207 protein-coding genes, 2 tRNA genes and 1 pseudogene (2 of these 210 only partly in view) are annotated in these 230,686 nt (G+C 52.7%); 126 read left to right on the top strand and 84 right to left on the bottom strand.

What is annotated here, in order from left to right; all coding sequences use genetic code 11:
* On the bottom strand, nt 1–1,235 hold the 5' portion of the coding sequence (locus WC7_RS09550; RefSeq protein ID WP_029139619.1) for a sensor histidine kinase. The gene continues 463 nt to the left of window position 1, outside the view; only the first 1,235 of its 1,698 coding nucleotides appear in the window; it begins with the start codon at nt 1,233–1,235; its stop codon lies beyond the left edge, outside the window.
* Between the two features lie 387 nt (nt 1,236–1,622).
* Here WC7_RS09550 and alaC point away from each other — a divergent pair, with 387 nt between their 5' ends.
* Nucleotides 1,623–2,861: an alanine transaminase gene (alaC, locus tag WC7_RS09555; protein ID WP_016153894.1), complete on the top strand. Its 1,239-nt coding sequence runs from the start codon at nt 1,623–1,625 to the stop codon at nt 2,859–2,861.
* A gap of 65 nt (nt 2,862–2,926) precedes the next feature.
* On the opposite strand, the gene ypdK is transcribed toward alaC, so the two are convergent.
* On the bottom strand, nt 2,927–2,998 hold the full coding sequence (ypdK, locus tag WC7_RS26750) for a membrane protein YpdK (RefSeq protein ID WP_010723117.1): 72 nt from the start codon (nt 2,996–2,998) through the stop codon (nt 2,927–2,929).
* A 343-nt stretch (nt 2,999–3,341) separates the two neighbouring features.
* On the opposite strand from ypdK, the gene WC7_RS09560 reads away from it, so the two are divergent.
* Nucleotides 3,342–3,956 (top strand): lysozyme inhibitor LprI family protein, encoded by a 615-nt coding sequence (locus WC7_RS09560; RefSeq protein ID WP_016153893.1) that lies wholly within the window; start codon nt 3,342–3,344, stop codon nt 3,954–3,956.
* 41 nt (nt 3,957–3,997) lie between these two features.
* Here the strand turns inward: WC7_RS09560 and lpxP are convergent, their stop codons facing one another.
* Nucleotides 3,998–4,918 (bottom strand): kdo(2)-lipid IV(A) palmitoleoyltransferase, encoded by a 921-nt coding sequence (gene lpxP, locus WC7_RS09565; protein ID WP_016153892.1) that lies wholly within the window; start codon nt 4,916–4,918, stop codon nt 3,998–4,000.
* A gap of 442 nt (nt 4,919–5,360) precedes the next feature.
* On the opposite strand from lpxP, the gene WC7_RS09570 reads away from it, so the two are divergent.
* Entirely contained in the window at nt 5,361–5,603 is a 243-nt protein-coding gene (locus WC7_RS09570; protein WP_016153891.1) for a DUF2545 family protein, read from the top strand.
* An 83-nt stretch (nt 5,604–5,686) separates the two neighbouring features.
* On the opposite strand, the gene pgtP is transcribed toward WC7_RS09570, so the two are convergent.
* Nucleotides 5,687–7,078, bottom strand: a complete 1,392-nt coding sequence (gene pgtP / locus WC7_RS09575; protein WP_016153890.1) for a phosphoglycerate transporter PgtP — start codon at nt 7,076–7,078, stop codon at nt 5,687–5,689.
* A gap of 421 nt (nt 7,079–7,499) precedes the next feature.
* On the opposite strand from pgtP, the gene pgtC reads away from it, so the two are divergent.
* Genes pgtC through pgtA form a run of 3 tightly spaced genes read left to right on the top strand, consistent with a single transcriptional unit; the run spans nt 7,500 to nt 11,936 of the window.
* Nucleotides 7,500–8,693, top strand: a complete 1,194-nt coding sequence (gene pgtC / locus WC7_RS09580; protein ID WP_369707977.1) for a phosphoglycerate transport regulator PgtC — start codon at nt 7,500–7,502, stop codon at nt 8,691–8,693.
* An 11-nt stretch (nt 8,694–8,704) separates the two neighbouring features.
* Nucleotides 8,705–10,699, top strand: coding sequence for a two-component system sensor histidine kinase PgtB (gene pgtB, locus WC7_RS09585; protein WP_170973721.1), 1,995 nt, complete (start codon nt 8,705–8,707; stop codon nt 10,697–10,699).
* The gene (gene pgtA, locus WC7_RS09590; RefSeq protein ID WP_016153887.1) at nt 10,689–11,936 is read left to right on the top strand and encodes a two-component system response regulator PgtA; all 1,248 of its coding nucleotides are present in this window, start codon (nt 10,689–10,691) and stop codon (nt 11,934–11,936) included. The genes pgtB and pgtA overlap by 11 nt, the downstream gene beginning before the upstream one ends.
* 104 nt (nt 11,937–12,040) lie before the next feature.
* Here the strand turns inward: pgtA and WC7_RS09595 are convergent, their stop codons facing one another.
* The gene (locus WC7_RS09595; protein ID WP_016153886.1) at nt 12,041–12,580 is read right to left on the bottom strand and encodes a DUF2058 domain-containing protein; all 540 of its coding nucleotides are present in this window, start codon (nt 12,578–12,580) and stop codon (nt 12,041–12,043) included.
* A 374-nt stretch (nt 12,581–12,954) separates the two neighbouring features.
* Here WC7_RS09595 and WC7_RS09600 point away from each other — a divergent pair, with 374 nt between their 5' ends.
* Nucleotides 12,955–14,853, top strand: a complete 1,899-nt coding sequence (locus WC7_RS09600) for a methyl-accepting chemotaxis protein (RefSeq protein WP_016153885.1) — start codon at nt 12,955–12,957, stop codon at nt 14,851–14,853.
* Between the two features lie 76 nt (nt 14,854–14,929).
* Here the strand turns inward: WC7_RS09600 and WC7_RS09605 are convergent, their stop codons facing one another.
* On the bottom strand, nt 14,930–15,538 hold the full coding sequence (locus WC7_RS09605) for a DUF1062 domain-containing protein (protein ID WP_016153884.1): 609 nt from the start codon (nt 15,536–15,538) through the stop codon (nt 14,930–14,932).
* A gap of 561 nt (nt 15,539–16,099) precedes the next feature.
* On the opposite strand from WC7_RS09605, the gene WC7_RS09610 reads away from it, so the two are divergent.
* Nucleotides 16,100–16,732, top strand: coding sequence for an ECs1377 family protein (locus tag WC7_RS09610; RefSeq protein WP_016153883.1), 633 nt, complete (start codon nt 16,100–16,102; stop codon nt 16,730–16,732).
* 47 nt (nt 16,733–16,779) lie between these two features.
* Here the strand turns inward: WC7_RS09610 and WC7_RS09615 are convergent.
* Both WC7_RS09615 and WC7_RS09620 read right to left on the bottom strand, forming a co-directional pair.
* Nucleotides 16,780–16,851, bottom strand: a tRNA-Arg gene (locus WC7_RS09615).
* Nucleotides 16,852–16,926: 75 nt separating this feature from the next.
* Nucleotides 16,927–17,868, bottom strand: coding sequence for a formate/nitrite transporter family protein (locus WC7_RS09620; RefSeq protein ID WP_016153882.1), 942 nt, complete (start codon nt 17,866–17,868; stop codon nt 16,927–16,929).
* A gap of 288 nt (nt 17,869–18,156) precedes the next feature.
* Between WC7_RS09620 and mlaA the strand changes: the two genes are divergently transcribed.
* Nucleotides 18,157–18,912: a phospholipid-binding lipoprotein MlaA gene (gene mlaA / locus WC7_RS09625; protein WP_003028190.1), complete on the top strand. Its 756-nt coding sequence runs from the start codon at nt 18,157–18,159 to the stop codon at nt 18,910–18,912.
* A gap of 59 nt (nt 18,913–18,971) precedes the next feature.
* On the opposite strand, the gene fadL is transcribed toward mlaA, so the two are convergent.
* Complete coding sequence (gene fadL / locus WC7_RS09630; RefSeq protein ID WP_016153881.1) at nt 18,972–20,303, bottom strand: long-chain fatty acid transporter FadL; 1,332 nt, start codon at nt 20,301–20,303, stop codon at nt 18,972–18,974.
* Nucleotides 20,304–20,674: 371 nt separating this feature from the next.
* Between fadL and WC7_RS09635 the strand changes: the two genes are divergently transcribed.
* The 4 genes from WC7_RS09635 (at nt 20,675) to sixA (ending at nt 25,284) form a co-directional block, all read left to right on the top strand.
* Entirely contained in the window at nt 20,675–20,959 is a 285-nt protein-coding gene (locus WC7_RS09635) for a YfcZ/YiiS family protein (protein WP_016153880.1), read from the top strand.
* Between the two features lie 173 nt (nt 20,960–21,132).
* Nucleotides 21,133–22,443 carry an acetyl-CoA C-acyltransferase FadI gene (fadI, locus tag WC7_RS09640; protein WP_016153879.1) on the top strand — a complete coding sequence of 437 codons (1,311 nt, stop codon included), beginning with the start codon at nt 21,133–21,135 and terminating at the stop codon, nt 22,441–22,443.
* Nucleotides 22,443–24,590 (top strand): fatty acid oxidation complex subunit alpha FadJ, encoded by a 2,148-nt coding sequence (gene fadJ / locus WC7_RS09645; protein ID WP_016153878.1) that lies wholly within the window; start codon nt 22,443–22,445, stop codon nt 24,588–24,590. Before fadI ends, fadJ begins: the two co-directional genes overlap by 1 nt.
* 208 nt (nt 24,591–24,798) lie before the next feature.
* Nucleotides 24,799–25,284 carry a phosphohistidine phosphatase SixA gene (sixA, locus tag WC7_RS09650; protein ID WP_003028179.1) on the top strand — a complete coding sequence of 162 codons (486 nt, stop codon included), beginning with the start codon at nt 24,799–24,801 and terminating at the stop codon, nt 25,282–25,284.
* An 80-nt stretch (nt 25,285–25,364) separates the two neighbouring features.
* On the opposite strand, the gene smrB is transcribed toward sixA, so the two are convergent.
* Entirely contained in the window at nt 25,365–25,916 is a 552-nt protein-coding gene (smrB, locus tag WC7_RS09655) for an endonuclease SmrB (RefSeq protein WP_016153877.1), read from the bottom strand.
* Between the two features lie 166 nt (nt 25,917–26,082).
* On the opposite strand from smrB, the gene prmB reads away from it, so the two are divergent.
* From prmB to WC7_RS09685, 6 genes are read left to right on the top strand one after another with little or no spacing between them, the layout of a single operon-like run.
* The gene (prmB, locus tag WC7_RS09660) at nt 26,083–27,015 is read left to right on the top strand and encodes a 50S ribosomal protein L3 N(5)-glutamine methyltransferase (protein WP_003028173.1); all 933 of its coding nucleotides are present in this window, start codon (nt 26,083–26,085) and stop codon (nt 27,013–27,015) included.
* 39 nt (nt 27,016–27,054) lie between these two features.
* Nucleotides 27,055–28,140 carry a chorismate synthase gene (gene aroC / locus WC7_RS09665; RefSeq protein ID WP_016153876.1) on the top strand — a complete coding sequence of 362 codons (1,086 nt, stop codon included), beginning with the start codon at nt 27,055–27,057 and terminating at the stop codon, nt 28,138–28,140.
* A 3-nt stretch (nt 28,141–28,143) separates the two neighbouring features.
* Entirely contained in the window at nt 28,144–28,968 is an 825-nt protein-coding gene (gene mepA / locus WC7_RS09670) for a penicillin-insensitive murein endopeptidase (RefSeq protein WP_016153875.1), read from the top strand.
* The gene (locus tag WC7_RS09675) at nt 28,968–29,777 is read left to right on the top strand and encodes a sulfite exporter TauE/SafE family protein (RefSeq protein ID WP_016153874.1); all 810 of its coding nucleotides are present in this window, start codon (nt 28,968–28,970) and stop codon (nt 29,775–29,777) included. Before mepA ends, WC7_RS09675 begins: the two co-directional genes overlap by 1 nt.
* Nucleotides 29,777–30,325, top strand: coding sequence for an elongation factor P hydroxylase (locus tag WC7_RS09680; protein WP_016153873.1), 549 nt, complete (start codon nt 29,777–29,779; stop codon nt 30,323–30,325). The genes WC7_RS09675 and WC7_RS09680 overlap by 1 nt, the downstream gene beginning before the upstream one ends.
* 32 nt (nt 30,326–30,357) lie before the next feature.
* On the top strand, nt 30,358–30,636 hold the full coding sequence (locus WC7_RS09685; protein ID WP_016153872.1) for a YfcL family protein: 279 nt from the start codon (nt 30,358–30,360) through the stop codon (nt 30,634–30,636).
* Between the two features lie 103 nt (nt 30,637–30,739).
* On the opposite strand, the gene mnmC is transcribed toward WC7_RS09685, so the two are convergent.
* A complete protein-coding gene (gene mnmC, locus WC7_RS09690; protein WP_016153871.1) occupies nt 30,740–32,740 on the bottom strand; it encodes a bifunctional tRNA (5-methylaminomethyl-2-thiouridine)(34)-methyltransferase MnmC2/FAD-dependent 5-carboxymethylaminomethyl-2-thiouridine(34) oxidoreductase MnmC1 in 2,001 nt (666 codons plus the stop codon).
* 159 nt (nt 32,741–32,899) lie between these two features.
* Here mnmC and fabB point away from each other — a divergent pair, with 159 nt between their 5' ends.
* Nucleotides 32,900–34,120, top strand: coding sequence for a beta-ketoacyl-ACP synthase I (fabB, locus tag WC7_RS09695; protein ID WP_016153870.1), 1,221 nt, complete (start codon nt 32,900–32,902; stop codon nt 34,118–34,120).
* Between the two features lie 53 nt (nt 34,121–34,173).
* Here fabB and WC7_RS09700 read toward each other — a convergent pair whose 3' ends face one another.
* From WC7_RS09700 to WC7_RS09710, 3 genes are all read right to left on the bottom strand, one after another.
* Nucleotides 34,174–34,698 carry a YqhG/Tai3 family protein gene (locus WC7_RS09700; protein WP_016153869.1) on the bottom strand — a complete coding sequence of 175 codons (525 nt, stop codon included), beginning with the start codon at nt 34,696–34,698 and terminating at the stop codon, nt 34,174–34,176.
* Complete coding sequence (locus tag WC7_RS09705) at nt 34,698–35,066, bottom strand: NlpC/P60 family protein (protein WP_016153868.1); 369 nt, start codon at nt 35,064–35,066, stop codon at nt 34,698–34,700. Before WC7_RS09705 ends, WC7_RS09700 begins: the two co-directional genes overlap by 1 nt.
* Before the next feature lie 155 nt (nt 35,067–35,221).
* Nucleotides 35,222–35,473: a helix-turn-helix domain-containing protein gene (locus WC7_RS09710; protein WP_016153867.1), complete on the bottom strand. Its 252-nt coding sequence runs from the start codon at nt 35,471–35,473 to the stop codon at nt 35,222–35,224.
* A gap of 173 nt (nt 35,474–35,646) precedes the next feature.
* On the opposite strand from WC7_RS09710, the gene WC7_RS09715 reads away from it, so the two are divergent.
* Nucleotides 35,647–36,024: a hypothetical protein gene (locus WC7_RS09715; RefSeq protein WP_016153866.1), complete on the top strand. Its 378-nt coding sequence runs from the start codon at nt 35,647–35,649 to the stop codon at nt 36,022–36,024.
* 179 nt (nt 36,025–36,203) lie between these two features.
* Nucleotides 36,204–37,382 carry an MFS transporter gene (locus tag WC7_RS09720; RefSeq protein ID WP_016153865.1) on the top strand — a complete coding sequence of 393 codons (1,179 nt, stop codon included), beginning with the start codon at nt 36,204–36,206 and terminating at the stop codon, nt 37,380–37,382.
* On the opposite strand, the gene flk is transcribed toward WC7_RS09720, so the two are convergent.
* Nucleotides 37,379–38,380 (bottom strand): flagella biosynthesis regulator Flk, encoded by a 1,002-nt coding sequence (gene flk, locus WC7_RS09725; RefSeq protein ID WP_016153864.1) that lies wholly within the window; start codon nt 38,378–38,380, stop codon nt 37,379–37,381. The genes WC7_RS09720 and flk overlap by 4 nt on opposite strands.
* 108 nt (nt 38,381–38,488) lie before the next feature.
* Here flk and pdxB point away from each other — a divergent pair, with 108 nt between their 5' ends.
* The 15 genes from pdxB to hisP all read left to right on the top strand — a co-directional run bounded on the left by pdxB (nt 38,489) and on the right by hisP (nt 52,770).
* Nucleotides 38,489–39,625 carry a 4-phosphoerythronate dehydrogenase PdxB gene (gene pdxB, locus WC7_RS09730; protein WP_016153863.1) on the top strand — a complete coding sequence of 379 codons (1,137 nt, stop codon included), beginning with the start codon at nt 38,489–38,491 and terminating at the stop codon, nt 39,623–39,625.
* Between the two features lie 67 nt (nt 39,626–39,692).
* Entirely contained in the window at nt 39,693–40,706 is a 1,014-nt protein-coding gene (locus WC7_RS09735; protein ID WP_016153862.1) for an aspartate-semialdehyde dehydrogenase, read from the top strand.
* Nucleotides 40,706–41,518: a tRNA pseudouridine(38-40) synthase TruA gene (gene truA / locus WC7_RS09740; protein WP_016153861.1), complete on the top strand. Its 813-nt coding sequence runs from the start codon at nt 40,706–40,708 to the stop codon at nt 41,516–41,518. The genes WC7_RS09735 and truA overlap by 1 nt, the downstream gene beginning before the upstream one ends.
* Nucleotides 41,519–41,542: 24 nt before the next feature.
* Nucleotides 41,543–42,202 (top strand): DedA family protein, encoded by a 660-nt coding sequence (locus WC7_RS09745; protein ID WP_016153860.1) that lies wholly within the window; start codon nt 41,543–41,545, stop codon nt 42,200–42,202.
* Nucleotides 42,203–42,351: 149 nt separating this feature from the next.
* Nucleotides 42,352–43,266 carry an acetyl-CoA carboxylase, carboxyltransferase subunit beta gene (accD, locus tag WC7_RS09750; protein WP_016153859.1) on the top strand — a complete coding sequence of 305 codons (915 nt, stop codon included), beginning with the start codon at nt 42,352–42,354 and terminating at the stop codon, nt 43,264–43,266.
* 192 nt (nt 43,267–43,458) lie between these two features.
* Nucleotides 43,459–44,727 carry a bifunctional tetrahydrofolate synthase/dihydrofolate synthase gene (folC, locus tag WC7_RS09755; protein ID WP_032947118.1) on the top strand — a complete coding sequence of 423 codons (1,269 nt, stop codon included), beginning with the start codon at nt 43,459–43,461 and terminating at the stop codon, nt 44,725–44,727.
* On the top strand, nt 44,717–45,379 hold the full coding sequence (dedD, locus tag WC7_RS09760) for a cell division protein DedD (protein ID WP_016153857.1): 663 nt from the start codon (nt 44,717–44,719) through the stop codon (nt 45,377–45,379). The genes folC and dedD overlap by 11 nt, the downstream gene beginning before the upstream one ends.
* A gap of 221 nt (nt 45,380–45,600) precedes the next feature.
* Nucleotides 45,601–46,089, top strand: coding sequence for a colicin V production protein (gene cvpA, locus WC7_RS0124585; protein ID WP_005129678.1), 489 nt, complete (start codon nt 45,601–45,603; stop codon nt 46,087–46,089).
* A 33-nt stretch (nt 46,090–46,122) separates the two neighbouring features.
* Complete coding sequence (gene purF, locus WC7_RS09765; RefSeq protein ID WP_016153855.1) at nt 46,123–47,640, top strand: amidophosphoribosyltransferase; 1,518 nt, start codon at nt 46,123–46,125, stop codon at nt 47,638–47,640.
* A gap of 95 nt (nt 47,641–47,735) precedes the next feature.
* A complete protein-coding gene (locus tag WC7_RS09770; protein WP_032947117.1) occupies nt 47,736–48,305 on the top strand; it encodes a UbiX family flavin prenyltransferase in 570 nt (189 codons plus the stop codon).
* A 288-nt stretch (nt 48,306–48,593) separates the two neighbouring features.
* The gene (gene argT / locus WC7_RS09775; protein ID WP_006683634.1) at nt 48,594–49,376 is read left to right on the top strand and encodes a lysine/arginine/ornithine ABC transporter substrate-binding protein ArgT; all 783 of its coding nucleotides are present in this window, start codon (nt 48,594–48,596) and stop codon (nt 49,374–49,376) included.
* A gap of 247 nt (nt 49,377–49,623) precedes the next feature.
* Nucleotides 49,624–50,406, top strand: a complete 783-nt coding sequence (gene hisJ, locus WC7_RS09780) for a histidine ABC transporter substrate-binding protein HisJ (RefSeq protein WP_003028120.1) — start codon at nt 49,624–49,626, stop codon at nt 50,404–50,406.
* Nucleotides 50,407–50,592: 186 nt separating this feature from the next.
* The gene (locus tag WC7_RS09785; RefSeq protein WP_016153853.1) at nt 50,593–51,279 is read left to right on the top strand and encodes a histidine ABC transporter permease HisQ; all 687 of its coding nucleotides are present in this window, start codon (nt 50,593–50,595) and stop codon (nt 51,277–51,279) included.
* Entirely contained in the window at nt 51,276–51,983 is a 708-nt protein-coding gene (hisM, locus tag WC7_RS09790) for a histidine ABC transporter permease HisM (protein WP_003028116.1), read from the top strand. Before WC7_RS09785 ends, hisM begins: the two co-directional genes overlap by 4 nt.
* 13 nt (nt 51,984–51,996) lie before the next feature.
* The gene (gene hisP / locus WC7_RS09795; RefSeq protein WP_016153852.1) at nt 51,997–52,770 is read left to right on the top strand and encodes a histidine ABC transporter ATP-binding protein HisP; all 774 of its coding nucleotides are present in this window, start codon (nt 51,997–51,999) and stop codon (nt 52,768–52,770) included.
* 18 nt (nt 52,771–52,788) lie between these two features.
* Here hisP and WC7_RS09800 read toward each other — a convergent pair whose 3' ends face one another.
* The 4 genes from WC7_RS09800 to yfcG all read right to left on the bottom strand — a co-directional run bounded on the left by WC7_RS09800 (nt 52,789) and on the right by yfcG (nt 55,357).
* A complete protein-coding gene (locus WC7_RS09800; RefSeq protein WP_016153851.1) occupies nt 52,789–53,319 on the bottom strand; it encodes a GNAT family N-acetyltransferase in 531 nt (176 codons plus the stop codon).
* Between the two features lie 71 nt (nt 53,320–53,390).
* Nucleotides 53,391–54,284 (bottom strand): TIGR01777 family oxidoreductase, encoded by an 894-nt coding sequence (locus tag WC7_RS09805; RefSeq protein ID WP_016153850.1) that lies wholly within the window; start codon nt 54,282–54,284, stop codon nt 53,391–53,393.
* A 20-nt stretch (nt 54,285–54,304) separates the two neighbouring features.
* On the bottom strand, nt 54,305–54,667 hold the full coding sequence (folX, locus tag WC7_RS09810; RefSeq protein WP_016153849.1) for a dihydroneopterin triphosphate 2'-epimerase: 363 nt from the start codon (nt 54,665–54,667) through the stop codon (nt 54,305–54,307).
* Nucleotides 54,668–54,721: 54 nt separating this feature from the next.
* Nucleotides 54,722–55,357 (bottom strand): GSH-dependent disulfide bond oxidoreductase, encoded by a 636-nt coding sequence (gene yfcG, locus WC7_RS09815; protein ID WP_016153848.1) that lies wholly within the window; start codon nt 55,355–55,357, stop codon nt 54,722–54,724.
* 134 nt (nt 55,358–55,491) lie between these two features.
* On the opposite strand from yfcG, the gene yfcF reads away from it, so the two are divergent.
* From yfcF to yfcD, 3 genes are read left to right on the top strand one after another with little or no spacing between them, the layout of a single operon-like run.
* The gene (gene yfcF, locus WC7_RS09820; protein ID WP_016153847.1) at nt 55,492–56,136 is read left to right on the top strand and encodes a glutathione transferase; all 645 of its coding nucleotides are present in this window, start codon (nt 55,492–55,494) and stop codon (nt 56,134–56,136) included.
* A gap of 55 nt (nt 56,137–56,191) precedes the next feature.
* Nucleotides 56,192–56,743, top strand: coding sequence for a phosphodiesterase (gene yfcE / locus WC7_RS09825; protein WP_016153846.1), 552 nt, complete (start codon nt 56,192–56,194; stop codon nt 56,741–56,743).
* A 56-nt stretch (nt 56,744–56,799) separates the two neighbouring features.
* Nucleotides 56,800–57,354 (top strand): NUDIX hydrolase YfcD, encoded by a 555-nt coding sequence (gene yfcD / locus WC7_RS09830; RefSeq protein WP_006683645.1) that lies wholly within the window; start codon nt 56,800–56,802, stop codon nt 57,352–57,354.
* A gap of 56 nt (nt 57,355–57,410) precedes the next feature.
* Here yfcD and yfcC read toward each other — a convergent pair whose 3' ends face one another.
* The 3 genes from yfcC to ackA form a co-directional block, all read right to left on the bottom strand.
* Nucleotides 57,411–58,931 (bottom strand): putative basic amino acid antiporter YfcC, encoded by a 1,521-nt coding sequence (gene yfcC, locus WC7_RS09835; protein WP_016153845.1) that lies wholly within the window; start codon nt 58,929–58,931, stop codon nt 57,411–57,413.
* Between the two features lie 200 nt (nt 58,932–59,131).
* Entirely contained in the window at nt 59,132–61,276 is a 2,145-nt protein-coding gene (gene pta / locus WC7_RS09840; RefSeq protein ID WP_016153844.1) for a phosphate acetyltransferase, read from the bottom strand.
* 75 nt (nt 61,277–61,351) lie between these two features.
* Nucleotides 61,352–62,554 carry an acetate kinase gene (ackA, locus tag WC7_RS09845; protein WP_016153843.1) on the bottom strand — a complete coding sequence of 401 codons (1,203 nt, stop codon included), beginning with the start codon at nt 62,552–62,554 and terminating at the stop codon, nt 61,352–61,354.
* A gap of 339 nt (nt 62,555–62,893) precedes the next feature.
* On the opposite strand from ackA, the gene yfbV reads away from it, so the two are divergent.
* From yfbV to WC7_RS09865, 4 genes are all read left to right on the top strand, one after another.
* Nucleotides 62,894–63,349: a terminus macrodomain insulation protein YfbV gene (yfbV, locus tag WC7_RS09850; protein ID WP_016153842.1), complete on the top strand. Its 456-nt coding sequence runs from the start codon at nt 62,894–62,896 to the stop codon at nt 63,347–63,349.
* Nucleotides 63,350–63,432: 83 nt separating this feature from the next.
* Nucleotides 63,433–63,927 carry a YfbU family protein gene (locus WC7_RS09855; protein WP_016153841.1) on the top strand — a complete coding sequence of 165 codons (495 nt, stop codon included), beginning with the start codon at nt 63,433–63,435 and terminating at the stop codon, nt 63,925–63,927.
* A complete protein-coding gene (locus WC7_RS09860; protein ID WP_085951065.1) occupies nt 63,920–64,597 on the top strand; it encodes a sugar phosphatase in 678 nt (225 codons plus the stop codon). Before WC7_RS09855 ends, WC7_RS09860 begins: the two co-directional genes overlap by 8 nt.
* Before the next feature lie 77 nt (nt 64,598–64,674).
* Nucleotides 64,675–66,507, top strand: coding sequence for an SLC13 family permease (locus WC7_RS09865; protein WP_016153839.1), 1,833 nt, complete (start codon nt 64,675–64,677; stop codon nt 66,505–66,507).
* A 52-nt stretch (nt 66,508–66,559) separates the two neighbouring features.
* Here the strand turns inward: WC7_RS09865 and yfbR are convergent, their stop codons facing one another.
* Both yfbR and alaA read right to left on the bottom strand, forming a co-directional pair.
* Nucleotides 66,560–67,159: a 5'-deoxynucleotidase gene (gene yfbR, locus WC7_RS09870; protein ID WP_003028083.1), complete on the bottom strand. Its 600-nt coding sequence runs from the start codon at nt 67,157–67,159 to the stop codon at nt 66,560–66,562.
* A 95-nt stretch (nt 67,160–67,254) separates the two neighbouring features.
* The gene (gene alaA / locus WC7_RS09875) at nt 67,255–68,472 is read right to left on the bottom strand and encodes an alanine transaminase AlaA (RefSeq protein ID WP_005129483.1); all 1,218 of its coding nucleotides are present in this window, start codon (nt 68,470–68,472) and stop codon (nt 67,255–67,257) included.
* Nucleotides 68,473–69,400: 928 nt separating this feature from the next.
* On the opposite strand from alaA, the gene lrhA reads away from it, so the two are divergent.
* From lrhA to nuoN, 14 genes are all read left to right on the top strand, one after another.
* On the top strand, nt 69,401–70,339 hold the full coding sequence (gene lrhA / locus WC7_RS09880) for a transcriptional regulator LrhA (protein ID WP_016153838.1): 939 nt from the start codon (nt 69,401–69,403) through the stop codon (nt 70,337–70,339).
* Between the two features lie 627 nt (nt 70,340–70,966).
* Nucleotides 70,967–71,410 (top strand): NADH-quinone oxidoreductase subunit NuoA, encoded by a 444-nt coding sequence (gene nuoA, locus WC7_RS09885; protein ID WP_003028077.1) that lies wholly within the window; start codon nt 70,967–70,969, stop codon nt 71,408–71,410.
* 15 nt (nt 71,411–71,425) lie between these two features.
* Entirely contained in the window at nt 71,426–72,088 is a 663-nt protein-coding gene (gene nuoB, locus WC7_RS09890; protein ID WP_003028075.1) for an NADH-quinone oxidoreductase subunit NuoB, read from the top strand.
* 85 nt (nt 72,089–72,173) lie between these two features.
* Entirely contained in the window at nt 72,174–73,976 is a 1,803-nt protein-coding gene (gene nuoC, locus WC7_RS09895; protein WP_016153837.1) for an NADH-quinone oxidoreductase subunit C/D, read from the top strand.
* Between the two features lie 2 nt (nt 73,977–73,978).
* Nucleotides 73,979–74,479, top strand: coding sequence for an NADH-quinone oxidoreductase subunit NuoE (nuoE, locus tag WC7_RS09900; RefSeq protein ID WP_003028069.1), 501 nt, complete (start codon nt 73,979–73,981; stop codon nt 74,477–74,479).
* Nucleotides 74,476–75,813 (top strand): NADH-quinone oxidoreductase subunit NuoF, encoded by a 1,338-nt coding sequence (gene nuoF / locus WC7_RS09905; protein ID WP_016153836.1) that lies wholly within the window; start codon nt 74,476–74,478, stop codon nt 75,811–75,813. Before nuoE ends, nuoF begins: the two co-directional genes overlap by 4 nt.
* An 80-nt stretch (nt 75,814–75,893) precedes the next feature.
* A complete protein-coding gene (gene nuoG, locus WC7_RS09910) occupies nt 75,894–78,620 on the top strand; it encodes an NADH-quinone oxidoreductase subunit NuoG (protein ID WP_029139613.1) in 2,727 nt (908 codons plus the stop codon).
* A complete protein-coding gene (nuoH, locus tag WC7_RS09915; RefSeq protein WP_016153834.1) occupies nt 78,617–79,594 on the top strand; it encodes an NADH-quinone oxidoreductase subunit NuoH in 978 nt (325 codons plus the stop codon). Before nuoG ends, nuoH begins: the two co-directional genes overlap by 4 nt.
* Before the next feature lie 14 nt (nt 79,595–79,608).
* The gene (gene nuoI / locus WC7_RS09920; RefSeq protein ID WP_003028062.1) at nt 79,609–80,151 is read left to right on the top strand and encodes an NADH-quinone oxidoreductase subunit NuoI; all 543 of its coding nucleotides are present in this window, start codon (nt 79,609–79,611) and stop codon (nt 80,149–80,151) included.
* Nucleotides 80,152–80,162: 11 nt separating this feature from the next.
* The gene (gene nuoJ / locus WC7_RS09925) at nt 80,163–80,717 is read left to right on the top strand and encodes an NADH-quinone oxidoreductase subunit J (protein ID WP_016153833.1); all 555 of its coding nucleotides are present in this window, start codon (nt 80,163–80,165) and stop codon (nt 80,715–80,717) included.
* Nucleotides 80,714–81,016, top strand: coding sequence for an NADH-quinone oxidoreductase subunit NuoK (gene nuoK / locus WC7_RS09930; RefSeq protein ID WP_006683663.1), 303 nt, complete (start codon nt 80,714–80,716; stop codon nt 81,014–81,016). The genes nuoJ and nuoK overlap by 4 nt, the downstream gene beginning before the upstream one ends.
* The gene (gene nuoL, locus WC7_RS09935; RefSeq protein ID WP_016153832.1) at nt 81,013–82,854 is read left to right on the top strand and encodes an NADH-quinone oxidoreductase subunit L; all 1,842 of its coding nucleotides are present in this window, start codon (nt 81,013–81,015) and stop codon (nt 82,852–82,854) included. Before nuoK ends, nuoL begins: the two co-directional genes overlap by 4 nt.
* 76 nt (nt 82,855–82,930) lie before the next feature.
* On the top strand, nt 82,931–84,460 hold the full coding sequence (gene nuoM, locus WC7_RS09940) for an NADH-quinone oxidoreductase subunit M (protein WP_016153831.1): 1,530 nt from the start codon (nt 82,931–82,933) through the stop codon (nt 84,458–84,460).
* 6 nt (nt 84,461–84,466) lie between these two features.
* The gene (nuoN, locus tag WC7_RS09945) at nt 84,467–85,924 is read left to right on the top strand and encodes an NADH-quinone oxidoreductase subunit NuoN (protein WP_016153830.1); all 1,458 of its coding nucleotides are present in this window, start codon (nt 84,467–84,469) and stop codon (nt 85,922–85,924) included.
* Nucleotides 85,925–86,016: 92 nt separating this feature from the next.
* On the opposite strand, the gene WC7_RS09950 is transcribed toward nuoN, so the two are convergent.
* Nucleotides 86,017–87,021 (bottom strand): chemotaxis protein, encoded by a 1,005-nt coding sequence (locus WC7_RS09950; protein WP_016153829.1) that lies wholly within the window; start codon nt 87,019–87,021, stop codon nt 86,017–86,019.
* 64 nt (nt 87,022–87,085) lie between these two features.
* Entirely contained in the window at nt 87,086–88,003 is a 918-nt protein-coding gene (gene rbn / locus WC7_RS09955) for a ribonuclease BN (RefSeq protein WP_016153828.1), read from the bottom strand.
* A 67-nt stretch (nt 88,004–88,070) separates the two neighbouring features.
* Here rbn and WC7_RS09960 point away from each other — a divergent pair, with 67 nt between their 5' ends.
* The 9 genes from WC7_RS09960 to pmrD all read left to right on the top strand — a co-directional run bounded on the left by WC7_RS09960 (nt 88,071) and on the right by pmrD (nt 96,428).
* Nucleotides 88,071–88,532: a GNAT family N-acetyltransferase gene (locus WC7_RS09960; RefSeq protein ID WP_016153827.1), complete on the top strand. Its 462-nt coding sequence runs from the start codon at nt 88,071–88,073 to the stop codon at nt 88,530–88,532.
* Between the two features lie 63 nt (nt 88,533–88,595).
* Nucleotides 88,596–88,901: a stress response protein ElaB gene (elaB, locus tag WC7_RS09965; protein ID WP_003027683.1), complete on the top strand. Its 306-nt coding sequence runs from the start codon at nt 88,596–88,598 to the stop codon at nt 88,899–88,901.
* Between the two features lie 104 nt (nt 88,902–89,005).
* On the top strand, nt 89,006–90,304 hold the full coding sequence (gene menF / locus WC7_RS09970; RefSeq protein WP_016153826.1) for an isochorismate synthase MenF: 1,299 nt from the start codon (nt 89,006–89,008) through the stop codon (nt 90,302–90,304).
* An 84-nt stretch (nt 90,305–90,388) separates the two neighbouring features.
* Nucleotides 90,389–92,059: a 2-succinyl-5-enolpyruvyl-6-hydroxy-3-cyclohexene-1-carboxylic-acid synthase gene (gene menD / locus WC7_RS09975; RefSeq protein WP_016153825.1), complete on the top strand. Its 1,671-nt coding sequence runs from the start codon at nt 90,389–90,391 to the stop codon at nt 92,057–92,059.
* Nucleotides 92,056–92,814 carry a 2-succinyl-6-hydroxy-2,4-cyclohexadiene-1-carboxylate synthase gene (gene menH, locus WC7_RS09980; RefSeq protein WP_016153824.1) on the top strand — a complete coding sequence of 253 codons (759 nt, stop codon included), beginning with the start codon at nt 92,056–92,058 and terminating at the stop codon, nt 92,812–92,814. The genes menD and menH overlap by 4 nt, the downstream gene beginning before the upstream one ends.
* 14 nt (nt 92,815–92,828) lie before the next feature.
* Nucleotides 92,829–93,686, top strand: coding sequence for a 1,4-dihydroxy-2-naphthoyl-CoA synthase (menB, locus tag WC7_RS09985; protein ID WP_003027671.1), 858 nt, complete (start codon nt 92,829–92,831; stop codon nt 93,684–93,686).
* Nucleotides 93,686–94,648, top strand: coding sequence for an o-succinylbenzoate synthase (gene menC, locus WC7_RS09990; protein ID WP_016153823.1), 963 nt, complete (start codon nt 93,686–93,688; stop codon nt 94,646–94,648). Before menB ends, menC begins: the two co-directional genes overlap by 1 nt.
* A complete protein-coding gene (gene menE / locus WC7_RS09995; RefSeq protein ID WP_016153822.1) occupies nt 94,645–96,069 on the top strand; it encodes an o-succinylbenzoate--CoA ligase in 1,425 nt (474 codons plus the stop codon). The genes menC and menE overlap by 4 nt, the downstream gene beginning before the upstream one ends.
* Before the next feature lie 95 nt (nt 96,070–96,164).
* Nucleotides 96,165–96,428, top strand: a complete 264-nt coding sequence (gene pmrD, locus WC7_RS10000; protein WP_016153821.1) for a signal transduction protein PmrD — start codon at nt 96,165–96,167, stop codon at nt 96,426–96,428.
* Nucleotides 96,429–96,430: 2 nt separating this feature from the next.
* Here the strand turns inward: pmrD and arnF are convergent, their stop codons facing one another.
* The 8 genes from arnF to nudI form a co-directional block, all read right to left on the bottom strand.
* Nucleotides 96,431–96,817 carry a 4-amino-4-deoxy-L-arabinose-phosphoundecaprenol flippase subunit ArnF gene (gene arnF, locus WC7_RS10005; protein WP_016153820.1) on the bottom strand — a complete coding sequence of 129 codons (387 nt, stop codon included), beginning with the start codon at nt 96,815–96,817 and terminating at the stop codon, nt 96,431–96,433.
* Nucleotides 96,817–97,152 carry a 4-amino-4-deoxy-L-arabinose-phosphoundecaprenol flippase subunit ArnE gene (arnE, locus tag WC7_RS10010; protein ID WP_016153819.1) on the bottom strand — a complete coding sequence of 112 codons (336 nt, stop codon included), beginning with the start codon at nt 97,150–97,152 and terminating at the stop codon, nt 96,817–96,819. The genes arnF and arnE overlap by 1 nt, the downstream gene beginning before the upstream one ends.
* Entirely contained in the window at nt 97,149–98,807 is a 1,659-nt protein-coding gene (gene arnT / locus WC7_RS10015) for a lipid IV(A) 4-amino-4-deoxy-L-arabinosyltransferase (RefSeq protein ID WP_016153818.1), read from the bottom strand. The genes arnE and arnT overlap by 4 nt, the downstream gene beginning before the upstream one ends.
* A complete protein-coding gene (gene arnD, locus WC7_RS10020) occupies nt 98,804–99,706 on the bottom strand; it encodes a 4-deoxy-4-formamido-L-arabinose-phosphoundecaprenol deformylase (RefSeq protein ID WP_016153817.1) in 903 nt (300 codons plus the stop codon). The genes arnT and arnD overlap by 4 nt, the downstream gene beginning before the upstream one ends.
* Nucleotides 99,703–101,685, bottom strand: coding sequence for a bifunctional UDP-4-amino-4-deoxy-L-arabinose formyltransferase/UDP-glucuronic acid oxidase ArnA (gene arnA, locus WC7_RS10025; protein ID WP_016153816.1), 1,983 nt, complete (start codon nt 101,683–101,685; stop codon nt 99,703–99,705). The genes arnD and arnA overlap by 4 nt, the downstream gene beginning before the upstream one ends.
* Nucleotides 101,682–102,665, bottom strand: coding sequence for an undecaprenyl-phosphate 4-deoxy-4-formamido-L-arabinose transferase (gene arnC / locus WC7_RS10030; protein ID WP_016153815.1), 984 nt, complete (start codon nt 102,663–102,665; stop codon nt 101,682–101,684). The genes arnA and arnC overlap by 4 nt, the downstream gene beginning before the upstream one ends.
* Before the next feature lie 2 nt (nt 102,666–102,667).
* Nucleotides 102,668–103,807: a UDP-4-amino-4-deoxy-L-arabinose aminotransferase gene (arnB, locus tag WC7_RS10035; protein WP_016153814.1), complete on the bottom strand. Its 1,140-nt coding sequence runs from the start codon at nt 103,805–103,807 to the stop codon at nt 102,668–102,670.
* Nucleotides 103,808–104,072: 265 nt separating this feature from the next.
* Nucleotides 104,073–104,498 carry a nucleoside triphosphatase NudI gene (gene nudI, locus WC7_RS10040; RefSeq protein ID WP_016153813.1) on the bottom strand — a complete coding sequence of 142 codons (426 nt, stop codon included), beginning with the start codon at nt 104,496–104,498 and terminating at the stop codon, nt 104,073–104,075.
* A 318-nt stretch (nt 104,499–104,816) separates the two neighbouring features.
* On the opposite strand from nudI, the gene WC7_RS10045 reads away from it, so the two are divergent.
* The 6 genes from WC7_RS10045 (at nt 104,817) to yfaU (ending at nt 111,036) form a co-directional block, all read left to right on the top strand.
* Entirely contained in the window at nt 104,817–105,359 is a 543-nt protein-coding gene (locus WC7_RS10045) for a YfaZ family outer membrane protein (protein ID WP_016153812.1), read from the top strand.
* 79 nt (nt 105,360–105,438) lie between these two features.
* Nucleotides 105,439–106,641, top strand: coding sequence for a nicotinamide mononucleotide deamidase-related protein YfaY (locus WC7_RS10050; RefSeq protein ID WP_016153811.1), 1,203 nt, complete (start codon nt 105,439–105,441; stop codon nt 106,639–106,641).
* A 218-nt stretch (nt 106,642–106,859) separates the two neighbouring features.
* Complete coding sequence (locus WC7_RS10055) at nt 106,860–107,642, top strand: IclR family transcriptional regulator (protein ID WP_016153810.1); 783 nt, start codon at nt 106,860–106,862, stop codon at nt 107,640–107,642.
* A 13-nt stretch (nt 107,643–107,655) separates the two neighbouring features.
* Entirely contained in the window at nt 107,656–108,861 is a 1,206-nt protein-coding gene (gene rhmD / locus WC7_RS10060; RefSeq protein ID WP_016153809.1) for an L-rhamnonate dehydratase, read from the top strand.
* A gap of 56 nt (nt 108,862–108,917) precedes the next feature.
* Entirely contained in the window at nt 108,918–110,207 is a 1,290-nt protein-coding gene (locus WC7_RS10065; protein WP_016153808.1) for an MFS transporter, read from the top strand.
* 25 nt (nt 110,208–110,232) lie between these two features.
* On the top strand, nt 110,233–111,036 hold the full coding sequence (gene yfaU / locus WC7_RS10070; protein ID WP_016153807.1) for a 2-keto-3-deoxy-L-rhamnonate aldolase: 804 nt from the start codon (nt 110,233–110,235) through the stop codon (nt 111,034–111,036).
* Nucleotides 111,037–111,079: 43 nt separating this feature from the next.
* Here the strand turns inward: yfaU and WC7_RS10075 are convergent, their stop codons facing one another.
* Entirely contained in the window at nt 111,080–111,994 is a 915-nt protein-coding gene (locus WC7_RS10075; RefSeq protein WP_016153806.1) for an Rpn family recombination-promoting nuclease/putative transposase, read from the bottom strand.
* 30 nt (nt 111,995–112,024) lie between these two features.
* On the opposite strand from WC7_RS10075, the gene WC7_RS26740 reads away from it, so the two are divergent.
* Nucleotides 112,025–112,180: a hypothetical protein gene (locus tag WC7_RS26740; protein WP_155849793.1), complete on the top strand. Its 156-nt coding sequence runs from the start codon at nt 112,025–112,027 to the stop codon at nt 112,178–112,180.
* Here WC7_RS26740 and glpC read toward each other — a convergent pair.
* From glpC to glpA, 3 genes are read right to left on the bottom strand one after another with little or no spacing between them, the layout of a single operon-like run.
* Nucleotides 112,177–113,367, bottom strand: coding sequence for an anaerobic glycerol-3-phosphate dehydrogenase subunit GlpC (gene glpC, locus WC7_RS10080; RefSeq protein WP_016153805.1), 1,191 nt, complete (start codon nt 113,365–113,367; stop codon nt 112,177–112,179). The two genes, WC7_RS26740 and glpC, sit on opposite strands and share 4 nt — an antisense overlap.
* The gene (gene glpB, locus WC7_RS10085; protein ID WP_016153804.1) at nt 113,364–114,623 is read right to left on the bottom strand and encodes a glycerol-3-phosphate dehydrogenase subunit GlpB; all 1,260 of its coding nucleotides are present in this window, start codon (nt 114,621–114,623) and stop codon (nt 113,364–113,366) included. The genes glpC and glpB overlap by 4 nt, the downstream gene beginning before the upstream one ends.
* Nucleotides 114,613–116,241, bottom strand: a complete 1,629-nt coding sequence (gene glpA, locus WC7_RS10090) for an anaerobic glycerol-3-phosphate dehydrogenase subunit A (protein ID WP_016153803.1) — start codon at nt 116,239–116,241, stop codon at nt 114,613–114,615. Before glpA ends, glpB begins: the two co-directional genes overlap by 11 nt.
* 270 nt (nt 116,242–116,511) lie before the next feature.
* Between glpA and glpT the strand changes: the two genes are divergently transcribed.
* Nucleotides 116,512–117,870 (top strand): glycerol-3-phosphate transporter, encoded by a 1,359-nt coding sequence (glpT, locus tag WC7_RS10095; RefSeq protein ID WP_016153802.1) that lies wholly within the window; start codon nt 116,512–116,514, stop codon nt 117,868–117,870.
* 3 nt (nt 117,871–117,873) lie between these two features.
* Nucleotides 117,874–118,941, top strand: coding sequence for a glycerophosphodiester phosphodiesterase (gene glpQ, locus WC7_RS10100; protein ID WP_016153801.1), 1,068 nt, complete (start codon nt 117,874–117,876; stop codon nt 118,939–118,941).
* A gap of 173 nt (nt 118,942–119,114) precedes the next feature.
* Here the strand turns inward: glpQ and yfaE are convergent, their stop codons facing one another.
* The 4 genes from yfaE to ubiG all read right to left on the bottom strand — a co-directional run bounded on the left by yfaE (nt 119,115) and on the right by ubiG (nt 124,069).
* Nucleotides 119,115–119,369: a ferredoxin-like diferric-tyrosyl radical cofactor maintenance protein YfaE gene (yfaE, locus tag WC7_RS10105; protein WP_016153800.1), complete on the bottom strand. Its 255-nt coding sequence runs from the start codon at nt 119,367–119,369 to the stop codon at nt 119,115–119,117.
* A complete protein-coding gene (gene nrdB, locus WC7_RS10110) occupies nt 119,369–120,499 on the bottom strand; it encodes a class Ia ribonucleoside-diphosphate reductase subunit beta (RefSeq protein WP_016153799.1) in 1,131 nt (376 codons plus the stop codon). The genes yfaE and nrdB overlap by 1 nt, the downstream gene beginning before the upstream one ends.
* Nucleotides 120,500–120,611: 112 nt before the next feature.
* Entirely contained in the window at nt 120,612–122,897 is a 2,286-nt protein-coding gene (gene nrdA, locus WC7_RS10115) for a class 1a ribonucleoside-diphosphate reductase subunit alpha (RefSeq protein ID WP_016153798.1), read from the bottom strand.
* Between the two features lie 443 nt (nt 122,898–123,340).
* Complete coding sequence (gene ubiG, locus WC7_RS10120) at nt 123,341–124,069, bottom strand: bifunctional 2-polyprenyl-6-hydroxyphenol methylase/3-demethylubiquinol 3-O-methyltransferase UbiG (protein ID WP_016153797.1); 729 nt, start codon at nt 124,067–124,069, stop codon at nt 123,341–123,343.
* Nucleotides 124,070–124,227: 158 nt separating this feature from the next.
* Here ubiG and gyrA point away from each other — a divergent pair, with 158 nt between their 5' ends.
* Nucleotides 124,228–126,864, top strand: coding sequence for a DNA topoisomerase (ATP-hydrolyzing) subunit A (gyrA, locus tag WC7_RS10125; protein WP_016153796.1), 2,637 nt, complete (start codon nt 124,228–124,230; stop codon nt 126,862–126,864).
* Between the two features lie 43 nt (nt 126,865–126,907).
* Here the strand turns inward: gyrA and WC7_RS10130 are convergent, their stop codons facing one another.
* The 6 genes from WC7_RS10130 to atoS all read right to left on the bottom strand — a co-directional run bounded on the left by WC7_RS10130 (nt 126,908) and on the right by atoS (nt 134,174).
* Nucleotides 126,908–128,092, bottom strand: a complete 1,185-nt coding sequence (locus WC7_RS10130) for an acetyl-CoA C-acetyltransferase (protein ID WP_016153795.1) — start codon at nt 128,090–128,092, stop codon at nt 126,908–126,910.
* A 30-nt stretch (nt 128,093–128,122) separates the two neighbouring features.
* Nucleotides 128,123–129,445, bottom strand: a complete 1,323-nt coding sequence (locus WC7_RS10135; protein WP_016153794.1) for a TIGR00366 family protein — start codon at nt 129,443–129,445, stop codon at nt 128,123–128,125.
* Nucleotides 129,442–130,092: a 3-oxoacid CoA-transferase subunit B gene (locus tag WC7_RS10140; RefSeq protein ID WP_016153793.1), complete on the bottom strand. Its 651-nt coding sequence runs from the start codon at nt 130,090–130,092 to the stop codon at nt 129,442–129,444. Before WC7_RS10140 ends, WC7_RS10135 begins: the two co-directional genes overlap by 4 nt.
* Nucleotides 130,093–130,094: 2 nt before the next feature.
* Nucleotides 130,095–130,754 (bottom strand): acetate CoA-transferase subunit alpha, encoded by a 660-nt coding sequence (atoD, locus tag WC7_RS10145; protein ID WP_016153792.1) that lies wholly within the window; start codon nt 130,752–130,754, stop codon nt 130,095–130,097.
* A 199-nt stretch (nt 130,755–130,953) separates the two neighbouring features.
* The gene (gene atoC / locus WC7_RS10150) at nt 130,954–132,339 is read right to left on the bottom strand and encodes an acetoacetate metabolism transcriptional regulator AtoC (protein ID WP_016153791.1); all 1,386 of its coding nucleotides are present in this window, start codon (nt 132,337–132,339) and stop codon (nt 130,954–130,956) included.
* The gene (gene atoS, locus WC7_RS10155; protein ID WP_032947136.1) at nt 132,336–134,174 is read right to left on the bottom strand and encodes a two-component system sensor histidine kinase AtoS; all 1,839 of its coding nucleotides are present in this window, start codon (nt 134,172–134,174) and stop codon (nt 132,336–132,338) included. The genes atoC and atoS overlap by 4 nt, the downstream gene beginning before the upstream one ends.
* A gap of 168 nt (nt 134,175–134,342) precedes the next feature.
* Between atoS and rcsC the strand changes: the two genes are divergently transcribed.
* Nucleotides 134,343–137,189, top strand: a complete 2,847-nt coding sequence (gene rcsC, locus WC7_RS10160; protein ID WP_016153789.1) for a two-component system sensor histidine kinase RcsC — start codon at nt 134,343–134,345, stop codon at nt 137,187–137,189.
* 111 nt (nt 137,190–137,300) lie between these two features.
* Here the strand turns inward: rcsC and rcsB are convergent, their stop codons facing one another.
* A complete protein-coding gene (rcsB, locus tag WC7_RS10165; RefSeq protein WP_003027592.1) occupies nt 137,301–137,951 on the bottom strand; it encodes a response regulator transcription factor RcsB in 651 nt (216 codons plus the stop codon).
* Nucleotides 137,952–137,967: 16 nt separating this feature from the next.
* The gene (rcsD, locus tag WC7_RS10170; RefSeq protein WP_016153788.1) at nt 137,968–140,637 is read right to left on the bottom strand and encodes a phosphotransferase RcsD; all 2,670 of its coding nucleotides are present in this window, start codon (nt 140,635–140,637) and stop codon (nt 137,968–137,970) included.
* A 737-nt stretch (nt 140,638–141,374) separates the two neighbouring features.
* Between rcsD and WC7_RS10175 the strand changes: the two genes are divergently transcribed.
* The 6 genes from WC7_RS10175 to mgtE all read left to right on the top strand — a co-directional run bounded on the left by WC7_RS10175 (nt 141,375) and on the right by mgtE (nt 148,698).
* Complete coding sequence (locus WC7_RS10175; RefSeq protein WP_016153787.1) at nt 141,375–142,475, top strand: porin OmpC; 1,101 nt, start codon at nt 141,375–141,377, stop codon at nt 142,473–142,475.
* Nucleotides 142,476–142,590: 115 nt separating this feature from the next.
* Nucleotides 142,591–143,643 carry an FAD:protein FMN transferase ApbE gene (apbE, locus tag WC7_RS10180; RefSeq protein WP_016153786.1) on the top strand — a complete coding sequence of 351 codons (1,053 nt, stop codon included), beginning with the start codon at nt 142,591–142,593 and terminating at the stop codon, nt 143,641–143,643.
* Nucleotides 143,644–143,722: 79 nt separating this feature from the next.
* Complete coding sequence (gene ada, locus WC7_RS10185) at nt 143,723–144,787, top strand: bifunctional DNA-binding transcriptional regulator/O6-methylguanine-DNA methyltransferase Ada (RefSeq protein WP_016153785.1); 1,065 nt, start codon at nt 143,723–143,725, stop codon at nt 144,785–144,787.
* Nucleotides 144,787–145,437 (top strand): DNA oxidative demethylase AlkB, encoded by a 651-nt coding sequence (alkB, locus tag WC7_RS10190; RefSeq protein ID WP_016153784.1) that lies wholly within the window; start codon nt 144,787–144,789, stop codon nt 145,435–145,437. The genes ada and alkB overlap by 1 nt, the downstream gene beginning before the upstream one ends.
* A 75-nt stretch (nt 145,438–145,512) precedes the next feature.
* On the top strand, nt 145,513–147,156 hold the full coding sequence (locus tag WC7_RS10195; protein WP_016153783.1) for a multidrug ABC transporter permease/ATP-binding protein: 1,644 nt from the start codon (nt 145,513–145,515) through the stop codon (nt 147,154–147,156).
* A 105-nt stretch (nt 147,157–147,261) separates the two neighbouring features.
* Complete coding sequence (gene mgtE, locus WC7_RS10200) at nt 147,262–148,698, top strand: magnesium transporter (RefSeq protein ID WP_016153782.1); 1,437 nt, start codon at nt 147,262–147,264, stop codon at nt 148,696–148,698.
* On the opposite strand, the gene WC7_RS10205 is transcribed toward mgtE, so the two are convergent.
* Nucleotides 148,661–149,908, bottom strand: a complete 1,248-nt coding sequence (locus tag WC7_RS10205; RefSeq protein ID WP_016153781.1) for a SulP family inorganic anion transporter — start codon at nt 149,906–149,908, stop codon at nt 148,661–148,663. The two genes, mgtE and WC7_RS10205, sit on opposite strands and share 38 nt — an antisense overlap.
* Before the next feature lie 278 nt (nt 149,909–150,186).
* On the opposite strand from WC7_RS10205, the gene mqo reads away from it, so the two are divergent.
* A complete protein-coding gene (gene mqo / locus WC7_RS10210) occupies nt 150,187–151,848 on the top strand; it encodes a malate dehydrogenase (quinone) (RefSeq protein WP_016153779.1) in 1,662 nt (553 codons plus the stop codon).
* A 47-nt stretch (nt 151,849–151,895) separates the two neighbouring features.
* Here mqo and eco read toward each other — a convergent pair whose 3' ends face one another.
* Entirely contained in the window at nt 151,896–152,393 is a 498-nt protein-coding gene (gene eco, locus WC7_RS10215) for a serine protease inhibitor ecotin (protein ID WP_032947135.1), read from the bottom strand.
* Between the two features lie 413 nt (nt 152,394–152,806).
* Between eco and napF the strand changes: the two genes are divergently transcribed.
* The 15 genes from napF to WC7_RS10285 all read left to right on the top strand — a co-directional run bounded on the left by napF (nt 152,807) and on the right by WC7_RS10285 (nt 164,992).
* A complete protein-coding gene (gene napF / locus WC7_RS25710; RefSeq protein ID WP_016153777.1) occupies nt 152,807–153,298 on the top strand; it encodes a ferredoxin-type protein NapF in 492 nt (163 codons plus the stop codon).
* On the top strand, nt 153,288–153,551 hold the full coding sequence (napD, locus tag WC7_RS10220) for a chaperone NapD (protein ID WP_016153776.1): 264 nt from the start codon (nt 153,288–153,290) through the stop codon (nt 153,549–153,551). The genes napF and napD overlap by 11 nt, the downstream gene beginning before the upstream one ends.
* Nucleotides 153,548–156,034: a nitrate reductase catalytic subunit NapA gene (napA, locus tag WC7_RS10225; RefSeq protein ID WP_016153775.1), complete on the top strand. Its 2,487-nt coding sequence runs from the start codon at nt 153,548–153,550 to the stop codon at nt 156,032–156,034. Before napD ends, napA begins: the two co-directional genes overlap by 4 nt.
* 6 nt (nt 156,035–156,040) lie before the next feature.
* On the top strand, nt 156,041–156,736 hold the full coding sequence (napG, locus tag WC7_RS10230; RefSeq protein ID WP_016153774.1) for a ferredoxin-type protein NapG: 696 nt from the start codon (nt 156,041–156,043) through the stop codon (nt 156,734–156,736).
* Complete coding sequence (napH, locus tag WC7_RS10235) at nt 156,723–157,586, top strand: quinol dehydrogenase ferredoxin subunit NapH (RefSeq protein ID WP_016153773.1); 864 nt, start codon at nt 156,723–156,725, stop codon at nt 157,584–157,586. The genes napG and napH overlap by 14 nt, the downstream gene beginning before the upstream one ends.
* Nucleotides 157,583–158,032, top strand: a complete 450-nt coding sequence (napB, locus tag WC7_RS10240; protein ID WP_016153772.1) for a nitrate reductase cytochrome c-type subunit — start codon at nt 157,583–157,585, stop codon at nt 158,030–158,032. The genes napH and napB overlap by 4 nt, the downstream gene beginning before the upstream one ends.
* A 9-nt stretch (nt 158,033–158,041) precedes the next feature.
* Nucleotides 158,042–158,644 (top strand): cytochrome c-type protein NapC, encoded by a 603-nt coding sequence (gene napC, locus WC7_RS10245; protein WP_003027548.1) that lies wholly within the window; start codon nt 158,042–158,044, stop codon nt 158,642–158,644.
* A gap of 20 nt (nt 158,645–158,664) precedes the next feature.
* The gene (gene ccmA / locus WC7_RS10250) at nt 158,665–159,285 is read left to right on the top strand and encodes a cytochrome c biogenesis heme-transporting ATPase CcmA (RefSeq protein WP_016153771.1); all 621 of its coding nucleotides are present in this window, start codon (nt 158,665–158,667) and stop codon (nt 159,283–159,285) included.
* Nucleotides 159,282–159,941 carry a heme exporter protein CcmB gene (gene ccmB / locus WC7_RS10255; protein WP_016153770.1) on the top strand — a complete coding sequence of 220 codons (660 nt, stop codon included), beginning with the start codon at nt 159,282–159,284 and terminating at the stop codon, nt 159,939–159,941. Before ccmA ends, ccmB begins: the two co-directional genes overlap by 4 nt.
* 76 nt (nt 159,942–160,017) lie before the next feature.
* A complete protein-coding gene (locus WC7_RS10260) occupies nt 160,018–160,755 on the top strand; it encodes a heme ABC transporter permease (protein ID WP_016153769.1) in 738 nt (245 codons plus the stop codon).
* Nucleotides 160,752–160,964, top strand: a complete 213-nt coding sequence (gene ccmD / locus WC7_RS10265) for a heme exporter protein CcmD (protein WP_016153768.1) — start codon at nt 160,752–160,754, stop codon at nt 160,962–160,964. The genes WC7_RS10260 and ccmD overlap by 4 nt, the downstream gene beginning before the upstream one ends.
* Entirely contained in the window at nt 160,961–161,440 is a 480-nt protein-coding gene (gene ccmE, locus WC7_RS10270; protein WP_016153767.1) for a cytochrome c maturation protein CcmE, read from the top strand. Before ccmD ends, ccmE begins: the two co-directional genes overlap by 4 nt.
* The gene (locus WC7_RS10275) at nt 161,437–163,392 is read left to right on the top strand and encodes a heme lyase CcmF/NrfE family subunit (RefSeq protein ID WP_016153766.1); all 1,956 of its coding nucleotides are present in this window, start codon (nt 161,437–161,439) and stop codon (nt 163,390–163,392) included. Before ccmE ends, WC7_RS10275 begins: the two co-directional genes overlap by 4 nt.
* Nucleotides 163,389–163,946, top strand: a complete 558-nt coding sequence (gene dsbE, locus WC7_RS10280) for a thiol:disulfide interchange protein DsbE (RefSeq protein ID WP_003834613.1) — start codon at nt 163,389–163,391, stop codon at nt 163,944–163,946. The genes WC7_RS10275 and dsbE overlap by 4 nt, the downstream gene beginning before the upstream one ends.
* Nucleotides 163,943–164,992 (top strand): cytochrome c-type biogenesis protein CcmH, encoded by a 1,050-nt coding sequence (locus WC7_RS10285; protein WP_016153765.1) that lies wholly within the window; start codon nt 163,943–163,945, stop codon nt 164,990–164,992. The genes dsbE and WC7_RS10285 overlap by 4 nt, the downstream gene beginning before the upstream one ends.
* 59 nt (nt 164,993–165,051) lie before the next feature.
* Here WC7_RS10285 and narP read toward each other — a convergent pair whose 3' ends face one another.
* Nucleotides 165,052–165,699, bottom strand: coding sequence for a nitrate/nitrite response regulator protein NarP (gene narP / locus WC7_RS10290; RefSeq protein ID WP_016153764.1), 648 nt, complete (start codon nt 165,697–165,699; stop codon nt 165,052–165,054).
* A gap of 407 nt (nt 165,700–166,106) precedes the next feature.
* On the opposite strand from narP, the pseudogene WC7_RS26390 reads away from it, so the two are divergent.
* A pseudogene (locus tag WC7_RS26390) lies at nt 166,107–166,774 on the top strand (transposase); the annotation flags it as partial.
* Nucleotides 166,775–166,940: 166 nt separating this feature from the next.
* Complete coding sequence (locus WC7_RS10300; protein WP_016153761.1) at nt 166,941–167,258, top strand: hypothetical protein; 318 nt, start codon at nt 166,941–166,943, stop codon at nt 167,256–167,258.
* A 374-nt stretch (nt 167,259–167,632) separates the two neighbouring features.
* Here the strand turns inward: WC7_RS10300 and WC7_RS10305 are convergent.
* From WC7_RS10305 to WC7_RS10315, 3 genes are all read right to left on the bottom strand, one after another.
* Nucleotides 167,633–167,709, bottom strand: a tRNA-Pro gene (locus tag WC7_RS10305).
* Between the two features lie 74 nt (nt 167,710–167,783).
* Entirely contained in the window at nt 167,784–169,544 is a 1,761-nt protein-coding gene (gene yejM, locus WC7_RS10310; RefSeq protein ID WP_016153760.1) for an LPS biosynthesis-modulating metalloenzyme YejM, read from the bottom strand.
* A gap of 31 nt (nt 169,545–169,575) precedes the next feature.
* The gene (locus WC7_RS10315) at nt 169,576–169,803 is read right to left on the bottom strand and encodes a YejL family protein (RefSeq protein WP_003027506.1); all 228 of its coding nucleotides are present in this window, start codon (nt 169,801–169,803) and stop codon (nt 169,576–169,578) included.
* A 134-nt stretch (nt 169,804–169,937) separates the two neighbouring features.
* Between WC7_RS10315 and yejK the strand changes: the two genes are divergently transcribed.
* Entirely contained in the window at nt 169,938–170,945 is a 1,008-nt protein-coding gene (gene yejK / locus WC7_RS10320; RefSeq protein ID WP_016153759.1) for a nucleoid-associated protein YejK, read from the top strand.
* Nucleotides 170,946–171,065: 120 nt separating this feature from the next.
* Here the strand turns inward: yejK and rplY are convergent, their stop codons facing one another.
* The gene (rplY, locus tag WC7_RS10325) at nt 171,066–171,350 is read right to left on the bottom strand and encodes a 50S ribosomal protein L25 (protein ID WP_016153758.1); all 285 of its coding nucleotides are present in this window, start codon (nt 171,348–171,350) and stop codon (nt 171,066–171,068) included.
* Between the two features lie 124 nt (nt 171,351–171,474).
* Complete coding sequence (locus tag WC7_RS10330) at nt 171,475–173,235, bottom strand: DNA repair helicase RadD (protein WP_032947133.1); 1,761 nt, start codon at nt 173,233–173,235, stop codon at nt 171,475–171,477.
* Between the two features lie 150 nt (nt 173,236–173,385).
* Here WC7_RS10330 and rsuA point away from each other — a divergent pair, with 150 nt between their 5' ends.
* The 3 genes from rsuA to WC7_RS10345 all read left to right on the top strand — a co-directional run bounded on the left by rsuA (nt 173,386) and on the right by WC7_RS10345 (nt 175,977).
* On the top strand, nt 173,386–174,093 hold the full coding sequence (rsuA, locus tag WC7_RS10335; RefSeq protein WP_016153756.1) for a 16S rRNA pseudouridine(516) synthase RsuA: 708 nt from the start codon (nt 173,386–173,388) through the stop codon (nt 174,091–174,093).
* 15 nt (nt 174,094–174,108) lie between these two features.
* Nucleotides 174,109–175,299 (top strand): Bcr/CflA family multidrug efflux MFS transporter, encoded by a 1,191-nt coding sequence (locus WC7_RS10340; protein WP_016153755.1) that lies wholly within the window; start codon nt 174,109–174,111, stop codon nt 175,297–175,299.
* 333 nt (nt 175,300–175,632) lie between these two features.
* Entirely contained in the window at nt 175,633–175,977 is a 345-nt protein-coding gene (locus tag WC7_RS10345; protein ID WP_029139605.1) for a YejG family protein, read from the top strand.
* Between the two features lie 3 nt (nt 175,978–175,980).
* Here WC7_RS10345 and yejF read toward each other — a convergent pair whose 3' ends face one another.
* The 9 genes from yejF to WC7_RS10390 all read right to left on the bottom strand — a co-directional run bounded on the left by yejF (nt 175,981) and on the right by WC7_RS10390 (nt 187,642).
* Nucleotides 175,981–177,570 carry a microcin C ABC transporter ATP-binding protein YejF gene (gene yejF, locus WC7_RS10350; RefSeq protein WP_016153753.1) on the bottom strand — a complete coding sequence of 530 codons (1,590 nt, stop codon included), beginning with the start codon at nt 177,568–177,570 and terminating at the stop codon, nt 175,981–175,983.
* A gap of 1 nt (nt 177,571) precedes the next feature.
* Nucleotides 177,572–178,597, bottom strand: coding sequence for an ABC transporter permease (locus WC7_RS10355; RefSeq protein ID WP_016153752.1), 1,026 nt, complete (start codon nt 178,595–178,597; stop codon nt 177,572–177,574).
* Entirely contained in the window at nt 178,597–179,691 is a 1,095-nt protein-coding gene (locus WC7_RS10360; protein ID WP_016153751.1) for a microcin C ABC transporter permease YejB, read from the bottom strand. Before WC7_RS10360 ends, WC7_RS10355 begins: the two co-directional genes overlap by 1 nt.
* Nucleotides 179,692–181,506 carry an extracellular solute-binding protein gene (locus tag WC7_RS10365; RefSeq protein WP_016153750.1) on the bottom strand — a complete coding sequence of 605 codons (1,815 nt, stop codon included), beginning with the start codon at nt 181,504–181,506 and terminating at the stop codon, nt 179,692–179,694.
* Nucleotides 181,507–181,605: 99 nt separating this feature from the next.
* The gene (locus tag WC7_RS10370; RefSeq protein WP_016153749.1) at nt 181,606–183,165 is read right to left on the bottom strand and encodes a cyclic di-GMP phosphodiesterase; all 1,560 of its coding nucleotides are present in this window, start codon (nt 183,163–183,165) and stop codon (nt 181,606–181,608) included.
* A gap of 172 nt (nt 183,166–183,337) precedes the next feature.
* Nucleotides 183,338–183,907 (bottom strand): bifunctional murein DD-endopeptidase/murein LD-carboxypeptidase, encoded by a 570-nt coding sequence (gene mepS, locus WC7_RS10375; protein ID WP_003027474.1) that lies wholly within the window; start codon nt 183,905–183,907, stop codon nt 183,338–183,340.
* 413 nt (nt 183,908–184,320) lie between these two features.
* Complete coding sequence (locus WC7_RS10380) at nt 184,321–185,034, bottom strand: phosphatase PAP2 family protein (protein ID WP_019077242.1); 714 nt, start codon at nt 185,032–185,034, stop codon at nt 184,321–184,323.
* Between the two features lie 35 nt (nt 185,035–185,069).
* The gene (locus WC7_RS10385) at nt 185,070–186,056 is read right to left on the bottom strand and encodes a CobW family GTP-binding protein (RefSeq protein ID WP_016153747.1); all 987 of its coding nucleotides are present in this window, start codon (nt 186,054–186,056) and stop codon (nt 185,070–185,072) included.
* Nucleotides 186,057–186,175: 119 nt separating this feature from the next.
* A complete protein-coding gene (locus WC7_RS10390; protein ID WP_016153746.1) occupies nt 186,176–187,642 on the bottom strand; it encodes a mannitol dehydrogenase family protein in 1,467 nt (488 codons plus the stop codon).
* A gap of 202 nt (nt 187,643–187,844) precedes the next feature.
* Here WC7_RS10390 and uxuA point away from each other — a divergent pair, with 202 nt between their 5' ends.
* A complete protein-coding gene (uxuA, locus tag WC7_RS10395; RefSeq protein ID WP_016153745.1) occupies nt 187,845–189,035 on the top strand; it encodes a mannonate dehydratase in 1,191 nt (396 codons plus the stop codon).
* A gap of 45 nt (nt 189,036–189,080) precedes the next feature.
* On the opposite strand, the gene WC7_RS10400 is transcribed toward uxuA, so the two are convergent.
* Nucleotides 189,081–190,553: a MocR-like pyridoxine biosynthesis transcription factor PdxR gene (locus WC7_RS10400; protein WP_016153744.1), complete on the bottom strand. Its 1,473-nt coding sequence runs from the start codon at nt 190,551–190,553 to the stop codon at nt 189,081–189,083.
* A 165-nt stretch (nt 190,554–190,718) separates the two neighbouring features.
* On the opposite strand from WC7_RS10400, the gene torC reads away from it, so the two are divergent.
* Genes torC through torD form a run of 3 tightly spaced genes read left to right on the top strand, consistent with a single transcriptional unit; the run spans nt 190,719 to nt 194,982 of the window.
* The gene (gene torC, locus WC7_RS10405; protein ID WP_016153743.1) at nt 190,719–191,858 is read left to right on the top strand and encodes a pentaheme c-type cytochrome TorC; all 1,140 of its coding nucleotides are present in this window, start codon (nt 190,719–190,721) and stop codon (nt 191,856–191,858) included.
* 3 nt (nt 191,859–191,861) lie between these two features.
* Nucleotides 191,862–194,360, top strand: coding sequence for a trimethylamine-N-oxide reductase TorA (torA, locus tag WC7_RS10410; protein ID WP_016153742.1), 2,499 nt, complete (start codon nt 191,862–191,864; stop codon nt 194,358–194,360).
* Nucleotides 194,350–194,982, top strand: a complete 633-nt coding sequence (torD, locus tag WC7_RS10415; RefSeq protein ID WP_016153741.1) for a molecular chaperone TorD — start codon at nt 194,350–194,352, stop codon at nt 194,980–194,982. Before torA ends, torD begins: the two co-directional genes overlap by 11 nt.
* Before the next feature lie 56 nt (nt 194,983–195,038).
* Here torD and yeiP read toward each other — a convergent pair whose 3' ends face one another.
* Entirely contained in the window at nt 195,039–195,611 is a 573-nt protein-coding gene (gene yeiP, locus WC7_RS10420) for an elongation factor P-like protein YeiP (protein WP_016153740.1), read from the bottom strand.
* 157 nt (nt 195,612–195,768) lie between these two features.
* Here yeiP and WC7_RS10425 point away from each other — a divergent pair, with 157 nt between their 5' ends.
* On the top strand, nt 195,769–196,023 hold the full coding sequence (locus tag WC7_RS10425) for a YkgJ family cysteine cluster protein (RefSeq protein WP_016153739.1): 255 nt from the start codon (nt 195,769–195,771) through the stop codon (nt 196,021–196,023).
* Here WC7_RS10425 and setB read toward each other — a convergent pair.
* On the bottom strand, nt 196,020–197,201 hold the full coding sequence (gene setB, locus WC7_RS10430) for a sugar efflux transporter SetB (protein ID WP_016153738.1): 1,182 nt from the start codon (nt 197,199–197,201) through the stop codon (nt 196,020–196,022). The two genes, WC7_RS10425 and setB, sit on opposite strands and share 4 nt — an antisense overlap.
* A 368-nt stretch (nt 197,202–197,569) precedes the next feature.
* On the opposite strand from setB, the gene fruB reads away from it, so the two are divergent.
* From fruB to fruA, 3 genes are read left to right on the top strand one after another with little or no spacing between them, the layout of a single operon-like run.
* A complete protein-coding gene (gene fruB, locus WC7_RS10435; protein WP_016153737.1) occupies nt 197,570–198,700 on the top strand; it encodes a fused PTS fructose transporter subunit IIA/HPr protein in 1,131 nt (376 codons plus the stop codon).
* Entirely contained in the window at nt 198,700–199,638 is a 939-nt protein-coding gene (gene fruK / locus WC7_RS10440; protein WP_003834544.1) for a 1-phosphofructokinase, read from the top strand. The genes fruB and fruK overlap by 1 nt, the downstream gene beginning before the upstream one ends.
* Before the next feature lie 16 nt (nt 199,639–199,654).
* Nucleotides 199,655–201,343 carry a PTS fructose transporter subunit IIBC gene (gene fruA, locus WC7_RS10445; RefSeq protein ID WP_016153736.1) on the top strand — a complete coding sequence of 563 codons (1,689 nt, stop codon included), beginning with the start codon at nt 199,655–199,657 and terminating at the stop codon, nt 201,341–201,343.
* A gap of 78 nt (nt 201,344–201,421) precedes the next feature.
* Here fruA and WC7_RS10450 read toward each other — a convergent pair whose 3' ends face one another.
* Both WC7_RS10450 and WC7_RS10455 read right to left on the bottom strand, forming a co-directional pair.
* Nucleotides 201,422–202,720 carry an anaerobic C4-dicarboxylate transporter gene (locus tag WC7_RS10450; protein WP_016153735.1) on the bottom strand — a complete coding sequence of 433 codons (1,299 nt, stop codon included), beginning with the start codon at nt 202,718–202,720 and terminating at the stop codon, nt 201,422–201,424.
* 76 nt (nt 202,721–202,796) lie between these two features.
* Nucleotides 202,797–203,516, bottom strand: coding sequence for a cysteate racemase (locus WC7_RS10455; RefSeq protein WP_016153734.1), 720 nt, complete (start codon nt 203,514–203,516; stop codon nt 202,797–202,799).
* 353 nt (nt 203,517–203,869) lie between these two features.
* On the opposite strand from WC7_RS10455, the gene hypT reads away from it, so the two are divergent.
* From hypT to WC7_RS10475, 4 genes are all read left to right on the top strand, one after another.
* Nucleotides 203,870–204,781 carry a hypochlorite stress DNA-binding transcriptional regulator HypT gene (hypT, locus tag WC7_RS10460; protein ID WP_016153733.1) on the top strand — a complete coding sequence of 304 codons (912 nt, stop codon included), beginning with the start codon at nt 203,870–203,872 and terminating at the stop codon, nt 204,779–204,781.
* A 303-nt stretch (nt 204,782–205,084) separates the two neighbouring features.
* Nucleotides 205,085–206,026, top strand: a complete 942-nt coding sequence (locus WC7_RS10465; protein ID WP_016153731.1) for a pseudouridine kinase — start codon at nt 205,085–205,087, stop codon at nt 206,024–206,026.
* The gene (locus WC7_RS10470) at nt 206,014–206,949 is read left to right on the top strand and encodes a pseudouridine-5'-phosphate glycosidase (RefSeq protein ID WP_016153730.1); all 936 of its coding nucleotides are present in this window, start codon (nt 206,014–206,016) and stop codon (nt 206,947–206,949) included. Before WC7_RS10465 ends, WC7_RS10470 begins: the two co-directional genes overlap by 13 nt.
* A 96-nt stretch (nt 206,950–207,045) precedes the next feature.
* Nucleotides 207,046–208,296: a NupC/NupG family nucleoside CNT transporter gene (locus WC7_RS10475; RefSeq protein ID WP_016153729.1), complete on the top strand. Its 1,251-nt coding sequence runs from the start codon at nt 207,046–207,048 to the stop codon at nt 208,294–208,296.
* 43 nt (nt 208,297–208,339) lie between these two features.
* Here the strand turns inward: WC7_RS10475 and WC7_RS10480 are convergent, their stop codons facing one another.
* The 3 genes from WC7_RS10480 to WC7_RS10490 all read right to left on the bottom strand — a co-directional run bounded on the left by WC7_RS10480 (nt 208,340) and on the right by WC7_RS10490 (nt 211,409).
* Nucleotides 208,340–209,428 carry a sugar kinase gene (locus WC7_RS10480; protein WP_016153728.1) on the bottom strand — a complete coding sequence of 363 codons (1,089 nt, stop codon included), beginning with the start codon at nt 209,426–209,428 and terminating at the stop codon, nt 208,340–208,342.
* A 2-nt stretch (nt 209,429–209,430) separates the two neighbouring features.
* Entirely contained in the window at nt 209,431–210,288 is an 858-nt protein-coding gene (nfo, locus tag WC7_RS10485) for a deoxyribonuclease IV (protein WP_016153727.1), read from the bottom strand.
* A gap of 71 nt (nt 210,289–210,359) precedes the next feature.
* Nucleotides 210,360–211,409 carry a YeiH family protein gene (locus WC7_RS10490; RefSeq protein ID WP_016153726.1) on the bottom strand — a complete coding sequence of 350 codons (1,050 nt, stop codon included), beginning with the start codon at nt 211,407–211,409 and terminating at the stop codon, nt 210,360–210,362.
* A gap of 245 nt (nt 211,410–211,654) precedes the next feature.
* Between WC7_RS10490 and yieE the strand changes: the two genes are divergently transcribed.
* Complete coding sequence (gene yieE, locus WC7_RS10495) at nt 211,655–212,527, top strand: DNA-binding transcriptional regulator YeiE (RefSeq protein ID WP_016153725.1); 873 nt, start codon at nt 211,655–211,657, stop codon at nt 212,525–212,527.
* Between the two features lie 203 nt (nt 212,528–212,730).
* Nucleotides 212,731–214,200, top strand: a complete 1,470-nt coding sequence (gene lysP / locus WC7_RS10500) for a lysine-specific permease (RefSeq protein WP_016153724.1) — start codon at nt 212,731–212,733, stop codon at nt 214,198–214,200.
* A gap of 65 nt (nt 214,201–214,265) precedes the next feature.
* On the opposite strand, the gene WC7_RS10505 is transcribed toward lysP, so the two are convergent.
* Nucleotides 214,266–216,251 carry a ligand-gated channel protein gene (locus WC7_RS10505; RefSeq protein ID WP_016153723.1) on the bottom strand — a complete coding sequence of 662 codons (1,986 nt, stop codon included), beginning with the start codon at nt 216,249–216,251 and terminating at the stop codon, nt 214,266–214,268.
* A gap of 348 nt (nt 216,252–216,599) precedes the next feature.
* Complete coding sequence (gene fghA / locus WC7_RS10510; RefSeq protein WP_016153722.1) at nt 216,600–217,436, bottom strand: S-formylglutathione hydrolase; 837 nt, start codon at nt 217,434–217,436, stop codon at nt 216,600–216,602.
* 321 nt (nt 217,437–217,757) lie between these two features.
* Here fghA and folE point away from each other — a divergent pair, with 321 nt between their 5' ends.
* The 6 genes from folE (at nt 217,758) to mglC (ending at nt 224,678) form a co-directional block, all read left to right on the top strand.
* Nucleotides 217,758–218,426 carry a GTP cyclohydrolase I FolE gene (gene folE / locus WC7_RS10515; protein WP_003027410.1) on the top strand — a complete coding sequence of 223 codons (669 nt, stop codon included), beginning with the start codon at nt 217,758–217,760 and terminating at the stop codon, nt 218,424–218,426.
* A 14-nt stretch (nt 218,427–218,440) separates the two neighbouring features.
* Nucleotides 218,441–219,598 (top strand): DUF418 domain-containing protein YeiB, encoded by a 1,158-nt coding sequence (gene yeiB, locus WC7_RS10520; RefSeq protein ID WP_016153721.1) that lies wholly within the window; start codon nt 218,441–218,443, stop codon nt 219,596–219,598.
* 144 nt (nt 219,599–219,742) lie between these two features.
* The gene (gene galS, locus WC7_RS10525) at nt 219,743–220,768 is read left to right on the top strand and encodes an HTH-type transcriptional regulator GalS (protein WP_016153720.1); all 1,026 of its coding nucleotides are present in this window, start codon (nt 219,743–219,745) and stop codon (nt 220,766–220,768) included.
* A 293-nt stretch (nt 220,769–221,061) separates the two neighbouring features.
* Nucleotides 221,062–222,060 (top strand): galactose/glucose ABC transporter substrate-binding protein MglB, encoded by a 999-nt coding sequence (gene mglB / locus WC7_RS10530; RefSeq protein WP_016153719.1) that lies wholly within the window; start codon nt 221,062–221,064, stop codon nt 222,058–222,060.
* 71 nt (nt 222,061–222,131) lie between these two features.
* Nucleotides 222,132–223,652, top strand: a complete 1,521-nt coding sequence (mglA, locus tag WC7_RS10535) for a galactose/methyl galactoside ABC transporter ATP-binding protein MglA (RefSeq protein ID WP_016153718.1) — start codon at nt 222,132–222,134, stop codon at nt 223,650–223,652.
* A gap of 15 nt (nt 223,653–223,667) precedes the next feature.
* Entirely contained in the window at nt 223,668–224,678 is a 1,011-nt protein-coding gene (gene mglC, locus WC7_RS10540; protein ID WP_003027393.1) for a galactose/methyl galactoside ABC transporter permease MglC, read from the top strand.
* Nucleotides 224,679–224,735: 57 nt separating this feature from the next.
* Here mglC and preA read toward each other — a convergent pair whose 3' ends face one another.
* The 7 genes from preA to WC7_RS10575 all read right to left on the bottom strand — a co-directional run.
* Nucleotides 224,736–225,971, bottom strand: a complete 1,236-nt coding sequence (gene preA / locus WC7_RS10545; protein ID WP_016153717.1) for an NAD-dependent dihydropyrimidine dehydrogenase subunit PreA — start codon at nt 225,969–225,971, stop codon at nt 224,736–224,738.
* Nucleotides 225,965–227,206, bottom strand: coding sequence for an NAD(P)-dependent oxidoreductase (locus WC7_RS10550; RefSeq protein WP_016153716.1), 1,242 nt, complete (start codon nt 227,204–227,206; stop codon nt 225,965–225,967). The genes preA and WC7_RS10550 overlap by 7 nt, the downstream gene beginning before the upstream one ends.
* Nucleotides 227,207–227,438: 232 nt before the next feature.
* Nucleotides 227,439–227,678 carry a DUF2542 family protein gene (locus WC7_RS10555; RefSeq protein ID WP_016153715.1) on the bottom strand — a complete coding sequence of 80 codons (240 nt, stop codon included), beginning with the start codon at nt 227,676–227,678 and terminating at the stop codon, nt 227,439–227,441.
* Nucleotides 227,679–227,680: 2 nt separating this feature from the next.
* On the bottom strand, nt 227,681–228,400 hold the full coding sequence (gene sanA / locus WC7_RS10560) for an outer membrane permeability protein SanA (protein WP_016153714.1): 720 nt from the start codon (nt 228,398–228,400) through the stop codon (nt 227,681–227,683).
* A gap of 181 nt (nt 228,401–228,581) precedes the next feature.
* Nucleotides 228,582–229,466, bottom strand: coding sequence for a cytidine deaminase (cdd, locus tag WC7_RS10565; protein ID WP_016153713.1), 885 nt, complete (start codon nt 229,464–229,466; stop codon nt 228,582–228,584).
* A 148-nt stretch (nt 229,467–229,614) separates the two neighbouring features.
* Complete coding sequence (locus WC7_RS10570; protein ID WP_016153712.1) at nt 229,615–230,310, bottom strand: CidB/LrgB family autolysis modulator; 696 nt, start codon at nt 230,308–230,310, stop codon at nt 229,615–229,617.
* On the bottom strand, nt 230,307–230,686 hold the 3' portion of the coding sequence (locus WC7_RS10575; protein WP_016153711.1) for a CidA/LrgA family protein. The gene runs 19 nt beyond the window's last position; 380 of the gene's 399 nt are visible here — the last part of the coding sequence; its start codon lies beyond the right edge, outside the window; its stop codon occupies nt 230,307–230,309. Before WC7_RS10575 ends, WC7_RS10570 begins: the two co-directional genes overlap by 4 nt.

Raw genomic sequence — 230,686 nt, 5'->3', positions numbered from 1 at the left:
TCATCGTCTTTTAATTCAATATTATAGCGAAGATAGCGCGATAAATTAAAAATCAGCTGGCGCGCTGTGTCTGGATTCAGTCGCACCGACGATGAAATTGCGTTCAGGGCGTTAAACAGGAAATGGGGATTTATTTTACTTTGTAGCGCACGCAGCTCTGCCTTATTTGCCATTTCGCGTAGCTGCTCCGCCCGGGAGACTTCCAGCTGAGTCGAGATAATTTGCGACAGGCCGATGGCCATTTCTTGTAGTGAGGAGGTTATCTGGTGGGCGTGACAGTAGTAGATTTTTAGCGTACCGGTGACAACACCTTTCTCCCAAAGTGGAATCACCAGCATGGAGTGTATTTCAGGCGTACGGTGCGCTTCATCATTGTTTTTAATGATGATTTTTCCGTAATTGATCGCCTGTTGCGTAGTCGGACTGACGAAATCATCGTTATCGCGGTAGTTAAGTTCACCCACGCCAACGTAGGCCAGCACGTGCTGGGTGTTGGTAATAGCGACGGCATCAGCATGGATATCATGGCGGATAATTTCGCACACCTGGCGAAGCGATTCGCTATTGACCTGGCGAAAAAGTGGCAGAGTTTTGTTGGCGATATCCAGAGCAAGCTTAGCCTGCTTCGCGGCGCTGGCTTCTTTCTCGCCTTCCACGCTTTGCACCAGCATGACGATAAAACCAATGCAGACACTACCCAGAATCATTGGGATGCCGATCTTCGAGACGATATCCAGCCCCAGTTCGGTGGTGGGGGCCCAGGCGACGACGAGGATCATGGTCAGAGATTCGCACAGCATTCCGCCTAAAATACCCGCACGCCAGTGTTGCGCTTTGGGGATCCTACGGTTGATCCAGCCGGCAATGCAGCCTGCCAGAATGCTGGTGATAAAGCAGGGCAGGGCGGTTACGCCGCCGATGTCGATCAGGTAGCGGTGGGTGCCCGCGATCAGGCCTGTAATGATACCGACCCAGGGACCGAACAGAATTCCCCCTGACATGACGGCGATAATACGTACGTTAACCAGTGAGCCTTCAACCGGTACGCCGGACCAGGTACTGAACAGGGCAAACATTGAGAAAATCGCGGTAACGGCGAGCAGCTCTTTCGGGGAGTGGGCTGACTTGTGCAACAGTTCGCGAAACAGGCGGATACGAATCAGGAAAAACAGACAGAACAGCATCAGCGCTGCCCGGTCGAATACCGCCAGCAGCATATTGAATATTTCGTGCACGGGTGACTCTTGCGCAAGGGTTAAACCTCTATGATAGGTAACCTGAGGCTGGATGACCAGCACACCCGCAGCCTGTAGCTAATGGGGAAAAACCTTAATATTAAAAGGGGATTGTTGCATGATTGTTGTATTTACAATGCCTGTCCTGTCAACGGAGCGCACAAAGTAATATGTTTAACAATAAAATGTTAAATAGTGGTAATTTTAAGCGGAGTGTGAAAAATTTTATTTCCTCATTTTTTCTGGCTATTCCTCTTTTATCTCAATAAAAAATATTTTGTTTTGCCTCTCGACAGAAGGAAATTATTCAGGCTATTTTCTAAACGTGCCACCATCGTGGCAGCGTCGCTCGGACGGTCCGGGCGCTAACGTTAATCTGAGGATATTATGGCTGACTCCCGCCCTGAACGTCGCTTTACGCGTATTGATCGTCTTCCCCCTTACGTTTTTAACATTACTGCTGAACTGAAGATGGCTGCGCGTCGGCGCGGCGAAGATATTATCGATTTCAGCATGGGGAACCCGGATGGGGCCACGCCTCCTCACATTGTCGAAAAACTCTGTACCGTGGCGCAGCGCCCGGATACGCACGGTTACTCCACCTCGCGCGGCATTCCGCGTCTGCGTCGGGCGATTTCCCGTTGGTACCAGGAACGCTATGACGTTGAGATCGATCCGGAATCCGAAGCGATTGTGACGATTGGCTCGAAAGAAGGATTGGCGCACCTGATGCTGGCCACGCTGGATCACGGCGATACGGTCCTCGTACCGAACCCGAGTTATCCGATCCATATTTATGGCGCGGTGATTGCCGGCGCGCAGGTACGCTCAGTGCCGCTGGTCGAAGGCGTCGATTTCTTTAATGAGCTGGAGCGCGCGATTCGCGAAAGCTACCCGAAACCGAAAATGATGATCTTAGGTTTTCCTTCCAACCCGACTGCGCAGTGCGTCGAGCTGGAGTTCTTCGAAAAAGTTGTGGCCCTGGCTAAACGCTATGACGTGCTGGTGGTTCATGACCTGGCCTATGCCGATATCGTCTACGATGGCTGGAAAGCGCCGTCGATTATGGAGGTACCGGGCGCTCGTGATGTCGCGGTGGAGTTTTTCACCCTATCGAAAAGCTACAACATGGCGGGCTGGCGTATCGGTTTTATGGTAGGTAACAAAACGCTGGTGAACGCGCTGGCTCGAATTAAGAGCTATCACGATTACGGAACCTTTACTCCGTTGCAGGTTGCAGCAATCGCCGCGCTGGAAGGCGATCAGCAGTGCGTGCGGGATATTGCTGAGCAATATAAACGTCGTCGAGATGTGCTGGTTAAGGGGCTGCATGAAGCCGGGTGGATGGTCGAGATGCCCAAGGCCTCGATGTACGTTTGGGCGAAAATCCCAGAGCAATACGCCGCGATGGGATCACTTGAATTTGCCAAGAAACTGCTGAACGAGGCGAAGGTATGCGTTTCGCCGGGGATTGGTTTTGGTGATTATGGTGATACGCACGTGCGCTTTGCGTTAATTGAAAACCGCGACCGTACCCGCCAGGCGATCCGTGGCATCAAAGCAATGTTCCGCGCCGATGGCTTACTGCCTGCCAGTGCAAAATCGGCCACTGAAAGTACCGACTAACAACACGTTTTCCCAAAAGCAAACAGGAGCCATCAGGCTCCTGTTTTTTTGCTGCGTCTTTTAATTTAGATCATCAGGGCGAAAGTACCGGCCCAAACGATGACCATAAAAGAAATGCCCATAAAGAAATATTTCACTTTTCATCTCTCCGCGTACCTGAGGTACGTCTAAATGAACATATGCTAACCTGACAGAGAGCTGATGCACGCGTAAACGAAATGGAGAATTCCCTTCGTTTGCTTGTCTGCATCACCTCAGAATTCTGAGCTTTTATGCTCCAGACGGCGCTAATGTACGCCTAAAAATGAGGTGAGACAAGAGGCATTTTTTTATTTAATTTTAATAACTTACAGGTGTCGTGATTCGGCGACAGTTTAATTTCTATCGGTAATAAATTGCTATTGAGCGACGGAATGTTTACTCGGAGAATTCTCATATCTCCATGATGTTAATGCGGTTAATTTTTCGCGGAATGAGATTATGAAAAGGTTAAAAATGACCAGATTAATGATGTTAGCACTCGTTCTTACGCCAGTGACGTCGATGGCGGCCTCGCCGATGGCATTCAATTTCAGCTGCGCAAGTATTGGTGGTGTGAATAGTGATGGTAAAGGCAATATCTGGATTGATGGCACTAAGGCGACGGTAAAGGCCTTCAATGAAAATTACTGGGAAGCAAAAAGCGGTAACAATACCGTGTCTATCTCCCGTAAAGATGACGGGAATCCGGACGTTTCCTGGACCGGGCCTAATCGTAAGCACGGGATTTGCCTGCCTGAAGACAATATCGACTTTTCAGGGGCAAAGAAATCGACCAGCAACGGGCCTTCTTTTTCCTGTTCTGCGGTAGCAAAGGGCAGTATCGAAGAGGTTATCTGTCAAAGTCCTTCGCTCTCAGCCATGGATTTGGCATTGAACGGGGCCTACAAGCAAGCGCTGGTGAAATCGAGTAATAACCCGACTCTTAAAGCAGAGCAACGCGGCTGGGTGAAAGGGCGTAACGAATGCTGGAAAGAGCAGGATAAGCCAGCGTGTATAGCCCGTAACTACAATGAGCGAATGGCTGAATTACAGAACAAGTGGGGCGTGAAGTAATTCAGCCGCAGAAAAAAAGAAAGGCCTTTCGGCCTTTCTTTTTAGATGTACAACGAGGCTTCACCCATCGGGCGAGTTTTGAAGCGACGGTGGATCCAGAGATACTGCTCGGGTGCGCGCATGATCTCTTTTTCGATAATTTTGTTCATATACGCCGCTGCCTGGCTTTCATCTGTTGGATAACCTTCCATTTCTGGCGTGATGTACAGGCGGTAACCGGAGTTATCTGCTTTTCTCACCATGGTTACGGTCAGCATCGCTGCGCCCGATAAGCGTGACAGCACGTAAGTACCGTTGGTGGTCGCGACGTTTTTGACTGCGAAGAAGGGGGCGAATGAACTCCCTTTACGACCGTAGTCCTGATCGGGGGCAAACCATACTGCTTCCCCTTTTTTCAGGGCGCCGACAATACCGCGCAGATTATTTCTGCCGATCATGGCCTTGTTGGAGCGCATACGACCGCGGGTTTGGATCCACTCCATCAACTTATTGTTGTGCGGGCGATAGGTTGCCATCATCGGTTGGCAAAGTCCCATTACGCGACCACCCAACTCGAGTGACATAAAGTGTACGCCTACCACCATCACGCCACGGTTTTGCATCTGTGCGCGTTTCAGGTTGTCCAGCCCTTCTACATCAAACCATTTGCGTACCCGGCGATCCGGCCAGAACCAGGCCATACCCGTTTCAAGCAGGGCCATGCCGAGTGAACGGAAGTTCTCATCGACCAGTTTGTCTCTTTCTTCTTGCGACAGATTTGGGAAACAGAGTTCGAGATTTTTATGAGCAATAGATTCACGGCGCTTTAAAAATGGACGAGCCAGCGTTCCTGTACGGGTACCAAGAAAACACAACACGGGATAGGGAAGTTGTACCAGTAACCAGAGCACACCGACGCCAAACCATGTGAGCCAGTAGCGCGGATGCAAAAACGCGCGTGAAAATTTACATTGGGGGAACATAAGCACCTGTTGTTGATACGAAATAGGTGTATCGCGAAGATTCTTTAGTCTGCCGCTTTACAGTCTGTACTGATCGTTAGGCCGCCATGAACGACATTGGTTCCTGTAAAGAGTGTAAAACTGAGTCAGGACAAAACCAGGAAGGGGCATGAATGATCGGACGCTCAATGTACACCCGAATATTAATGTCAGCCAGAAATAATTACTCAAGATGCGTAAATGTTTTTACGGCGATTAAGGTCAAAAATGAGTCGATATATAATGCGTTGTTTTTATGACGATTAAATAAACGGCAGTCGAATAAATTATTAGTCAGCGATTGAGTGATTTTTGTAACGAAAATGTTGCTTAAATTGCGAACCATTGGGAATTGTCTTAGAATATAAACTCAAGGGAGTGTAAGGACTTACGTAAATTTTTACGGCAAACAGGAGGTATCGCTATGTTCTATTTTTGGATCTTTCTCGCGTTGAGCATTCTGAGCGTCAGTTGCTATATCTGGCAGGTTATGGGGGCTGCGGCGTCAATAAGTGCTTTTATCGGCATGGCCATACTCACGGCATTAATTTACGTTTTTACTATGCAGTTGACCAATGGTAACGAGATGGTTACCGGATTATTCCTTTTTCTTGCCCCAGCATGCGGTTTGATCATCCGCTTTATGGTGGGTTACGGTAAGCAATAAATTATCACGTTGAGCTATTTATTCTTTATCTGAATGTATTGAAGTGCCAGCATCGCTGGCACTTTTTGCGAGACTCAAATCGGTTACCGGGCATCAGCCAACTGGAGTGACGCTTCCTCTTGCTGAGCGTTTTTCCGTTGTTGTTCGAGTTCCAGCGCGCCGCGATGGGAGAGGTAGCAGAACAGGATGCAGCAGACAATCCCGCCCATCAACAGATAGAAGCCGCCATGCCATCCCATTTTATCGACCATCACGCCAAACAGGCTGGTTCCCAGCGATGCGCCAAAAATGTAGCTCATGAATCCGCGTAACCCTACCGCAGAACCTACTGCGAAGCTGGGGACGATTTCCATGGTCTGAACGGAGGCCAGGAACTGCGGAACATAAATCAGGCAACCCACGATGGCGGCAAAAATAGTGACCATCAGCAGCGATTCACTTTTCCAGTAACCGATCAGGCAGACGAAAATCAGCGCCATACAGATCATGGCCAGCGGCATGCGACGGCCTTTAAACAGTTTATCGGTGAGCCAACCCGCCAGTAATGTGGAAGGAATTGCCGCCCATTCGAAAAACAGAAAAGCTATGCTCATTTGCTCTTTCGAGAAATGTTTTTCGGTTAATAAATAAATTGGCAGCCAGCTAATCATACCAAAACGCACCATATAGACAAAGACGTCTACCAGTGAAACATACCAGGCATTCTTATTACGCAATACATAGGTGCAGAAGATCTGGAAGGCACTCATATTTTCTGGCGCCTGGACAGCGTGTCGGGAATTTAATACGACTTTTTCTTCCGGCATCATTTGTTCCAGAGCCGGCAAACCCTCCTGGCGTGGTGAACCTTTCCCCAGCATCAGCACAATAAAAGCAAACAGTACGGCAACACAGGCCGGAACAATATAGCTGGCGCTTTGCCAGTGTTCGCTCCCCAAAATGGCAAAAGCGGCGCCAACAATCGGGGCGACAATACCACCGCCAACGTTGTGTGAGATATTCCAGAATGCGCCAACGCGTCCACGTTCTTTACGTGGAAACCAGTTAGCGATGGTAATAAATGAAGGGCCAACGCCCATCCCCTGAAACAAACCGTTGAAAACGACCAACGCGGCGAATATCCAGAATCCGGTACTGAACCCCAGGCCTACGTTGACGATAGCGCACAGGATCAGGCCGCATGCCATGAAGACTTTCGGGCTGGCCTTGTCTGCCAGACTGCTCATAATGCCTTTACTGATCCCATAGGCAATAAGCATGCAGCTGCTGAGTAAACCAATCTGCGTAGCGCTGAGATCCAGATGCTCCTTCAGGTATGGAGTCGAGAGCGTGAAGTTATTGCGCACAATATAGTACGCAAGATAGCCAAGAAATACGCTGAGTAATGCCTGAATGCGGTATCGGCCATAAGTTGCCTGGACTTTCTCCGCCGGGACTTTATTCGCCGCTGGTCCTGCCTTAAATATTGATAACATATCATCACCTAATTTTTTATTGATGTGAATATCAGGATTTTTCGCAGTGAAGAGTGAAATAGACGGCGAAGAAACTCAAGTTGATGAAATGTGTCACTATTGACTCAATTTGCGGGCGGCGTGGCAGATTTTGACTCTTTTTTAATAATGGATTTTCAATTCTATTCTTTCACGGGCATTTTTATCATCGGCGTGTGCGGGTATTAACAAATTCAGGCTGCATTTTCGGGTATTCTTTACTGATGTCGTCACTTTCCGTTTGGTTATTCTACGAATAACCTTATTCTCCCCCCCAGCGGTGATAAACGGGTAAGTTTTGTCTCAATATTATTTTTTGTACATGTTGGTATTTATGAACGGGATCACAAACAGACTGTTGGGCCGGGGGCGTTTTTGGGCATTCTTGCTCTGTTTTATGTCGCTGTCGGCGAGCTGCCAGGTCCTGGGTAAAGAGCTGGTGATGGCGACCACCTTTTCCCCAGGGGCCACGGCCTGGATTATCCAGCGCTGGCAGACGGAGCCAGGGTCAGTGATGATTCGCACGTTAAACCGGACCAGCGGTTCGCTGGAACAGTTGCTGGATACTGCGAATGCAGAAAACGTCGATCTGATTTTGACCTCATCACCCATGCTGTTGCAGCATCTTCAGGAGCATCAGAAGCTGGCGCCTTTCGATAATGCGCTGCCTGAAAGCCAGCGGCTGGTGCCAGACTCGATTCGCTCGACCTCCGTGGCTGTGGCGATATCAGGGTTTGGCCTGTTGATTAATCGTTCTGCGCTGGCGGCGCGGCATCTTCCGCCGCCTGCCGACTGGGGGGATTTAACGCAGCCTAAATATCAGAACGCGCTGTTGATGAGTAGCCCGTCGCGTTCCGATACCAACCACCTGATGGTTGAGTCGCTGCTGCAACAGAAAGGGTGGGAAGAGGGCTGGGCGACGCTGTTGGCCAGCGCCGGTAATCTGGTAACGATTTCATCACGCAGTTTTGGCGTGGCCGACAAAATTAAGAGCGGTCTGGGCGTGGCGGGGCCGGTCATTGATAACTATGCCAACCTGTTGCTTAACGATTCGCACCTTACTTTTACCTATTTCCCTCGCTCGGCGGTGTCACCCACCTATGTTGCCGTACTCAAGAATAGCCAGCACCCCAACGAAGCGCGTCGCTTTATCCGCTATCTGTTAAGCCCGGAAGGACAGCGGATCCTTGCGGATGCGAACACGGGGAAATATCCGGTCACGCAGCTCGCGCCTGATAACCCACGCGCCGCTCAGCAGGCTATTTTGATGAGCCAGCCCGCGCTTAATTATCGGCTGATCCTTAAGCGGCAACAGTTGGTGCAGCGGATGTTTGATACCGCCATCAGTTTTCGACTCGCGCAGCTGAAAGATGCCTGGCGGGCGCTATACAGTGCGGAAGCGCGCCTGAAACGCCCGCTACCCGAAATCAGAGCATTACTGACCAGCGTCCCGATAGACGCCAGAAGTAGTGAAGATGAGGCCTGGCTTGCGCAATTTGAGAATAAAAGCGTAGCCGAACAGCAGATGATGGAGTGGCAGCTCTGGTTTCTTAAAAATCAGCGTCAGGCGATATCCAAACTGGAAGAGTTAAAATGAAAGGTGGTTCGATACTGCAACGCCTGCGCCAACTCAGCATCAGCAGCAGCCTGCGGGGAGCGTTTCTGACGGGCGCATTACTGACGTTGAGCGTAAGCTGCGTCAGTTTGTACTCCTGGCATGAGCAGAGCTCGCAGATACGCTATTCACTTGATGATTACTTCCCGCGCGTACATTCCGCTTTTTTGATAGAAGGAAATCTCAACCTGGTTGTGGATCAGCTTAATGAATTCCTGTTGGCCCCCAACACCACGGTAAGGCTGCAACTGCGCAATCAAATTATTTCTCATCTGGACAAAATTGAGGTGCTGAGCCGGGGATTACAATCGGCAGAACAACAGCAGTTGGCGGTGATTTTGCAAGACAGTCGGGCGCTGATGGCGGAGCTGGACCGGGTGCTCTACAACATGTTCCTCGTGCGCGAAAAGGTGAGTGAACTCTCCGCGCGTATCGACTGGCTACATGATGATTTTACTACCGAGCTGAATTCGCTGGTGCAGGATTTTACCTGGCAGCAGGGGACGTTGCTGGATCAAATTGAGGCCAAAAACGGCGATGCGGCGCAGTATCTCAAACGTGCCAGAGAGGTACAAAACGAGCAGCAGCAGGTCTACACCCTGGCAAGAATTGAAAATCAGATCGTGGATGATTTACGCGACAGGCTCAATGAACTGAAGTCGGGTAGCGACGACGGGATGCTGGTGGAGAATCATATCCGCTATCTGGAGAATCTGAAGAAAACGGCCGATGAAAATATTCGTACCCTCGATGACTGGCCCAGTACTATCACCCTGCGGCAAACCATTGATGAGTTACTGGAAATCGGGATGATGAAAAATAAAATGCCCGATACCATGCGCGATTATGTCGCCGCGCAAAAAGCGCTCGTTGATGCTAACCATGCCAGAGAGGCAACGCTCGGGCGCTTTCGAACACTGCTTGAGGCGCAGTTGGGGAGTAGCCATCAGCAAATGCAGATGTTTAACCAGCGGCTGGAACAAATTGTTCGCGTCAGCGGTGGACTTATTCTGCTGGCGACGCTGCTGGCGCTACTTCTCGCCTGGGGGCTCAACCATTACTTTATTCGTTCGCGTCTGGTAAAGCGTTTTACCGCACTCAACCAGGCCGTGGTGCAAATTGGTCTTGGCAGAACGGATGCCACCATCCCGGTTTATGGGCGCGATGAGCTCGGGCGCATCGCAGGATTGCTGCGCCATACTCTGGGCCAGTTGAGTGCGCAAAAAAATCAGCTGGAGCAGGAAGTGACAGAGCGCAAGGAGATAGAATCCGATCTCCGGGCAACGCAGGATGAACTGATCCAGACGGCAAAACTGGCAGTGGTTGGACAGACCATGACCACGCTGGCGCACGAGATTAACCAACCGCTGAATGCGCTGTCGATGTACCTGTTTACGGCGGGAAGGGCAATTGAACAAGGACAATCCGCTCAGGCCAGAAGTACGTTAACCAAAGCGGAGGGGCTGATTACCCGTATTGATGCCATTATCCGTTCGCTGCGTCAGTTTGCACGTCGGGCCGAGCCGGGCGCGCCTTTGCATCCGGTCGATCTGCGACAAACATTCAGCGCCGCCTGGGAACTGTTGGCCATGCGGCATAAGCCACAGCAGGGTACGCTGACGCTTCCAGCTCAGAGTGTATGGGTGACAGGTGATGAAGTGCGTATTCAGCAGGTGCTGGTAAACGTACTGGCAAATGCGCTGGATGCCAGTCCGACTGGCGCGCAAATAGAGGTTCACTGGCAGGCTGAGGGCAGCCGATTGTGCGTCTTTGTCTGCGATAACGGCCCCGGCTGGCCGGAGGCGTTATTGCCATCACTGTTAAAGCCGTTTACCACCAGTAAGGATGTGGGGCTCGGTATTGGCTTATCGATTTGTGTATCGTTAATGGGGCAAATGAACGGCGAACTGCGCCTGGCGTCGACACCGGGGCGTAATGCCTGCGTCGTTCTGCAATTTAATCTGACGGATGTAAACGATGTTGTGTGATGACTATTCTGTTCTGCTGATTGATGATGATGCCGATGTTCTCGACGCTTACACTCTGTTGCTTGAACAAGAGGGGTACCGTGTCTATGCATGCAATAACCCTTTTGATGCCCGAAACTGGCTGCAAGCCGACTGGCCGGGGATTGTTCTGAGCGATGTGTGTATGCCTGGCTGCAATGGAATAGACCTGATGACGTTGTTTCATCAGGATGATAATCAGCTCCCTATTCTGCTTATCACCGGGCATGGCGATGTCCCGATGGCGGTGGAGGCAGTAAAGAAAGGCGCATGGGACTTTCTGCAAAAACCGGTCGACCCCGGCAAACTGCTGTCGCTGGTAGAGGATGCGCTGCGTCAGAGACAATCCGTGATTGCCCGTCGCCATTATTGCCAGCAAAAGCTTCAGGTTGAACTGCTCGGCTACAGTGACTGGGTCAATCAGTATCGTCAACGTCTGCAACACCTGGCGGAAACGGATATTGCCGTCTGGTTTTATGGCGAGCCGGGGACAGGACGTATGACCGGAGCCCGGTATTTGCATCAGCTTGGGCGCAGCGCTGATGGGCCGTTTATCCGCGGTGAACTAACGCCCGGGAACGCGGGACTACTCAATGACCTTATTGCACAGGCGCAAGGAGGAACGCTGGTCCTGAGCCATATTGAGTGCCTGACACGTGAACAGCAGCACCATCTGGTGCATCTGCAAAGCCAGGAGCGGCGTCCGTTTCGTCTGATAGGCATTGGTGACACATCGTTAGTGGAACTGGCGGCAACCAACCAGATTGTGGCCGAACTCTACTACTGTTTTGCGATGACGCAAATCGGTTGTCAGCCGCTGTCACAGCGTCCGGATGATATTGAGCCGCTGTTTCGTCATTACCTGCAGAAAGCCTGTCTGCGCCTGAACCATCCCGTGCCCGAGGTTGAAGGGGAGTTACTGAAAGGCATGCGGCGTCGCGTGTGGTTAAGTAATGTTCGGGAACTGGCGAATGCCGCCGAGCTTTTTGCCGTTGGGCTACTCCCGCTGGCTGAAACCGCGAATCCGCAACTGCATCTGCCTGAACCAACACCGCTCGATCGGCGGGTTGAAGAGTACGAGCGACAGATCATTACTGAAGCGCTAAATATTCATCAGGGGCGCATTAATGAAGTGGCGGAGTATTTACAAATCCCGCGTAAAAAATTGTATTTACGCATGAGAAAATACGGGCTGAGCAAAGAACACTATAAGTTTTAGTCGACAGAATTGGGGGAGAAGGGACGTCGAGAGTATTTCGGTGGCGGCGTTGGCGTTCACCGAAATAGGCAACGGAAGTCCGGGTGATTATCTGGTTGTTTTTCTTACCACATCAAATCATCAGGGATGACAAAATCAGCATACGGATCGTCTTCGTCCTTCGCTTCCTGGCTCAGCTCGCAATTTAAAACAATATAACTTGCATCGCGCTGCGCAATCTTGTCGGCGACGACCGCCGGGATAATGGCGTATTCGCTATCGTTGCCGCTTTCAGCCGTCAGTCGGGCAATGGCCAGACGGCCCTTGATCAGCTGAGACTGAGTCACCTTATCAACATAGACTTTTTTGATCAGGTTATTATCAGTAAAGTTGTAACCAATATCGCCACGGGTAATGGTGATCTTATTCATTTCAATCAGTTGCTTGATCTGGGCTTTATATTCTTTAGACAGCGCGGCCTGTTTCTGCTGTTCGCTGAGCTGCTTGTCGCGCTCAATTTGCGCTTTTTTATTCTCTTCAACCGCTTCTCTGGCTTCGCGAGCCTGAACGCGCGATTTCTTCGCCGTTCTTTGCACTTTGGCCATTTTTTTGCTGCTGACCAGACCTGCCTTAAGCATCTGTTCTTGTAGGGTAAGTTTTGTCATCGTCGCTTCTAATCCAATAAAATCGTTGTCAGGATTATAACCTTAACGTTCGGCGGGATGCCAGAAAATGGCCGTGCCACGACGGTTATCTCCAGTAGGCGTCACCGTTCTGTGTCTTACTCCCTTTACGAATCGTGTTGATAGTTAACCCGTTTTTTAATAAGAAATAATATGCTGAATGATTTAACTAACTTGAGAATAGATATCATAAATATAAATATTCCAGTGATTTATCCTGATTGTCATAATCAAATAGAGTTATTTTGGCAGGTATTTAATCTAAAAAACAATCAGTTGTCTCTTGAACAAATTTAAAGTGCAGCCTCATTGCGCCGATAACCATAATGAAAATATGGACAATGGAGGGAAGTGGCATGTGGTGGGTTTATCGAATGCCGATGAAAATGAAGTTAATAATCGCGCTACAACCACTATTATTGGCGTTATGTTGGTTTGCTGGTTCAGGAATATTGACGCGCATTGAGACAGAACGGCAGATGGAAAATATTGCTCAACTGACAGCGCTCGCGCGTAGTGCCGGAAATGTGGTGCATGAGCTGCAAAAAGAACGGGGAATGAGCGTCGGATTTCTGGGGGCTGAAGGGAAGACGTTCAAAGATGAGTTAACCGCACAGCGGGCTTTAACCGATCGCGAGATCGAGGTCTTTGTGCGTTCACTGTCCGATACTGCATTACCAGAAGGGGATGCCGCCAATTCTGTCACCACGTTCAAGAAAAACATTCTGTCGCTTGCCACCATCCGGGAAAACGTCACGCGATTGGGGCTTCCGGCCTCTGATGTCGTTAAGTTTTATACTAATGTCATTGCTGATGTGCTGAGTTTTGTGGGCAGGTTGGGACAGTTGACGGATTCAGGCGAGATGGCGAACGCATTCGCCGCCTACTACAACTTGCTGAATTTGAAAGAACAAGCAGGTATTGAACGCGCGCTGCTGTCAAATATCTTTTCCTCCGGTCATTTCGCCGAGGGGCAGTTACATCAACTCAGTGATGTCGTCAGTAAACAGAACGTCTGGCTGGCACAATCGTTGCGTCTGAGCCCACCGGAACAGGCGGCCATGCTGGAAAGCCGCTTACAGTCCACAGAAGCGTCAAAAGCCCTCTCATTACGCGAAACCGCGTTTAGTCATGCCGCGAACGGTGGATTTGATGTCGATCCTACTGTCTGGTTCAAGGTTCAAACCCAGCGTATTGAAGTGATGCGGCAGATAGAAGATGTGACGGCGAATCTTCTGTTAGCGAATGCGGAAAAACTCGCGCAGGATGCACGAAAAAACTGGCAAATATATATGATTGTCAGCTTGTTAGCGCTCCTGGCATCATTGGCGTTCGCAGGGGCAATCGCTATCAATATGCATCGTCAATTTAGCGACACGCTCCGCAAGATTGCGGGTATGAACGGCGATCTGACTCAACGACTGGCGACCCCGGGGAAAGATGAGCTTTCCTCACTTAATCGCGCCTATAACACGATGCTGGAAAGTATTCAGCATATCGTCCAGGAGATTAAACAAGGCTCCGTGGTTTTATCCGATGCCAGCAGCAGTATTACGGCGGGTAATCAGGACCTGGCCCAACGCACGGATGAACAGGCTGCATCAATAGTACAAGCGGTGGCCAGTATGGAACAGCTCTCCACGACGATTACGCAAACGGCGGACAATGCCCGCGAAGCGGAGCATCTGACAATCAGGCTGGAAAAAGAGGTCCGGCAGGCCAGTAACGTCGCCAGTGCGGCAAATCAGAGCATGGGGGATATTCGCTCTTCCAGTGAGAAAATCTCGAATATTGTGACCTCGATTGACGATATTTCGTTTCAGACTAACTTGCTGGCGCTGAATGCGGCAGTGGAAGCTGCACGGGCAGGAGAGATGGGCAGGGGGTTTGCGGTTGTCGCCAGTGAAGTGCGGAATCTTTCGCAGCGTTGTGCCAAAGAAGCTAATCAGATCCGCGAGCTGGTCGCGCAGAATATGGTAAAAATTAGTGAGGGTGTTGAGCGGGTTACGGCGTCCGCTACCGCGCTAGAAGCCGCGGCGGACAATACCACCAGCATGAAGCAATATATTGCGGATATCGCTCGTGTAGCGACGGAACAATCGCAAGGGGTAACTCAGATTAACCTGGCACTGCGACCTATGGAGCAGGTCACGCAGCAAAACGCGGCGTTGGTTTCTCAGGCCGCAAGCGACAGCCAGCGCCTGGACAATCTGTCTGTCACCATGAAGGATCTGGTCAATCGTTTTGTTGTCTGACCTGACGCCGTTTAACCGACCCGGACAACATACCGGGTCGGTTAAGCCTCGCCATCTTATCGTGAGCTTCATACTGTTAACGTTGGGTCATAACAACTTTTCGCCGAGCATATAATGTGACTGCTGACAGCTGAAAATCCAAATATCCTGTCATTAGTTTTCGGGATTTGAGTTCTTTCATCGTAATACCACTAATATGGCCTTCATCTATCAGTTTCTTTATCTCCGCGGTGCTGAGGAAAAGCTGGCGCTTCAAGATCGATAGCACACTAATCTGAAAAGAATGGGAAAGTCTGATGCTTACGGTGACGTTCTGGCCGGTTTTGATGCTGACCTGCCACTGCTCCTGAATACGAAAATCAGGTTTACCTGCAAGTTCAGCCTTGTTACGGCTCAGGGTGGCTTTATCATTGGCAAAATAGTGAACCGTACTGGCATCGTTGGTGATAAATCGATGATACAGCTCGTGATTAATTTTGCTGATGTGAAGCCGTGAAAACAGCGAGATATTCCATGTATATTCACAGTGGGTGCATTTATAAATGCTCCAGATATCAAGCACTTTCTTTTGCGAATTGACTCTGAATGCGCCGGAAGGTGCGAATTCGCGTTTTACATTACATGATGGGCAGCGCTTAGCAATGCGCTGGTAGCCGACAGGGGTGACTGTCCATGTGACTTTCATTCTGTACCTTTTTTTAACCCAAATAAATTCGGATCCGTTTTGAACGAACCATCGCTTTTATGTGAGAAAAATATTTGTTAGATATTTTTCAGCGGGTTAAGAAAAGATTTCTAACACAGTGATCCTGTCTGCCAACAAATGAATCTTGCGAGATTATCAGTGTGGAAGCCTTCAAGTATATGAGTTCAATCAATATTCATTATGTTGCCAAGGTTGAAGTAACTGCGGATGCCGGGCCCCTTGGTGACTTCTACCAGCAGGTATTTTTAGAGGGATGCTTGTTGATAAGATAATGTTGTATGCGGTCAGCGTGCGGGTAAAAATTTCTCCGGAGCCGGTTGCGAATACCGCCACGGTTTTATTGTTGGCATAATTTCTGCGTTACCCTGAATCACCAGCCCTATCGGCGACCGCGCCTCTCACCATGCAAGAGCAGTCAGTAAGTTACAAAGGGGCAAAGTAGCGATAATTCCACTGCCTATACCTGCGGGCTTCCGGTTGCAGTCTGTCGCTGGTAAAGTGAGCAACCAATACCGAGATGTGGCCAGAAGGGAATTCCGAGTGACCGAACGTATTGATTATCAGACTGAAAAATACAGCTTTACTGAGGCGACTGAAAGTTCCCGTCTGGCTGGCCAGTGGGCTGATGTTATTGCTGAATGTCGGGAAATGAAGGCGGGTCCGCAAGAGCGTCTGCGTATTGCTTTATTGAATGTGGACTATGTGACCAGCTTTGAGCTGCCTTTCCGCTTGTTATTACTCCGTACCCCGCAACTGATTGCCAGCGTTCGTGAAGAGCTGCAGCTTAGTCAGAAAAACGTAATCTTTAACGGCAAACGCTTTGGTTGTGTTTACAGCCTGAAAGCGAGCCTCGGCGGGATACCGGATGAATTTCAGTACCGCCTGTCGCATCGTATTCGACGCATTAATCGTGCAGGTTCAAGCGAAGCGCCATATCAGCAAATTGCTAAAACGGTAAAAGCACCGCGTGAGCGTCTGAAGCTGGCACTGGAATCAGGTCTTGATGTCACTGCTTTGGACGGGCTTTTCTGGTTTGGCAGCCAACGTATTGCTGCTGACGTACTGAGGCTGAGAAAATCAGGGATGCGGATAACTACTGAGCAGACAATGGTGTCCGACAATCTTACTGCAACGGTGAGGAATGTGCCGTTTTATCGCCTGGCTCAGGGATGAACTGACAGGTAAATGAAAGGATTTAGCCGGATGCATTTAATTAAAAGTGTCCCCTGCAGGAATCGAACCTGCAACTAGCCCTTAGGAGGGGCTCGTTATATCCATTTAACTAAGGGGACGAAGCGGCACGAGTATAGCGTTTTTTACTCACAACGGTAAGCCTCAGGCCGCCCGACTGCTCAAACAGTCACCATTTAGTCCTGTTTTTTCTGGTTTTTCTGTTTTTGCTCATCACGCTTTGCTTGCAACCTGGCTTCTTCCTTGCTTTTGTTGCTCATATCATTGCGGATCTGCGCATGGCTCATCAGCGCGAAGATAAACGTTCCGCCACAGATATTTCCGGCGAGCGTTGGTAGCGCAAAGGGCCAGAAAAAATCACTCCAGTGCAGCGTGCCATTAAAGACCAAGTAGAGAATTTCCACCGAGCCGACGACGATGTGCGTGGTATCGCCCAGCGCAATCAGCCAGGTCATCAGAATAATAACCACAATCTTTGCCGCACCGGCGGCGGGAAACATCCATACCATTGTGGCAATTAACCAGCCAGAAATGATGGCGTTGGAAAACATCTCCGTTGGCGTGTTTTTCATCACATCCATGCCGATTTTGACAAAAGCATCGCGGGTTTCTTCATCAAAAATCGGCATATGCTCAAACGCCCATGCGGCAACCCCGGTGCCAATAATATTACCTAGCAGAACCACACTCCACAGGCGCATCAGCAGGCCAAAATTGCCGAGCGTAGGGTTTTGCATTACCGGCAGGACGGCGGTGACGGTATTTTCGGTAAACAGTTGCTGGCGGGCCATAATGACAATTATAAAGCCGAATGTATAACCGAGGTTCTCCAGCAAAAATCCCCCAGGCACACCTTCCAGCTGCACATGAAAAATTCCTTTAGCCAGTAGCGAGGCGCCCATCGAGAGTCCCGCAGCGATGGCTGACCACAGTAGCGCCATCGCGTCGCGCTCCATTTCTTTCTCCCCATCCTGGCGGATATGTTCATGGATCGCCATGGCGCGGGAGGGGAGTCTGTCCTCATCGACCTCAATCTTTTTACCCTCTAGCTTTTCGTCACTGTCGACCTGAAGTTCGTCGCTGTGCCGATCAATCTTTTCGTTCTCAATGTCATTCATAGCCGAATCCTGAATTAGCACGTATTGCTAAAGCGTAGCGGCTTTTGTCCGAAAATCAGCGGGAGAAAGTCTGAGATAGCAAAAATGGTAACGTTAGTTTTTATTGGGATAGCTAGAATAGAGCCGCCGCGGAGTGCGCATTACCAGGCTATGATCAAATCAGTAACACAGGGTATATAGACATCATTTGACGTGCTGTTACAATCGCTCACATCTAAACAGGCGGATACGTCATCGTTCCGTCATGGATGGCAATCAGCGATAGCCATAATACACAGGGAGACACTTATGAAGCTTCGCCTGTCGGCGCTTGCGCTGGGAACCACACTTTTGGTGGGGTGTGCGAGCTCTGGTACTGAACAGCAGGGGCGTTCGGACCCATTTGAAGGGTTCAACCGCACCATGTACAACTTCAACTTTAATGTTTTAGATCCATACGTTGTTCGACCGGTGGCAGTTGCCTGGCGTGATTATGTCCCGCAGCCGGCGCGTAACGGTTTGAGCAATTTTACCGGCAACCTTGAAGAGCCGGCCGTTATGGTCAACTACTTCCTGCAAGGCGACCCCTATCAGGGGATGGTGCACTTCACCCGTTTCTTCCTGAACACCCTGTTAGGTATGGGCGGATTTATCGACGTGGCGGGTATGGCTAATCCGAAGTTACAGCGCGTTGAACCACACCGTTTTGGTAGTACGTTAGGCCACTATGACGTTGGTTATGGACCGTATATGCAGCTTCCATTCTACGGCAGCTTCACGCTGCGTGATGATGGCGGCGACATGGTGGATACGCTGTATCCGGTACTGTCCTGGCTGACCTGGCCATTGTCGATAGGTAAATGGACGGTTGAAGGGATTGAAACCCGCGCGCAACTGCTTGATTCCGACGGTCTGCTGCGTCAATCTTCCGACCCTTACATCATGGTGCGAGAAGCTTACTTCCAGCGTCATGACTTTATTGCGAATGGTGGGAAACTCAAACCAGAAGAAAACCCGAACGCGAAAGATATTCAGGACGATTTAAAAGAGATCGATTCTGAGTAAGGAAGGATGAAAATAAAAAGGTGAGCTAAAAAGCTCACCTTTTTTATATCTGAAGAAAATCAGAATGCGTAGTTCAGGTTCATACCATACAACCACGCTTTCCCTTCAGATTCGAAGGAGTACGGGCCTTCTTCGAATTTCACTTTCTGGCCGTGCATATAAGAAATGCCAACATCCAGTGAAGCGTCCTTATTAAACGCGTAGGTTGTACCAGCACTCAGCCAGAAGCGGTCCTGATCTGGAATAGAGATGGAACGGCGGTTGGCCGGAACCGGGCTATCATCAAAGGCGATACCGGTACGGAACGTCCAGGTATCGTCATAGTAATAGGTAGTGCCTAGTGCGATGCGATAAGAATCTTTGAAGCCTTCTTCTTTGTAGAATAGCGTTTGGCCGTTATTGCCTTTCGCTTTCAGTTCCTGGAATTGACTCCAACTGGTATAAGCCATGCTGTAGTGAACCGCCCACTGTGGCGCAACGCGGTTATAACCTGATATTTCCCACATTTCTGGCAGATTCAGATCAAGTGAACCGTCGATCGTGTTACCGTTGGTGCCAGCCGGCAGACTAGCGAATACAGGACGCAACTGTGCCGGAATTCGGTCTGTTGATGGCAAGCTGCTGCGGTAATCACCGTCGAAGTCAACTTTTACCTCCGAACGGTAAGTGAAGCCGTAGCGGTTGTCTTTGTCCACTTCATAAAGAATGCCGGCGTTCCAGCCGAAGCCCCATTCGTCACCCTTGAGACGTGCAATCTGTGTATCTGCTGGGTATTGTGCGGCTAGTGCGGGAGGAACCCTGCCACCAGAGCCTGCAACTATCTGCTGCGGCAAATCGCCTGCATAACGTTCAAGCTTCGCTTTAGCGTAAACTGCGTTAAAGCCGAGGCCAAAGCTGAAGTGATTATTCAGACGATAGGCACCGCTCAGGTTAAGGTTAAGCGTTTCCAGGTCGGTCTTTCCACCCATGGAACCAGCGCTGTAGCTGTTATTAAATTCTGTCGCCAGACCGTAGTTAGAGGTAACTGACGCCCCCCAACCAAATTGATCGTTTATAGGAGCCACAAAGTGCAAGTTCGGTATCCAGGCAGTTGGGGCAATATTATCCTGACTGGCGTCATTACCAATACGTGAGCGTCCGGAAATATCGACATCCGGGTCAACGAAAATTGCACCCGCTGAAAAAGTAGGGCGATCAAACATCATAATCAGCGCCGGGTTACGACTGGCGTTACCTGCATCATCTGCAATAGCGCCTTCACCCGAATATGCCCGGCCAAGGCCAGAGGAAGAAAATTCGTTTAACTGAAAGCCTGCAGACCAGGCCTGTGTGGAGATAATTGCCACTGCGACTGCGAGAGCAGACTTTGTAAACAGGGTTTTCTGGCTCATGACCATAACCTCATTGATTTATTTTTATACAAACAATGTTACATACCGTAACAGGAGCGCGAAGTGTAGGGTCTGAGGTACAACTTAGAAATCAGACCAGTGCCGAGAGTATAGGTCTGACCAGCTGAAATGTTGCAAGTATGTTTATAAATATTTTCAATTCTGATCTCGGAAACGCGATCCAGCTGGCAAAATTGCGAGTATGCACACTCACCTGTTTGGGTGATTTTTGTTTTAGATCATTTTTAAGTGTGATTTCGGTCACTTATCCCATTTCCTACAATTAACGACTGGAGAGGCGAATAATGGGAGCGTAAAATATCCCCATCGTTTATCTGGCACCACAGGTGCGAATACAGAGGAAATCTACAATGAGTAAATGCAGTGCTGATGAAACCCCGGTTTGCTGCTGTATGGATGTTGGCACCATCATGGACAACTCCGATTGCACCGCGTCATACAGCCGTGTGTTCGCGAATCGTGCAGAGGCAGAAGAAACGCTGGTCGCTCTGACTGAGAAGGCGCGTGGCGTGGAATCTGAGCCTTGCCAAATCACCTCGACCTTTACTGAAGAGTCTGAAGGTGTGCGTCTGGATATCGACTTTGTTTTTGCCTGTGAAGCTGAAACGCTGATCTTCCAGCTGGGTCTGCGTTAATCCCTTCTTTAAAGGCCCTTGTTACCCGGTACCAAGGGCTTTTTCGTCACTGTCAGTGATTATTCACTGTGTCTTAGCTCCCACTTTCTTTTCTCCCTGCTTGGCTAAATGTAAAAAATTGGTTAAGACTGTGATCAGGTCAGACCACTTATTTTTTTTTACAGGGGAGTGTTATGAGTCAGGCTTTACCGCTGGTTACCCGCCAGGGCGATCGCATCGCCATCGTAAGCGGATTGCGTACGCCATTTGCCCGCCAGGCAACCGCGTTTCATGGCATTCCCGCCGTAGATTTGGGGAAAATGGTCGTTGGCGAGCTGCTGGCGCGCAGCGAAATTTCTGCTGATGTGATTGAGCAACTGGTCTTTGGCCAGGTGGTGCAAATGCCCGAGGCCCCAAATATTGCTCGTGAAATCGTGCTGGGAACCGGGATGAATGTGCACACCGATGCCTACAGCGTAAGCCGAGCCTGCGCCACCAGCTTCCAGGCGGTGGCGAATGTCGCGGAAAGCCTGATGGCGGGGACTATTCGCGCAGGAATTGCCGGCGGTGCGGACTCCTCGTCAGTTCTGCCTATTGGCGTTAGCAAAAAGTTGGCGCGGGTGCTGGTGGATGTCAATAAGGCCCGGACTACCGGTCAGCGTCTTAAACTTTTCTCCCGACTGCGCTTACGTGACCTGATGCCCGTACCGCCAGCCGTCGCCGAGTATTCCACCGGTTTACGCATGGGGGATACGGCCGAGCAAATGGCCAAAACTTATGGGATTACGCGAGAGCAACAGGATGCCCTGGCGCACCGTTCTCATCAGCGCGCCGCTCAGGCGTGGTCTGAAGGAAAACTGGCAGATGAGGTGATGACCACCTACGCGCCACCTTTCAAAGATCCTTTTTCAGAAGACAACAATATTCGCGGCAACTCTACGCTGGCCGATTACGCCAAACTGCGTCCGGCCTTTGACCGAAAGCACGGCACCGTTACCGCGGCGAACAGTACCCCGCTAACGGACGGCGCAGCCGCCGTGATTATGATGACGGAATCACGTGCGAAAGAGTTGGGGCTGGTGCCGCTGGGATACCTGCGTAGTTTTGCCTTTACCGCCATCGATGTCTGGCAGGACATGCTGTTGGGGCCGGCGTGGTCAACGCCGCTTGCCCTGGAGAGAGCGGGTCTGACCATGGCTGATCTAACCCTGATCGATATGCATGAAGCATTTGCCGCACAAACGCTGGCGAATCTTCAACTGCTGGGTAGCGAACGTTTTGCCCGCGAAGTGCTCGGCAGGGCGCATGCCACGGGCGAGGTCGATGACAGTAAATTTAATGTGCTGGGCGGATCGATTGCCTATGGACACCCCTTCGCCGCCACCGGTGCTCGCATGATCACCCAAACCCTCCATGAGTTACGACGCCGTGGTGGTGGTTTTGGTTTAGTGACAGCCTGTGCAGCAGGTGGTTTGGGTGCGGCAATGGTTCTGGAGGCGGAATAATGGACATGACATCGGCTTTTACGCTAAACGTACGTCTGGATAACGTCGCTGTTGTCACCATTGATGTGCCCGGAGAGAAAATGAATACCCTGAAGGCGGAATTTGCCTCCCAGGTTCGGGTCATTCTGAAACAAATTCGCGATAACAAAGCATTACGCGGCGTGGTGTTCATTTCGGCGAAACCCGATAACTTCATTGCCGGGGCGGATATCAACATGATTGGTCGCTGTCGCAGCGCGCAGGAAGCTGAAACGCTGGCACGCCAGGGGCAGCAGATTATGGCGGAAATTAATGCCTTGCCGATCCCCGTAATCGCCGCAATTCATGGCGCCTGTCTCGGCGGTGGCCTGGAGATGGCGCTGGCGTGCCACAATCGTATTTGTACCGATGACGCTAAAACCGTACTGGGTTTACCGGAAGTGCAGCTTGGTCTGCTGCCCGGCTCTGGCGGTACCCAGCGGTTGCCCCGTCTGATTGGCGTCAGTACCGCGCTGGATATGATCCTCACCGGAAAACAACTACGCGCAAAACAGGCGCTGAAAGTGGGTTTAGTGGATGAAGTTGTACCGCATACCATTTTGCTGGAAGCGGCCGTAGAACTGGCCAAAAAGGACAGTCCCGCACACCGAACTCTGCCGGTGCGAGAGCGTGTGCTAGCGGGGCCGCTGGGGCGGGCGCTGTTATTCCGCATGGCCAGTAAAAAGACGGCGCAAAAAACGCACGGCAACTATCCCGCAACAGAACATATCCTTGAGGTCATCGAAACCGGCCTGGCGCAAGGCAGCAGCAGCGGTTACGACGCCGAAGCCCGCGCGTTTGGCGAACTGGCGATGACATCTCAGTCTCAGGCGCTGCGGCACATCTTTTTTGCCAACACCGACGTGAAAAAGGATCCCGGAAGTGATGTGAAGCCCGGCCCGCTAAACAGTGTAGGCATTTTGGGCGGCGGTCTGATGGGGGGCGGTATTGCCTATGTGACGGCCTGTAAAGGCGGCTTGCCAGTGCGTATCAAAGATATAAATGCCAAGGGAATCAACCACGCGCTGAAGTACAGCTGGGATCAGCTTGAAACGAAGGTTCGCCGCCGTCATATCAAAGCCAGCGAGCGTGATAAACAGCTGGCGCTGATTTCGGGATCAACCGATTACCGTGGCTTCGCTCATCGCGATCTGGTTATTGAAGCCGTATTTGAAGATCTGGCGTTAAAACAACAGATGGTGGCAGAAGTTGAGCAAAATTGCGCATCTCATACCATTTTTGCCTCTAACACCTCATCTTTGCCGATTGGCGATATTGCGGCGAACGCTGCCAGGCCTCAACAAGTAATTGGTTTGCACTTCTTTAGCCCGGTGGAAAAAATGCCGCTGGTCGAGGTTATCCCGCATGCCACGACCTCTGAGCAGACAATTGCCACAACCGTTAAACTGGCGAAAAAGCAGGGCAAAACGCCGATAGTGGTCAGAGATAAGGCCGGATTTTATGTTAACCGCATTTTAGCGCCATACATTAACGAAGCTATTCGTATGCTGACCGAAGGTGAGCGGGTTGAAGCCATTGACGCCGCGCTGGTTAAGTTTGGTTTTCCGGTCGGGCCAATCCAACTTTTGGATGAGGTCGGAATTGATACGGGCACTAAAATTATACCAGTGCTTGAGGCTGCATATGGAGAACGTTTTAGCGCGCCTGCAAATGTTGTTGCTTCAATTTTGAATGACGATCGCAAAGGTAGAAAAAATGGTCGGGGTTTCTATCTTTATGGAGCGAAAGGGCGTAAAAGCAAAAAACAGGTCGACCCTGCAATTTATACGCTTATTGGCGTCCAGGGGCAGGGCCGACTCACCGCCGCGCAGATCGCTGAGCGGTGCGTCATGTTAATGCTCAATGAAGCAGCACGCTGTTTCGATGAGAAGATTATCCGCAGCGCGCGTGATGGCGATATCGGCGCTGTATTTGGTATTGGTTTTCCGCCCTTCCTCGGCGGCCCGTTCCGGTATATGGATTCGCTCGGCGCGGGTGAAGTGGTTGCTGCTCTGCAACGACTGACCACGCAATACGGCTCGCGGTTTACGCCGTGTGAGCAGTTATTGCAGATGGCGGAACGCGGTGAAAGATTCTGGAGTAGTGGGGAAACTGACCTGAATTCATGAGGTCAAAGGTAGGATGAATCCGCACTGAATGTATGGGTCGCGCTCAAAATGTAAACAGAGATTGACTATACTTACGCCGTTGAGGTAAAAAACAGCGTTTCATTCGGTGAATGGATAAGGCACAATGCCGGCCACCACATCGTTACCACGGTCAATAGGGGCTGTGGATAAAGGTGTCGGTGATTCTGGTTAACAAAAGCGGTGCAATATGCAAGTTTTTATCATGCGTCACGGCGACGCAGCCCTCGATGCCGCCAGTGATTCGGTTCGTCCTTTAACCTCCTGTGGTTGTGACGAATCTCGCCTGATGGCGAACTGGCTGAAAGGTCAAAAAGTGGATATCGAACGTGTTCTGGTGAGCCCGTTCCTACGAGCCGAACAAACGCTGGATGTGGTGGGGGAGTGTATGAACCTGCCAACCGGTGTGGATGTTTTGCCGGAGCTGACTCCCTGCGGCGATGTCGGTCTGGTCAGCGCCTATTTACAGGCTCTGGCCAATGAAGGTATCGCCACGGCGCTGGTCATCTCTCACTTACCTTTAGTGGGGTATCTGGTGTCTGAACTTTGCCCAGGCGAAACACCGCCGATGTTTACCACATCAGCGATTGCCAGCGTAACGCTTGATGAGAGCGGGAAGGGTACTTTTAACTGGCAGATGAGCCCGTGTAACCTGAAAATGGCAAAAGCAATTTAAAAAGCCTGGAATCGGATAAGGCACAGCCGTCATCCGGAAAATCAAAGAGCCGCAAATGCGGCTCTTTCTGTTTTTCTGCATCAGGGAAGTTCGGGTGGTTGCCACTCTTCCACTTCAATCAGCAGCAGCAGCGCGGCGTCGCCACCGTACTCTTTTGGCGCTTGATGAAAGGCCATCACGTGCGGATGCTGCGCCAACCAGAGCGGTGTTTGCTGCTTAAGAATATGTTTTCCGTGGCCATGCATCACGCAGGCGCAAAACACATGCTCACGACGACAGGCGGCAATCAGCGCGCCTAACTCCTGTTTGGCCTGCTGCTGGGTCAGCCCGTGCAGATCGAGAAACAGCTCCGGGGAGTAATCGCCACGGCGCATTTTCTTCAGTTCGAAATGGCTGACGTCGGCACGCAGATATCTTACCGGGCCGTCCGTATTCAGCAGCGGCTGAAACTCGTCCGAGAAATAGTGACTGGCATCAGCTTGTTCCTGCAGCAGCCTTTTAACCGGAACCTCGGTAATTTTTTTACGTAGCGGTCGGTGAACAATGGTGTCCTGTTTCATTTTACGCGTGCCGGTCATCAGCTGGCGAAACAGCGTCTGATCCTCCTCGCTGAGCGATGTTTTCTTTTTCATTCGAGAGTCTCATCTTTTATTTTTCGTTAGTTTAACCCGACTCGGCGGGCATCCGATCGCTTAAAACGCAATTTTCGCGCTCAGGCCCTGTGTGAATGCTGATTTATCGCCGTCTTCGTGGCAAACTAGCCGCCGAAATTAATACGAGCATGCCCTGGAGGAATACGTGGATAAAATTTTCGTCGATGAAGCAGTGAGTGAACTGCATACCATTCAGGACATGTTGCGTTGGGCGGTCAGCCGTTTTAGCGCGGCGAACATCTGGTATGGCCATGGCACGGATAACCCATGGGACGAGGCAGTACAACTGGTGCTGCCGTCACTTTATCTGCCGCTGGATATTCCAGAAGATATGCGTACCGCGCGTCTGACTTCCAGCGAGCGCCATCGCATTGTTGAACGCGTGATTCGCCGCGTCAATGAGCGCATTCCGGTCGCTTATTTGACCAACAAAGCCTGGTTCTGCGGGCATGAGTTTTATGTTGATGAACGCGTGCTGGTACCACGTTCGCCGATTGGCGAGCTTATTAATAACCGCTTTGCGGGCCTTATTAATGAGCAGCCGCAGCATATCCTTGATATGTGTACCGGCAGCGGCTGTATTGCCATTGCCTGCGCCTATGCTTTCCCGGAGGCCGAAGTGGATGCGGTGGATATTTCCACCGATGCGCTGGCGGTGACCGAACACAATATTGAAGAGCACGGCCTGATCCATCATGTTACGCCGATCCGTTCCGATCTGTTCCGCGATCTGCTGAAAGTCCAGTATGACCTGATTGTGACCAATCCGCCGTATGTCGATGCGGAAGATATGTCCGATCTGCCAAACGAATATCGTCATGAACCTGAGTTGGGTCTGGCGTCCGGCAGCGATGGACTGAAACTTACCCGCCGCATTCTGGGTAACGCTCCGGACTACCTGTCAGATAACGGTATTCTGATTTGTGAAGTCGGAAACAGCATGGTACATCTGATAGAGCAATACCCGGATGTACCGTTCACCTGGCTGGAGTTCGACAACGGCGGTGACGGTGTATTCATGCTGACCAAAGAGCAGTTAGTTGCTGCTCGCGAGCACTTCAGCATTTATAAAGACTAAATACACGCGCACATACACAACACTCATAACGGAGCCGTGATGGCAGGAAACACAATTGGGCAACTCTTTCGCGTAACCACTTTCGGTGAATCACACGGGCTGGCGCTCGGTTGTATTGTCGATGGTGTTCCGCCGGGCATTTCTCTGACAGAAGCTGACCTGCAGCACGATCTCGACAGACGCCGTCCGGGCACATCGCGCTACACTACGCAGCGTCGTGAGCCGGATCAGGTGAAAATCCTCTCCGGTGTGTTCGAGGGCGTTACCACCGGCACCAGCATTGGCCTGTTGATCGAAAATACCGATCAGCGTTCACAGGATTACGGCGCGATTAAGGACGTTTTTCGTCCCGGACACGCCGACTATACCTATGAGCAGAAATATGGCCTGCGTGACTACCGTGGCGGCGGACGCTCATCCGCACGTGAAACGGCGATGCGCGTTGCGGCCGGAGCGATTGCCAAAAAATATCTGGCGGAAAAATTCAGTGTTGAAATTCGCGGCTGTCTGACGCAGATGGGTGATATTCCGCTGGAGATCAAAGACTGGTCCCAGGTGGAGCTTAACCCGTTCTTTTGTCCAGATCCGGATAAACTCGAGGCGCTGGACGAACTGATGCGTGGGCTGAAGAAAGAGGGCGACTCCATCGGGGCGAAGGTGACCGTGGTTGCAAGCGGCGTACCAGCGGGTCTCGGCGAACCTGTATTTGACCGCCTGGATGCTGATATCGCTCACGCGCTGATGAGCATTAACGCCGTTAAAGGTGTTGAGATTGGCGACGGTTTTGACGTTGTTGCACTGCGCGGCAGCCAGAACCGTGATGAAATCACCAAAGAAGGTTTCCAGAGTAATCATGCGGGCGGCATTCTTGGAGGGATCAGCAGTGGGCAACAAATCATTGCTCATATGGCGCTGAAACCGACCTCGAGCATTACCGTTCCAGGGCGCACTATTAATCGCTTTGGTGAAGAAGTCGAAATGATCACCAAAGGTCGTCACGATCCGTGTGTTGGGATCCGCGCCGTGCCAATCGCCGAAGCGATGCTGGCGATCGTGTTGATGGATCACCTGCTGCGTCAGCGGGCGCAAAATGCGGACGTGAAGACCGATATTCCACGCTGGTAAGAGATGAAAAAAACGGCACTTGCGGCGCTGGCTCTGTTTGCCAGCACCGCCTGTCTGGCGGCGACGCCCTGGCAGAAAATTACCCATCCGGTTGCAGGCAGCGCGCAGTCTATCGGCGCGTTCTCCAATGGCTGTATTGTTGGCGCAGATACGCTGCCTGTACAGTCAGAACACTATCAGGTGATGCGCACCGATCAGCGCCGTTACTTTGGCCATCCGGATCTGGTGATGTTTATCCAGCGTCTGAGTAATCAGGCCAACAATCTGGGGCTGGGTACGGTGTTAATCGGCGATATGGGCATGCCGGCCGGTGGGCGATTCAATGGCGGTCACGCCAGTCACCAGACGGGACTGGATGTAGATATTTTCCTGCAATTGCCGAAAACCCGCTGGACCCAGTCGCAACTGCTGCGGCCGCAGGCGTTAGATCTGGTCTCACAGGATGGCAAACGTGTCGTGCCGTCACTCTGGAAGCCGGAGATTTTCAGCCTGATCAGGCTGGCGGCAAAAGATAATGAAGTCACGCGTATTTTCGTGAATCCGGCGATTAAGCAGCAACTTTGTCTGGATGCAGGGACCGACAGGGACTGGTTGCGTAAAGTGCGACCATGGTTCCAGCATCGTGCGCATATGCACGTACGGTTGCGTTGTCCTGCCGACAGTCTTGAGTGCGAAGATCAACCGTTACCACCACCGGGTGACGGCTGCGGCGCGGAGCTGCAAAGCTGGTTCGAACCTCCGAAACCTGGAACCACCAAGCCTGAGAAGAAGACACCGCCGCCGTTGCCGCCTTCCTGCCAGGCGCTACTGGACGAGCATGTACTCTAATGGATCATTTTGCCTCTCTGTTTATGGTGTCGCCACTGCTGTTAGGTGTGCTTTTTTTCGTGGCGATGCTGGCAGGTTTTATTGATTCTCTGGCCGGAGGCGGTGGTTTACTCACTATCCCGGCATTGATGGCGGCTGGGATGCCACCCGCGCAAGCGCTGGCCACCAATAAGCTGCAGGCCTGTGGAGGATCTATCTCTTCCTCCCTCTATTTTATTCGCCGGGGCGTGGTTAATCTGGCGGATCAGAAGCTCAATATCTTCATGACTTTTATCGGCTCAATGAGCGGCGCGCTGTTGGTTCAGCACGTGCAGTCAGATATTCTGCGCCAGATCCTGCCGGTTCTGGTTATCTGTATTGGCCTTTACTTTCTGTTGATGCCGAAAGTGGGGGAGGAGGATCGACAGCGTCGGTTGCATGGGTTGCCTTTCGCGCTGGTGGCCGGGGGCTGCGTCGGCTTTTACGATGGCTTTTTTGGTCCGGCTGCGGGGTCGTTCTACGCGCTGGCCTTTGTCATGCTGTGCGGCTACAACCTGGCGAAATCGACGGCCCACGCCAAAGTATTAAATGCCACATCGAATATCGGCGGGCTGTTGCTGTTTGCCCTCGGCGGCAAAGTGATTTGGGCGACCGGATTTGTGATGCTCATTGGCCAGTTTATTGGCGCACGGATGGGCTCACGGCTGGTGCTCAGTAAAGGACAAAAACTCATTCGGCCAATGATTGTCATTGTCTCCGCCGTGATGAGCGCCAAGCTACTTTATGATAATCATGGACAGGAGATTCTCCACTGGCTGGGGATGAACTAATGAATAATACCCATCACTACGAACAGTTAATTGAGATTTTTAACGGCTGCTTTGCCGATGAATTTAATACCCGTCTGATTAAAGGCGATGACGAACCGATCTATCTTCCTGCGGATGCGGAATTACCGTATCACCGTATTGTTTTTGCGCATGGCTATTACGCCAGCGCGTTACACGAAATTTCACACTGGTGCATCGCCGGTAAGGCGCGGCGTGAACTGGTCGACTTCGGTTACTGGTACTGTCCGGACGGACGCGACGCGAAGACGCAATGCCAGTTTGAAGATGTGGAAGTGAAGCCGCAGGCGTTTGACTGGCTGTTTTGCATGGCGGCGGGCTACCCGTTTAACGTCAGTTGCGACAACCTTGAAGGGGACTTTGAACCGGATCGCGTGGTATTCCAGCGCCGTGTTCATGCTCAGGTGATGGAGTACCTGGAAAAGGGGATCCCTGAACGTCCGGCGCGCTTCATTAACGCGTTACAGAATTATTATCACACGCCTGAACTTAAGGCGGAACAATTCCCGTGGCCCGAAGCGCTCAACTGAAGTCGCTGCCACGTTTACAATGAGGAAAGAAGATGATCGCGGAGTTTGAATCACGCATTCTGGCATTAATCGACGATATGGTAGAGCACGCCAGCGATGATGAGTTGTTTGCCAGTGGCTATTTGCGTGGACACCTGACGCTGTCCGTGGCCGAACTGGACGCTGGCGAGGACCATTCCGCTGAGGCATTGTACGCCAATGTGACCAGCAGCCTGGAAAAAGCCATCAGCGCAGGCGAACTATCGCCGCGTGACCAGGCGTTAGTGAAAGAAATGTGGGACACTCTGTTCCAGAAGGCTACTGCACAATAATTGCGGTAAATTGTGCCGGATGGCGACGCTCTGGTGTCTTATCCGGCCTACCTTGTTGGGGTGTTTGTAGGCCTGATAAGCGTAGCGTCATCAGGCCATCCTTTTATTTCACCGCTTTACCCTTCAATAACTTCCTGACCCACAGACGATTTGGATTTAGCGCCGCCAGCGTGCTGGCATCCATGGGAATCGGTTCATTGCTCATTTGCGAAGCCAGAATTTCTGCACACAGCGGGGCAGTACACAGCCCGCGCGATCCCAGCGCACCCAGCATAAATAAATCGGAATAAACCGGCGCGCTTACGGCGTGCTCTTTGTCTGCAGCAAGTGTGGTGTACTGGCTGAGCGTGGCGTCATAGTCCGCGACGTTGCCGACCATTGGCATGTGATCGCGCGTGGCGCAGCGCACCCCACAGCGGGCGGCATTGTCACTAACGTCTACCTCTTTTGCCCACACAGCGTTCGGGAAGCAGTCGATTAAGCGTTGACGGTTTTGTTGCTGATCGTCCTCGCGATACGCTGTCTCTTCACTCCCACGATGATAGCTGGCGCCAATGCAGTGCTGCTGATTTTGCGGGTTGTGCGGCGTGAGGTAGCCGTCATAGCACAGCACCTGACGTAACGCTGAAAGTGCAGGTGTGGTGGGAATATGACTCACCTGACCGCCCACGGAGTACACCGGTAGCGGCTGCGTTTGCTCAAAGCGGCTAATGAGATGGCCGTTAGCCAGAACGACTGCTGCGTGAGAGGCGGTTTCTCCACTGGAAAACTGCAATTGCCAGCTTGCTGTCTGGCGAGTCAGTGAGGCCAGCGTATGTTGGTAGCGGGTGCGTAATCCCAGGGTTGTTGCATATTCCAGTACCGCGGCGGTTAACTGCGCCGGGTACAACCATCCTCCGGCCGGATACTGAATCCCGCCGCATCCGGTTTCCACCCCTGTCGTTTGTAATACCTGTTGTGCGTCAACCCCGACGGCGAGCGCAGCGGGCAGTTCAAGGGACAGCATCTGGGTGATTTTTTGCTGGCTTTTCTCATCCCACGCGAGTTGCGTCACGCCGCACCAGTCATGCGCGAACTCAACGGGGAGGGCGTCATACAGTCGACGGGCGAAGGTAAACGCAGTGGGGAAAAAGAGATTAATGGCTGCGTCATGTTTGCTAAGTAGGGGGTAGAGCGCCCCCTGGCGATTACCGGATGCGCCCCCGGCAGGTTTATCGTCGGCGCAATACAGCGTGACCTGCCAGCCGCGGCGCAATAACGCCAGTGACAGCAATGCGCTGGCAATTCCTCCACCAATAATGGCGGCTTCGCGCTTATCTGTTCCCGTACGCGCAAACCATGGCGCCGAGGACGTGAGCGCCTGAGTCTGTTCCATCACGCCACAGAGCATTTCGCGTTTGCGCCCAAAGCCTTTGCATTTTTGCATTGTAAATCCGGCTTCCTGCAACCCCCGACGTACAAAGCCTGCCGATGTAAAGGTTGCCAGCGTCCCGCCGGGACGAGCCAGTCGAGCCATCGCGTTAAACAGCGTTGGCGTCCACATATCCGGGTTTTTTGCCGGTGCGAAACCGTCCAGGAACCAAGCGTCCACCTTTTGATTCAGAGAGTCATCCAGCGTACTGGTCAGTTCGTTTATATCGCCAAACCACAGATCCAGCGTGACGCGCCCATCATCAAGCAGCAGGCGATGACATCCCGCCAGCGGCAGCGGCCATTGTTCTTGCAGTGCCGTGGCCCACGGGGCAAGTTCTGGCCAGTGCTGGTGGGCTAAGGTGAGATCTTCACGCGTCAGCGGATATTTTTCAAAGCTGATGAAATGTAATCTTTCCAGGGTAGCTTCTGGGTGGGTATCGCGAAAATCGGCAAATGCCTGCCAGAGCGTGAGGAAGTTAAGTCCGGTGCCAAACCCGCTTTCTGCCACCACGAAGAGAGGACGTGAATGCGCAGGGAATCGTTGTGCGAGATGGTTACCGCCGAGAAAGACGTAACGTGTCTCTTCCAGCCCGTTATCATTAGAAAAATAGACATCGTCAAAATCTCGGGAAACAGGTGTACCCTCAGCGTTGAATTCAAGGTTGGCAGGTTGTATAGCGTATTGTTTCACGTAAGTTACTCGTCTGACAGGCTGTGCCCCGATCTTAGCGATGAGTGCCTGGCTGCGCAAATTTCCACATAAAATGGCTGATCGGACTTGTTCGGCGTACAAGTGTACGCTATTGTGCCACTCGAAACTTTAAAATAGTGCGACTTACAGAGGTATTGAATGAAACGTGCAGTGATTACTGGCTTGGGCATCGTTTCCAGCATCGGTAATAACCAGCAGGAAGTCCTGGCATCTCTGCGTGAAGGACGTTCAGGGATCACTTTCTCTCAGGAGCTGAAGGACTCCGGCATGCGTAGCCACGTTTGGGGCAACGTAAAACTGGATACCACTGGCCTCATTGACCGCAAAGTAGTGCGCTTCATGAGCGACGCATCCATCTATGCATTCCTATCAATGGAGCAGGCAGTGGCTGATGCCGGCCTTGCTGCAGAAGATTACCAGAACAACCCGCGCGTTGGCCTGATTGCAGGTTCCGGCGGCGGCTCCCCACGTTTTCAGGTGTTCGGCGCTGACGCAATGCGTAGCCCACGTGGTCTGAAAGCGGTTGGCCCGTATGTGGTCACCAAAGCGATGGCGTCCGGCGTTTCTGCTTGCCTCGCAACGCCGTTCAAAATCCACGGCGTAAACTACTCCATCAGCTCTGCCTGTGCGACATCTGCGCACTGCATCGGTAACGCGGTAGAACAAATTCAGTTGGGCAAACAGGACATCGTTTTTGCTGGCGGCGGCGAAGAGCTGTGCTGGGAAATGGCGTGTGAATTCGATGCAATGGGCGCGCTGTCTACCAAATACAACGACGATCCGTCAAAAGCTTCCCGTACCTATGACGCAAACCGCGACGGTTTCGTTATTGCTGGCGGCGGCGGTATGGTCGTGGTTGAAGAACTGGAGCACGCTCTGGCACGTGGCGCGCACATCTATGCGGAAATCGTCGGTTACGGCGCAACGTCCGATGGCGCAGACATGGTTGCTCCGTCTGGCGAAGGCGCAGTACGTTGCATGCAGATGGCGATGCACGGTGTAGATACGCCGATCGACTACCTGAACTCTCACGGTACCTCGACTCCGGTTGGCGACGTGAAAGAACTCGGCGCAATCCGCGAAGTGTTTGGCAACAACAGCCCGGCAATCTCCGCAACCAAAGCGATGACCGGTCACTCACTGGGCGCGGCTGGCGTGCAGGAAGCTATCTACTCTCTGCTGATGCTGGAACATGGCTTTATCGCGCCAAGCATCAACATTGAAGAGCTGGATGAGCAGGCGGCAGGTCTGAACATCGTGACCAAACCGACCGAGCAGACGCTGACCACCGTGATGTCCAACAGCTTCGGCTTTGGCGGCACCAACGCTACGCTGGTTATGCGTAAGTTGAAGGCGTAAGTCTCAGATTGAATACGAAAAAAGGGAGCCAACAGGCTCCCTTTTTACTGTGTTTACTTCGGCATTTTTTCGTATTCCGGCGCGATCTCAGCGGACCATGCTCTGGCTCGCGTAATCTCTCCGGCATTGTAAATGGGCTGCTCGTAATGACGACCCGCGTCCCGGACACGATAAATTTTCCACCGTCCTTCCTCCCAACGGGTATAGACCTCCAGTTGAATAGGGGCTGACTCAGTGCCCAACTGCAGGTTCAGTTTTTCACCGCCGAGGAATGGCTGCGCCTGTCCAACCCGCAACAGCGGGATCCATGCCGGTGCGTAATCCTGCACATACATAAAGTAGTCCGCTTGCACGATCTCCTGCTCATAAAGCGTATCAATCAGCGCCAGACGACCGATAACCTCTTTGGCGACATAGCGTTGCAGTAATGCTGATGTTTCGTCGGGCGCATCCGGATCCTGTGTGTAGTTCTTCATCCACGAAAGATAGAACTGTTTCACATCCTGCGTGCTGTCACGGTGAGAAGGGGTACAGCCACAAATCAGCAGGATGAGAACAATCAGTGGAAGGGTTTTCATTACTTCTTCCTGTAAATGGTGTATGACGGCTTTGCGGTCCGATAACCCGGACCGGCCCACATGTCTCGCTGTTTGAAGTCGGAATACCAGTCATGACCGTCATATATCGCCATGTGACCGCTCGGGTTTCCATTAGCATAAGGTTGAATGATGATGACATCCCCTTCGCGCGGCTCTTCAAGCGCGCCAATGGCGCTGAAACCGGCATTTTTCAGCATCGGACCATAATCTTTGGCATGGTAAGTGCGCCCAAGAGTAACGCCGCCTGCCTGAACAGCTTTGCGGGTATATTCCGCGCAGCGCCCTTGTGAATGTGAACTCGCGTGCGATTTGGCGTAATTGACCGCCACCTTTTTATCCCAACTCATAACGACTCCTGTTAATAACATACGTAATAGCAATTACGTGATGCTTTAACAGTATTTACGCAATTGGAAATGGCAAATAGTGCTATTAATATTCTCAATATATTAAGCTGGGATATTTATTAATTTATATGCTCGATAAATTACGAGTGATCTATTTAATATTCAGTATTACTTGTTTTATCCTCTGGCTGCTGGCGTGGATAGCGTGACGGCCAAATCACGTCTGGCGAGGTTTCGAGCGCCTGCGCAATGATCTGCTCCGCTCTGGGCCAGCTTCGGGTAAATACATTGCGCAGTGAATCGGGCGATAATCCAGCCGCACGAGAAAGATCTCTGAGCGTGATTCCTTTTTTTTCCAGTGCACTTTTAATATCTGCACGATGCCAGTCTTGGCTTTTGTGTTCCATTCTGTAATCCTAAGGAAATGTGTTATCGGCGCCGATATTTTTCAGGGTATAAACCAGAGAAACAAAAGAATGTAACTTTCTTTTGGGTCACTGGAATATTGCCAGAATAAAACTGAAATTTCGCGCAAAAGAAAAAATATTTTTTATTCCACAGGCAGAAAGGAAAGAAACTAATGGCAAAAGAGTGGTTCACGGTAAAGGAATGTCTTGAATTGCCGGGGTTTCCAGGAAGCGCGCCTGCGGTTCGTTCCCGTTTAAACATGTACAGTGAAGGCAAAGAGGGCGTGAAGCGCAAACGTGTTAAATCAAAAGCTGATGAGTTTCATATCTCCATTTTCCCTTTGTATGTCCGTCCTTACCTGAAAGAAACTGAAAAGGTGTTGGCCTTAGAGAGCCGTTCCGTACAGGAAGCGGAACCGAAAGAGATCTGGGATATGATGTTCAGACTGCTGACGCCAGGGCAGCGCAAGCAGGTGACCGGACTGTTTGGCACAAAAGGAATTGATGCGGTATTTCCTTTTTTATTCGACGAAAAGTCGTCTTTACCGTGAACCAACCTGGCGAGATTTCAGGGTTGACAAATTTAGTGGCTCACAGGCAGACTTCGCACTCAACATTATCTATCTGATAATGCGTAAGCGTTTAACGTTATCCAACGCACCTTAATCCTGAAAGTCAGGTAGAGGGGGCGTGGACATTCCTCGCCTTACTCTGCATTTTGGAGTAACGCATGACAGCTGTAACCCAACAAGAAAAAACACCTTCGGCGAACTTTTCGCTGTTTCGTATCGCTTTTGCAGTTTTCCTGACCTATATGACGGTCGGCCTACCTTTGCCCGTTATTCCTCTGTTTGTGCATCAGGAGCTGGGCTATGGCAACACCATGGTTGGTATCGCCGTAGGCGTACAGTTTCTGGCAACGGTATTAACGCGCGGCTACGCCGGGCGCTTAGCCGATCAATATGGCGCCAAACGTTCGGCGCTACAGGGGATGTTTGCCTGTGGGTTGGCGGGCGCGGCGTGGCTGTTAGCCGCGCTATTGCCTGTCTCTGTCCCTGTAAAATTTGCATTGTTAATCGTCGGGCGTTTGATCCTCGGTTTTGGCGAAAGCCAACTGCTCACCGGAACGCTGACCTGGGGGCTTGGGCTGGTCGGTCCAACACGCTCGGGTAAGGTGATGTCGTGGAACGGGATGGCGATTTACGGTGCGCTGGCCGCCGGTGCACCGCTGGGCTTGCTGATCCATAGCCACTTTGGCTTTGCGGCGCTGGCGGGAACGACAATGGTATTACCGCTGCTGGCATGGGCATTCAACGGCACCGTTCGCAAAGTGCCTGCTCATGCAGGAGAACGCCCTTCGTTATGGAGCGTGGTAGGGCTTATCTGGAAACCGGGCCTGGGCCTGGCGCTGCAGGGCGTTGGCTTTGCGGTGATCGGTACGTTTATTTCACTCTATTTTGTCAGCAACGGCTGGACGATGGCGGGGTTCACCCTGACCGCGTTTGGCGGGGCGTTTGTGCTGATGCGCATTCTGTTTGGCTGGATGCCGGATCGGTTCGGAGGCGTGAAGGTAGCCGTTGTCTCCTTACTGGTTGAAACCGCGGGGCTGATTCTGCTGTGGCAGGCCCCATCAGCATGGATTGCGCTGCTCGGTGCGGCACTAACCGGGGCAGGGTGTTCGCTTATCTTCCCGGCATTGGGCGTAGAGGTTGTGAAGCGAGTGCCCGCGCAGGTTCGCGGTACGGCGCTGGGCGGTTACGCCGCGTTTCAGGATATCTCCTACGGCATAAGCGGCCCGGTCGCCGGGGTGCTGGCCACCGCGTACGGTTATCCCTCGGTATTCCTTGCCGGAGCGATATCCGCCGTGGTGGGGATTGTCGTGACGCTGCTTACGCTGCGCAAAGGTTAAGCGACCAGCCAGAAAATGGCTAATGCGATCATTAACGCGACAAACAGCAGTCCCGGTCGTGCCGACAGAGATTTTACCGTTTCAATCATCGGCGCGAACGGGCTGTAAATAGGCTGAAGATGGCGCGGATCGTTTAGCTCGCGTTCCCGTTCTACGCGGCGCAGGAAGATTTGATTCAGCAAGTCCTGCACCTGCACCGTGGTCAGAATCGTTTGTGGTTGGATCTGATACGTCTGCTGCGCGTACTCTTTTATTGCCGTCAGCTCATTCGGCTCTAATGGCAGCTTCAGGGCTGCCTGGAGCGTTTGTAGCGTCGGGGCGCTTTGCAGGCTGAGCGTCTGGCGCGCCTGCAGCCAGGTGACCAGATGAGTAAACTGTTTGGCGGGGATCAGCTCACCGCTTTTTACGCCAGACAGCTCTAACATTGACTGCCAGATCATCTTACCTGACTCTCCCGTAGCCGCCGCCAGTTTGGTAACCAACTGGTTCAGCGTATTGTGCTCTGCGGGTAATAACGGACGATCGGTGGCCGGGCGCTGTTGCGGTTGCGGTATAGAAAGCTGCCCTTGTTGCAGCAGCGTGAGCACGTTCTTCAACTGCTCAGGCGTGAGCTGGCTGAGCGCCGTTTGCCCATACTGCTGACGGATAAAATCACTTACCGCCTGGCGGTTATTTCCCTGACTCAGTAATTCAGTGAGTTGTGAGAGAACCTGACGATTAGCATGATTTTGCTGAGCAACACCCAGCCGCTGATTCAGGTTTTGCTCCGCGGCAGGAAAGTGACGTGATTGCAGCGGCGTATCACTTTTGACGCCCAGATCGTGCTTCATTCCGGCCCACACCTCGGCGCTTTGCTGTTGGGTGAGTGAAATCAGACGGGTAATCAGTCGTTCCAGCACAGTACGTTGTTGTGTGGATAACGGTTGTTCACCCGCAGCAGAAGGGGCATTTTGGCCTTCGCCGGGAGGGCGTGCGGGTGTACCTGAAATGGGCTGCATCATCTCTGTTCCTTAAATCTGTGCTGACCAGGTCTCGCAGTATGCCTGGCGGCGAGATTATGGCACACTTGCCCGGTTAACTCTCGTTCTCAAACAGGTGCGAAAGACGTGAAAATCCTCGTTGATGAAAATATGCCCTATGCCCGCGAACTGTTCAGTCGTTTGGGGGAGGTCAAAGCGGTTCCCGGTCGCCCGATTCCCGTTGCCGAACTGGATGATGCGGATGCCTTAATGGTGCGCTCGGTGACGAAAGTAAATGAATCACTGCTTAGCGGAAAACCGGTTCAATTTGTCGGCACGGCAACCGCAGGCACGGACCATGTGGATGAAGCATGGCTTGCGCAGTCGAAGATCGGCTTTTCCGCAGCGCCCGGCTGTAACGCGATTGCGGTCGTAGAATATGTTTTTTCAGCGTTGCTGATGCTGGCGGAGCGCGACGGGTTTGCGTTACGCGATCGTACCGTAGGCATCGTAGGCGTGGGCAATGTGGGCGGACGTTTGCAGGCACGTCTGGAAGCACTGGGGATCCGCACGCTGCTGTGCGATCCGCCGCGAGCCGATCGCGGTGACGAGGGAGATTTCCGCTCGCTCGACGAACTGGTAGAGCAAGCCGATGTGTTGACTTTCCATACGCCGCTGTTTAAAGACGGACCGTACAAAACGCTGCACCTGGCAGATGATGCGCTGATTAGCCGGCTGAAGCCGGGCACCATTGTGATCAACGCCTGCCGCGGGCCGGTCATCGACAATACGGCATTGCTGAACCGATTGAATGCCGGGCAGTCGCTGAGCGTCGTGCTGGATGTCTGGGAAGGGGAGCCGGATCTCAATGTGGCATTGCTGGAGAAAGCCGATATCGGCACGGCGCACATTGCCGGGTATACCCTGGAAGGAAAAGCGCGCGGCACCACGCAGGTCTTTGAGGCCTTTAGCAAGTTTATTGGTCGCGAACAACACGTTGCGCTCAATACCCTGTTACCTGCGCCGGAATTTGGTCGTATCACACTGCATGGCCCGTTAGATCAGCCAACGCTGAAAAGGCTGGTGCATTTAGTGTATGATGTGCGCCGCGATGATGCGCCGCTGCGTAAAGTCGCTGGAATTCCGGGTGAGTTTGATAAGCTGCGTAAAAATTATCTTGAGCGCCGTGAATGGTCGTCTTTATACGTGATGTGTGACGACGCAACGGCTGCTGCCTTGCTGTGTAAGCTGGGTTTTAACGCTGTTTATCACCCGGCACATTAATGTCTTCTTAATGCTCCCTGTCGAATAATGCGACAGGGACGCTTACGTATTTCTGGAGTAAATCACCATGTCTGAAGGCTGGAATATTGCCATTCTGGGCGCAACGGGCGCCGTAGGCGAAGCCCTGCTCGATACGCTGGCTGAACGCCAGTTCCCGGTCGGTGAAATTTATGCGCTGGCGCGTAATGAAAGCGCGGGTGAGCATCTGCGTTTTAACGGTAAATCGGTCCTTGTTCAGGACGTTGTAGACTTTGACTGGACGCAGGCGCAACTGGCATTTTTTGTTGCGGGCGCTGAAGCCACCGCCGCATGGGTGGAAGAAGCGACCAATGCCGGTTGCCTGGTTATCGACAGCAGTGGCCTGTTCGCGCTTGAGCCGGACGTTCCGCTGGTGGTTCCGGACGTTAACCCGCTCGTACTGGCGGATTACCGCAACCGTAATGTGATTGCGGTCCCTTCCAGCCTGACCAGCCAACTGCTGTCTGCGCTGAAGCCGCTAATTGATGACGGCGGGCTGTCACGTATTACGGTGACCAATATTATTTCCGCTTCCGCTCACGGTAAAAAAGCCGTAGATGCGCTTGCCGGACAGAGCGCGAAACTACTGAACGGCATCCCGATTGACGATGACGATTTCTTTGGCCGTCAGCTGGCGTTCAACATGCTGCCGCTGCTGCCGGATCGCGAAGGTAGCGTGCGCGAAGAGCGCCGTATCGTCGATGAAGTGCGCAAAATTATGCAGGACGACGGGCTGCTTATCTCCGCCAGCATCGTGCAGTCGCCGGTATTTTATGGCCACGCACAGATGGTGAATTTTGAAGCTCTGCGTCCGTTGGCGGCGGAAGAAGCACGCGATGCGTTTTCACGCGGTGAGGACGTAGTGTTGTCAGAAGAGACCTATATCCCGACGCAGGTTGGCGATGCGTCAGGTACTCCGCACCTTTCAGTTGGCTGTGTGCATAACGATTACGGGATGCCGGAACAGGTTCAGTTCTGGTCTGTGGCAGACAACGTACGCTTTGGCGGCGCGTTGATGGCGGTAAAAATTGCGGAAAAACTGGTGCAGGAGTACCTGTACTAATGTCTGACCTGCAACAGCCGTCAACCCATAAAATTGCGCTGGGCATTGAGTATGACGGCAGCAAATATTATGGCTGGCAGCGCCAGAACGAAGTGCGTAGCGTTCAGGAAAAACTGGAAAAAGCGCTCTCTCAGGTGGCGAATGAACGCATCACTGTCTTTTGTGCGGGACGCACGGATGCGGGCGTTCATGGCACAGGGCAGGTCGTGCACTTTGAAACGACTGCCCAGCGTAAAGATGCAGCCTGGACACTGGGGGTAAATGCGAATTTACCTGGTGACATCGCTGTGCGCTGGGTGAAAGCTGTACCCGATGATTTCCATGCCCGATTTAGCGCTACGGCTCGCCGTTATCGCTACATCATCTACAATCATCGGTTGCGCCCTGCGGTTTTAGGTAAAGGGGTAACCCATTACTATGAACCGCTGGACGCTGAGCGTATGCATCGTGCGGCCCAGTGTTTGATTGGCGAAAATGATTTTACCTCGTTTCGGGCGGTGCAGTGTCAGTCGTGCACACCGTGGCGTAACGTGATGCACATTAACGTTGAACGTTTTGGTGCATATGTGGTGGTGGATATTAAAGCGAATGCCTTTGTACATCATATGGTCAGGAATATTGTCGGCAGCCTGATGGAAGTAGGCGCCAACAACCAGCCGGAGAGCTGGATAGCAGAACTGCTAGCGGCGAAGGACAGAACGCTGGCAGCGGCAACGGCGAAAGCGGAAGGACTGTATCTGGTTGCAGTAGATTACCCGGAACGGTTCGACCTGCCAAAACCGCCTATGGGCCCGCTATTTCTGGCGGACTAATTTGAGTCGTATAAAGGCAAAACTATGGACCTGATTTACTTTCTTATCGATTTTATCCTGCACATTGATGTGCATCTGGCGGAGCTGGTTGCGGAATACGGTATCTGGGTATACGCGATTCTGTTTCTGATCCTGTTCTGCGAAACCGGGCTGGTGGTGACGCCGTTCCTGCCGGGAGACTCGCTGCTGTTTGTCGCTGGCGCGCTTTCTGCGCTGCCAACTAACGATCTCAATGTTCATCTGATGGTGATGTTGATGATTGTGGCGGCAATTATCGGCGATGCGGTGAACTACACGATTGGCCGTTTGTTCGGTGAAAAACTCTTCAGTAACCCGAACTCTAAAATTTTCCGTCGCAGTTACCTGGATAAAACCCATGCGTTCTACGAGCGTCATGGCGGCAAAACGATTATCCTCGCGCGTTTCGTACCTATTGTGCGTACATTTGCACCGTTTGTTGCCGGTATGGGGCACATGTCCTACCGTCATTTTGCGATGTATAACGTCGCAGGCGCGCTGCTGTGGGTATTGCTGTTCACCTATGCAGGCTATCTGTTCGGCGATCTGCCGATCGTTCAGGAAAACCTGAAATTACTGATTGTGGCGATCATCGTCCTTTCCGTATTGCCGGGCATAATTGAAGTGATTCGCCATAAACGCGCTGCGTCACGGGCTGCAAAATAGAAAGTAACTCAGCGGTTCGACCACTTTTTTATCCAAAGTTTCGGGCTGTTATGTTTTAATGTGCAACATTCATGGTCTGTTAGGGGCAAAAATGGCATTATGCGCCCCTTATAACAAAGCTGACTAGGGTTCAGGCAGAAAGGTCACCAATGAGCTGGATTGAACGAATTAAAAGCAACATTACTCCCACCCGCAAGGCAAGCATTCCTGAAGGGGTGTGGACCAAGTGTGATAGCTGCGGTCAGGTTTTATACCGTGCTGAGCTGGAACGTAATCTTGAGGTCTGTCCGAAGTGTGACCATCATATGCGCATGTCGGCGCGCAATCGCCTGCATAGCCTGTTAGATGAAGGTTCTCTTGTGGAACTGGGTAGCGAGCTTGAGCCGAAAGATGTGCTGAAGTTTCGTGACTCCAAAAAGTACAAAGACAGACTGGCTTCTGCGCAGAAAGAAACTGGCGAGAAAGATGCGCTGGTGGTAATGAAAGGCACGCTGCACGGTATGCCGGTCGTTGCTGCTGCATTCGAGTTCGCGTTTATGGGCGGCTCCATGGGCTCTGTGGTCGGCGCGCGTTTTGTCCGTGCCGTTGAGCAGGCGCTGGAAGATAACTGTCCGCTGATCTGCTTCTCCGCTTCTGGCGGGGCGCGTATGCAGGAAGCGCTGATGTCTCTGATGCAGATGGCGAAAACCTCTGCTGCGCTGGCGAAAATGCAGGAACGCGGTTTACCGTATATTTCTGTACTGACCGATCCAACAATGGGCGGTGTTTCTGCTAGCTTCGCGATGCTGGGCGATCTCAACATTGCAGAACCGAAAGCACTGATCGGCTTTGCTGGTCCGCGTGTTATCGAGCAAACCGTACGTGAGAAACTGCCGCCGGGATTCCAGCGTAGCGAGTTCCTGATTGAAAAAGGCGCTATCGATATGATCGTCCGCCGTCCTGAAATGCGCCTGAAACTGGCAAGCATTCTGGCGAAGCTGATGAATCTTCCTACGCCGAATCCGGATGAGCCGCGTGAAGGCGAGGTGGTACCTCCGGTTCCCGATCAGGAATCAGAGGCCTGATAGTTTACTCTATGGGTTTCGGGTTGCAGGCAGGCGATAAGAGGGTAGATCCCGATGAGCTTACACAGGTAAGTGATTCGGGTGAGCGAGCACAGCCAACGCATCTGCAACGTGAAAAACAACGTGTAAAAAAGGGCAGGCCGGTTGGTGCTGCCCTTTTGCTTTTCTCAACGTAAAGAATCTACAGCCATCATGGACAATAAACGTATTCCTCAAGCCGCGTCGCCCCTGGCATCGTGGCTTTCTTATCTGGAAAACCTGCACAGTAAAACCATCGATCTCGGCCTGGAACGCGTAAGTCAGGTGGCGCGCAAACTGGGTGTGTTGAAACCCGCGCCATTTGTTTTTACGGTGGCGGGAACCAACGGGAAAGGCACAACCTGCCGTACGCTGGAATCTGTGCTGACCGCAGCAGGTTATAAAGTTGGCGTTTACAGTTCGCCGCATCTGGTACGCTACACGGAACGCGTACGCGTGCAGGGGCGTGAACTGCCGGAATCAGCGCATACCGCCTCGTTTGCTGAGATTGAAGACGCGCGTGGCGACATTTCCCTGACTTACTTTGAATACGGCACGTTATCGGCGCTCTGGCTGTTTAAACAGGCCCAACTGGATGTCGTCATTCTGGAAGTTGGGTTAGGCGGTCGCCTTGACGCGACCAATATCGTGGATGCCGATGTTGCGGTGGTCACCAGCATTGCGCTTGACCATACTGACTGGCTGGGCCCGGATCGCGAAAGCATTGGTCGTGAGAAGGCAGGAATTTTCCGTGCAGAGAAACCGGCTATCGTTGGCGAGCCGGAAATGCCTTACACCATTGCCGATGTTGCGCAAGAGAGCGGGGCGATTTTGCAACGCTGCGGCGTGGACTGGCGCTATGCGGTCACGGAGAACGACTGGTCCTTTACGGATAGTCACGGCACGTTGGCGCACCTGCCGTTGCCGCAGGTCCCACAACCTAACGCCGCGACCGCACTGGCAGCACTGCGCGCAAGCGGGCTTAACGTCAGCGAGCAGGCCATTCGTGACGGTATTGAACAGGCGATTTTACCGGGGCGCTTCCAGATTGTGAGCGAGTCGCCGCGGGTGATTTTTGATGTTGCCCATAACCCGCATGCGGCGGAGTATCTGACCGGCCGTCTGAAAAAATTAGTGAAAAGCGGGCGTGTACTTGCGGTTATCGGTATGCTACATGATAAAGATATTGCCGGTACGTTAGCCTGGTTAAAAAGCGTGGTTGACGCCTGGTACTGTGCGCCCCTGGAAGGGCCGCGTGGTGCTACTGCAGAACAACTGCTGGAGCATCTGGGCAAAGGCTACGCCTATGACAGCGTGGCGCAGGCATGGTCTGCGGCGCTAGCTGAGGCGAAGCCAGAAGATACCGTGTTGGTGTGTGGATCGTTTCACACTGTCGCACATGTCATGGAAGTGATAGACGTGGGGAGAAGCGGTGGCGAGTAAGTTTCAGAATCGATTAGTCGGCACAATTGTGCTGGTCGCGCTGGGGGTGATTGTGCTCCCCGGGCTGCTTGACGGGCAGAAAAAGCATTATCAGGATGAGTTTGCGGCGATCCCGCTGGTGCCGAAACCCGGCGATCGCGATGAACCAGACATGATGCCTGCAGCAACGCAGGCGCTGCCGACGCAGCCGCCGGAAGGGGCGGCAGAAGAGGTGCGCGCGGGTGATGCTGCCGCGCCATCGTTGGATCCGTCACGTTTGACGACGGCAAACAGCGCGGAGTTAGATCCTGTCCCCGCGCCTGTAGAACAGCCGAAACCCAAACCGAAGCCGCAGCCGGTTGCCGTCGCTCCGACGCCAGCACCGGCTCCAGCGCCGAAACCGGCCGCTGTGGAACCGCCAGCTCCGACCGGCAAAGCCTACGTTGTACAGCTCGGTGCGCTGAAAAATGCGGATAAGGTCAATGAGATCGTGGGTAAACTTCGTGGCGCGGGCTTCCGGGTATATACTTCCCCGTCAACGCCGGTGCAGGGTAAAATAACCCGTATTCTCGTAGGACCTGACGCCTCCAAAGATAAGCTGAAGAACTCGCTGGGCGAGCTGCAGAAGATCTCCGGTCTGAGTGGCGTAGTGATGGGGTACACCCCTAATTAAGGGATTGCGCTGTTCACGGCGCTGCTCTTAATTCAGGCCGGATAGGGTGTTTTTACCGCTATCCGGCAGTGCCCGAAGAGGCATAAAACGGTATGGCGTTGAAGATTTTTTCAGCGCCATTTTTATTTACGCGTGGAAAGGAAATCCCTACGCAAACGTTTTCTTTTTCTGTTAGAATGCGCCCCGAACAGGACGACAGGGCGTTAAATCGTGGGACACTTATGGTCTGGATTGATTACGCCATTATCGCGGTGATTGGTTTTTCCTGTCTGGTTAGCCTGATCCGTGGCTTTGTTCGTGAAGCATTATCGTTGGTGACTTGGGGTTGTGCTTTCTTTGTCGCCAGCCATTACTACACTTACCTGTCTGTCTGGTTTACGGGCTTTGAAGACGAACTCGTTCGAAATGGGATTGCTATCGCGATACTGTTTATCGCGACACTTATCGTCGGCGCTATCGTTAACTTTGTGATAGGCCAACTGGTAGAGAAAACAGGCCTGTCGGGTACCGACAGGGTGTTGGGGATCTGCTTTGGTGCTCTGCGAGGAGCGCTGATCGTCGCCGCCATACTGTTCTTTCTCGATACCTTTACAGGTCTGTCGAAAAGTGAAGACTGGAGCAAGTCGCAGCTGATCCCGCAGTTCAGTTTCATCATCAGATGGTTCTTTGACTATCTGCAAAGCTCGTCAAGTTTCTTGCCCAAAGTATAAACTTTGGGTTGTTGCTGAACGAGGAAAAGACGTATGTGCGGTATTGTCGGTATCGCCGGTGTTATGCCGGTAAACCAGTCGATTTATGACGCGTTAACGGTGCTCCAGCATCGTGGTCAGGATGCCGCAGGCATCATCACCATTGATGCCAACAACTGCTTCCGCTTGCGTAAAGCAAACGGAATGGTGAGCGATATTTTTGAAGCGCGCCATATGCAGCGTTTGCAGGGCAATATGGGCATCGGTCATGTGCGTTACCCAACGGCTGGCAGTTCCAGCGCCTCCGAAGCTCAACCTTTTTACGTCAACTCACCGTATGGCATCACGCTTGCCCATAATGGCAACCTGACCAATGCGCATGAGCTGCGTAAAAAGCTGTTTGAAGAAAAGCGCCGCCACATCAATACCACTTCAGACTCTGAAATTCTGCTGAATATTTTCGCCAGCGAGCTGGATAACTTCCGCCATTATCCGCTGGAAGCCGATAATATTTTTGCTGCTATTGCGGCAACCAACCGCCAGATCCGCGGCGCCTATGCCTGCGTGGCGATGATTATCGGCCACGGTATGGTTGCTTTCCGCGATCCTAACGGTATCCGTCCGCTGGTACTGGGTAAACGCGATATCGGGGATGGGCGTACCGAGTATATGGTAGCCTCCGAGAGCGTGGCGCTGGATACGCTGGGCTTTGAATTCCTGCGCGATGTTGCACCTGGCGAAGCGGTGTATATCACCGAAAAAGGTCAGCTGTTTACTCGCCAGTGTGCCGATAACCCGGTTAGCAATCCGTGCCTGTTTGAATACGTTTACTTCGCTCGTCCTGACTCCTTTATCGACAAGATTTCCGTTTACAGCGCCCGTGTAAATATGGGGACCAAGCTTGGCGAAAAAATTGCTCGCGAGTGGGAAGATCTGGACATTGACGTGGTGATCCCGATTCCGGAAACCTCCTGCGATATCGCGCTGGAAATTGCCCGTATTCTCGGTAAGCCGTACCGTCAGGGTTTTGTGAAAAACCGCTACGTGGGTCGTACCTTTATCATGCCCGGCCAGCAGCTGCGCCGTAAATCCGTGCGCCGTAAGCTGAACGCCAACCGTGCGGAATTCCGTGATAAAAACGTGCTGCTGGTGGATGACTCCATCGTGCGCGGTACCACCTCCGAACAGATTATCGAGATGGCGCGTGAAGCCGGAGCGAAGAAAGTGTATCTTGCCTCTGCAGCCCCGGAAATTCGCTTCCCGAACGTTTATGGTATCGATATGCCTACGGCGACGGAGCTGATTGCTCATGGTCGCGAAGTGGACGAGATTCGCCAGATAATCGGTGCAGACGGTCTTATCTTCCAGGATCTGAACGATCTGATTGAAGCGGTCCGCGCTGAGAACCCGGATATTCAGCAGTTTGAATGTTCAGTGTTTAACGGCGTGTACGTCACCAAAGACGTCGACCAGCAATATCTCGATTTCCTTGACTCCCTGCGTAATGACGATGCCAAAGCAGTTTTGCGTCAGAACGAAGCGGAAAACCTCGAGATGCATAACGAAGGGTAATGTTCTGTTGCAGGTCAGGACACATAGAGTGGACTGACTTGCAACTGCGCATAAAAACCTGCAAAGTCAGCCCTGAAGCAAGTAAGGGCGAAAAAATGAAACGACTCATTGTAGGGATTAGCGGTGCCAGTGGCGCGATTTATGGCGTGCGCCTGCTGCAGGTTTTGCGTGACGTTACTGATGTGGAAACCCATCTGGTGATGAGTGCTGCTGCCCGACAGACGCTGGCGCTGGAAACAGACCTCTCTGTACGCGACGTGCAGGCACTGGCGAATGTAAATCACGATACGCGCGATATCGCCGCCAGTATCTCTTCCGGCTCTTTTCAGACCGCCGGAATGGTAATATTACCTTGTTCAATCAAAACGCTTTCAGGCATCGTCCACAGTTACACCGATGGGCTGCTTACCCGTGCGGCAGACGTGGTGTTGAAAGAACGCCGCCCGCTGGTGCTGTGCGTGCGTGAAACGCCGCTGCATCTGGGGCATCTGCGGCTGATGACGCAGGCGGCAGAAATTGGCGCGGTGATTATGCCGCCAGTCCCGGCATTCTATCATCGCCCGCAAACGCTAGATGATGTGATTAATCAAACAGTTAACCGCGTAATCGACCAGTTTGATATCTCCCTTCCACAGGATCTGTTCACCCGCTGGCAAGGGGCGTAAAACCGTTCCATCAGCGTGCAAAGAAACATCCATTGCCCTGTTTCAGGGCAATTTTGTAACCGCGATCATATCCTCAACATTTAATTCGTTAAAACTCAACGAAACGCTGCGGTTCAACCGTCAGACCTGCTATCTTCAAAATCAGGACATTATTGCAACGTTTTATTAACATATTTAACGTCGAATATCCTCATCGACGCGAAAATGGCATAAGACCTGCATGAAAAAGTCTGCAAACACACAACACAACGTAAAACATAATAAAATTACGCCACTTGAGGGTTATGTATGAAGAAGACGGTTCTTGCTTTGTCTTTGCTGGTAGGACTCTCCGCCACCGCGGCCAGCTACGCAGCACTTCCGCAGACGGTTCGTATTGGTACAGATACAACGTACGCACCTTTTTCCTCTAAAGATGCCAAAGGCGACTTTGTCGGCTTTGATATCGATCTGGGAAATGAGATGTGTAAGCGCATGCAGATTAAATGTACCTGGGTAGCCAGCGACTTTGATGCGCTGATCCCGTCGCTGAAAGCGAAAAAAATTGATGCCATCATCTCCTCGCTTTCAATCACTGAGAAGCGTCAGCAAGAGATTGCGTTCTCAGACAAGCTTTACGCAGCAGACTCACGTCTGATCGCCGCGAAAGGTTCCCCAATTCAACCGACTCTTGATTCCCTCAAAGGTAAACATGTTGGCGTACTGCAAGGCTCGACTCAGGAAGCCTATGCTAATGACAACTGGCGCAGCAAAGGCGTAGATGTGGTGGCCTATGCGAACCAGGACCTTATCTATTCTGACCTGACAGCGGGTCGTCTGGACGCGGCGTTGCAGGATGAAGTCGCGGCCAGCGAAGGCTTCCTGAAGCAGCCAGCCGGTAAGGACTACGCTTTTGCTGGTCCGTCGGTGAAAGATAAAAAATACTTTGGTGACGGCACCGGGATTGGCTTGCGCAAAGATGATGCAGAGCTGAAAGCTGCTTTCGATAAAGCGCTGGGCGAACTGCGCAAAGACGGCACCTACGACAAAATGGCGAGCAAGTATTTTAACTTCAATGTCTACGGCGATTAATACGCCGCAGCGGGGAATGGACTGCACCATTGCGGGTAACCATTACGGTGCATAATAAATTCAGTGCACTGTTTTGGTGCTTTTGTCGCTGTCTTAATAAGCATGAGTGCATACTTAAGCGCTTTTCATGCAAATAAATACCGCCGACAGGGTAGAATGCTTTGCCTTGTCGGCCCGATTAATGGCACGATAACTGCACCTGGTCCTGTAAAGATCCCCTATAAAAGACAGTCTGTTGAGGATAGTTATGAAAAAACTGGTGTTGTCTCTTTCTCTGGTCCTGGCTTTCTCCAGTGCTACCGCAGCATTTGCAGCCATTCCGCAAAAAATTCGTATCGGTACCGATCCTACTTATGCGCCGTTCGAATCGAAAAATGCACAGGGTGAATTAGTCGGTTTTGATATCGATCTGGCTAAAGAGCTGTGCAAACGTATCAATACACAATGTACCTTCGTGGAAAACCCGCTGGACGCGCTTATCCCTTCGTTAAAAGCGAAGAAAATCGATGCGATTATGTCCTCGCTTTCCATCACTGAAAAACGTCAGCAGGAAATCGCCTTTACCGACAAGCTTTATGCAGCCGACTCGCGTCTGGTTGTCGCTAAAGATTCTGCTATTCAGCCAACCATTGAGTCGCTGAAAGGTAAACGTGTTGGCGTGCTGCAGGGCACGACTCAGGAAACCTTCGGCAACGAGCACTGGGCGCCAAAAGGCATTGAAATTGTCTCTTATCAGGGGCAAGACAATATCTATTCTGACCTGACTGCCGGGCGTATTGATGCTGCTTTCCAGGATGAAGTCGCGGCCAGCGAAGGCTTCCTGAAACAGCCGGTCGGTAAAGATTACAAATTCGGCGGCCCATCTGTAAAAGATGAGAAGTTATTCGGCGTGGGTACCGGTATGGGGCTGCGCAAAGATGATAACGAACTGCGCGAAGCACTGAACAAAGCCTTTGCCGAGATGCGAGCTGACGGTACTTACGAGAAGCTGGCGAAAAAGTACTTCGATTTTGATGTTTATGGCGGTTAATCACCGCAGGTGCTGATAAAGCCCGTAGATTTTTGACGTGTTGAATTTATGCCTGATGGCGCTGCGCGTATCCGGTCTACAGTGATTTTGTAGGCCGGATAAGGCAAAGCCGCCATCCCGCATTTAACAGTTTGTCTGAAATCAAAAGAGGCTTATTACTCCACCACACACGACAGGACAGGCAGCATGTTGTATGGCTTTTCAGGTGTTATTTTACAGGGCGCAATTGTTACGCTGGAGCTGGCACTTAGCTCGGTGGTACTGGCGGTTCTGATAGGCCTTGTCGGCGCGGCAGCAAAGCTGTCGCAAAGCCGGGCGCTGGCGCTTATTTTCGAAGGGTACACAACGCTTATCCGCGGCGTGCCCGATCTGGTCTTAATGCTGCTCATCTTTTACGGATTACAAATCGCGCTGAATACCCTTACCGATGCAATCGGTATCAGCCAGATTGATATCGATCCGATGGTCGCGGGTATTATTACGCTCGGGTTTATCTACGGAGCCTATTTTACCGAAACATTTCGTGGCGCATTTATGGCCGTGCCAAAAGGACATATTGAAGCCGCGACGGCATTCGGTTTTACCAGTTCACAAATATTTCGCCGCATTATGTTCCCGGCGATGATGCGCTATGCCTTACCGGGAATTGGCAACAACTGGCAGGTCATTCTTAAGGCCACGGCGCTGGTATCGTTGCTCGGCCTGGAAGACGTGGTGAAAGCCACTCAGCTTGCCGGAAAAAGTACCTGGGAGCCGTTCTATTTTGCCGTAGTGTGCGGGGTCATCTATCTGGTGTTTACCACTGTTTCTAATGGTGTGCTGCTGTACCTTGAGCGCCGCTATTCCGTGGGTGTGAAGAGGGCTGACCTGTGATTGAGATTATTCAGGAATACTGGAAGTCCCTGCTGTGGACCGACGGATATCGCTACACCGGCGTGGCTATCACCCTGTGGCTTCTGATTTCATCGGTGGTGATGGGCGGGATACTGGCGCTGTTTTTGGCAATTGGTCGTGTTTCCAGTAATAAATTTATCCAGTTTCCCATCTGGTTGTTCACCTATATTTTTCGTGGGACGCCGCTGTACGTCCAGTTGCTGGTGTTTTATTCCGGGATGTATACGCTGGAGATAGTCAAAGGCACGGACTTCCTCAACGCGTTTTTCCGCAGTGGGCTAAATTGCACCGTGCTGGCGCTGACGCTGAATACCTGCGCCTATACCACGGAGATTTTCGCCGGGGCTATTCGTTCCGTACCCCATGGTGAGATTGAAGCCGCGCGCGCTTACGGTTTCTCGTCGTTTAAACTGTATCGCTGCATTATTTTGCCTTCCGCGCTGCGTATTGCGCTGCCGGCTTACAGCAATGAAGTTATTTTAATGCTGCACTCCACGGCGCTGGCGTTTACCGCAACGGTACCTGATTTGTTGAAAATCGCCCGCGATATCAACTCGGCAACGTATCAGCCGTTTACCGCCTTCGGTATTGCCGCTGTTCTGTATTTGATTATTTCGTATGTCCTGATCAGTCTGTTCCGTAAAGCGGAAAAACGCTGGTTGCAGCATGTATCCTCTAAATGATTCGAGTAACACGATGTCTGAAAATAAATTAAACGTTATCGATTTACATAAGCACTACGGCGAACATGAAGTGCTGAAAGGGGTATCGCTGCAGGCCAATGCGGGTGATGTTATCAGTATTATTGGCTCGTCAGGTTCCGGTAAAAGTACCTTCCTGCGCTGCATTAACTTTCTCGAGAAACCGAGCGCCGGGTCGATTGTCGTCAGTGGTCAGAACATTGGTCTGGTTCGCGACAAAGACGGCCAGCTTAAGGTTGCAGACAAAAATCAGCTGCGCTTGCTGCGCACGCGACTGACGATGGTCTTTCAGCACTTTAATCTGTGGAGCCACATGACGGTGCTGGAAAACGTGATGGAAGCGCCGATCCAGGTGTTGGGGCTGAGCAAGCAGGACGCTCGCGAACGTGCGGTGAAGTATCTGGCGAAAGTGGGTATTGATGAGCGCGCTCAGGGCAAATATCCGGTGCATCTGTCCGGTGGTCAGCAGCAGCGTGTCTCCATTGCTCGTGCGCTGGCGATGGAACCGGAAGTGTTGCTGTTTGATGAACCCACGTCGGCGCTTGACCCGGAGCTGGTAGGCGAAGTGCTGCGCATTATGCAACAACTGGCCGAAGAGGGAAAAACCATGGTGGTCGTGACCCACGAAATGGGGTTTGCCCGTCATGTCTCCACGCACGTGATTTTCCTGCATCAGGGGAAGATTGAAGAAGAGGGCGATCCGGAACAGGTATTTGGTAATCCGCAAAGTCCGCGTTTGCAGCAGTTCCTCAAAGGTTCGTTGAAGTAAGTCACCTGCCCGGAGGCGCTACGCTTTCCGGGCCTGGGATTTTAGCGCGTCGCACTCCAGACGATAAACCCAGTCGTCGTAGGCGATACCATCAATCTCATACGCCTTTTCCAGCACCTGCGTACGCACGAACCCCGTTTTTTCCAGAATCCGTATTGAGCCCTTATTATCCGCCAGTGCGTAAGCATTTATCGCTGTGACCGCCGCGTGCTCGAAGGCGTACTGGCACACCGCGCGTACGGCTTCGCTGGCAATACCTTTCCCCTGCGCCTGTGGCAAGATGGCGTAGCCGAGGTCGGCTTCGTGCGGGTAGAGATGGCTGATTTGCAGACCAATATCGCCGAGCGGCGTCGGGTTGTTGTGCTCGCGGATGACAAAAGTGTGCTGTGCGGCAAGGCGTCTGGCGAATAACAGACGCGTATCTTTCGCCGGGGCGATGTTGCCCATATAGCGCATGACTTCAGGACATTCACGTAGTTTCTGGAAAAATGACCAGTCAGAAAACTGAAACAAAGAGAGGGTAAGTCGGGGAGTCGAAATTATCGCCATAACGTCGCCATTGCAGAAATCTGACCTATAACCTTACCACCACAACGGCGACCGTGAATAGCGCTTAGGGGTTATCGGATGACATCCGCCAGCGCTTCTTCTAAATCGTACCAGCGAAACGCGAAACCGGACGCTTCCAGGCGTTTTGGCAACGCTCGCTGTCCGCCGAGAACCAGCACCGAAGATTCGCCCATCAGCAACCGCATTGCGGTGGCGGGAACGCGCAGAATGGCAGGGCGGTTCAGAGCGTGGCCCAGCGCGTGGGCAAACTGCTCATTGTGCACCGGGTACGGTGAAACCATATTGAAGGGACCGCGCAGATCGTTATCCAGCAGCCAGAGAATTCCGTTGACCATATCATCAATATGGATCCAGGCCATATACTGGCGTCCGTTGCCAATTGGTCCGCCTAAGCCAAGACGAAACGGCGGAACCATTTTCGCCAGAATGCCGCCAGCAGAGGCCAGTACCACGCCGGTGCGCAGCATACACACGCGGGTTTTGTCGCTTTGCGCGGTGCTGGCAATCTGCTCCCAGCGGGCGCACAGCTTATGGGTAAATTCGTTATGCGGCGGCTCTTCTTCTGTGACCACTACTTCGCCTAAATCGCCGTAGTAACCGGTAGCGGAACCGGAAATTAGCACTGCGGGCGGTGTCTCGCTGGCATTGATTAAATCGACTAGCTTCTGCGTGATGACCCAGCGGCTCTGACACAGGCGTTCCTTTTGCTGGGCACTCCAGCGCTTGTCCGCAATCGGCTCTCCGGCAAGGTTAATGACGGCATCAATGTCATTGAGATTTTGCCGCTCTTCCAGCCCTTTGGACAGCGTAACCCGGGAGTCGAGAATCTGACGCGCCTTATCAGGAGAACGGGTCACTACGGTTATCTGATGCCCCAGCTCCAGCAAGCGGGGGATCAGATGACGTCCAATCAGGCCAGTACCGCCGGTAATCAGAATCTGCATGTCGCCTCCCGGGTTATGTTTTAACGCTGCCAGCTCAGCGTCATAGAGACTGAGTCGGCGTAACGTAATGCGTGAAGTTTATCTATCTCTACTTGAGCATAAGTGACCCAGTGATGTTCGCGTGCGATATCGAGCACATCTTGAGTTAATTTTTCTAACAATGAGAAGCGGTTACCCTCCACGTGGGCAATGATGCTCTTGGTGATAGTGCGATAATTCAGCGCGTCGTTGATATCTTCGCTGGTACGGGCTTTGTCTGCCGGATAGTGAATGGCAATGTTGATGACGATATCCTGGCGGTTAAGGATCTCCTCTTCTTTGATGCCGATAAAAGTGCGCAGACGAAGGTTTTTTATACGAATAATTGCGTCAGGTTGTGACATTGCAGGTTTCCTCCATGTATGAACCTTTGCATGATACACGAGAACCGAATCGCGTCACCGCTTCTCACTTTGTGCTTGTTGCATGGCGCGTTCCGTTGCGGGACGCGTACGGATGCGTTCATGCCAGTTATTGACCGCCGGGTAGTTGTCGAGGTCGATGCGCTGACGCTGATGGGCGTGGATCCACGGCCAGCAGGCAATGTCGGCAATGCTGTAGTGATCGCCTCCCAGCCAGGGGGACGTTTCCAGACGTTTATTCATCACGTTGTACAGGCGCTGGGTTTCAACCTGGTATCTTTCAATGGCGTAGGGAATCGTTTGTGGGGCGTAGTGGCTAAAATGATGATTCTGACCCAGCATGGGTCCGAGGCCGCTGACCTGCCAGAACAACCACTGCAGTGTAGTGTGGCGTTCACGTAACTCACCGCTCAGCAGCTTACCGCTCTTTTCTGCCAGATAGAGTAAAATTTCTCCGGACTCAAACAGGCTGATGGGCTTTCCGCCGTCTACCGGGGCACTGTCGATAATGGCCGGGATTTTATTGTTTGGTGAGATTTGCAGAAAATCAGGGTGAAACTGGCTACCTTTGCTGATATCGACATGAATCAGACGGTATTGCAGCTGCGCCTCTTCAAGAAACAGCGTTATTTTGTGACCGTTTGGCGATGGAGTGTAATAGAGATCGATCATTTTCAGCGTCCGTTTTGTCATGAACCGGGTCATAACAAGTATAGAGCCTGTTGGCGTGCGTGAGTTTTCATCAAGTGACAGTGAGAGAAAGACTCTATATTTTGAAGGCAAGCCAATACATTTCAGAGGACATTATGAGCAAATCTGCAATTACGCTGTGGTCAGATGCCAATTTTTTCTCCCCTTACGTGCTGTCTGTTTATGTCGCTCTGCAAGAGAAAGGACTGCCTTTTACGCTGAAAACCGTTGATCTCAACAGCGGCGAACACTTGCAACCTTCATGGCAAGGGTATGCGTTAACGCGGCGCGTGCCGGTGCTTGAAATCGACGGTTTCGAGCTGAGCGAATCATCAGCGATTACTGAGTTCCTGGAAGAGAGTTTTGCGCCGCCGCAGTGGGAGCGAATCTACCCACACGATGTGCAAAAGCGCGCGCGGGCGCGCCAGGTTCAGGCGTGGATCCGCAGCGATCTGATGCCTATCCGTGAAGAACGCTCAACGGACGTAGTTTTTGCTGGCGTGAAGAAAGGTCCGTTAAGCGAAGCGGGAAAAGTCAGTGCGGAGAAATTGTTCGCCACTGCGAGCCATTTATTGAGCCACGGGAAGCAGAATTTATTTGGCGAATGGTGTATTGCCGACTGCGATTTAGCGCTAATGCTGAATCGTCTGGTCCTTAACGGCGATGAGGTTCCCGAAGCGCTTGCAGAATATGCCGCCTTCCAGTGGCAGCGCGCTTCAGTCCAGCGTTTTATCGCGCTTTCAGCGAAGCGTTCCTGCTGAAAAACGGGGCGTAATCCAGTATCATTACAAGGTACTTTTCAACGAGGAGTGAGTGATGAAACTGATGTTCGCATCGGACATTCATGGTTCGTTGCCAGCCACGGAACGCGTACTTGAACGGTTTGCCGCAAGCGGTGCGCAATGGCTGGTGATATTGGGTGATGTTTTAAACCACGGACCGCGTAATGCGCTCCCGGAAGGCTATGCGCCTGCGCAGGTTGCTGAGCGGTTGAATGCGCTGGCAGCGCGGATTATCGCTGTGCGTGGCAATTGTGACAGCGAAGTGGATCAGATGCTTCTGCATTTTCCGATGACCGCGCCGTGGCAGCAAATTCTGACAGAAAACCAGCGACTCTTTTTGACGCACGGGCATCTTTTTGGCCCGCAAAATATGCCGGCGCTCAACGTGGGAGATGTGCTGGTTTATGGGCATACACATTTGCCCGTGGCTGAGCGTCAAGGGGATGTTTACCACTTCAATCCCGGCTCGGTAAGCATCCCGAAAGGGGGCTTTGCGGCAAGTTACGGGATTCTGGATGATAATGTTCTCAGCGTAATGGCACTCAATGATCAAAGTGTTATTGCACAGGTCGAGATTAATCCGTAATTTACCCCACAAACATAAACGCGCCGTAAGAGCGCAAGAAAAAAGAAGGTTTCCTGATGGTGGAACAGCGTCGTTTGGCAAGTACGGAATGGGTGGATATTGTGAATGAAGACAACGAAGTCATTGCACAATCCAGCCGGGAACAAATGCGGGCGCAACGCTTACGCCATCGTGCAACGTATATCGTCGTGCATGATGGTATGGGCAAAATTCTGGTTCAGCGTCGTACTGAGACAAAAGATTTTTTGCCCGGCATGCTGGATGCCACCGCTGGCGGTGTTGTGCAGGCTGACGAGCAACTACTGGACTCAGCGCGCCGTGAAGCGGAAGAGGAACTGGGGATTGCGGGCGTGCCGTTTGCCGAGCATGGGCAGTTTTATTTTGAAGACCAGAACTGTCGCGTATGGGGTGGGCTGTTTAGCTGTGTTTCCCACGGACCGTTTGCGCTTCAGGAAGAAGAGGTTAGTGAAGTTTGCTGGCTGACGCCGGAAGAAATTACCGCGCGCTGCGACGAATTTACGCCGGACTCACTGAAAGCCCTGGCGCTGTGGATGACCCGCAACGCTAAGAATGAAGGGGCGAAAGCCGAAAAGCAGGAAGAAGCTGAGTAAAATCTGCTCATCCGGCCTACAGCGTCGAGAAATCGTGTAGGCCGGGCAATCGTTTTTTAATGGTAACCCATTATCTGCGCGCCAATTACCACCACGCTGGACATAATAAACAGCAGTCCCAACAGCGTGGCGCCTACCTTCAGCCAGTTACGAAAATCCACCCGACACACGCCTAACGTTGCCATCAGCGATGCAGACGTAGGATAGATAATATGACTGAATCCGTCGCCAAACTGGAAGGCCAGTACGGTGACCTGACGGTTTACGCCAACCAGATCGCCTAAGGGTGCTAATAACGGCATGGTCAATGCAGCCTGACCAGAGCCGGAAGTAACGAAGAAATTAAACACCGCCTGGAACAGCAGCATAAACCACGCCGCGATGGCGTTATCCAGCCCGCTGATGCCGTTGGCAATGCTGTGCAGCAGCGTGTTTAACACGCTGGCTTCACCCGCTTCTCCATTACCGACCAGCAGTAATATGCCCTTGGCAAAACCGACCAGCAGGGCAGGGGCAATCATCATTCGGGCGCCTTCAGTGAATGAGGAGGCCATGATGTTGACCGTCATGCCGTTGAGACGAAAGACCACGCCGATGATGCCAATTACCAGACCCATAGTGAAGAACTGACTGGCGATCTCAGGAATAAACCACGCGTTGACGATCACGCCCCAGACAACCCAAATCATTACCGCAGTCAGCACCAGCAGCACCAGCCAGTCGCCCAGCGTGAAGCGTCGTTCCACAACGTCGTCCTGCTGTTCGCGAAAGAAACGGTCGGATTCATGTACCCGGGACAAAAGCGGATTCTTTTTGATGCGTGCCGCATAAGCCAGCGTGAAGGTTAGCCCTATCAGGGTCGCAACCACCCACACAATGATACGCAGACCGGAACCAGAGAGCACCGGCACACCCGCAATCCCCTGCGCGACGACCACGCAAAACGGGTTCATCCAGGAGCTGGCGAATCCAATCTGAGTCGCAATATAGGTGACCAGAACGGTGGTGATACTGTCGTAACCTAACCGTACCATTAACGGTGCGATGATAATGGCAAAGGCGACCGCCTCTTCCCCCATGCCAAACACCGCGCCGCCTAATGAGAAGAGAACAAACAGCACCGGGATAAACAGGACTTCGTTTCCTCGCGTATGGCGGATGAGCGCCAGGATGCCGTTATCGATGGTTCCGGTACGCATAACGATGCCGAATGCGCCGCCAATCACCAGCATAAACATAATAATGCCGACGGCAGTGCCGAATTTAGAGCCGGAGGTTAACCCTTCAAACGGAAAATTCATCAGGCCCGGGCGCTCATCACCAGTGGTGAAAAACTGCACCCGGTGATACTGCTCTTCGCCCGCGTCGTTGGTCAGAATTCGAAAAGAGTGGGGGGCGACCACCTTACGGGTTTTAGTTTGTCCATCAACCTGATACTGCACTTCCTGACTGTCGAACATCCCGACGGGAACAACCCATGTCGCCAGACTGGTTAAAATGGCAACGAAAAAAATAATCACCAACGTATCGGGCATCGCCCATTTTTTAGCTGGCTGTGTTTCTGTTACTGCTGACATGAAAGACTATCCCTGTTGCAATGCAAAAGAGGATAAGTATGCAAACAGGAGAATAGTTATTCATTGATGCAGCGCATCCTGGCAAATGTTTCAGAATATGCCAACGGGAAAAACAGGTATAAAAAAACCGGAAATATAAGCTATTTCCGGTTTAATAAGCAGAAGTGTTGCCGGATAAGACATCCGGCAGACTCGACAGATTACTGCTGCTGTTGGGAAGACTGGATCGCGGTCAGAGCGATAGTGTAGACGATGTCGTCAACCAGCGCGCCACGAGACAGGTCGTTCACAGGCTTGCGCATACCCTGCAGCATTGGCCCGATGGAGATCAGGTCGGCAGAACGCTGTACCGCTTTGTAGGTGGTGTTACCGGTGTTCAGATCCGGGAAGATGAACACGGTAGCACGACCTGCAACCGGAGAGTTCGGCGCTTTGGATTTTGCTACGTCAGCCATAACGGCGGCGTCATACTGCAGCGGACCGTCGATCATCAGGTCAGGACGTTTTTCCTGCGCCAGACGCGTGGCTTCACGAACTTTTTCTACGTCGCTACCTGCACCAGAAGTACCGGTGGAGTAGGAGAGCATTGCTACGCGCGGTTCGATACCGAAAGCAATGGCGGATTCAGCGGACTGAATCGCGATTTCTGCCAGTTGCTCTGCAGTCGGATCCGGGTTGATCGCGCAGTCGCCGTATACGTAAACCTGATCCGGCAGCAGCATGAAGAACACGGAAGACACCAGGGAACTACCCGGTGCAGTTTTGATCAGCTGCAGCGGCGGACGGATGGTGTTCGCGGTGGTATGAACTGCACCAGAAACCAGACCGTCAACGTCGTCCTGTTCCAGCATCAGGGTACCGAGAACCACGTTGTCTTCCAGCTGTTCGCGGGCAACGGTTTCGGTCATACCTTTGTTTTTACGCAGTTCGACCAGGCGAGCAACGTAGCTTTCGCGAACCACATCTGGATCAACGATTTCTACGCCAGCGCCCAGCTCAACGCCCTGAGAGGCCGCAACGCGGGTGATCTCATCCGGGTTGCCCAGCAGTACGCAGGTTGCGATACCGCGTTCAGCACAGATAGCCGCCGCTTTAACGGTACGCGGCTCGTCACCTTCCGGCAGAACAACGCGCTTGCCGGCTTTACGTGCCAGCTCGGTCAGCTGATAACGGAACGCTGGCGGAGACAGACGACGGCTGCGCTCAGAGGTCGCGGTCAGGGATTCAATCCAGTCAGCGTTGATGTAGTTAGCAACGTATTCCTGAACTTTCTCAATACGTTCGTGATCGTCAACCGGAACTTCCAGGTTGAAGCTCTGCAGGCTCAGAGAGGTCTGCCAGGTGTTGGTGTTCACCATGAATACCGGCAGGCCGGTTTCAAATGCACGTTCGCACAGTTTAGTGATACGCGCGTCCATTTCGTAGCCGCCAGTCAGCAGCAGGGCACCGATTTCCACGCCGTTCATGGCTGCCAGGCATGCTGCAACCAGCACGTCAGGACGATCGGCGGAAGTCACCAGCAGAGAACCGGCACGGAAGTGCTCCAGCATGTGCGGAATGCTGCGTGCGCAGAAAGTCACAGACTTCACGCGACGGGTATTGATATCACCTTCGTTAACGATAGTGGCGTTCAGATGACGCGCCATATCGATTGCACGCGTTGCGATCAGATCGAAGCTCCATGGCACCGCGCCCAGAACCGGCAGCGGGCTGGATTCTTGCAGTTTAGCCGGATCAACTTTGATCACTTTCGCTTTGGAAGAGTCGTCGAAAATCTCGGACAGATCCGGGCGAGTACGGCCCTGCTCATCAACCGGTGCGTTCAGTTTGTTAACGATTACGCCGGTGATGTTGGTGTTTTTCGCGCCGCCGAAGCTGCTGCGAGTCAGTTCAATACGCTCGTTCAGCTGTTCCGGGGTATCGGTACCCTGAGACATTACGAAGACGATTTCTGCGTTCAGCGTTTTCGCGATTTCGTAGTTCAGAGACTGCGCGAACTGATGTTTACGGGTTGGGACCAGGCCTTCAACCAGTACAACTTCAGCGTCTTTAGTGTTCGCGTGGTAGTTCGCGATGATCTCTTCCATCAGCACATCTTTCTGATTGCTGGACAACAGAGATTCAACGTGGCTCATCTTCAGCGGCTCAGCGGCTGGCAGAGAAGAGTTAGCACGGACGATGCTGGTAGTCTGGTCTGGCGCATCGCCACCGGCACGCGGTTGAGAGATCGGCTTGAAGACGCTCAGACGAACGCCTTTGCGTTCCATTGCGCGGATCACGCCAAGGCTGACGCTGGTCAGACCGACGCTGGTTCCGGTAGGGATCAGCATAATAATACGGGACACGGTTTATCCTCTTTCGTTACCGTCGATGTAGACGGGTTACAAAACAGCACCGCCAGCTAGGCTGGCGGTGTGAAATCAGGCAGTCAGACGGCTCGCGTCTTGCGCGATAACCAGTTCTTCGTTGGTTGGGATAACCACCGCAGGACGGGTACCTTCTTTGTTGATGAAACCAGATTTGCCGAAACGTGCGGCCAGGTTACGTTCGTGGTCAACTTCAAAGCCCAGAACGCCCAGTTTGCCCAGAGACAGTTCACGAACCATCGCTGCGTTTTCACCGATACCACCGGTGAAGACAACTGCATCCAGACGACCATCCATCAGCGCAGTGTAAGAACCGATGTATTTCGCCAGACGGTGACAGTAAACGTCCATTGCACGTTTAGCGTCTTCTTTAGTCGCGTAGTTATCTTCAACATAACGGCAGTCGCTGGTGACTTCGGTCAGACCCAGCAGGCCGGACTCTTTGGTCAGCATTTTGTTGATCTGGTCAACGCTCATGCCCAGGGTGTCGTGCAGGTGGAAGATGATCGCTGGGTCGATGTCACCGGAACGCGTACCCATCACCAGACCTTCCAGCGGGGTCAGACCCATGGAGGTATCAACACATTTACCGTTACGGATAGCAGAAACAGAACCGCCGTTGCCCAGGTGGCAAGTGATGATGTTCAGCTCATCAACCGGTTTGTTCAGAATTTTTGCCGCTTCCTGAGTCACGAAGAAGTGGCTGGTACCGTGTGCGCCGTAACGACGAACACCGTGTTCTTTGTACAGGCTGTATGGCAGAGCATAGAGGTAAGACTCTTCCGGCATGGTCTGATGGAACGCGGTGTCGAACACAGCCACGTTTTTGTCTTTCAGATTCGGGAAGGATTTCAGCGCTTCTGCGATACCGATCAGGTGTGCAGGGTTATGCAGCGGTGCAAAAGAGGCTGCGTCTTTGATACCCTGAATAACAGAATCGTCGATAACCACAGAGCCGGTGTATTTCTCGCCGCCGTGAACAACACGGTGACCAATCGCAGTCAGCTGAGCAGACAGTTCTGGTTTTTGTGCCAGAATAGTATTAACGATAAAATTCAGCGCTTCACTGTGAGCGGCGCCTGCACCTAAAGCCGCTTCTTGTTTACCGCCGTCCATTTTCCACTTGATACGTGCTTCTGGGAGATGGAAACATTCGGCTAAACCAGAGAGGTATTCTTCACCGTTTACTGCATCGATGATGGCAAATTTCAGTGAGGAGCTACCGCAGTTCAGAACCAGTACTAACTTACTCGACATGGAAGTACCTATTTATGATACGTGGCTAAAAAAACGTCAGGAAGTCATAGAGCGTAGCGCATGATGACACCGACGTTTATGATTAACATCATGCGCCATAGTCTTTTTGGGCACGATGGAATAAATACCTTTGAGTCTATGTCATTTTGCGTATTTTTCAGCCAATGGCATACTATGTGTCAATTTGACGACTCAATGATTTTGGACTAAAGGCCTTACAGGCCGGCACAGGATACCTGAATGTGGGTATCAAAGACAAAATGTTTTGAACGATGTCCCTTGTAGTTGTTGTTTTGCACAAATTTTTTAATTTTTATATGTGAAGTTGAGGTAACCGCCATGTCGACACCGGATAATCGTTCCGTCAATTTTTTTAGCTTGTTTCGCCGGGGGCAGCACTATGCGAAGACGTGGCCAATGGAAAAGCGCCTCGCACCTGTGTTTGTAGAGAACCGCGTGATCCGCATGACGCGTTACGCGATCCGTTTTATGCCGCCTATCGCCGTCTTCACCTTATGCTGGCAAATTGCGTTAGGGGGGCAGTTGGGACCGGCCGTGGCGACTGCGCTGTTTGCGCTCAGCCTGCCGATGCAGGGCATGTGGTGGCTGGGTAAACGTTCTGTAACGCCGCTGCCGCCTTCAATACTCAACTGGTTCTACGAAGTTCGGGGTAAATTGCAAGAAGCCGGGCAGGCGCTCACTCCAGTAGAAGGAAAGCCTGATTATCAGGCGCTGGCTGACACGCTTAAGCGCGCCTTCAAACAACTGGATAAAACTTTCCTTGATGATTTGTAATTGACCCCTGATTACGCATATAAAAGAAGGCACAAGATGCCTTCTTTTTTTTCATCGCAGTAGTAGTGATACAGGAGTCCCAAATGGAAATGACCAACGCTCAACGTCTGATTTTGTCTAATCAGTACAAAATGATGACTATGCTCGATCCCACTAACGCCGAGCGTTATCGTCGTTTGCAGACGATTATTGAACGCGGTTACGGCTTGCAGATGCGCGAGCTGGATCGTGAGTTTGGTGAGCTGACGGAAGAAACCTGTCGTACGATTATCGATATTATGGAGATGTATCACGCATTACATGTGTCCTGGACTAATCTTAAGGACGCGCAGGCTATTGATGAGCGTCGCGTGACCTTCCTTGGCTTTGACGCCGCAACGGAAGCCCGTTACCTCGGGTACGTACGTTTTATGGTTAATGTGGAAGGTCGTTATACCCACTTTGATGCGGGTACGCATGGCTTCAACGCCCAGACCCCGATGTGGGAAAAATATCAGCGTATGCTGAATGTCTGGCACTCTTGCCCGCGCCAGTATCACCTGAGTGCGAATGAAATTAACCAAATCATTAATGCCTGAGGGGGCGAGCGTGCAGTGCAAAGGTTTTCTGTTTGATCTGGATGGAACGCTGGTCGATTCCTTACCCGCAGTAGAACGCGCGTGGTGCAACTGGGCCGATCGTTTTGGCCTCGATCACGCCGAGGTGCTCGGCTTTATTCATGGCAAGCAGGCCATTACCTCCCTGCGACACTTTATGGTGGGCAAATCTGAGGCTGAGATCGCCGCGGAATTCACCCGCCTGGAGCAGATCGAAGCGACGGAAACCGCGGGGATCACTGCGCTGCCGGGAGCGGTTGATTTGCTCAACCACCTCAATAAAGCGGGTATTCCATGGGCGATTGTGACCTCCGGATCCATGCCGGTCGCACGAGCGCGTCATCGTGTCGCGGGGCTGCCTGCTCCTGAAGTGTTTGTCACCGCCGAGCGGGTAAAAAGAGGCAAACCCGAGCCAGACGCCTATCTGTTAGGCGCCCAGCTTCTGGGTCTTGCGCCACAGGAATGCGCGGTGGTGGAAGATGCGCCCGCTGGGGTGCTTTCAGGACTGGCTGCAGGGTGTCATGTGATAGCGGTCAACGCGCCTGTGGACACGCCGCGTCTAGATGAGGTCGATTTTTCGCTGACCAGTCTGGAACATATTTCTGTGACCAAACAGCCTAACGGAAATGTGGTCGTGGTAAGAAATACCTGAACATGATTTAGCCCCAGATTGTTGGGGCTTTTTTATGGCAGAATCGATCCATCCCTCTCATTTAACAAGGATATGTTGTGAACGGTGAATTGATATGGGTTCTCTCATTGCTGGCGATTGCCGTCGTCTTGTTTGTCACTGGCAGAGTGCGTATGGACGCGGTCGCTTTGCTGGTCATCATTGCCTTTGTTCTGAGCGGAACATTGAGCATCACAGAAGCCTTTTCCGGATTCAGCGATCCTAACGTTATTTTGATAGCGGCATTATTCATTATCGGCGACGGCCTGGTGCGTACCGGGGTGGCGACAGTAATGGGTGCCTGGCTGGTGAAGGTGGCTGGCAGCAGTGAAGTCAAAATGCTGGTGTTGCTGATGATTACCGTTGCCGGACTCGGGGCGTTTATGAGTTCGACCGGTGTGGTCGCCATCTTTATCCCGGTGGTCTTAAGCGTTTCCATGCGCATGGAAATTTCCCCTTCACGCTTGATGATGCCGCTGAGCTTTGCCGGCCTGATAAGCGGCATGATGACGCTGGTGGCGACGCCGCCGAACCTGGTCGTCAACAGTGAACTGTTACGTGAAGGACTTAACGGGTTCAGCTTTTTTAGCGTTACCCCGCTGGGGCTGGTGGTTCTGGTTCTCGGCATAATTTATATGCTGCTGATGCGCTTTATGCTCAAGGGAGAAGATTCCAGACAGCCGGGAGACGGCTGGAAACGCCGGACCTTTCGCGATCTGATTAAAGAATATCGCCTGACCGGGCGCGCGCGTCGGCTGGCGATTCGTCCCGGTTCTCCTATGATTGGCCAGCGTCTGGATGATCTGAAGCTGCGTGAGCGCTACGGAGCAAACGTGATTGGCGTGGAACGCTGGCGTCGCTTTCGTCGCGTAATAGTCGACGTTAACGGGGTTTCTGAGTTTCGCGCCCGTGACGTATTGCTGATTGATATGTCCGCGGCCGATGTCGACCTGCGTGAATTTTGCAGTGAACAGTTTCTGGAACCAATGGTACTGCGCGGCGAATACTTCTCCGAGCAGGCGCTTGATGTGGGGATGGCCGAGATCTCTCTGATCCCTGAATCGGAATTGATCGGCAAAACGGTACGGGAAATCGCTTTTCGTACCCGCTACGGGCTGAATGTCGTTGGGCTGAAGCGCGATGGCGCGGCTCTGGCTGGAGCGGTGGTGGATGAGCCATTGCTGATGGGCGATATCATATTAGTGGTGGGCAACTGGAAGCTCATCACACTGTTGGGACAAAAAGGGCGTGATTTTGTCGTGCTGAATATGCCCGAGGAAGTCAGTGAAGCTTCTCCGGCGCACAGCCAGGCACCGCATGCGATTTTCTGTCTGGTGCTGATGGTCGCTCTGATGCTCACTGATGAAATTCCCAATACGGTGGCTGCGATCATCGCCTGTCTGCTGATGGGGAAATTTCGCTGTATTGATGCCGAAAGTGCCTATAAAGCGATTCACTGGCCAAGCATTATTTTGATTGTCGGGATGATGCCCTTCGCGCTGGCTTTACAAAAAACCGGCGGTGTCGATTTGGTGGTGAAAGGGCTGATGGATGTCGGCGGCGGGTATGGCCCGTATATGATGTTGGGCTGCCTGTTCGTGCTGTGTGCGACTATCGGGTTATTTATCTCCAACACCGCGACGGCGGTGCTGATGGCACCAATCGCGCTGGCGGCTGCAAAGTCGATGGGCGTTTCACCGTATCCTTTTGCGATGGGGATTGCGATGGCGGCATCCGCAGCCTTTATGACACCGGTCTCTTCGCCGGTAAACACTCTGGTGCTCGGACCTGGCAACTACAGCTTTAGCGATTTCGTGAAGATTGGCGTACCGTTTACCATCATTGTGATGGCGGTGTGCGTGGTGATGATCCCGATGCTGTTTCCGTTTTGATGTTGTTGGCGGATGGCGACGGGGATGTCTTCGCCGCCACCGGGTCATGCGTTTATAGCGGAGAATCCTGGCTGATTTCATCTAATGAGAGGTGAAAACTCGGGACAAACACGTCCATAAAGTAGTCCATCTCTTCGCTGCGTCGCGACTCGAGCGTTTTTTCCAGACGCGTCTTGGCAAGCAGAAATTCGTTGTTACCGGCAGAGAGTTCCTCCAGACACTTCAGATACGCGCACAGGGCATCGGCCTGTTTAACAATCGATCTCTCTTCTTCACTTAAGGCATGTTCATCAATGAGCGGCGCAAAAATATCGCGCAGTTCATCAGGTACCATATCGACCAGCTTTTGCTGGGCAATTTTCTCTATCGCTTTATATTCCTGCGCAATCTGCGAGTTGAAATATTTCACCGGGGTAGGGAGATCACCGGTCAGCACTTCTGACGCATCGTGATACATCGCCAACAGAGCAATACGCTCAGCATTAACCTGACCACCAAATTTACGGTTTTTGATCGCGGCCAGCGCATGGGCAACCATGGCAACCTGCAGACTGTGTTCAGACACGTTTTCGGTGCGCACGTTTCGCATCAGCGGCCAGCGATTAATGAGCTTCAGACGGGAGAGGTGGGCAAAAAAATGGCTCTGCTTCATAACGACCCTTATATGATGGCAACCTAAGAGTCATTTTGCGCAGAGAAGGCTGTCAGATGCAAATACTCGTCATCCATCCGACAGCCTTTGTTTAATTACAGCTGGTGATACCCTGACAGGAAACGCTCAAATTTACTCAACGACATTTCAATATCGTCAATACGCGGCAGCGTGACGATGCGGAAATGATCCGGCCACGGCCAGTTGAACGCTGTTCCCTGAACCAGCAGTACTTTTTCCTGCAGCAGGAAGTCGAGTACCATCTTCTGGTCGTCATGAATGTTGAAGCGTTTAGCATCAATTTTCGGGAACATATACAGCGCGCCGCGCGGTTTTACGCAGGAGACACCAGGAATGTCATTGAGCAGTTCCCAGGCGCGGTTGCGTTGTTCATACAGACGCCCACCAGGCATGATAAATTCGCTGATGCTCTGGTATCCGCCCAGTGCGGTCTGAATGGCATGTTGCGCCGGAACGTTGGCACACAGACGCATAGAGGCCAGCATCTCAAGACCTTCAATATACCCTTTAGCATGTTTCTTCGGCCCGTTCAGCACCATCCAGCCCTGTCGGAAACCGGCAACGCGATAGGTTTTTGACAGGCCATTGAAGGTGATGGTCAGCAGATCCGGCGCCATTGCAGCGATGGAGTGGTGTTCAGCGTCGTCGTAGAGAATTTTGTCGTAAATCTCATCCGCAAAGATGATGAGGTTGTTCTGGCGAGCAATCTCAACAATCTCCATCAGCAGCTCTTTAGAGTATACAGCGCCGGTTGGGTTGTTTGGGTTGATGATGACGATCCCACGCGTACGCGGCGTGATTTTGGCGCGGATATCATCCAGGTCCGGGAACCAGTCTGATGATTCGTCACACAGGTAGTGCACGGCATTACCGCCGGAGAGCGATACCGCCGCCGTCCACAGCGGATAATCAGGAGCAGGAACCAGCATTTCGTCCCCACTGTTCAGCAACGCCTGCATAGCCTGCACAATTAATTCAGAAACGCCGTTGCCGATATAAATATCTTCCACGGTTACGTCGCGCATACCACGGGCCTGGTAATGCTGCATAATCGCTTTCCGGGCGGAATAAAGGCCTTTGGAGTCGCAATATCCTTGCGCTGTTGGCAAATTGCGGATCACATCCACCAGTATTTCATCTGGCGCTTCAAACCCGAATGGCGCCGGGTTGCCGATGTTCAGTTTCAGAACCTTATTGCCTTCTTCTTCCAGGCGCTTTGCTTCCTTCAGAACCGGGCCGCGAATGTCATAACAGACGTTTTCTAATTTGCTGGATTTTTCAATGGGGGACATGAACGTTGACCTTTTTAGCTGTGAATGCCACTCCCTGCCATGGAAGTCAGCCCAGCACAATGTACTCCCACGGCGGTGAGTTTTGAAGGGTCTTTAGTAGAAGATTTTGAAAAGCCATGAAGTGATAATTAACTGTTAATAACTAAATAATGCAAATATTATGAAATAATAATCTATTAAAGTGTTCTTTGGTGGTAGTATGTTTTGTTTTATTGGTTTGGTTGTGGTGATTTGTTTGGTCAAAAAAAGTTAAGCCTGTAAAGCGAAATGTCACGGGCGTCTAAGCTGGATGAGGTAATTCGAAAATACTGAGGTTTTAACTGCGGGACCTGTTATCGGCCTGATCCGTACGTGATACGGTGTGAATTCATTGTTAAGCATAATTAATGAATTGAAGAATTCTTAATTAATTATTATTTAATATTTAAACGACATTAAATTGAATGGGCCAATAATAGCAAAACCGCTGCTCTGACATAACACCTGGTAGCCTGGAATTATTCACGATAACACTTATAAATATAGTGGTTTTAGGTTAAGATAAGTCTCATGAAATGGTAAGTTGTCTGAATTTTAAGATAATTCAAATGTTTGTTGGTTGTTCCTAACACACTGAAAAGTTAGTTTTTAATGTGTAAATTATTGTTCGTTAACTTTTTTTTAAATTTACAAAATTTACATGTTTTCCCTAAGTCAGAATCATCCAGCAGCTAAAAATTCGGCTCTTTCTCGTTGCTATATTCCGATGAATGTCACGGGAATTAAAATAGCCAGGAAAGAGAATTGTTTCGTTTGTTAAACCAAATACATCCTTATTTTCACTTGGTTACACTAAGCGAAACTGCGAGGGAGGCACATTACAAATGGAGTTGTTTGATTCCAAATGCACAGCATTAACCCGGTATGACCCGCGAGTAAGTGAAAAACTATGATAAATGCAAATCGTCCGATAATTAACCTCGACCTCGATCTGCTGAGAACCTTCGTTGCTGTTGCCGACCTGAATACCTTTGCGGCTGCGGCAGCTGCGGTATGTCGAACTCAGTCTGCGGTGAGTCAGCAAATGCAGCGTCTTGAGCAACTCGTGGGGAAAGAGTTGTTCGCGCGCCATGGACGCAACAAACTACTGACCGAACATGGTATACAACTGTTGGGTTACGCCAGAAAAATACTGCGCTTTAATGATGAGGCATGCTCATCATTAATGTTTAATAATCTTCAGGGAGTGTTAACTATCGGTGCTTCTGATGAATCAGCCGATACCATACTGCCTTTCCTGCTCAACCGAATAAGTTCGGTTTATCCGAAGCTTGCGCTGGATGTGAGGGTCAAGCGTAACGCCTACATGGTGGATATGCTGAAGTCGCAAGAAGTGGACTTGGTTGTGACTACCAACCGTCCTGGCGATTTTGAATGTCTGAATCTGCGTACCTCGCCAACGCATTGGTACTGTGCTGCCGAATATATTCTGCAAAAAGGTGAGCCAGTACCGTTGGTTCTGCTGGACGATCCGAGCCCGTTTCGCGATATCGTGCTGGCGACATTAAATGCTGCTCAGATCCCGTGGCGCCTGGCTTATGTTGCTTCAACCTTACCTGCGGTTCGCGCGGCGGTAAAAGCAGGGCTCGGCGTCACTGCGCGGCCTGTTGAAATGATGAGTCCAGATTTACGCGTACTGGGCGCCGCCGACGGATTACCGCCATTGCCTGATACTGAGTATCTGTTGTGCTGCGATCCGTCCACGCAAAATGAGTTGGCAGAAGTTATCTTTAAGTCGATGCAAACGTATCAAAATCCTTGGCAATACAATCAGTTTACCCCTGAAGGGGGAGATGACTCGCTGATTGTTGAAGGCGACTTTGAGTAATCCGTCACATAAAATCGTTTTAAAATGTTAGTGTAAAAAAGAGCCTCTGGTGATGAAAAAACATCCAGCGGCTCTTTTTTTATGTAAATATTGCCGCTTTATGTCATTTGCTATACTAAAACTTAACAAAATCAGAAGGTAAAAAAACGGCCTGACACCTGGCTGAAAAATAAGCAGCAGCGTTACTAATTGTTTCCATGTTAAAAAACTAGAGAAATTGTTGCTGTTTTTTATGGTGAATTAACAAAAGCGTGTCACAGATCAAGAAAATACTCCCATTTAGGGGGAGGCATCTGGGTGAATTCCTGTCAAAATAGGTGAGTATTATCTTTTTTACTTCACTACGGACACGATTCAACAACATTAAAAATGACCGATGATGCGATCGAAATTGGTCTAAATAGCACTTTATGTTAATGAAGTTGGAGCGGTGTAAAATAATGTGAGGAAACTTTTGTTAAAGTTGACAAAAGGTTATAGAAAGGAGTAAAAAACCCCATCAATTAGCTGTATAAAATGGTTTTTCACAGTGATTGTAAGGTTTTTTTTATTCCTCCCCATGAATCGATGTGGCGTTCATCTGCCGAAAAGAGCAGAGAATTTGGCGCTACTTTTGATGAGTAAGCAATGAGTATGTCAACATCCACTGAAATCATCGCTCATCACTGGGCATTCGCTATCTTTCTTATTGTTGCCATTGGCCTGTGCTGCCTGATGCTCGTCGGCGGCTGGTTTTTAGGTGGTCGCGCGCGCGCGAGATCTAAAAACGTGCCGTTTGAATCAGGTATCGACTCGGTCGGCACCGCCCGCTTGCGCCTGTCTGCCAAGTTTTATCTGGTAGCCATGTTCTTCGTTATCTTCGACGTTGAAGCGCTGTATCTGTTCGCATGGTCAACTTCTATCCGTGAAAGCGGCTGGATTGGCTTTGTGGAAGCTGCAATTTTTATTTTTGTGTTACTGGCAGGTCTGGTTTATCTGGTGCGTATTGGCGCGCTGGACTGGACGCCCGCGCGTTCACGCCGCGAGCGTATGAACCCGGAAACGAACAGTATCGCTAATCGTCAACGCTAACCGCGAGGCATTAAGATGGATTATACGCTCACCCGCATAGATCCTAACGGTGAGAACGACCGTTACCCCCTGCAAAAACAGGAGATCGTAACCGACCCCCTGGAGCAAGAAGTTAACAAAAACGTGTTCATGGGCAAGCTGCATGACATGGTTAACTGGGGCCGTAAAAACTCAATTTGGCCATATAACTTTGGCCTTTCCTGCTGCTACGTTGAGATGGTGACCTCGTTTACCGCCGTGCACGATGTGGCCCGTTTTGGTGCGGAAGTACTGCGTGCATCGCCGCGTCAGGCTGACCTGATGGTCGTAGCCGGAACCTGCTTTACCAAAATGGCGCCGGTTATTCAGCGCCTCTACGATCAGATGCTGGAACCGAAATGGGTTATTTCCATGGGCGCATGCGCCAACTCCGGCGGTATGTACGACATCTATTCTGTGGTGCAGGGCGTTGATAAATTTATTCCGGTCGATGTGTACATCCCGGGATGCCCGCCGCGTCCGGAAGCGTATATGCAGGCTCTGATGCTGCTGCAAGATTCCATTGGCAAAGAACGCCGTCCGCTCTCCTGGGTGGTTGGCGATCAGGGCGTTTATCGCGCCAATATGCAGTCAGAACGCGAGCGTAAACGCGGCGAACGTATTGCTGTAACGAATCTTCGTACACCAGACGAGATTTAATTTGCGCCTGTCGGCAGCAGCACTTCCTTCGCTTATCACTACATAAATAGCGCGAAGCACTGCCGACCACCACGGACCATTTGCAATGGTGAACAATATGACCGACTTAACCGCGCAAGACGCTGTATGGCAAACACGGGATCACCTTGATGACCCGGTCATTGGCGAACTGCGCAACCGTTTTGGGCCGGATGCCTTTACCGTTCAGGCGACTCGCACCGGGGTACCTGTTGTTTGGGTCAAGCGTGAACAATTACTGGAAGTTGGCGATTTCTTAAAGAGACTGCCGAAACCTTACGTCATGCTGTTTGACTTACACGGCATGGACGAACGTCTGCGTACGCACCGCGAAGGGTTACCTGCCGCGGATTTTTCCGTTTTCTATCACCTGATCTCCATTGAACGCAATCGCGATATCATGCTCAAGGTGGCATTGTCTGAAAACGACCTGCGCGTACCGACGTTCACCAAACTGTTCCCGAACGCCAACTGGTATGAGCGTGAAACCTGGGAAATGTTTGGCATCGACATCGAAGGTCACCCGCACCTGACGCGTCTGCTGATGCCGCATACCTGGGAAGGTCATCCGCTGCGTAAAGACTACCCGGCGCGTGCGACCGAATTCGATCCGTTTGAGCTGACCAAAGCCAAACAGGATCTGGAAATGGAATCACTGACCTTCAAACCAGAAGAATGGGGCATGAAGCGTAGTTCCGAAAACGAGGACTTCATGTTCCTCAACCTCGGTCCTAACCACCCGTCTTCTCACGGTGCGTTCCGTATTGTGCTGCAGCTTGATGGCGAAGAAATCGTCGACTGCGTGCCTGACATCGGCTACCACCACCGTGGCGCTGAAAAGATGGGTGAACGTCAGTCCTGGCACAGCTACATTCCGTACACCGACCGTATCGAGTACCTCGGCGGCTGCGTTAACGAAATGCCTTACGTACTGGCCGTTGAGAAACTGGCTGGCATCACCACGCCGGATCGCGTCAACGTGATTCGCGTTATGTTGTCTGAACTGTTCCGTATCAACAGCCACCTGCTGTACATCTCCACGTTCATCCAGGACGTCGGCGCGATGACGCCGGTCTTCTTCGCCTTTACCGACCGTCAGAAAATCTATGACGTAGTGGAAGCGATCACCGGTTTCCGTATGCACCCGGCCTGGTTCCGTATCGGCGGTGTGGCACACGATCTGCCGCGCGGTTGGGACAAACTGCTGCGTGACTTCCTCGACTGGATGCCAAAACGTCTGGATTCCTACGAGAAAGCCGCACTGCGTAACACCATCCTGAAAGGCCGTTCGCAAGGCGTTGCCGCTTACGGTAAGAAAGAAGCGCTGGACTGGGGTTGTACCGGTGCTGCGCTGCGTGCGACCGGTATTGATTTTGACGTGCGTAAAGCGCGTCCATACTCTGGCTACGAAAACTTTGACTTTGAAGTCCCGGTTGGCGGCGGCGTGTCCGACTGCTATACCCGCGTGATGCTGAAAGTTGAAGAGCTGCGCCAGAGTCTGCGCATCCTTGAGCAGTGCCTCAACAACATGCCGGAAGGCCCGTTCAAAGCGGATCACCCGCTGACTACGCCGCCGCCGAAAGAGCGCACGTTGCAACATATCGAAACCCTGATCACCCACTTCCTGCAAGTTTCGTGGGGACCGGTTATGCCGGCAAACGAGTCCTTCCAGATGGTGGAAGCGACCAAGGGTATTAACAGTTACTACCTGACCAGCGATGGCAGCACCATGAGTTACCGTACCCGTATCCGTACCCCGAGCTATGCGCACCTGCAGCAGATCCCGGTAGCGGTACGTGGCAGCCTGGTGTCCGACCTTATCGTCCACCTGGGTAGTATCGATTTTGTTATGTCAGATGTGGACCGCTAATTATGCACGAGAATCAACAACCACAAACCGAGGCTTTTGAGCTGAGTGCGGCTGAGCGTGAAGCGATTGAGCACGAGAAGCACCACTACGAAGACCCGCGTGCGGCGTCCATTGAAGCGCTGAAAATCGTTCAGAAACAGCGTGGCTGGGTGCCGGATGGGGCGATCTATGCGATCGCTGATGTGCTGGGGATCCCGGCAAGCGACGTAGAAGGTGTTGCCACGTTCTATAGCCAGATCTTCCGCCAGCCGGTAGGTCGCCACGTGATCCGCTATTGTGACAGCGTGGTGTGCCATATCAACGGCTATCAGGGGATCCAGGCTGCGCTTGAGAAAAAACTCAACATCAAGCCGGGGCAGACGACCTTTGACGGTCGTTTTACGCTGCTCCCGACCTGTTGCCTGGGGAACTGCGATAAAGGGCCGAACATGATGATCGATGAGGATACTCATGCTCACCTGACCCCGGAAGGCATTCCTGAACTGCTGGAGCGGTATAAATGAAAGACATTATCCGTACTCCCGAAACGCATCCGCTGACCTGGCGTCTGCGTGATGACAAACAGCCGGTCTGGCTGGACGAATACCGTAGCAAGAACGGCTACGAAGGTGCACGTAAGGCCCTGACCGGGCTATCACCGGACGAAATCGTTAATCAGGTAAAAGACGCTGGCCTGAAAGGGCGCGGCGGTGCGGGCTTTTCCACTGGTCTGAAGTGGAGCCTGATGCCGAAAGACGAATCCATGAACATCCGTTACCTGCTGTGTAACGCCGATGAAATGGAGCCGGGTACCTATAAAGACCGTCTGCTGATGGAACAACTGCCGCACCTGCTGGTGGAAGGCATGCTGATCTCCGCGTTTGCGCTGAAAGCGTACCGTGGTTACATCTTCCTGCGTGGTGAATATATCGAAGCGGCTGTGCATCTGCGTCGCGCGATTGCCGAAGCAACCGAAGCCGGCTTGCTTGGCAAAAACATCATGGGCACCGGTTTCGACTTCGAACTGTTTGTCCACACCGGGGCAGGGCGCTATATCTGCGGTGAAGAGACGGCGCTGATTAACTCCCTTGAAGGTCGTCGTGCTAACCCACGTTCCAAGCCGCCGTTCCCGGCAAGCTCTGGCGCTTGGGGTAAGCCGACCTGCGTTAACAACGTCGAAACCCTGTGTAACGTACCGGCTATCCTCGCGAACGGCGTGGAGTGGTACCAGAACATTTCGCAGAGCAAAGACGCGGGCACCAAGCTGATGGGCTTCTCCGGTCGCGTGAAGAACCCTGGCCTGTGGGAACTGCCTTTCGGTACTACCGCGCGCGAGATCCTCGAAGATTACGCGGGCGGCATGCGCGATGGCCTGAAATTCAAAGCCTGGCAGCCGGGCGGCGCGGGTACTGATTTCCTGACTGAAGCGCACCTCGATCTGCCGATGGAATTCGAAAGCATTGGTAAAGCCGGTAGCCGTTTGGGCACCGCGCTGGCAATGGCTGTCGATCACGAGATTGGCATGGTTCCTCTGGTGCGTAACCTCGAAGAGTTCTTTGCCCGCGAGTCCTGCGGCTGGTGTACGCCGTGCCGTGACGGTCTGCCGTGGAGTGTGAAAATTCTGCGCGCGCTGGAGCGTGGCGAAGGCCAGCCAGGGGATATCGAGACGCTTGAGCAACTGTGTCGTTTCCTCGGCCCGGGTAAAACCTTCTGTGCACACGCACCGGGTGCGGTGGAGCCGCTGCAGAGCGCCATTAAATATTTCCGCGAAGAATTCGAAGCTGGCATCAAGCAGTCCTTCAGCAATACCCATCAGATTGGTGGTATTCAGCCGAACCTGCTGAAAGAGCGCTGGTAATAGCAGGGTAACCCTGAATCGCGATCAGAAATTCGATTAACGCTCGGTTTTAGACCGAGCCAACTGGAAGCATGCTGACTATGGCTACGATTCATGTAGACGGCAAAGAATATGAGGTCAACGGAGCGGACAACCTGCTGGAAGCTTGTCTGTCTCTCGGCCTTGATATTCCGTACTTTTGCTGGCACCCGGCGCTGGGAAGCGTCGGTGCTTGCCGCCAGTGTGCGGTGAAGCAATATCAAAACGCGGAAGACACGCGTGGTCGCCTGGTGATGTCTTGTATGACACCGGCCACCGAAGGCACCTTTATTTCAATTGATGACGAAGAAGCGAAGCAGTTTCGCGAAAGCGTAGTGGAGTGGTTGATGACTAACCACCCGCACGACTGTCCGGTCTGTGAAGAGGGCGGTAACTGCCACCTTCAGGATATGACCGTCATGACCGGTCATAGCTTCCGTCGCTACCGCTTCACGAAGCGTACTCACCGCAACCAGGACCTGGGGCCGTTCATCTCTCACGAAATGAACCGCTGCATCGCCTGCTATCGCTGCGTACGTTACTACAAAGATTACGCCGATGGTGCGGATCTGGGCGTCTATGGCGCACATGACAACGTCTACTTTGGTCGTCCGGAAGACGGTACGCTCGAAAGCGAATTCTCCGGTAACCTGGTGGAAATTTGCCCGACCGGCGTCTTCACCGATAAAACGCACTCCGAGCGTTATAACCGTAAATGGGACATGCAGTTTGCGCCGAGCATCTGCCAGCAGTGTTCTATCGGCTGTAACATCAGCCCGGGCGAGCGCTACGGTGAACTGCGTCGTATCGAAAACCGCTACAACGGTACCGTTAACCACTACTTCCTCTGCGACCGTGGTCGTTTTGGCTATGGTTACGTGAACCTGAAAGACCGTCCACGCCAGCCGGTACAGCGTCGTGGCGATGACCTGATCACGCTGAACGCCGAACAGGCGATGCAGGGCGCGGCAGATATTCTGCGTCAGTCGAAGAAAGTGATTGGTATCGGCTCCCCGCGTGCCAGCGTTGAAAGTAACTTCGCGCTGCGTGAACTGGTCGGTGCGGATAACTTCTATACCGGTATTGCCCAGGGCGAGCAGGAACGTCTGCAACTGGCTCTGAGCGTGCTGCGTGACGGCGGTATTCATACCCCGGCACTGCGCGAAATCGAGTCATACGATGCGGTTCTGGTCCTGGGCGAAGATGTCACCCAAACCGGCGCGCGCGTTGCGCTGGCAGTGCGTCAGGCGGTGAAAGGTAAAGCGCGTGAAATGGCGGCGGCGCAGAAAGTGGCCGACTGGCAGATTGCGGCAATCCTCAACATCGGCCAGCGCGCCAAGCACCCGCTGTTCGTTACCAACGTCGATAACACCCGTCTGGATGATATCGCGGCATGGACCTACCGTGCGCCGGTTGAAGATCAGGCGCGTTTAGGTTTCGCTATCGCCCATGCGCTGGATAACAACGCACCGGCGGTTGACGGTATCGACCGTGACCTGCAGAACAAAATTGACGTCATCGTTCAGGCTCTGGCCGGGGCGAAGAAACCACTGATTATTTCCGGTACCAACGCCGGTAGCGCCGACGTGATTCAGGCTGCTGCCAACGTGGCGAAGGCGCTGAAAGGCCGTGGCGCAGACGTCGGAATCACCATGATTGCTCGCTCTGTCAACAGTATGGGGCTGGGTATGATTGGCGGTGGTTCCCTCGACGACGCGCTGACCGAACTGGAAACAGGTCGTGCTGACGCCGTTGTGGTGTTGGAAAATGACCTGCATCGCCATGCTTCAGCAACGCGTGTGAACGCCGCGCTGGCGAAAGCGCCGCTGGTACTGGTTGTTGACCATCAGCGCACGGCTATTATGGAAAACGCCCATCTGGTGCTTTCCGCCGCTAGCTTCGCCGAAAGCGATGGTACGGTAATTAACAACGAAGGTCGCGCCCAGCGTTTCTTCCAGGTCTATGACCCATCCTACTACGACAGCAACACCGTAATGCTGGAAAGCTGGCGCTGGCTGCACTCGCTGCACAGTACCGTGCAGAGTCGTGAAGTGGATTGGACGCAGCTCGACCATGTTATCGACGCGGTCGTTGAGAAGTTACCGCAGTTGGCGGGTATTAAAGATGCCGCGCCGGATGCAAGCTTCCGTATCCGTGGACAGAAACTGGCACGTGAACCGCACCGCTACAGTGGCCGTACCGCAATGCGCGCCAACATCAGCGTTCACGAACCGCGCCAGCCGCAGGATAAAGACACCATGTTCGCTTTCTCTATGGAAGGGAACAACCAGCCGTCTGCGCCGCGTTCACAAATTCCGTTTGCCTGGGCTCCGGGCTGGAACTCCCCACAGGCGTGGAACAAGTTCCAGGATGAAGTGGGCGGTAAACTGCGTCATGGCGATCCGGGCGTGCGTCTGATCGAAGCTTCGGCGGGTGGTCTGGATTACTTCACAACCGTTCCGGCGAGCTTCCAGGCTCAGGATGGTCAGTGGCGTGTCGCGCCTTACTATCATCTGTTTGGTAGTGACGAAATGTCCCAGCGTGCGCCTGTCTTCCAGACCCGTATGCCGCAACCGTACATCAAACTCAACCCGGCTGATGCCGCGAAGTTGGGTGTGAATGCCGGTACGCGCGTTTCTTTCAGCTACGATGGCAACACGGTTACGCTGCCGGTTGAAATCGCTGAAGGATTAACGGCAGGGCAGGTTGGTTTGCCAATGGGTATGCCTGGCATCGCGCCGGTTCTGGCTGGTGCACGTCTTGAGGATCTGCAGGAGGCACAACAATGAGTTGGATTACACCCGATCTGATTGAGATCCTGCTGAGCGTTCTCAAAGCGGTCGTGATTCTGCTGGTGGTGGTCACCTGCGGGGCATTCATGAGCTTTGGCGAACGTCGTCTGCTCGGCCTGTTCCAGAACCGTTACGGACCGAACCGTGTTGGCTGGGGCGGTTCGCTCCAGCTGGTTGCGGACATGATCAAGATGTTCTTTAAAGAAGACTGGATCCCGAAATTCTCGGATCGCGTCATCTTTACCCTGGCACCGATGATCGCCTTTACCTCGCTGCTGCTGGCTTTCGCCATCGTGCCTGTGAGCCCGAACTGGGTGGTTGCAGATCTGAACATCGGGATCCTGTTCTTCCTGATGATGGCAGGCCTCGCGGTATACGCGGTGCTGTTCGCAGGCTGGTCCAGTAACAACAAATACTCGCTGCTCGGTGCGATGCGTGCGTCTGCGCAGACGCTGAGCTACGAAGTGTTCCTCGGACTTTCCCTGATGGGCGTGGTGGCGCAGGCCGGTTCATTTAACATGACCGACATCGTCAACAACCAGGCTGATATCTGGAACGTTATTCCGCAGTTCTTTGGTTTTGTCACCTTTGCCATCGCGGGCGTGGCGGTGTGTCACCGTCACCCGTTTGACCAGCCAGAAGCCGAGCAGGAACTGGCCGACGGTTACCACATTGAATACTCCGGTATGAAATTCGGTCTGTTCTTCGTGGGTGAGTACATCGGCATCGTCACCATTTCTGCACTGATGGTTACCCTGTTCTTCGGTGGCTGGCATGGTCCGTTCTTACCGCCATTCGTCTGGTTCGCGCTGAAAACCGCGTTCTTCATGATGATGTTCATTTTGATTCGTGCGTCGTTACCGCGTCCTCGTTATGACCAGGTAATGTCCTTCGGCTGGAAAGTCTGTCTGCCGCTGACGCTCGTCAACTTGCTGGTAACGGCGGCTGTCATTCTCTGGCAGGCGCAATAAGGGACACAAAGACCATGACCTTAAAAGAATTGTTCGTAGGTTTCGGCACCCAGGTACGCAGTATCTGGATGATCGGCCTGCATGCGTTCGCGAAACGCGAAACGCAGATGTACCCGGAAGAGCCGGTCTATCTACCGCCCCGTTTTCGTGGTCGTATCGTTCTGACCCGTGACCCAGACGGCGAAGAGCGCTGCGTTGCCTGTAACCTGTGTGCGGTAGCGTGTCCGGTAGGCTGTATCTCTTTGCAAAAAGCAGAGACCAAAGACGGCCGCTGGTATCCGGAGTTTTTCCGCATTAACTTCTCACGCTGCATTTTCTGCGGCCTGTGCGAAGAAGCCTGTCCGACAACGGCTATTCAGCTGACTCCAGATTTCGAGCTGGGTGAGTACAAGCGCCAGGACCTGGTTTACGAGAAAGAGGATCTGCTGATCTCCGGTCCGGGTAAATACCCGGAATATAACTTCTACCGGATGGCAGGTATGGCAATCGACGGCAAAGATAAGGGCGAAGCAGAGAACGAAGCCAAGCCTATCGACGTCAAGAGCCTGTTACCGTAAGGAGAGGGGCAATGGAGTTCGCTTTTTATATCTGTGGCCTGATAGCCATTCTCGCAACCTTGCGGGTGATCACCCACACCAATCCGGTACACGCACTGCTGTACCTGATTATTTCGCTGCTGGCGATTTCCGGGGTGTTCTTCTCGTTAGGTGCTTACTTCGCGGGGGCGCTGGAAATAATCGTCTACGCGGGCGCCATCATGGTGTTGTTCGTGTTCGTGGTCATGATGCTCAACCTCGGTGGTTCTGAAATTGAACAGGAACGCCAGTGGCTGAAACCGCAGGTGTGGATTGGACCGGCGATTCTGTCGGCCATCATGCTGGCGGTTATTGTTTATGCCATTCTGGGTGTTAACGATCAGGGCATCGACGGGACGCCAATTAGCGCGAAAGCTGTCGGTATTTCCCTGTTCGGACCGTATGTACTGGCGGTCGAGCTGGCTTCGATGCTGCTGCTGGCAGGTCTGGTTGTAGCCTTCCACGTAGGGCGCGAAGAGCGTTCTGGTGAAGTGCTGAGCAATCGCACCGATGACCGCGCGAAAAGAAAAACGGAGGAGCACGCATGATCCCCTTACAACATGGACTGATCCTCGCGGCTGTCTTATTCGTACTGGGCTTAACCGGTCTGGTTATCCGCCGCAATCTGCTGTTTATGCTGATCGGGCTGGAAATCATGATTAACGCCTCCGCGCTGGCCTTCGTGGTCGCCGGAAGCTACTGGGGCCAGACCGATGGTCAGGTGATGTATATTCTCGCCATCAGCCTTGCGGCTGCGGAAGCGAGCATTGGACTTGCGCTGTTGCTGCAACTTCATCGCCGTCGCCAGAACCTGAACATCGATTCAGTAAGTGAGATGCGTGGATGAACATGCTTGCCTTAACCATTATTCTGCCATTTATTGGCTTTGTATTACTGGCGTTCTCTCGCGGTCGTTGGTCAGAAAATCTGTCCGCGACCGTGGGTGTCGGGTCGATTGGCCTGGCGGCGCTGGTGACCGCGTTTGTTGGCGTTGACTTCTTTGCTAATGGTCAACAGGCCTACAGCCAGCCGCTGTGGACGTGGATGTCTGTCGGTGACTTCAATATCGGTTTTAACCTGGTGCTGGACGGCCTGTCGCTGACCATGCTCAGTGTGGTGACCGGTGTGGGTTTCCTGATTCACATGTTCGCCTCCTGGTATATGCGCGGTGAAGAGGGATACTCCCGTTTCTTCGCCTACACCAACCTGTTTATCGCCAGCATGGTGGTTCTGGTACTGGCGGATAACCTGCTGCTGATGTACCTCGGCTGGGAAGGCGTGGGCCTGTGCTCCTATCTGCTGATCGGTTTCTATTACACCGATCCGAAGAATGGCGCTGCGGCAATGAAAGCCTTCGTCGTGACCCGTGTGGGTGACGTGTTCCTCGCCTTCGCATTGTTTATCCTCTACAACGAGCTGGGCACGCTGAACTTCCGCGAAATGGTGGAACTGGCACCTGCTCACTTTGCAGATGGTAACAACATGCTGATGTGGGCAACCCTGATGCTGCTGGGCGGTGCGGTGGGTAAATCCGCGCAGCTGCCGTTGCAGACATGGCTTGCTGACGCGATGGCAGGTCCGACGCCTGTCTCCGCGCTGATCCACGCCGCGACGATGGTTACCGCCGGTGTCTACCTGATTGCACGTACTCACGGCTTGTTCCTGATGACGCCGGAAATCCTGCATCTGGTGGGGATTATCGGGGCTATCACTCTGGTACTGGCTGGTTTCGCCGCGCTGGTACAGACCGACATTAAACGCGTTCTCGCGTACTCCACCATGAGCCAGATTGGTTATATGTTCCTGGCTCTCGGGGTTCAGGCGTGGGACGCGGCGATTTTCCACCTGATGACGCACGCCTTCTTTAAAGCTCTGCTGTTCCTGGCATCTGGCTCGGTTATCCTGGCCTGTCACCACGAACAGAACATCTTCAAGATGGGCGGTCTGCGTAAGTCTATTCCGCTGGTGTATCTCTGCTTCCTGATCGGTGGCGCGGCGCTGTCAGCTCTGCCGCTGATTACCGCAGGCTTCTTCAGTAAGGATGAGATTCTGGCCGGTGCGATGGCGAACGGTCATATCAACCTGATGGTTGCAGGTCTGGTCGGTGCGTTCATGACCTCTCTGTACACCTTCCGTATGATTTTCATCGTGTTCCACGGTAAAGAGCAAATTCACGCTCACGCAGGGAAGGGGATTACACATCATCTGCCGCTGATTGTGCTGATGATCCTGTCCACCTTCGTTGGCGCACTGATTGTGCCACCGCTGCAGGGTGTACTGCCTGCGACGACCGAGCTTGAGCATGGTCGCGTGATGACCCTGGAAATTACCTCCGGTATCGTCGCGATTGCAGGCATTCTGATCGCTGCATGGCTGTGGCTGGGTAAACGTACTCTGGTGACGTCGATTGCCAACAGTGCGCCAGGCCGTCTGCTGGGTACCTGGTGGTATAACGCCTGGGGCTTCGACTGGCTGTACGACAAAGTGTTCGTCAAGCCGTTCCTGGGCGTTGCATGGCTGCTGAAACGCGATCCGCTGAACGCAATGATGAACATTCCGGCGATCCTTTCCCGCTTTGCAGGTAAAGGCCTGTTGTTAAGCGAGAACGGCTATCTGCGTTGGTATGTAGCATCAATGAGCATCGGTGCCGTCGTTGTGCTGGCTCTGTTGATGGTACTGCGTTGATCGTAAAGTGAATTTTATCCAAATTCGTTGAAAATCAGGCCTCTATTAGGGGCCTTAAAAAGGAATAAAAATCGCCATGTTACTACCCTGGCTAATATTGATTCCCTTTATCGGTGGCTTCCTGTGCTGGCAGACCGAACGCTTTGGCGTGAAGGTGCCGCGTTGGATCGCGCTGATTACCATGGGACTGACGCTGGCGCTTGGCCTGCAACTTTGGTTGCAGGGCGGCTATTCACTGACGCAATCCACTGGCATTCCGCAGTGGCAGTCTGAGTTTGTCCTGCCGTGGATCCCACGCTTTGGCATCTCGATTCATCTTGCTATCGACGGTCTGTCGCTGCTGATGGTGGTGCTGACCGGCCTGCTCGGTGTTCTGGCGGTACTTTGCTCCTGGAATGAAATCGAAAAATACCAGGGCTTTTTCCACCTGAACCTGATGTGGATCTTAGGCGGCGTAATCGGCGTGTTCCTTGCCATCGACATGTTCCTGTTCTTCTTCTTCTGGGAAATGATGCTGGTGCCGATGTACTTCCTGATCGCGCTATGGGGGCATAAAGCCTCTGACGGTAAAACGCGTATCACGGCAGCAACCAAGTTCTTCATTTATACCCAGGCGAGTGGTCTGGTGATGTTGATTGCCATCCTGGCGCTGGTGTTTGTGCACTACAAAGCGACCGGTGTGTGGACTTTCAACTATGAAGAATTGCTGAATACTCCGATGTCCCACGGCGTGGAATACCTGCTGATGCTGGGCTTCTTCATCGCTTTCGCGGTGAAAATGCCGGTGGTTCCGCTGCACGGCTGGTTGCCGGATGCTCACTCCCAGGCACCGACCGCAGGTTCCGTTGACCTGGCAGGTATCTTGCTGAAAACCGCAGCCTACGGTCTGCTGCGCTTCTCCCTGCCGCTGTTCCCGAATGCGTCAGCGGAGTTTGCACCTATCGCAATGTGGCTTGGCGTCATCGGCATCTTCTACGGCGCGTGGATGGCCTTTAATCAGTACGACATCAAACGTCTGATTGCTTACACCTCCGTATCCCACATGGGCTTCGTACTGATTGCTATCTACACCGGCAGCCAGCTGGCATACCAGGGTGCGGTGATTCAGATGATCGCGCACGGCCTGTCCGCAGCCGGTCTGTTCATCCTGTGTGGTCAGCTGTACGAACGTCTGCACACGCGTGATATGCGTATGATGGGCGGCCTGTGGGGCAAAATGAAATGGTTGCCTGCGCTGTCAATGTTCTTCGCAGTGTGTACGCTGGGTATGCCGGGTACAGGTAACTTCGTTGGCGAATTTATGATTCTGTTCGGCAGCTACCAGGTGGTTCCGGTTATTACCGTGATCTCGACATTTGGTCTGGTGTTTGCTTCTGTTTACTCGCTGGCGATGCTGCATCGCGCTTACTTCGGTAAGGCGAAGAGCCAGATTGCCAGTGTTGAACTGCCAGGGATGTCGCTGCGTGAGCTGTTTATCATCCTGTTGCTGGTCGTGCTTCTGGTACTGCTTGGCTTCTATCCGCAGCCGATTCTGGATACCTCGCATTCTGCGATGAGCAACATCCAGCAGTGGTTTGTTAATTCCGTTACTACTACAAGGCCGTAAATCGCCATGACAATAACTCCACAACACCTGATTGCGCTGCTACCGCTGCTGATCGTCGGCTTGACGGTGGTGGTTGTGATGCTCTCCATTGCGTGGCGACGCAATCACTTCCTCAATGCCACGCTGTCGGTCATTGGGCTTAACGCCGCACTGGTTTCGCTCTGGTTTGTTGGCCAGGCGGGCGCTATGGACGTCACCCCGCTGATGCGGGTTGACGGTTTCGCCATGCTCTACACCGGGCTGGTGCTGCTGGCGAGTCTTGCCACCTGTACCTTCGCTTACCCGTGGCTGGAAGGCTACGACGACAACCGGGAAGAGTTCTATCTGCTGGTGCTGATTGCCGCGCTCGGCGGTATTCTGCTGGCTAACGCTAACCATCTGGCGGCGCTGTTCCTTGGTATTGAGCTTATCTCTCTGCCGCTGTTTGGGCTGGTTGGCTATGCGTTCCGTCAGAAACGTTCGCTGGAAGCCAGTATCAAATACACCATTCTGTCTGCCGCAGCGTCTTCCTTCCTGCTGTTTGGTATGGCGCTGGTATACGCGCAGTCTGGCAACCTGTCGTTTGTCGCGCTCGGTAAGAGCCTCGGCGACGGTATGCTGCAAGAACCGCTGCTGCTGGCGGGCTTCGGTCTGATGATTGTTGGGCTCGGCTTTAAACTCTCGCTGGTTCCATTCCACCTGTGGACGCCAGACGTATACCAGGGCGCTCCGGCTCCGGTTTCCACCTTCCTGGCGACGGCGAGCAAAATCGCTATCTTCGGCGTGGTGATGCGTCTGTTCCTGTACGCACCGGTAGGTGATAGCGAAGCGGTACGGATCGTGCTGGGTGTGATTGCCTTTGCTTCTATTATCTTCGGTAACCTGATGGCGCTGAGCCAGACCAACATCAAACGTCTGCTTGGTTACTCTTCTATCTCTCACCTTGGTTACCTGCTGGTGGCGCTGATTGCCCTGCAGAGCGGCGAGATGTCGATGGAAGCGGTTGGCGTTTACCTGGCCGGTTATCTGTTCAGCAGCCTCGGTGCGTTCGGTGTGGTCAGCCTGATGTCCAGCCCGTACCGCGGTCCGGATGCAGACTCTCTGTTCTCCTACCGTGGTCTGTTCTGGCATCGCCCAATCCTCGCGGCGGTGATGACGGTGATGATGCTGTCTCTGGCGGGTATTCCGATGACGCTGGGCTTTATCGGTAAGTTCTACGTACTGGCGGTGGGTGTGCAGGCTAATCTGTGGTGGCTGGTTGCCGCCGTGGTGGTGGGTTCCGCGATTGGTTTGTACTACTACCTGCGCGTTGCTGTGAGCCTGTATCTGAGCGCACCGCAGCAGCTGAATCGCGATGCGCCGTCCAACTGGCAGTACAGCGCGGGCGGTATTGTGGTGCTGATTTCTGCCCTGCTGGTACTGGTGCTGGGTATCTACCCGCAACCGTTGATCAGCATCGTGCAGTTAGCGGCTCCGCTGATGTAATTCATCATGCTGTGATCGAAAAAGAGTCTGGACAATGTCCAGACTCTTTTTTTTACCTGTCTATACTCGTCATACTTCAAGTTGCTGGGGCGTCAGGTCGAAAGTTGACGGCTCACCAGCGGGCCGCTGATGCCTTTCGCTGTGCGATCCATCACTTCCTGAATTACTGAAGACAGCTCATTGACTTCGAATTTGGCCACGTAACCATCTGCTTTCACTCGGCGTACGTGATCTTCATTGGCGCTACCGGAAAGTGAGGAGTGGATAACGACCGGGATCTTCTTCAGGCGTTCGTCGGTTTTTATCTTACGGGTAAGCGTAAAACCGTCCATCTCCGGCATTTCCAGATCGGTGAGCACCAGCGCAATCTTCTCGCTGATTGGTTTACCTTCCGCTTCTGCTTCTTCAGATAGCTGTTGTATCTTTTCCCACGCATCCTGGCCCGTCACATGCATTAAGTGTGGGATCTCCATGGCGTTAAGCCCTTTTTCCAGCATCGCGCGAGCCACTTTGGAATCATCAGCCACAATCGCCACCGCACCCGGCGTAATGTTGAACTTATTGGTTTTCAGCTCTGTTGCGCGCAGGTCGTGGTTCGACGGTACAATATCGTACAAGATCTGTTCGACATCGAGCACCAGCGCCAGATTGTTAGTCTCTTTGTTGTCGTCCAGACAGGCGATACTGGTAATGTAGCGACCATTGACGGCTTTCTCGGCGGTATGCACCTGTTGCCAGTCCAGACGCATAATGTTTTCTACCGACTCCACCGCAAACGCCTGAACGCTGCGGGCATATTCCGTGATCAACAGGATGTTGAGTCCGGTCTCTGGCTTACAGCCCGCGACGGCAGGCAGATCAATCACCGGGATCACCTGATCGCGAATGTTAACCATACCCAGCAACGGGGCTTTCATACCTGCGGGACGCGTAAAGGTCGGCATCGGTACGATTTCACGCAGTTTGAATACGTTGATGCCAAACAGTTCTGATTTCTGCTCCTCGACGGATTTGCCAAGGCGAAACAGCAGCAGTTCAAAACGGTTAGACAGGGTTAGGTTTGTCCTGTCATCAATATCTTTCTGGAAATTGTTCATCCTGTCCTCAGTGTGAAAGCCAGCCTTTCCACTGTTATCGGCACTGAGGCGGAAAAATGGAGCATTAAACGGTGAAAATGGCGAAATCGTGAGCCAGTTCAGTGTCTGGAAATATCGCTTTGCACTCTTCGAGTAACCGCTGACAGCCTTTTTCATCGTAGCGTGAGCTAACGTGGGTCATGATCAGGCGTCCCACTCCGGCCTCAAGCGCCAGCTGGGCGGCTTGTCGGGTCGAGCTGTGACCGCGGCTGTTGGCTTTTTCCTCCATTGATGAGTCCAGTGTGGTTTCATGTACCATCACATCCACACCGCGTGCCAGTTCTATGGCGGACGCGCAAGGTCCTGTGTCGCCGAAAATAGCCACAGATTTTCCTCTGGTGGCAGGGCCGAGAAAATCGGCGCCGTTAATCGCTCGACCATCCTCCAGCACGATGGTTTTTCCGGCTTTCAAATCCTGGAACCACGGGCCCGCTTTAACACCAGCCACCTTCAAGGCGCTGGCGTCAAGTGCCCCCGGTTTGTCGTGCTCTTCAACACGAAAACCGTAGCACTCCAGCGGATGCTCCAGCGGGTACGCCGTTACTTTACGCAGGCCGTCATCAACAATTTCACCCGCGGTGATTTCGACAATATCCAGCGGATAATCGGTCCAGGAGCCGCTCAAACGCAAAGCCGTTTCGGTAAACTCTCGCAATCCCTTTGGTCCGTAAAGCGTCAGTGGCTGGACGTTCCCGGCCATTGAGCGACTGCACAGCAGCCCCGGTAAACCAAACAGGTGATCGCCGTGTAGATGGCTGATAAAAATACGTTCGAGTTTTCCTGGGGTAAATGGCGTGGTCAGCATCTGATGCTGCGTTCCTTCACCACAATCGAAAAGCCACAGCCCCGCCTGAGTCGGGTGTTGCAGATTCAGTAAAATTGCCGTTACATTGCGTGAGCGCGTGGGGACTCCCGCAGACGTGCCTAAAAATAGTAATTCCATCTTCGCGTTACACTTTTCGCCATCAATAAGGCAGGGTGTTCAGGTTATCACAACAAAGGGGCAGACTATGATTCACTGGCAAGATCTCCACCATGCAAAGCTCAATACACAGCAGCTGTACGCCATTCTTGAGCTTCGCTGTGCGGTATTTGTTGTTGAGCAACGGTGTCCGTATCAGGATGTGGATGGTGATGACCTGAGTGGTGAAAACCGGCACATTCTGGGTTGGCATAACGATGAACTGGTGGCGTATGCGAGGATTCTGAAAAGCGATGATGAACTTGAGCCGGTCGTCATAGGGCGGGTGATCGTAAGCGAAGCGCTGCGGGGTGAAAAATTGGGGCAACAGCTAATGACTCAGACGCTGGCCTCCTGTACGCAGCATTGGCCGCACAAGGCTCTGTATCTGGGGGCGCAGGCACATTTGCAATCATTCTATGCGCGCTTTGGCTTTGTGCCGGTCACGGATATTTATGACGAAGACGGTATTCCACACGTCGGAATGGCGCGGGAAGCACATCAGGCGTAAACAGGCGCAAACACGCCTGATTGTCTATAGTTAGCGGGTACGTCAATAGAAAGGGAGAATAAAATGTCTTTTCATTCTTATGAATCACGTATCGATGACGATCTGGAATTATTGAGTGAAACGCTGGAGGAGGTGCTGCGTTCTTCCGGCGATCCAGCCGATCAAAAATACCTTGAGTTAAAAGCGCGGGCAGAGCGGGCGTTAGAAGAGGTGAGAAATCGCGTCAGCCACGCCTCTGACAGCTACTATTACCGCGCGAAGAAAGCCGTTTGCCGGGCGGATGATTATGTGCATGAAAAACCCTGGCGCGGAATCGGCGTTGGCGCCACGGTCGGTTTAGTGATGGGATTATTGTTAGCACGGCGATAAATTCCATTCCGTCAGCGCATTTGTACGTACTCCCTAACTGGGGGTACTGCTTTTTCTGCTCAGTACCCCGTATAATGTGAGGTTTTTAACAGGGAGAGGTCCGCGTGCATTCAATCACTACTGCGCTGGAAAGTCTGATGCGTCATTTGTCGCAAGAGATACCAGCAGCACCTGGAATTCGTATTTACGATATCCCTTTCCCACTGAATGATGCGTTTGACGCTTTAGGATGGCTGGCCAGTCAACCCGTCTGGCCCCAGTTTTACTGGCAACAGCGTAATGGCGATGAAGAAGCCGCCGTACTGGGCGCTGTTGCTACATTTTCCTCGCTGGAATTAGCTCAGCATTTTTTACATCAGCAGAATGATAATCCTGACCTGCGTATCTGGGGCCTGAATGCCTTTGAGCCTCAGCGCGGCCATTTGTTATTGCCACGGTTGGAGTGGCGACGTTGCGCCGGAGTGGCAAGCTTACGCTTACATCTCTTTAGCGACGTGTCGCTGCGTGAAGACGCCGCGCAGGCGGTGGCGTTTATCTCATCGCTCGCCAACGTAAAGCCGCTGCCCGCATTGCGTCTGCGTTTGACGGGAGAACAGAACTGGCCGGATAAAACTGGCTGGACAGACCTGATAAAACTCGCCACGCAAACGATCAATGGGGAACAACTCGATAAGGTCGTGCTGGCGCGGGCGACCGATTTACAGTTTTCTCAGTCGGTTAACGCCGCGGCCGTGATGGCTTCCAGTCGTCGTCTAAACCTGAACTGCTACCATTTCTTTATGGCGTTCTCCGCAAAGTCTGCGTTTCTTGGTTCTTCCCCTGAACGGCTGTATCGGCGGCGTGACACGGCGCTGCGCACCGAGGCGCTGGCGGGAACCGTTGCCAACCACCCTGGGGATCATCGGGCCTGGCAGTTGGGGGAATGGCTAATGAAAGATGATAAAAACCAGCGCGAGAATATGCTGGTGGTCGAAGATATTTGCCAGCGTCTGCAAGGCTGTACGCAAACTCTTGATGTGCTGCCGCCACAGGTGCTCAGACTGCGCAAAGTGCAGCACCTGCGCCGCTGTATCTGGACGGAACTGAATCAGGCTGATGATACGCTTTGTCTGATGCAGCTCCAGCCCACGGCGGCAGTCGCAGGTATTCCGCGTGAGCTGGCGCGTGAATTTATCCAACAAAATGAACCGTTTGAACGCGAGTGGTATGCCGGTTCTGCGGGTTACCTTTCTCTGCGCCAAAGCGAGTTTTGCGTGTCATTACGGTCGGCGAAAATTAGTGAAAATGTGATACGCCTGTATGCCGGGGCAGGGATCGTGCGTGGTTCAGATCCTGAACAGGAATGGCAAGAAATAGACAATAAAGCGGCAGGACTGCGCACTTTATTACAGATGGAAGGGTAATGAGTTGTATATTACCGACTCATATCAAAAATCCATTTATTCGATTCTTTATACTGTGTCGCAATATTGATACCGGACAATCTCATGTCAGTAAGCGCATTTAACCGACGCTGGGCGGCGGTCATTCTGGAAGCACTCACTCGCCACGGCGTCAGGCATGTCTGCATTGCCCCTGGCTCTCGTTCTACACCGTTGACTCTGGCGGCTGCGGAAAACCCCGCTTTTATTCACCATACTCATTTTGATGAGCGTGGCCTTGGGCATCTGGCCTTAGGTCTGGCAAAAGTCAGCCGGCAGCCTGTCGCTGTGATTGTGACGTCCGGTACGGCGGTGGCAAATTTGTATCCCGCGTTGATTGAAGCGGGCCTGACCGGTGAAAAGCTGATTCTACTCACGGCTGACAGACCTCCTGAGCTTATCGACTGCGGCGCTAACCAGGCGATTCGTCAGGCCGGAATGTTTGCCTCGCATCCATCGCAAACGCTCTCTTTACCGCGCCCGACCCAGAACATTCCGGCTAGTTGGCTGGTATCCACCATTGATAACGCCTTAGCTGCGCTGCATAGCGGGGCGGTTCATATCAATTGCCCATTTGCGGAACCGCTGTATGGCGACATGGACGAAACGGGGATTGACTGGCAGCAGCGCCTTGGCGACTGGTGGCAGGATGATAAACCCTGGCTGCGTGAGTCGCGTCGACTGGAAAGCGACAAACAGCGTGACTGGTTTTTCTGGCGACAAAAACGCGGCGTTGTTGTTGCAGGCCGCATGAGCGCGGAAGAGGGCAAAAAGGTTGCGCAGTGGGCGCAGATGCTAGGCTGGCCGCTGATTGGCGATGTTCTGTCACAAACCGGACAACCTTTGCCGTGCGCCGACCTATGGCTGGGGAATGCGAAAGCGGTCACTGAATTACAGCAGGCGCAGATTGTGGTGCAGCTTGGCAGTAGCCTGACCGGAAAACGGCTCCTGCAATGGCAGGCCAGCTGTGATCCGCAGGAATACTGGATTGTCGATAATATCGAAGGCCGCCTCGATCCGGCTCACCATCGTGGGCGTAGACTGGTAGCGGCGGTTGGCGACTGGCTGGAGCTGCATCCGGCGGAGAAACGTCAGCCCTGGTGCGTGGAGATCCCACGCCTGGCGCAACTGGCCTGGCAGGCGGTAGAAGCCCGTCGCGACGCGTTTGGTGAAGCGCAATTAGCCCACCGTATCCGCGAATACTTACCGGAGCAGGGGCAACTGTTCGTGGGCAACAGTCTGGTGGTGCGCCTGATTGATGCGCTGTCGCAGCTTCCGGCGGGTTACCCGGTCTATAGCAACCGTGGCGCGAGCGGCATTGACGGCCTGCTGTCAACGGCAGCAGGTGTACAGCGCGCCAGCGCGAAATCGACGCTGGCTATCGTCGGCGATTTATCTGCGCTGTATGACCTCAATGCGCTGGCGTTATTGCGCCAGGTTTCCGCGCCGTTTGTCCTGATAGTGGTCAATAATAACGGCGGGCAAATTTTTTCCCTGTTGCCGACGCCAGCAAGCGAACGCGAACGGTTCTACCTGATGCCGCAGAACGTGCATTTTGAGCATGCTGCCGCCATGTTTAACCTTAAATACCAGCGCCCGGAAAACTGGGAGCAACTGGAGAGCGCGCTGACTAACGCCTGGCGTACTCCGGCGGCAACGGTGATTGAGCTGGTGGTAAACGAAACTGATGGGGCGCAAACCCTGCAGCAACTGCTGGCGCAGGTAAGCCATCTATGATCCTGCACGCGCAGGCGAAAGTGGGCCAGACGGGATTTCCCTGGCTGGTTTTCCTGCACGGTTTTTCCGGTGATTGTCGGGAATGGCAGAGGGTTGGCGAAGCGTTTAAGAATTATTCGCGGCTGTATATCGACCTGCCGGGACACGGTGGCTCCGCTGACATCAGCGTGAGCGGATTCGACGACGTAAGCGCTTTGCTGCGTAACACGTTGCTTAGTTACAACATACTTAAATACTGGCTAGTAGGCTACTCTCTTGGCGGCAGAGTCGCGATGATGGCGGCTTGTCAGGAGATGCCAGGACTGTGCGGTCTGGTGGTTGAAGGTGGACATCCAGGCTTGCAAAGTGAGGAGGCGCGCGTTCAGCGTCGCCTCTCTGATGGTCGCTGGGCTGCGCGTTTTCGCGCTGAGCCGTTGTGCGAGGTGTTTATTGACTGGTATCAACAGCCGGTTTTTTCCTCGCTGAATGCGGCGCAAAGAGAAGCGCTGGTCGCACTGCGTAGCCAGAATAACGGGCATACGCTGGCAGCGATGCTGGAGGCCACCTCGCTAGCCGTACAACCTGATTTACGTGCGCAACTCACTGCGCGCACATTTCCGTTTTATTATTTATGTGGTGAACGTGACGATAAATTCCGCGCTCTGGCGGCGGAAATATCCGTACCAAGCCATGTGATTCGTAATGCCGGACACAACGCGCATCGGGACAATCCCGCTGGCGTGGTGGACTGTCTGGCTCAGATTCTGCATCGCTGACTATAGGACATTTTATGATCTATCCTGATGAAACAATGCTTTACGCACCGGTAGAATGGCACGATTGCTCTGAAGGCTACACCGACATTCTCTACGAGAAATCCACCGACGGTATCGCAAAAATCACCATTAATCGTCCGCAGGTACGCAATGCCTTCCGTCCGGTCACCGTGAAAGAGATGATCCAGGCGCTGGCGGATGCTCGCTACGATGACAACATTGGCGTGATTATTCTGACCGGTGCTGGCGACAAAGCGTTCTGCGCAGGTGGCGATCAGAAAGTGCGCGGTGATTACGGCGGATACCAGGATGATTCCGGTGTGCATCACCTGAACGTACTGGACTTCCAGCGCCAGATTCGTACCTGTCCGAAGCCAGTAGTGGCGATGGTTGCAGGCTTTTCCATCGGCGGCGGCCATGTGCTGCACATGATGTGTGACCTGACCATTGCGGCTGAAAACGCCATCTTCGGCCAGACCGGTCCGAAAGTCGGTTCCTTCGATGGCGGCTGGGGTGCCTCTTACATGGCGCGTATTGTCGGTCAGAAAAAAGCGCGTGAAATCTGGTTCCTGTGCCGTCAGTACGATGCGAAGCAAGCGCTGGATATGGGCCTGGTAAACACCGTGGTTCCGCTGGCCGATCTGGAAAAAGAGACCGTACGCTGGTGTCGTGAAATGCTGCAAAACAGCCCGATGGCGTTGCGCTGCCTGAAAGCTGCACTGAACGCCGACTGCGATGGTCAGGCTGGTCTGCAAGAGCTGGCGGGTAACGCCACCATGCTGTTCTACATGACGGAAGAAGGTCAGGAAGGCCGTAACGCCTTTAACCAGAAACGTCAGCCGGATTTCAGCAAATTTAAACGGAATCCGTAATGCGTAGCGCGCAGGTATACCGCTGGCAGATCCCCATGGACGCGGGGGTGATTCTGCGCGACAGGCGGTTAAAAACGCGTGACGGGCTGTACGTTCGCCTTTGTGACGGCGAGCGCGAAGGGTGGGGAGAGATCTCCCCGCTGCCGGGCTTCAGTCAGGAGAGCTGGGAAGAGGCGCAAACCGAGCTGCTGGCCTGGGTCAACGGCTGGCTACAGGGGGATTCTTCCTTACCGCAGCTGCCTTCGGTCGCCTTTGGTGCAAGCTGTGCGCTGGCCGAACTGGCTGGCGTATTGCCAGAGGACGCAGACTACCGTGCAGCGCCGCTGTGTACGGGCGATCCAGATGATCTGGTACTGCAACTGGCAGACATGCCGGGTGAAAAAGTAGCGAAGATCAAGGTCGGACTGTATGAAGCGGTTCGTGACGGTATGGTCGCCAACCTGCTGCTTGAGGCTATCCCGGAGCTGCATTTGCGACTTGACGCCAACCGAGCCTGGACGCCGTTGAAAGCCCAGCAGTTCGCGAAGTACGTTAATCCAGAGTACCGCGGGCGCATCGCTTTTCTCGAAGAGCCATGCAAAACCCGCGATGACTCTCGTGCTTTTGCGCGTGAAACCGGCATTGCCATTGCCTGGGATGAAAGCCTGCGTGAAGCGGATTTCATCTTCGAAGCTGAAGAGGGCGTCAAGGCAGTGGTTATCAAACCTACGCTGACGGGCAGTCTCGATAAAGTGCGCGAACAGGTGGCAGCGGCGCATGCACTTGGTCTCACCGCTGTTATTAGTTCGTCGATCGAGTCGAGCCTGGGCTTAACCCAACTGGCGCGAATTGCCGCCTGGCTGACGCCGCAGACCATTCCGGGGCTGGATACCCTGAGCCTGATGCAGTGCCAGCAGGTACGCACCTGGCCGGGTAGCGCATTGCCGTGTATCGATGTTGATGCGCTGGAACGCCTGCTATGACCCAGCGGGAAATGCCCGATAGCGTAAGCATATCGGGCCTGGTACAACCCGATGACTGGCCGTGGCGTCACTGGCGACAGGTTCGTGCAGAGGTGCCTGCTCTACGACTCAACGATGAAGTATTAAGCTGGAGCGAGCTCTGCACGCGCGTTGACCATCTGGCCAGCGGTTTTGCCGCTCAGGGCGTGGAAGAGGGCGATGGCGTCCTGCTTCGCGCCTGGAATCATCCACGTGCTTTGCTGGCCTGGCTGGCATTGCTGCAATGTGGGGCGCGGGTTTTACCTGTGAACCCACAGCTGCCTCAATCGCTGCTTGACGCGCTGGTCCCGGACTTAACGCTGCGTTTTGCGATGGATCTGGAGACCGCTAATGTTCTCGCGGGACTCCATCCGTTGCAGATGCAGGCAGTGCCAGGCAAGCATGCCGTCGCGTGGTTACCCCAGCGTTTGAGTACGATGACGTTAACCTCAGGTTCTACCGGATTGCCAAAGGCAGCGGTGCATACCTGTCAGGCTCATCTGGCAAGTGCGCAGGGCGTGCTGTCATTAATGCCGTTTGACGCTGAAGATGATTGGCTGCTCTCGCTGCCGCTGTTTCATGTTTCCGGCCAGGGTATTTTGTGGCGTTGGTTGTTTGCCGGGGCACGAATGACCGTGCGCGACAAGCAACCATTGGAGCAAATGCTGGCTGGATGCACTCATGCTTCGCTGGTGCCCACGCAGCTGTGGCGCCTGCTGGTCAACAAAACGGCGGTAACGCTCAAAGCCGTGCTCCTGGGTGGTGCGGCAATTCCTGTTGAATTGACGGAACAGGCGCGCGAGCAAAGGATTCGCTGCTGGTGCGGTTACGGTTTAACGGAGTTTGCTTCTACGGTCTGTGCGAAAGAGGCGGATGGCCTGGCGGATGTGGGGTCGCCCCTGGCAGGCAGAGAAGTCAGAATCGTTGATGGTGAAGTCTGGCTGCGTGCCGCCAGCATGGCGCAAGGTTACTGGCGTAACGGGCAGCTGATTCCTTTAGTAAACGCGGAAGGCTGGTTTGCCACCCGCGATCGCGGGGTGTTGAAGGACGGCAAGTTAACCATTGTCGGTCGGATGGACAATCTGTTCTTTAGCGGCGGGGAAGGCATACAGCCGGAAGAGGTGGAACGCGTGATTGCTGCACATCCGCATGTTCTGCAAGCCTTCATTGTGCCGATAGAAGACAAAGAGTTTGGTCATCGCCCGGTGGCGGTCGTTGAGTATGACACCAATGCGGGTGACACAAATCTGGCAGAGTGGGTGAAAGATAAGCTGGCCCGCTTTCAGCAACCGGTATGCTGGCTGACATTGCCACCCGAACTAAAATCCGGAGGGATTAAAATTTCTCGTCGTGCGCTGTCAGATTGGGTAAGTGCTTCATTGTTAAAATTAAGCAAACAGTAATTACATTTCTCACTTTCGCCATTGAGTCGCTATTGTCATTTTGTTTATCTGCTAAAGTGTAACCTGTTGTGAAATTTTTTAACAAAAGGTGCGCTATGGAATGGCATGTGAAGAAGTCTTGCTGTCACAAAAAAGCAGGCAGGCTCTATATCGTACTTTGTGATAGCGGCGGTTCGCTAAAGATGTTGGCTGAGGCGCAATCTTCCGAGTGGGTTAAGCCCGGAGACCTCCTTTCACCGCTGAAAGATGCACTGTATTGCATTAATCGCGATACCTCACGGTTAATCAAAATAGTTGATGCCAGACAGTACATGTGCGACGAATGGGAACGCCTGTTACGACTGTCTGAAGATAAATAATCTCAGGGTTGGCGCTGGTGTGAAGGTAAAAAAATCGTCAGTAGCCCTGCCATGATGCACAGCACACCGGCGAGCGCTTTCGCTGAAAATATTCCCTGCCAGCCGGGCAGGATCATTGATGCAACCCACACCAGTACATAGCTCAGGCTGAGCAGGGCATACGCTTTGCTCAGTGCGAGCTGGTGCAGCGCTTTATGCCAGCAAATCACCGACAGTAAATACCCTGCCAGTCCGGCATACAGAGCAAACGCGCCAACGCTAAGAGAGAATACGGCAGAAATGAATTGCTGCGGCTGCAGCATTGGCGGCAGATTATCCATCGCAAAGCCGAGACTCAACTGGGCGGCTGAAGTGATAATAACGCTGCATAATCCCCAAAAGATGCCCATTACACCGCGCTCCCAAGAATAAAGATGCCGGTGATGATTAACCCCACACCCAGCCAGTGGCGCGGGGTGACGGGTTCGCGCCAGATTTTCCAGGCAGCCAGAGTCACCCATACAAAATTAAGACTCAGCATGGGGTAGGCGATGCCGACCGGAATGTTCTGCAGCACCGCCAGCCATAGCAGCATGGCCAGACCGAGACTTGCCAGAGCAAGCCCAATCCATAGCGTAATGTGGCGTTTTCGCGCTCGAACGGGAACGGGTCGCGACGCCTGCTTCTGACATAACTGACCGCAGACGCTGAGCAGGCTGGCGAGAACTAAGGCTATCCAGATCATTTCGGCCGATACTGAATCAGGACCAGACGCCCCTGATTATCGATATAGTCAGCGGGAGGGATAGCAAGTCGATTAATATCTTCATCCTTATCAATTGTGAGCACGAGCGTAATGTTTCCTTGCTGACGATGTTGCGCTAACCACTCGGCAAAGTTCCCCCGACCGACAAAACGCCCCTGGGCATCCGGGTAGTTAAGGCCATATTTTAACTCGCCCGTTTGTCCGTACATTATGATGTCGTCACGCTTCAGGCTCCAGGCCAGCCCCGCGGCGACGCCAACGCTGTCGGTCAGAATATAACGGCTCGACTCCAGCGACTCTTTGGTCATCTCGACAAAAAATTGTGGCTGTTTAGATTCCATCACCCGGTCAGGAATGGAGAAACCAAACAACAGTGCCAGGCCTAATGGACACAGCGCTGCGAACGTCCAGTTCTTCTCGCGGTTATTTAGCGTATACCAGCCAAAGAGCGTCCAGATGATAAAAATGCCCCACGCACAAAACACCTTATAGGTTTCGATATGCGACCAGACCGGCGTCTTTAATGGACCCAGTGTAGAAACAATAAACGTGGCGACAATGCCGGTTACACCGAACAGAACGTTGATCCAGCCATTCACGCGCAGCGCGGTTGCGCCTTTTTGCGCGGCCTGCAGGCCGAAACGCGCCGTCAATATTGCCAGCGGCGCGAAGCAGGAAAGAATATAGGTCGGCAGTTTTCCTTTCGCGATGCTGAAAAACAGGATTGGCATGATAATCCAGCTTAGCAGGTACAGTGCGCTGCGCGGAACATCCCGTTCACGCCAGCCCGTACGCAGCGCGCCGGGGAGCAGCCCGAGCCACGGTAATGCGCCAGCCACCAATACCGGAATGTAGTACCAGACGGGGGCCTTATGTTGGGCATCCTCCTGCGCGAAGCGTTGAATATGCTCGACCCAGAAGAAGTAATGCCAGAAATCCGGTTCACGCCGGGCAATCGCTATTCCCCAAGGCAGCACAGTCACGATGCAACCGACTACTGCCAGCAGACCGTAGATAATGAGATCTTTCCAGCGCTTTTGTACGAAAACCCACGGCAGTACGCTGAGTACAGGAATGGCGAGTGCCAGGAAACCCTTGGTCATCACGCCCATGCTGCAGGTTAACCCTAACAGCAGAAAGGCGGTAATTTTGCGCATTCTGCTGGTGGCTTGCATCCCCTCCCAAAAGCAGCACATGCCCGCCATTAGCCAGAGCGCAATGATGGGATCAAGTACCGCGTAGGTGCCGATGCTGTAAACCGAAAAAAACGTTAAAAAGATAACCGAAGAGAGTACGGCGGTGCGCTTATCCCGCCACAACCGCATGGCAAGCCAGGCAACCATTAGCGCCGTCAGCAAAGTGGCAAAAATGGCTCCTGCTCTGACGCCGAAATTATTGGCGCCAAACAGCCATTGCCCGATGCTGTTTAACCAGTATCCGGCAATCGGTTTTTCAAAATACCGTAGCCCTAAAAAGTGCGGAACGATCCCGTCGCCAGAGGTCAGCATTTCCCGACTGATTTCGGCATAGCGCGTTTCATCAGGTTGCCACAGCAGGCGACTGTTGATGGGGAGAATAAAATACAGCGCAATAAAAGCGATAAATGCCAGGGTGTAGCGGACAGTAAGTTTCATCTTGTCACACTCACTGGTTGTTGGCGGCCGACCCATCCCTCTCTGCCGGGTATTTTGCCACGCACGATCTGTCCTGTTGGCAGCGAACTGACATCGTCCGGTAACAGGTCGCCGAGCGGGCAAAATGTTATCCCCATGTCTGCGGCGCGAGTAAGCAGCTCGTCAAAATTCTGCTGAAAGGCGATGCCTTCAACTTCCGCATGAATGGTATACACCGGTGTTCCTCTGCTCATCTGGATGTGGGAGAGAATGTAAGCGTTGAAGTCCACCGCCTGGACTTCCTGACCAACCACTTCATCCCAGGTGGGTAGCGTGACGGGAATTTGCGGCGTACCTGTTTTTCCGGACGTCAGCACCGGACGGAATAACGACGTTCCCCGGCAGTCGCTGTTATAACGCAGATGGAACGTTTCTTTGGCGTGGACGACGCGATCGTCGGCACGCCATCCGGCAACGGCAGAACAAGTGACGGGTTGTCCGATAAGAGTTTCAAGGGCCGTGATGCCTCGTGAAATATCATCAATCAGCTGTTTGTCATTCCAGTTTCCGCTTCGCGCCTGCCAGGCATGGTGATCCCAGGCATGCAAACCAGTTTCATGAATCAGGGCGGTTTGCGCAATGATCGCCGCGTTGGCCTTGCCGATCTCTTTTCCCGGCCAGGCGGTTCCCGCCAGCAATATATCCCATCCGTAAAGTGATGCGGCGTTTGAGCGCAGCATCTTCCACAGAAATTGTGGTTTCACAAGACGCCAGAGATGGCGTCCCATGTTGTCCGGTCCAACGCTAAAGAAAAAACTTGCCCGCACGTTATGTCGGTTCAATGTCTCCAGCAGGCGGGGTACGCCTTCGCGCGTCCCCCTGAAAGTATCGACATCTATGCGCAAGCCGACTTGGGTCATGATGTGTGTTCCGTGATATTCACACTGCGTAAGAAGAAGTCCAGCGTCTCTTCTACCGTTTCCTGCATCTCAATGGTGGGCTCCCAGTTCAGGCAGCGTTTCGCATTGCGGATGTTGGGCTTACGATGTTCAACGTCTTGATAACCTTTACCATAGTAGCTGCTGCTTTCGACGTCACGGAAACCGGCAAACGGCGGGAAGTGGTTACGCAATGGATGTTTTTCAAAGCAGGTAAGCAGCATTTCTGCCAGTTCCTGAATACTCGCTTCGTTCTGCGGATTACCGATGTTGATAATCTCACCTTCGCAGCGTCCGCCTTCGTTTTCAATAATGCGGTACAGGGCTTCGATACCATCCCGAATGTCGGTAAAGCAGCGTTTTTGCTTGCCGCCTTCAATCAGCTTAATCGGTGAACCTTCCACCAGATTGAGGATCAGTTGGGTAATGGCGCGTGAGCTGCCGATACGCGCGGCGTTAAGGCTGTCCAGACGCGGTCCCATCCAGTTAAATGGCCGGAACAGGGTGAAGCGCAATCCCTCTTTTTCGCCGTACGCCCAGATTACGCGGTCCAACAACTGCTTGGAAACGGAGTAGATCCAGCGTGGTTTATTCACCGGACCGACGATCAGATTCGAGCTGTCCTCATCGAAGACTTTGTCGGTACACATGCCGTAGACTTCGGACGTTGACGGGAAAATGATGCGCTTACGGTATTTCACGCAGTAGCGAATGATTTTCAGGTTCTCTTCAAAATCGAGCTCAAATACGCGCAACGGGTTGCGGGTATATTCGATTGGTGTTGCGATCGCCACCAGCGGCAGCACGACGTCGCATTTTTTTACATGGTATTCAATCCATTCGGAGTGAATGCTGATGTCGCCTTCGACGAAGTGGAATCGCGGATGCTGCAGAAAACGTCCAATGGCGTCACTGCCAATATCGAGCCCATACACTTCGTAATGATCTTCTTGCAGCAGGCGTTCGGTCAGATGGTTACCAATGAAGCCATTGACGCCAAGGATCAGCACGCGTGTACGATGTTTAGTGGTGGTAACTGACTGACTGTTCAGGCGGGAGCCTGGAACCAGGCCCAGAACCTGCGCCAGTTGCGACCCTTGCATTGCAATACCATCGCCAGCTTGTCCGGTAATAATTTCCAGGGCGCCATCGCCACAGGCGATCAGCAAAGGAGAAACGGAGATGACGGTACCCGGTTGGGCCGCTGAGTTATTTACGCAAACGCGCGATGACCAGACGGTGAACTTTTGTGTACCGACATAGCTGTGTGCGCCCGGCCACGGATCGCTGACGGCGCGGACCTGGTTATGCAACTCCGCGGCAGGTGTGTTCCAGTCGAGGAAGCTATCTTCCGGTGTACGGCGACCAAAACAGGTAGCATCAGCTTCCTGTTGGGGGCGTTCTGCATAATCCCCGGTTTTAATCGCGGGCAGTGCTTGTTCCAGCAGGTGACGCGCAGCCTGGCACAATTTATGGTGCAGCGTTAACGCCACGTCATCCGGCGAAATAGCGACGCGCTGCTGGGCAATAATGGCGCCAGCATCCGCGCGTTTGACCATGCGATGAAGCGTGACGCCGGTTTCGATTTCGCCATTGACCAATACCCAGTTCAGCGGCGCGCGACCACGGTATTTCGGCAGCAACGAACCGTGCAGATTAAAAGCCCCGGCAGGCGCAAGACTGAGGATCTCATCACTCAGTAAATGGCGATAGTAGAACGAGAAGATAACATCCGGCGCCAGTTGGCTAATGCGTTCAATCCACAAGGGATGATTGACCTCGTCCGGGGCGTAAACCGGAATTCCGGCGCTGGCGGCAAGGCGGGAAACCGATCCAAAAAATGCTTTTTCGCCCGGATTATCGGTGTGCGTGAAAATGGCAGCGATTTCATAACCGGCATCCAACAAAGCCTGGACACCCTGACATCCCATATCGTGATAGGCAAATACGATGGCTTTCATGCGCGGTTTTCCTCGGTTGGCTGCGTGGTTTGTGGGCGGATAACGTGTTGAACAAAATAGCGGGGGCGGGCGCGGACATCGTTATAGATGCGACCGATATATTCGCCGAGTAAACCCATGCCAATAAACTGTGCGCCGATAAAGGTAAACAGGACGGCAAACAGCATGAATACCCCTTCCGCGGCCCACTGTGGACCGAGCGTCAGACGCAGAACCACAAGCAGGATAGACAAGATAAAGCCAGTGGCGGCGATTACGCTGCCCAACAGGCTCAACATACGAAGTGGCGTTGTGGTCAGACAGGTCACCAGGTCATACATCAGGTTGATCAGACGCATAAAGCTGTATTTGGAGTCACCAAATTCTCGCTCTGCATGGTGTACCGGGATTTCCGTAGCGCGCCGGGCAAAAATGTTGGCCAGAATCGGGATAAAGGTACTGCGCTCCTGGCAATGCAGCATGGCATCGACGATGTGGCGGCGATAAGCGCGTAACATGCAACCGTAGTCGCCCATCGCTTTACCGGTGGTGCGCTGAATCAGATGGTTAATCATTCGCGATGCGGTCTTACGAAATACGCTGTCCTGACGGTTCTGACGTACCGTGCCGACCACATCGAAGCCTTCATCTGCGGTGGCGACCAGCCGTGGGATCTCCTCCGGCGGGTTTTGCAAATCGGCATCCAGTGTGATGATCACGTCGCCGGTGACATGACTGAAACCGGCCATAATCGCCGAGTGTTGCCCGTAATTGCGATTCAATAAAATAGAAACAATATGGCTGTTCGGTGCCTGGGAAGCATCCATCATCAGCTGTGCGGAATGGTCGTTGCTGCCGTCATCAATTAGCAGAATTTCATAGTCTTTGCCCAATTTTTCGCAGGCAGCGCTGGTACGTCTGATTAACTCTGGCAAGCTTTCCTGTTCATTAAAAACGGGAATGACCACCGAGACTTTTTTGATCGGTGCTGCTTCAAACATGGTTATTGTCCTGCAATCTCGCGAAGTGCCGTAATTACCCGCTGGGTGTCATCGGCGGTCATATCGGGGAATAACGGCAGTGAGCAAATGCGCGCGCTATTCCATTCTGTATTGGGGAGCGAAAGGGTAGTGAAGCGTTCGCGGTAATATTTTTGCGTATGGGCCGCACGAAAATGCAGACCGGTGCCGATATTTTTGGCCTTTAACGCTTCCATTAAGGCATCTCTGCTCAGACCGCAGCGGGCTTCGTCAACGCGAATGATGAACAGGTGCCAGGCGTGAACGTGCGCCCACTGGGGCAGACTCAGTGGTTGAAATGGCGTATCGGCCAGCGCCTGTTGATAATCGCGGGCAATTTGCGCCCGGCGTGAGTTCAGGTGTTCCAGTTTATTTAGCTGTACCAACGCAATGGCGGCGTTGATATCCGTGAGGTTGTACTTGTACCCTGGCGCAAGCACTTCGGCCTGCGGCGCCCGGCCATAGGTTTGTCGATCAAAGGCATCAACGCCCAGACCATGAAACTTCAGGCTGCGAAGCCGTTGGGCAAGCTGGCTGTCGTCGGTAACGATCAACCCGCCTTCGGCGCAGGTAATATTTTTGATGGCGTGAAACGAGAATATTGCCGTGCCGCGCGCGCCGACATGACGACCTTTATACAACGTCCCTACGGCGTGGGCCGCATCTTCTATAATCGGAATGCCATAGCGTTCGCCAATGGCATAAATCGCGTCCAGGTCGGCGGGGGCGCCTGCGTAATGTACCGGAATAATGGCTTTGGTTCGCGGGGTGATGGCGGCCTCAATTTGCTCCGGTGTGACCATGAGCGTATCGCGGTCAACGTCGATCATGACTGGCGTCGCACCCAGCAGGACAATCATGTTGAGGGTAGAAACCCACGTCATTGACGGTGTAATAATCTCATCGCCTGCACCGATGTCCAGCGCCATCAGCGTGATGTGCATTCCTGCCGTAGCGGAGCAGACGGCGACGGCGTGTTGATTTCCCGTGAGCTGGCAGAAGGCTTCTTCCAGCTGTTGATTTTTCGGGCCGGTGGTTATCCATCCAGAGTCCAGAACCGTCTTCACAGCAGCAAGTTCTTCAGCCCCCATTGCCGGGCGAGAGAAAGGCAAAAAGTCAGGCATCATTATTCCTTCAAGCCATTTAACGCCACCGACGTTTTATTTTTAGTGATAAACAGGGGCGTCGTTAATTATTTCATCAGGCTTCAAAGAGTAATGACGGAAGGTTAATTTATCCTTAAGAGTTTAAGGTTTGGGAAAGAGAGAGGAATAGCGTGTTTTTTATTTATCTTAATGAAAAAAAGATCATGTAGGTTCTTGAGTAGTTTGGGCGACATTGCTGTTATCTGCAGACTGATGAGCGCAATGTCGCTATTAAAATGATAACTTACAGTAACCCTTTCAAGGTTAACGTTTTACGCGTGGCGATATTTAAATCGTAAGAGCCGAGATCTTCCGCTTTAACCCAGGCGAATGCCTGGAATTCTTCATTAATCTTCACTTCACGATTAGCCGCCACACAATCGAAGATGAGATAAATCATATAAATCTCTTCCTGACTGCCATCGGCGTACGTTTTGGTGCGAACATCGTCACTGAAGGTCCATGGCGTAATATCTGATAACACCAGTTGTTCGCCCAGCTCTTCTCTTACTTCACGGCGCAAAGCTTCTTCAATACGTTCACCCGGTTCAACGCCGCCGCCAGAAAGCGCCCACTGACCGGGGAACACACCGCGGTCGTCAGCCATTTTGCACAGTAAATAACAGCCATCGTTTTGAATTAATGGGCAAACAATTGTTCTTTGGCGCATAAGTCGAATCCTTGTAGGGGGAGGTATAGAAAATTCCATCATGCACGCATCTTACCTTTTGCTGGCGGTAGAAAAAACGCTTCATCGACGAATAACGCCGCTTTGGCAGGGAAAACAGGATGTTTGTTGAAAATGGCGTTCTGCTGCCCTCAGTGGCGTAATTGCTACAAGAATTTAACCTTATCTAAATCTTGTGAGTAGTATTTGCTTACAATATGTTTTTGCATCGCTTTTTTAGTGCATTGATTCCTCGTGATCTGACAGTACAATTCACCGGTTTTGGGGCTATGTTTTGATTCTTGCTGGAAAGGATAGAAAATGAAAAAAAGTTTAATGTTGGGTTTTGCCGGAATGCTGTTTGTTTCCGCGTCGGCGAGCGCGATTAGCATCAGCGGCCAGGCTGGCGAAGACTACACCAACCTGGGTTTCGGTATGGGGACTGAGACCACCGGTCTGGCCGTCAGCGGTAACTGGATGCATAACGATGACGACGGCGATGCGGCCGGTCTGGGACTGGGTCTGAATATTCCTCTCGGTCCGCTGCTGGCAACGGTCGGTGGGAAAGGCATTTATACTAACCCGAATGATGGTGACGAGGGTTACGCGGCGGCGGTCGGTGGCGGTTTGCAGTGGCCGATTGGCGACAGCCTCCGCCTGTTTGGAGAGTATTATTACTCTCCCGATTCTCTTTCCAGCGGTATCGACAGCTATGAAGAAGCGAATGCAGGTGCGCGTCTGACCATTATGCGTCCGCTGAGCATTGAAGCCGGTTATCGCTACCTGAACCTGGCAGGCAAAGACGGTAACCGCGATAACGCGATTGCTGACGGCCCGTACGTTGGGGTTAACGCGAGTTTCTGATTTTTCCGGCGCGGCGTTCAGTCGCGCCTTCCCCCCTCCATGCGTTATAGTGTTTTCATCATAAAAGCAGGAGAACACGATGTTAAACGTGGAGATGCTATCCACCGGGGATGAAGTGTTGCACGGACAAATCGTCGACACGAATGCCGCCTGGCTGGCCGATTTTTTCTTTAATCAGGGGTTACCGCTAACCCGTCGCAACACGGTAGGCGACAATCTTGACGATTTGGTCGCCGTTTTGCGTGAGCGTAGCGAACATGCCGATGTACTGATCGTTAACGGCGGTCTGGGACCAACCAGCGATGATTTGAGCGCGCTGGCGGCGGCCACGGCAAAAGGTGAAGGGCTGGTGCTGCATGAAGCATGGCTCGCCGAGATGGCGCGTTATTTTCGCGATCGTGGACGCGTGATGGCACCGAGTAACCGCAAACAGGCTGAGCTACCTGCCAGTGCGGAATTCATCAATAATCCGGTAGGAACCGCGTGTGGGTTTGCCCTGAAGCTTAACCGCTGCCTGATGTTCTTTACCCCAGGAGTGCCATCAGAATTTAAAGTCATGGTTGAGCATGAGATCCTGCCGCGTTTGCGTGAGCGTTTTTCGCTGTCTCAACCCCCGCTATGCCTGCGATTAACCACCTTTGGTCGTTCTGAAAGCGAGCTGGCGCAGAGCCTGGATCCGCTGCAATTGCCTCCGGGAGTGACAATGGGCTACCGCTCGTCAATGCCGATTATCGAACTAAAGCTGACCGGGCCGGATTCCCAACGGGAAGCGATGCTGGCGCTGTGGCCAGAAGTTAAGCGGGTTGCCGGGCAGAATATGATTTTCGAAGGTACGGAAGGTTTACCCGCGCAAATCGCCCGCACGTTGCAGGAACGGCAATACAGCCTGACGCTAAGCGAACAATTCACCGGTGGTCTGGTGGCGCTGCAGCTTTCGCGCGCGAATGCTCCGCTGTTGGCGAGCGAAGTGGTTCCGCCCCAGGAAGAAACGCTGGCGCAAACGGCACACTGGATAACCGAACGACGCGGCAACCATTATGCCGGGCTGGCGCTGGCGGTATCGGCTTTCGAAAACGAACATATTAACTTTGCGCTGGCAACGCCTGATGGAACGCATGCCTTACGCGTACGGCTGAACGCTAATCGTTATAGTTTGTCGGTGCGTCAGGAAGTGTGCGCAATGATGGCGCTCAATATGCTGCGCCGTTGGCTCAACGGGCAGGATATTGCCAGCGAACACGGTTGGATAGAAGTGGTTGAATCCCTGACGCTGCCTTCCTGACTTGCACTCTCTCACGCGCTTGTTATGGGAAGGCATTCTGGCCTTCCCGTTATCAGTCCAACCTGTTGCACTCTCTGTAAAAAAATCCGTGCGTTAGTTCACAATTATGCTCGTTTTTTCTCCAGCCAGCTGGAAGAACGAGAGGATTTGATGCGCTTCACAATTTTAACCCCCTTAACCTACCACACTGATTCCAGTATCTCAGACTGGAGTCCAGTATGTTGGAATCAAGCAAAGTTCCCGCGCTCACCAGGGCGATCGAAATACTCAATCTCATTGCGCGTATCGGCCCATGTAGCGCCGCCACCATCATAGAGGCGCTGGGTATTCCAAAAAGCACCGCGTACCTGTTACTTAATGAACTGAAGCGTCAGCGCTTTATCAGCATTGATCATCAGGAAAATTACTGCCTGTGGACCAAGCTGGTTGAGCTGTCCGGGCATGCGCTGAGCAAGATGGATTTACGTGAACTGGCGCGTCCACGGCTGACACAGTTGATGGATGAGACAGGGTTACTTTGCCATCTCGGGATCATCGACCACGAAAGCGCGTATTACATTCTGAAAGTGGAATCGTCATCCACTATCAGCGTGCGCTCCCACGAAGGGAAAAGTCTTTCGCTCTATCGCTCGGGTATCGGCAAATGCCTGCTGGCCTGGCAACCGGCAGCCGCAAGAAAAGCCATTATTGAACAGCTGATATGGGAACAGGCAACGCCGACCACTATCACCAGGCCACAGCAGTTGAATGACGAGCTGGAGCGTATTCGACAGCGTGGATGGAGCTTTGATAATGGCGAAGATTATCCCGATGTTCGCTGCGTCGCAGCGCCTGTTTTTAACGCTAACAATGAACTGACCGCCGCGATTTCAGTTGTCGGCACTCGTCTGCAAATTAACGAAGAGAACCGTGATTATCTGGCCGGTAAAGCGATTGCCTGCGCCAGGGATATTTCACGCCTGTTGGGATGGAAAAGTCCCTTCGACTCACTCGCTTCATAAAAAGGAGAACACCATGACCCTACCTAAAATTAAACACGTTCGTGCCTGGTTTACCGGTGGTGCTACGGCGGATAAAGGCGCTGGCGGCGGCGACTATCACGATCAGGGGGCTAACCACTGGATTGACGATCATATCGCCACGCCAATGAGCAAATATCGTGAATATGAGCAATCGCGCCAGTCCTTTGGCATCAACGTATTAGGGACACTGATTGTTGAAGTGGAAGCTGAAAACGGACAGACCGGTTTTGCTGTGTCCACAGCAGGGGAGATGGGGTGCTTTATTGTGGAAAAGCATCTCAATCGTTTTATTGAAGGGAAATGCGTCAGCGATATCAAACTCATTCACGACCAGATGCTGGGCGCAACGATGTACTACTCCGGCTCCGGCGGTCTGGTGATGAACACCATCTCGTGCGTGGATCTGGCGCTGTGGGATCTGTTTGGCAAGGTGGTGGGTTTACCGGTCTACAAACTATTGGGTGGCGCGGTACGCGACGAAATTCAATTCTACGCGACCGGTGCGCGCCCTGATCTGGCGAAAGAAATGGGCTTTATTGGCGGCAAAATGCCGACCCACTGGGGGCCGCACGACGGGGATGCGGGGATCCGCAAAGATGCGGCAATGGTAGCCGACATGCGTGAGAAATGCGGTCCGGATTTCTGGTTGATGCTCGATTGCTGGATGAGTCAGGACGTGAACTATGCCACCAAACTGGCCCATGCCTGCGCACCGTCCAATCTGAAGTGGATCGAAGAGTGTCTGCCGCCGCAGCAGTATGAAGGTTATCGCGAGCTGAAACGTAACGCCCCGGCGGGGATGATGGTTACCAGCGGTGAACACCACGGGACGCTGCAGTCCTTCCGCACACTCTCAGAAACCGGCATCGATATCATGCAGCCGGATGTGGGCTGGTGCGGTGGGTTAACCACGCTGGTGGAAATTGCCGCTATTGCTAAATCGCGCGGACAGCTGGTGGTGCCGCATGGTTCCTCGGTTTACTCGCACCATGCGGTGATCACGTTCACCAATACCCCGTTCAGCGAGTTTTTGATGACCAGCCCGGATTGTTCAACCATGCGTCCACAGTTTGATCCGATCCTTCTGGACGAACCGGTACCCGTCAATGGCCGCATTCATAAGTCGGTGCTCGACAAACCAGGATTTGGCGTCGAGCTTAACCGCGACTGCAATCTGAAGCGCCCTTATAGCCACTAATGACCAGTGCGTTGCCAATGCCACGGCAACGCCCTCATTTCTTTGAGGATCTTGCTATGAGTACCACGTTACTTGATGGTGTGGTGAAGAAAAACCGCGCCCGTTTGATTCCCTTTATGCTGGCGCTGTATGTGCTGGCGTTTCTTGACCGCTCGAACATCGGTTTTGCCAAAGAGACCTATCAGATTGATACCGGTCTGAGCAACGAAGCTTATGCGTTGGGCGCGGGGATTTTCTTTGTGGTTTACGCCTTTCTGGGGGTTCCTGCCAACCTGTTGATGCGTAAATTTGGTGCCAGAACCTGGATTGGTACCACCACGTTGCTGTGGGGATTCCTCTCTGCGGCGATGGCATGGGCGGATACTGAATCGAAGTTCCTGATTATCCGTACTCTGCTGGGGGCGGCAGAAGCGGGTTTCTTCCCCGGTATGATCTACCTGACGTCCCAGTGGTTCCCCCAGCGCAACCGCGCCAGCATCATGGGGCTGTTCTACATGGGGGCGCCGCTGGCGTTAACCCTGGGATCGCCGCTTTCCGGTGCGCTGTTGGAGATGCACGGCTTTATGGGGCATCCAGGGTGGTTCTGGATGTTCGTTATCGAAGGTTTACTGGCGGTAGGTGCGGGCATTTTCACCTTCTTCTGGCTGGATGATACCCCGCAGCAGGCGCGTTTCCTGAGCGCGGAGGAAAAGGCGGTGCTCATTAGCCAGTTGACAAGTGAAGAGGAGAAAAAGGTCACTTCGCGCCTGTCGGATGCGCTGCGTAATGGCCGTGTCTGGCAACTGGCGATTATCTATCTGACGATCCAGGTGGCGGTGTATGGCCTGATCTTCTTCCTGCCAACTCAGGTTGCTGCGTTGTTAGGGACAAAAGTGGGCTTTACGGCTTCGGTCGTGGCGGCAATACCGTGGGTGGCGGCGCTGTTTGGTACCTGGCTTATTCCCCGTTACTCCGATCGCACCGGCGACCGGCGTAATGTTGCCGCGCTGACGCTGCTGGCGGCAGGAATCGGCATTGGCCTTTCCGGGCTGGTTTCACCGGTACTGGCGATTGTGGCGCTCTGCGTCGCGGCGGTCGGTTTCATTGCGGTACAGCCGGTGTTCTGGACGATGCCAACGCAACTTCTTTCCGGGACAGCTCTGGCGGCGGGGATCGGCTTCGTCAACCTGTTTGGTGCCGTCGGCGGCTTTATTGCTCCCATTCTGCGCGTCAAAGCCGAAACGGTGTTTGCCAGCGATGCGGCGGGCCTGCTGGTCCTCGCGGGCGTCGCGATTATTGGCTCGCTAATCATCTTTACGCTGAGTGTGAACCGTTCAGTTTCACAAGCAGGCGCTGCGCATCATTAATCTTATCTACGTTGTAAGGATCGTTATGAACGCATTGTTATCAAATCCCTTCAAAGAAGGATTACGCAAAGGGGAAGTCCAGGTCGGCCTGTGGCTTAGTTCGACCACCTCTTACATGGCGGAGATTGCCGCGACGTCGGGCTATGACTGGCTGCTGATTGATGGAGAACACGCGCCGAACACGGTGCAGGATCTTTACCATCAGTTGCAGGCGATTGCGCCTTATGCCAGCCAGCCTGTGGTTCGCCCGGTGGAGGGCAGTAAAGCGTTGATCAAGCAGGTGCTGGATATTGGCGCGCAGACGCTGCTTGTCCCGATGGTCGACAGCGCAGAGCAGGCGCTTCAGGTGGTTTCCGCGACTCGTTATCCACCGCTCGGTGAGCGTGGTGTCGGCGCCAGCGTGGCACGGGCGGCGCGCTGGGGACGTATCGACAATTATATGGCCCAGGCTAATGAATCACTCTGCCTGCTGGTACAGGTCGAAAGCAAAGCGGCACTGGATAATCTGGATGCCATTTTGGACGTTGACGGTATTGACGGTGTCTTTATTGGTCCGGCGGATCTTTCTGCGTCGTTAGGCTACCCGGATAATGCCGGACACCCGGAGGTGCAGCGGATCATTGAGCAAAGCATTCGCCGTATTCGCGCAGCCGGAAAAGCAGCCGGTTTCCTCGCTGTTGACCCAGCAATGGCGCAGAAATGTCTGCAATGGGGAGCAAATTTTGTCGCGGTAGGCGTGGATACCATGCTTTATACCGAAGCGCTGGATCGCAGGCTGGCAATGTTTAAGCCAGGCCAGAGTACGCAAACGTTGAAAAGCAGTTATTAATATCGGGCCCGGTGGTGTAGCGCCATCGGGCCTGAAATAGCTCCTAATGGTGATGCTCTGTCACGTCGTCAGCAGAAAATCCGGTAATGGTCAGGACTGTCTCATGATCGATGCCTCGCTCCAGCATCATGCGGGCAATACGTAATGCTTCTTCTCGTGTTCCTTTTAGCCAGCCTTCCTGCAATCCATTGTGATGGCCTTCCTGGCGTAGTTTCTCTGCGATCGTCATCAATTTCTCCTTGTTATGGGGTGAACGCCCGGCAATTTCACGGATAAATTCGCTGACATGAGAAGCCTCACCGCGCTGTAGCAGATAATTAAACAGCGTTTGCAACTGGCTGTCATTAACGGTACGAGTAACTAAAAGCGCGACCAGCCTGTCCACCAGTCCCATCAAATCGCGATCGCGGATATGTTTTTGCATCAGTTCAAGTAGAGCGATACGCCGATGCTGCATAATCTCGTCGTCAGATACCACAGTGATGTCCACTAGCGGAAATGCTTCTGAGTAAAGCTTGCGCGCCAGTTGTGGGTAATCAAATTCGTCCAGCCAGTTGAGCGACCACGGATACGGGCTCTGTTGCCCGTGATAAAAAAGCATGGGGATAACCAGAGGTAGCGTTCTGTATCCGGCATCCAGGTGATATTGCATGGCGGCAGTGGCATAACGCATCAGGCGAAATGCCATGTGTTGTACCGCTGTACTCTGATGTTCGATAACGCAGTAGATGTAGCCTTCACCTTCGCGGGTTTTTAACGACCACAATACGTCGGAATAGTAAGCACGGAGATCCTTTTCGATAAAACTGGTAGGCTCCAGCTTCAGCGTTTGCAGGTCACATATCTCGCGTAATGCGACGGGAAGATGAATTTCAAGAAAATCGCGAGCCATCTCAGGATAAGAAATTATCTTTTTAAAAACCGCATCATGCGGTGTTGATGTTGCTGATTTAGCCATGGTAGTCCGTCACCAGAGGAAGAAGATGGCGTGACGGTACCCACGGATGACGCGGGCTGCATTCGTGGAATTGATTCTTTGCGTGGAGGAGTCAGAGATAAATACGTCCGGTTGCAACGTATTCAGTTATGTGCAACGGCATTCGCAAAATGCCCGGTAGCCAACGCCACCGGGCAACAGAATTAACCTAACGCTTTGGCAAGCAGGGTGATGGGATGTTCACAACGTTTGCTTGTCGACATCTCAATCTGCCATTTACAGGTTTCGCAGTCGGTGACGACGATATCAGCGCCGCTGTCTTCAATCTGGCGGAACAGCGGTGCGCCAATGGACTGCGATGTCGGGTAGTTTTCCTTTTTAAAGCCGTATGTCCCGGCAATCCCGCAACATTGCGAGTCCAGCACCGTTAGCTCCAGCCCTGGAATTTGTCGTAGCAGTTCCAGCGTGTAGAGCGTCCAGCCCATTTTCTCCATGTGGCATGGCGTGTGGTAGACCACTTTCAGCGGCAGCGTTTTCAGCGGCAGCGTTTTGCCTTCATCCAGCTTGCGCCACAGCCAGCGGGTTGCCAGTTCAATGTGTTCGCGTAGACCTGAGTTGTCGACGTCCAGCACTTCCGGATATTCATCACGCAGCGCAAAGGTGCAGGTTGATGAGGTGGCGATCACCGGAATGCCTTTGCCGTCAATTGCTTCTCTGAGCGAGGCCACGTTGCTCACCGCCTGCTTACGCGCTTTATCGGTAAAACCGTTGGCAATCAGCGGTACGCCGCAGCATTTCTCTTTGCTCAGCAGTTGCACCCCGGTTCCCATCGCATTCAACACTTTGATCAGGTCTTTGCCGAGCTGCGGATGGTTGTAATTCACAAAACAGCCGTGGAAAAAGGCAACCTGATCCTGATATTGCGCTTGCTGTGCGGCAACGCTGCGATACCAGCGGCGGAAGGTGCCGAAAGAGTACTTCGGCAGCGTACGGCGATGGTCGATTTTTAGCGCGTAATCCAGCAACTGACGCACCGGTTTGAGTGAGGTGGCGGTATTCACTATCGGGGCGAACGGTGTGGATACGCTACCCATCAAATCGGTATGGCTTAAGACGAAGTTACGCAGCGACGGACGCGTAGTGTCGTATTTGGCGCGCGCGCGTTGAATGATATCGCCAATCTTCACATCTGACGGACAGGCCACTTCGCAGCGCTTACAGTTGATGCAGTATTTCAGCGCATCGTCATATAACGCGCCATCTTTCAGGCGCAGACGCTCACCGTCCGGTCCGGCCTGTTTAGGACCAGGGTAGTTCGGATTGACGCGACTTACCGGGCAGGCCGTGGTGCACACCGTGCATTTGATACAACTTTCAAAACGTGTGTCGCTCATTGCTGGCCTCCTGCACGTTTCGCAATATGATGTGCGGCGTGTAAGGCGCTAACAGCGCACACGCCGCCTCCGCAACCCTGGGCGATAGGGTCGAATCCGCCGAGAACGGAACCGATGGCATAAATGTTCTCTATCGTTTGTCCCACCAGCGACGGGCGCAGCCCGGCATCGGTCGTAACGCCAAACTGCTGCCACGGTTGTGGGTCGAAGACGTCACGCTCATACCACTCGGCGCGCGTGGCGGTTTGCTGTACATCTAGCCCCAGGATAGGTTCGTAGATGGCCTCACGCGTGGCGACCAGCCCGCTGCTGAAGAAGCTGCCGCTGGCGAGCACGGCGAAACGTGGCCGCAAAGGAATATCGGCATGATTACGGGTCCAGATTTCGCTGACTACGCCATCCTGACAGGTGATTTTCTTCACTTCATCACCCGGCATCCAGACGCCGCCCTGGCGCACAAACTGGCGCTGCAATTTGTTATGCAAACGCATACCCAGTACCGAAGGCGGTAGGGTCGGTAACAGCGTCAGCGAGCAGGGGAGACGCTCGTTAAGCCATTGCCAGAGCTGTTCATCCGCCAGACCGAAGCAGGCCGGCATAATTATCATGTCGCAGGTTTTTGCTACTGGCAGTAAAGCGTCATAGAGCAGCGACCATTTATCTTCGTTATCCAGCAGGCGCGCAATATTGACGGCGCGAAACTCGGTCGGGTTATCACGCAGGACATCCAGCTCAGGCAGATCGATTTCTGCCGTCTCGACGCTGAGATTGTGTTGACGCAGCGACGCCGCGGCGAGATGTGCCTGAAAATCCAGTAAACCGCTAATACCTACAACGCAGATACGCTGCGCGGACAGCGGCCAGACCGGAACTTCCGGGGAACTTAACCAGGTTGAGCGCAGCGTTCCCAGCGGGGTGATGCGTTGATGTGACTGATGTACCTTGCCTTGCAAATGCGTTCCGCATTCTTCGAGAAGATTTTGCGCCTGCTGGGCCAGCTCCAGGACGTTGTGCGTTCCGATGGTGCTGTACGGGTGCGCGGGTGCCTGAGTGCGCAGCGCATTCAGGCCTGCTTCTATATCCGTCACCGGTTGGCCATCGGGTAAGTTGCTGAGCAAATCCAGTGAGCCGGAGGAGAAATGTAGGGCGCTTTGGCCGCGAGTGACAATCGTGCAGCGTAAACCGCTTTTTTGCAGTTGCAGGCCGCACAGTAGTCCGGCCAGGCCGCCGCCGATAATGACGGTATCAAATTTCATCCTGGTGCTCCTTTTCCAGACCGCACAATCCCTGATAAACCCAGCGTGTGAATTCGCTTTCGCGCAGCGCATCTCCCCAGGCGATAGGCTGCACGCCTTTCCAGCGTTCATTGAGAAAATCGGAAAGCTGGGTGATAGATTGCGCGGCGGTGGTGACATTAAAACGTTGCAGCAAACCTGCGGCGCGGCAGGCACACAATTCGCCCTGGCAGGTCCCCATTCCAACACGGGTACGGCGACGCAAATCCAGCAGGCTGTTGACGGTCAAATTCTCGACGGCGTACTGCACTTCACCTGCAGTGACCGCTTCGCATTCACACACCAGGCTGCGGTGCTGACGACCTTCGCTAAGCCACGCTGGGGTGCGATCGCCGTGACGGTAGACCGCTGAACCGCGCAGTGGCGCGGGCAACGAGATCACGCGTTTGAGCGTATGCTCGGTCGATTCTTGTGAGCCAGGCAGCGCCGTGTCTGCCGTTGTGCAAGGTTGGGTATTGCCCAGCTTACGGCAAACGGCATCGGTGGCCCACTCTGCCATCAGGCGGTAGGTCATCAATTTGCCGCCAGTAATGGTGATAAACCCGTCCAGTCCGTCACGCTGGGCATGATCGAACAGTACAATCCCACGGCTGACGTTACGGCCACTTGGATCGTCGTCGCTGGCTACCAGAGGACGCACGCCGGAGTAGGCGCGTAAAATGCGCGTTTTCGCCATAATCGGCGCCAGTTTCTCGCCTTCACGCAGCAGTATATCGACCTCTTCTGCGGTGACGCGGTTGCTGTCGATATCATCGTAATCAATGTGCTGTGAGGTGGTACCAATCAGCGAAATGGTATCACCGGGCACCAGGATATCGGCGTCAGACGGCTTACGACAGCGGTTGATGACATGCTGGTTAATGCGGTGATCCATAATCAGCAGCGAACCTTTGGCCGGGAACATACGGATGCTCAGATCGGCATATTCCGCAATGCGCTGGCCCCAGATCCCGGCGGCGTTGACGACTACCGGCGCATGCAGAGACTGCATCTCACCCGTCAGATGATTGCGTACGTTCACGCCGCAAACCGTTGCCCCTTCACGAATCAGTCCCGTCACTTCATGCGCCGTTAAGATTACTGCGCTATGCTCACGCGCATCCAGCATGTTGGCGGCGGTTAAGCGGAAAGGATCAACCGTGCCGTCCGGCACTTTTACCGCGCCAATCAGCTGTGGGTTGACGGAAGGTTCGATAATGCGCGCCTGCTTAGGGTCAATTGCTTCTGCGCGAATACCGGCCTCTTCACAGGCGCGAATAAAGGTTGCCTGGAAGGAGAGTTCATCTTCCGGCAGGGTAATAAACAGACCGTCCGTCGGCTCAACGCAATGACGGGCGATACGTTTGAGAATTTGGTTTTCGCTGATGCACTCTCGGGCAGATTCAGCGTCGGTGACGGCGTAGCGTGCACCGCTGTGCAGCAGACCGTGGTTACGTCCGGTCGCCCCTGTGGCGATATCGTGGCGTTCCACTAAGATGACGCGCAACCCGCGCAGCGCACAATCGCGTGCGATCCCTGCACCTGTTGCTCCTCCACCAATGATAATCACGTCACTTGTTTGCGAGTCGCGAATTTTCATTGTTTTTCCTCACAGTTCGTTTTTTATCATTTAGCCACATAAAAAACATGGATTGTTTGATTTCGCGCATAATCGCTCATTATTCGAAAATGAAACGTGATTTCGTGCGCCTTTATGAACATTTGTCATAAATCTGTAACAATATGTGCAGCGTTTCACATTTTTGTTATGTATCTTTCCTTAACATCGCGGCCACACTGGGAGCGGTAGGGTAGTAATGACGAACTGCAGTGTTTACTTCGAATGAAAGACGGCCACGGAGGCTACACTATGTTGAGCATTTTTAAACCAGCGTCACACACGGCGCGTTTGCCTGCAGCGGAGATCGACCCGACATATCGTCGATTACGTTGGCAGATCTTTCTGGGGATTTTCTTTGGCTATGCCGCGTACTATCTGGTACGTAAGAACTTTGCCCTTGCGATGCCGTATCTGGTTGAGCAAGGTTTCTCGCGTGGCGATCTGGGTTTTGCGTTATCCGGTATCTCCATTGCTTACGGATTTTCGAAATTCATCATGGGGTCCGTTTCGGATCGCTCGAATCCGCGCGTTTTCCTGCCAGCGGGTCTGATTCTGGCCGCCGCTGTCATGTTGTTCATGGGCTTTGTGCCGTGGGCGACTTCGAGCATTGCGGTTATGTTTGTGCTGCTGTTCCTCTGCGGATGGTTCCAGGGAATGGGGTGGCCGCCGTGTGGTCGTACCATGGTGCACTGGTGGTCGCAGAAAGAGCGTGGGGGCATTGTTTCCGTCTGGAACTGTGCGCACAACGTGGGCGGTGGTCTGCCTCCTCTGTTGTTCCTGCTGGGTATGGCCTGGTTCAATGACTGGAAAGCGGCGCTGTATATGCCTGCTTTCGGTGCGATCGTCGTCGCGCTGTTTGCTTTTGCTCTGATGCGTGATACGCCGCAGTCTTGTGGCCTGCCGCCTATCGAAGAGTACAAGAACGACTATCCGGACGATTACAACGAGAAAGCGGAAGAAGAGCTGACTGCGAAGCAGATCTTCATGCAATACGTACTGCCGAACAAATTGTTGTGGTACATCGCTATCGCCAACGTGTTTGTTTATCTGCTGCGCTATGGCATCCTGGACTGGTCCCCGACCTATCTGAAAGAAGTGAAACATTTCGCGCTGGATAAATCATCCTGGGCCTACTTCCTGTATGAATATGCGGGTATTCCGGGCACGCTGCTGTGCGGCTGGATGTCGGATAAAGTCTTCCGTGGCAACCGTGGTGCGACCGGCGTGTTCTTTATGACGCTGGTGACTATCGCGACTATCGTCTACTGGATGAACCCGGCAGGCAACCCGAACGTGGATATGGCTTGTATGATTATCATCGGCTTCCTGATCTACGGTCCGGTAATGTTGATTGGTCTGCATGCGCTGGAACTGGCACCGAAAAAAGCGGCGGGTACGGCGGCTGGCTTTACCGGTCTGTTCGGTTATCTCGGCGGTTCCGTAGCGGCGAGCGCCATTGTTGGCTATACCGTTGACTTCTTCGGTTGGGACGGCGGCTTTATGGTGATGATTGGCGGTAGCGTGCTGGCGGTTATTCTGCTGGTGGTCGTCATGATTGGCGAAAAACGCCATCACGAAGAGATCGCACTGAAGCGTAACGGGGGCTAATAGATGAAAACCACATTGAAAAGTCTCAGCGTGGCGCTAATGCTGACAGGTATGGTGATGAGCAGCGCGGCGGTTGCCGCAGAAAAAATCGTGATTGCGCACCGTGGCGCCAGCGGTTATCTACCGGAGCATACGCTGCCAGCAAAAGCGATGGCTTATGCTCAGGGGGCTGATTACCTGGAACAGGATTTGGTGATGACCAAGGACGACCATCTGGTTGTCCTGCATGACCACTACCTTGACCGCGTCACCGATGTTGCCGAGCGTTTCCCGGATCGTGCGCGTAAAGATGGGCGCTACTACGCTATCGACTTTACGCTGGATGAGATTAAATCGCTGAAATTTACCGAAGGCTTTGATATCGAAAATGGCAAAAAGGTCCAGACCTACCCAGGGCGTTTCCCGATGGGTAAATCTGATTTCCGTGTGCACACTTTCGAAGAAGAGATTGAGTTTGTTCAGGGATTAAATCATTCAACCGGTAAAAACATTGGCATTTACCCGGAAATGAAAGCGCCGTGGTTCCATCATCAGGAAGGGAAGGACATTGCGGCTAAGACGCTGGAAGTGCTGAAAAAGTACGGGTACACCGACAAGAACGACAAGGTTTATCTACAGTGTTTTGATGTCGCAGAGTTAAAGCGCATTAAGAATGAACTGGAACCGAAGATGGGGATGGATCTCAATCTGGTACAGTTGATTGCGTACACTGACTGGAATGAAACTCAGGAGAAAAAGCCGGACGGTAGTTGGGTTAATTACAACTACGACTGGATGTTTAAACCGGGTGCCATGAAGCAGGTTGCGCAGTATGCGGACGGCATTGGGCCGGACTATCACATGCTGATTGATGAGAAGTCGAAGAAAGGCAATATCTCGTTAACGGGTATGGTACAGGACGCGCATCAGAATAAGATGGTGGTGCATCCTTATACCGTTCGTGCCGATCAACTGCCGGATTACACCACTGACGTAAACCAGCTGTATGACATTCTGTATAACAAGGCGGGCGTTGACGGGCTGTTCACCGACTTCCCCGACAAAGCAGTGACATTCCTGAATAAAGAGTAATGGCACAAGGTCTGTGATGCACCTCCGGTCACAGGCCTGGTTGGATCAAACGTTATTAACGGCTAGATAAGGCCGTCTGCCGTCAACGTGGCCATACCTGCCTCCAGGAGAAATAAAGAGCTGCCGTCCATCGGCGGCTCTTTTTTTAGTCTTAATTTTTATCCCGCCACGCGTTACAGCTCTATTTCAATATCGCCTTTTGCCCGACAGCAGCAGGGCAAAATTTCACCTGGCTGAATGAAGGCCAGAGGTTCGGCAATCCAGTCGACCTGTCCCGCTACCAGACGGGTACGGCAGGAGCCGCAATAACCTGCGCGGCACTGGTATTCAACTTCAACATTGTGCGATTCGAGCGCGGCAAGCAGGGAAGGGTGTTCATCCTGGCACAGCAGTTGTGTGCCAGAGATGCGCAGAGTAACGCGGCCCATCAGAGCTGGAAGTTACTCAGGTCGTCGGTATCGACTTCCGAATCGATCTGGCCGACCAGGTAAGAGCTGACTTCCACTTCCTGCGGCGCAACCTGCACGTTATCAGACACCAGCCAGGTGTTGATCCATGGGATTGGGTTAGAGCGGGTCTGGAACGGCAAGTCGAGTCCGACAGCCTGCATACGGATGTTGGTGATGTACTCAACGTACTGGCACAGAATGTCTTTATTCAGGCCAATCATTGAGCCGTCACGGAACAGATAATCCGCCCACTCTTTTTCCTGCAGCGCGGCCTGTACGAACAGGTCGTAGCATTCTTGTTTACACTCTTCGGCGATTTCCGCCATTTCCGGATCGTCCACGCCGCTGCGCAGCAGATTCAGCATATGCTGGGTCCCGGTCAAATGCAGGGCTTCATCGCGGGCGATCAGGCGAATAATTTTCGCGTTGCCTTCCATCAGTTCACGTTCGGCGAAGGCGAAGGAGCAGGCGAAGCTGACGTAGAAGCGGATCGCTTCCAGCGCGTTCACGCTCATCAGGCACAGATACAGCTTCTTCTTCAGTTCACGCAGGCTTACGACAACCGTTTTACCGTTAACGGTATGCGTGCCTTCGCCCAGCAAATGCCAGTAGCTGGTCATCTCAATCAATTCGTCGTAATAGCTGGAAATGCCTTCCGCGCGTTTCTGGATCTGCTCGTTGGTGACGATGTCATCAAACACCACCGCCGGATCGTTCACGATGTTACGAATGATGTGGGTGTAGGAACGGGAGTGGATCGTTTCTGAAAACGCCCATGTTTCCACCCAGGTTTCCAGCTCAGGGATCGAGATTAACGGCAGCAGCGCCACGTTCGGGCTACGTCCCTGAATGGAGTCCAGCAGCGTCTGATATTTCAGGTTGCTGATGAAGATATGCTTTTCATGTTCCGGCAGCGCCTGGAAGTCGATGCGATCGCGAGAAACATCAACTTCTTCCGGACGCCAGAAGAAAGAGAGCTGCTTTTCGATCAGTTTTTCGAAGATGTCATATTTTTGCTGATCGTAGCGGGCGACGTTCACCGGCTGGCCGAAGAACATCGGTTCCAGAAGTTGGTTATTTTTCGTCTGTGAAAAAGTGGTGTATGCCATTGATGTGAATCCTTTGTGGGATGAGTGCCGGATGGCGTTACAAGCACCCTTTCCGGCCTACAAACCAAGCTACTGTAGGCCGGGTGAGCCTGGTGCCACCCGGCATCGTTCATCAGATCTTACATGCGCCGCTTTCGCAGCCATCGTCCTGAATGGACGGCACCAGATCGTCCTGAGAATCTTCCGCACCGTCACGGGTGTTTTGATAATACAGCGTTTTCACACCAAATTTGTAGGCGGTGAGCAGGTCTTTCAGTAACTGCTGCATCGGTACTTTTCCGGATGGGAAGCGCGACGGATCATAGTTGGTGTTGGCGGAAATCGACTGATCGATAAATTTCTGCATGATACCTACCAGCTGCAAATAGCCATCGTTGTTCGGCATTTCCCACAGCAGTTCGTACGCGTCGTGCAGGTGTTCGTAGTCCGGCACGACCTGGCGCAGGATACCGTCTTTCGACGCTTTGATGCTCACATAGCCGCGCGGTGGTTCAATACCGTTGGTGGCGTTAGAGATCTGCGAAGAGGTCTCCGATGGCATCAGGGCTGACAGCGTGGAGTTACGCAGACCGTGCGTTTTGATGGATTCGCGCAGTTGTTCCCAGTCCAGATGCAGCGGCTCGTTGACAATAGCATCGAGATCTTTTTTATAGGTATCGATCGGCAGAATACCTTTGGAGTAGGTCGTTTCGTTAAACCACGGGCACGCACCTTGCTCTTTCGCCAGCTCGTTAGAGGCTTTCATCAGGTAATACTGAATGGCTTCAAAGGTTTTGTGAGTCAGGTTGTTCGCGCTGCCGTCAGAATAACGCTTACCGTTTTTCGCCAGCCAGTAGGCGTAGTTGATCACGCCAATACCCAGCGTACGGCGACCCATTGCGCCGCGTTTGGCGGCAGGAATTGGATAATCCTGATAATCGAGCAGCGCATCCAGCGCGCGCACCGCCAATTCAGCCAGCTCTTCCAGCTCGTCCAGGCTGTTGATAGCACCGAGGTTAAATGCGGACAGCGTACACAGCGCAATTTCGCCGTTTTCGTCGTTAACGTCGGTCAGAGGTTTGGTCGGCAGGGCGATTTCCAGGCACAGGTTAGACTGGCGCACCGGAGCGACAATTGGATCAAACGGGCTATGGGTGTTGCAGTGGTCAACGTTCTGAATATAGATACGCCCGGTAGAGGCACGTTCCTGCATCATCAGTGAGAACAGCTCAACGGCTTTCACGCGTTGCTTGCGGATACTGTCGTCGTTTTCATATTTGGTGTACAGACGTTCGAATTCGTCCTGGTCAGCGAAGAACGCATCATACAGGCCTGGAACGTCGGACGGGCTGAACAGCGTGATGTCGCCGCCCTTCAGCAGACGGGTGTACATCAGTTTGTTGATCTGTACGCCGTAGTCCATGTGACGCACGCGGTTGCCTTCGACGCCACGGTTGTTTTTCAGGACCAGCAGGCTTTCAACTTCCAGGTGCCACATTGGGTAGAACAGCGTTGCAGCACCGCCGCGTACGCCGCCCTGGGAGCAGGATTTTACCGCGGTCTGGAAGTGCTTGTAGAACGGAATACAACCGGTGTGGAACGCTTCACCGCCGCGGATCGGGCTACCCAGCGCACGGATGCGACCGGCGTTGATACCGATGCCGGCGCGCTGGGAAACGTATTTCACAATCGCGCTGGAGGTGGCGTTGATGGAGTCCAGGCTGTCGCCGCACTCGATCAGTACGCAGGAGCTGAACTGACGGGTAGGGGTGCGCACGCCGGACATAATCGGCGTCGGCAGCGAAATTTTAAACGTAGAAACGGCGTCGTAGAAACGTTTTACGTATTGCAGACGCGTTTCACGCGGATAGTTAGAGAACAGGCAGGCCGCTACCAGAATGTAGAGGAACTGCGCGCTTTCATAAATCTCACCGGTAACACGGTTTTGTACCAGGTATTTACCTTCTAACTGCTTCACCGCAGCGTAGGAGAAGGTCATATCTCGGTCGTGTACGATGAACGAGTCCATCTGCTTGAACTCTTCTTCCGTGTAGTCTTCCAGCAGATGATTGTCGTATTTGCCCATTTCAACCATTTTCACGACATGGTCGAACAGTTTCGGCGGTTCAAACTCGCCGTAGGCTTTTTTGCGCAGATGGAAAATCGCCAGGCGAGCAGCCAGGTACTGATAATCCGGTGCCTCGCGGGAGATCAGGTCGGCGGCAGCTTTGATGATTGTTTCATGGATATCGGATGTCTTGATACCGTCATAAAACTGAATGTGGGAGCGCAACTCGACCTGAGAAATCGATACGTTATTCAGTCCTTCTGCCGCCCAATCCAGAACTCGGTGGATTTTGTCGAGATTGATGCGCTCTGTACTACCATCACGCTTTGTCACCAGCAGACTCTGATTCATGTGGTTTTTTACCTGTCCGTGAAAGAAAAAATATCCCCCATATTATCCACAAAGTCATGTTGTGACTAAGTCTGTGGATAAATACTATATGTAGGGGTTGTTTGATAAAGTAGACGCTATATGGTGAGTATTCTAGTAGGGATTCTTTTCAGTACAAGAGTTGATTTTGAGGTTAAATTGAGGTTGCAAAAGGGTAATAATCGCTAAGTGCGCGTCTTATAAGGCCTGGCGAGGATGTCAATAATTGAGAAAAAAAATAGAAAATTTGATCGAGTGCTGATTTCTTCATCTAAGGCAAGGTAAGTTCTTATGACCTGGCGCAAAAATTGCCCTGACGATCCTACTCAGGATTGGTAGGCGATGCGCAGGCCCGAAAGCTGCGCACTATCAGGCACTGTGCCGGATTGCGGCGTTGCACGCCTTATCCGGCCGGGTGGAGGAGGTTAATCTGCTTGCGCGGTAGTGTGTAGCATATAGTTCACATCAACGCCGGGGCCGAGTTTAAAACTGTTGGTGATCAGGTTGTAGTGCAGGCCGGTCATATGACGCTCTTTCAGTACGGTCTGGTCAACCCACTCTAACAGTTCAGCCGGCTTAATGAATTTTTTCACATCATGCGTGCCTTTCGGCACCATACGCAAAATATATTCCGCGCCGACCACCGCCATTAGCCAGGATTTGCCGTTGCGATTAAGCGTAGAGAAAAACACTTCGCCGCCCGGTTTGACCAGTCTGGCGCAGGCCCTGACCACCGACTGCGGGTCCGGTACGTGCTCCAGCATTTCCATGCAGGTCACAACGTCATACTGATGCGCATGTTTTTCCGCATGTTCTTCAACCGTTTCTTGAACGTATTCCACCTGGATACCACTCTCCAGCGCATGTAGTTTTGCTACCTGTAACGGTTCAAAGCCCATGTCCAGCCCGGTGACGGTTGCGCCCTCGCGCGCCATGCTTTCCGCCAAAATGCCGCCGCCGCAGCCGACGTCGAGTACCTTTTTACCAAACAGGCCGCCTGAGCGCTCCGTGATGTAGCCCAGGCGCAGCGGGTTAATACGGTGCAGTGGCTTAAATTCACCCTCAAGATCCCACCAGCGTGACGCGACTGCTTCAAACTTGGCAATTTCTTCCTGATCAACGTTGTGAGTTACCGGAGGTTTTTCGGCATTCATTGGGGCTTCTACTCCTAAATTTGCGATGCAAATGAGTATATCAGCCTGACGGGATGAATAAAGCCTCTGTCAGGGGGAATCCATTTACCTGAATCTGCACGGATGTGTTATAATTTGCGACCTTTGAATCCGGGATACAGTAGAGGGATAGCGGTTAGATGAGCGACCTTGCGAGAGAAATTACACCGGTCAACATTGAGGAAGAGCTGAAGAGCTCCTATCTGGATTATGCGATGTCGGTCATTGTTGGCCGTGCGCTGCCGGACGTCCGAGATGGCCTGAAGCCGGTTCACCGTCGCGTACTTTACGCCATGAACGTATTGGGCAACGACTGGAATAAAGCCTATAAAAAATCTGCCCGTGTCGTTGGTGACGTAATCGGTAAATACCACCCTCATGGTGATACCGCCGTTTACGACACCATTGTTCGTATGGCGCAGCCATTCTCCTTGCGTTACATGCTGGTAGATGGTCAGGGTAACTTTGGTTCTGTCGATGGCGACTCCGCAGCGGCGATGCGTTATACGGAAATCCGTATGTCGAAAATCGCCCATGAGCTGATGGCTGACCTGGAAAAAGAAACGGTGGATTTCGTCGATAACTACGACGGCACCGAACAAATTCCTGACGTCATGCCAACCAAAATTCCTAACCTGCTGGTGAACGGCTCGTCCGGTATCGCGGTAGGTATGGCGACCAACATTCCGCCGCACAACCTGACGGAAGTGATCAACGGCTGCCTGGCATACATTGACGATGAAGACATCAGCATTGAAGGGCTGATGGAACATATTCCGGGTCCGGACTTCCCGACCGCCGCGATCATCAACGGTCGTCGTGGTATTGAAGAAGCCTACCGTACCGGCCGTGGCAAAGTGTACATCCGCGCACGCGCGGAAGTCGAAGCGGATGCCAAAACTGGCCGTGAAACCATCATCGTCCATGAAATTCCGTATCAGGTGAACAAAGCGCGCCTGATCGAGAAAATCGCCGAGCTGGTAAAAGACAAACGCGTTGAAGGTATCAGCGCGCTGCGTGACGAGTCTGACAAAGACGGTATGCGCATCGTGATTGAAGTGAAACGCGACGCAGTCGGGGAAGTGGTTCTGAACAACCTCTACTCCCAGACCCAACTGCAGGTTTCTTTCGGTATCAACATGGTTGCGTTGCACCATGGACAGCCGAAAATCATGAACCTGAAAGATATTATTGCTGCGTTTGTACGTCACCGCCGTGAAGTCGTAACCCGCCGTACTATCTTTGAACTGCGTAAAGCCCGCGATCGTGCGCACATCCTTGAAGCACTGGCGATTGCGCTGGCGAACATCGATCCGATCATCGAACTGATCCGCCGTGCGCCGACCCCGGCAGAAGCGAAAGCAGCGCTGGTCGCGCGTTCGTGGGAGCTGGGTAACGTTTCTGCCATGTTGGAACGTGCCGGCGATGATGCCGCGCGTCCTGAATGGCTGGAGCCGGAATTTGGCGTGCGTGACGGTCAGTACTACCTGACTGAACAGCAGGCCCAGGCCATTCTGGATCTGCGTTTGCAGAAACTGACCGGCCTTGAGCACGAAAAACTGCTCGACGAATACAAAGAGCTGCTGGAGCAGATCGCTGAACTGCTGCACATTCTGGGCAGCGCCGATCGTCTGATGGAAGTCATCCGTGAAGAGATGGAGCTGATTCGTGAACAGTTCGGCGACGCACGTCGGACCGAAATCACCGCGAACAGCGCTGACATCAACATCGAAGATCTGATTAGCCAGGAAGATGTTGTCGTGACCTTGTCTCATCAAGGCTACGTGAAATATCAGCCGTTAACCGATTACGAAGCGCAGCGTCGTGGCGGTAAAGGCAAATCTGCAGCACGAATTAAAGAAGAAGACTTTATCGACCGCCTGCTGGTGGCCAACACCCATGACACGATCCTCTGCTTCTCCAGCCGCGGTCGTTTGTACTGGATGAAGGTTTATCAGTTGCCGGAAGCAAGCCGTGGTGCGCGTGGACGTCCTATCGTCAACCTGCTGCCACTGGAAGCTAACGAACGTATCACCGCAATTCTGCCAGTACGTGAGTACGAAGAAGGCGTCAACGTCTTCATGGCAACCGCCAGCGGTACCGTGAAGAAAACAGCGCTGACCGAGTTCAGCCGTCCGCGTTCAGCCGGTATCATTGCGGTTAACCTGAACGAAGGCGATGAGCTGATTGGCGTTGACCTGACGTCTGGTAGTGACGAAGTTATGCTGTTCTCTGCTGCCGGTAAAGTGGTGCGCTTCAAAGAAGGGGCTGTTCGTCCGATGGGACGTACCGCGACCGGCGTACGCGGTATCAAACTGGCGGAAAGCGACAGCGTGGTATCGCTGATCGTTCCGCGCGGTGAAGGTGCTATCCTGACCGTTACCCAGAACGGCTACGGTAAGCGTACGGCGGCGGAAGAGTATCCGACCAAGTCTCGTGCGACCCAGGGCGTTATCTCCATCAAAGTCACCGAGCGCAACGGTTCCGTTGTCGGCGCAGTGCAGGTTGAAGATACCGACCAGATCATGATGATCACCGATGCAGGTACGCTGGTGCGTACTCGCGTGTCGGAAATCAGCGTGGTAGGACGTAACACCCAGGGCGTTATCCTCATCCGTACTGCGGAAGATGAAAACGTTGTGGGTCTGCAACGCGTTGCTGAACCGGTTGATGATGAAGAGCTCGACTCCATCGACGGTAGCGCTGCTGAAGGGGACGAGGATATCGCACCTGAAGCGGAAAGCGATGACGATGCAGCGGACGACGCTGAAGAGTAATTAAGACGTGATAAAAAGGGCCGGAAATATCCGGCCCTTTTTTTTAATTCATTCGCTCCACTATCATCGCAATGCCCTGACCGCCGCCGATGCACAGCGTGGCCAGTCCAAGCGTTTGATCCCGTGCCTGTAGCGCATGCAGCAGCGTCACCAGTATTCGTGCGCCGCTGGCGCCGATAGGGTGTCCCAGCGCAATTGCCCCACCGTTGACGTTAACCTTTTGCGGATCAAACCCCAGCGTTTTACCAACGGCAAGAAACTGAGCAGCAAATGCCTCGTTAGCTTCGATCAGATCGATATCAGAAAGCTGTAAGCCGCTCAGTTGCAGTGCCTTCAGCGTGGCGGGAACCGGCCCCATCCCCATCATAGCCGGAGCTACGCCGCCACTGGCCCAGGCTTTGATTCGCGCGAGTGGCTTCAGCCCAGCCTCCAGTGCTGAGGACTCTTCCATTATCACTAATGCCGCTGCACCGTCGTTGATCCCCGAGGCGTTACCTGCGGTGACGGTTCCTGCTTTATCAAAGGCTGGACGCAATGCGGCGAGGCCTTCGGCCGTCGAGTCAGCTTTGGGGAATTCGTCACGCTCAAAGATGATGGTTTTTTTCCGTGATGACACGCTGACGGGCACGATTTCAGCCTCAAATGCGCCAGACTCGATTGCGGCAACGGCTTTACGCTGCGACTGCAGAGCCAGTTCATCCTGCATTTCGCGGCTGATGCCATACTCTTTGGCAACATTTTCTGCAGTGATCCCCATGTGGTAACCATGCTCGGCGCAGATCAGGCCGTCGCGCAGAATCACGTCGGACAATTGCCCGTCACCGAGGCGATAGCCCCAGCGGGCTTTTGCGTCTAACAGGTAGGGGGCCAGGCTCATGTTTTCCATCCCTCCCGCGACGATCGCCTGGGCTTGTCCGGCCTTGATAGCGAGGGCGGCAAGCGCCACGCTTTTCAGGCCAGAGCCGCACACTTTGTTGACGGTAAAGCCGCAAACGGTGTCGGACAGGCCGCTTTTTAATAATGCCTGACGCGCTGGGTTTTGCCCGAGTCCTGACTGCAGCACGTTGCCCATAATCACCTCGTCCACGCGCTGTGGGTCAAGGTGCGCGCGTTCAAGAGCGGCTCTAATGACGGTTGATCCAAGCTCGACGGCACCCGTAGTTGCCAGTGCGCCGTTAAAACTGCCGATTGCGGTACGTGCCGCGCTGACGATGACACAGTTTTTCATTTTTCAGTTCCTTTAATTAAGTTGTTGCCGTCAGAACAAGGTCAATCCAATAACAAAAATGACGCCGGAGAAGAGCAGGGCAGTGATGCAGTACCCCATAATGTCGCGTACTCCGAGACCGGCGATGGCCAGCGCGGGTAGCGCCCAGAACGGTTGTGCCATATTCATCCACTGCTCACCGTAGGCGATGGCCATGACTGATTTGCCAAGATCGGCACCCAGCGCCTGAGCGGCAGGCATGACGAACGGTCCCTGAATAACCCAATGGCCACCGCCGGATGGCACGGCAAAGTTAATCAGGGCTGAACTGAAGAAAGTCATCAGTGGGAAGGTATCTTTGTTGGCAACGTTGATGAAAAATTCAGTAATGAGCCCACCGAGGCCGGAGTGCTCCATCATCAACTGAATGCCGGCATAGAAGGGGAATTGCACCAGAATCCCGGCGGTGCTGCGTGCCGCAGCACTGACGGCACGCATATAGGCCATCGGCGTTTTGTGCAGCAGCAGACCGGCAATCATAAACATTAGGTTGACGGTATTGATGGTGATGTTGAAACCTTTCTCGGCAAAGTAGATACCCAGATAGGCAATCCCTAATGCACCGATGATCAGCGCCAGAATGCGGCTCTCTTCCAGTTTTTCAGATGGCGGCGCATCTGGTGGCAGTTTCTTCTGAAAATCAGCTTCTTCCAGTAACAGTTTCGGATCGATGCTCACCACATCTGAAGGTTTTGGCGTCATCATCCGGGTGATAAACGGCATCACCACAATCAGGCCGAGCGTGATGAAAATATTGAAGCCGGTGAACAGGGTATCCGCGACAGGAATGAGGCCCGCTACGTGCTCGACCGGGTTGCCAGGCGTTGCCGCCAGCAAAGGCATTGAGCCGGAGAAGCCGCCGCCCCAGGTCAGGAACCCGATATAGGCGCAGGCAATCAGTAACGGATAATCGGAACCCGGTACCCGACGAGCAACTTCGCGGGCGAACATCGCCCCGACCACCAGACCAAATCCCCAGTTAATAACGCAGGCAACTGAACCAAAAAAAGTCACCAGCATGACGCCCTGAGCGGGGGTTTTGGCGGCGGATGCCGCCGTACGCAGCAGGCTTTTCACCGGCCCGGAACTGGCTAACGCATGGCCGGTTACGATGATCAGCGCCATCTGCATACCAAACGCCAGCAGGTTCCAGAAACCGTCACCCCAGAATTTCACCATGCTGATGGGGGTCTGCGGCGTTAACCACAGCGCGATGCCAAAGGTCAGCAACGTTAATAACATGGCGAAAATCAGTGGGTCGGGCAGCCAGCGGCTGACTACCCGTGTCATAAAGCGAGCGATGCGGCCAATCATGCGTCACCTCGCAGGATGCGCAGATCGTCGGCAATTTCAAACTGTGCTTCGGTTTTTTCACATAGCGTGGCGATGTCGCATCCTTCGATGATTTCAGTCAGCCACATCTTGCCATCTATAAAGCGGAATACAGCCAGCTCGGTGACCAGCATATGCACAGCATGCTGTGCAGTGAGCGGCATGGTGCATTGACGCAGGATTTTTGCGGAGCCGTCTTTTGCGCAATGCTCCATGGCGATAATGACTTTACGCGCACCGGTCACCAGATCCATTGCGCCACCCATGCCGGGCACCATCTTGCCGGGAACCACCCAGTTGGCAAGGTTTGCCTGCTCATCGACCTGCAACCCGCCAAGCACACAGGCATCAACATGACCGCCGCGAATCAACGCGAACGACATGGCGCTATCAAACATCGCCGCGCCCGGCAAAATACCGCACGGTTGGCCGCCCGCGTTCACCAGGTCAGGATGGGCGGTGGTGACTGGGCCCAGTCCCAGAAAACCGTTCTCAGATTGCAGCGTAATGTGAATATCAGCAGGTAAGTAGTTAGCTACCATCGTTGGCAGGCCGATACCTAAGTTGACGATATCGCCATCGCGAAGTTCTTGCGCCACCCGGCGCGCAATACGTTGTTTAGCATCCATGATTAGCTCTCCTGTGGAATGACGATATGGTCGATAACGGCGGCGGGGGTCACAATCTGGTCAGGCTGCAGCTCCCCTGTTTCAACCATTTCGTCCGGTTCGACCAGCGTGATATCAGCGGCGAGGGCAATCAGAGGGTTAAAGTTACGGGCGCTGAGCTGGTAGGTGAGGTTGCCAAGCATGTCAGAGCGGTGGGCGCGAATAAGCGCTAAATCGGCGCGTAATGGGCGTTCAAGCAGCCAGGTTTTACCCTCAAGCGTCATGGTTTGCTTGCCTTCTTCCACGATGGTGCCAACGCCAGTGGGGGTCAGAAAGCCGCCAAGACCCGCGCCGCCGCAGCGAATCTGCTCGATCAGGGTACCTTGCGGAACCAGCTGTACATCCATCTCGCCGGCAATCATGCGACGACCGGTTTCCGGGTTTGTACCAATGTGCGAGGCAATCACTTTGCTCACCCGCCCATTGACGATCAGGGGGCCGATACCGGTATCGACAAAGGCGGTATCGTTAGCAATTAGCGTCAGATCCCTGACGCCGGACTCCAGCAGGGCTTCAACCAGACGAGGTGGTGTGCCAACGCCCATAAAACCACCGACCATGATGGTCATGCCGTCACGAAAGAAGCCCGCAGCGTCTTGTAAGGTAATCAGTTTTGTTTTCATTATGTTTCCCTTTTTGCATACTCCATTTTGGGTACGCTCAGGGAATTGCAAGCAGGGTGCCAGAATGACTAAAGAAACGTATTAATGTTTAGTTGATTGAATTTATTGGTTTATTTTTGTGGCCTTGGTGAAAGGAGACCACGAGGGGTTATGCAGAATTTTGCGCAGTGTGCAAAATTCTGCATAGCAAATTTGCGTATCAGGAACCCGATGGGTCGATGCCGTACTCTTGTAATTTATACATTAAAGCGCGACGGCTAATTCCCAGCATCAGCGCCGTGCGGGTGCGATTGCCGTCCTGATTGTCGAGGACTTCGAGGATAATTCGTTTTTCCTCACGCTTAATCTCTTCTTTCAGATTGCGTTCCCCGGAGTAAGTCGGTTTTGTTTCTGTTGTGGCGCTAACCGGGTTGCGCAACGGGTCGGGGAGATCGTCGGCAAAGATCACCGCACCGGTATTCATAACGACTGCACGTTCGATGACGTTTGACAGTTCGCGAATGTTACCGGGCCAGGGCCAGGCGGTGAGGATCGACATCGCCGTCGGGTCGATCTCGATAATATCCCGCTGATTTTCAGAGCTGAATTTTTGTAAAAAGTGGTTTGCTAATAAGGCAATATCTTCACGACGCTCGCGTAAGGGCGGCAAAGTCAGATGGATAACGTTGAGCCGGTAAAACAGGTCTTCGCGAAACGTTCCTTCCTTCACCATCGTTTGCAGACAGCGGTTGGTGGCGGCGACGATTCGAATGTCAACGCGAATGGTCTGGTGCCCGCCGATGCGTTCAAACTCCCTCTCCTGCAAAATGCGCAGCAGCTTGGCCTGCAGCCCCAGCGGCATCTCGCCAATTTCATCAAGCAATAAAGTTCCCTGATGAGCGCGTTCGAACAATCCCTGGCGTAATGTCTGTGCCCCGGTAAACGCGCCTTTTTCGTGACCAAATAGCTCGCTTTCCAACAACGACTCCGGCAGGGCCGCGCAGTTAATTTTGATAAAAGGGCCATTGGCGCGTTTGCTGTTGTAGTGAATGGCGCGGGCGATCAGCTCTTTTCCTGTGCCGCTTTCACCGCTAATCAACACGTTTGCCTGGGAGAGGGCGATTTTCGCCGTGTCTTTACAGATATCCATCATACGCGGGCTGGTGGTCAGAATATGTCCCCACTGCCAACTGGTGGTCAACGCTTTATGCAGATTGCGGATTTCCTGTTTCATCTCCTGCAGTTGCAATGCGCGTTGAATCACCATGCTTAGCTCGTCGAGATCAAAGGGCTTAATCACGTAGTCGAATGCGCCGCTACGTAAAGCTTCTACTGCGGTTTCTACTTCAGCGTAAGCGGTCATCAGAATGACGGGGATCCGTGGTTGCTGCGTGCGCATAACTTTCAGCGCGTCGATACCGTCCATCTCCGGCATGCGAATGTCCATCAGCACCACGTCTGGCTGCGTTTCGCTAAACAGGCTCAGCGCGGCTTTCCCGTCGCTGGCGCAATGTGTCTCATGCCCTTGCAGGGAAAATGCGGTGGCAAGCATACGGCGAACATTTTCTTCATCATCAACGATGAGAATACGATAGGTCGTTTTCATTCTGACGGATTTCCCTGCGGGTTAAGAGGTAAAATCAGAGTGAATATCGCCCCGCAGCCAGGCTGGCTGGTTACGTGGATATCCCCCTGATGCGCGTTGATGATGCGCTGGCTCAGCGCCAGTCCAAGACCGGTGCCTGATGCTTTTGTCGTAAAAAAGGGATCGAATATTTTCTTCTGTATGGCGAGATCGATACCGTTGCCATTATCTTCAATCATCACGGCCTGTTGCGAGGCCGAGTATTGCCAGGTACGGATGCGAATTTCGCCTCGCGCAGCGATCGCCTGTACCGCATTGATTAAAATATTGAGGATCACCTGTTTGAGAAGCTCGCGATCGGCGACGATCGGCGGCAGGCTGGGATCTAATTCCGTTGTAAAGGCGATCCGTGCCTGCAGGCCAGCGGTTTGCACTAGGATTAGCGTCTCTTCAATGAGTGCATTGAGCCGAATCTGTTGCCACTGGCTTTGTCGTGGGCGAGAGAAATCTAACAGTTGTTGAATAACTTTATTGATGGAATCAATTTCATTCAGCACAACAGATAAATATTCCTGATGTTCCGGCAGCGAGGTTTGCTGGCGGATGATCTGGACGTACCCACGAATTGCGGTCAGCGGGTTTCGCACTTCATGCGCGACGCCGGCCATCAGCTCACCCAGGGTGGCAAGCCTTTCGGTTTGCGCCAGCCGACGCTGGGTCTCTTTACGGGCGGTTAAATCGGAGAAAATAACCAGCGCGCCAATCAGCTCGCCGTGTGCGTTATGGATCCGACTGGTGGTTACACTGATCTCAATGGTGCGTTCTCGTCCTGGAAAGCTAATCTCCTGGGCCACATGTTCAGTACCGTGCTCCAGGGTGTCCAGTACCGGGCTATAAAACTGCGTATTGGCAAAGAGCGTCGCATAGGGCTGTCCGACCAGCTCATGCAGCGTGTAGCCCGTTATCTGTTCTGCCGCCGGGTTCATGGTGGTAACGTCGCCTTGCCTGTCGATGGCGATCACGCCATCTGCGGCATTTTCAATGATCAGATCGTTAAGGGTTTTGGTTTCCCGTAGCGTTTGTGCCAGCGCATTGACGCTACGGCTGATTTGTCCTAACTCGCCGGGGAGTTCAGGCAATCGGGTAGGGGTTTTTTGTGCCAGCGTGGAAAGCCCATCGGTGATGATGTCGATATTCGCACTGAGTCGGCGTGAGAAGTGCACGATGAGCAGCAGACTACAGATGAGCCCGGCAACCAGTACGGCAATAATCCTGACGTCCATTCTCCAGGCCTGCTGGCGGATATCTTCGGTGAGCTCATTGGCCCAGATATACCCAATAACCTCTCCCTGGCGCGCTATTGGGATCATCGAGTTGAGTATGTCGCCGCGAACCTGTCGCCCGGAATAGACCACAGGCGCGTTGCTACTCATCACTTCGCGCCCGGGATGATCCTCGGTGATGGTGATACCTACGTTGCCTTGGTAAAGCGCGGAGGGAGCGTAGGTGATAATGGCATCCAGCGCTTTGTGATAATACCCGGCGCCAATGCCGGGAAACGCTTGCGTAATGCGCTCGGTGATGGGGGCCAACTCTTGATTAAGCGCGCGAATGCGTGCTTCACGCGGCAAATTTGGGTAGTGACTAAAGCGGTCGCCCAGCGCATCGTTTAGCAGGGTTATCACCGATGACAGTTTTTTCTCTTTTTCAGATAAGACTGCTGAACGGCCTTCAGTTTCTACGATATAACCTATAGATATCGTCGGAATGATGACCATCAGGATGGCCATCATGATCATTTGGTTGCGTAATCGTCGTGGGTATAACCGACGAGCCAGCCATCTCAGGTCGCGCATTCTGACATCCGTGCAGTGTTTTTCAGGCAAACGACGATTATCACGGGTTAAGACAATGGTTTCAGAGCGGTGTATCATATTCCCGTAAAGAGAGGGCATTGCGACGCCGGACATTTACCGCTACCTTAACCACACTCTATTAATGCCCTGAGGCGGAGCTTCGCCCCTTTGAAATACCTTGCTTCCGTTCATTCAACGCTAAAAGTCTCACGCTATCTGTTCAGGGCGTTGGCGCTCCTGATCTGGGGGCTAATCGCATTTGCCTCTGTTTTCTACATCGTGAATGCGCTGCACCAGAGAGAGTCCGAGATTCACCAGGAGCTTAACCTCAGTTCCGATCAGGCCCAACGTTACATTCAGCGCACCTCTGATGTGATTAAAGAGCTGAAATATATCGCGGAGAATCGCTTAACGGCGGAAAATGGCGTGATGTCGTTGCGCGCGCGGGATGATAAAACCGCCGTGCCAAACTTCGAGCCGCTGTTTGCCGACTCCGACTGCTCGGTGATGGGCAACGCCTGGCGAGGTTCTCTGGAATCGCTGGCGTGGTTTATGCGCTACTGGCGGGATAACTTTTCCGCGGCCTATGATTTGAATCGTGTGTTCCTGATCGGCAGCGACAACCTTTGCATGGCCAATTTCGGTCTGCGTGATATGTCTGTCGAACGTGACGGGGCGTTGAAGGCGCTGCATGAGCGCATTATTAAGTATCGCAATGCACCGCAGGACGAAAACGGTAATAACCTGTTCTGGATTAGCCAGGGGCCGCGGCCGGGGATAGGCTATTTCTATGCGCTGACGCCGGTTTATCTCGCTAATCGCCTGCAGGCGCTGTTGGGTGTGGAACAGCCTATCCGCATGGAGAACTTTTTCACGCCGGGCAGTTTGCCGATGGGAGTGACCATCCTTGATGAAAATGGTCATGCGCTGATTTCGCTCACCGGCCCCGAGGGGAATATTAAGGCTGAACCTCGCTGGATGCAGGAGCGCTCCTGGTTTGGCTATACGTCGGGTTTTCACGAACTGGTGCTGAAGAAAAACCTGCCCCCGTCATCGCTAAGCATTGTGTACTCCGTACCGGTTGACCTGGTACTGGAGCGGATCCGCATGATGATCCTGAACGCGATTCTGCTGAATGTGCTGGTTGGCGCGGCGTTATTTATGCTCACGCGCATGTATGAGCGGCGCATTTTTATTCCTGCGGAAAGCGATGCCCAGCGTCTGGAAGAGCACGAGCAGTTTAACCGTAAAATCGTGGCTTCTGCGCCGGTTGGGATTTGTATTCTGCGTACGATAGATGGCATTAACATCCTGAGTAATGAGCTGGCGCACACCTATCTCAACATGCTGACGCATGAAGACCGGCAACGGTTAACGCAAATTATCTGCGGCCAGCAGGTCAATTTTGTTGATGTGCTGACCAGCAACAATACCAATCTGCAAATCAGCTTTGTGCACTCGCGCTATCGTAATGAAAACGTGGCAATTTGCGTGCTGGTTGACATCAGCGCGCGCGTTAAAATGGAAGAGTCGTTGCAGGAGATGGCGCAGGCGGCGGAGCAGGCGAGCCAGTCCAAATCGATGTTCCTTGCGACGGTAAGCCACGAGCTGCGTACGCCGCTGTATGGCATTATCGGTAACCTTGATTTGTTGCAAACCAAAGAGTTACCCAACGGAGTGGATCGCCTGGTGACGGCGATGAACAACTCTTCCAGCCTGCTGTTGAAGATTATCAGCGATATTCTCGATTTCTCGAAAATTGAATCTGAACAGCTGAAGATTGAACCGCGCGAGTTTTCACCGCGTGAAGTAATGAATCATATTACGGCTAACTATTTGCCGCTGGTGGTTCGCAAACAGCTGGGGTTGTACTGCTTTATCGAGCCGAATGTACCGGTGGCGCTCAATGGTGATCCGATGCGTTTGCAGCAGGTGATTTCCAATCTGCTGAGTAATGCTATCAAGTTTACCGATACCGGCTGCATTGTGCTGCACGTGCAGTGCAACGAAGACTATCTCAGTATTCGCGTGCGTGATACCGGGGTTGGGATCCCAGCCAAAGAGGTCGTCCGCTTGTTTGATCCTTTCTTCCAGGTGGGAACCGGCGTACAGCGTAATTTCCAGGGAACCGGGCTTGGTTTGGCTATCTGTGAAAAACTGATCAGCATGATGGATGGGGATATTTCCGTCGATTCTGAACCGGGAATGGGTAGCCAGTTTATGCTGCGTATTCCGCTTTATGGCGCGCAGTACCCGCTGAAAAAAGGTATCGAAGGGCTTGTCGGTAAACGTTGCTGGCTGGCGGTGCGTAACGCGTCGCTGTACCAGTTTATTGAATCCAGTCTGGCGCGTAACGGGATGACGGTGCAGTGCTATGAGGGACAGCAACCGGATGCGGATGACCTGCTGATTGCCGACGATGTGCTGGACCAGGCGTGGCAGGGACGCGCCGCGGTGATTTTCTGCCGTCGTCATATCGGTATTCCGCTGGAAAGGGGGCCTGGGGAGTGGGTGCACAGCGTGGCATCGCCTCACGAATTGCCCGCGCTGTTGGCGCATATCTACAGCCTTGAGCTGAGCAGTGAAGAGCTTTCAACGGCGTTGCCAGCCCCGGATAAAGTTGCTGCAACTAACGATGACATGATGATTCTGGTGGTCGACGATCATCCTATCAACAGGCGTTTACTGGCCGATCAGTTGGGATCGTTGGGATATCAGTGTAAAACCGCGAATGACGGCGTGGACGCACTCAATGTACTGAGTAAAAACCATATCGACATCGTGCTTAGCGACGTTAACATGCCGAACATGGATGGTTATCGCCTGACCCAGCGTATTCGCCAGTTAGGATTAACCCTGCCGGTTGTCGGCGTGACGGCCAACGCGCTGGCTGAAGAGAAGCAGCGTTGTCTGGAGTCAGGTATGGATAGCTGTCTGTCTAAGCCGGTGACGTTAGATGTATTGAAGCAAACGCTGACGGTCTATGCGGAAAGAGTGAGAAAGGCGCGGGAATAAAAGAGGTCGGATGGGGCGTTTGCCTTATCCGGCCTACGTAACACGCACAATATCGTGTCATTCGTAGGCCTGATAAACGCCGTGCCATCAGGCACGTCGATGTTAAAAGAATTACTCTTTGTCTGACGGACTCAGCGTGACGGAAGAAAGGTAATTCAACAGGGCGATATCGTTTTCCACACCGAGTTTCATCATTGCCGACTTTTTCTGGCTGCTGATGGTTTTAATACTGCGGTTGAGTTTTTTCGCGATTTCAGTAACCAGGAAACCTTCGGCAAACAGGCGCAGAACTTCGCTCTCTTTCGGTGACAGACGTTTGTCGCCGTAGCCGCTGGCGCTGATTTTTTCCAGCAGACGAGAAACGCTTTCCGGGGTGAATTTCTTACCCTTCTGCAGCGCGGCAAGCGCTTTCGGCAGATCTGTTGGCGCGCCTTGCTTCAGGACAATTCCTTCAATATCGAGATCCAGTACCGCGCTCAGGATTGCCGGGTTGTTGTTCATGGTGAGAACAATAATCGACAGGCTCGGGAAATGGCGCTTGATATACTTTATTAACGTGATCCCGTCACCGTATTTATCTCCCGGCATGGAGAGGTCGGTAATCAACACATGAGCATCTAACTTAGGCAAATTGTTGATCAGTGCAGTGGAGTCTTCAAATTCGCCGACAACGTTTACCCACTCGATTTGCTCAAGTGATTTACGAATACCGAACAGTACAATCGGGTGGTCATCGGCAATAATTACGTTCATAGTGTTCATGTATTGGGCTACCTTGCTACAGCAAGCTCTTGACGTAATCGTCAATGTCGCTGATGTATTTTTCTATACCTGGAGCATCTTTCTCTTGAATAAGATGTTCCAGCGCTTCACATAACTGCTTGCCGGGTACCAGATTAAGCATGGCAAACACGCCTTTCAGGCGATGGGCCGTTTGGGCTAACGCAGCGAAATCGCTGGTTGCTGCCTCAGTATACAACCTCTTAACATCATCCGGTACTGTGTCTACAAAGAGTGCATAGTAACCACTGGCATGAAGTTCGGCGTTTTCATCTCCGCTGAGGGGGAGTTCCTGGATCTCTTCTTGTGCCAGTTGCTCTTCTATCAGCTCGAGGACAGCTTCCTGCATAGCATTGCTCATATTAAAGTTGACGCGCAGCTGACCAGGGCCAATTTTCCGCACGCCAGACTCATCATCGCTTAAAAGAAGGCCTGAGGCAGTAAGATTAGACGGATTATCTGTTAAAAAGAGATCATATTCTTGACTATTCAACCGCTCATCAGGCGTGATGCAGGTTGCTCCCCAGTTCTCCAGTTGGCGTAATACGATGCTGCGTACGTCATTAGAGGTGACATCAACCATTATGCAGACGTCATCTAACAAACGCTCTTCACTTTCAGCATGTTGATCGTGCAGCGGCATTTTAACATGGACTATATAACGTGTTCCAAGTTCTTCCCGCGCTTTAATGTTCAGGTGTCCACCTAGCTTGCGGGCGAGCTGATCGCATAACCAGAACGTCAGCGGGTTGGCCTTGCTATACCGATCGCCCTGGGTGTCATTGATGAACGGGAAGTGCAGGTTATCAACTTCATTCAACGTGACACCTTGCCCGGTATCCAGTATGCGGAAGGTCAGGCGTTCAGTCTCCGATTCATCCTGGTCGACTTCCAGCGTGATTTTGCCAATTTGCGTAGTGGTTACCGCATATTGGATCAGCAACAGCAAAATACGGCGCAGGGCATCGCGGTCGCCGCGGCGTTCATCATGGGCGCTAAGGTGATTTTTAATCAGTAGCTGCAGCCCTTTACGTTTAATGGCTGGCAGAACCTCCGGAACCACGTCATCAATTAACGACTGCACGGAAAACAGCGTCGATTCACTTTTCCAGGCGTCGCTTTCCAGCAGGTTGGCCAACTGGATTTCATCTACCATACGCACCAGAACGTCTGCCTGATTGGCCAGTTTCTGGCTGTCCGGGCTATTCAGTGCGGCAGCATTAGCGGCAAGTGTTTTCGCCGGATCTTTCAGTGCGCTGCCGATGTTCTGCATAAAGGCCGCCCGGGCCTGCTGGTTTTTCTCATACAGTCGCTGCGCTTGCTTCAGCTTCTTATTAACCAGCACTTCGCGGTCCTGGTCACGAATAATAAAGATCTGCGTTCTCGATGAGATCTGGCTACGGAACAGCCGGATCTCATACAGCTCATTATTGATGGTGGCCTGAATCACCCCCTGATGCTGCTCCGCCATACTGGTAATGTTTTGCAAATTTAAATGCGGTAGCAGGTGGTCGGCAATTTTATTGCTGATAACAGTGCGGTTTGCTTCTTGATCGTGCACCAGCAAGCCCAGAGGCAGCAGGGACACAATCTCTTCATTGATGGCGCGCAGAACACGCAGTTCATTATTTGCCGCAAGGTTTGGTACCACTTCGGTGGAACGGGCAGGGAGGTGGCGAAAGGTGGTATAGCCAAACAGCGCCAGGGCCAACAAAGCAATGTTGAGTAACAGCGGCAGCAGAATGCTTTGTAAGGTGTCGAGCAGCAATGAGCCAAACGGAACCTGCCACACCAGCCGCATATCCGTTGAGTTTAGCGCCGAAGAGATCTCAATTTTACTGTTGTTGAAATTAATGCTGACGCTGTCAGGCGACTCTTTTTCATTCAGATGCTCGGTTGTTGACGTGGCATCTGGAACCAGATGGAAGCTGTCCAGCGGCATGCCGGGTGGGATCAAGTCATTAATCGGCAGGTCAAAGGCGACAACCGTTGCCAGATGTCCAGGCTGATTAAAGGTCGTGCGTAGCGTGAAGTAATGCCCGTTCTGCCACGCCAGACGGCGCAGTGAAGAGAAGCTTTCACGTTCATCCAGTGCATTGGCCTGTTGTAACATTTCCGCGCGCCGTGAATCGACAATATTACCAATCGTCGACTCTTTAAAACCGGAAGTCAGATCTTTTAGCGGCAACGTTGAGATAAGGATCAGGCTATTGTCCTGACCATTCAGGTAATACATAGACCACGGAACATTTTCCGCGCCCCACAGCGTATCAAGATAGGTTGAGATGCGTTGGGTCATCTCCAGCGTAGAACTGTCATGGGAACCGAAAATCAACGCCTCGGTCTTTCTGCGCGGTTTCTCAAGATAATAGACGTCTTGTTTCAGACGCGTTTCCTGCAGTCCTTCTGCACCAGGTGAACTGGCCGTGGCGGCAATATTGTCATAGATTTGCCAGGTCACGTATCGCCAGGTATCGACCCTTTTATGAATGGCATGGGTGATATCGACAATCTGATAGCTCTTATCCTTTAACCAGGTGTTGACGGCGCTCTGGACCATAACGCCCATCATCACCAACAGCACAACGATCAGTAATAAGAAGAAACGGGTAATACTTCCCGGTAGCAGGGAGAATCGGGTAGAAGCCGTTGTGTCAGACTGACTCATTCGTGTTTATGACCTGTTAAACGACGCGAAAGATGATGGGGCAGTATAAAGGGTAATATATGAATTGCCACACTTACACCACGCCGGATGGCCCGCATTTTTTACGCTCCATTCTGTTGCAGCCATCACAATGCAAAGGTGTACAGTGGATAAAGGCGGGTACAAATATTTGTACGGAATGTATACATTTAGCATTAAATAACAAGAAATTATTAATCAGATTTATATCTGAATACGACGCAATGAGATAGTTAATAGTTGTTATAGTTTTGCATCGGTAGCACAGAACGGTAAGTTTTGTGTAAAGAAGGGTAAAAAAAACCGAACGCGAAGCATTCGGTTGAAATAGGGGTAAACAGACATTCATGAATGAATGACGGTAATAAATAAAGTTAATGATGATAGCGGGTCTATTTTAGTTGCGAGTGAAGATTTTGTTTTGTCATTCAGTGCTATAACTATTTTCAATGTAACCTATTGATTTTAAATTTAATTAAAATGGTTCTTGATTATTTGTGCTTATTTTGCCTGTTTTTTGATTTTAAAAAAGTTCCCTCATATTAATATTTTGAAACATCTATGCCGATAAATGAAACACCTTAAAAGTTTTAGTATCATATTCGTGTTGGATTATTCTGTGTTTTTGCGGAGAATGAAGTTGCCGACTGGTTAATGACCTTAATCAGTATGCAGTGGCATAAAAAAGCAATAAAGGCATATAACAGAGGGTTAATAACATGAAAGTTAAAGTACTGTCCCTCCTGGTACCAGCACTGCTGGTAGCAGGCGCAGCAAATGCGGCTGAAATTTATAACAAAGACGGCAACAAATTAGACTTGTACGGTAAAGTCGACGGTCTGCACTATTTCTCTGATGACTCCACTAAAGATGGCGATCAGACCTATATGCGTATCGGCTTCAAAGGCGAAACCCAGGTTAACGACCAACTGACCGGTTACGGCCAGTGGGAATACCAGATTCAGGGTAACTCCTCTGAAAACGAAAACAACTCCTGGACCCGTGTGGCGTTTGCTGGTCTGAAATTCGCTGACGTAGGATCTTTCGACTACGGTCGTAACTATGGCGTAGTTTACGACGTAACGTCCTGGACCGACGTTCTGCCGGAATTCGGCGGCGACACCTACGGTTCTGACAACTTCATGCAGCAGCGTGGTAACGGCTTCGCGACCTATCGTAACACCGACTTCTTCGGTCTGGTTGATGGCCTGAACTTTGCCCTGCAGTACCAGGGTAAAAACGGTAGCCCGGAAGGCGAAGGTATGACTGGTGTGACCGGCAACGGTCGTGATGCGCTGAGTCAGAATGGCGACGGCGTTGGCGGATCTATCACTTATGATATCGGTGAAGGCTTCGCGCTGGGTACTGCAGTCACCAGCTCCAAACGTACTGACGAGCAGAACCGTCTGAACTTCGGTACCGGTGACCGTGCTGAAACCTACACTGGCGGTCTGAAATACGACGCGAATAACGTTTACCTGGCAGCACAGTACACCCAGACCTACAACGCAACGCGTGCGGGCAACCTGGGCTGGGCTAACAAAGCACAGAACTTTGAAGCTGTTGCGCAGTACCAGTTCGACTTCGGTCTGCGTCCGTCCGTGGCTTACCTGCAGTCCAAAGGTAAAGACCTGAACAATGGTTACGGCGACCAGGATATCCTGAAATATGTTGATGTTGGCGCGACCTACTACTTCAACAAAAACATGTCTACCTATGTTGATTACAAAATCAACCTGCTGGATGACAACCAGTTCACCCGTGATGCTCGTATCTCTACCGATGATATCGTAGCGCTGGGTCTGGTTTACCAGTTCTAATCTGCGCTCATGTCGTTAAAAGGCCCTGCGGGGCCTTTTTTAATGCCGTTTTTTCGTCGTACAAACAACGATTTTTGGTGTACTCTTGCGCCCGTTCGCATGAGGATAATTACGTATGGAAGTTAATTTCTATCGCGCAGCACTACTGGCTGTGACGATCTTTTTTGTCGGGTGCGATGAAGCCCCGAAACCTGCCCAAACCACACAACCTGCCACCGTTCTGGAAGGTAAAACCATGGGCACTTTCTGGCGGGTCAGTGCGGTGGGCGTAGATGCCAAACGCGCCGGGGAACTGCAGGCGAAGATCCAGGCTCAGCTGGATGCCGACGATCAGCTTCTCTCTACCTATAAAAATGATTCTGCGTTAATGCGCTTTAACCTGTCGAAAAGCCTGTCGCCATGGCCGGTTAATGATGCTATGGCCGATATCGTGACTTCGGCGCTACGCATTGGCGCAAAAACCGGTGGGGCCATGGATATTACCGTGGGTCCGTTGGTCAATCTGTGGGGCTTTGGCCCGGATCAGCAACCGGTGCATATTCCTACGCAGGCGCAAATTGACGCCGCAAAAGCGCAAACCGGGCTTTCACATCTGAAGGTTGTTAATGAGGCGCATCGGAACTACCTGCAAAAAGATTTGCCCGAGCTGTACGTGGATCTCTCGACCGTTGGCGAAGGTTATGCCGCCGATCATCTGGCACGATTAATGGAGCAGGAAGGGATCGCCCGTTATCTGGTATCCGTTGGTGGAGCATTGAACAGCCGCGGTATGAATGCAGACGGGCTTTCGTGGCGAGTCGCGATTCAGAAACCGACCGATCGCGAAAACGCGGTGCAGGCGATTGTCGACATTAACGGGCATGGCATTAGCACCTCCGGCAGCTACCGTAACTATTATGAGCTGGATGGTAAGCGCCTTTCCCATGTTATCGATCCGCAAACCGGTCGTCCGATTGAACACAACCTGGTATCTGTAACGGTAATCGCACCAACGGCGCTGGAGGCTGACGGTTGGGATACCGGTTTGATGGTTCTCGGCCCGGAAAAGGCCAAAGAGGTGGTGCGTCGTGAAGGACTCGCGGTCTATATGATTATAAAAGAGGGCGAGGGGTTTAAAACCTGGATGTCGCCGCAGTTTAAAAGCTTCCTGCTCAGCGAAAAAAATTAATAAGCAAGATTGCGGGTTTTTGTATCCGGCTATGGGGACACACTGAGGCTAAGCGCTATGCTTAACAAAGGAGTCCATAATGAAAAATCGTTTACACATAACTGATGATGACCGCTGGCAGTCCGTTGTGGATCGTGACGCTGACGCTGACGGTCAGTTTGTTTTCGCCGTCCAGACTACCGGCATTTTCTGCCGTCCGTCCTGTCGGGCGAAACATGCGCTGCGCAAAAATGTCAGTTTCTTTGCCGATGCCCGGCAGGCGCTGGCCGCCGGTTTTCGTCCCTGTAAACGTTGCCAGCCGGATAAAGACAGCGCCCACCAGCATCGGCTGGAGAAAATAGCCCACGCCTGCCAGTTGCTGGAGCAGGAATCTCCCCTCACGCTGGACGAGCTGGCGCAGCAGGTGGCGATGAGCCCGTATCACTTACATCGCCTGTTCAAAGCCACAACGGGCATGACCCCCAAAGCGTGGCAGCAGTCCTGGCGCGCCCGCCGTCTGCGCGATGCCCTGGCGAAAGGCGTTCCGGTAACGCAGGCAATTCTCAACGCCGGATTTCCCGACAGCAGCAGCTACTACCGAAAAGCGGATCAGACGTTAGGCATGACCGCAAAGCAATTTCGTAAAGGTGGCGACAACGTTTCTGTACGCTATACCCTGGCAGATTGCTCTCTGGGTCGCTGTCTGGTGGCGGAAAGCGAACGTGGTATCTGCGCGATCTTACTAGGTGATGATGACGCTACGTTGGTTGCGGATCTGCATGAGCTGTTTCCCGCCGCTCAGGATGTGCCAGCAGATGCCGATTTTCAGCAGCGCGTGCGCGAAGTGATCGCCGCAATCAATGCGCGTGACGCGCCGTTATCGCTGCCGCTGGATATCCGCGGAACCGCATTTCAGCAGCAGGTGTGGCAGGCGTTGCGCGCAATTCCGTGCGGCGAAACGATGAGCTACCAGCAACTGGCCAGCGCCATCGGCAAACCGAAGGCGGTGCGTGCAGTGGCCAGCGCCTGTGGGGCGAATAAACTGGCAATCGTCATCCCGTGTCACCGGGTGATCCGCGGCGATGGCGCGCTTTCGGGCTACCGGTGGGGCATTGCGCGCAAAGCACAGTTACTGCAACGTGAAACGACTGGCGAGGAAACATAATGCTCGATCTCTTTGCGGATGCGAAACCCTGGCAGGAGCCGCTGGCGTCAGGCGCGGTTATTCTGCGACGCTTCGCTTTTGACTGCGCACCGTCTCTGCTGCAGGCGATAGCGGCTATCGCCAGACAGTCGCCGTTTCGCCAGATGGTGACGCCCGGCGGCTACACGATGTCTGTGGCAATGACCAACTGCGGTCGTCTGGGTTGGACAACGGATCAACATGGTTACCTTTATTCTCCTTTTGATCCGCTAACCGGCGCGCACTGGCCGCCGCTGCCGGATGCATTCGCTGACCTGTGCCAACAGGCAGCGACGGCGGCGGGCTATGCTGATTTTCAACCCGATGCCTGTCTGATTAACCGCTACACGCCTGGGGCAAAGCTGTCCTTACATCAGGATAAAGACGAGCCCGACCTGCGGGCGCCGATTGTCTCGGTGTCGCTAGGGTTGCCGGCCATCTTTCAATTTGGCGGCTTGCGCCGTAATGACCCCTTAAAGCGTTTGCTGCTGGAACATGGCGATGTGGTGGTGTGGGGCGGTACTTCGCGGCTGTTTTATCATGGGATCCAGCCGCTTAAGACGGGGTATCATCCGTTGACCGGAGACTGTCGCTACAATCTGACGTTTCGTCAGGCGGGTAAAAAAGAATAAAAATAAGAATTATTATTGCTGTCAGCGAAGAGATGTTTAAACTGCGGGCTGTTATTACTTGTCCGGGTTGTTCACATGGAACTTTTACTTCTTGTCTGGCGGCAGTATCGCTGGCCATTTATCAGCGTCATGGCGCTCAGCCTCGCCAGCGCTGCGTTGGGGATTGGGCTGATTGCGTTTATCAACCAGCGTCTGATTGAAACGGTCGACACCACGTTGATGGTGCTGCCGGAGTTTCTTGGCCTGTTGCTGCTATTGATGGTTGTCACTCTCGGCTCTCAGCTGGCGTTGACCACGCTCGGCCACCACTTTGTCTACCGCCTGCGTAGCGAATTTATCAAACGTATTCTGGATACCCACGTCGAGCGTATTGAACAGCTTGGCAGCGCCTCGTTGCTGGCCGGTTTAACCAGCGATATTCGCAACATCACCATCGCCTTTGTTCGTCTGCCTGAGCTGGTGCAGGGGATTATCCTGACCATCGGTTCGGCGGCGTATCTGGCGATGCTGTCGACCAAAATGCTGCTGGTGACGGCTATCTGGATGGCAATCACCATCTGGGGGGGATTTGTGCTGGTGGCGCGGGTGTATAAGCACATGGCTACCCTGCGCGAAACAGAAGACAAGTTGTACAACGATTATCAGACAGTGCTGGAAGGGCGCAAAGAGCTGACGCTCAACCGCGAGCGCGCCGAGCATATCTTTAATCAGATGTACGTCCCGGATGCCAAAGAGTACCGTCACCATATTATTCGCGCCGATACCTTCCACCTGAGCGCGGTCAACTGGTCAAACATTATGATGCTGGGCGCCATTGGCCTGGTGTTCTGGATGGCGAATAGTCTGGGCTGGGCGGATACCGCCGTGGCGGCGACTTACTCACTGACGCTGTTATTCCTGCGTACGCCGCTGCTCTCTGCCGTTGGCGCGCTACCAACCCTGCTCACTGCGCAGGTGGCATTCAACAAGCTGAATAAATTCGCACTGGCATCTTTTAAGGCCGAATTCCCGCGCCCAACCCCTTTTCCAAACTGGCAAACGCTGGAACTGCGTAACGTGGTTTTCCACTATCAGGATAATGCCTTTTCCGTAGGGCCGGTCAATCTGACGATTCATCGCGGTGAACTGATCTTCCTGATTGGCGGCAACGGCAGCGGGAAATCTACGCTGGCGATGTTACTGACCGGGCTATACCAGCCGCAGTCAGGTGAAATTTTGCTTGATGGTAAGGCCGTGGCTGTTGAAAAGCCGGAAGATTATCGCAAGCTGTTCTCCGCCGTGTTTACCGACGTCTGGCTGTTCGACAAACTGCTGGGGCCGGAAGGTAAAGAAGCCAATCCACAGTTGGTAGCGAAGTGGCTGGAACATCTGAAGATGGGTCACAAGCTGGAGATGAACGATGGTCGCATCCTCAATCTGAAGCTGTCGAAAGGGCAGAAGAAACGCGTGGCGCTGCTGCTGGCTCTGGCGGAGGAGCGCGACATCATACTGCTGGATGAATGGGCTGCCGATCAGGATCCCCATTTCCGTCGTGAGTTCTATCAGGTCCTGTTACCGCTGATGCAAGAAATGGGTAAAACTATCTTCGCCATTAGCCATGACGATCACTATTTTATTCACGCCGATCGTCTGCTGGAAATGCGTAACGGACAGTTGAGTGAACTGCTGGGCGATGAGCGTGATGCCGCCTCGCGTGACGCGGTGGCCCGCACTGCGTGATCCCACATGCCGCTGGTTTTTTATCCACCCGGCGGCACTGTTTATTGTTATTTACATAAATCGGCATCATGATTAATGATATTTCATATCATGGATTTATGATTAATGCCTGTAACAAACAAAAACAGCGCCAGACTGCGTGATGAAGAGCGTGCGCGTCTTATCTGGCTGCTGACCACTGATAAAGCCGTTGTTTCAACGCTATTGGGCAAGCTTACCCTGGCTGAGCAATATGACGTCGGCACGTTAGCCGACGATATTGCTGAGGTAGGGGCGCTGGTCGCCCACCTGCCGCCGCCCGATCTGGCGGATACCCTCGAAGCATTACCTTCTGAAGAGCGCCACGCCCTGTGGCGGCTGGTCGAAAGTGAAAAGCGCGGTAACGTCCTGCTTGAGGCGTCAGAAAACGTCTGGGACGACCTGATCGATGAGATGAGCGACCGTGAGCTGCTGGATGCGTTGCAATACCTTGATATCGACGAACAGATTTATCTGGTTCAGCACCTCCCTCGTAACCTCACGGGTCGACTGCTGGCGACGTTACCGGCCGAGGAGCGGGCGCGCGTCCGCCAGGTGCTGCACTACGAGAAGAATCGCGTCGGTGCGATTATGGAGTTCGAAGTTATCACCGTGCGTCCGGACGTGACGCTGGAAGTGGTGCAACGCTACCTGCGGCGGCTGGGAAAAATGCCGGAGAACACCGATAAACTCTTCGTGACCGACCGCAATAAAGTGCTGGTCGGGGAACTGACGCTCACCTGTATTCTGCTCAATGACGTGCAGCGAAAAGTCAGCGAGGTGATGGAAGATGATCCGCTCACCTTTTCTCCGGAAGATATCGCCGAACACGCCGCGCGAACCTTTGAACGTGACGACCTGGTCAGTGCCGCGGTCGTTGACTCTTCAGGTAAACTGATGGGCCGTTTAACCATCGATGAGATCGTCGATGTGGTCTATGAAGAAACCGATACCGATCTGCGTCGAATGGGCGGCTTAAGCGCTGGAGAGGATGTGTTTGCCCCCGTCACGAAAGCTGTAAAAACCCGCTGGGCGTGGTTGGCCGTTAACCTTTGTACCGCCTTTATTGCTTCGCGAGTGATCGACGGCTTTGAACATACAATTTCGCAACTGGTCGCGCTGGCCTCGCTGATGCCGATTGTGGCGGGGATCGGCGGCAACACCGGGAATCAAACCATCACCATGATTGTTCGCGCGCTGGCGCTACAAAATATTCAGCCGGGAAACCTGACGTTTTTGATCCTGCGCGAAATGGGCGTGGCGTTGATTAATGGCCTCGTGTGGGGCGGAATTATGGGCGGCATTACCTGGTGGCTGTACGATGACATGGCGCTCGGCGGCGTAATGACCCTGGCGATGATGCTCAATTTGCTGATGGCGGCGTTGATGGGCGTTATTATTCCGATGACGATGGTGAAGCTCGGGCGCGACCCGGCGGTCGGCTCGAGCGTCATGATTACGGCAATCACCGATACCGGTGGTTTCTTTATTTTTCTCGGTCTGGCAACGCTGTTTCTGATGTAGCCGCACGTTTGCCTCTGACGATACGCGGCAAAATGAGCATCGTCATCACCCCGGCAACCACGCCAAGCGCCAGGTTGCCGGTTGACACCGTCGCCGCGACGGTCATCAGCATCACCAGCGTTTCGGTAACGGGGAGTTGCCGCAGCGTAGCGGGCTGGATGCTGTGCCAACTGAAGGTTTTCACCGCCACAATCACCATAATTCCCGCCAGCACTGACATGGGGATTTTCGCCATTACTTCGCTTAACGCGGTGACCAGCAACAACAGCACCAGCCCGGCGGCGACCGTCGAGACGCGGCTGCGTCCTTTGCCCATCTCGACGTTAACGATGGTTTGACCAATCATCGCACACCCGGCGATGCCGCCATAAAAACCGGCCAGAATATTGGCTATCCCCAGCCCGGCGCTCTCGCGATTCTTATTCGACGGCGTAGCCGTCAGGTCATCCACCAGACGAGCGGTTAACAGTGACTCCATTAATCCGACAAAAGCGATGCTCAGCACGCAGGGCCAGATAATCGCCAGCGTTTGCAGGTTGAGCGGTACCAATAACTGCGTGAATCCCGGCAGGCCGCCGCGCATTGAACCTTCGTCACCGACGGTCGGTAATAGTTGTCCGCTGGTGACAGTGAACACCGTCAGCAGCACGATGGCGATAAGCGGCGCGGGGATCGCTTTAATAAACCGCGGAACCCACAGCACAATCAGCAGGGTCAGGACAAACAGCCCCCAGATTAGCGGGCTTTTACCCCAGAAATGCGGGACCTGGGCAAAGAAAATCAAAATCCCCAGCGCGTTCACAAAACCGGTCATGACGGCTGTGGGAATGAATCGCATCAGACGCGCCATCCCCAATACGCCAAACAGGATCTGAATAATCCCGGCCAGTACCACCGCAGGCAGGATGTACTGGACGCCGTGTTGATGCACCATCGGGCCAATCACCAGCGCGACCGATCCTGCCGCTGCGGTAACCATTGCCGGACGGCCACCTAAAAATGACATTGCCAGGCACAGTACGACTGAGGCTATCAGGCTGACTTTAGGATCGACGCCGGCGATAACGGAAAAAGAGATCACTTCCGGGATCAGCGCCAGGGCGGTTACCACACCGGCCAGCGTTTCGCGAACCAGTAAACGGGGTTGACGCAGCACTGCGCGCGTCGCGTGCTCCGCTACTGCGACAGAGGAGGGTTGAGTGGCAGACATCATTACTCTTAGGTCAAAAATGGCCCGATACAGCAGACCGACAGGCATCCGTGCGGTGAATAGCAAAGCGCAGCATAGTACCTGTCTGACGGATTGGTTTCCAGAAATGATTGTCAATAACCGTATAAACTATCAACGTATTAATAACATTTTTAAAAATTAAATATAATTTATAAACAATATTTAAATATTTTTACTTAAGTGTTACCGTTGATACCGCTCGATTTTCACCTGCATTAAAAGCAAAAAAGCGATACTAAAAGTAAGGCATTAACATTATGAAAAAAGTGACTGCCATGCTCTTCACCATGGCCGTTGGGCTGAATGTTGTCTCGATGGCGGCAAAAGCGAAAGCGGCGGAAGAGCAGGAAACGGATGTACTGTTGATTGGCGGCGGCATCATGAGCGCCACGCTGGGAACCTATTTACAGGAGCTGGAACCGCAATGGTCAATGACCATGGTTGAGCGACTGGATGGTGTAGCGCAGGAAAGCTCAAACGGCTGGAATAACGCCGGAACAGGCCACTCCGCACTGATGGAGCTGAACTACACGCCTAAAAAGGCCGACGGTAGCATCAGCATTGAAAAGGCAGTCGAAATCAACGAAGCCTTCCAGATCTCCCGCCAGTTTTGGGCCTATCAGGTCAATAATGGCGTAATGCATGAACCACGCTCATTTATCACCACCGTTCCGCACATGAGTTTTGTCTGGGGTGACGAGAACGTGAACTTCCTGCGTGCCCGTTACACCGCACTGCAGCAGAGCACGTTATTCCGTGGCATGCGTTATTCCGAAGATCACGCGCAGATTAAAGAGTGGGCGCCGCTGGTCATGGAAGGCCGCGATCCGAAGCAGAAAGTCGCGGCAACGCGTACCGAGATTGGTACTGACGTAAACTACGGCGAAATCACGCGCCAGCTGATTGCCTCGTTGCAGAAAAAGCCCAACTTTGCGCTGCAGCTGAGTACCGAAGTGCGTGGCTTTAAACGCAATGCCGACAATAGCTGGACCGTCACGGTCGCCGATCTGAAAAATAACGAAGCGGAACACGATATCAAGGCGAAGTTTGTCTTTATCGGTGCCGGTGGCGCTGCGCTGAAGCTGTTGCAGGAAACCGACATTCCGGAAGCGAAAGGTTATGCCGGATTCCCGGTTGGCGGGCAGTTCCTGGTTGCGGATAATCCGGACGTGGTGAATCGCCACCTGGCGAAAGTGTACGGCCAGGCCTCCGTTGGCGCGCCGCCGATGTCCGTGCCGCACATCGATACCCGTATCCTTGATGGCAAGCGCGTCGTGCTGTTTGGGCCATTCGCGACATTCTCCACCAAGTTCCTGAAAAACGGTTCATTGTGGGATCTGCTCAGCTCGACCACCACCTCGAACTTTATGCCGATGGTCAACGTGGGTCTGGATAACTTCGATCTGGTGAAATATCTGGTAAGCCAGGTGATGCTCAGCGATGACGACCGTTTTGCCGCGCTGCAAGAGTACTATCCGCAGGCGAAAAAAGAAGACTGGCGTTTATGGCAGGCGGGCCAGCGTGTGCAGATCATTAAAAGTGATGCGGAGAAGGGCGGTGTGCTGCGTCTGGGTACCGAAGTCGTCAGCGATAAAGAGGGCACCATTGCCGCGCTGCTGGGCGCTTCTCCGGGGGCATCAACCGCGGCGCCGATAATGCTGCATCTGATGGAAAAAGTGTTTAAAGATAAAGTGGCCAGCCCTGAATGGCAGGCGAAACTGAAAACCATTATTCCGTCTTATGGTACCAAGCTGAACGGTAACGTTGAAGCTACGGAACAAGAGCTGCAATACACCAGTGACGTTCTGGGGCTGAAATATGACAAGCCGCAGGCTGCTGATGAAGCGCCGAAACCTCAGCTGAAACCTCAGGCACAACCGCAGCCTGAGCAGAAAGCTGTAGCGGATATTGCACTGTAAATAAAATGCCGGATAAGGCGGTACGCCGCCCTCCGGCACATTCTTACTTATCGCGCGACTGCGTCCTGAATCTTCTCTTCCGCTTTCCAGATACGGTATTTCACTTCCACGTTCTCCGGCGTATAGACCACAATCGGTAACTTGCTGTTGTAGCGCAGCATGCCGTCATCACCCAGATACGCGGTAATAAATTTCTTCTCTTTCTTACCGTCCGGGCAGGCCATCATGGTTGAAACCGGAGACGTCACTTTGTCGAAGACATAGTAGTCATATCCCCAACCTTCCAGCGTTTTGCTGTCCAGTTCTCCGCCCAGGCGGTGTTGGTTGCAGTCAACTTCCAGCGTTTGTCCGATCAGCAGTTCTACTTTCAGAGTAGATTCATCTTTCTCAGGAGTAAGCTGGATAACCTGGCGCTTCATACCCTTTTCCGCCTTAGGATAAGGGGCGACTTTTTCCAGCGACTGAGCGCCGGCATCGTTACTGGCAGCCCATGCAGAGGCGCTGGCAAAGGCGGCGAAAAGTACGGCAGGGACAATTGTTTTCATCTTATTGTTCACAGTGTTTCCTTTCTTCTGTCTTATGAACGAGTCTGGGGCAGGTTAACATATTTACATAATCGATTAATCTGGATTTACTTATATTTTAAGTGTATTTGGTAGAGGTCTGCCTTCAGACTAGCGATATATTCTAAGAATAATCTTAATTATAAAATCATTCTCTTTTTGAGTGGTTCGTTATATACAGTGTTATATAACTCATTGAAATGTGAGCAAAAGCGCATTTTTTCCCGCCAACTCAACACTCCTTTGATCCGGCAACAGCATTTACCCCGATTGGGGTATGCACCTCTAACACATCCTGAAATATCTTACGACTAAAAATAACTACTCATAAATAGTGCAGTTTTTTATGGCGTTCAACCCACCAGCGGAGGGCGTCATTATGGAAGGACAATGTCATGGTTGATTTATCCCGTCGAGGCATGTTGACAGGCAGTTGGCGAAACGCCAACTCAGGGATCCGTCCGCCCTGGAGCAAGGAAGACTCTCACTTTCTGGCCCATTGCCTTCGTTGTGACGCCTGCATCCAGGCGTGTGAAACCGACATCCTGCAGCGAGGCCAGGGCGGTTACCCGAGCGTAAATTTCAAACACGGCGAGTGTAGCTTTTGCTATGCCTGCGCAGAGGCCTGTTCTGAAACCCTTTTTCTTCCGCGCCACACCAGGGCATGGGATCTGAATTTTACGATTGGGGAAAACTGTCTCGCACATCAGTCCGTTGAATGTCATCGCTGTCAGGATAGCTGTGAACCCATGGCCATAACCTTTCGTCCCACGCTGTCCGGCATTTATCAGCCGCAGCTCGACAATCAGGACTGTAACGGATGTGGCGCATGTGTCGCTATCTGCCCGGTATCAGCCATTAACGCGGAGTACAACCATGGACAATAACTGGCAGGTCTGCAGCCTGGTCGTTCAGGCCAAAAGTCAGCATATCAATGATATCGCCACGCAGTTGCGTTCGTTCCCAGGTTGCGAAGTTGCACTCAGCGATGTGGAAAGCGGTCAACTGATCGTGGTGGTGGAAGCTGAGCACAGCGAGACGTTAATGAAAACTATTGAGTCAGTGCGCAACGTTGCGGGCGTGCTGGCGGTGTCGCTGGTTTATCACCAGCAGGATGAGCAAGGTGAGGAAACACCATGAAACTCAGTCGTCGTAGCTTTATGAAAGCTAACGCCGTTGCGGCCGCTGCGGCGGCTGCCGGGTTAAGCGTGCCGGGCGTAGCCCGTGCGGTAGTCGGTCAGCAAGAAGCCATCAAATGGGACAAAGCCCCGTGCCGTTTTTGCGGGACGGGCTGTGGCGTATTGGTCGGGACGCAGCAAGGGCGTGTTGTGGCATGCCAGGGCGATCCGGATGCGCCGGTTAACCGTGGGCTTAACTGCATCAAAGGTTACTTCCTGCCGAAAATCATGTACGGAAAAGACCGTTTAACGCAGCCGATGCTGCGCATGAAGGACGGTAAGTATCACAAAGAAGGCGAGTTCACCCCGATTAGCTGGGACCAGGCCTTTGACGTGATGGAAGAGAAATTCAAAACGTCCCTGAAAGAGAAAGGCCCGGAGTCTATCGGTATGTTCGGCTCGGGTCAGTGGACGATTTGGGAAGGTTATGCCGCTGCCAAATTGTTTAAAGCGGGTTTTCGTTCGAATAACATCGACCCGAACGCGCGTCACTGCATGGCGTCAGCGGTAGTCGGCTTTATGCGTACCTTTGGTATGGATGAACCGATGGGCTGCTATGACGATATCGAGCATGCAGATGCTTTCGTCCTGTGGGGCGCGAATATGGCGGAGATGCACCCGATCCTGTGGTCGCGCATCACCAACCGTCGTCTGTCCGATCCCAATGTTAATGTCGCGGTGCTCTCCACCTTCCAGCACCGCAGCTTTGAGCTGGCGGATAACGGCATGGTCTTCACGCCGCAAACCGATCTGGTGATCCTCAACTACATCGCTAACTACATCATTCAAAACAATGCGATCAACCAGGATTTCTTTAGCAAGCACGTTAATCTGCGTAAAGGCGTGACGGACATCGGCTACGGCCTGCGTCCAACCCATCCGCTGGAAAAAGCGGCGAAAAACCCGGGATCCGATGCCTCTGAGCCGATGAGCTTTGAGGACTACAAAGCCTTTGTTGCCGAGTACACGCTGGATAAAACTGCCGAAATGACCGGCGTACCGAAAGATCAGCTGGAACAGCTGGCGCAGCTGTATGCCGATCCGAAGAAAAAAGTCATCTCCTACTGGACGATGGGCTTCAACCAGCATACCCGCGGCGTGTGGGCCAACAACCTGGTCTATAACCTGCACCTGTTGACCGGTAAAATCTCCCAGCCAGGCTGCGGTCCGTTCTCTTTGACCGGTCAGCCTTCCGCCTGCGGTACCGCGCGTGAAGTCGGTACGTTCTCCCACCGTCTGCCTGCGGACATGGTGGTTACGAACGAAAAACACCGCGATATCTGTGAGAAGCACTGGAATATTCCGGCGGGGACCATTCCGGCAAAAATCGGTCTGCATGCCGTGGCGCAAGACCGTGCGCTGAAAGATGGCAAGCTCAATGTCTACTGGGCGATGTGTACCAACAACATGCAGGCCGGTCCGAACATCAACGAAGAGCGTATGCCGGGCTGGCGCGATCCGCGCAACTTCATCATCGTCTCCGATCCGTACCCGACGGTCAGCGCTCTGTCGGCCGACCTGATCCTGCCGACCGCGATGTGGGTAGAGAAAGAAGGTGCTTACGGTAACGCGGAACGCCGTACACAGTTCTGGCGTCAGCAGATTAAAGCGCCGGGTGAATCGAAATCGGATCTGTGGCAACTGGTGCAGTTCTCTCGTCGCTTCAAAACAGAAGAAGTGTGGCCGGAAGCGCTGTTGGCGCAGAAACCGGAACTGCGCGGCAAAACGCTGTATGACGTACTGTTTGCCACGCCTGCAGTGACGAAATTCCCGGTGGCTGAACTGGCTGAAGATCAGCTGAACGATGAATCCCGCGAGCTGGGTTTCTATCTGCAAAAAGGGCTGTTCGAAGAGTACGCCTGGTTTGGCCGCGGTCACGGGCATGACCTTGCGCCATTTGACGATTACCACAAAGCGCGCGGTTTACGCTGGCCGGTCGTTGAGGGCAAAGAGACCCAGTGGCGCTACAGCGAAGGCAACGACCCTTACGTGAAAGCGGGCGAAAGCTACAAGTTCTACGGTAAGCCGGACGGCAAAGCGGTCATCTTCGCGCTGCCATTTGAACCTGCCGCAGAAGCGCCGGATAAAGAGTACGACCTGTGGCTGTCTACCGGACGTGTGCTGGAGCACTGGCATACCGGCAGCATGACGCGTCGCGTACCTGAGCTGCACCGTGCTTTCCCGGAAGCTGTGCTGTTTATCCATCCGCTGGATGCAAAAGCACGCGATCTGCGCCGTGGCGACAAAGTCAAAGTGGTTTCCCGTCGTGGTGAAGTTATCTCGATAGTTGAAACGCGCGGGCGTAACCGTCCACCGCAGGGGCTGGTCTACATGCCGTTCTTCGACGCCGCACAGCTGGTGAACAACCTGACGCTGGATGCGACGGATCCACTCTCCAAAGAGACGGATTTCAAGAAGTGCGCTGTGAAACTGGCGAAGGTGTAACGCGTTATGTCCCGGTCAGCAAAACCCCAAAATGGCCGCCGCCGCTTTCTGCGCGATATGGTTCGCGCAGCGGGCGGACTGGCCGTCGTTGGCGTGGCGCTGGGGTTGCAACAGCAAACCGCACGTGCAACCGGCGTGCGGCTACGCCCGCCAGGCGCACTGAGCGAGGAGGCATTCGCCAGTGCCTGCGTGCGCTGTGGTCAGTGCGTTCAGGCCTGCCCGTATGACACGCTGAAGCTGGCGACGCTGGCCTCAGGGCTGGCTGCCGGTACGCCGTATTTTGTCGCGCGTGATATTCCCTGCGAAATGTGTGAAGACATTCCATGCGCCAAAGTTTGCCCCAGCGGCGCGTTGGACAGGGACATTGAATCTATTGACGATTCACGCATGGGGCTGGCGGTACTGCTGGATCACGAAAACTGCCTCAACTATCAGGGATTACGCTGCGACGTTTGCTATCGCGAATGCCCGAAAATCGATGAGGCTATCACCCTGGAGCTGGACCGCAACATGCGTACCGGCAAGCATGCGCGGTTTATTCCGACCGTACACAGCGATGCCTGTACCGGCTGCGGGAAATGCGAAAAAGTCTGCGTCCTGGAGCAGCCAGCAATAAAAGTGCTGCCCCTGTCGCTGGCGAAAGGGGAGTTAGGACACCATTACCGCTTCGGTTGGCTGGAGGGGAACAATGGCAAATCGTAAACGTGACGCCGGGCGTGAAGCGCAGGCAAAAAAAGGATGGTGGAAGAGTCATCGCTGGCTGGTGCTGCGTCGTCTGAGCCAGTTTCTGATACTGGCGATGTTCCTTAGCGGCCCGTGGCTTGGCGTCTGGATCCTGCATGGCAATTACAGTAGCAGCCTGTTGCTGGACTCCATCCCGTTCACCGATCCGCTGATTACCCTGCAAAGCCTGGCCAGCGGACACCTGCCGGCGACGGTTGCGTTAACGGGGGCGGTCATCATCACGGTGCTGTATGCCCTGGCGGGTAAGCGACTGTTTTGCAGTTGGGTTTGTCCCATGAACCCTGTCACCGATTTAGCCAGCTGGTTGCGCAGAAGGTTTGACCTGAATCAGTCTGCAACCCTGCCGCGCCATATACGGTACGTCCTGCTGGTGGTTATCCTGGTCGGTTCCGCCGTGACCGGTACGCTGCTGTGGGAGTGGATAAATCCAGTCTCTCTGCTCGGACGGAGCCTGGTCATGGGATTTGGCAGCGGGGCGCTGCTGATCCTCGCGCTGTTTTTATTTGATCTACTGGTCGTTGAGCATGGCTGGTGCGGGCATCTTTGCCCACTGGGTGCGCTGTATAGCGTGGTGGGGAGTAAAGGTGCATTAACCGTTTCGGCAAAAGAACGTAACAGATGTAACCGCTGTATGGATTGTTTTCATGTTTGCCCGGAACCGCATGTGCTACGTGCGCCGGTGCTGGATGAGCAAAGTCCGGTGCAGGTAACCAGCCGCGATTGCATGGCCTGCGGTCGCTGTGTGGATGTCTGTTCTGAGGATGTTTTTACAATAACAACACGATGGAGTTCGGGAGCGAAATCATGAAAAGCCATGACCTGATTAAAGCGCTGAGTCAATGGACGGCTGCGCTGGCCCTGGTAGTCAGTGGGGCCGTTTGGGCTGCAAACGGAGTGGATCTGAGTCAGTCACCGGAAGTCTCAGGGACACAAGAAGGGGCGATTCGCATGCCGAAAGAGCAAGTGCGTATGCCGCTGAACTATGTGAATCAGCCGCCGATGGTTCCGCACAGCGTTGAAGGGTATCAGGTGACGACTAACACTAACCGCTGCCTGCAATGTCACGGTGTGGAAAGCTATCGCACCACCGGTGCGCCGCGCATCAGTCCGACGCACTTTATGGACAGCGACGGTAAGGTATTGGCTGAAGTCGCGCCGCGTCGTTATTTCTGCCTGCAATGTCACGTGCCGCAGGCTGACGCCGCGCCGATTGTTGAAAATACCTTCACCCCCTCGAAAGGTTACGGGAAATAAGAGGTCATTATGGAAAATTCTAACCGTAAACCAGGCTGGATTAAGCGCGTCTGGCAATGGTGGCGTCGCCCCAGCCGTCTGGCGCTCGGCACGCTGTTGTTAATCGGCTTTGTGGGCGGCATTATTTTCTGGGGCGGCTTTAATACCGGTATGGAAAAGGCCAATACAGAAGAGTTCTGCATTAGCTGTCACGAAATGCGCAATACGGTGTACCAGGAATACATGGAAACCGTACACTACAACAACCGTAGTGGTGTGCGAGCGACTTGCCCTGATTGCCACGTCCCACATGAGTGGGGTCCGAAAATGATTCGTAAGATCAAGGCCAGTAAAGAGCTGTACGCGAAAGCACTGGGGCTGATAGATACACCGCAGAAATTTGAAGACCATCGTTTAACGATGGCGCAAAATGAGTGGCGGCGTATGAAAGATAACAATTCGCAAGAGTGTCGAAACTGTCACAACTTCGAGTTTATGGATTTAACCGCCCAGAAAGGCGTTGCGGCCAAAATGCACGACCAGGCCGTGAAAGACGGGCAAACCTGTATTGACTGTCATAAAGGGATAGCGCACAAACTGCCTGATATGCGCGAAGTCAAACCGGGATTTTAACAGGATGTAGATAACCAGGTATGCTTGAAGCCAGAGAATTACTTTGCGAGCGGGATGACAGAATACTGTTCAGCGATTTGTCATTTCGCGTCAACGCAGGGGAATGGGTACAAATTACCGGCAGCAACGGCGCAGGGAAAACCACTTTGCTGCGGTTACTTACCGGGCTGGCGCGTCCCGACGCAGGGGAGGTTTGCTGGCAAGAGCAACCGCTGCATCACGTGCGGGACAGCTACCATCAACAACTGCTGTGGATCGGACATCAGCCGGGGATAAAAACCCGGCTTTCGGCGTTGGAAAACCTGCGTTTCTTTCACCATGACGGCGACGTCGCACAGTGTCTGGCTGCGCTGGCGCAGGCGGGGCTTGCCGGATATGAAGATATCCCGGTGAATCAACTCTCCGCCGGACAACAGCGGCGCGTGGCGCTGGCCCGTTTGTGGCTGACCCGCGCCCGGCTGTGGATCCTCGACGAACCCTTTACCGCCATTGATGTGAACGGCGTTGAGCGACTGACTCAGCGTATGGCGCAGCATACGGAGCAGGGCGGTATTGTTATTCTCACCACCCACCAACCGCTCAATGTCGAGACCGATAAAGTGCGACGTATTGCGCTGACCAGCGAGAGGGCAACGCAATGATGTGGCGAATCTTCCGTTTAGAACTACGAGTTGCGTTTCGTCATAGTGCGGAAATCGCCAATCCTTTATGGTTCTTCCTGATTGTTATTACGCTGTTCCCGCTGAGCATTGGGCCGGAGCCGCAACTGCTGGCGCGTATTGCGCCGGGCATCATCTGGGTTGCGGCGCTGCTGGCGTCGTTGCTGGCGCTGGAGCGCCTGTTTCGTGATGATCTGCAGGACGGCAGCCTTGAGCAACTGATGCTGCTGCCGTTGCCGCTGCCGGCAGTGGTGCTGGCGAAAGTGATGGCGCACTGGGTCGTGACCGGCCTGCCGTTGCTGATCCTCTCGCCGCTGGTGGCTTTGCTGCTAGGCATGGATATGTACGGCTGGAAAATTATGGCGCTGACCTTGTTACTCGGGACGCCGACGCTGGGCTTCCTCGGCGCGCCGGGCGTGGGGTTGACGGTGGGCTTAAAGCGCGGCGGCGTGCTGTTAAGCGTGCTGGTACTCCCGCTCACCATACCCTTACTGATTTTTGCGACCGCGGTGATGGATGCGGCTTCCATGCATTTACCTGTTGAAGGGTACATGGCGATTCTGGGCGCGTTGCTGGTCGGCAGCGCCACGCTAAGCCCATTTGCCACAGCTGCGGCGTTACGGATCAGCGTGCAGTAGCGCAGTTGAGATATGCAGGCCGGGCAAGGCGCTCCGGCACAATGGATATTAATTTACGGAGTCTGGTGACTGAACTATGTGGAAAACACTTCATCAATTGGCGATGCCTCCTCGGCTCTATCAGATCTGCGGCTGGTTTATCCCGTGGCTGGCGATTGCCAGCGCGGTGGTACTGATAACCGGGTTGATCTGGGGCTTTGGCTTCGCGCCTGCGGATTATCAGCAGGGGCAGAGCTATCGCATTATTTATCTGCACGTTCCGGCGGCAATCTGGTCGATGGGTATTTATGCATCGATGGCCGTTGCCGCGTTTATTGGCCTGGTCTGGCAGATGAAAATGGCCAATCTGGCGCTGGCCGCGATGGCGCCCATTGGTGCCGTGTTTACCTTTATTGCGCTGGTGACGGGCTCTGCATGGGGCAAACCGATGTGGGGCACCTGGTGGGTCTGGGATGCCCGACTCACCTCTGAACTGGTGCTGCTGTTTCTCTACGTTGGCGCCATTGCGCTGTGGCATGCCTTTGACGACCGCCGTCTGGCTGGTCGCGCTGCCGGCATTCTGGTGCTGATTGGCGTGGTCAACTTACCGATTATTCACTACTCGGTCGAGTGGTGGAATACGCTGCATCAGGGGTCGACCCGTATGCAGCAGAGTATCGATCCGGCAATGCGTGCGCCGCTGCGTCTGGCGATCGTCGGCTACCTGTTACTGTTTGTCACGCTGGCGCTGATGCGCATGCGTAACCTGATTTTGATGATGGAAAAACGCCGCCCGTGGGTGAGCGAACTGATCTTAAAAAGAGGCCGCCAATGACCCCTGCATTTGCATCATGGAGTGATTTTTTCGCGATGGGCGGTTACGCCTTGTATGTCTGGCTGGCTGTGGCGATGAGCATTGTCCCGCTGGTGGCGCTGGTGCTGCATTCTGCGTTACAGCATCGTGCAATCTTACGCGGTGTCGCGCAGCAGCGGGCGAGAGAAGCGCGCATGCGTGCGGCGCAAGTGCAACGGGAGGCGGCGTGAATATTCGACGTAAAAATCGGTTATGGATAGCCTGCGCGGTCCTGGCAGGTCTGGCTTTGACCATTTCGCTGGTGCTCTACGCGCTGCGTTCCAATATCGATCTGTTCTATACGCCGGGAGAGATACTCTACGGTAAGCGCGAAACGCAGCAAATGCCTGAAGTCGGCCAGCGCCTGCGCGTGGGCGGTATGGTTATGCCTGGCAGCGTAAAGCGCGATCCGCAGTCGCTGAAGGTGAATTTCAGCATCTATGACGCCGAAGGTGTGGTGGATGTCACCTATGAAGGCATTCTGCCGGATCTGTTCCGCGAAGGGCAGGGCGTCGTCGTTCAGGGCGAACTGGACGGGGGAAATCATGTGCAGGCCAAAGAAGTGCTTGCTAAACATGATGAAAATTACACCCCGCCGGAAGTCGAAAAAGCGATGCAGGAAAACCACCGTCGCCCGGAAAGTGTTTATAAGGATAAAACGTCATGATGCCTGAAATTGGCAATGCGCTGTTGTGCCTTGCGCTTGGCGTTGCATTACTGCTGTCGGTCTATCCGCTGTGGGGCGTAGCGCGCGGCGACGTGCGGATGATGGCTTCCGCGCGTCCCTTTGCCTGGGTACTGTTTATCTGTGTGATGGGGGCGTTCCTGATTCTGGTCAACGCCTTCGTGGTTAATGACTTTACCGTGACCTACGTCGCCAGCAACTCCAACACCCAGCTTCCGGTCTGGTACCGGGTGGCGGCGACGTGGGGGGCGCATGAAGGCTCGTTGCTGCTGTGGGTGCTGCTGATGAGCGGCTGGACGTTCGCCGTTGCGGCGTTCAGCCAGCGCATGCCGCTGGATATCGTCGCCCGCGTGCTGGCGGTCATGGGAATGGTCAGCGTCGGTTTCCTGCTATTTATTCTGTTTACCTCCAACCCGTTTGCCCGCACGTTGCCGAACTTCCCGATTGAAGGACGTGACCTGAACCCGCTGTTGCAGGATCCGGGGCTGATTTTCCATCCGCCGCTGCTGTACATGGGGTATGTCGGCTTCTCGGTCGCTTTTGCGTTTGCGATTGCTGCGCTGATGAGTGGACGACTGGACAGCACATTCGCCCGTTTTTCGCGTCCGTGGACGCTGGCCGCGTGGGTGTTTCTGACGCTGGGCATTGTGCTCGGTTCGGCCTGGGCCTATTACGAGCTGGGCTGGGGCGGCTGGTGGTTCTGGGATCCGGTTGAAAACGCCTCGTTTATGCCATGGCTGGTGGGAACGGCGCTGATGCACTCGTTGTCGGTAACCGAACAGCGCGCCAGCTTTAAAGCCTGGACGCTGTTGCTGTCAATCTGCGCATTCTCACTTTGTCTGTTAGGTACTTTCCTGGTGCGCTCCGGCGTACTGGTGTCGGTGCATGCTTTCGCCTCCGATCCGTCGCGCGGGATGTTTATTCTGGCCTTTATGGTGCTGGTAATTGGCGGCTCCCTGCTGCTGTTTGCGGTGCGCGGTCACAAGGTTCGCTCACGGGTGAACAACGCGCTGTGGTCGCGTGAATCACTGCTGCTGGGGAATAACGTCCTGCTGATTGCCGCCATGCTGGTGGTGCTACTGGGCACGCTGCTGCCGCTGGTGCACAAACAGCTGGGGCTGGGCAGCATTTCGATTGGCGAGCCGTTTTTCAACACCATGTTCACCTGGCTGATGGCGCCGTTCGCACTGTTGTTGGGGATTGGGCCATTAGTGCGCTGGGGCCGTGACCGACCGCGTAAACTGAAAACGTTATTGCTTATCGCGTTTGTCACCACCCTTGTTCTGTCGCTGCTGCTGCCGTGGCTGCTAGAGGATCGCATTGCCGCCATGACAGTGGTGGGGCTGGCGATGGCGTGTTGGATATTCGTACTGGCGATGTCCGAAGCGTTCCTGCGCATTTCCCGTGGGACAAAGCTGACGCCAAGCTACTGGGGCATGGTATCGGGTCACGTCGGGCTGGCGATTACCATTGTTGGTATTGCCTTTAGCCAGAACTACAGCGTTGAACGCGATGTGCGCATGAAAGCGGGTGATAGTGTTAGTATCCATAACTATCAGTTCACTTTCCGCGAAGTGAAAGATATTACCGGGCCAAACTACCGGGGCGGCGTTGCCATTATTGGCGTTACCCGAGACGGTAAGCCGGAAGCCACGCTGCATGCGGAAAAACGCTTCTATAACAGCACCAGTTCGATGATGACCGAAGCGGCAATTGACGGCGGATTCACGCGCGATCTGTACGCTGCGCTGGGTGAAGAACTGGATAATGGCGCATGGGCTGTACGCCTGTACTACAAACCGTTTATTCGCTGGATTTGGGCCGGAGGATTGCTGATGGCGCTGGGCGGGTTGTTCTGCCTGTTTGATCCACGCTATCGCCAGCGGACGCGTCCTCGCGCCGCGGTGCAAAAAAATGCGTCGGAGGCTGTATGAAGCGCAACGCACTGTTAATTCCGTTTATTATTTTTCTCATCATTGCGGCGGCGCTGCTGTGGCAGCTCGCGCGTAACGCTCAGGGGGACGATCCCACTAATCTGGAATCGGCGCTGATCGGCAAACCTGTTCCGACATTCCGCCTGGAGTCACTGGAAAATCCGGGTCAGCACTATCAGGCCGATGTGCTGACGCAGGGCAAACCGGTATTGCTGAACGTCTGGGCGACCTGGTGCCCGACCTGTCGCGCCGAGCATCAGTATCTGAATCAGCTGTCTGCGCAAGGCGTGCGGGTAGTGGGTCTGAACTATAAAGATGATCGTCAGAAAGCCATTGTCTGGCTGAAAGAGCTGGGTAATCCTTACTCATTAAGTCTGTTTGACGGCGACGGTATGCTCGGTCTGGATCTTGGCGTGTACGGTGCTCCGGAGACGTTCCTGATCGACGGCAAAGGCATTATTCGCTATCGCCATGCCGGCGATCTGAACGCCCGGGTGTGGGAGAGCGAGATCAAACCGTTATGGGACAAGTACAGTAAGGAGGCTGCGCAATGAGATTTTTACTGGGCCTGCTAATGCTGGTTATCTCGGGATCCGCGCTTGCGACTATCGACGTGATGCAGTTTAAGGACGAAGCGCAGGAGCAGCAGTTCCGCCAGCTTACTGAACAACTGCGTTGTCCTAAATGCCAGAACAACAGCATTGCCGATTCTAACTCGATGATTGCCACCGACCTGCGTCAGAAAGTGTACGAACTGATGCAGGAAGGAAAAAGCCAGAAAGAAATTGTCGATTACATGGTGGCGCGCTACGGGAACTTCGTCACGTACGATCCGCCGTTAACGCCGCTTACCGTGCTGCTGTGGGTGATGCCGGTGGTAGCGATTGGTCTGGGGGGCTGGATTATTTTCGCCCGTACTCGCCGACGCGTTCGGGTGAAACAGGAAGCGTTTCCTGACGATGTTATTCCGAATGGCAAGCGCGGTGGATTCGGGTTGTTTGTGCCTGGTATCGTGGTGGCGCTGGTGGTTGGCGCAGTAAGCTATTACCAAACCGGCAGCTATAAGCAGGTTCAGGTCTGGCAGCAGGCCACCGCTCAGGCTCCGGCGCTGCTGGAGCGGGCGTTGGATCCGAAAGCGGAGCCGCTCAATGAAGAAGATATGGCGCGTCTGGCGCTGGGGCTGCGCACACGTTTACAAGCCGATCCCGCAAATGTTGAAGGCTGGATCATGCTTGGACGCATTGGCATGGTTCTCGGTAACGCCAGTACGGCCACTGAAGCCTATGCCAATGCCTATCGACTGGATCCTAAAAACAGCGATGCGGCGCTGGGCTATGCGGAAGCGCTGACCCGTTCTTCCGATCCTGATGATAACCGTCGGGGAGGGGAGCTGTTACGCCAACTGGTGCGTGGCGAACATGCCAATGTGCGGGTTCTCAGCATGTACGCTTTCAACGCCTTTGAACAGCAGCGCTTCGGCGAGGCGGTTGCAGCGTGGGAGATGATGCTGAAACTATTACCTGCCAACGATACCCGTCGGGCGGTAATAGAACGAAGCATTAAGCAGGCAATGGAGCAGCTAACGCCGCAGGAGAAATAAGTATCCAGAATAGCCCCGATAGCGCTTCGCATATCGGGGCTATCCGGCCTCTTCATGGATTACTGCATTCCACGCGTTTGTAAAAACAGGATAGTGGCAGCAACGCGAGAGCGCACATTGAGTTTGCGCAGCAGGTTGCGAATATGCACTTTCACGGTCTGTTCGGAAATATTCAGCACTGACGCAATCTGTTTGTTCGACAGCCCCTGAGCCAGTTCATGCAATACATCCAGTTCACGTTCGGTGAGAATGCTGAAGGGATCTTCTTGTGCGCCGAACAGATCGCGTTCGCGCAGATATTCGCTGACGCGTGTGCTAAAAGCTTTACCGCCTTTGGCGCCGCTGCGAATGGCCTCCAGCAAGACTTCAGGATCGCTGTCTTTGAGTAAATAACCATCCGCGCCGGCATCAATTAAGGCGTACACATCGCTGGCGGCATCCGAGACGGTAAGAATAATAATTTGCGCGGTGACGCCATCCCGGCGCAGCGCATTCAGGGTATCCAGTCCGCTCATGCCTTTCATATTGAGATCCAGCAGGATCACATCCAGGTCCAGACGGTTAGCCAGATCGATAGCGCTGGCACCGTCACCTGCTTCCGCGACTACGTTAAATGCGGGATCCAGTTGCAATAATTGACTAATTCCTCGCCGCATTAGTGGGTGGTCGTCGACAATCAGCACCCGAAAAGGCGTTGCTTCAGGCATACTATTCTCCTGAGTTTTTATTAGTATCATTATTGTTTTCAGCGCATCACTCGTCTAGTTTCATCGCGCTGATGAGAGGGTAAATTTTACCCCAATTTGTGCATGGGTAAGTAGTAAAACCTGTGCTAAAGGCCGGGCTAATAATAAGGAACGTGGAATCGCAGGTATAAAAAAACCAACCATGAAGGTTAATGCCGATCATTTAAGGATCGGTTGACCGATCCGGTGGTTGATGTAAAAAGGGTTCATGTCTCTACATGGACCTTTTTAAATGGAACTTTCACAGGCTCTCGGCATTATTCATCTCACTACAAAGTGAACGGACCCGTTCACTTTGTAGTGGCGCACTGAATTTGGCCACCTGAACAGAGGTGATATCCTCACCTCAGAACATTACAGGTGCCTCAATGAAGAAAAGAAATTTCAGCGCAGAGTTTAAACGCGAATCAGCCCAACTTGTTGTTGATCAAAACTACACTGTTGCTGATGCGGCCAGTGCTATGGATGTGGGGCTCTCCACAATGACACGATGGGTAAAACAGCTGCGTGATGAACGCCGGGGCAATATCCCAAAAGCCTCCCCAATAACCCCGGAACAAAGCGAAATACGTGAACTGAAGAAAAAGCTACAACGTATTGAAATGGAAAATGAAATATTAAAAAAGGCTACCGCGCTCTTGATGTCAGACTCCCTGAACAATTCTCGTTAATCGGGAAGCTCAGGGCGCGTTATCCAGTGGCCACACTCTGCCACGTGTTCGGGGTTCATCGCAGCAGCTACAAATACTGGAAAAACCGTCCTGAAAAGCCAGACGGCAGGCGGGCTGTATTACGCAGCCAGGTTCTGGAGCTGCATAACATCAGCCATGGCTCTGCTGGCGCAAGAAGTATCGCGACCATGGCAACGCTGAGAGGTTTCCGGATGGGACGATGGCTTGCCGGCAGACTCATGAAAGAGCTGGGGCTGGTGAGTTGTCAGCAGCCTACTCACCGTTATAAGCGCGGCGGTCATGAACACATCGCTATCCCGAATCACCTTGAGCGGCAGTTCGCAGTGACAGAGCCTAAGCAGCTTAATTCGTGGCAATGAATCCTGACAGGGTTACTACTTTACAGTGTATGGGTTATGTATTTACGGAGCGTGATTAATTATTTTTTATTGATTCAGATCACAACTTTACAAATTGTTTCGATTTACATTAATTTACAGTGTCTGGGTAATTCCTTAGGTGTTAATAAAAATGAAGATTAAGTTATTGATGGTGGCGGCAGTTTCTTTAGTTGTACTCAGCGGTTGTACAAATGACCCTAATAGCATGTGGAACAGTCGTTATGCTTTTAAATCAGTTGGTCAGGTGATGGCGATGTGCGATAGCGGTGATAAGGCGGCTTGTTACGCTGCCGCTGATATGCAAGGTCTTACGAATGGATTGAATGCGGCGAACCAGCAAATGCAGCAGCAACAAGCAGTGCAACAGCAGCAGCAACCAGCAGCACCGACTATGACTACGACAACCTGCAACCCTATGGGTAATGGCGTTGTGTGTAACACCTATTGATTTGTACTCCATTCAAGAATATCAATGCCGCCCCATAGAAATGTTCCTGTGGGGGTCTGCGGTTTTGATTCTCCTCAAATAAATTCCCTTTTACAGTGTCCTGCTCTTCACAGTGTTGAGGGCTGAAAAGCTCGATTGATTTTTTCGGCACGTAGCGCAGCCTGATAGCTCATGCCGTAATGAACTGGAGGTATGGTTTTTTGCACCTGTCATAGTGGCGTAATATTTGTAATGAACTTCACAAAGTGCGAATTGACAATGCAAGGGATTTATGTAGAAGTGTCGGGGCAAAAGATCAAGTGTGCATACACAAAATCCTGGCCCCGATTAGATTTCCAACAACATAACTAACTTGTTGAAAATAGGGTGTTAATTGGTCGGCACGAGAGGATTTGAACCTCCGACCCCCGACACCCCATGACGGTGCGCTACCAGGCTGCGCTACGTGCCGACGCTATGGCTGCTAATACTACTGCTTTCCGCTGCGAATGCAAGGGGAAGCATCGCTAAGTGATTTATAATTAATCAGTTAGCAATAAATCGTTTCTCATCCGTCAGAACCTGTAGCAGCAGGCTTAGCTGCGGTTTCTGATCTTTTATTTTTTCGCCGCGTAAATCATAGGTCTGATAATTACCGTTGTTGTTCAGCACCAGCGTCATCTCTGGCGTGGTAACGGCCATCGTGCTGCCGTCGGCGGCGGTAACCCAGTAATGGCGGCGGTTTGCATTGAACAGATCCTGCCCCTGCGAGTATTCGTTAGCAGGCGTGCTGACGTGCAGCAGGCGCTGCATGAGCGTTGTCATCAGGTCTGTATGATCGGTCAGGCTATTGATGCGTTGGGCGGGCGTTCCCGGCCAGTGAATAACCAGCGGAACCTGCAGATGACCACGCGACCAGGCAAAATTGTTCTCTTCCTGAGTCAGCGGCACGCCCCGACCTGCGGTAATAATCACCACCGTGTTGTTCAGTTTACCGGAGTCGCGCAGGGCACTAAGAATACGGTTAATATTGGCATCCACATCCTGAGCGGCGCTGGCATAGCGTTTGGCAAAGTTCTTCTGGTTGCTGTTATCAAGGTTCGTCCCGTTAAAGGAGACCCATGAGAACCAGCGGTTATCTTCCTGCGCGTAGCGCCCCAGCCAGTTAATCCACTGGCTTGCGGTTTGTTCGTCAGATTGCGTTTGTACGCTTGGCATGGAGAAGTCTGACAGCAGCGCCTGGCGATACAGCGGGCTGGTAAAGCCATCCGAGGAGAATAGCCCTAACTGGTAACCCTGCTGGTTCAGTGCAGTAATCAGCGCCGCAGGCGTACGGGTCGACAAAATGCCGTCCATGTAGCTTGGCGAGACACCATAGAACAGGCCAAAGATGCCGTTATCCGTGGTGTTGCCTGAGCTCATGTGACGCGTAAACGAGATATTCTGCCCGGCGAATTCAGCCAGCGCAGGCATCTGTTTTTCAAAGCGTGAGTAGTTCAGACCGTCGACGGTAATCAGCAGCACGTTCTGACCGGTGCCCATATCGCGATAGCGCAGTTCGCTGAGCGGGTACTGCACGGAAACCGCTTCTGGATTGCCCTGTTCGATCAGGCGACGCTGATATTCTTGCGCATCCAGCAGGCCATGTTTTTCCAGGAATTTACGTGCCGTCATCGGGTAGGAGAGCGGCAGATTCGCACGCTGCATGGTAATCGGGCGATAGAAATTGGCATCCGCCCAGATATACACCACGTGCGAGGCGATAAAGGAAACGAAGAAGAATGCTGCTAACGGTTTGGCAAAATGGCGACGACGCGTCAGGCTGCGCAGCTTTTGCCAGCTCCAGGTTGCAAACAGCATTTCAATTAACAGAATAACCGGTACGCTGATAAACATCAGCTGCCAGTCACGCGCCGCTTCATTCTGGTCTGGGTTGATGACCAGTTCCCAGACGATTGGATTGAGATGCAGGTGGAAGCGGGTGAAAACTTCGCTGTCGATTAGCAAAAGCGTCATGCCAGCCGTCGCCAGAATAGCTGATAAGAATCGCATCAGCCTCTGGGACATGACGATAAACGTCAGGGGAAACAGGATCAGCAGATAGGTGGCGAACACCAGAAAGCTAAAATGCCCGACAACGCTCAGGTAGGAATAAACACGACCTGCAAGGGTTGTCGGCCAGTCGGCGACAAACAGGTAACGGCTACCGAGCACCATGGCCAACAGAATGTTGAACAAGGCAAACCAGTGCCCCCAGCTAACCATCTGGGAGACTTTCTCACGGTAGCGTTGACGATGAGTTACCATAAACTGTTGTTCGTTTCCCCGGAGCAGGCTCTTAATGCGCTTGGTCGTCGTTTACCGAAGACTGCAATGCGCGGGCAAAAGAATTGGCAATCGCCTGGCGCTGGGCCGGTGCGATGCTTGTATTGATAAGGTTAGTCACCATATTTCCCAGTACCATCAGGGAAAGGTCGGTCGGCGCCTTATGTTTTTCCAGTACGTTGAGCATCTCATTCAGCAGTTGTTCAACGTGTTCGTCACTATAGCGGGAAATTTGTGGCATAAATCGAAATCAGTCTGTTCATGAAAGGGCAACATATTACCGTACAGACAGTTTTTTTTCTGCTTTTTTATCTTCTATTGCGTCACTGCCCGGCAGGTGGTTGAATACCGCCCGGTCTAAAAGGAGAGTTTATCATGAGTCTGGATATCAACCAGATTGCCCTGCACCAGCTTATCAAACGTGACGAGCAGAACCTTGAGCTGGTCTTGCGCGATTCATTACTGGAACCGACAGCGACCGTTGTCGATATGATGGCTGAGTTGCATCGGGTATACAGCGCCAAGAATAAAGCTTATGGCCTGTTTAGCGCAGAGAGTGAACTGGCGCAAACGCTGCGTTTACAGCGTCAGGGCGAAGAGGATTTTCTGGCCTTTAGTCGTGCAGCGACTGGGCGCTTGCGAGACGAACTGGCGAAATATCCTTTTGCTGATGGCGGCATTGTCCTGTTCTGCCATTACCGCTATCTGGCGGTAGAGTATCTGCTGGTCGCCGTGCTGAACAATTTAAGCAGTATGCGCGTCAATGAAAATCTGGATATCAACCCGACACACTATCTGGATATCAATCATGCGGATATCGTGGCGCGTATTGATTTAACCGAGTGGGAAACCAACCCGGAGTCCACGCGCTATCTGACGTTCCTGAAAGGGCGGGTAGGGCGCAAAGTCGCCGATTTCTTTATGGACTTCCTGGGTGCCAGCGAGGGTCTTAACGCCAAAGCGCAAAACCGCGGCCTGTTGCAGGCGGTCGATGACTTTACCGCCGAGGCGCAACTCGATAAAGCTGAACGCCAGAACGTGCGTCAGCAGGTCTACAGCTACTGTAACGAGCAACTGCAGGCCGGTGAAGAGATCGAGTTGGAGTCGCTGTCCAAAGAGCTTTCCGGCGTCAGTGAAGTCAGCTTCAGCGAATTTACCGCTGATAAAGGCTACGAGCTGGAAGAGAGCTTCCCGGCGGATCGCAGCACGCTGCGTCAGTTAACCAAATTTGCCGGAAGCGGCGGCGGGTTAACCATCAACTTCGACGCCATGTTACTGGGTGAGCGTATTTTCTGGGATCCAGCCACAGATACTTTGACCATCAAAGGCACGCCGCCGAACCTGCGAGATCAGCTACAGCGTCGTAGTTCGGGCGGGAAATAACGCCGTTTGCCGGATGGGTGCGTTAACGCCTTATCCGGCTTGCGTGATTCATCTTTACCGCCAACAAAATCCCATAAAAAAACCCCGCCGAGGCGGGGTTTTTCTTCAACTTGTAGGCGATTACGCGCGAACGAAGTCGATGTGTGCCAGCTTCGGCTTGAACGGGTGACGCTGTACTGCCTGAGCTTTAACTTTCACTTCTTTACCGTCAACAACGATGGTCAGAACTTCGCTGTAGAATTCAGCTTTAGCTTGCATGTTCATAACTGCATCGTGATCCAGTTCGATAGCAACCGGGGCTTCTGCGCCACCATAGATGATTGCCGGGAACTTGTTAGCGGCACGCAGGCGGCGGCTCGCACCCTTACCCTGCTCTTTACGTACTTCAGCGTTGATAGTAAACATTTAAATCTCTCTTTAATAATTCCTGCTACAGGCGACCCAGCAACAGGTAAGTGATCTGCTTTGCGTATGCAAAAGCGGGCGAGATTCTATACTTAAACGGCTGGTACATCAATCAAAAGTACGATTAACCGCGTAATTCATGTGCCCGACGATAGCGTCCTTCATAATCGAAGACCTTTTCACGGACCTGCCAGTACTGACCTTTCATGCGCGCCACCACGAAATCAGGATGACGTAACAGCGCCTGCTGGGCGAGGATATCGGCGGCGGTTATCCAGCGTAAGGGAATGCCGGGCGTTCGGGTGTGCGGGCGAATAAACAGTTGCTCGAAAGCCGTACGTTGCGCGGGAGTATGCAGGCGAAAGCGTTCGCTAACGTCGGCACCATCTTCATCGTAATAGGTGATTTTTAGCCATTCGCCTTTTTCATCCTGGCCGTTTTGTAACACCATGCCGCTACAGCGCAGGACCAGCGCATCTTTGAGCCTGAGCGCGGCTTTCAGCATGTCATCCGGGTCAACCAGCACCGTGTCGCACTCCCGGCAACGGCGGGCGGCGATATCATTTTCCGCGTTGCATTGTGGGCAGTTTTTAAAACGAAAACGAAAATCGCACTGTTCGCGATGGCCGTCATCATCTTCAAACCACCCCTGACAGCGGCGGCCAAAGTGTTCAATCAGCGTGCCGTCTGCCGTTGTTTTGCCCCAAAAGGTGTTTGCAAACCCGCAGGCGGGACAGAACACCTGCACCGGAACGTTATCGCTTTTCCCTTTCGGCGCCCCCACTTCCGGCGCGTAAAGATCGTGCGGGTTACCGGCATAATCGAGGATCAGACAGTCGGTTTTACCCGGCGCCAGGCGCAGGCCGCGACCGACAATTTGTTGGTAAAGGCTAACTGACTCCGTCGGGCGCAGAATGGCGATAAGGTCGACGTGCGGGGCATCGAAGCCAGTGGTCAGGACCGACACATTCACCAGATAGCGAAAGCGCTGGGCTTTGAACTCTTCAATCAGCACATCACGCTCAGCGCCAGGCGTGGCTCCGGTGATTAGCGCGGCATCGTCAGCAGGCAGCAGGCCCAGGATTTCTTTGGCGTGCTCCACTGTGGCGGCGAAAATCATCACCCCTTTGCGCGTCTGGGCAAACTCGACAATCTGGCTGATGATATGCGGCGTTATTCGTTGCTGCTTTTTCAGTTCCTGATTCAGATCCGTTTCGCTAAACAGGCCGTTACTCTGCGCCTGCAGGCGGCTGAAGTCATACTGCACTACCGGCATGTCGAGGCGTTCTGGCGGCGTCAGGTAGCCGTGTTTAATCATGTAACGCAACGGTAATTCATAAATGCAGTCACGAAACAGCGCTTTTTCATCGCCGCGCACCATACCGTGATAATGAAAGTGATAAATCCAGCCTTTGCCCAAACGAAAAGGAGTGGCAGTAAGCCCGAGCAGGCGTAAGTGGGGATTTACTTTGGTCAGGTGAGTGAGGATTTGCTGATATTGACTCTCGTCATCATCACCAATACGGTGACATTCATCGACGATAAGCAGCGAGAATTCTCCCTGAAAGGCGTCAAGATTACGCGCCACCGACTGTACGCTGCCAAATACCACTTTCCCGTGGCTCTCTTTACGCTTCAGTCCTGCGGCAAAAATATCGGCTTCCAGCCCCAGCGCGCGATATTTGGCATGGTTTTGCGCGACCAGTTCTTTAACGTGCGCCAGTATCAGTACGCGACCACGCGCCACGCGGGCCAGTTCAGCAATCACCAAGCTTTTTCCCGCACCGGTTGGCAGGACGATAACCGCTGGCGTGCGGTGGTGGCGGAAATGATTGAGCGTGGCATCCACGGCTTCTTTTTGGTACGGGCGAAGAGTAAAAATCATGAGCTCATTAAGGTAAGCAGCAACAATGTATAGTATGCCATGAATCATTTCCCTTGAGGGATGGTGTAACGCCGCTATACTGGGCGGATAATCGTCCCACTTTTCGGGCGCAATCCCGCTTCTTGTTTTTTACAGGCAAAAATCACACTCATGCGACTTGATAAATTTATCGCTCAGCAACTCGGCGTCAGCCGCGCTATTGCCGGGCGTGAGATCCGTGCTAACCGCGTTACCGTCGACGGTGAAATCGTCAAAAACAGTGCCTTTAAGCTGCTGCCAGAACACGACGTAGAATATGACGGCAATTCCCTGATTCAACAAAATGGCCCGCGCTATTTTATGCTGAATAAACCTCAGGGTTATGTTTGCTCAACGGATGACCCGGATCACCCGACAGTGCTCTATTTCCTTGATGAGCCGGTTGCCTACAAACTGCATGCGGCAGGGCGTCTGGATATCGACACCACCGGACTGGTGCTGATGACCGATGACGGACAGTGGTCGCATCGCATCACTTCGCCACGTCACCATTGTGAGAAAACCTATCTGGTGACGCTGGAGTCGCCGGTGGCAGATGACACCGCCGAACAGTTTGCCCATGGCGTACAACTGCATAATGAGAAAGACCTGACCAAACCGGCCGTGCTGGAGGTTATTACGCCAACTCAGGTGCGATTGACCATCAGCGAAGGGCGCTATCATCAGGTTAAACGTATGTTTGCCGCCGTCGGTAACCACGTTGTGGAACTGCACCGTGAACGGATTGGTGACATCAAGCTTGATGAGGATTTGGAGCCGGGTGAATACCGTCCATTGACCGAAGAAGAAATCGCCAGCGTTAACTTAACCCCGCGTTAATTTCAGGAGCTAAATGTGACCACCCGGCAGAACTCGTCAATTGCCATTGTCTTTATCCTTGGCTTGTTAGCCATGCTGATGCCGTTGTCGATTGATATGTATCTTCCGGCACTACCTGTTATCTCTGAACAGTTTGGTGTGCCTGCAGGTAGCGCGCAGATGACCCTCAGTACCTATATTCTTGGGTTCGCGGTGGGGCAGTTACTCTATGGTCCAATGGCTGACAGCATTGGGCGCAAGCCGGTGATTCTGGGCGGGACGCTGGTGTTTGCGGCGGCGGCAGTTGCCTGTGCGCTGGCACAAACTATCGATCAACTGATCGTGATGCGTTTCTTCCATGGTCTGGCTGCGGCAGCGGCGAGCGTGGTTATCAACGCCCTGATGCGCGATATCTATCCGAAGGAAGAGTTTTCGCGCATGATGTCATTTGTCATGCTGGTCACGACAATTGCACCCTTACTGGCACCCATCGTGGGCGGCTGGGTATTGGTATGGCTGAGCTGGCACTACATCTTTTGGATCCTCGCCGTGGCGGCTATTCTGGCGTCGGTGATGATCTTTACGCTGATCAAAGAGACCTTGCCGGTTGAGCGCCGCCAGCCGTTTCGCTTGCGTACTACTCTCGGCAACTTTGCCTCGCTGTTTCGCCACAAGCGTGTACTGAGCTATATGCTGGCCAGTGGGTTTAGTTTTGCCGGGATGTTCTCGTTCCTGAGCGCCGGACCTTTTGTTTACATTGAGATCAACCACGTTTCACCGCAGCATTTCGGCTATTACTTCGCGCTGAACATTGTTTTCCTGTTCGTGATGACCATCATCAACAGCCGCTTTGTTCGTCGGGTTGGGGCGTTGAATATGTTCCGTACTGGCCTGTGGATCCAGTTCGTGATGGCGGGCTGGATGGTCTTTAGCGCGCTGTTCGGGGTTGGTTTCTGGGCGCTGGTGGTGGGCGTTGCGGCGTTTGTTGGCTGCGTGTCGATGGTGTCATCCAACGCCATGGCGGTCATTCTGGATGAATTTCCGCATATGGCGGGAACGGCGTCATCGCTGGCAGGGACGTTCCGTTTTGGCATTGGCGCCATCGTTGGGGCGCTGCTGTCACTGGCGACCTTTAACTCGGCCTGGCCGATGATCTGGTCGATAGCATTTTGCGCTACCTGCTCAATTCTCTTCTATCTCTACGCCAGCCGCGCCAAAAAACGGTGATCTATTACACCACCTGGGGGCGATAGGGCCTCCAGAGTTGATGTACATCAACCGAAAATCTATCAATTTCCCCGCTTATGTTTATTTTATGTAAAATCAATTTATGTAAAAAGTCACATCATTGTAGTTAAAAAGGTTGAGTTAGATCGCAGAAACGAGTACATATAGCGCGGAAATATGCCAGAACCGTTGAATAAATTTAAATATTTGGTTCGGAAAGTGGCATAAAGTCAGGGTGTAAACGTTTACGAACTGTTTAAAGACGTATTGTCAATGATGTGTTAATATTGATGTAAAATAATTGTGAAGTGATTGTGCTTCCAGGGAAAGAAAGTGATGACATTACAACTCTCAATCGTTCATCGTCTGCCACAGTGCTATCGTTGGTCGGTGGGTTTCGCAGGTTCAAAGGTTGAACCGATTCCGCAAAACGGTCAGAGCAATGAGAACAGCCTGGTGGCGCTCAAATTGCTTAGCCCTGATGGTGACAGCGCGTGGTCAGTCATGCATAAACTCAGCCAGGCCCTCAGCGACATTGAGGTACCTTGTTCCGTGTTGGAATGCGAAGGGGAGCCGTGCCTGTTTGTGAATCGTCAGGATGAATTTGCCGCGACCTGCAGACTGAAAAACTTCGGCGTAGCCATCGCAGAGCCGTTTTCAAATAACAATCCGTTTTGAGCGTCAGCTTAGCGCGAGCAGCTGACGCGTATATGCCTGCTGTGGCGCGTTAAATACGTGCTCGCATTGTCCTTGCTCCACGACCTCTCCCTGCCTTAGCACAATAACCTGATGGCATAACGCGCGTACTACGTGCAAATCATGGCTGATAAAGATATAAGCCAGGCGATGCTTTTCCTGTAAAGACTTTAATAACGTCAGGATTTGCGCCTGTACGGTTCTGTCGAGCGACGATGTTGGTTCATCCAGAATGATCAGGGAAGGCTTGAGAATCAAGGCTCTGGCAATGGCTATGCGTTGACGTTGACCGCCGGAAAACTCCGCCGGGTAACGATGCCGCGTTTCGCTATCCAGTCCCACTTCCGCCATTACCGCTTTCACCTGCGCTTCGCGCTGCTCGGCTGACAGGGTTGGCTGATGAACGCGCAGTCCCTCCTCAATAATCTGTAGCACGCTCAGGCGCGGGTTCAGCGAGGAGTTGGGATCCTGAAACACGACCTGAATGCGGTGACGTACCGGTAACAGCTGGCGGCGATTTAAGGTATGCAGCGCCAGGCCATCGAACACAATGCTTCCCTGTGAGGTGATTAACCTCAGTAGCGCCAGCCCGGTAGTGCTTTTCCCCGATCCTGACTCCCCGACCAGCCCCAGCGTTTCACCGGGGCGGAGGGAAAAACTGACGTTGTTAACCACAACGTTATGGTCCACCACGCGCTTCAGGATACCTTTACGGATGGGGAAGGCAACGCAGAGTTTTTCCACTTCCAGCAATGGCGCTTGCCCGGCAGGTACAGGCACCGGATCGCCGGAAGGTTCGCTGTTTAACAATTTCTGCGTGTAGGGATGCGTTGGTGCAGTGAGCAGCTGTGCTGCTCGATTTTGCTCAACGCACTGACCGTTTTGCATCACCGCAACGGTATCGGCCAGTTTTTTCACAATGCTGAGGTTGTGGGTGATAAACAGTAATCCCATGTTCAGTTCGCGCTGTAGCTCCCGCAGCAACTGCAGGATTTGCGCCTGTACGGAGACATCCAGCGCGGTGGTCGGTTCATCGGCAATAAGCAGCTCCGGTCGCGTAAGCAGCGCCATGGCGATCATTACGCGCTGGCGTTCGCCGCCGGACAGTTGGTGCGGATAGTCTGCGAGACGTTTGGCCGCCTGACGGATGCCGACCCGATCCAGACAGGTCAGTATTTCTGCCCGCGCGGCCTCCCGACGCATTCCCCGATGCAGCGATAGCACTTCATACAGCTGTTTTTCCAGGTTGTGAAGCGGGTTTAGCGACACCATTGGTTCCTGGAAAATCATGGCGATTTTATTCCCGCGAACGCCGCGAAGCGTCTGGTCATCGGCATGAAGCAATGATTCACCATGAAAACGGATGTCGCCGGAAAGGTAGACTGCGGGAGGGGTCGGTAATAACCGTAGAATAGAAAGTGCGGTCACGCTTTTACCCGAACCGGACTCGCCCACCAGCGCCAGAGTTTGCCCGGCTTCAACCCTCAGTGAGAGGGTATTGACCACGGTGCGCACGGTCTCCTGTTGGCGAAAACCTACCGATAAATTTTCAATAGCTAACAGTGGTTGTGTCATCTTAAATCGCCTTGTTGGGATCGAACGCGTCGCGTACCGCTTCACCAATAAATATCAGTAGCGATAATAGCAGGGCAACGGAGATGAACGCGGTGATGCCAAGCCACGGTGCCTGCAGGTTGTTTTTACCCTGTAACAGGAGTTCTCCCAGCGATGGCGAGCCAAGCGGTAAGCCGAAGCCAAGAAAATCCAGCGAGGTCAGAGTGGTGATCGAGGCGCATAATATAAACGGTAAAAAGGTCAGGGCGGCGACCATCGCATTGGGCAGCATATGGCGCAGAATAATACTGCGATCGCTCACGCCGAGCGCCTGGGCAGCACGAATGTAATCAAAGTTTCGGGTACGTAAAAATTCCGCGCGTACCACGCCAACCAGGCTCATCCAGCCAAACAGCACGGTAATGCCCAGTAGCCACCAGAAGTTTGGCTGGACCACGCTCGACAGCAGTATGATCAAAAACAGCGTTGGCATACCTGACCAAACCTCAATGAATCGTTGCCCCCACAGATCCACCTTGCCGCCATAATAGCCCTGGATTGCGCCAGCCATAATCCCCATCACGCTGGAGCACAGGGTTAGCATTAATCCAAACAGGACAGAAATACGAGTGCCGTAGAGGATCCGTGCCAGCACATCACCACCGTTGGCGTCCGTTCCCAGCCAGTTTTGTGCAGAAGGCGGGGAAGGGAAGGGCTTATCAGTGGCAAAGTTAATGCTGGTGGCTCCAAAGCGTATCGGCGCCCACAGGATCCAGCCCCGGTTTTCCAGGCGCTGCTGTAACCACGGATCCTGATAATCAGCCTGGGTCGCCAATGGTCCGCCGAAGTCGCTTTCACTGTAGTTTTTGAACAGGGGGAAATACCAGCTACTGTCGTAGCGCACCAGTAGCGGCTTATCATTGGCAATCAGTTCTGAACACAGGCTAAGGCCGAAGAGCAGTAGAAAAATCCACAGCGACCAATAGCCGCGACGGTTATGGCGAAAACGCGCCCAGCGGGCCTGATTGACGGGGCTTAATCGCGACATTAGCGTCCCTCAAAATCAATACGGGGATCGACCAGCGTATAGCTGATGTCGCTGAGGATATTCAGCAGCAGACCGATCAGGGTGAAGATATAGAGCGTGCCAAACATTACCGGGTAGTCACGTGATACGGTGGATTCATAACCCAGTAGTCCCAGACCGTTAAGCGAAAACATCACTTCAATCAGCAGCGAACCGGTAAAAAACATGCTGATAAACGTTGCCGGGAAGCCAGCGATTACCAGCAACATGGCATTGCGAAACACATGTTTCCACAGAATGTTTTTCTCGCTGACCCCTTTGGCGCGCGCGGTGACGACATACTGTTTGCGTACCTCATCCAGAAATGAGTTTTTGGTCAGCATGGTTAGCGCGGCAAACCCCCCAACCACCGTCGCCAGCACTGGCAGGGTAATATGCCAAAGGTAGTCGGTCACTTTCTGATACCAGGGCAGGGAATCAAAATTGGCGGAAACCAGTCCGCGAAGCGGGAACAGGTCGTAATAGCTGCCCCCGGCAAAAAAGACGATCAGTAAAATCGCAAACAAAAAGGCCGGTATGGCATAGCCAATAATAATAAATGCGCTGCTCCAGACATCAAATCGGCTGCCGTTGTGAACGGCTTTGCGGATCCCAAGCGGTATCGACACCAGATAGATAATGAGCGTACTCCATAGCCCCAGCGTGACGGAAACAGGCAGGCTGTCTTTGATAAGCGTCAGCACTGAGGCGCTACGAAACAGGCTGTCGCCGAAATCGAAACGAATATAGTCCCAGAGCATTTTAAAATAACGCTCATGAATGGGCTTATCGAACCCGTAACGGCGAGTGATTTCGGCGATCACTTCCGGGTCAAGACCACGGCCACCTCGGTAATTACTGTCGCTGATATTGCCTACGCCGGTTTGCGCGTGGCTGGCGCGAATGCCTTCACTACCCGCGCCGGGTAATGCCCCGCTTTGTCCGAACTCAATAGCGGCGACGGCCTGCTCAACCGGACCACCGGGGGCAATCTGCACGATAAAAAAGTTGATGGTGATGATGGCCCAAAGCGTTGGGATCACCAGTAGCAGACGTCGAATCAGATAAGCGCCCATTTATTCTCCCTGCCGTCTGGCTGCTGGCAGTTTCGCCGCTTTGTTAACGTCGTACCACCAGTTGTCGAGACCAATGGTATAAATGGGGCGAATAGCTGGATGCGAAAACTTATCCCACCAGGCGATGCGATCCTCTGCCATAAACCACATCGGCAACATGTAGTAGTTCCAGGTTAATACCCTGTCCAGTGCCCGACCGAGTGGGATTAGTTTGGCTTTATCACCCTGCGCCGCGATGATTTGGTTGATCAGTTTATCAATCACCGGGCTTTGCACGCCCGGGGCGTTATAGCTGGAGTCAATATATTCAGAGGCCCAGAGAATTTGCAGGTCCGAACTTGGCCACGGCATTGCGCGATACAATCTCGGCATCATGTCATAGTCACGACTGCGCAGCCGGTTTGTGATTTGTGAGTTATCAACCTGGCGGATGTTCATTGTAATGCCTAAGCGCTGCAGGTTGTGCTGGAACGGCAGCACCCACTGACTGTTACTGCCCGCCGGGAGCAACAGTTCAAAGCTCAGAGGTTTACCGTTGGCGCTGTTTACGCGCTGTTGTCCCTTAAGTACCCATCCGGCCTGCTCCAGTAAGGCATCGGCTTTCAACAGGTTGTCACGATCGTAGCCATCGCCTTTTGATTTCGGCGGCTGATAAATTTGGCTGAAGACCTCAGGGGGGAGATCTTTTTTCAAGGGCGCAAGTATTACCAGTTCATCCGCATCGGGGTAATTTTGAGCGGCATACTCGGTATTCTGAAAATAGCTGTTGGTCCGGCTCCAGGCGTTATAGAACAGAGCTTTATTCATCCATTCAAAATCAAAGGCCAGGGTGATGGCTTCTCGCACCCGTCGGTCGCTGAACACCGGGCGCTGAATATTAAACGCCAGCCAACGTGTATCCTGGGCGGATTCGTTTTTTTGCTCATCTTTGATGATGTAATGATTCGCGAAATTTTTACCGGTATAACGTGTCGCCCAGTTTTTAGCATCGTTTTCAAGACGCAGGTCAAACGCTCCGGCCTTAAACGCTTCAAAGGCGACGTTGTCATCCAGATAGTAGTCGTAGCGGATGGTATCAAAGTTCCAGCGGCCACGGTTGACGGGCAGATTAGCGGCCCAATAATCGTTGACGCGCGAATAGACAATGTACTGACCCATCTTCCATTTCGTGATGCGATAAGGACCGCTGGCGAGCGGAGGCGATGATAAGGGATCGCTGAGCTTATGATCTTTCCAGTACTTCTCTGGCATCACGGGTAATGAAAACAGGCTGAGCATGTCCTCTTTACCCGGTTTGGCTAATTCAATACGTACAGTTAATGGCGCGATCGCTTTTACCGTTGTTCCCTTGTAGACCAGGCGAAATTGCGGCACGCCTTCAGTCATAAATTTGTGGAAGGTGAATGCGACATCGCTGGCGGTAATGGGGGAGCCATCGTGAAAACGCGCTCGCGGATTAATGGCGATTTCTACCCAGGAATAGTCATCAGCATAGCGTGCGCTGTCGGCGATGAGCGGATAATAGCTGCCAGGTTCATCGTCAGAGGTAGTAAACAGCGTATCGTAAAGCGTTTCGGTACGTGCTCCGGGATTACCGCGCATCGCATAGCGGTTGAAGTTATCGAACGTGCCGATGGCGGAGAGGGTGATTTGCCCGCCTTTGGGGGCCGCAGGGTTGACGTAATCAAAGTGATTAAAGTTAAACGCGTACTTCGGTTCGCCCAGTACGGCAAAAGCATAGCTTTCTTTGATGGACTGCGCCTCGGCGCTAAACCCGATGAGGGCGATAAACAGCAGCAATACGCGAGGGATCATTAAAAGCGATTTCCTTTTCCTGCCGCAACCCGACGGGCATCATGCCTGAAAGATAAGGGATGTGGCGGCGAGTGAGAGTATATGATTCGCATACTGCGATCACCACGTCGGCTTATTGGGCTGTGCCATCCAACGCACGAAATCAGCAAGTTTTAATGGTCGGCTAATCCAGTATCCCTGGAAAAAATGCACCCCACGATCGCGCAGCCAACGGGCTTGCTCAGGCGTTTCAACCCCTTCAGCCACCGTCAGCATATTAAGACGCTTAGAGAGTGTCAACACGGCGTCCAGAACCGGAGAGGTCAGGGTCTCTGTTCCAATGGCGTTAATAAAGCCGCGATCGATTTTCAGGTAGTCAACGGTAAAGCGTTCCAGATAAATCAGCGCGCTATGGCCGGTGCCAAAATCATCAATGGCAATTTCAAAACCTGCGGAATGAAGCCATTCAAAAAGCTTTGTGGCCTCGTGTTGATTAAGCATATCCCGTTCGGTGATTTCCAGCACCATCTGGAAATGGTTTGCGGGAAGCGACGCCTGCAGGTGATGAATGTCGTCCTTAAACGTCTCGCCGTGCAGATGCGTTGGCGCGATATTGATCCCCAATTTTGCACCAGCGGGTAACACTTTTTGCAGCATCGGTGCGTCCTGGGCTATCAACTTAAAGAGATGCTGGGTCAGCGGGACAATCATTTTCTGGGATTCGGCGTAGTGAATAAAAGCATCCGGTGGGATCTCACCCGTTGTCGGATGATTCCAGCGTAATAACACCTCTACACCTTTCACCTCCAGTGTCTGCACCTCTACCACGGGCTGGTACACCACATAAAACTGGTTATGTTTGATTGCGTTGAGTATATCTTTGCCCGGACGTAAACGGATGGTGTAGATGTAGTACCAGAGAAGAAGCGCGGCAATAATCCCCGCCATACATCCCAACATAATCGAATACCAGATGTCGGTATAGGTCCACTCATCGGCATATAAACGAATCTGTAGCGGAATACCTTCCACGGTCGCCTGCCGCCAGTGAGAGTGGGGCAGAGCGGAGGCATCAATAATCCGTGATGAAAATGTTGAAATCGCGTTATCACCGACGACTATGGCAATACCGTTAAAATCATCCTGTCGGGCGGTGTAAAGCAGATAAGGGGCCAGATTAATATTCAGTGAGGTAAACACGCCGCTATCAGTGAACGATGGGTTCCGGTGCCAAATCATTATCGCCGGCTTGTTCGGCATCATGGGCGTACCGGGGAGTAATTCCACATCAATATTTCTGCTGATATCGAGGCTTGGGACCAGATCTAAAATCGGGGTGAACATTGCGCCCGTTGCGGAGGAGCAGAAAGCAATGCCGTTTTTGACCAGTAAAAATGCGCGAACGTTGAGGCTAAAGGCCGCGCTGGAGGTCAGTTGAGCAGCGACTTGTTGGCAACTGTTGGCGACCAGTGGCTGAAGGTCATCTGTGGTGGATTTGAGATCGGCGAAGTAGCTGCTGACATAATTCTGGATATCGGAAAGGAGCGTGTCGTACTTAATGTCTCGTTTATGCCAGGTCACGAAAAATTGCAGGGTACTCACCAGGAGCGCGACGATAAGCCCCGTTAACATACAGGAAAGCAGGATTTTCTGATTGGATGAAGAGGAGCGTTTAAACATAGTTCCTTATGTTTACCTGAGTTAACCGCTTATTCTGTATGAATATAACCTGAAATGACTCACCTTGTGAGATTTTTCTTAGTTACAAGACAAAGCGAAAAAAAAGCACCGCCGAAGCAGTGCTTTTCAAAATGTCTCATCAGGATAGCCAAGGGATAGCTGCCAAACGAAATTAACTGCGGCTCAGGACCCGGCGAGCTTCGTTGTAACGTTTTTTCCAGTAAGGTTCGTTCATGCTGGAAATGATAACGCCGCTGCTGGTCGAGGCGTGTACAAACTGGTTGTTGCCGATATAAATACCGACGTGACGGCCAGTGGAGCCAGCACGGAACAGAACCAGATCGCCTGTGCGCAGGTTAGTGCGCGAAACGGATTTACCCGTTTCCTGTTGTTCGTAGGTTGAGCGAGGAAGCTCTAAACCAAATTGCTCGCGAAACGTACGTTGTACGAAGCTTGAACAATCAATACCTTTTTTGGTGCTGCCGCCAAGGCGGTAACGCACGCCTTTCCAGTCAGCATACTGGTCCATAATACGTGATTTAACATCGATATTACGGACCATATTTTCAAATTCATCCTGAGAGGCTTGCAGTGAAGAGTTATCTCCATTGCCCACAGCATGCGTCTCAGAATGCATATTCCTGGCGGTGTTCGTTGTGCTACATGCAGAAAGCAGAACCGCAACTGCTATCGCGGGTATGCCCCGCAAGATATATCTCAAAATCGGTTGAGATTTGACCATTTTGTTTGTTTTCCCTTGAAGTCCTTAACGATAAATATCGTTATAAAAAATGCCAAACGTGACGAGACTAATTACCATCGCACGATGAGACAATTCTTTAAGGTCAAATCTGTGGCAGAACGCACAAATTTATTCCTGAAGAGAATAATTATCCCGCGAGGCAAAACGAGTTCGAGATTACCCGATCGGTCCGGTCATTGCGAGTGAATTTACGTGATTTCTTATAAGAAAAATTGATACAGAAAGTGAATAACCGGCATTGCCTAAATTAAGAACAATCGGGATAAAAAAGACGCAACCCAATCATTTTAAAGATGAATAAGATGACGGGGGAATGACAGCCAGAATGATGAAATATCGACAAGCATCATCAGGGAATCAGAGTTTTCCCTGATGATGTTAATTACTGTGCGTTATTTGTTTAAAAAATGTTTGTTTTTACCGGGCAGATAATTCGCAAACAGAGTGACTAATCGGTCGCTTAACGGTGTCATTAGCCACCAGGGAAGACCAATCAAGACGACAGTCATGGAACCGATCACGATATCGGTGAGCCAGTGAGCGCCAATCATTATGCGTGGAAAGGCAAAAACCACAGCGATAATAAGGCCGATTATTCCGGCGACTTTTCCGAAATAACGCAGCATAAATGCGGAAAAAATAAGCAGCATCATACCGTGATCGCCGGGGAAACTGTCTCTGGACGCATCTTTAGTCGGAATATGCAGCAGTTCGCTGACGCGATAAATATTATCCAACATCAGAGTAGGGCTGGCGCGTTTAACGGGAATAAGCGCCTGGCCTAACTGATTTAATACCACTGCGGTGAGCAGCATAACCAGGCCAATAGCGACAATGCGTCGGCGACCTTCCGACGTTTCTTTCAGCCAAAAATGCAGCATCAAGGCGCCCATTGCCAGCAATGAGCAACCATCAAATGCCCGGTTATTGGTAATAGCAACAATCCACAAGAACTGCGGGCTTTCCACCAGTTTCTGGTTAAAGAAGCGGAAAACGCCCGTATCCAATGAAGACCAGATCCCATGTCCGGCAGGAAGATACCAGGACAGAAACAGCGCCAGCCCCGCAATATTGAGTAGGAGAATAAGAGGGTATCGGGTTTTCATCATCGTTTACCATTGCTATAAAAACGAAGGCAACCTTACGCGTTAGCGTCTAAACGAAGTCTCAACAATGCACTCTGTAGCGTATTCCAGTCGGTCTCAGTATCGGCGATGAGTTCAATACGGCTATCCGGTGGCGCGACGTTTTGCGTCTCAATATGCCAGTCGTCTCCCTGGCGGTTAATGCGCACCAGCCCTTCCTTTATACGCATGACACCTTTCACGCGCCCCACGGGGGCAAGACGGGACCATTCCAGCAGACCGATGGTATCGAACACCGTATCGGCGTCAAAAATCCAACCGCAGGCCTGATGGCCCTGGCCGCTGTTCAGGCTGCGCCGCCAGCGCTGCTGTGACGGCAGACTCAATGCCGCCAGTCCCTTTTTGTCTGCATGGCTATGGGCGTGCTCTGCGCTTGCAGGAAGCTCTGCCAGGTTTAGTCGGGGTAAATCCAGTAACTGCCCGTCAATTTGCCCATGGTCGGCATGAACCAACTGGCGATTGCCGCCGTAGTGTTGCCACCAGGTTTGCAAGGCGTTTTCGCTTTCCGCTGTGGCACGGTCCGCTTTATTGGCAACAATGATATCTGCGGCGGCAAGCTGATCGCGGAAATTGTCATTGGCGACGCTTTTTTCATCCAGTAACAGCCGGGGGTCAAGAATACAGAGGGTCGCGCGCAGATCGATCCACGGTTCGTAAACCGGTGCGGTGAGTAAATCCAGAATTTGTTTAGGGTGTCCGAGGCCAGTGGGTTCAATCAGCAATCGGTCGGGTTTTCCCTGACGCAGCAGCGTATTGAGGCCAACCTGCATCGGTAGACCGTTAACGCAGCACATACAGCCGCCGGGGATCTCTTTTAGCAATGCGCCGCTGTCGGCTAACAGGGCGCCATCAATACCTACTTCACCAAACTCATTGACCAGCACGGCCCACTTCTCTGCGGGATCCTTGTTCGCCAATAGATGAAGAATAGAGGTGGTTTTGCCACTGCCGAGAAAACCAGTGATGAGATTGGTTTTAGTCACAATTACTCCAGAATCATAAATTACCGTAATGGCATTTAACAATCCTGGCGAAAAATGGGGAAAAAGAGAAGGGGTGAGGGGACGAAGACGTGCTTCGTCCTGTTTAATGGCAGAAATCGTTAATTTTTTAACGTTTCAATGACAGCCTGATGCGCACCGTATTGGGCAATACGTTGCCAGGCCTGCTGAATGACCGCGACAAACTGCGGATTCTGTACGAGATCGGCGGAGAAAATCTCATGCAGCGAAAGCAGGGCGCTGACGCGTTCTGATTCAGTGCTCTGTGCCACCAGAGCGGCAATTTTCTCACTGAGCGGGTCACGAATATCAATCGTAGCGCCTGAATCATCCACACCGCTCACGTAGCGCATCCAGCCTGCGATGCCGAGCGCCAACAGCGGCCACTCGCTTTGACGTGCTAAATGCACGCGGATCCCTTCCAGCATTCGCTGGGGTAATTTCTGGCTACCATCCATCGCGATTTGCCAGGTTTTGTGTTTCAGCGCCGGGTTGGCAAAGCGGTCCAGTAGGCTTAAGGCATACTGGTTTAAATCAACATCGGTAATTTGCAGCGTGGGGGCCTGTTCGGTGAGCATCAGCCGGTAAGCGGCTTCACGAAATGCGCTATCCTGCATACAGTCGCTGATGTGCTGGAATCCGGCCAGATAGCCGAGATAAGCGAGAAACGAATGGCTGCCGTTCAGCATCCGCAGTTTCATTTGTTCCCACGGCAAGACGTTTTCAACCATCTGGACACCCGCGGTTTCCCATTGCGGACGACCACAGACAAAGTTGTCTTCAATCACCCACTGAATAAACGGCTCGCAGCTGATTGCGCAAGGATCGGCAACGCCAAGCTCGTGGGCGATTTCAGCCAGCGACTCTTCGGTGGCGGCGGGAACAATCCGATCCACCATCGTACCCGGGAAACTGACGTGCTCCTGGATCCAGTGCGCCAGCTCAGGAGAGCGTTTTTCCGCCATCCCCAATACGGCATTTTTTACCACATGACCATTGTCCGGGATGTTATCGCAGGAAAGGACGGTAAACGGCTGCAGTCCACGTTCACGTCGGCGGTGCAGCGCTTCTACGATAATACCGGGGGCGGAGTGCGGTTCAGCCGGTGTCTGCAGATCGTGAATAATACGCGCATTAGAGAGATCTAACGAACCCGTCGCCGGATCGATGCAGTAGCCTTTTTCCGTGATGGTTAACGAGACAATCGCGACCTGAGGCTCGCAGAATTTTTCAATAATGGCCGCCAGCGAATCCAGCGTGGCGTTCAGGCATTCGTTAACGGCACCGATAACAATAGGCTGGTTGCCGTTAGCCCCTTTTTCTAACACGGTAAATAAATGATCCTGTTCGCGAAGCTGACGCATCAGCCGATCGCCACTGAACAGGCTAATCTCGCAAATCCCCCAGTCTCCGCCCTGCGCGTTCAGCACCCTGTCCGTTAATAACGCCTGATGGGCGCGGTGAAAAGCACCGAAACCAAAATGTACAATCCGCGTTTTTAATTTTTGGCGGTCGTACTGCGGCATCATGACATTTTCCGCCAGTGACGCTGAGGCAATAGTTTTCATTAAATACACCTGATTAACCATTAATTAACAATGGCAGTGTAAAGTTATATGACAGCAAATTGAATTGGTGTGCCTCATTTATCCGGGGAATGTGAGCTGGATCAATCAATGATAGGCCATCTGTTGAACATCTCCGGGATGGCTGTATGGTAGTCGTCATTCAGATAGTTTAATTTGGTATAACAACTCGTGGGGTGAAACAATGGAACAAACCTGGCGTTGGTACGGACCTAACGATCCGGTATCGCTTGATGATGTGCGTCAGGCTGGCGCAACGGGTGTTGTGACCGCCTTGCACCACATTCCCAACGGTGAAGTGTGGCCGGTAGAAGAGATTCAACAGCGTCAGGCTATTCTGGCTGAAAAAGGGCTGACCTGGTCGGTGGTGGAAAGTATTCCTGTCCACGAAGATATCAAAACGCGTTCAGGCCAGTACCAAACGTGGATTGCCAATTATCAGCAGAGTATCCGTAATCTGGCGACCTGCGGCATCGATACCGTGTGCTATAACTTCATGCCGATCCTCGACTGGACACGTACCGATCTCGAATATCAGCTGCCGGACGGCTCCAAAGCGCTACGTTTTGACCAGATTGCTTTTGCAGCCTTTGAACTGCATATTCTTCAGCGCTCAGGCGCCGCAGCGGATTACACCGCAGAAGAACAACGCCAGGCGCTGAATTACTTCAATGCTATGAGCGATGCCGATATCGAAAAGCTGACCCGCAATATCATTGCCGGCCTGCCCGGTGCGGAAGAGGGCTATACGCTGGATCAGTTCCGTGCGCGCCTCGCTGAATATGACGGCATCAGCAAAGACGATCTGCGCGATAATATGGCGGTATTCCTGCGGGCGATTGTGCCTGTGGCGGAAGAAGTCGGCGTGCGTCTGGCTGTCCACCCTGACGATCCGCCGCGTCCGATCCTCGGCCTGCCGCGCATTGTTTCGACTATCGAAGATATGCAGTGGCTGAAAGAAACCGTCGACAGCATCAATAACGGTTTCACCATGTGCACCGGTTCCTACGGCGTGCGCGCCGATAACGATCTGGTGAAAATGATCGAAACCTTTGGCGATCGAATCCACTTCACGCATCTGCGCTCCACCTGCCGTGAAGATAACCCGAAAACCTTCCACGAAGGTGCGCACCTGCAAGGCGATGTGGATATGGTATCGGTGGTTGCTGCCATCCTGAGCGAAGAACAGCGCCGTAAAAAGGCGGGCGATTTGCGTCCTATCCCGATGCGTCCGGATCACGGACACCAGATGCTTGACGACCTGCACAAGAAAACCAACCCAGGCTACTCCGCGATTGGTCGCCTGAAAGGGCTGGCGGAAGTTCGCGGCGTTGAACTGGCGTTAAAACAAACGCAGTTCCGCGATCTGCTGTAAGGGTAACAACAGGGATTGTGCCGCAGGCGCGATCCCTGAAATTCATCAAGGCTGCGCTAGCGCCTGCTCCAGTACCGACAGCACCTTTTTGATCTGCTGTATCTGCAATCCGCCAAACCCGAAAAACATAACAGCATCGCTATTCTCCCTACGCCATGCGGCTCCTGAGCCATTTTCTATATCTGGCAGAGTGTCAAAGCGGATCCCTGCCAGCAGGCAGCGCTGTTGCAGCCTGGCTATCATATCTGGGTGTCTGTCAACGCGTAACGAGAGGTGCAGACCCGCCGTTGCGCCAGCGATTTTCCCTGACGGAAACAGAACAGAAAGGCCATCGCGTAACAGATTGAGGCGCGCCGCATAGTTGCAGGCCAGCTTGCTGATGTGCGAGTAAAACACCTGATTTTGCATTAATTCGGCTAAAAATTGCTGCAATAGCCACTGACTGCCGTTGTTGTTGAGCGCTTTCATATTCTTTACTGCCGGGAGCAGTTCATCAGGACAAATGAGATAGCCAAGACGCGTTCCCGGCCCCAGCGTTTTGGAAAATGTCCCCATGTAGATAACCCGGTTGTGATAATCCATAGCTTTCAGTGCAGGAAGGGGGTTCTCGCCATAGGTAAAAACAGCATCGTAGTCGTCTTCAAGGATATAAGCGCCGACGCGCTGCGCCCACGTCAATAATGACTGACGGCGCTCCAGCGAAAGGACGCTTCCCATTGGATACTGGTGAGCCGGAGTCACATAGCAAAGCTGGGTTTCATATTCGGGTAATTTATCTGTTTGCAGCCCGTGGTTATCTACAGCAATTGACGTAATGTCTGCACCGTAATAATTAAACAGATGCCATGCGCCAGAATAACAAGGGGATTCGGTCACAACGTGGCACTTTTTTTGCTGACTGACGGCATGATGAACAATAAATATTTGACTGAGCAGCGACAATCCTTCCTGAATCCCATTGGTAATGATGATGTTCTCCGCCCGGGTATTAATGCCGCGAGATAAATTAAGGTACCTAGCTAGTTGCTCACGCAGTGAAAATAATCCATTTGATGAATGATATCGGGTAAACAATTGCTCTTTAAGTACGCTTGGCGCGTTATTCCATTTTCGCCAGCTTGCCCAGGGAAAAGCATTGGGATCGGGGACGCCCATCCGGCAGTAGCACTCCCGCCCAGGCTCTGCGTAAACATCGGTAGAGACCCCGGCCGCTTTTGGTGTTACTGGCGGAGAGCCCTGGGATACGGACACATGCGCTGGGGTTACACGTACAGGCGTGGTGAATATCACCTCATAGCCAATGCCGTGTCGGCTCTTAATTAATCCAGCCGCCATCAGCTTATCATAGGCCATCACTACCGTTATTTTGGCAATGTTCAATGCCTGAGCCTGCTCGCGAATAGAGGGGAGTTTATCTCCACACAGCAAATCACCCCGCTGAATGGCCTGTAAATAAAATTGAAATATCTGCAACTGCAGCGGAGTCCGGCTTTCTCTATCGAGAGTCAGTTTGAGCATGATAAATTCCTTATTTATAGATGGTAATTATATTACGGACTTCTGCTCTTTACTATTTGACGAACCTCATAGAGTGGATGCTGTTCCTATAATCTGCCTTCGCTGTCTCTATTTTTGATTTTTATTATCCCTTAGCGTGTCGCTATTAAAAAAATGGAGGCAAGCATGTCGTGGATAAGAAAAAACGCACTATGGTGCGCATTCACCGGGGCGGTAGCAATGGCCCTGGCTATTTGGGGAACGTGGCAAGGCGTTCATTACACCAGTTCTACCGAGTTTTGTTTATCGTGTCACTCGATGCGCATATCTGGCGAGGAGTATAAAACCAGCATGCATTTTCGCAATGCTTCTGGTGTGCGTGCGGAGTGTAAGGATTGTCATATTCCGCCAGGCATCGTCCCAACGCTGGTTCGTAAAACGCAAGCCTTAAACGACCTCTACCACACCTTTATCTCTCCTTCGATCGATACCCCGGAAAAATTTGCCGCAAAGCGGGCGGAGTTGGCCCAGCGAGAATGGGCGCGCATGAGCGCGAATAATTCTGCGGTGTGTAAATCCTGCCATAGCTACGAGGCGATGGATCACGGTAAGCAATCGGCAAATGCAGCGGCGCAAATGACCGCGGCGGCGGCAAAAGACAGTAACTGTATCGATTGTCACAAAGGTATTGCCCATCACAAACCCGATATGAGCAGCGGTTTTCGCGATCGTTACCAGCAGTTGCAGCGTCAGGGAGAGCAGTTACCCACGGCGACGACGCTGTATTCGTTAGGCGAAAAATCACTGACTGTGACAGCAGAGAGCCCGGCAGGTAAAGCCATGCTGTACCCGGCAACGCAAGTGCGTGTGCTGAAAAGAGAAGGAAAAAACGTTCAGATAGAGCTGACCGGCTGGCGGGAAAGCAAAGGACGTGGACGGGTGATTACCCAGTATATGGGTAAACGCGTTTTTGCTGCCGTATTAGATGCCTCGCTGATGAGCAATGTGAAGGTTGAGCAAACACAGGTTGATCCGGAGTCACATCAGGAGTGGCAGCAGGTCAGCGTGATGGCCTGGAGTTCGGCGGAGGGGTTTACCGACAATATTGACCCCCTCTGGCAATACGCCGATCAGATGTTGCAATCCACCTGTAGCGCTTGCCACAGCACGCCGCCGCCGACCCGCTATTCCGCGAATGGCTGGATCGCCGGACTGAAATCCATGTCCACCTACTACCGGCTTAATCCGGTGGAAGACCGTACGTTGTTGAAATATCTCCAGACTCACGCCAGCGATATACCTCAACCTAACAATTCAAAAGGATAATTTATGGATATTCATGATTTTAATCCGTCACGTCGACGGTTTTTAAGTGGAATGCTGGCAGTCGGTGCCGTCAGCGCTTTAGGGCCAAATCCACTGATCTCAAAGGTCTGGGCAGCGGGTGAAAACCCGGAGCAATGGATCCAGTCTGGCTCGCACTTTGGCGCTTTTGAAGCCAAAGTCGTGAACGGTGAATGGGTCGATACCCGCCCCTTCAAACATGACAAATACCCCTGCGATATGCTGAATGCGGTGCGTGAAGTGGTCTACAACCCTTCGCGGGTACGCTACCCGATGGTGCGGCTGGACTGGCTGCGCAAGCGTGAAAAGTCAGATCGCAACCAGCGCGGCGATAATCGCTTTGTCCGTGTGAGCTGGGATCAGGCGTTGGATCTGGTCTATGAAGAGCTGGAGCGGGTACAAAAGACCTACGGATCTTCTGGTGTCTTTACCGGGCTGGCGGACTGGCAAATTGTTGGCAAATATCATAAGGCCGGCGGCGCGATGGATCGGGGACTCGGCTTGCACGGTAGCTATGTAACGACCGTCGGCGACTACTCGGCAGCCGCAGCGCAGGTCATTTTGCCGCATGTGATTGGTTCGCTGGAAGTTTATGAGCAGCAAACGTCACTCCCGCTGGTTATCGAAAATACCCAAACCATCGTGCTGTGGGGCAGCGATCCTATCAAGAATCTGCAGATCGAGTTCCTGGTTCCCGATCACGATGCGTTTGGCTATTGGCAGCAGATTAAAGAAGCGGTTGCGCAGGGTAAGATGCGCGTTATCAGCGTTGATCCGGTGCGTAGCAAGTCGCAAAACTATCTTGGCTGTGAGCAACTGGCGCTGCGACCGCAAACGGATGTCGCGTTATTGCTGGCGCTGGCGCATACCCTGTACGAAGAAAAACTGTATGACGTGGCGTTCATTAACGATTATACCGTGGGCTTTGAACAGTTCTTGCCGTATCTGCTTGGGGAAAGCGACAAGCAGCCGAAAAATGCCGAATGGGCGGCGGAAATTTGCGGCCTGACGGCGGAGCAGATCCGCGACTTTGCCCGCCTGCTGGTCAAAGGCCGGACACAGTTTATGGGCGGCTGGTGCGTGCAGCGTATGCACCATGGCGAGCAGTATCCGTGGATGCTGGTGGTGCTGGCCAGCATGGTTGGCCAAATTGGCTTGCCGGGCGGCGGAGTAGGGTTTGGCTGGCACTATAACGGCGGCGGGACGGTCACTTCTGCCGGTCCCGTCCTGTCCGGCCTCGGGAGCATCAACAATCCCCCGGCCGCGAAATACAAAGCGGATTTCCGCGGCGCTTCAGAGCATATTCCTACCTCGCGAATGATCGATTGTCTGCTGGCGCCAGGCAAAAAGATCGCTTTCAATGGTGAAACATTAACTTTCCCTGATATCAAAATGGCGATTTTCAGCGCTGCCAATCCGTTCCATGCTCAGCAGGATCGTAACCGCATGATCGAGGCGTGGAAGAAGCTGGAAACCGTGGTCGTTCTGGATCATCAGTGGACAGCATCCTGTCGTTTTGCCGATATCGTCCTGCCTGTGACCACGCGCTTTGAGCGTAATGACATTGAGCAGTTCGGTACACACTCGAATAAAGGGCTGATGGCGATACATCAGGTGGTTAAACCGCAGTTTGAAGCGCGACATGACTTTGATGTCTTTGCCGGTCTGTGCAAACGCTTTGGTCAGGAAGAGACATACCGCGAAAAGCGGGATGAAATGCAGTGGATAAAAGCCATTTATGATGAGGGCGCGAAAACGGGAGCGTCCCTTGGCGTGAGTATGCCGAACTTCGAGAGCTTCTGGCAGGGCGAAGGATACATTGAATATCCTGCCGGGAAGCCGTGGGTGCGTCATGGAGAATTTCGCGAACAGCCGGATATCAACCCGTTAGGAACACCCTCTGGTCTGATTGAAATTTACAGCAAAACCATCGCGGGCTTTGCCTACGAGGACTGCCCGGGGCATCCGGTGTGGATGGAACCCTTTGAGCGTACCCATGGCAGCAAAACAGATAAATATCCGCTGCATCTGCAGTCCTGCCATCCGGATAAACGTCTGCACTCCCAGCTGTGCTCAAGTGAGGCGTTTCGCAACACCTATGCAGTGGCAGGAAGAGAGCCGCTGTACATGAGCGAGTCGGATGCCCGCGCACGTGGCCTGAAAGCCGGGGATATTGCGCGAGTGTTTAACGCCAGAGGCCAGGTGCTGGCCGGGGTGGTGATCAGTCCGGATTACGCGCCTGGCGTCGTCCGGATTCATGAAGGCGCGTGGTATTCGCCGCAGGAAGGTGGGAAAGCGGGCACACTATGCACTTATGGCGATCCGAATGTGCTGAGTGCGGATATCGGTACATCACAACTGGCGCAGGGGCCTTCGGCGCATACGGTGCTGGTCGAGGTGGAGCGGTACCAGGAGAATGCCCCGCAGGTCACGGGCTTTGGCGGGCCGGAGGTTGTGAAAGAGGAGGGGGCAAGTGCAGCATAATCATATTCATCGACAGCGGGCGGCGCTGTACCAGTGGTTTTCGCAACTGCTGTTCCGCGAGCTGGACGAGGAGCAACTCATCCGTCTGGAAAGTGGGGAAAGCCGAAAGTGGCTGGCGTCGTTGACGGCTATCCCTGGGTTATCCGTTGATGTTAAAAACCTGGAACGTAGTCTCGTTCGGGCGCTGCGCCGGGAAAGCCGACAGCTGGAGCTGGCGGCGGACTATGCCTCGTTGTTTTTACTGGCACCTCCTGGCGGCGTTTCTCCCTATGCGGGGCATTATCCGCATACGACCGCGCCTGAAGAACGCAAGGAAATGAATGTGCTGTTAGTCGAGTATGGGCTGACACCGCAGGACAACGAGCCTGCCGACCATATTGCTGTACAGCTGGCACTGATGGCGAGAATGGTTACCAAAAAGGAGACGTTATCGGCGCAATATTACTTTTTGCATCATCACATTATGTGCTGGGCACCCCTGCTACGGGAAAGTTGTTTACACCGGGACGAAGAGGGGGTTTATCCTCAGGCGGTTAACGTCATAACGCATTTTATGCGTGAGGATGAGCTGTATCTGGAATCTCTGTTGATGGATGATTTTTACCTCAGCAGCCAGGGCTGAAAAGAACAAAGGGACAGCAAATGCTGTCCCTTTTCACCGCTGTCGCAGCAGAAAAATTAGTCTGCGCGGCCCATGTAGCGACGTTCTTCGATATGAATACGGATTTTTTCGCCTGCACTCAGATATTCAGGAACCAGGATAACCAGACCGGTGCTCATGGTCGCTGGTTTGTTACGCGCACTTGCTGACGCGCCTTTAATGCCCGGTGCCGTTTCAACGATTTCCAGGTCTACCGTTTGCGGCAGTTCAAGCGCCAGCAGCTGGCCGTCCCAGGTCAGTACCTGCATATCCGGCATTCCGCCTTCCGGGATGAACAGCAATTCTTCTTCGATCTGGTCTTTGGTGAAGGTATACGGGGTATAGTCTTCTTTATCCATGAAGACGTATTCGTTGCCATCGACATAGGAGAAATCAACGCCACGACGGCTCAGTGTGACGGTATCAACGATGTCATCACCTTTGAAGCGCTCTTCAACTTTCAGACCGGTACGAACATCAGAAAAACGCATTTTGTACAGCGTGGCGGCGCCACGTGCGGTTGGTGATTGAATATCAATATCTTTTACAATCAGCAGTTTGCCGTTGTAATTCAGTACCATACCTTTTTTAATTTCGTTCGCTCTTGGCATCGAAAAAATCCTGTAATGAGGAGTGTCTAAAATATCGCGTAAAACTACTCGCGCTGGGGCATTCAGGCAAGCGGAATTGATGCTTTTGCTGGTGCCCAAAAGGTGTTACTGTGCGCTTCCTGCACAATCCGATGGTTTACGATAAAGAGAGTACTGTATGGAATGCCGTCCGGATTGTGGTGCATGTTGCACCGCGCCTTCAATTTCCAGTCCCATCCCCGGCATGCCTGATGGCAAGCCCGCTAACACACCATGCGTTCAACTGGATGAATCCCTGCGCTGTAAAATTTTTGCTTCGCCTCTGCGGCCAAAAGTGTGCGCCGGTTTACAGCCCAGTGCGGAAATGTGCGGACAGACGACGCACCAGGCCATGGTCTATCTCATCGAGCTCGAGGCGCTGACCGCACCTTAAACGTCTTTGATGCGCGTCAGACATGCGACGGTGGCGACGATCATCACCAACGCAAACCAGAATACCGCGTGATAGTTCCAGATTTCAGCGGCAATACCCGCCAACGATCCGGCAATAATCCAGCCCACGCGAATGGTATTTGTATAGAGAGTTGTGGCTGAACCCGCTTGTCCCGGCATCAGATCCTGGAAATAGAGCATGCCAATCCCGCCGAGGATGCCGATGTAAATCGCGTTCAGCAGCTGTAAGCCAAGCAATATCGCCGGAGAGTGGGCCAACAGCATGCCGGCATAAAAGAAAAATCCGGCGACAACGGCGATTCTCATCAACAGGCGTTTGCCCAGACGCTTCGCGAAGTATCCGGCAATCAACATGGTTGGGATTTCCAGCCCCGCGGCAGTTCCCATCATGATGCCCGCCAGCTTTTCCGGCAGATGCAGTTCGTTGATAATAAACAACGGCATATTAATGATATAGAGACTGTTAGTCCCCCACATTAACGTGCAGATAACAAACAGCAGCAGCGTGTCGCGTCGATTGCGGCGCGGGGCTTCTACCGCCCCTGTCGCGAGAGGCACGTTTTTACTCATCGAGGGTAAGAACAGCCAGACCATTACGCCGCAGACAACAAACGCCACCGCCGCGCTGAGGTACATCACCGTAAAGCTAAACCCCATGGCCAGCGCGTAGGCCAGCGGTGGGCCAATCACCCAGGCCAGCGAAACCTGCGCACGTAATATCGAGCTGAACATGACGGCTTCCCGACCCGTACGGTCGGCGTGCTCGCGGGCGAGAGCAAACATTTGCGGGTTGGCGGTCGAACCGAAACTGCTGAGGAATACCCCGACAAACAGCAGAATAAAATAGTTACGGTTCCAGGCGAACAGCACGCAGGCCAGCATCCCCAGCACGCAGCAAAACACAATCAGGTTTTTGCGATCGCCTTTTTTATCTGAACGTCCGGCCAGAAACTGACTCACCAAAATGCCGATTACGGCGCTACCGGTAAAAAAGAACCCGACCATGCCGGGACGGGCATGGACTTCATCCGTCAGAAAAAGGCTGAGCGTTGGCGTCTGCAACGCACCGGCGATACCCGTCAGAAATGCGACAAGCAGGAACGCCGAAGACGTTAAATCAAACGCCTTGGGTGTGGCGGCTACGGGGGTGTTGTGCATGTTTTGATATCAATAATGTGAAGAGACGCGGAGTTTACGCTGCTTGTCAGAAAATAAACAGGGAGCCAAATCAAAATCGGCATCAAAAATCAAAATAGCATTTCAGTCAGAGGACGCAGTTTGCTGACGCTGCTGAATTTGACAAGCTGACGCCTTTTTTGCGTCAGCAATTTTTTCTCCTCCGCGGAGAAAATGTGCGTTATCTCTAAATTCAGCAAGTAATTTGTCAACTTTACTTGTGTGCTGAAGAAAAAAGAGCAAGACTTCTTGAAACGTTTCAGCGTCATCTTGCCATAACTGATGGAGTCAGGTGACGCCTTTTTTCTCATGTTAGCTGAATCGTTTCAAATCAGCGGGAGAGGAGAACCATGTTCCAGTTATCTGTTCAGGATATTCACCCGGGCGAACAGGCCGGGAATAAAGAAGAGGCTATTCGCCAGGTTGCCGCTGCCTTAGTGCTGGCAGGTAACGTGGCGGAAGGCTACGTCGATGGCATGCTGGCGCGTGAACAACAGACGTCCACGTTCCTCGGCAACGGTATTGCTATTCCTCACGGTACGACGGACACGCGCGATCGGGTGCTGAAAACCGGCGTGCAGGTGTTTCAGTTTCCGCAGGGAGTGATCTGGGGTGAAGGGCAAGTTGCTTATGTGGCAATCGGCATCGCCGCCAGCTCTGATGAGCACCTCGGTTTACTGCGTCAGCTGACGCATGTGCTGAGCGATGACTCCGTCGCTGAACAGCTGAAATCTGCGACCACGGCGGAAGAGTTGCGCGCGTTGCTGATGGGGGAAAAGCAAAGCGAACAGCTCAAGCTTGATAACGAAACGCTGTCGCTGGACGTCGTTGCCAACTCGCTGGTCACGCTGCAGGCTCTCAACGCCGCACGGCTGAAAGAGGTCGGCGCGGTTGACGCCACCTTTGTGGCCAGAGCCATTAATGAGCAACCGATGAATCTCGGTCAGGGGATCTGGCTGAATGACTGTGCTGAAGGCAATGTGCGCAGCGCCGTTGCGGTCAGCCGCGCAGCAACAGCGTTCGATGTACAAGGTGAAGCGGCAGCCCTGCTGGTGACCGTCGCCATGAATGACGAACAACCGGTTGCGGTGCTGAAGCGCCTTGGCGATCTGCTGCTGACTAATAAAGCTGACCGTTTGTTGAAAGCCGATGCGGCAACGGTGCTGGCGCTGCTGACCAGCGATGATGCCTTAACTGATGATGTACTGAGCGCCGAATTTATTGTGCGCAATGAGCATGGTTTACACGCCCGCCCGGGCACCATGCTGGTGAATACGATTAAACAATTTAACAGTGAAATTACCGTGACAAATCTTGATGGAACCGGCAAGCCGGCGAATGGACGCAGTCTGATGAAAGTTGTGGCATTAGGCGTGAAGAAAGGACATCACCTGCGCTTTACCGCCCAGGGTGAAGATGCTGAACAGGCGCTGAAAGCGATTGGCGAAGCCATCGCGGCGGGTCTTGGGGAGGGCGCGTAATGAGCAGACGTGTTGCTACTATCACCCTTAACCCAGCCTACGATCTGGTGGGTTTCTGCCCGGAAATTGAACGCGGTGAAGTGAACCTGGTTAAAACGACCGGTCTGCACGCGGCAGGGAAAGGGATTAACGTCGCTAAGGTTCTGAAAGATTTAGGTATCGATGTAACGGTGGGTGGTTTCCTCGGTAAAGACAACCAGGATGGTTTTCAGCAGTTGTTCAGCGAGCTGGGTATCGCCAACCGTTTTCAGGTTGTACAGGGGCGTACCCGTATCAACGTCAAGCTGACCGAAAAAGACGGCGAAGTGTCCGATTTCAATTTCTCCGGCTTTGAAGTCACCCCGGCCGACTGGGAACGCTTTGTGAATGACTCGCTGAGCTGGCTGGGCCAGTTCGACATGGTGTGCGTCAGCGGCAGTTTGCCGACCGGCGTTAGCCCGGAAGCATTCACCGACTGGATGACGCGCCTGCGCAGTCAGTGTCCTTGCATTATCTTTGATAGTAGTCGTGAAGCACTGGTGGCCGGTCTGAAAGCGGCGCCGTGGCTGGTAAAACCAAACCGTCGTGAACTGGAAATCTGGGCTGGCCGTAAGCTGCCAGAAATGAAAGATGTGATTGAAGCTGCACATGCGTTGCGCGAGCAGGGTATTGCTCACGTGGTGATTTCACTTGGCGCGGAAGGTGCGCTGTGGGTTAACGCTTCGGGTGAGTGGATTGCTAAACCGCCGTCAGTCGAGGTGGTAAGCACCGTAGGCGCGGGTGATTCAATGGTTGGCGGCCTGATTTACGGCCTGCTGATGCGTGAATCCAGTGAACACACCCTGCGTCTGGCAACCGCTGTTGCCGCCCTGGCGGTAAGCCAAAGCAATGTGGGCATTACCGATCGTCCTCAGTTGGCCGCAATGATGGCGCGTGTCGACTTAAAACCGTTTAACTGACAGCAGGAGAGGCATAATGAAAACGCTGCTGATTATTGACGCTAATCTCGGCCAGGCTCGCGCTTATATGGCGAAAACCCTGCTTGGAGCGGCGGCGCAGAAAGCACATCTGGAAATTATTGATAATCCTAATGATGCCGAACTGGCAATTGTTCTGGGCGACACGCTTCCTGCCGACAGTTCGCTGAACGGCAAAAAAGTCTGGCTGGGCGATATTGGTCGTGCGGTTGCGCATCCTGAACTTTTCCTCAGTGAAGCGAAAGGCCACGCAAAACCTTATAGCGCTCCGGTTGCGACAGCGTCCGTGGCCAGTAGTGGTCCAAAACGCGTGGTGGCGGTGACGGCTTGTCCAACTGGCGTAGCCCATACGTTTATGGCCGCTGAAGCTATTGAAACAGAAGCGAAAAAACGTGGCTGGTGGGTGAAGGTTGAAACCCGTGGTTCTGTTGGCGCAGGCAATGCCATTACGCCGGAAGAGGTGGCTCAGGCGGATCTGGTGATTGTGGCGGCTGACATTGAAGTTGATCTGGCAAAGTTTGCCGGAAAACCAATGTACCGTACTTCTACTGGCCTTGCGCTGAAGAAAACGAAGCAGGAGCTGGATAAAGCGCTGGAAGAAGCAACGCCGTACCAGCCTGCCGGCAAAGCGCAGTCTGCAACCACTGAAGGTAAGAAAGAGAGCGCTGGCGCGTATCGTCACCTGCTGACGGGCGTATCCTACATGCTACCGATGGTGGTTGCTGGCGGTCTGTGTATTGCACTCTCATTCGCTTTTGGTATCGAAGCGTTCAAGGAGCAGGGTACGCTGGCGGCGGCGCTGATGCAGATTGGCGGTGGTTCAGCTTTCGCGCTGATGGTGCCGGTTCTGGCGGGCTACATCGCGTTTTCCATCGCTGACCGTCCGGGTCTGACGCCTGGTCTTATCGGCGGTATGCTGGCGGTGAGCACCGGTTCCGGCTTTATTGGCGGGATTATTGCCGGTTTCCTTGCCGGTTATGTGGCGAAGCTCATCAGCACGAAGCTGAAACTCCCGCAGAGTATGGAAGCGCTGAAACCGATCCTGATCATTCCGCTGCTCTCAAGCCTGGTGGTTGGTCTGGCCATGATCTACCTGATCGGTAAACCAGTGGCGGGCATTCTGGAAGGTCTGACCCACTGGCTGCAAACCATGGGAACCGCGAACGCGGTGCTGCTTGGAGCGATTCTGGGCGGCATGATGTGTACCGATATGGGCGGTCCGGTTAACAAAGCGGCGTATGCTTTCGGTGTGGGCCTGCTTAGTACGCAAACCTATGCGCCGATGGCGGCGATTATGGCGGCGGGTATGGTGCCTCCGCTGGCCCTGGGGCTGGCAACGCTGGTGGCGCGTCGTAAGTTCGACAAAGCGCAGCAGGAAGGCGGTAAAGCTGCGCTGGTACTGGGCCTGTGCTTTATTACCGAAGGGGCTATCCCATTCGCTGCCCGTGACCCGATGCGCGTTTTGCCTTGCTGTATCGTTGGCGGCGCGATTACCGGGGCTATCTCTATGGCGGTGGGTGCTAAGCTGATGGCGCCGCACGGCGGTCTGTTCGTGCTGTTAATCCCTGGCGCAATCACTCCGGTGGTTGGATACCTGCTGGCCATTATTGCCGGTACGCTGGTAGCCGGTCTCTCCTACGCGGTGCTGAAACGCCCGGAAGCAGAGGTTGTGGCAAAGGCGGCCTGATTTAACGCTGACATCCGGGGCAGAGATTTCTCTGCCCCTTTTTTTATCCATTAAATCTGCCCGGTAGTGTTAACCAGTTCAGGCAATCATTGGCGCGATGATAAAACCAAAGGCAACGCCAGCAATGATCCCGCCAAGCCCTGGCAACATAAACGGATGGTTTAAGACATACTTACCCACGCGCGTTGTCCCGGTGGTGTCGAACTCCATTGCCGCCAGCGAAGTTGGATAAGTTGGCAGAACAAACACGCCGGTCACTGCGACATAGGAAGCCAGAATGGCCCATGTGGGTACGCCGAGCGCGACGGCAAGAGGGATAATCAGCGGCGTGGTGGCTCCCTGCGAATAGAGAAGCGCGCAGGTACCAAACAGCACCAGCGCCAACAGCATCGGATAAGCCCGTAGAATATCGCCCGCGATATCCTTTATCCCCGTTAAGTGGGCATCAATGAAAGTTGTGCCCAGCGTAACAATACCCAGAATCACTGCCAACGAACTCATACCCGCGCGAAACGTGGATGTCAGGACAATCGCGTCTGTTGATGTTTTGCATAGCACCACCATCAGACACGCGGCAGCTAGCATGCAGATAATGATAATATCCCGGGTATTCATTGCGTTACCTGCATCGAATCCAGGGCGCAATTGAGGGCATGCGGCAAGAATAACGATGACCACCGTTGCCAGCATAAACAGGGCGACTGACAGTCTGGCACCTGGCGTTGTGCTGTTTTGCCCTGCATATTTACGCACCAGTCCTTTTTGCAGGCGTTCCAGATAGACTTCATCATCCTGTAGCTCACATCCCTGACGTGAGGCGATAAAAGCGGCGACCATCGCAGCGACAAATGAGGCAGGCAGACATACCGCCATGACCTGAATAAAGCTGATACCGTTGCCTTCCATAATAGTCAACATAGCGGCCATTGCGGCACTGATCGGCGAACCGGATATCGCCACCTGAGAAGCGACTACGGAGCCTGCGAGCGTACGGGAAGGGCGAATACCTGACTCTTTGGCAACTTCGGCAATCACTGGCAGAGTAGAAAAGACGATGAACCCTGTTCCCGCCATAATCGTCATCGACCAGGTGATAATCGGCGCAATAATATTGATATATTTAGGGTTACGGCGCATAAAATTACCGGCAATGCGAACCAGATAATCCATGCCTCCGGCGGCCTGTAGCGCGGATGCCGCCACCACCACCGTCATAATAATAAGAATAACGTCAACGGGGGGTGAACCAATTTGCAGCCCAAATCCCAGCGTTAAAATAGCCAGCCCCAGCCCGCCACATAAACCAATACCAATTCCGCCAAGGCGGATACCGAAAAATATTGCGCCCAACACTACGATAATTTCTAGCCAAATCATAATGGCCTCCGCCAGAGAGTAATTTGTAATTAAAATGGATTTTTATTTAATGCAACAATTAAACAGGCATGGACATTCATTGTGCCAAAAGGTGATTTTTACCCACGCGTTTCTCGTACCATTTAATACCGGCACGAACCAACGAACCGGTTGAATCAATATATTTCTCAGGTGACTTGTTGACTGCTTCGGCAAGAATGACAGGAACTTCAGTACATCCGAGCACGATGACTTGTGCCCCGCGTGAGAAGAGTGCTTCAGCCTGTTCATTCATCAGCGTTTGCGCCCGCTTAGCATCACCAGCTTTTAAGCAATAAATGCTTTCCATCACTTTTTCCTGACTGGATGAGTCAGGGCTGATGCAGGTTAACCCAAGAGATTCTATGCCTTTTTGATAGAGGCCCATGTATAAAGTGGCGTTGGTGGCGAGTAATCCGATTTGCGATTTCCCGCAGTTTTTAACCTCATTGATGGTCGTTTCAACGATACTGAGCAGCTCTGTATGGCAGCACGCTTTTAATTCATTAAACCAAAAGTGGGCGGTGTTACAGGGGATCACAATACACTCGGCGCCAGCATCTTCGAGTTTATGCATATAATCGCGCATTGCCGGAAGTGGGGAATGACCATGATGCATTAACGCGTCGGTTCTGTCAGGAATGTCAGGAATAGATGAAATAATTAAGGGGATATGTTCCTGGTCACGTTGCGCAGCGGTAAAAGTGACGAATTTATTAAACAGATCGACCGTTGCAGCAGGTCCCATACCACCAAGCACGCCAATTAAACCTTTCACGATATATACCTCAATTCACCGATGATTAATATTCAGGGCCGGGTTGTGTCTGCTGATAATGTTTAACAGCAGTGAGAGGTGAGGAGAAATGCAATAATGTATGGTTCAATGCAAAAACCGCATGGCTGTGGTTTATTGTGTAACCTCAGCAGGCCGGTATTCGGCCAGAGGCTCCGCGTTACGCGGCGGAAAAGCGGTCGTAACCGATAGGGAGAGAAGTATGTTAATGTTAAAAATGAAGCCTTGATGCAAAAAACGAATCACCAGGCGCTAATGATGAATGTCATCTCCGGAACTATTCAGGCATGATGCTTTAAGGCTAATAGGCATATTTAAATATCCGCGTGATAAGCATGAAAAATATTGAGACAAAATGGTTATATGACTTTCTGACGTTGGAGGCATGCCGTCATTTTTCCCAGGCGGCTGAGGAGCGCAACATATCCCAACCGGCATTTAGTCGGCGGATCAAGGCGCTCGAATCAGCCGTGGGTGTGCTGCTTTTTGATCGCACAACGAGCCCACTGCAACTCACGGAAGAGGGCAAGCTATTTCATTCGCAAACCCGTAGTTTGTTGCAACAGCTGGAATGCAATCTGGATGAGCTAAGCGGCCACAATTTACTGGGTGTACCCAATATCAAAATAGCGGCGGCACATTCTCTGTCGCTGACGATGTTGCCCAGATTGGTGCACTCAATGGCGGCCTGGGGTGAGGAGTTTGTCTATCACGTTGAAGCTATTGATGTTGTTCAGGCGGTGAATACTCTGCGCGAGGGGAAAAGCGATTTTATTATCTCCTTTCGGGATGAAGACTTAATGCAGTCACCTTTCTGCGGCTTGAAGGTTTTTGAGTCTGAACTGTACCCCGTGTGTGCAGTTGATGCGCAGGGTAAGGCGTTGTTTGATATCTACCAGTCGCAGGCGCCGATTCTGAACTATACCAGCACATCCTACATGGGAAGATTGGTAAACCGTCATCTGGCGGAAGTAGGCGGCATTTCAGCCCGAACGCTGTTTATGTCTTCGATGAGTGAGTTATTAAAAAATATGGCATTGGATGGGCATGGTATCGCCTGGCTGCCGGCGTGGACAATCGTAAACGAACTGCGCGAAAAGCGGCTGGTTTGTCTGCAGACGCCGGAACTGATGGTGCCTATTCAGGCTTATATTTACCGAATGGATACCCGGTTGAATAAAACGGCTGAGCACTTCTGGCGGATTTTGTACAACCATATGCCAGAGGACCTTGTTTCGCTCAGTTGATACGAACCGGATCGCCTGTCGCATCTGAAAAATCTCCGGTTATGCCGGAGTTAAACTCTTTAGACTGCTTGAATTGTGTACTACCTCTCATTTTCTCTTTCCTTTACAGACTGTATCTATAAAAAATTGTGATTCTGTTCATATCTATTGAGTTTAGATCTTGAACATGGATTTACTTTGTCAAAAACACGCTTACTATGAACACGTGTTTGATAGTGAACATGTGCTCTAATAACCTGATGTGTGGCGTTGGTTATTTTTAACGAACTCATTTGTGGCAAGTTAATTGCCAGGGGACGTGCTATGCGTGAAAAGGAATACATAGTAACTATTGGCTCGGCCAATATGGATGTTGCTGGGTATTCGCATGCTTCTCTAAATTATGCGGATTCGAATCCAGGAAAGATAAAATTCACCCCCGGCGGAGTTGGACGTAACATTGCACATAATCTCGCGCTGCTGGGGAAAAATTCATGGTTACTGACGGCGGTTGGTAATGATTTTTATGGACAATCGTTATTGGCGCAAACCAATCAATCCGGAGTTCATGTTGATAAGTGTCTTATCGTTCCCGGAGAGAATACGTCCAGTTATTTATCATTGCTTGATAACACCGGTGAAATGTTGGTTGCCATTAATGATATGAGCATTACCGAACATATTTCAGCAGATTTTTTATCACAGCATCATGATTTTATTCGGCAGGCGAAAGTCATCGTCGCCGATTGCAATATCAGCGAAGATGCTCTGGCATGGGTGCTGGAAAATGCCGGAGAGGTTCCGGTGTTTGTTGACCCGGTATCGGCATGGAAATGCGTCAAAATTCGCGAGCGGCTTGGACAAATTCACACTCTTAAACCCAACCGGCTTGAAGCCGAAACGCTAAGCGGTATTGCGCTTTCCGGGCGTGATGACGTGGGTAAAGTCGCCGCCTGGTTTCATGATCGCGGCTTAAATAGGCTGGTGCTCAGCATGGGCGGTGACGGTGTTTATTACAGTGATATTGCGGGGAGTCGTGGTTGGTCACTGCCGATTAAAACTCACGTCATTAATGTTACCGGGGCTGGCGATGCAATGATGGCTGGACTGGCGTCCTGCTGGGTAGACGGCATGCCCTTTATTGATTCGGTTCGATTTGCGCAGGGTTGTTCATCAATGGCGTTAGCCTGTGAATATACCAATAACCCTGATTTGTCTGTTGCGAATGTAAGCTCATTAGTGGAGAACACAGAATGTCTGAATTAACTCTTTCCTCTGAATTATTACAAATATCTCCAGAAGTACAGGAAGCATTAAACAGTAAGAAGCCGATTGTTGCACTTGAATCAACCATTATTTCTCATGGTATGCCATTTCCGCAGAATGCCCAGACAGCGATTGAAGTAGAAGAAACTATTCGTAAACACGGTGCGGTTCCTGCGACCATTGCCATTATTGGCGGAATAATGAAAGTTGGTTTAAGCAAAGATGAAATTGAGCTGCTTGGGCGTGAAGGTCATAGCGTTACGAAAGTAAGTCGTCGTGATTTGCCGTTTGTGGTCGCGGCAGGAAAAAATGGTGCAACGACGGTTGCCTCAACCATGATTATTGCCGCCCTGGCGGGAATTAAAGTATTTGCGACAGGGGGAATAGGTGGAGTTCATCGTGGTGCTGAACATACCTTTGATATTTCCGCGGATCTGCAAGAACTGGCGCATACCAATGTCACGGTAATTTGTGCCGGGGCGAAATCTATTCTTGATCTCGGCTTAACTACTGAATATTTAGAAACCTTTGGTGTGCCGTTAATTGGTTATCAAACCAACGCGTTGCCAGCATTTTTCTGCCGTACCAGTCCGTTTGAGGTCAGTATCCGTCTGGATAGTGCGAAAGAGATTGCCCGTGCCATGGCGGTGAAATGGCAAACGGGTCTCGACGGCGGTCTGGTTGTTGCGAACCCCATCCCAGAGCAGTTTGCGATGGCCGAAGAGAAAATTAATGCGGCAATCGATCGGGCGGTAAAAGAAGCGGAAGATCTGGGCATCGTGGGCAAAGAGAGTACGCCGTTCCTGTTAGCGCGGGTTGCAGAGCTGACCGGTGGTGACAGCCTGAAATCAAATATTCAGCTGGTGTTCAACAATGCGGTACTGGCCTGTGAAATTGCGAAGGAGTATCAGCGCCTCGTCTGACAGAATTTCCCGGGCAGAATGCGGTCGCCCGCGAATATCAAACCTACCAAAACCTGGCGATAACGCCGGGTTTCCTGGCATGAAGGGAATTTCATTATGGATATAATGAGAAGTGTTGTGGGTATGGTGGTATTACTGGCCATCGCGTTTCTGCTGTCAGTAAATAAAAAACGTATAAGTCTGCGCACGGTCGGGGCTGCACTGGTACTGCAAATCGCAATCGGCGGCATTATGCTGTATTTCCCGCCGGGAAAATGGCTGGTTGAACAGGCTGCGCTCGGTGTCCACAAGGTGATGTCATACAGTGACGCGGGAAGCGCATTTATCTTTGGCTCCCTGGTTGGGCCAAAAATGGATGTGCTGTTTGATGGAGCCGGGTTTATCTTCGCTTTTCGGGTGCTTCCGGCCATCATTTTTGTGACCGCACTGATCAGTCTTCTCTACTACATTGGCGTGATGGGGCTGTTGATCCGCATCCTCGGCGGTATTTTCCAGAAAGCGCTGAACATCAGTAAGATCGAGTCATTTGTCGCCGTAACGACGATTTTCCTCGGGCAAAACGAGATCCCGGCGATCGTGAAGCCGTTTATTGACCGCCTGAATCGCAATGAGCTGTTTACCGCTATTTGTAGTGGGATGGCCTCGATTGCTGGCTCAATGATGATTGGTTACGCCGGAATGGGCGTTCCGATTGACTATTTGCTGGCGGCATCGTTGATGGCAATTCCTGGCGGTATTTTGTTCGCGCGTATGCTGAGTCCGGCAACTGAAGAATCTCGCGTCACCTTTGAGAACCTGTCATTTACTGAAACGCCACCGAAAAGCATCATCGAAGCAGCGGCGAGCGGAGCGATGACCGGGCTGAAAATTGCCGCTGGCGTGGCGACGGTCGTAATGGCATTTGTCGCCATTATCGCGCTGATTAACGGCATTATTGGCGGAATTGGTGGGTGGTTTGGCTTTGGTCACGCCACTCTGGAAGGGATCTTTGGCTATGCGCTAGCCCCGCTGGCGTGGATTATGGGTGTGGACTGGGGCGATGCGACGCTGGCAGGCAGCCTGATTGGGCAGAAGCTGGCGATTAACGAGTTTGTCGCTTATCTCAACTTCTCGCCGTATCTGCAAGCGGGTGGAACGCTGGATGTGAAGACCATTGCGATTATCTCGTTTGCGCTGTGCGGTTTCGCTAACTTTGGTTCGATTGGCGTTGTCGTCGGAGCATTTTCGGCGATAGCGCCACAGCGAGCCCCAGAAATCGCGCAGCTTGGCATGCGCGCGCTGGCAGCAGCAACGCTGTCAAACCTGATGAGCGCCACTATAGCCGGTTTCTTTATCGGGCTGGCATAGCGAAAATAATGCCGGATACGCGTAGCGCCATCCGGCATTACATTTAAGCAGTTTGCAGCAAATACAAGGCGTTATCTGCTGAGAGGGTTGGGTTGTTGATGCTGACGCTGGCTCGCGATAATGCCGCGCAGGCCATGGCAAAGTGAGCGCTTTCACGAAATTCGCTACCTTCCAGAAAGCTGTACAGCAATCCCGCCATAAAAGCATCGTCGGCGCCAAAACTGTCTACAACCGTATGCTCAGGAGGCGTCAGTAAAAACTGTTCTCCGTCCTTTTCGCTGCAAAAAACGGATTCATCTTCCATGCAAACAAAGATTCGTTTTACCCCTTGCTGATGGAGACTATTAACGGCCAGTACGCGATCGGCATCTGAATGAATAGGTTGACCCCACAAAATCGCCAGCTCTTTCTGCGTTGGTTTTAGCGTATGAATACGCGTAAACCAGGTCTTCATTTTTGCCGCTTTAAACTCTGAAACGGTGTCAATGAATACCGGAATATCATCAGCAATAGTAAAGACCCACTCAATGGCTTCGGCAGTCAGATTGCAATCTGCCAGTACGACACCGGAATGGCGGATCAAATCTCGCGAACTGTTCAGTAACTGCGGCGTCAATTGTTGCAGGATATGGGTATCGTTAATTGCCAGTACGGTCTCTTCCTGCTGATTAGCGATCGACAGGTAAGTTGAGGTGTTATGTCCATGCAGGCGTATGCAACTGGAAACGTTAACACCGGCCTGACGCGTTTGTTCCAGCAATGTTTCGCCATAGAAATCACTGCCAACAGCGGAAATTAAGTGGACGTCACGGCCCAGCAGCGCCAGGTTGTGGGCGATGTTGCGTCCCACGCCGCCTGCCGAGCAGTGAATGTTACCAGGGTTAGAGGCAGCCTGAGGATAGTGGATGTCAGCAACACCACGAATATCCATATTGATCGCCCCGACAACCACGCAATAATCCTGTTCGGTAAGGATATAACCTTTACCTTTGATCATGCCTTTACGCATCAAATCCATAATATGCGCAGCGACGCGTGAACGGCTAATCTGCAAAATATCGGCGATTTCATTCTGCTGAATCAACGGATTGCGACGCAGGATCTTAAGGATCTGCTTTTCCCTGTCGTTCATGATTATGCCACCGCTTTTTCTGTTTGCTGGGCTTTCAGCCAGGCAATCTCTTCTGCCCAGATATCCGGATTAATTGTTTCGAGCACCAGCGGAATGCCGTCAAAACGATTGTCCTGCATGATCCAACGGAAGGCATCGTGGCCAATATTGCCTTCACCTAAGCTGTGGTGACGGTCAACGCGACTGCCAAATGCGCTCTTGGCGTCGTTCAGGTGCATACCGCGTAGGTACCTGAAGCCGACAATACGCTCAAATTCCGCAAACGTCTTTTCGCATTCCTCGACGGAGCGCAAATCGTAACCGGCCGCGAAGGCATGGCAGGTATCAATACAGACGCCGACGCGGGACTTATCTTCGACGCCGTCGATAATGGCGGCAAGGTGCTCAAACTTAAATCCAAGGTTGCTGCCTTGTCCGGCGGTATTTTCGATAACTGCCGTAACGCCCTGGGTCTGAGCAAGGGCGATGTTGATGGATTCGGCAATGCGCGCCAGACACTCATCTTCCGGGATCTGCATCAAATGGCTGCCCGGGTGAAAGTTCAGCAAGGATAAGCCCAGCAGTTCACAGCGCTGCATTTCATCTATAAACGCATCACGTGATTTTTCCAGCGCATCGCTAACCGGATGACCGAGGTTAATCAGGTAACTGTCGTGAGGCAGGATCTGGGCGGCAGTATAGTGATACTTCTCGCAGGCAGATTTAAAATCATCAATGATTTCGGTGGTCAGCGGCACGGCACGCCACTGGCGCTGATTTTTGGTGAACAGGGCGAATGCGGTCGCTTCGATTTCTGCGGCTCGAATAGCGGCGTTAGCCAGACCGCCAGCGGCGCTTACGTGCGCTCCGATATATTTCATAAATTTAACCCGCCATACTCAAATACAAAAAGGGAGAGTATAGCGGGTTAATAGAGGTGAGTCGTGATCGTTTATGCCATCAGCGCGTGGATAGCGACGTTAATCGCACCGCCACCCACAATCAGCCAGACAAACAGCAGCAGGGCCATCAGTAACGGTTTGGCACCGGCTTTTTTCAGCGCGCTAACGTGCGTGGTCAGCCCCAGGGCAGCCATCGCCATTGCCAGCAAAATGGTGTCCAGCGTTACCAGCATGTTCACTACTGACTGTGGCAGCAGGTGGAACGAGTTAAAAATTGCGACCACAATGAACAGGATGGCAAACCATGGAATGGTTATTTTGCTCTTCTCACCGCCCGTGGCCGGAGACAGTTGTTTAACGCGTGCGGCCAGGAGGATAAGGAACGGTGCCAGCATCATGACGCGCAGCATTTTGGCAATAACCGCGGCGTTTTCCGCATCCGGGCTAATGGCGTGCCCGGCAGCCACAACCTGTGCAACTTCATGCATGGTGGAGCCAATGTAAATGCCGTAGGTTTCTGGGCTAAACCAGTGTGAAAGCAACGGATACATCGCCGGATACAGGAAGATAGCGATAGTACCGAAGATAACCACGGTGGCGACAGCGACGGTCACTTTACTGGCTTCTGCTTTCACCACTGGTTCGGTTGCCAGCACGGCGGCGGCACCACAAATGCTGCTCCCCGCGCCAATCAGCCAGCTGGTGTGACGGTCCAGACCAAATACTTTCTGCCCCAGGAAACAGGCAATCATAAAGGTACTGCTTAGCGTTAACACATCAATCACGATACCGCTGACGCCGACGTCAGCAATTTGCGCGAAGGTGAGGCGGAAACCGTAGAGGATAATCCCCAGACGTAATAAATGTTGTTTCGCGAACAGCACGCCGCCGTCACAGCTTTTCCAGATGTGCGGATAGACGGTGTTGCCGAGAATCATCCCCAATAAGATGGCTAAGGTGAGGGCGCTGAACCCGGCACCTGCGACGGCGGGAATGGATCCTCCCCATAAGGCGACCCCAGTGATAACTGCACTCAGGGCAAGCCCCGGAATAAAATGCCACGCTGTACGACGATGAGTCTGTAAGGTGAGTTCTGTCATATCCTTCTCCTTTATCTGGGTAAAAGAGTAAGGCGAAGTGGTTTAAAAATAAAATTGATTATATATTTATAATTAATCTATATAAGTGGTATACCCGTGATACTTCAAGTTGCATGTGCGTTGGCTGCGCTCGTTCACCCCAGTCACGTACTTAAGTACGCTCCGGGGGGATGCTCTCTCTTGCCGCCTTCCTGCAACTCGAATTATTTAGGGTATAAGTAACGGCTATCCGGTGGAAAACGACTATGCATATCACCCTGCGACAACTTGAAGTGTTTGCTGAGGTACTAAAAAGCGGCTCAACGACCCAGGCATCTGTCATGCTGGCATTGTCGCAGTCGGCGGTGAGTGCGGCGCTTACCGATCTGGAAGGGCAACTTGGCGTGCAGCTGTTTGACCGTGTCGGCAAACGGCTGGTGGTTAACGAACACGGACGCTTGCTTTATCCGCGCGCGCTGGCGTTACTTGAGCAAACGACCGAAATCGAACAGCTTTTTCGCAAAGATAATGGCGCCATTCGGGTCTATGCCAGTAGCACCATCGGTAATTATATTCTGCCCGCCATGATCGCCCGTTATCGCCAGGACTTCCCCGATTTGCCGCTGGAACTTAGCGTGGGCAACAGCCAGGACGTGATCAATGCGGTGCTGGATTTTCGGGTAGACATCGGGCTGATTGAAGGGCCGTGTCACAGTACGGAAATCATCTCTGAACCGTGGCTGGAGGACGAACTGGTGGTGTTTGCCGCACCGTCGTCACCGCTCACAAAGGGGCCCGTTACGCTGGAACAGCTGGCTGCTTCGCCGTGGATCCTGCGTGAGCGAGGATCGGGGACGCGTGAACTGGTGGATTACCTGCTGTTGTCTCATCTGCCAAGATTTCAGATGGCGATGGAGTTGGGGAACTCCGAGGCCATTAAGCATGCGGTGCGCCATGGTCTCGGGATCAGCTGTTTGTCGCGTCGGGTCATTGCGGAGCAGTTACAGGCAGGGACGCTGAGCGAAGTTACCGTGCCACTGCCGCGATTAGTGCGCACTCTCTGGCGCGTTCATCACCGGCAAAAACATATCTCCAATGCCATTACGCGTTTTTTATATTACAGCGACCAGGTTGAGTAGGGCGAATAGCGCGCTAACTCTCGTCAGGCCACCCTATCCATAATGGCTGTTACGTCTTAACCGCCTTGTGCCGCCCGTTTTCTGCTTTACTTATAATCCGCGGCCAGTCATGAAGGTCTCTTATAACAGCGCATTTGTGCCGGAAGAATGCCATTTCGTCTGCTACAATCGCGCCTCATTTTTTGGATGGATAGCATTTTCACATGGTTTCCGAAACTAAAACCACAGAAGCGCCCACGCTACGTCGTGAACTGAAGGCGCGTCACCTGACGATGATTGCCATTGGAGGCTCCATCGGTACAGGTCTTTTCGTTGCATCTGGTGCAACTATTTCTGCGGCGGGTCCTGGCGGCGCGTTGTTCTCTTATATCCTGATCGGTCTGATGGTGTACTTCCTGATGACCAGCCTCGGTGAACTGGCTGCCTATATGCCGGTTTCCGGCTCGTTCTCCACTTACGGTCAAAACTACGTAGAAGAAGGCTTTGGCTTCGCGCTGGGCTGGAACTACTGGTACAACTGGGCGGTAACGATTGCCGTTGACCTGGTGGCCGCACAACTGGTGATGAGCTGGTGGTTCCCGGACACGCCGGGCTGGATCTGGAGCGCACTGTTCCTCGGCGTTATCTTCCTGCTGAACTACATTTCCGTTCGCGGATTTGGTGAAGCGGAATACTGGTTCTCGCTGATCAAAGTTACCACTGTAATTATCTTCATCGTGGTTGGCGTGATGATGATTTTCGGTATCTTCAAAGGCACTCAGCCAGTGGGCTGGAGCAACTGGACGACCGGTGATGCACCGTTTGCCGGGGGTTTTGCCGCTATGATTGGCGTGGCGATGATCGTCGGCTTCTCCTTCCAGGGAACTGAGCTGATCGGTATCGCGGCAGGCGAATCTGAAGATCCTGAAAAGAACATTCCACGTGCGGTGCGTCAGGTGTTTTGGCGAATCCTGCTGTTCTATGTGTTTGCGATTTTGATTATCAGCCTGATTATCCCGTACACCGATCCGAGCCTGCTGCGCAACGATGTGAAAGACATCAGCGTTAGCCCGTTCACGTTGGTATTCCAGCATGCGGGTCTGCTGTCAGCCGCAGCAGTAATGAACGCGGTTATCCTGACGGCGGTACTGTCAGCGGGTAACTCCGGGATGTATGCCTCCACGCGTATGCTTTACACCCTGGCATGCGACGGTAAAGCGCCGCGTATTTTCGGCAAACTGTCTCGTGGCGGTGTTCCGCGTAACGCGCTGTATGCGACGACTGTGGTGGCGGGGCTGTGTTTCCTGACCTCGATGTTTGGTAACCAGACCGTGTACCTCTGGCTGCTGAACACCTCCGGGATGACGGGCTTTATCGCCTGGTTGGGGATCGCTATTAGCCACTATCGTTTCCGTCGCGGTTATGTGCTGCAGGGGCACGACGTGAAGGATCTGCCGTACCGTTCTGGCTTCTTCCCGCTGGGTCCGATCTTCGCCTTTGTGCTGTGCCTGATTATCACTCTGGGCCAGAACTACGAAGCGTTCCTGAAAGATAGCATTGACTGGGGCGGCGTGATGGCAACCTATATCGGTATTCCGCTGTTCCTGATTATCTGGTTTGGCTATAAGCTGGCGAAAGGAACTCATTTTGTTCGCTACAGCGAAATGAAATTCCCGGATCGCGTGAAGAAATAACAGTATAAAAAGCATAACAAAAACCCCGGCATGATGAGTGCCGGGGTTTTTTTATTGCGCCAGACTTAGAAGCTGTAAGTCAGGCCAACCGTGTAACGACGACCATCGAGAACAGTGTCGTAGGTATCGTAATCGATTTGCTTATCCAGCACGTTATACACGCCAGCGGCCATCAGCAGATCTTTGTTTGCATAATAGCGCAAACCAACATCGACCTGAGTATAGGATGGGGTGCCCTGCGCCATGGAGGTACGGCTCAGGTATTCAGACGTTTTCCCGCGCAGATTCAGACGGCTCCAGAAACCGAGATCCTGCGTGGCCTGCCAGTCCAGCGTGGTGTTGAACATATGCTTTGGCATTTTGTTCAATGGCTGACCGGAGAACTGACCGCTTTTCTGTTCAGATTCCGTGTAAGTGTAATTCGCCGTCCAGTTGATGTCGGAAGTCATCTTCCAGCCGAAAGTGGATTCTACGCCGCGCATATTGGCTTTATCGACGTTAACGCGATCGCTGACGAAGTCATAGTGGGTATTGCCGATGGTACAGGCCGGATCGGAGCTGCTGTTACAGCGGCGCACTTCGGTGATTTTGTCTTTGAAGTCAGTATTGAACAGCGTGACGCCCGCGTTGAGATCGTTGCCGTTATCCCACAGTAAACCGATCTCTTCGCTGAGGCTTTTCTCCGGCTTCAGGTCCGGGTTGCCGACAATGATGCCGTTCAGTCTACCGCCGCCGGTGACCTGTCCCCAACTGGCAGACGACTGGCGCAGATCCGGTGCGCGATAGCCCGCTGAAACGCCGCCTTTTAAGGTCCATTGATCGCTCAGATGCCATACGCCATAACCGCGCGGCGTCCAGTTGTCGCCGTAGTTTTCATCTTTATCCATACGCAGACCGCCAGTCAGCGTGAAGGTATCGGTAACGGCCCACTCATCTTCAGCAAACAGCGCCCAGCTCCAGCGGGTCAGTTTGTTCAGTCCATCAGCAGCTTGCAGCTGGTTGCCGTTATCACTCAGTTTTTCATAACGGTATTGCCCGCCTAACGTCAGGGTGTGCGCCCCAAGGAAGACCTGGTTCTGGTTATTGAAAATCGTGTTGTAGGACTTCATCTGGCGACCTGGGTTTTCGGTCTCTTCCTGCTGGACATAGCTGGTGGAGTTGAAGTCGTCGTAATAACCGCTGTGGGTTAGTGAATACGTTGTGTGCACATACTTGTTTTCGCTTTTACTGTTGGGCTTGCAGCTTCCGTTGCGGCAGTTTTCCTCGGCCATGGATTTGCCTGGCGTGCTGTCGCGATCCTGCAGTTCACGTGCGTAATCGAAGTCGATGTCATTTTTATCATCTGGCGTAAAGTTCAGGGTTAAGCCCCCGTTACGCATACGCTGTTCATTGTAGCCATTGAGGATTTTGTCCTCCGCCCGATGAGAGAATAATCCGGTCACTTTTGCGCCGAGTAATCCGTCAATCAGGGGCCCAGACGCATAGGCGTTGGTCTGATAAATATCGCCGGAGTCTCTGTCTTCCTGGAAAGTGGCATCGCCGTGCAGAGAGCCGGTCCAGGCTTTGGTATTCGACACTTTCTTGGTGATGACGTTAATGACGCCGCCCATCGCATCGGAGCCATACAGAGATGACATTGGGCCACGGATTACCTCGATACGCTCGATGGATTCCAGTGGCGGCAGCCAACCTTGCTCAATACCTGAGTTGTCGCTGTTAGGACGTGTGCCGCGTGTGCTGATGCGTTTACCGTTGACCAGGAAGAGCGTGTATTGCGAAGCCATACCACGAATACTGATATCGCTGCTGCTACCCCCGCCGGTGACGACGACGCCAGGGACATCTTTTAGCGCATCGGTAACATCGCGATAGGCTTTGTCCTCAATCTGCTGCTTGGTAATAACAGATATCGAAGCGGGAGCGTCCTGAATTTTCTGTTCGAAGCCGGTGGCGGTAACCACCACGGTGTCTTGTTCAGCGGCATGCCCGAGTGATGGGAGACTGGCGACGCATACTGCGGCAGCTACAGCCTTAACGTGAGGTATAGTCATTTGTATCATTCCATTTAAATGAATTTACCCGGCATACTTCAAGTTGCAGATGCGTGGCTACGCGCGTTCATACAACTCGAATTATTTAGGGTAACGATCAGCGCGTCATGTGAAAGGCCATGACAATTGTATGTATTTGTCTTTTAAGGACTCTTTTCAGTAAAGAAGCGAATGGATTGTACAAAAGTATGAATGTTTGTAAACACAAATGATAATCGAAATCATTTGTGTTTGATCTTGTTTTGAGGGTAATGCTTTTTAAATCAATAGGATAGTGGAGAAAGAAAAAAGGAGAAAAAGTGAAGGAATGATGGAGAAATGAAGAGGGCTGTCGCCCTCACTCAGGCGTTACTTCAACAAATACTGGGCGTGGAAGCGCAGGTGATCCTCAATAAACGACGCAATAAAGTAATAGCTATGGTCGTAACCTGGCTGGATGCGTAGCGTCATTGGCCATGCGGTTTGACGGGCCGTTTCGGCCAGCACCGCGGGTTGCAGCTGATCGGCGAGAAACTGATCGCTGTCTCCCTGATCAATAAGCGTCGGAATCGCGTCTGCGGGCTTGCTGGCCAACATTAACTCGCAGCTGTCCCACGCGGCCCACTGTGATTTATCTTCACCCAGATACGCGCTAAAAGCCTTCTCCCCCCACGGAACGCGGCAAGGATTTACGATCGGCGCAAAGGCGGAAATGCTGGTGTATTTCCCGGGATTTTTCAGCGCCATAATCAATGCGCCGTGACCGCCCATGGAGTGTCCACTGATGGCGCAGCGATCGCTGACGTTAAACTGCGATTGAATCAGTGCCGGCAGCTCATCACGCAGATAGTCATACATGCGAAAATGCGTTGCCCATGGCTGTTGGGTGGCATTGAGGTAAAATCCCGCCCCCTGGCCTAAATCGTAGCCATCATCATTGGCAACCTGTTCGCCGCGCGGACTGGTGTCCGGCATCACCAGTACAATGCCCAGCTCAGCCGCGATGCGTTGTGCGCCGGCTTTAGTCGTGAAGTTTTCATCATTGCATGTCAGACCCGACAGCCAGTACAGCACCGGAGGCGGGGTGTTATCGCGCGGGGGAGGAAGAAAAATACTGAAGGTCATGGTGCAATTTAACGTGGCGGAGTCGTGACGCCAGCGTTGCTGCCAGCCTTCAAAACAGCGGTGCTCTTCAAGCATTTCCATGCGGGGCTCCTTGTTGTGTTGAACCTGAATATGTTTGCGAACTCACCATAATACAGATTATTCATGGCACTGTGAGCAACTTTCACTTCCGCATTGAGCAAACATACTTCATCATCTATATAACTTTACATTAACACTCGACGTCGCCGGGTAGAACGACAAGTGAAATCGCTACGCTGAAAGGCTGTGCCAATTTCAATAATTATCGCGGTGAATACTGGATTATGTGCGCCGCCTCACGCACAATGTTCTGGCTGTGATACAGCCTAAAAACTTTGCCCCATGCAGGGCAGAGGCGCCCCACCTGCAGGAGAAGAAGAAATGTCATCACTCAGTAAAGAAGCGGCCCTGGTTCATGAAGCGCTGGTCGCGCGTGGTCTTGAAACGCCACTACGCCCGCCCGTGCAAGAGATGGATAACGAAACGCGCAAACGTCTTATCTCGGGCCATATGACCGAGATTATGCAGTTGCTCAATCTCGATTTGAGCGATGACAGTTTGATGGAAACTCCGCATCGCATTGCGAAAATGTATGTCGATGAGATTTTCTCCGGCCTCGACTACGCCAACTTCCCGAAAATTACCGTCATTGAAAACAAAATGAAGGTGGACGAGATGGTCACGGTTCGCGATATCACGCTGACCAGCACCTGCGAACACCACTTTGTTACTATCGATGGCAAAGCGACGGTGGCGTATATCCCAAAAGATTCGGTCATTGGTCTGTCGAAGATTAACCGCATTGTGCAGTTTTTCGCACAGCGTCCGCAGGTACAGGAACGTCTCACCCAGCAAATTCTCACCGCGCTGCAAACGCTGCTCGGGACGAATAATGTGGCGGTGTCGATTGATGCGGTACATTACTGTGTGAAAGCGCGTGGCATTCGCGATGCGACCAGTGCGACCACGACCACTTCTCTTGGCGGATTGTTTAAGTCCAGCCAGAACACGCGTCAGGAATTCCTGCGCGCAGTACGTCATCACAACTGATTAGGGCAGGGACCATGGAGCGTAATGTCACGCTGGATTTTATTCGTGGCGTCGCCATTCTTGGTATCCTGCTTCTCAATATTAGCGCCTTTGGCCTGCCAAAGGCGGCATACCTCAATCCCGCGTGGTATGGCAACATCACCTTATCCGACGCCTGGACCTGGGCGCTGCTCGATCTCTTTGCGCAGGTAAAATTCCTCACGCTGTTTGCGCTGCTGTTCGGTGCCGGTCTGCAAATGCTGCTCCCGCGCGGCAAACGCTGGATCCAGTCGCGGCTTACGCTGCTGGTTCTATTGGGTTTTATGCACGGTTTACTCTTCTGGGATGGCGATATCCTGCTGGCATATGGCTTAATCGGCCTGATTTGTTGGCGGTTGATCCGTGATGCGCCGTCGGTAAAAAGCTTATTTAACACCGGCGTACTGCTTTATCTGGTGGGCGTTGGCGTATTGCTGCTGCTGGGGGTAATCTCCGGGAGTGAAACCAGTCGTGCCTGGACGCCGGATGCCTCAGCGTTGCTGTATGAAAAATACTGGAAAATAAACGGTGGAATGGAAGCCGTCAGCAATCGCGTGGATATGATGTCCAATAGCTTGCTGGCTCTGGGCGCACAGTACGGCTGGCAACTGGCGGGGATGATGCTGCTCGGCGCGGCATTGATGCGCAGCGGTTGGTTAAAAGGGCAGTACAGCTTGCAGCATTACCGACGCACCGGTGTACTGCTGGTCATTCTCGGGATGGCGATTAACCTGCCTGCCATCGTCGCTCAGTGGCATCTGGACTGGGCATATCGCTGGTGTGCCTTCTTGCTACAAGCCCCGCGAGAGCTGGGCGCGCCGTTGCAAACTATTGGTTACGCCGCGCTGATGTTCGGCTTCTGGCCGCAGCTTAGCCGCTTAAAATGGGTCATTGCCATCGCCTGTGTGGGGCGCATGGCATTAACTAACTATCTGTTACAAACCTTAATCTGCACCACGCTGTTTTACCAGGTCGGCTTATTTATGAAATTTGACCGACTGGAGCTGCTGTATTTCGTCATTCCGGTTTGGGCCGTTAACCTACTTTTCTCCGTCATATGGCTACGTTTTTACCGCCAGGGCCCGGTGGAATGGCTGTGGCGTCAATTAACCCTGCGTGCTGCGGGGACATCATTGCCGCGTACATCCAGATAACGATCTGGATCACATTCATTAACAAAACGGATGTAAGCGCTTTCATTCCTGTGACATCTCTCACGCAGTGCGTTTCATTGTGCTGACAAAATACCCAGCCTGGGGTGTCTGCGGGCAACCGCAATCTAAAACAGGGCAGTGAATATGATCACCATACGTGATGTGGCACGACAGTCTGGCGTTTCTGTAGCGACCGTTTCCCGCGTACTGAACAACAGTGCGCTGGTGAGTCCCGATACGCGTGAAGCGGTAATGAAGGCAGTTACTCTGCTGGGCTATCGACCTAATGCCAACGCGCAAGCGCTGGCGACGCAGGTGAGCGACACGATTGGTGTTGTGGTCATGGATGTATCAGACGCCTTTTTTGGCGCGCTGGTAAAAGCCGTGGATATGGTTGCCCAGCAGCATCAGAAGTATGTCCTGATTGGCAACAGCTATCATGAGGCTGAAAAAGAACGTCATGCCATTGAGGTGTTGATTCGTCAGCGCTGTAACGCACTGATTGTACATTCGAAAGCACTGAGCGATCGGGAACTCGCCGAGTTTATGGATCAGATCCCCGGCATGGTGCTGATCAACCGTCTGGTGCCGGGTTACGCCCACCGTTGCGTCTGCCTGGATAACATCAGCGGTGCCAAAATGGCGACCCGAATGCTGCTGAATAATGGTCATCAACGCATCGGTTATCTGGCGTCAAGCCATCGCATTGAAGATGACACCATGCGCAAAGAAGGGTGGTTAACAGCCCTGAAAGAGCAGGGGATTGTTGCGGCAGAAAGTTGGGTCGGCACCGGTTCGCCCGATATGCAAGGCGGAGAGTCTGCGATGGTAGAACTGCTGGGACGTAACTTACAATTGACGGCGGTTTTCGCCTATAACGACAATATGGCTGCCGGCGCGCTGACCGCGCTAAAAGACAACGGCATCGCTATTCCATTACACCTTTCTATCATTGGCTTTGATGATATTCCTATCGCGCGTTACACCGATCCGCAACTGACCACCGTACGCTATCCCATTGCCTCCATGGCAAAAATGGCGACGGAGCTTGCGCTACAGGGGGCTGCAGGCACGTTAGACCCGGAGGCGACGCATTGCTTTATGCCGACGCTGGTGCGTCGCCATTCAGTGGCGCTACGGCAGAATGCGGCACCGATCACTAACTCATAACGTTGCGCGATGTAACCGCTTTCAATATGTGAGTAAATTCACAGTATATTAACAATGCGATAGCTATGATGACACTGTTTGTTGCGCTGTAACTACTATGTAACGGTGAATAATCACTTTCACCGAGGTAAAGGTGCCTTAAACAAAAATTAAAGCCTGTTTTTGGAGCGTTGCCAGACACGGAAGAAATATTTTTTAAAAGTGAGCTTCGGCGTTCAGTAACACTTCAGTAACGTTCTGCCTGCCGAGCATTTATCTCAAGTACTACCCTGCATAATAAAACCGGAGATACCATGAATAAGAAGGTGTTGACCCTGTCTGCTGTAATGGCAAGCATGTTATTCGGCGCGGCTGCGCACGCTGCTGATACCCGCATTGGTGTGACTATCTATAAGTATGACGATAACTTTATGTCTGTAGTACGTAAGGCTATTGAAAAAGATGCCAAAGCGGCGCCAGATGTACAGCTGCTGATGAATGACTCGCAGAACGACCAGTCCAAACAAAACGACCAGATCGACGTGCTGCTGGCAAAAGGCGTTAAGGCACTGGCGATTAACCTGGTTGACCCGGCAGCGGCAGGCACGGTCATTGAAAAGGCACGCGGGCAGAACGTACCGATCGTGTTCTTTAACAAAGAACCTTCTCGTAAGGCGCTGGACAGCTATGACAAAGCGTTTTACGTCGGTACCGACTCTAAAGAGTCCGGTATTATTCAGGGTGATTTGATCGCCAAACACTGGGCAGCGAACCCGAACTGGGACCTGAACAAAGACGGCAAAATTCAGTTTGTTCTGCTGAAAGGCGAACCGGGACACCCGGACGCTGAAGCACGTACCACTTACGTGATTAAAGAGCTGAACGATAAAGGCATTAAAACTGAGCAACTGCAGTTAGATACTGCAATGTGGGATACCGCTCAGGCAAAAGATAAAATGGATGCGTGGATGTCCGGTCCGAACGCCAACAAAATCGAAGTGGTTATCGCAAACAACGATGCGATGGCAATGGGCGCAGTTGAAGCGCTGAAAGCGCACAACAAAACCAGCGTACCGGTATTTGGTGTGGATGCGCTGCCTGAAGCGCTGGCTCTGGTGAAATCTGGCGCAATGGCTGGTACCGTGCTGAACGACGCCAACAACCAGGCGAAAGCCACCTTCGATCTGGCGAAAAACCTGGCTGATGGCAAAGGTGCGGCAGATGGCACTAACTGGAAAATTGAGAACAAAATTGTTCGCGTTCCGTACGTAGGTGTCGATAAAGATAATCTGGCAGAGTTTACCAATAAGTAAATACTCCGTCTTTGGGCGCAATGTCATTGCGCCCTTAATAACGCACTCTGCAAGGCCAACAAGGTATAATTATGGTCAGCACACATACTCAGTCGTCAGGCGAATACTTGTTGGAAATGACCGGCATCAACAAGTCCTTCCCCGGCGTTAAGGCTCTTGATAATGTCAATTTAAAAGTCCGCCCACATTCCATTCATGCCTTAATGGGGGAGAATGGCGCGGGGAAATCAACATTATTGAAATGTCTTTTCGGCATCTATCAAAAAGATTCCGGTAGTATTTTATTTCAGGGTAAAGAAATCGATTTTCATTCTGCTAAAGAAGCGCTTGAAAATGGTATTTCGATGGTACACCAGGAATTAAACCTGGTATTACAACGTTCTGTGATGGATAACATGTGGCTGGGACGCTATCCCACCAAAGGCATGTTTGTCGATCAGGACAAAATGTACCGCGATACCAAAGCGATATTTGATGAGCTGGATATTGATATCGATCCGCGTGCGCGCGTTGGTACATTATCCGTTTCTCAAATGCAGATGATTGAAATTGCGAAAGCGTTCTCCTATGACGCAAAAATCGTCATCATGGATGAGCCAACGTCATCGTTAACCGAGAAAGAAGTTAATCATCTGTTTACCATTATCCGTAAGCTGAAAGAGCGTGGATGCGGTATTGTTTATATTTCTCACAAGATGGAAGAAATCTTCCAGCTATGCGATGAAATTACCGTGCTGCGTGATGGCCAGTGGATTGCGACCCAGCCGCTGGAAGGGCTGGATATGGATAAGATCATCTCCATGATGGTCGGCCGTTCACTGAACCAACGTTTTCCGGATAAAGAAAACAAACCCGGTGAAGTCATTCTGCAAGTACGTAACCTGACCTCGCTGCGTCAGCCGTCGATTCGTGATATCTCGTTTGATTTGCACAAAGGGGAAATTCTCGGGATTGCCGGGTTGGTCGGCGCAAAACGTACTGATATCGTTGAAACGCTTTTTGGTATTCGTGAGAAATCATCGGGTACGATTACGCTACACGGCAAAAAGATTAATAACCATAGCGCAAATGAGGCCATTAACCATGGTTTTGCGCTGGTCACGGAAGAGCGCCGCTCAACCGGTATTTACGCGTATCTGGATATTGGTTTTAACTCGTTAATCTCCAATATCCAAAACTATAAAAACAAAGTTGGTCTGCTGGATAATTCCCGCATGAAGAGTGATACCCAGTGGGTAATTGACTCAATGAGGGTGAAAACGCCGGGCCATCGTACACAAATCGGTTCACTGTCCGGTGGTAATCAGCAAAAGGTGGTTATTGGTCGCTGGTTATTAACGCAGCCAGAAATCCTGATGTTAGATGAACCCACGCGTGGTATCGATGTCGGCGCGAAATTTGAAATTTATCAGCTGATTGCCGAACTCGCGAAAAAGGATAAGGGGATTATTATTATTTCCTCTGAAATGCCGGAGCTGCTAGGAATTACCGATCGTATTCTGGTGATGAGCAATGGTCTCGTTGCCGGAATTGTTGACACTAAAACAACAACGCAAAACGAAATCCTCCGTCTTGCGTCTTTGCACCTTTAAGATTAGGGGCTCCTCATGAGTGCGTTAAATAAGAAAAGTTTTCTTACTTATCTGAAAGAAGGCGGAATTTACGTTGTTCTTTTGGTTTTGCTGGCGATTATTATTTTCCAGGATCCCACTTTCTTAAGCTTACTGAACCTGAGTAATATTCTGACGCAATCCTCGGTGCGTATTATTATCGCATTGGGTGTGGCCGGGCTGATTGTTACCCAAGGGACAGACCTGTCGGCGGGACGTCAGGTTGGCCTGGCGGCAGTCGTGGCGGCAACCTTGCTACAGTCGATGGAGAACGCCAACAAGGTGTTCCCGGAAATGGCTACAATGCCAATCATCGTAGTCGTGCTGATTGTTTGCGTGATTGGCGCCATTATCGGTCTGGTGAACGGTATTATCATTGCTTATCTGAATGTGACGCCGTTTATTACTACCCTGGGTACGATGATCATCGTTTACGGGATCAACTCCCTGTACTATGACTTTGTCGGCGCATCGCCAATTTCTGGCTTTGACAGCGGATTCTCCACCTTCGCGCAGGGCTTTATTGCGCTGGGTAGTTTCCGCCTCTCCTACATCACCTTCTATGCGCTGATTGCGGTGGCGTTTGTCTGGGTGCTGTGGAACAAGACCCGCTTCGGTAAAAACATTTTCGCCATCGGCGGAAACCCAGAAGCCGCGAAAGTGTCCGGGGTCAACGTTGCGCTGAACCTGCTGATCATCTATGCGTTGTCTGGCGTGTTTTATGCCTTCGGTGGTTTGCTCGAAGCCGGGCGTATCGGCTCGGCGACTAACAACCTCGGCTTTATGTATGAGCTGGATGCGATTGCGGCGTGCGTGGTTGGCGGCGTGTCGTTCAGCGGTGGGGTCGGTACCGTGTTTGGCGTGGTGACCGGTGTGATTATCTTCACCGTCATCAACTACGGTCTGACCTACATTGGCGTGAACCCTTACTGGCAGTACATTATCAAGGGCGGCATTATCATCTTCGCGGTCGCGCTGGACTCACTGAAGTACGCGCGTAAGAAGTAATCGTATCCTGCAAAAAGCCCGGTGCAGCGTAATCTGTACCGGGCTTTTTTGTCAGTGTTACAACGTTAACGCATGCTCTTTCTCACCGGGTTTAAATTTCACCTCACCCAGCTCAATACAGGCTACCGGGCAAACGTGACCACACAGCAGGCATCCCACACATTTTTCTGTGTTGCAGTGCGGTGTGCGGGTTTCCTCATTCCATTCCATCGCCTGATGTCCGCCGTCATAACAGGAGATGTAGCAGCGGCCACAGCCTACGCATTTATCAAGATGGATGTTCGGGTAGACGATGTAGCTTCGGTCAAGATCCTCCGCGGGGATGATATTGGCATTGGCAAGACCAACCATCTCCTCCAGTGAGTCAAACCCTTGATCGGCGAGGTAATGTGACAGCCCGCTGGTCATGTCCTCCACAATCCGGTAGCCATACTGCATGATCCCGGTGGTCACCTGCAGCGTAGCCGCGCCTAACAGTAAAAACTCGGCGGCATCTTCCCAGGTCTCAATTCCCCCGATGCCGCTGATCGGGAAATCGCGTAGTTCAGGGTGCATGCGCAGTTGTTGGATAAATCGCAAAGCAATAGGTTTAACGGCCTTGCCGGAGTAGCCGGAAATACTGGATTTACCGTTGACGACCGGCATCCCGATTTTTCGGTTCAGGTCGATATTCGTGATGGATTTAACCGTATTGATGGTCGCGATACCGTCGGCACCTCCGTGTTTTGCTGCCAGAGCCACCTCACACATATCACCAATGTTCGGTGTCATTTTCGCCAGCATCGGCAGGGACGAGCCGCGTTTAACGGCCCGACAATACTTTTCAACCAGCTCAGGGCTTTGCCCGACATCGCTACCCATGGCATGTGAGGTCATTTGCGGGCACGAGAAGTTACACTCGATCATGTCGGCACCCGCGTCTTCAACCAGGCGTGCCAGTTCCTGCCATTGCTGCTCATTTTCCCCCATAATCGACGCAATCAGGACTTTGTCCGGGTAGTCCTGTTTCAGTCGACGAATTGCGGCCAGATTCTCCTCCAGCGGATGCTCGGCAATTTGTTCCATGTTTTTGAAGCCAATAAAGCCGGTATCTTCTTTGGTGAGATGGTCAAAGCGTGGGGAGACTTCATTAGCAATAAAGAACCCGATCGTTTTAAAAACAATGCCACCCCAGCCGCTATCATAGGCTTTGGCGCACATTTCATAGCAGTTGCCCACCGGAGAGGAAGAAAGGCAGAACGGGTTGGGGAATTTGACGCCGCAAAAAGTAATAGAAAGATCTTTCGTTAACATGAGCAAGCTCCCTCTAAATAGTGATGAATGGCCTGAGCGGCTTCTTTTCCTGTTTTCACGGCGTAAACAACGGTTTTATCGCCTTTAACAATATCGCCCGCAGCAAACAGAGCCGGATCGGCGGTTTGATAATTGTGCGTATCGATAAGATTGCGCTGTGGTTTTAACGCGGCGAAATTATCAAGCTGAGCATGTTGGCCGACGGCGAGAATAATCTGTTCGGCTTCAAGCGTGAGTTCTCCTGGCAGGCGTACGTGCTTAAAGGTGACTCGATTTCCGCTAACCGCCACGGGCGTGAAGCCGTCAATTATCGACACCCCTAAAGCCTGTGTGCTGCTGAATTCTTTGTCGCTGGCCGGGAAGTCAGCGAGTTCTTCACGCGCGACACAGGTGACTGACGGGCAGCCCAGCAGCTTCAACGTACTGGCGACATCCATCGCCACGTCGCCACCGCCGATGATTAATGCACTTTGTGCGACGGTAATATCGCCGTTGGATTGCCGGGCTCGTTGCAGAAAATCGACGGCGATTTCGACGTGATTCGCCCTCTCAAACAGAGGCAACGTTGAACCGTAAGACATCCCTACGGTAACCAGTACGGCGCGGTATTCTGCTTTGAGTTGCTCAACGGAAAGGGCATTGCCGACTTCACAATTGCACTTGATGGTCACGCCCATTTCAACGATACGGGCAATTTCAAGATCCAAAACTGCCTGCGGCAGACGAAACTCAGGAATGCCATAACGCAGCCAGCCACCTGGCTGAGCCTGTTTTTCGAAGATTGTGACATCATAACCAAGATTACTTAGCGTTACGCTGGCCTGTAATCCAGCCGGACCCGCACCGATGATAGCTACCTTGCCGAGCGTTTTTGTTGCCGGCTGATAGATTTTCATTGCGTTCTGCTGTTCAAAATCGGTAATAAAGCGTTGCAGACGTGCAATATCGATAGGTTTATCAATTCCTGAGCGCGTACATCCGCGCTGGCATAATTTTTCGGTTGGGCAAACCCGAGCGCACACCGCACCGAGCGCATTATTTTCGCGGATAGTTTCGGCAGCGCCTTTAAAATTGCGAAAATAAATAGAGCGAATAAATTTCCCTGGGTCTGTTTGCGCCGGGCAATCATGACTACAGGGGGCGTCGTGACATAATAAACAGCGGGAAGCCTCTTTTATTGCTAATAATGGGGTAAAAGCAGGCGTGAGCTCATCCAGATAATTTTGTTGTGGCATATTTTCTTCCTTAATGCTTGAGTAAATTAAGGCAAACCGTTAATAACAAAATATAAAAAGTGAAGGCTATTCTTAAGGCTAAGCACTGCAGGAAGAGTATTCTGTGAAAGGATTCACAAATAGAAGATAGTCTGAGGGAAATGCTGGTGGGCAGCATTAATCCCTTACATTGAAATGGTAACTATTATCAAAATATTAGCTATTCTCAAATGCTAATATAAAGGAAAATTCTTTAGCGATAAAAGACTAAGTAAATAACCATCCCGAAGGATAAACATCCGCACCCGGCATAAACCAGCACATAAGACCAAAATTGCAGGGGCTCTTGATTGCGATAAGCGTAAACCGGTTCGCGCGCATTCTTTTTAATTTTATCTACGGCCCCAGAGCGCCAGCCTTTCCATGCTTCGCGAAAACAAAATACGGGAATGAGCAGAAAGGCCAACACGACGAAAAGGGTTTGTACATCCATGCTTATTTTCCTTGTTTCTTTTGTAATTCGAGTAGTTGTTCAGGCGTGACCGCCGGATATCCCTGTGCATCGTCCGGTACCTGATGCATGGTAGGGATGGGCACCAGCGGGCCTAAAAAGCGGGGTTCACGTTTGAAAATATAGAGATCGGCCAGTGCGCCAAAGCGGGCGCCAAATTCACGTACCCGCACGGTGAGCATATCTTTTGGTGAGGGCACCGCATAGCACTGGGCCTGGATGCCCATATGCAGCGCAATAAACAAGGCGCGCTCACAGTGGAATCGCTGAGTAATAATGATGAAATCGTTGGTATCGAACACCTTGCGGGTTCGTACAATTGAATCGAGCGTCCGGAACCCGGCGTAATCAAGCACGATATCAGCGGGATCGACACCTGCGGCAATCAGATCTTTACGCATCGTCATGGGTTCGTTGTAGCTTTGCTGCGCGTTGTCGCCGCTCAGCAGCAGATAGTTTACCTTTCCGCTGTTATAGGCGTTCAATGCGCCCTGAATGCGGTAGCGGTAATACTGGTTGATGACGCCGGTGCGATAGTATTTCGCCGTGCCCAGGACCACACCGACCTGGCGGTAGGGTAAATCCTGCAATTCGTCGTAGATGTAGGGAGCCGTCTTCCAGCTCATCCACCTGTCGAGCCCAAGCACAGTCAAAAGCAGCAAGCCTACCAGGACTAACAGGCTGTAAAACACGCGCTTTAACATGCAGAAAACTCGTTATTTGGATGGAATTTCAATCAGGCTACTGTACCGGAAGACGTAGCGCAAGAAACAGCAATCTGATTGAGGGGATTTTCAGCAAAACGGCCCTATTGGATGGTAGCAACAGCAAATCTGGCCGACAACCTCGAGCGATTGCAGGCCAGATAAGCGTAGCGCCAGGCAATTAACCGAGCAGCACGCGCTCAATATTATTGCAGCCCAGCGCTTTCAGGGTAGCGGAGGTCGCATCCCACTGAATCAACGGCGCATCGGCTTTTTCAGCCAGCACAGCACGCTGGATATCCGGGTAGTCATAACCGTTAAGGTTCAACAGGTTTAACGCGCCTTGCAGCGGCGGCAGGGTCGGGTTGAAGGCGGCATTTTCCGCATAGCTACCGCTAAAAATTCGACCATCTTTACATTCCAGCGCCACGCCGCTTGGGGAGTTGCTGTACGGCATATGACATCTGTTGGCGGCGGTGATAGCCGCTTGGGTCAACGCATCGCCCTGCAGCGCGAAGCCGTGATCCTGATCGTCCATCAGCAGCGTTTTAATCTCCAGATCTTTCGGTCCGAAGGCGTCTGGCAGGTAATCGCGCAGCACGTGTGGCGCACGTCCCGGCAGATGAATACGTAAATCCAGTCCACTGTTCAGTTCGTTCATAAACTGGCGACAGTGGCCGCACGGCGTGTAGTTGACGGTGATGGCGGCGAGCCCTTTTTCACCGCGCAGCCAGGCATGGCTAATGGCGCTTTGCTCGGCATGAACGGTTTGCTGCATGGTCGCCCCCAGGAACTCCATATTCCCACCGAAGTACCAGGTGCCGCTGATGCCGCGAGAAATTGCCCCAACGTTGAAGTTGGACAGCGGAGTACGCGCGCAGGCCGCAGCCAGCGGCAGTAAAGCGAATGCCAGCGCGTCTTCGTCCAGTCCCGATTCGCGTTTCAGCAAAGAGACCTGCTCAGCAGTCAGCATGGCGGGGAAATGCGCATCCGCCAGAACAGGCGCCAGGGCTGATTGCAAGTTATCCGCGAGTTGGGCAAAAGCAGTTTGAAAACGTGGATGCATGGCGATGCCTCATAACAATGTAATGGAATCGTAGTTTACGGGCCTGCTACGGCTTTATATGTGATCCAAATCTCATTGTGTATGCAACTTATGAAACTTAAATTAAAAATGTGCAACGCATCGCAAATAATTAGCCAAAAATTGAAGGTTAACCGACCAGGGCCAGAATAATCGGGAACAGGAATGGGGCGACCAACGAGGTGATAATGCCGCAAATAACCAGCGCCAGAGAGCTAAACGCACCTTCCTGATAGTCCAGCTCTGCACAGCGTGCGGTACCCAGGGCGTGCGAAGCGGTACCCATGGCCAGTCCACGTGCGGCTTTGGTGCGAATACGCATCGCATTGAGCAAAGTATGACCAAACACAGCCCCGAGGATACCAACAAAAATGACGCACACGGCGCTGATGGCCGGAATACCACCAATGCTGCCTCCCACTGCCATAGCGATAGGCGTGGTTACCGATTTCGGCATGATTGACGCAGCAATTTGCGGCGATGCGCCCATCAACAAGGCGATTGTTGTACCTGTAACCATCGCCACTACGCTCCCCGCAAAGCAGATGGCAATAATTGATTTCCAGCGAGCGCGAATCTGGTGCAGCTGTTCGTATAACGGATAGGCCAGCGCGACCACGGCAGGTTGCAGCAAATCGTTCAGCACCTCACTGCCTTTGAAATAGTGATCGTAGGGAATTCCGGTCAGCATCAGAATGGGAATGATCACCACCATGGCGACCAGTAGCGGGTTCAATAGCGGCATTTTAAATCGTGCAGCCAGCTTACGTGCGCCAAAAAATACCGCCAGCGTAAGGGGTAACGACCACCAGATATACGACATCATTCTTTAGACCCTTTTTGCCCAACGATTTTGCGCTCACCGTGCACAATGTGAGAACTCCAGCTCACCACCAGGAAAACGACCAGCGTACTGATGGTACAGGACACCACCACCGGACCAAATTGCGCACGGAGCAGATCAAAGTACTGCATGATCCCCACGCCAATCGGGACAAACAACAGGGCCATATAGCGAATCAGCACATAGCAGCCGGGGTTAACCCATTTTGCCGGTAGCACCTGCAAAGCCAGTAAGACAAACAGAATCAGCATGCCGATAATGCTGCCCGGAATGGTGATGGGGAGTAGCGATGCAAGAAAAATACCTGCATAGAGGCAGGCATAAATCAGGACGAATGCGCGCAAATATTGCCAGATAA

Origin of the sequence: Citrobacter sp. KTE151, assembly GCF_000398845.1 — a bacterium.
GTDB classification, from domain to species: domain Bacteria; phylum Pseudomonadota; class Gammaproteobacteria; order Enterobacterales; family Enterobacteriaceae; genus Citrobacter; species Citrobacter braakii.
The sequence above is the reverse complement of the archived record's forward strand: the minus strand, read 5'-3'. Positions and strand labels throughout refer to the sequence as shown.

Bases quoted from the DNA above. Each gene is read 5' to 3' on its own strand.
- WC7_RS10470 (WP_016153730.1), top strand. From the start codon at position 206,014: ATGTCTGAATTAACTCTTTCCTCTGAATTATTACAAATATCTCCAGAA.
- apbE (WP_016153786.1), top strand. From the start codon at position 142,591: ATGGAAGTTAATTTCTATCGCGCAGCACTACTGGCTGTGACGATCTTT.
- WC7_RS09635 (WP_016153880.1), top strand. From the start codon at position 20,675: ATGAGTAAATGCAGTGCTGATGAAACCCCGGTTTGCTGCTGTATGGAT.
- fruB (WP_016153737.1), top strand. From the start codon at position 197,570: ATGTTCCAGTTATCTGTTCAGGATATTCACCCGGGCGAACAGGCCGGG.
- WC7_RS10380 (WP_019077242.1), bottom strand. From the start codon at position 185,034: ATGAAAACCCGATACCCTCTTATTCTCCTACTCAATATTGCGGGGCTG.
- nuoI (WP_003028062.1), top strand. From the start codon at position 79,609: ATGACCTTAAAAGAATTGTTCGTAGGTTTCGGCACCCAGGTACGCAGT.
- WC7_RS10570 (WP_016153712.1), bottom strand. From the start codon at position 230,310: ATGATGTCGTATATCTGGTGGTCGTTACCCCTTACGCTGGCGGTATTT.
- pmrD (WP_016153821.1), top strand. From the start codon at position 96,165: ATGGAATGGCATGTGAAGAAGTCTTGCTGTCACAAAAAAGCAGGCAGG.
- arnD (WP_016153817.1), bottom strand. From the start codon at position 99,706: ATGACCCAAGTCGGCTTGCGCATAGATGTCGATACTTTCAGGGGGACG.
- WC7_RS10050 (WP_016153811.1), top strand. From the start codon at position 105,439: ATGTTAAACGTGGAGATGCTATCCACCGGGGATGAAGTGTTGCACGGA.
- rbn (WP_016153828.1), bottom strand. From the start codon at position 88,003: ATGGAATTACTATTTTTAGGCACGTCTGCGGGAGTCCCCACGCGCTCA.
- nuoH (WP_016153834.1), top strand. From the start codon at position 78,617: ATGAGTTGGATTACACCCGATCTGATTGAGATCCTGCTGAGCGTTCTC.
- nuoJ (WP_016153833.1), top strand. From the start codon at position 80,163: ATGGAGTTCGCTTTTTATATCTGTGGCCTGATAGCCATTCTCGCAACC.
- mglA (WP_016153718.1), top strand. From the start codon at position 222,132: ATGGTCAGCACACATACTCAGTCGTCAGGCGAATACTTGTTGGAAATG.
- WC7_RS10365 (WP_016153750.1), bottom strand. From the start codon at position 181,506: ATGATCCCTCGCGTATTGCTGCTGTTTATCGCCCTCATCGGGTTTAGC.
- torC (WP_016153743.1), top strand. From the start codon at position 190,719: ATGTCGTGGATAAGAAAAAACGCACTATGGTGCGCATTCACCGGGGCG.
- arnA (WP_016153816.1), bottom strand. From the start codon at position 101,685: ATGAAAGCCATCGTATTTGCCTATCACGATATGGGATGTCAGGGTGTC.
- ada (WP_016153785.1), top strand. From the start codon at position 143,723: ATGAAAAATCGTTTACACATAACTGATGATGACCGCTGGCAGTCCGTT.
- mepS (WP_003027474.1), bottom strand. From the start codon at position 183,907: ATGGTCAAATCTCAACCGATTTTGAGATATATCTTGCGGGGCATACCC.
- WC7_RS09855 (WP_016153841.1), top strand. From the start codon at position 63,433: ATGGAAATGACCAACGCTCAACGTCTGATTTTGTCTAATCAGTACAAA.
- yfbR (WP_003028083.1), bottom strand. From the start codon at position 67,159: ATGAAGCAGAGCCATTTTTTTGCCCACCTCTCCCGTCTGAAGCTCATT.
- folE (WP_003027410.1), top strand. From the start codon at position 217,758: ATGTCATCACTCAGTAAAGAAGCGGCCCTGGTTCATGAAGCGCTGGTC.
- mlaA (WP_003028190.1), top strand. From the start codon at position 18,157: ATGAAGCTTCGCCTGTCGGCGCTTGCGCTGGGAACCACACTTTTGGTG.
- atoS (WP_032947136.1), bottom strand. From the start codon at position 134,174: ATGCGCGACCTGAGATGGCTGGCTCGTCGGTTATACCCACGACGATTA.
- rsuA (WP_016153756.1), top strand. From the start codon at position 173,386: ATGCGACTTGATAAATTTATCGCTCAGCAACTCGGCGTCAGCCGCGCT.
- folC (WP_032947118.1), top strand. From the start codon at position 43,459: ATGGACAATAAACGTATTCCTCAAGCCGCGTCGCCCCTGGCATCGTGG.
- lysP (WP_016153724.1), top strand. From the start codon at position 212,731: ATGGTTTCCGAAACTAAAACCACAGAAGCGCCCACGCTACGTCGTGAA.
- ccmD (WP_016153768.1), top strand. From the start codon at position 160,752: ATGACCCCTGCATTTGCATCATGGAGTGATTTTTTCGCGATGGGCGGT.
- WC7_RS09595 (WP_016153886.1), bottom strand. From the start codon at position 12,580: ATGACAAAACTTACCCTACAAGAACAGATGCTTAAGGCAGGTCTGGTC.
- glpQ (WP_016153801.1), top strand. From the start codon at position 117,874: ATGAAAACCACATTGAAAAGTCTCAGCGTGGCGCTAATGCTGACAGGT.
- WC7_RS10360 (WP_016153751.1), bottom strand. From the start codon at position 179,691: ATGGGCGCTTATCTGATTCGACGTCTGCTACTGGTGATCCCAACGCTT.
- napH (WP_016153773.1), top strand. From the start codon at position 156,723: ATGGCAAATCGTAAACGTGACGCCGGGCGTGAAGCGCAGGCAAAAAAA.
- sixA (WP_003028179.1), top strand. From the start codon at position 24,799: ATGCAAGTTTTTATCATGCGTCACGGCGACGCAGCCCTCGATGCCGCC.
- WC7_RS09600 (WP_016153885.1), top strand. From the start codon at position 12,955: ATGTGGTGGGTTTATCGAATGCCGATGAAAATGAAGTTAATAATCGCG.
- WC7_RS10135 (WP_016153794.1), bottom strand. From the start codon at position 129,445: ATGATTGGCCGCATCGCTCGCTTTATGACACGGGTAGTCAGCCGCTGG.
- WC7_RS09770 (WP_032947117.1), top strand. From the start codon at position 47,736: ATGAAACGACTCATTGTAGGGATTAGCGGTGCCAGTGGCGCGATTTAT.
- WC7_RS09745 (WP_016153860.1), top strand. From the start codon at position 41,543: ATGGACCTGATTTACTTTCTTATCGATTTTATCCTGCACATTGATGTG.
- WC7_RS10275 (WP_016153766.1), top strand. From the start codon at position 161,437: ATGATGCCTGAAATTGGCAATGCGCTGTTGTGCCTTGCGCTTGGCGTT.
- napD (WP_016153776.1), top strand. From the start codon at position 153,288: ATGGACAATAACTGGCAGGTCTGCAGCCTGGTCGTTCAGGCCAAAAGT.
- eco (WP_032947135.1), bottom strand. From the start codon at position 152,393: ATGAAAACAATTGTCCCTGCCGTACTTTTCGCCGCCTTTGCCAGCGCC.
- WC7_RS10550 (WP_016153716.1), bottom strand. From the start codon at position 227,206: ATGCCACAACAAAATTATCTGGATGAGCTCACGCCTGCTTTTACCCCA.
- lrhA (WP_016153838.1), top strand. From the start codon at position 69,401: ATGATAAATGCAAATCGTCCGATAATTAACCTCGACCTCGATCTGCTG.
- WC7_RS10425 (WP_016153739.1), top strand. From the start codon at position 195,769: ATGGAATGCCGTCCGGATTGTGGTGCATGTTGCACCGCGCCTTCAATT.
- ubiG (WP_016153797.1), bottom strand. From the start codon at position 124,069: ATGAATGCCGAAAAACCTCCGGTAACTCACAACGTTGATCAGGAAGAA.
- WC7_RS10390 (WP_016153746.1), bottom strand. From the start codon at position 187,642: ATGAAAACTATTGCCTCAGCGTCACTGGCGGAAAATGTCATGATGCCG.
- nuoL (WP_016153832.1), top strand. From the start codon at position 81,013: ATGAACATGCTTGCCTTAACCATTATTCTGCCATTTATTGGCTTTGTA.
- hisJ (WP_003028120.1), top strand. From the start codon at position 49,624: ATGAAAAAACTGGTGTTGTCTCTTTCTCTGGTCCTGGCTTTCTCCAGT.
- menE (WP_016153822.1), top strand. From the start codon at position 94,645: ATGACCCAGCGGGAAATGCCCGATAGCGTAAGCATATCGGGCCTGGTA.
- mglC (WP_003027393.1), top strand. From the start codon at position 223,668: ATGAGTGCGTTAAATAAGAAAAGTTTTCTTACTTATCTGAAAGAAGGC.
- WC7_RS10195 (WP_016153783.1), top strand. From the start codon at position 145,513: ATGGAACTTTTACTTCTTGTCTGGCGGCAGTATCGCTGGCCATTTATC.
- yfaE (WP_016153800.1), bottom strand. From the start codon at position 119,369: ATGGGCCGCGTTACTCTGCGCATCTCTGGCACACAACTGCTGTGCCAG.
- rhmD (WP_016153809.1), top strand. From the start codon at position 107,656: ATGACCCTACCTAAAATTAAACACGTTCGTGCCTGGTTTACCGGTGGT.
- folX (WP_016153849.1), bottom strand. From the start codon at position 54,667: ATGTCACAACCTGACGCAATTATTCGTATAAAAAACCTTCGTCTGCGC.
- galS (WP_016153720.1), top strand. From the start codon at position 219,743: ATGATCACCATACGTGATGTGGCACGACAGTCTGGCGTTTCTGTAGCG.
- yejM (WP_016153760.1), bottom strand. From the start codon at position 169,544: ATGGTAACTCATCGTCAACGCTACCGTGAGAAAGTCTCCCAGATGGTT.
- yfcG (WP_016153848.1), bottom strand. From the start codon at position 55,357: ATGATCGATCTCTATTACACTCCATCGCCAAACGGTCACAAAATAACG.
- WC7_RS10315 (WP_003027506.1), bottom strand. From the start codon at position 169,803: ATGCCACAAATTTCCCGCTATAGTGACGAACACGTTGAACAACTGCTG.
- yfaU (WP_016153807.1), top strand. From the start codon at position 110,233: ATGAACGCATTGTTATCAAATCCCTTCAAAGAAGGATTACGCAAAGGG.
- pgtA (WP_016153887.1), top strand. From the start codon at position 10,689: ATGTTGTGTGATGACTATTCTGTTCTGCTGATTGATGATGATGCCGAT.
- WC7_RS10475 (WP_016153729.1), top strand. From the start codon at position 207,046: ATGGATATAATGAGAAGTGTTGTGGGTATGGTGGTATTACTGGCCATC.
- WC7_RS09960 (WP_016153827.1), top strand. From the start codon at position 88,071: ATGATTCACTGGCAAGATCTCCACCATGCAAAGCTCAATACACAGCAG.
- nuoN (WP_016153830.1), top strand. From the start codon at position 84,467: ATGACAATAACTCCACAACACCTGATTGCGCTGCTACCGCTGCTGATC.
- rcsD (WP_016153788.1), bottom strand. From the start codon at position 140,637: ATGAGTCAGTCTGACACAACGGCTTCTACCCGATTCTCCCTGCTACCG.
- mqo (WP_016153779.1), top strand. From the start codon at position 150,187: ATGAAAAAAGTGACTGCCATGCTCTTCACCATGGCCGTTGGGCTGAAT.
- alaC (WP_016153894.1), top strand. From the start codon at position 1,623: ATGGCTGACTCCCGCCCTGAACGTCGCTTTACGCGTATTGATCGTCTT.
- sanA (WP_016153714.1), bottom strand. From the start codon at position 228,400: ATGTTAAAGCGCGTGTTTTACAGCCTGTTAGTCCTGGTAGGCTTGCTG.
- hisP (WP_016153852.1), top strand. From the start codon at position 51,997: ATGTCTGAAAATAAATTAAACGTTATCGATTTACATAAGCACTACGGC.
- nuoG (WP_029139613.1), top strand. From the start codon at position 75,894: ATGGCTACGATTCATGTAGACGGCAAAGAATATGAGGTCAACGGAGCG.
- purF (WP_016153855.1), top strand. From the start codon at position 46,123: ATGTGCGGTATTGTCGGTATCGCCGGTGTTATGCCGGTAAACCAGTCG.
- menB (WP_003027671.1), top strand. From the start codon at position 92,829: ATGATCTATCCTGATGAAACAATGCTTTACGCACCGGTAGAATGGCAC.
- yfcD (WP_006683645.1), top strand. From the start codon at position 56,800: ATGGTGGAACAGCGTCGTTTGGCAAGTACGGAATGGGTGGATATTGTG.
- WC7_RS10065 (WP_016153808.1), top strand. From the start codon at position 108,918: ATGAGTACCACGTTACTTGATGGTGTGGTGAAGAAAAACCGCGCCCGT.
- WC7_RS09785 (WP_016153853.1), top strand. From the start codon at position 50,593: ATGTTGTATGGCTTTTCAGGTGTTATTTTACAGGGCGCAATTGTTACG.
- hypT (WP_016153733.1), top strand. From the start codon at position 203,870: ATGAAAAATATTGAGACAAAATGGTTATATGACTTTCTGACGTTGGAG.
- mepA (WP_016153875.1), top strand. From the start codon at position 28,144: ATGAAAAAAACGGCACTTGCGGCGCTGGCTCTGTTTGCCAGCACCGCC.
- WC7_RS10480 (WP_016153728.1), bottom strand. From the start codon at position 209,428: ATGAACGACAGGGAAAAGCAGATCCTTAAGATCCTGCGTCGCAATCCG.
- napG (WP_016153774.1), top strand. From the start codon at position 156,041: ATGTCCCGGTCAGCAAAACCCCAAAATGGCCGCCGCCGCTTTCTGCGC.
- WC7_RS09860 (WP_085951065.1), top strand. From the start codon at position 63,920: ATGCCTGAGGGGGCGAGCGTGCAGTGCAAAGGTTTTCTGTTTGATCTG.
- atoD (WP_016153792.1), bottom strand. From the start codon at position 130,754: ATGAAAACAAAACTGATTACCTTACAAGACGCTGCGGGCTTCTTTCGT.
- WC7_RS09950 (WP_016153829.1), bottom strand. From the start codon at position 87,021: ATGAACAATTTCCAGAAAGATATTGATGACAGGACAAACCTAACCCTG.
- nuoM (WP_016153831.1), top strand. From the start codon at position 82,931: ATGTTACTACCCTGGCTAATATTGATTCCCTTTATCGGTGGCTTCCTG.
- fruA (WP_016153736.1), top strand. From the start codon at position 199,655: ATGAAAACGCTGCTGATTATTGACGCTAATCTCGGCCAGGCTCGCGCT.
- preA (WP_016153717.1), bottom strand. From the start codon at position 225,971: ATGTTAACGAAAGATCTTTCTATTACTTTTTGCGGCGTCAAATTCCCC.
- rplY (WP_016153758.1), bottom strand. From the start codon at position 171,350: ATGTTTACTATCAACGCTGAAGTACGTAAAGAGCAGGGTAAGGGTGCG.
- ccmB (WP_016153770.1), top strand. From the start codon at position 159,282: ATGATGTGGCGAATCTTCCGTTTAGAACTACGAGTTGCGTTTCGTCAT.
- WC7_RS10260 (WP_016153769.1), top strand. From the start codon at position 160,018: ATGTGGAAAACACTTCATCAATTGGCGATGCCTCCTCGGCTCTATCAG.
- WC7_RS09680 (WP_016153873.1), top strand. From the start codon at position 29,777: ATGAATAATACCCATCACTACGAACAGTTAATTGAGATTTTTAACGGC.
- WC7_RS09710 (WP_016153867.1), bottom strand. From the start codon at position 35,473: ATGGAACACAAAAGCCAAGACTGGCATCGTGCAGATATTAAAAGTGCA.
- nudI (WP_016153813.1), bottom strand. From the start codon at position 104,498: ATGCGCCAAAGAACAATTGTTTGCCCATTAATTCAAAACGATGGCTGT.
- gyrA (WP_016153796.1), top strand. From the start codon at position 124,228: ATGAGCGACCTTGCGAGAGAAATTACACCGGTCAACATTGAGGAAGAG.
- WC7_RS10490 (WP_016153726.1), bottom strand. From the start codon at position 211,409: ATGACAGAACTCACCTTACAGACTCATCGTCGTACAGCGTGGCATTTT.
- mgtE (WP_016153782.1), top strand. From the start codon at position 147,262: ATGCCTGTAACAAACAAAAACAGCGCCAGACTGCGTGATGAAGAGCGT.
- fruK (WP_003834544.1), top strand. From the start codon at position 198,700: ATGAGCAGACGTGTTGCTACTATCACCCTTAACCCAGCCTACGATCTG.
- WC7_RS10205 (WP_016153781.1), bottom strand. From the start codon at position 149,908: ATGTCTGCCACTCAACCCTCCTCTGTCGCAGTAGCGGAGCACGCGACG.
- fadI (WP_016153879.1), top strand. From the start codon at position 21,133: ATGAGTCAGGCTTTACCGCTGGTTACCCGCCAGGGCGATCGCATCGCC.
- fghA (WP_016153722.1), bottom strand. From the start codon at position 217,436: ATGGAAATGCTTGAAGAGCACCGCTGTTTTGAAGGCTGGCAGCAACGC.
- menH (WP_016153824.1), top strand. From the start codon at position 92,056: ATGATCCTGCACGCGCAGGCGAAAGTGGGCCAGACGGGATTTCCCTGG.
- WC7_RS10130 (WP_016153795.1), bottom strand. From the start codon at position 128,092: ATGAAAAACTGTGTCATCGTCAGCGCGGCACGTACCGCAATCGGCAGT.
- nuoF (WP_016153836.1), top strand. From the start codon at position 74,476: ATGAAAGACATTATCCGTACTCCCGAAACGCATCCGCTGACCTGGCGT.
- WC7_RS10075 (WP_016153806.1), bottom strand. From the start codon at position 111,994: ATGGCTAAATCAGCAACATCAACACCGCATGATGCGGTTTTTAAAAAG.
- WC7_RS10140 (WP_016153793.1), bottom strand. From the start codon at position 130,092: ATGGATGCTAAACAACGTATTGCGCGCCGGGTGGCGCAAGAACTTCGC.
- WC7_RS09805 (WP_016153850.1), bottom strand. From the start codon at position 54,284: ATGCAGATTCTGATTACCGGCGGTACTGGCCTGATTGGACGTCATCTG.
- menD (WP_016153825.1), top strand. From the start codon at position 90,389: ATGTCAGTAAGCGCATTTAACCGACGCTGGGCGGCGGTCATTCTGGAA.
- glpA (WP_016153803.1), bottom strand. From the start codon at position 116,241: ATGAAAATTCGCGACTCGCAAACAAGTGACGTGATTATCATTGGTGGA.
- atoC (WP_016153791.1), bottom strand. From the start codon at position 132,339: ATGAAAACGACCTATCGTATTCTCATCGTTGATGATGAAGAAAATGTT.
- WC7_RS09560 (WP_016153893.1), top strand. From the start codon at position 3,342: ATGAAAAGGTTAAAAATGACCAGATTAATGATGTTAGCACTCGTTCTT.
- yieE (WP_016153725.1), top strand. From the start codon at position 211,655: ATGCATATCACCCTGCGACAACTTGAAGTGTTTGCTGAGGTACTAAAA.
- yfcF (WP_016153847.1), top strand. From the start codon at position 55,492: ATGAGCAAATCTGCAATTACGCTGTGGTCAGATGCCAATTTTTTCTCC.
- arnC (WP_016153815.1), bottom strand. From the start codon at position 102,665: ATGTTTGAAGCAGCACCGATCAAAAAAGTCTCGGTGGTCATTCCCGTT.
- WC7_RS10505 (WP_016153723.1), bottom strand. From the start codon at position 216,251: ATGACTATACCTCACGTTAAGGCTGTAGCTGCCGCAGTATGCGTCGCC.
- lpxP (WP_016153892.1), bottom strand. From the start codon at position 4,918: ATGTTCCCCCAATGTAAATTTTCACGCGCGTTTTTGCATCCGCGCTAC.
- WC7_RS10450 (WP_016153735.1), bottom strand. From the start codon at position 202,720: ATGATTTGGCTAGAAATTATCGTAGTGTTGGGCGCAATATTTTTCGGT.
- WC7_RS09620 (WP_016153882.1), bottom strand. From the start codon at position 17,868: ATGAATGACATTGAGAACGAAAAGATTGATCGGCACAGCGACGAACTT.
- cvpA (WP_005129678.1), top strand. From the start codon at position 45,601: ATGGTCTGGATTGATTACGCCATTATCGCGGTGATTGGTTTTTCCTGT.
- glpC (WP_016153805.1), bottom strand. From the start codon at position 113,367: ATGAGCGACACACGTTTTGAAAGTTGTATCAAATGCACGGTGTGCACC.
- dsbE (WP_003834613.1), top strand. From the start codon at position 163,389: ATGAAGCGCAACGCACTGTTAATTCCGTTTATTATTTTTCTCATCATT.
- fadL (WP_016153881.1), bottom strand. From the start codon at position 20,303: ATGAGCCAGAAAACCCTGTTTACAAAGTCTGCTCTCGCAGTCGCAGTG.
- arnF (WP_016153820.1), bottom strand. From the start codon at position 96,817: ATGGGCATCTTTTGGGGATTATGCAGCGTTATTATCACTTCAGCCGCC.
- yejK (WP_016153759.1), top strand. From the start codon at position 169,938: ATGAGTCTGGATATCAACCAGATTGCCCTGCACCAGCTTATCAAACGT.
- yejF (WP_016153753.1), bottom strand. From the start codon at position 177,570: ATGACACAACCACTGTTAGCTATTGAAAATTTATCGGTAGGTTTTCGC.
- WC7_RS09605 (WP_016153884.1), bottom strand. From the start codon at position 15,538: ATGAAAGTCACATGGACAGTCACCCCTGTCGGCTACCAGCGCATTGCT.
- WC7_RS10355 (WP_016153752.1), bottom strand. From the start codon at position 178,597: ATGTCGCGATTAAGCCCCGTCAATCAGGCCCGCTGGGCGCGTTTTCGC.
- WC7_RS09675 (WP_016153874.1), top strand. From the start codon at position 28,968: ATGGATCATTTTGCCTCTCTGTTTATGGTGTCGCCACTGCTGTTAGGT.
- glpB (WP_016153804.1), bottom strand. From the start codon at position 114,623: ATGAAATTTGATACCGTCATTATCGGCGGCGGCCTGGCCGGACTACTG.
- rcsB (WP_003027592.1), bottom strand. From the start codon at position 137,951: ATGAACACTATGAACGTAATTATTGCCGATGACCACCCGATTGTACTG.
- nrdB (WP_016153799.1), bottom strand. From the start codon at position 120,499: ATGGCATACACCACTTTTTCACAGACGAAAAATAACCAACTTCTGGAA.
- WC7_RS10055 (WP_016153810.1), top strand. From the start codon at position 106,860: ATGTTGGAATCAAGCAAAGTTCCCGCGCTCACCAGGGCGATCGAAATA.
- pgtP (WP_016153890.1), bottom strand. From the start codon at position 7,078: ATGTTATCAATATTTAAGGCAGGACCAGCGGCGAATAAAGTCCCGGCG.
- WC7_RS09800 (WP_016153851.1), bottom strand. From the start codon at position 53,319: ATGGCGATAATTTCGACTCCCCGACTTACCCTCTCTTTGTTTCAGTTT.
- nuoB (WP_003028075.1), top strand. From the start codon at position 71,426: ATGGATTATACGCTCACCCGCATAGATCCTAACGGTGAGAACGACCGT.
- nuoK (WP_006683663.1), top strand. From the start codon at position 80,714: ATGATCCCCTTACAACATGGACTGATCCTCGCGGCTGTCTTATTCGTA.
- napA (WP_016153775.1), top strand. From the start codon at position 153,548: ATGAAACTCAGTCGTCGTAGCTTTATGAAAGCTAACGCCGTTGCGGCC.
- yfcE (WP_016153846.1), top strand. From the start codon at position 56,192: ATGAAACTGATGTTCGCATCGGACATTCATGGTTCGTTGCCAGCCACG.
- WC7_RS09570 (WP_016153891.1), top strand. From the start codon at position 5,361: ATGTTCTATTTTTGGATCTTTCTCGCGTTGAGCATTCTGAGCGTCAGT.
- yfbV (WP_016153842.1), top strand. From the start codon at position 62,894: ATGTCGACACCGGATAATCGTTCCGTCAATTTTTTTAGCTTGTTTCGC.
- cdd (WP_016153713.1), bottom strand. From the start codon at position 229,466: ATGCATCCACGTTTTCAAACTGCTTTTGCCCAACTCGCGGATAACTTG.
- WC7_RS10300 (WP_016153761.1), top strand. From the start codon at position 166,941: ATGAAGATTAAGTTATTGATGGTGGCGGCAGTTTCTTTAGTTGTACTC.
- uxuA (WP_016153745.1), top strand. From the start codon at position 187,845: ATGGAACAAACCTGGCGTTGGTACGGACCTAACGATCCGGTATCGCTT.
- WC7_RS09735 (WP_016153862.1), top strand. From the start codon at position 39,693: ATGTCTGAAGGCTGGAATATTGCCATTCTGGGCGCAACGGGCGCCGTA.
- flk (WP_016153864.1), bottom strand. From the start codon at position 38,380: ATGCAGCCCATTTCAGGTACACCCGCACGCCCTCCCGGCGAAGGCCAA.
- elaB (WP_003027683.1), top strand. From the start codon at position 88,596: ATGTCTTTTCATTCTTATGAATCACGTATCGATGACGATCTGGAATTA.
- WC7_RS10175 (WP_016153787.1), top strand. From the start codon at position 141,375: ATGAAAGTTAAAGTACTGTCCCTCCTGGTACCAGCACTGCTGGTAGCA.
- setB (WP_016153738.1), bottom strand. From the start codon at position 197,201: ATGCACAACACCCCCGTAGCCGCCACACCCAAGGCGTTTGATTTAACG.
- WC7_RS09715 (WP_016153866.1), top strand. From the start codon at position 35,647: ATGGCAAAAGAGTGGTTCACGGTAAAGGAATGTCTTGAATTGCCGGGG.
- narP (WP_016153764.1), bottom strand. From the start codon at position 165,699: ATGCCTGAAGCAACGCCTTTTCGGGTGCTGATTGTCGACGACCACCCA.
- napF (WP_016153777.1), top strand. From the start codon at position 152,807: ATGGTTGATTTATCCCGTCGAGGCATGTTGACAGGCAGTTGGCGAAAC.
- yeiB (WP_016153721.1), top strand. From the start codon at position 218,441: ATGGAGCGTAATGTCACGCTGGATTTTATTCGTGGCGTCGCCATTCTT.
- WC7_RS10370 (WP_016153749.1), bottom strand. From the start codon at position 183,165: ATGTTTAAACGCTCCTCTTCATCCAATCAGAAAATCCTGCTTTCCTGT.
- argT (WP_006683634.1), top strand. From the start codon at position 48,594: ATGAAGAAGACGGTTCTTGCTTTGTCTTTGCTGGTAGGACTCTCCGCC.
- aroC (WP_016153876.1), top strand. From the start codon at position 27,055: ATGGCAGGAAACACAATTGGGCAACTCTTTCGCGTAACCACTTTCGGT.
- WC7_RS09720 (WP_016153865.1), top strand. From the start codon at position 36,204: ATGACAGCTGTAACCCAACAAGAAAAAACACCTTCGGCGAACTTTTCG.
- yfcC (WP_016153845.1), bottom strand. From the start codon at position 58,931: ATGTCAGCAGTAACAGAAACACAGCCAGCTAAAAAATGGGCGATGCCC.
- WC7_RS10045 (WP_016153812.1), top strand. From the start codon at position 104,817: ATGAAAAAAAGTTTAATGTTGGGTTTTGCCGGAATGCTGTTTGTTTCC.
- WC7_RS10555 (WP_016153715.1), bottom strand. From the start codon at position 227,678: ATGGATGTACAAACCCTTTTCGTCGTGTTGGCCTTTCTGCTCATTCCC.
- ccmA (WP_016153771.1), top strand. From the start codon at position 158,665: ATGCTTGAAGCCAGAGAATTACTTTGCGAGCGGGATGACAGAATACTG.
- napB (WP_016153772.1), top strand. From the start codon at position 157,583: ATGAAAAGCCATGACCTGATTAAAGCGCTGAGTCAATGGACGGCTGCG.
- arnT (WP_016153818.1), bottom strand. From the start codon at position 98,807: ATGAAACTTACTGTCCGCTACACCCTGGCATTTATCGCTTTTATTGCG.
- WC7_RS10330 (WP_032947133.1), bottom strand. From the start codon at position 173,235: ATGATTTTTACTCTTCGCCCGTACCAAAAAGAAGCCGTGGATGCCACG.
- truA (WP_016153861.1), top strand. From the start codon at position 40,706: ATGTCTGACCTGCAACAGCCGTCAACCCATAAAATTGCGCTGGGCATT.
- glpT (WP_016153802.1), top strand. From the start codon at position 116,512: ATGTTGAGCATTTTTAAACCAGCGTCACACACGGCGCGTTTGCCTGCA.
- napC (WP_003027548.1), top strand. From the start codon at position 158,042: ATGGAAAATTCTAACCGTAAACCAGGCTGGATTAAGCGCGTCTGGCAA.
- nuoE (WP_003028069.1), top strand. From the start codon at position 73,979: ATGCACGAGAATCAACAACCACAAACCGAGGCTTTTGAGCTGAGTGCG.
- nuoC (WP_016153837.1), top strand. From the start codon at position 72,174: ATGGTGAACAATATGACCGACTTAACCGCGCAAGACGCTGTATGGCAA.
- WC7_RS09685 (WP_016153872.1), top strand. From the start codon at position 30,358: ATGATCGCGGAGTTTGAATCACGCATTCTGGCATTAATCGACGATATG.
- menC (WP_016153823.1), top strand. From the start codon at position 93,686: ATGCGTAGCGCGCAGGTATACCGCTGGCAGATCCCCATGGACGCGGGG.
- fabB (WP_016153870.1), top strand. From the start codon at position 32,900: ATGAAACGTGCAGTGATTACTGGCTTGGGCATCGTTTCCAGCATCGGT.
- alkB (WP_016153784.1), top strand. From the start codon at position 144,787: ATGCTCGATCTCTTTGCGGATGCGAAACCCTGGCAGGAGCCGCTGGCG.
- smrB (WP_016153877.1), bottom strand. From the start codon at position 25,916: ATGAAAAAGAAAACATCGCTCAGCGAGGAGGATCAGACGCTGTTTCGC.
- WC7_RS09705 (WP_016153868.1), bottom strand. From the start codon at position 35,066: ATGAGTTGGGATAAAAAGGTGGCGGTCAATTACGCCAAATCGCACGCG.
- WC7_RS10400 (WP_016153744.1), bottom strand. From the start codon at position 190,553: ATGCTCAAACTGACTCTCGATAGAGAAAGCCGGACTCCGCTGCAGTTG.
- WC7_RS09700 (WP_016153869.1), bottom strand. From the start codon at position 34,698: ATGAAAACCCTTCCACTGATTGTTCTCATCCTGCTGATTTGTGGCTGT.
- nfo (WP_016153727.1), bottom strand. From the start codon at position 210,288: ATGAAATATATCGGAGCGCACGTAAGCGCCGCTGGCGGTCTGGCTAAC.
- arnB (WP_016153814.1), bottom strand. From the start codon at position 103,807: ATGCCTGACTTTTTGCCTTTCTCTCGCCCGGCAATGGGGGCTGAAGAA.
- nuoA (WP_003028077.1), top strand. From the start codon at position 70,967: ATGAGTATGTCAACATCCACTGAAATCATCGCTCATCACTGGGCATTC.
- fadJ (WP_016153878.1), top strand. From the start codon at position 22,443: ATGGACATGACATCGGCTTTTACGCTAAACGTACGTCTGGATAACGTC.
- yeiP (WP_016153740.1), bottom strand. From the start codon at position 195,611: ATGCCAAGAGCGAACGAAATTAAAAAAGGTATGGTACTGAATTACAAC.
- nrdA (WP_016153798.1), bottom strand. From the start codon at position 122,897: ATGAATCAGAGTCTGCTGGTGACAAAGCGTGATGGTAGTACAGAGCGC.
- torA (WP_016153742.1), top strand. From the start codon at position 191,862: ATGGATATTCATGATTTTAATCCGTCACGTCGACGGTTTTTAAGTGGA.
- mglB (WP_016153719.1), top strand. From the start codon at position 221,062: ATGAATAAGAAGGTGTTGACCCTGTCTGCTGTAATGGCAAGCATGTTA.
- accD (WP_016153859.1), top strand. From the start codon at position 42,352: ATGAGCTGGATTGAACGAATTAAAAGCAACATTACTCCCACCCGCAAG.
- alaA (WP_005129483.1), bottom strand. From the start codon at position 68,472: ATGTCCCCCATTGAAAAATCCAGCAAATTAGAAAACGTCTGTTATGAC.
- ackA (WP_016153843.1), bottom strand. From the start codon at position 62,554: ATGTCGAGTAAGTTAGTACTGGTTCTGAACTGCGGTAGCTCCTCACTG.
- arnE (WP_016153819.1), bottom strand. From the start codon at position 97,152: ATGATCTGGATAGCCTTAGTTCTCGCCAGCCTGCTCAGCGTCTGCGGT.
- WC7_RS10465 (WP_016153731.1), top strand. From the start codon at position 205,085: ATGCGTGAAAAGGAATACATAGTAACTATTGGCTCGGCCAATATGGAT.
- WC7_RS10285 (WP_016153765.1), top strand. From the start codon at position 163,943: ATGAGATTTTTACTGGGCCTGCTAATGCTGGTTATCTCGGGATCCGCG.